Raw genomic sequence first — 211,456 nt, 5'->3', positions numbered from 1 at the left:
TCTTCTGATGTTGCTGGTGTTACATCTTTGTCTGATGCGGATGGAAATACATACTATGTTAATGGTGAGTCAGGGATAGCTGAGCTTGCTTACTCGGCAGACAATGGTGTGGCAACTTCAGTATGTCCGGAATGTTACGTTGGAGTTGCTAGATTTGTACAATTGCTATTTAGGGGCTCAACCACAACAGTGACTTCTTGGGCAGGAGCTGGGCAAACCCCTGACTTAATGAGTGGGCGCTGGGTTATGGTTGGAGGCCCAACACTGTGGAACTACTTTAGAACAATGCTGTGGGGGCCACAAATTAGGAACGGAAGATTGATAATTCGAGGCTACAAACAAAACCCGATGAATAACTACATTTCTCGGCCAGTACATAGGTCAAGAGTTACATGGCCACGAGGGGTTGAAAAGTGGCGAGGGGCCTTTGGGCAAAGACAAATAAAGTAGGGCGTAATGATTATCTTATTATACATTTTAATTTTTTTGTATGCAGGGAAAGTGTTATGGAATTTCTATATCCCTGTTTATATATCTTTCTTTTGGTCAGATAAAGACAAAGAAGAACGAGGGGTTTCCCTTGCACCGATAGAATTTTTAATCTTAGCCATTTTAGTTGCGATAACCTACTTTGATAAGAGTTTATCTGTACTTGACTTAGGGGGGCTGAGTTTGGGGATTGTTGGTGGAGGATTAATTATTTTATCTTATTTATGGATTTATATAGTGCTCAAGGCTTGCGAGAAGTCGGGCAGTTAAGGTTAATAATTTAGGGTGACACCCATTCAAAATCGGCGCTTGCTTTTACAGCTTTTTTGAGATGATTTCCTCAAGCATTGAGTGTTTTAAACTGAGAGTTGCAAACATACCTTTTAGCTTGCGGTTTTCATCTTCAAGCTCTTTTAAACGTTTTACATCAGAGGCCTCCATCCCACCATATTTAGAACGCCACTTATAAAACGTACTTTGACCAACGCCGTGTTTACGGCATATTTCTGGTACAGGCACACCAGATTCAGCTTCTTTGATCATGCCCACGATCTGTGTTTCAGTGAACTTACTTTTTCGCATCGTAAAATTTCCTTCTTATATTGATAGAAATTCTACTTAAGAACTGTTTCAGTTTATGGGGGAGTTACACACTCAATCTAAAGCCTCAGCACTCGCTGGGGCTAATGAAATTACTTAATGCTCTCATAGCCAATCATACCAGCCAATACAAACATTACGCTGCCAGCTAACTTGTTTTGCCATTGGCTTTGATTATTGTTCTTATGAAGCCGGTTACCAACCTTACCAGAGAGTAGTGCGATCGAAATATCACAGCATAGGGTAATTAAGGTGTATATCACTCCGAGTATCAGCAATTGTGTAGACACTTGCGCGTTTTCGTTTGTGATAAACTGAGGTAAAAAAGCTAAAAAGAATAAGGCTGTTTTTGGGTTGGTTAGCTCAACCACAAAGCTTTGTTTCATGATTGCAAAGTTATTCGCTTTGCTCAGTGAGGGGTTACCAGCAGGTTGCGCCATAGGCTTAAAGTATTGCCATCCCAAATATACTAAGTACACTGCGCCCACAATTTTTAACCCTGTGTATGCGATGGGGGAGTATTTAAAAATTGCAGCTAACCCTAGCACCGTTGCAATGACATATACAAATGAACCAACAGCCATCCCGCTTGCCGCCGACACTCCAGCGCTCGGTCCTTGGCTAATACTGCGCGCCATAATGTATAAAATTGAGGGGCCAGGCGTAATACTTAATAAAAAGCAAACAACAGCAAAGGCCGTAAGTACTTCTAGTGAAGGCATAGTGCTTCCTTATTTAAAGTCTTTGGTTTCTAAGTATAGGGTTTTAGCATTTAAAAAATCAGCCAATTTAAATGATTTAACAGGCCCAATTGTTGAACAGTTTATCTCGGCTGTTTGCCCTGCGTGATAGTCACAATGTGCTTTTGCTATTTGGTCATAACTTGGGGTATGTCCAATTTTATGTACTAACAAACAAGTACTATTGCCAAGACCTAATACATAAAACTGTCCGTTGCGTTGTGATGTGCTAACAGGCTCATTTAATATGGTATTTTGAACATTAAAGGCTATGCCTGTATGTTTAACTTTGCCTGAGCGCTCAAAATGGCCGATATAAATATCTCCCTTGAATTTAGTAATTTGACCATTTCTGAGCTGGTTTAACGAGAACGTTTCTGGTCGAACGGTTACCAACTCATGCGCTTTTAAAAAAGACATTAGCTGCGTTTTGTATTGGGCTGGGATCTGCGCTTCAAAAATAAGTTGTACAGCATGTTTTCCTTGTGGCAACGGCAAGTGGGAAGCATATATGCGGTCATCAATTGTAAATAAAACCATACCATGTAAGCCAATCGAGTGATCATGCGCACGAAGTAAGCCACAAAAGCAAATAAGCAATAAACAAATAACGGTGTTTTTCATAGGAGGTCAATCAAATTAAAAGTAGTTAAGAGAGTTTAGAATATGCTATTTTAAATTCTATATCGTTTCTAATTTGTAGTTTTAGATTCCAAAATGGAAATAGCAGATTTACACAAGTTTTTAGTTATCGCGCAGCAGCAAAGCTTGCAAAAGGCGGCACAGATCCTCGATACCTCACCCAGTGCATTATCAAAATCATTAAAGCGATTAGAAAGTTCTTTACAGGTAAAACTGTTTGACCGAATAGGGAAGTCGTTACGGTTAAATGAACATGGCGTGATGTTGCAGCCCCGAGCTGTGGCTTTAACAAATTTAGCAGAAGATACAAAAACACAGTTAAAACGAGGAAGTAGCGCAATTACCTGCATGGTTGCGGCCTCTAGTATTTTACAATTTAAATGGGCAAGTGTGTTGGCGCGTCAAACCAGTGTGCACGAGCACATCACATTGGTGTTTGACACGCAATATGAGTCAAACGCACTGCATAAATTACTCGCTGGTGAAGTGGACTTAGCCATGGTAACGGGAGAGGTGATAAACGACTTGCCAACAGATATTCATTATACAAAGCTGGGTGAGTTAACGATGCAGATTGCAATGGGAAATAGCCACCCTTTGCGTAAACAAAAAAGCACCAGCTTAACCCAATTAGCAAAGTATCCCTTTGCTGCGCCCAATACCTCGCCGTTTTGTGGAGAGCAAAGAGGCATAGGGTGTGATGGGTGGCTGTCACCAAAAATAGATAGAAAGGTAAAGTGGGTGGTCAATGATTATGCTGTACTTGGCCAACTTGTGAAAAGCGGATTAGCATTGGCATATTTACCCGATTACATTGTTAGAGAATGGCAGTTATTTGAACTACCTAAGCACTCAGAAAATTTAGAGTACACTGAGCAAGTCTATTTGCTCAACCATAAATCAGCGCCAACTTGGTTAAATGAATTAGTACGAGACCTGAGTATTGGTTGAGCTCGTACAGCAAGCCACAATCTGCGTGGCACTCATTAAAAAGTTCGCAGCAAACTGACTAGCAATTGGTGCTTCGAGATCTAAATTTAACGCTTTAATAATTAAACCTTTTCTATTGCTATAAACTGATAATCAATTAGGGTTAAGCGCAAAAAAAGCCCACTAAATTATTTACCAGATGAGAGGTTTTTCCTCGCCTTTCCAAAACAACCATCTTCTTACTTCTGTGCTGTTGCCAGTACCGATCTCATAATCAGCTTTTGGTTCACCTAACTTTATAATCGAGATGAAGCCTGCACAAGTAGAGCAAACGAGCGTTTTTTCATCTTTTGATATGACCAAATCACAGATATTGGAACCTAAAAAATGTTGCCACGTAGCTTTGCCATTATGGTCAAACGCTTTTATGTGGCCAAAAGCATTACCAATTATGAACTCATTTTCTGTATGTACGGCTGCATAAACTCGACTTCCTGTTTCTAGAGTCCTTATCCTAGAGTCCTCGTTGTAAGGCTCTGTTTTTATACCCGTTAATTCATCGGTGTTGATACCTAATGTTACCCCATTGTAGAAGTGACACGAATTTAGCAAAAGGGTTTTTCCATCTCGACTAAACAATGAAAAGTGCGGATATTCGCTATGAGGCCCAATATCAGCTACTAGTTTATATTCATCGTTATAAACTAAATGACTGCCATATTGATAACCAACAGAGATAAATTTACCATCTGGGGAAATATTGCCATGTTCCATACTTAGATCTGGTTTTAGTGGTAGTTCCGGATTTTCTGCCAGCAGATATTCGAAGCTTTCTACTAGGCTTGATTGTGTTGGCAACAAACGAATCGCATGGTCAGGAGTAAGTACAACAATGCCTTCTCGGCAAATAAACAACATCCTTTGACCATCTGGAAAAGGAATTATTTGAGTAGGTTGGGCGTCGGTGCAAAATGGTTCGGCATCGTATTTTGATGGTGTTCCCTCGTTGCCGTGAGGGTAGGGGCAAAAAGCAGTGAGAGTACCTTGCCACCCTTGTGTGATTTTTACGCCTTCTTTTTCGGGGTAAGCAAAAAATATGTTGTTAGGACAAACACCAAAAAAATCAATATCATCTAATTTCGAAACAGAGTTATCTTGTATTTTAACAACATAACCCTTTTCGTAATGTGCGCCAATTCTCGCAATAATACTGCCATCTTGCAGGACAGTTAGCTTGGGAATGATTTGCCCGCGCTCTTCAAGGCTTTCAACTAATGGAGTGTAGGCCAATGGCCATTCTAGTCTTAACTTTGTAAACTCCTTGGTTTCATTGGCGCAGCGAATTGCATTCAATAGATTGGGGACAAGCTTTTCTCTGCCATTATCTTTGGGCTTTTGGCCTGCGTTTTCCCAGCCTTTAGTGAGACCAGTTTGAACGTAGGTATTGACCGCTTTAGCGTAGGCAATAGTTTTCTTTTGCCACGCTTTTTGGCGTTGCTTTTGGGAGCTAAAAATTCCAAACATTATCACATCCAATCAAAGATAGTGAGTTATGACTCTTACTGTATGTCAATTTACACTGCGTAAAAGTGAAGATTGCATATGTAGGTGTTTGTCTAAACCTTAGCATAAGTAGCAAGCAGGGACTCTTTTATCTTATTTTAAAAATATGTAGGATATCTCTGTGTTTCAAAGAGATAGAAGATTTTAGCTTTACATAGGTGTTACACTGCGTAGAGTGCAGTGTATTTTACTCTACTAATTCTAGTGTTAGGGAAGTTATGGATGTTTTAGATACCGTTGTTTACTCAGTATGTGGGGTGTGATCTTACTTGCGCTTGTGCAGGCTGTGAGTAAACCTAAGCAACCACAAACAACTTATCTAATCGTGTTGTTGCTGTTGCTGCTTATACACGTCAGTGGAGAGTTAATAATTTACTCTGGCGCTTATCAATACTTTCCTGCCTTAGTGGGCATGCAAATGCCAGTTCGTATTTTGCTTGGTCCGGCGTTATTTTTCTATGCGTGCGCAACCATGTCTCCAACTTTGTCCATTTCAAAGAAAAGCTATGCTTTTGCTATGATAGGGCCGGTGGTTGCTATCCTTGTCATGCTGCCATTTGTTACTGGGTTCACATCAGAAGAAAAACTAGCACTTGCAGATCCTGCAACACGTAACCCCGAGCATTTTAAAATCGCGTTATACACTTGTATTGCCAATATGGTGGTGTTTATGGCGTTTAACGCCATTTACTTTTTTAAAGCGCTGCAAGTTCATATTAAGCATCGTCAACAATTAATGGACCGATTTTCAGAAATACAATCTAGATCATTGGACTGGTTTAGAGTGATGTTGGCTTTATGGGGTATTGTCTGGCTCTGTTATGCCTTGTCTTACATTCCCACATTAACGGGCTGGAAATTGCCTTGGCTGGATCTACTGCCATTTTTTGAAGCATTCGTCTTAATTGCTTTCGCACAATTAGCGCTTAATCAACCTATCCTAACAAAGGCAGACAAAGGTCCTCCCGTTCCTGAACAGCCCAGAAGTGCGACGTTAAACCAAGATAGAATGGATGCAATTTCAGTAGAACTAAAAAATGTTATGCATGAAAAACAATTATTTATGGATGAAGAGTTGTCACTGAATAAGCTCTCAAAGGCAATTGGCGTAAGCGAAAACCACATATCAGAAACACTGTCACAAAAATTAAAGACAAATTTTTTCCAGTTTGTGAATGGGTATCGGATTGCGGCAGCAGAAAAGCTTCTTCAAGAAACAGATAAACGCATTTCAACCATTCAATATGAAGTAGGCTTTAATTCCAAATCGACTTTTAATACAGCGTTTAAAAAATCAACAGGTTTAACTCCTTCACTATATAGGAAGAAGTCAGCTTTAGTAACTCACTAAAAAATATACGAATAAAAAGTCCGAACGGGCCCATTAGAACGACAAAACTATTGTAACCCGTGACAATAGAGCCATCTTGTAAACGCTCTGCTGGCTTAAAAGCTTTTGGTAAGGCACACCAGCGAGCAATAACTTAAAGGTTCTTATTTATGTCGAATTTACTCGCTGCGCGCCTTGCAGGTATGCTCATCTTGATCTCAACTAGCTCTTTTATGTATGCAGACTCCATCATTTATGAGCTACTAACTAAACCAGACTTTTTAGAGCAAGCTGCGCTAAACAGGACTTCGCTTGCATTTGCTGCACTATTAGAGTTTGTAAATTGTGCAGCTGTCGTGGCCATGTCAATCCTAGTTTATCCAATTATTAAGCAATATAGTGAACGTGTCGCAATAGGTTATGTAAGTGGACGATTGATAGAAGCTGCGACTCTAATGACTGGCGCAGTGACGCTCATGACACTGATGGCAATGGGTAAACAATTGCTGGATAATCCAGGCGCGTCTAGCGAGCACCTGTATATGATAGGGACTGCATTAAAGTCTGAGCGTTGGTTTGGCTTTTTAATGGGGATGCTTTCTTTGGGGTTATGCGGTTTTTTATTAAATGTCACTTTATATCAATATCGTTTGATCCCTAGAGCAATGGCGGCACTGGGTTTGGTCGGTTACGCAACTCTGCTGGTTAAAGTTGTTTTTGATTACTTTGATGTCAGTTTTTCTGGTTCGTGGATGTATATTCCAGGTGGGCTGTATGAGTTGATTTTTCCTCTTTGGTTAATATTTAAAGGGTTTGACTTAAGTTATGAGCCAAAATCTTAATCATGTGAATACAAAACGATAAAGGAAGCGATGCACAGCTTCCTTTTTTTCTAATAATTATCTAATAATGGTTGAAGTTTTGGTGTTTTGATATGGCTCTAGTTCGTGAAGGGCAATTTACTTTTTATTGCGTCTAATCTCTATGGTTAATCCCAAAATCAGTTAAGTGTTATATACACTTACAATTAAATCGAGTCAGGCAAGCGTGCTCGCCAGCAAAGTGATGACAGTGAGTTAAACAAGTTTTATTCACTGCCATACTTACAGAGTCGACGCTAACTGTTTAATGGAAAGACAGTCCCCACATCAAAACGCGTCCGCCATTGTTAAAGTCTTGAGTACCGGTAGCCGCAATTCTAATTTTTGATGTAGTTACGGGGGCTGATAAAGTAAATTCTTGTCTGATCCATTGCTGTGAAGGGAGCGAGTTAAAATCAAAGGAGCCTTTGTTGACCCAGTCATTGTTTTCCCAAACTTCAAAAGTAAAGTTTGTGGCACGTGTCCCTTGGCCGTTGTTGTAGGTACCTAACTTAAAGGATTGTAGGGTAAATGATTTGGTAAACTCTATGTTGAACCCCATCGGAAATGGCAATCCGCCATCATCAGATTGCACATATAGCCCCTTATTAGGGTCATCAGTATCTTGTAAAAACGACTCATTGATAGCTCTAGAGTAATTTAGACCTGTGCCAGAAAATATCGGATCAGCCGTCATATTCAAAGTGCTGCAAAAGCTTGGAAACTGCGATGGACAACTAAAGTTAGCTGTAAAGTCACCTTTGTCACCATTTGCTCCATACCAAGTGCCAGATACAAGCCCTTGCATATTTTCAGCGCCAACGAACCACTTTTCTCCTAATGTGTTGTCACGATAAACAAAGTTGTAGCGAGATTGTGAGCCAGCGCCTTCAAACACGTTTTGTGTTTCTTCACGTTTACCAGTGAGTATAGAGTCAGTACCTTGTTCTAAGCCGGCAATCACGTCGCCCGATAAAGTTACATTTATAGACAACGAGTGCGTTTTATTGTCCACACCATCTAATACCTCGTCATATGTGATAACTGTTATATCACCAGCAGAAACAATTGAAGACGTTAGTATGGTGGTTGTGGCAATAGCGATTGTAGAGAGAGATTTTATCATTATTTAATTCCTGTAAATGACCGATTTAACCTATGCAAAGTGCACCGAGGTTGGTGTTTAGCAAAGTAATTTAATCCCTTGATTTACTCCCAGGGCTTTATCAACATACAGCAAAATCAAATAATAATTAATCTCGCATAAAAAGGTTCACAGAGAGTCTATTGAACTACTTGCTAGTTTACTGCCTTTCATAGGTACGAGAAGAGAAAGTTAATTTTATAATTAATTGATTTTATTAGATAAAATTTGAAGGTTTGTTTCGGTGGTTCTACTTGGCCAGAAGTAAATGATAAGCTGCCAGCACAGAGCACAGGGTGAATCGTTCAACCTGTGCTCTGGATTATGTTACCTCACGTAAATATAGTTAGTTTGCTCCACGGCGAGCGTCGCTACATTTGTATCTTTGTAGATGCTTTTTACATGGGTGTAAATATTGTGATAGTTTAACATTGAATAGTCTAAACCTTCCCCTGAACAGCCAGAACCTTCATGCCAAAAAAGTCTGAATTGATTTTCACCTGTTTGATTTGGTACACGTCCGAGCGTATCAACTAAAGGAATACAATTGGCACTTTGTAATTTAGCGATGTCGGCAATAGCATATACACCTACATCTCGCATATTCATCATTAACTCTTGACTGTTAGCCTTTAGATATTGCCAATGTGTATCTGGTAGATGGTAATTATCATCAAATGAAGTGATGTTGTTTACTTCAGTGAACAGTACATCAAAATTATTGATATGATCGTATGGCTTATTCGGTACATAGCGTATCCCAACCAGAGTCCAACCACCACCTTTTAACTCCATATCACAATATGTGGTAAAAGGAGCAATATCACCATTTCCATCAGGGTCTATTTGGTAAAAACCTGAGCCAGCCTGTGGGTTCTCAGTATGGATTGTTTGACAACTTGACCCTTGTGCCTCTATCGGTGTGACCGGATCTGGTTGGACAAAAAAGCCATAATATTCCATCTCGTCAATTTGAACATAGTCACTTGAGCCATGCGTATTTACAACATGTATTCTAAAATGTTTGCCAAATGCTGCACGATTTAAGGTTACTTGTGCAGTACCTTGTTCCATAACGATGTGTTCATGATCTACAAAGTTGATACCATCGTCAGAGACTTGAAAGATGACATCTTTAGGTGTTCTTGGAGAAAACTCAGCATGCTTCGTAGATACTTGAGTTTTAAATCCAGTCACTACCGCTTTGTTATCAAAGTTAACTTGTAACCATTCATTGCTGTTTGTCGGCGCTAACCAAATACCATTAGTCACAATATTACCAGCATCTGGGTTCACTTTTGCATTTGGATCTGTGTAGTAAAGGTGACCATCAAAAGCGCCTGCTGGACTAAACAGGTTTACTGTTCCACTGGCTGTGTAACTGTGAAGCTGCAATCCATTAGTGTATACAAGTGCGATATTGTTATTGTGACCGGTAGTATCGCCCGTTATGGTGGGTCTTGAAGCATCAATATTTTTCATATCACAAAAATACTCAACGGCAACTTCACCACCCGGACCATCAGTATCAATTTGGTACAAACCGCTTTGCGCATTTGGTTGGTTTGCCAACACATCCGCACAGCTTTGGCCATCACTGGGATAAACATCTTTGTTTAGCGTGTCCACCATAGCAAGTAGGTGGTTATACTTCTGTTGTAATTCTACGTATTGAGAATCAGAGTATGATTTTGTTACTAGGTGATTTGACTCAATGGGATCGTTTGCGATGGCATTGCCAATGACCTCGAGAGCGGCACTTGGCGTCACAGTACCCACCCCAACTTTAACACTTGTAGACACCACTGATGCGCTATCTTGCCAGTGAGAAGTGCCAGGTATACCCTGAATACCTTGTATTCCTTGAGGCCCAGTCAGTCCGATGTCTCCCTTCGGGCCCTCTAGGCCTCTTTCTCCTGGGATCCCCTGAACACCCTGAGGTCCTTGAATACCTTGCGGGCCAGTTGCACCAGTTTCACCGGGCAGACCCCTAAATTCATTCCAAATACTACCATCACAGATAAACACCAGTCGCTCAACGCTGTTATAATACATTGAGCCTTCGTGATCCGTATTACATACAAGCGGTGCTGTATTTTTGGGCACTAGCCTAATCGCACTCTCTACTTCTATATTGCCAGTAAATTGATGCTGAAATATATGAGGAAAGCTTGTTGCATCGGTTGGATCTGTACCAGCCATAAATTCATCAAAGTTTGAAACTTTGTCATTATCAAGATCTGTAGAAGAGTCTGAAGGATCCATTGGGTTTAAACCGTGACTAAGCTCCCAACTATCGAGCATACCATCTTGATCTGAGTCTACCTGTTTAGCTGATACAGTGACCGATACGTCATCAAAATCGATAAAGCTGACTTGCGTATCATTATTTTCTAATGTTAGAACAAGGTTGGAGTTCATATCAGCTAGGAACTGATGCGAGGAAGCGTCGGGCTTAAACTCTATGTCTAATTGAGTAAACGCACCTTTGAGTAGAGGGGTATTTGGCGTGATATCAATCGTCTGATTATCAACGCGAAGGCCTATTTTGTAGTTGAAAGCATCCGCATTTTCTCGCCAGCCCAGCTTTACACGTACTCTATAAGTTGAGTTTAAGTCTAATGGGGCTCCTAAATCTTGCATTATCAGGGAGCTAGGCCCAGCAAATCCAATATTATTGATCTCAGACTCATTTGAATAATGGTGAACCGAGGGGTTTAGAATACCTGCTTGACCAGAGTTAGAAAAAAGCCAATGGTCGGCGGTTACGCTTGTTTCAGATTCATTGAGGCCTTGCGCACTAAAATCGCCATTCAAGATCAGTTCTTGAGATTGAGCTACCGAGCAAGAAACACCGAGTACCACAGCGACCCATTTTGCAACGGATTTAGTTTTCATTTCTTTCATATGTTGATTTCTATTTTATTGGATATCGGGGTTATTTTAACATCTTGTTTTTTCTTCATAAATTATGTGAAAGTATAGTTTTTATTACTAGGCAAATAAAATTAATAAATACATAAAATATTGAGATGAGGAGGTTTTGATTCCAAGAATAAGTGGCAAATAAGCGCTAGTTTTCTTCGTTAAGTTCAAACCCAGTATGACATTGAATGATTCTTTAATATGGTCCAATCGTTATTCTGAAAGTTGTTTTCAAGTATCTGTTTAGCTTGGGTATCTTTGATATATCTGTGAGATAAGCGTATACAGCAAACATTTAAAGTAATACCAGTTACTTAAATGACAATAAAATTTGAAAACTACGGAAGGAGGTGCGCACAGTTGGATTGTTTGTATCCCTGTTTGTAAGGTTACCTTTCATGCCAAAGAGTAGTTGCAACTTACATGAATCTTCCCAACTATTATGTGCTCATAAATAGCCCTAAGCTACTTAAACAAGTCTTTAAATTGATCCCAAATTCCGAGCGACTCGTCTGGGAAAATATCAATGCCTAACCAGGATTTAAGTAAGTAAATGATAACTAAAACAACCCCGAGCGCGATAAATCCAACGATTAGTAAGGCTGTTATAAAAGCAAGCGCTGCGGTGAATCGTTCCGAAGAACTTAAGTTACGTCTGTTCACCCCGCCCAGAAATACAAAATAAAAACTCCAAGGTAAGAAAGGGAGTGCAAGTGTTGGCCGAAAATCTATTTTGTGGCTATTCCAATCTCGAGTACTGATGACTTTTTGCAGGGCTTTGCGTTGTTTGTAATTGAAGCTAGCGGCGACTTCTGGGTCCATTTTACTAAGTAATTGCTTAACGTGAGCATGGCGGTCCTGATTGGGATTTTCTCTTGTCATTTGACTTCCTTAGTCATCGAATCGATACGAGTTTGTTACTGCAAGTCATTTACAATCAGCAACCAAAACATGCTCTAAAGTGGCTACCTGAAAAACTAGGCGCCTTAGCGTAGTATTTTCAAGCCTTTACTGTTCTTTTAAGTGTAGCCTGATATATTCCACTATCAATTATCGTTGCCAATTTATACTGTGGCTGCGGACAAAGCGAGCTGAAGCGGAGCTTTAGGGAGCTACCAAAATGTAAGCTGGAAGCTTGTTAAGTGTGCTGTGTTTAAAATGGACCAAGGTGTTGTTTGATCATACATATACAGCGACTGTGACCGCGTAAAGTACGAACTTTAATATGTATACGGATGTTGTAAGATATGTGTTTGCTCAGCTTCATCCTATCTTTTGTTTAGCCGTTACCAAAATGAAAAAGAGCCGCCAATTTTTTTCAATGACATACGTACAGTATGTATTGTACTTTGCTATGTATTTGGCAGATAACCTTTGGTGCTGTTTCGGTGTCGTAATAGCTAAGCTGCAAGCACTTGATTGTGCGTTCGTGCTCAGTCAGGACATGCTGGGATTATTGAAAGTGCAATGTAGTTTTGTCGTAAGGGAGGCATTTAAAAAGTGGCTTTGAATATAATCAACAAAATAGGTACAATTCTGTCGGCACAACGAATTTTTTACTAAAATGGACTTTTCCAATATGAAAAACTTTAAACACTCCTCTATTGCCTTGGCTTTAACTTTGGTGCTAACGGGTTGTGGGGGCTCTTCAGGCTCGGACAATAACCCATCTGAACAACAAAACATTAAAACCAAGCATCTGAAACACTGAGTACTGCGCAAAGTAAAACCTTCTCAGAATTAGAAAGTGCGGCAAATCAACTTGTAATAAGTCGCTATTCGGGCTCAGATATCCAAGCCCAAATTGAACCGGCGTTAGTACAAAAAGCATTTGCTCATATGTTCGATGACTCTGCAAGTTCATTAACTACTTTTGAGCTTCCTGAAATAGAAAACTATGTAGACAAAGATGGTAAAATCGATGGTAAACATGTCTGCTTTGTAAACGGGACAGCCACATATTCTGGCCAAGTTAATGAGTCAGGGGAAGGGGTAGCAATTGCGAAGTTTACCAATTGTGTTTACTACAGCGGCCATGAAGTGTCAGGGACCATTACCGTTAAAGTATCTCAAGGTGATGCTGGTAAAGTGCAGATGGGGGTGTATGTTGATGATTTTGAAATATCATACAACGAAAGCTCTGAAAAACTGACTGGCAGTATAAGAATGATTGCAGAATCTGGCACAGTCTCAGTCAATCAAAACTTGTTGATTGAAGACCAAAGTGGCAGTCAGGTCCTGTCTCAACTGAAATTTGAAGAGTTGGGTTATTCCAGCTCAACCGTGGCTGGCGCCATTAAAATTGGGGATGCTGGGGCTATTTATGTAAGTACATCGGGATTGCGCGGAGACAGCCCTCAATTTTATGATGGAGAAATTAAGTTTTCAGGCCTCGAAAACAGTGCAACCATTGAATTCTCAAGTGATCAGACAGCTTATTACGTCGATTCTGACTTAGATGGTCAATATGACCTTGGTGCATATATTTCTAACATGCACAAGTTTATGGCAGGGCAGGTAGTAAATATTAACCCTGTTGCTATCGATCTTATGTCCTTACCGCCGATTGTATATAGTCCTTATTACTATGATCAAATGCCGGATACCACCACGCCTATTACGGTTGAAACAGGTGATTATTACGATATGGATACGCCAGCTGAAGAATTACAGGTCAGCTTTGCATGGTACTTAAATGATGAATTAGTTGCGGACCAAATCACCAATACATTGCCAGCGGGAATAGCAGTTTATGGTGACACATTAGAAGTGGCAATGAGAGTCTCAGATAGCGCAAACACGGTTTTGAGTAACAGGATCGCAATCGAGCTGGCAGATGCGCCGAGCTATATTGAGGTGACTGAGTTGCCAGATTCAATCTCTCCAAATCAGCGCATTGAGTTTACCGTAACCACCATTGATCCAGATAAAACTCATTCACCAAAGCTGGGGACTTTATTGTCTGGACCATCTGGTGCAGTTGTTGGTGAAGATGGCAAAGTCACATGGACTGCACCTGCAGAAACACTGTTTTCATCACAAGAGTACTTTTTTAATTTTGCAACAGGAAATGAACAAAACCCTGAAGAGTCGTCTGTTTCAGTCACGGTAAATACAACAAAGCCATTGCCAATTGCTCGTTCGGGCATAGATGTACCGAAGCGTGAGGGCAACATTGTAATCGGCGATTTCGATGGCGACCGAAAGAATGAAATCCTGACAACGGACAATCAATATCGAGTGACCTTGCTAACCAATGAAAATGGTAAACAGGAACAAAAGTGGTTATATCCATACTCGCTACCGACAGAAGGAACCATCCAACAGCTCTTTGCTGCTAATATCGACAATGATGCTGAAAAAGAAATTTATGTCCTGACAACAAAAGGCTTGAGTATCATAGATGGACTGAACGCGCCAGCACGAGAACTCATTTCTTTTGAAGACGATATCCTGTCAGGTGCCCTTAAAGACATCGATAATGATGGATTACCTGAATTGGCGGTTATTCTCAATCATAACAGTTTTTATTACTCTCATAATATGCTGAATGTATACAATTTGGATACTCCTCATTATTCGCTATTTACAGCATATGTAGGCGATGCAAATTCAATCGTGATTGCAAATGTTGATGAAGACCCAAACCTTGAACTCGTGGTGAATACAGGTTTAGTTTACGACATGGTGTCTTGGGAAAAGCAATGGCTGAGTGGTAACACTTTCGGTCAACATCTTTTAACAACGGCTGATTTAAACGGTGATGGCATTGAAGAAATTGTAGGCTACAACAATGAGATTGTTGTTTATTCGGCAGTTGATAAATCCCAATTAACAACGTTAGAGGGAAATGATCTTTGCTCAATTACCGCTGGTAACATTGATGATGACGCGAATGACGAACTCATTTTAGGTGAATGCCAATGGGGTGATATACATGCCTACAACTTTAAAAGCGATAAGTCGTTTGAAAACATATGGACGGCGAATAAGGTCGATCATAGCTTAAGTTCTTTACAGCTAGGTGACAGTGACAACGATGGAAAACCAGAATTGTTATGGGGCACAGGGATAACGCACTCAGGCGCGGATATGTTAGTTACAGCAGACATCGATGCGGGGGGGGTAACAGTGAGAAGCGACCAAATCGCCCCGCAATTAGATATGTTTGCGCCTGCTGGGTGGGCTAAAACAAATGAAACCACTGAAAGCGCTATCTTCTTTTTGCCCCGAACTAATTCAGGTTACGATGGGAGCCGTGTTGCGCATATGAGTAAAGAGGGCGACTTAACGTTGTCGGATGTGATTTCAAGTAACTGGAGTGGCCACAAAGCGTCAACCACAGCTGATTTTAATAACGATGGACTGACAGAGCTCTTAGTACCGAATAATGAAATATATACAACGGGGCTTGGTATAATGGAGCTGGCGACGCATACTATTACTTATCAATTACCCGTTGATTCAAATGAACAATTGATCACGGTTGATGCAGCGGACGTCAATGGGGACAATGTGAAAGATGCTTTGTTTGGCACGAGCAACTCTGTCAAGCTCGTCGATACATATAATCAATCTATGGTGGCAAGCTATAATGTATCAAGCTCGCTGCGTGATTTTACTACGCACTTAAACGGATCACTGTCTATGGTTGTTGCATCTAACAACCTGAGCTTGCTACAACTCGCTAATGGAGCGTTATCAGAGAAAAGTACCATAGAGCAAATATGTAATCAGGTGGAATATTTCAATTATGACAGTGATGCTGCACTTGAAATTGTGTGCTTAAGCAATACTGATAGCTATTATTCAGACGTGCAATCTGAGATCTATGTCTTTGAGGTAAACAATGAGCAGTTGGAGCAAGTACACCATAAAGCATTGGCGGAAAATGTCGTTCATTTAGCGGTGTCACCAACCGAGGACAATAATCAAGGGTTGATACTTGTTACTCAAGCTGGATATAGCTATCGGAACGAAGACCCATATGCTCATGTTGTGTTCACAGACTCAAAAGGGTATAAGATAAGCCGTAGCCCTAAGTTGCCAGGCACGTCTAATCAAGATGGGTTAAAAGTGAGGCTAGACGACAACGGAAAGCTGAATGTGTTATTGACCACATCTAACGGAATGTATCAGATACACTAACTAGTTAAATCGTGGCCCTGTTTTATCCAACAGCGGCCACGCAACCTGCTTACGAGCAAATGGATCTTGCTTTTATTCTAAATCCCCACTTTTGATGTTAATTCGATTATCCTGTGTTAAATGTGTTCCTACTTAATTGGAAGCATTGGCCATCGTTACGGTCGGGCTTTTTAAACGTTCCACAACGAGCAGGCCACAAGCAGCAGCGGCTGGAAGCCACATTGCCAACTGAGCCCTAAGCACTGCTGGATCTACCCCTTGTCTGTGAGCACTTTGTGTCAAGGCTTGTTCAAACGAGATAGCCTGACCACAATGTACTAATAGGTCTGCCTGCCATTGAGTCAATTGTTGGGTTATCAAGCGGTATTTATGTCGACTTAATGCCACATAGCGAGTGCCTTTTTTGGGTAATGAGTGGGGTTGACCATTTTCGAGTTGCTCGACCAGCGGAAGAAGGTCATATTCACTCACTAATAAGCGTAAGCAAGGAGGCGCAACTAGGCTTAAAGTCGCGCCACCACCGAGTAGTTCAAATTCATTGATTGCGATATCAGTATTGGAGGCTCCTTCTAGTCCTTCAGCCAGCAATACTTCTGCTTTGGCCCGCTCGAACCTAGCTAACTCAAGCGGAACATCAAACATCGCGTTTTGTTGCTCATCAAAATCTCCTTGTGGCCGAGTATTTGTCAAAAAGCTGACGAAGGATTTTCCCAGTGTATGTAGGGTAAAAGACCGTGATGGCAAAGTAACGATATAAGCCTTTGCAAAAACCTCAAAAACGTCTTCTCCCATGAAAGCACAAAGCAGTGAAAATTCACTCTTGAGGCACTCTACCAAGCGCATTACGTACCCAGCAGCGTATATATCGACTCTACGCTGTGCGCTTAGTTGCGATGTTGATTTAATACATTGCTGTAGTGTCAGGCCATCTCGTTGAGCAGCGGTAAATAACTTCTGTGGCAAATCCCCACGAGAAATCAAAATAAGAGACAACCAGTGTTGTAGTTGGTTTAGGTCGGGAGTTGAGTGTGTCATTTTGTTACCGGCTTTAAACTGTTTGCTAGGTCTGCGTTATGATGCATTTCCTGTACCACTGGTGTTGAACACTGGGTTTGCGCACCTTTGCGTACCATTTGTGTGGGTATTTCCCCTCTTAGCACCTTTTTTGCTTTACCTAGTTCTTGGGCTAACTCCTCAAACGGCGGAATATTGGCATCCCACTCTAGTAGCGTTGAAACACCACCTGTCAATTTTTGGGCTAGGGCATACAGTTCCCAAACACGTTGAGGCACAGGTTGGTCATGGGTATCAATAAGACAGTCTCCACAATCACTTGGTCCGGCGATATGGATTTGAACGATACTTTGATGGGGCAGGGCACGAATGTAGGCTTCAGGGTCAAAGCCATGGTTGAAAGCACTGACAAATACATTGTTGACATCCAAAAGCATTCCACAACCAGTCGCGCTTACAAGCTCGTTAAAGAATTCTGGTTCGCTAAGGCTTGAGTGGCAATACTCAAGATATGTCGATGGGTTCTCTAGAATAATTGGCCGCTCCAGCACTTCCTGAACTTCTTTAACCCGACGGATCACATGCATAATACACTCGTCTGTTAGCGGCATAGGCAGTAAGTCGTGACTATTTACCCCTGCTATGCCTGTCCAACATAAATGATCAGACACCCAAATGGGCTGTACAAAGTCGCTCAGCGCTTTGAGTTTCTTCAGGTAAGTTAAATCAAGTGGGTCAGTGCTACCAATGTTCATGGAAACACCGTGCATCACTATCGGATAGTGAGCTCGCATGGTTTCTAGAACATGTCGACCATAGCCATAGTTGTCTATGTAGTTTTCGCTGATAATCTCAAACCAGTCCACGGGCTTTTGCTTGATGTGATCACAGTTGCTCATTAAATGCGGATAGTGTTGGCTGCGCAATCCAACGCCAAAACCTAGGTTTCTCTGTTTTGAAAAAGAGGCGGCAGCATTGTGCTGCGCCTCCAAAGTGTAATTAATTGACATTGCGCACCCTTACGTTGACGGTGGGAGTGCGAGACGAATGTCATCAGCGGCTGGTGGCTCAGGGATGTTGCCGTTTTGTAGGTCAACAAGACCATTGGCATTACAGTATGCCTGCCATGCAATTTTATAAACGGCATCGCCCTCTTTGTAAGGCATTGGTGTTGTTTGTTCGGCTGTTGAACAATCTTGTGGCAAAGGCTTTTCATCTGGCGTTACATAGCTAATTGCCTCAAAGTTGTTGTCTTTGCCGTAAAAGCGAAACAACTGCATTTTGTAGCCATCGCTGTCATCTGCTGGAAGTGACGGAAACAACTGCGATGCAGATATAGGGACTGCACAGCCACCTAGGTTGTTGCATTTGTTGTCTGCGGGTGCACTTTTAATTCCTTTTGCGCCACTAGAGCCGCAGCTACCACCTGAAGTAGTGCTGTGCACAAACCCACACCCGCCTTGTGCCTTGCAGTCATTCGACCCTTTACAGCTGTGATATACCTGAGCGGGTGGTAAGCCTGTATCCTCCGAGGTGTAGCTCATGCCTTGGCAAGCATGGTAAAGTGCGTCTTCTTGTGAAGGGGCTATCCCTGAGACCAGGTTGGGCGCTAAACCAGTCGCTGCCCAACAAATTGAAACTCTATCGCCCGATCCTCCCATTGCTGGACCCGGAAATTCACTCGTTTCGCCAGACCAGTAACGATCTAATGATGTGGTTAACCCTTTAAGGGTGCCAACGGCGGATTGACTGAACAGTTGATGGGTGTCAGTGAGGCTTTTTTCTGTTCTACTTAGATTATTTAGCGCTTGGGCGATCTCCGTTACACTTGGTAGATCAGGGTGTTTGGCTTTGGCAATATCTCCTCCATTCGGATCTAACATAGCCGCTTGCCAACGGTTTCCTTCGCAATGCCAGTCTTTCCAAGTCATATATCTATCATTGATTTGATGATTTGTGCCACCATATTTGACTATCAGTTCCAATGTCTGTTGAAAGATAAGGAAATGATCCTTGCGCTTATTTGTAATACGAGCACAGGCAGAGCCCGAGATAGGGTCGCCGGGGTAGTCGGACTTGAGCGCTTCTTCACTAGGTTGGAATTTTTCTTCGACTGTGTGGTCATCCTGATTTTGTTGCTTGAGTAATTTACTTAATACTCGCTGAGCCCACGGTTCATGACCCCAATATTGGCAAATCATCATTGCCACGCCTTTACCTTCGCCCTGATCAGTGATGGCATTTACGTTGTTCATGAGCTTTTCTTTAAGTTTGTCGTAGCGGTTTTCATCGCTATCTTCAGGGTTTAAAGAGCCGTCTATTTCTGGGAATTGAGCTTTGTAATTGCTGTCACCTGGACGGACATTAAAGTAATCTCTTTGAACTGGCGTTAACAACTCGTCTAGCAGGTAGCTACCATCGTCATATTGAATTTGCAGGTAATTCCAATAGCACAGATACATGTGCCCAATTGAACCGAACAGTGGTAAATCGGACTCGGTGTTCTGTGCTTCCCACCAATCAAAAGGTGCATCTTCGAAATATTTGGGACGACCATCTTCACCTGGTGCTAAATATTTCGGTTGGATAATCTTTTTTGCATCTTCGTCAGTTTCTTCAATGAGAAGAAAAAGTAAGGCTTGCTCTTTATTGAGCTCGGTCGCGTTGACTTTAAGATCTTGCAGGCTCTTGCCTGAAAAGTGAGTTTCAAAGTAGGCCTTCACTTGTGGACTTAATTTGTTTAAATCACTATCACAATCTTGAAAGTCCAATACATGTGGGATCATGGTCTGGTTGTTGTAGCAATGCCAACCATAGTTCTTATCGATTAATGCTGCACTAGTGAAAGAGGGCGTAAAACCCAATTTGCTTGCCATATTCGATGCTAATTGCAAATGTAGCATCTCTTCTATGAATACGCTGTAAACCCCATTAAATACTTGCTCGTTCACTGATAACTCTTTAGGTAATGGAGGCTCGAAAGTAACATCGTGACCGAGTTGTCTATCAAGGGGGACAGAACCTGCTGTTGCTGCCAATCCCGGCCATTGGCGTCCCGGGTATAACCCCGAATCGTCGCCTATTGAGTGCATTCCGTAGATGGAATACAAGCCAGTCATATAGAGTGGAATTGTGAATAATTCGACGTTAATTGCGGCTTGGGCGATAGCCTTGATACAAGAAACATCTGCAGCTTTATACTTGCTGTTTCGATTCTTAATCTTTTGTTCCTGTGATTTATTGATCCTAAGCTCAGGCTTAATTCCTTCAGCTAGTCCGGACAGCGCCTCTTTATTAATTGGTTCATTCATGAACTTGCTCCTTTTTGACGGTAGGTGACTGCCAAAGTAGCTAACTCGGGCAGCAACATTCGTAAAAGTAGTTCACGATGGCAAGCTTTCCTATTACAAATTATTACGCCGCAGGTCAATTTTACTGGCGTTGAGCGAAGCTGAGCTAATCAGGGAAAGTTGTCACAAGTAATGTTGAATAATGACGGCAAAGGTATTTTATTGAGTATGCAATCTAATTGAGTGTGCAAGTTTATTGGACAAAGAAATGAAAGCCACATTTACGAAAAAACTTAAAGTGCTATCGAACGAAAACTTGAGTGTTGTACGGTTTTTAAACATTAAGTGGCAGGTGAATCTGCCGCTGGGGACTGTCATGAACCTCCAAAGAAACCGCAACAAATACTTCATTGTATATAAGAGTGAGGCCGCCTAAATTGCTCGATATTTATAAGAGTCACTAAAGCTGACTTTTATCTAATCACGTAACTAATACAGTGTGTTCTGGTAGGGAAGGTGCATTCAGACATACATTTTGGAGTCAGATTCAGTATTGAACTGATTGAGTAATGTACTTATGTGTTGAGGTGAAGTAGGTACTTAGAGTGTTGTGCTCGCTGAGCATAAAAACTCGAGAGACCGCAATAAAATAATTCTTCAAGCGGCCTCATGCTAAGTTTAGCTTAACTTCCTTTAGACTCTTTTTCCTTCAGCTTTCTGTCTTGGTCAAAATGCCATTTAACGGCGAAAAATCCAGCTATGCCTAATGCGATTACCTTTACCGCCATAAAAATATAAGGAAAAAAATCTGACCAATGCTCCATCGCATATCTCCGTGCTATTTAATATCACTTTCTAAACTAATGAGCGACGGTAGAAACTATCTCTTTCAATTTTAACTATTAATCAAGTCGCCAATTCAGTCAAAGTGTAGACTACAGTCACATAAGTTATGTGGAGGCGCTTAAAGCTCACAGTTAAACAAGTTCATGCCAATCGCATCTTTACGGCACTTCGAATTGACACAGATCAAAGAAGCTAAACCGTGGCAATAATATATTCATCTGGTGATTGCTTGTCAATTTTTAATTAGAATGTATAGAACATTTAGTAAATTCTGAAAGTTATATCGGGCTATTGTGGCTCCATACAAGAGAGTGTAGCAATGCTGATAGCTCAGGGAGAGTCTGCGTAATTTGATTAGACGGTGAGTCTCAGTTTTTATAAGTGGACAATTAACACCCTGCTTTTGGTTGAAGAATATACATTCAGATTAATTTTCGTCATTGCTTTCTACTTCATTAAATAAAAACACTTCTTTCAAACTGTGTTGGTAACTCCTTTATTGTATATATTTAACTATTATCCTCCTTTTTATAGTCCAATAATATGACGTTATATACATAGGTTATTTTAAAGGTTGAGTGCACGATTTTGCTTAAAATGCGTGCGATAATGCATTTATTCATAACTTTCAAAAAATAATAAATTAATACTATATAAAAGGTTATAAATACTCATATAATCAATTCATCTGGTGGGTTCTAATATGGTTTGATTTTTATCAGTACTTTTCATTTTTAACCTTAGCCACCAAGATGCTATTTCAGTAGATTAAATACTCTTTGGAGTATAGCTATAAAATGAAGTTCATTAATTGAGCTGATTAATAACCGTGTCATTTGAAAGGAGATAATGATGCTTAAAAATACCCTGTGGCTTTCTCTATTTGCATGTACAAGTGCAATGGCTGTTAACGAATACTCTGAAGTAACAGCAAATGATGCTTGGAATGTTATAAATAATACGAGCGGTAACCTTGTATTCACCAGCGTTCCAACCGACAAAGAAACTGATGCTGGCGTGATTGCGCTCAAACAATCAGCTGGCGGTGTAGAGATCAAATTTCAAGAATGGCCTTACCTTGATGGTGCCCATGGTGCAGAAGACTTAGCTATTCTTTCTTTACCTGCTGGCCGTCAAACGCTTGCTGACGGCACAGTAATTGAAGTTGGCACTTTTAAATTAGGTAGCGGTGAAAACACAATTAGTTTTGCTGAAAAGTTCACAAAAACGCCGCATATCTTTTTAACCGGCCAATCAAATGACAATGCAAAAGCATACGTGACTCGTATCCATGGTGTAACGCAACACGGCTTCATCGCTCTGAAGCAGGGCGAAGAAAAAGCATCAAACTTGCCGACACAAGAAACTGTGGCGTATCTAGCTATCGTTTCTCCGACCAATACAGGTAACATTGGTGGACACGACTTTGTCATTGACCAAGTTAAACTGGATCATTCTGCGGCCACTGAAGCAACATATGGCTTATATCTTCAAGAAGAGCAATCAAAAGACAATGAGCTAACGCACATTGTTGAGCATGTAAATGTCCTAAACTTTGGCAAGCATGTATTTGCACAAGACGTGACTTCTTACGGTCGCGATACAGCAGCGCCAAGGCTGGCTCAGGATTTCGCAAAGCCTCCAGTCGGCGGCTCGTGCGCAGCAATCCAAGCGCAAAGCCCGCTTGCTGCAAGTGGTTACTACACAATTACGCCAGCAAACTCTGCACCGATTGAAGTGTACTGTAATATGGACAAAGAGTCTGGTGGTTGGACGTTGTTTGCAACCCATAACACATCACTTAAGTCTGTAGATGCGGTAGACGTTGTAAAGCATGACGGCTTTGGTGTAATGAAAGATGCAAACTGGCAAGCGGTTAGAGATAGCATGCAATACGGCATTATGTTCGTAGATGGCGCTGGAAATGTGGGTATTGTTGAAAAAGATGCACTTCTTAACGCATCTTGTATCTCACTAAATCAGACTGATTCACTTGCTAACAACCCTGCGCCATATGGCCGTTTCTGGCATACAGAAACTTCTGGCTGTGGTGGTTCTGGTGGCGACTACAGTGAGGCAATCCTAAATGTAGGTTGGTCACATGTATACAACTTCACAGGCGCATTTAGCAAGTGGGAGTTCAGCGGTGGCTACACTGCGGGTATTGTTGAATATTACATCAAGTAATAACTGTTTTAGTGCACTCTTTTGAGTGCACTAACTCAAAGTTTTTAGCATTTTTTAAAATGAATATATAACTAAATATATAAAAATATTAACTCTTATTGGGGTGAATAAAATTTACTAGTTTTATCTCCTATTTTGTCCTTTCTTAAGAAGTTATCACCTATAAAATATGTTGTTTTAATAAGTCACGCGTTGCTGAAGAATGGTTTTTTACCAATGAATACCTTATGGTTCTGTTTTATATATGATGCCAACTTATTTTCGGTAAATAGCTACATCTAAAGCTCAGGTGTGGTTTCTTTATAATTTGCTATGTCTAGCGGTATAGCAGCTTTTAAGTACCCAATGGGTTAGAAGGCATACCAAACGTTTCTACAAAGTTCAAAAGTATTTCCTGCAGTGATTGATCTAGCAACCAATGCGTCAATCAGCCTTCAAGAGGGAATTTAAGGTCATGAATGTATATATCCAAATGCAGGCACGTTATCATGGTCTAACTATCGACCGTTTTCATTCGGTATCACTGATAAATACCAACCGAAATAGCCGTTGTCTGGCAGTATTTAGGGCTGTTTTGGTATTTTCAGCAAAATTTTATAGAGATGTTGGGCATGAGTATCAGCTTTAATATTGTATATGTAGTGATCTTGGTGTGTGAGGTCGCTTTTTGGGTTTTACTATTTTCTGGGTTTGCAGTTAGGTATCTGATTGGCAGAAAAAAGCTGAGCGCATATATGCTGGTAAGTGTACCTTTGGTGGATCTGTTGCTTTTGGTGTTTGTTGCAATGGACCTAACTCAAGGCGCTAGTGCAACTTTTGCCCACGGGCTCGCTTGCGCGTACATCGGATTTACAGTTGCTTTTGGTCCTACCTTAATTTCGTGGGCCGATCAATGGTTTGCTCAAAAATTTGGTGGTGTAGACTCTCAGGCAGACGAGGTGTTTGGTTGGTCTGCGGTTATTGAGGAGTTAAAACTGTGGTTTCGCTGTATCTTGGCAGTAGTCATTACCTATGCATTGCTGGTATTGATAGTAGGCTTTGTAAATGATGCGTCTAAAACAGAGGCCTTACATATTTGGTTTAAAATGCCGCTATTTACTATTTTCTTTTGGTTTTTATTTGGTCCATTTTGGCGAATTATCTTTTTTAAACGAGCGCCTAAAATATAGTTCAATAGGTTAATACGTTTTAAGGTGTTATGCGGGTTAACCTAGTCGATACATATGGAGCTAGACACTAAAAAGCGGGGAGGATCCCCGCTATAAAATGAAATTACTTGTAAGCGTATTGGAGGGTAACACCATTATAGGCATTGTAGCCATAAAGGCTAATGTGCCACTTACCTGAGTTAGGATTAGTGAATACACACTGCTCTTCATTGCCATTTTTCCAAGGGCGACAAGTGTAATTGTTTGCATCAGGTTGTGCATTGTATCTTACATAGAGGTCAGCGTCGCCAGTCCCGCCAGTGATTCTCAGGCTCATTTCTTTCACACCTTGAGGGATATCCCAAGTATAGTGAGTCCAACCATTTTGAGCCCCTTGTAAGTTAGGTAGTGAGCCGTTAACAGGGGTTACACCACCAGGATCTCCGCCACCTTGACAACCGTTTGCGGCAATGTGATCGGCAGCATCTTTCGCTTTAACGATGCCATAGCCGTAATAATTATCACGGCCAGAAGCACCTTTATCCTTTGCTGTCGCATTTAGTGCGGCCCGTATCTCTTGGTTTGTACACTGTGTATTGTGGCTCCACACTAGAGCTGCTACGCCAGCAACATGTGGCGTGGCCATAGACGTACCGCTTAAGCTTCTATATGTGTTCGTTGGATAGGTAGAGTTGACACTTGAGCCGGGAGCTGCGATTTCTACTTGATCATTGTACTGAGAGAATGAAGAGCGAGATTCACTAGAAGTGACCGACGCAACAGAAATAACAGAGTTATAGGATGCAGGATAAGATTTAGAGCTATTGCCGTCATTGCCCGCTGCGGCAACGAGCATTAGGCCACCATCTACGAAGTTTTGCATCGCGGTATTTTCGCTGTTTGAGTAGTTGCCTCCACCTAGGCTCATATTTACAACGTGCGAACCTGCATCTTTACATTGTTGAATGGCATTAATCAGGTTTGATGCATATGTCCACTGACCATTATCATCAAAAATTTTGACGATATGTAAGTCCATACCGGGATAGACTCCAACTACACCCTGATTGTTATTTTCGGCTGCAATTGTACCTGCAACATGCGTTCCGTGCCCATTGCCATCGTTATTCCATCTACCTACAGCGTTATTGTTTGCATTGCCCGTTACGTTGCCATAAGGCAGATCTGGGTGGCCTAAGTTATACCCTGTATCAATCACACAAACCTTTCGAGCCGATGTGTTGGTTTGAGAAAGCAAGTGTCCTTGTACCATGTTAATGCCATACGGGGTACTTTGTGCAAAAGGTATAATTGTTTTTGCTGATTTAACGGCCGGCGATAAGTAACGTTTTGGGTCTATTTCGATCGATTTGATAGAAGAGAAGCTGCGTAATGTCTCAAGGCTGAAGTCGTCTAGTTCAGCAACCATGGCTTTTTGACCATTCAGTGAAAATAGTGGTTCTGCACCTGCTGTAAATAAGTAATTGAGAGCCATAAAGTCATTGAAACTAGCTTTACCACCAGTTAACTCTTGATTGAAATGAATGATATAGCGATTACTTTTTGCCGATTTTGCTTCTATTTTGGCTTTATGCAATGTCGCTTTTTGTTGCAGTATCGGTGCATCTGCTAGGGTAGGTAAACTCAGTGTCATTGCAGTTGCTGCCGCAATGTTAGATAGCTTAAATCGCTTGTTAATACTCATGTTTGCTCCTTGTCGTTTTACATGTTGTATATACTGATAATTCACTTAAACATCAGCTCTGAAAGACAGGGCATACAAGTGGTTCAACTACTTGTACCTTTAACTAACTAGGTAATTTACGGCGATAAACATATCAGATTTATAGTGTGTGTTTCACAATAACTGTATGCTTGGAACGGTCTAATTACAATATTCTTTGTGTAATTCACTTATAATATTTTTGTTTAAATTTTGATCTTTTTGATATAAATATTGATATTAAATGTAAAATAAAAAGTTTTTGGTGCAGCGTGCGTGTTACTTATCAAGGCGTATGACGGGGTGTGTGGTCTTTTTGATAAAACTGATTGTAGAGTCGCTGACTCAATATTCATCGGCTTTTCTTACCGTTGTGCATGGGTAGTTTTACAGATTTGGTTAAACAAATGCTATTCAGTTCGCTTTGGGATTTTTACAACAAATTTGGCGCCACAGTCTTGATGCTCGTAGCTTATTTTACCTTTTAATACTTGTACAACAGAGTTGTAGGCAATATTTAACCCGAGGCCCAGTTTACCTTGGCCGAGCTGGCTCGTATAGAATGGTTCAAAAATTTGTTGTTGCTCTGCTTCGTTGATACCGACGCCATCATCTTGATAGGTGATCACCGCCGAGTCTCTGTCTTCCCTTACTTCTATCATTATTCTTCCCGAAGATTGAGATATAAAACCATGGCTACATGAGTTGTTAACCAGTTGAGAAATAACTTTAAGCAGGGCTTCAGGGTGAGAGTGAACTTGAATTGATTGGCCATACACGTCAATTTCGATATTTTTATCGAGACTTTGCGTAATTAATTCAGAGCGGTTTTTTAAATAGGTAAGTACGTCAAATTGAACGGCTTCGCTGCTGTCTAAGCTAGCAGCGATCATTTTAAAACGGGCGATGAGGTCTGCCGCTCTTCCTGAGTTATTCGCTGTCATTTCAAGCATTTCGGAGGACTCTTCAAGGAACTTTTTAAGTTGCTTAGCACTGAGTTTTTGATCGTTTAGAAGATCGTGGATCTCTTTTAGTTTGGCCTCAAGGCAAGATGCAGAAGTCACGACCAGTCCGAGCGGTGTATTTAGCTGATGTGCCATACCAGAAACGAGTGTCGTCATAGCAGACATTTTTTCTGACTCTAACAGTTGCTTTTGTGTCGCTTTAAGGTTTTCAAGTGTTTCGATTTGGGTTAGATTCTTGGCGTTTATTCTACGTACAAAAAATAATGTCAATAGCGCAATTATCAGTACACCAACGAGTACTAAAATAAGCTGGCTTTTAGCTGCCTGCGTATTTATTTGGTGTAGCTCATTCTCTTGTGTCAGCTGAGCAATGTCCCGCTCTTTAATTGCTAGATTCATCTGCGCTGCATAGAATGCGACACCTATTTCGGCTTGTCGTTGCAAGAAATCAAATTTGGTTTGCATGAGTTGCTGTGCAGTCATAAATGAATTTTTCCAATCTTGCTTTTTGCTAAAGTAGTCGACTAACAACTGGTAGGCATGGGTTTTCTCTTGAAATCGAGAATGTTCATTACTTAGTGAGATGACATCATAAAGCATGATTTCAAGGTCTTTGGTGTCTCCAGTTAAAGCTTTCAACTTCATTAGCTCAATTTGCGGTGCAATGCTATCTGCTATTGCGTTACTTTGTTTACGTATATTTATGGCTTCAGTTAAATGGTGTTTTGCTAGCTCGGTGTTGTCTAGTGCAAGATAGGTCCTGCCGAGGTTATAGTGAGACCATGAACTATGGTAGGTGAGATTATTCGCTTCTCTAATTTTAAGGCTTTCTAAGTGGAGCGATAATGCCTTTTTGAAGTTTCCTAAACCAAAATAAGCCTCGCCTAAATTGTTTAATCCAACCCCCATTTGTTGCGGCAAATTTCTTTCCTTTGCATCTTGATAAAATCGTTCGAAGTATGATTTGGCATCCTCAAAGCGACTTAGCTTTAAATAGACATTACCTATGTTGTTTTCGGTTTGCTTTAAGAACATATCTGTTTCCATTAGTGCTGCAAGACGATAGCTTTCAAGGTAATTTTCTAGAGCCCTTTCATATAAACTCATGCGGGTTAACGCCCCAGCTGTCAAGCTATAGTAGCTATACAAAATTATTGGATCAGAAACTTCAATGCTCATTTTTTTGCAAACCGAAAGTGTAGAAATCGCACTGTGTACATCATCTGTTTGAATTTGAAACCAAGCTTTGCCATAGAGCAGTCTAATTTTTTGCCTAGTTGATAGCTGACTGTCATTTTGGCGCAGGATGTCATCAGTGGTATCGATTGCTTGAAGTGGCGATTGTGCAGATGCTTGTCGAATTTCAGCTCTTAGCTTCTCAAACTCGGCTTCTGTAATGGGCATTGCAAAAGTATTTGCTGTAATTAAAGTGCAAACCAATATGGCACAACGTAAAAGCATCAAACGTTGACTCTCTACAAAAGGTTAAACCATAAGCATAGCAGCAAAATTGTTATCTGCATTCACAAATATAAAACAAATATTAAACTTGTTTATTTAGAGGGGTTTTATATTTAAAATATAAAAAATAATATTTTAATTGACAGTGGTTGTTGGTTATATATAATTCTCCGCAGCATAGAGGGGCTATGCTTTAATATATTAAAAAGGACGACACATGCTTAATAAAGCACTTTTCACATCTGCATTTATTTTTTCCATTTCAGCTCAAGCTTCAATTGCAACGGTTAATATAGAACCGATTGTAAAATCACCATTCCCTTTGAGCTATTCAAAAGCAGATACTGAAGGTTTAGACTTCAAAAACAAAGCGCCGGGCTACTTAGCCGATTTCTCCAAAGCATATGTTGATATATCAAAGTATTTTGATTCAGTTGAATCAGTATGCTTTGAAATTGATACGGCTTACTCTGGTTCTGGCTCTACGCCAGGCATGGCTGGAGTATATTTGTACAAATACTTTGTATACAGCGATACATTTAGAGGTGACAATAATTACAGTGGCAGTGCTGGGGGCTTAGCTCGCACAACTTTCTCAAAATGTTTCAATGAAAATGAAGGCTTTGCACAGAGTTTTGTCCGTGAGGGGAAGATCGCATTTACACCTTATACTACTGACTCAAATGTGAGTATTAGTGATGTACGCGTGCAAGTTAGTGGTGTCTCAAAAATAAGGGGCGAGCTTGTATCATTAAAAGCGAATACCAATTCACTTGGTGGCCAGACAGGCGAAGCATTTAAACATGTTGTTGAGCCAAACACTACTTACTCAATAGAGATATTTGAAAATAGTTCAGCTTATAATCAAAATGGTGATAAATATAGCTCACTTGGTGTTAGCTATATAAATACAAAAGGTCAAAAGACAATCAAAGCAATTAATGAGTTTCTACCTACCTTTGTAACCACACAAGGCGAATTATCATTGTTCTTAGTTGGTGATAATGAAAGTAGTCAGGGTGAGGTGTTAGTTAACATTAAAAAAGTTAACATCGATTAATTGTTAACCAGTGGCGTGCGGAGTTAATAATTTGCGCGCCTTTTAAATCTCAATGTATTTTTTATTTTCTCTCAAATTTTCATTCATTTATCAAGTGCATTATTATTCATTAAAATATAAAAATTATCATTGGCTTTGAGTGTTGCAGTAGGTCGATGTATATTTTCAAATTTCTTATTTCACTATCTGATGATAAAGAGGGTAATGTTAACTCTATTACTTTAAATTACAGTTATCAGCTGAAAAATAACTCTGAATTCAAGACTGGTACGCTCACTTTACCAATTAAGTAATTGGTTCACTCTAAAAATTAGAGTCGTGTAACTAAACGGCCAGAGTGATTTAAAGCCTCGGTGAAGCACCGGGGCTTTTTATATAAATCTTAAATTTCAGCCTGTTGTTTTGGTGCAGCTCGCTATTTTAGTCACCTATTGAATACGATTTGGGCGGCTCGACCCCCAGTAAATGCTGTACGAAATAATCCCACCTCTTCCTTACAAAGTATGGGTTTTTATCTAGCACATGACCCATATTTGGATAAATCATTAGATCAAAATCTTTATTCGCTTTCATCAGGGCATCCGCCAACTGTAACGTCGCAGCTGGATGAACATTAGTGTCTAACTCGCCATGAGCGAGCAAAAGTTTACCTTGTAAGTGTTTTGCCCAGTTCAAATTTGATTGAGCTTCCCAGTGTGGTGTTTCTGGATAGCCCATCCATATTTCATTCCACCCAGCTTTATCCACTCTAAAATCATGATTACCAGAAGCAGAAACGCCTACTTTAAAAAATTCAGGGTATTTGAACATTGCATGTGCGGTGTCGTAACCACCTGCACTGAAACCGAAAATACCGACACGATCAAGATCAAGATACTTGTGGCGCTGGCCAAGCTGTTTGATAGCAGCCACATGGTCATCGCTACCACCACTGAGATTTTTAAACGAATATTCATGGAATGCTCGCCCACGCTTGCTTGTGCCTCGTCCATCCATTTTGATCACGACAAAACCAAGTTCGGCTAGTGCATTTGCTTGGCTGTAGTACGTTACATACGATTTGGGCGTAAAGAAGTTGTGTGGCCCCGTATAAATGTCATCAATTACAGGGTACTTTTTACTAGGATCAAAATTTGAGGGCAAATACATTAATCCATAAAGTGACGTTTTTCCATCTCCTGCCAGAACAGAGAATGGCTTTGGAGGCTGCCACCCAGTGGCCAACAACGCGCTAGTATCGGCTCTTTGTACCGTACGAATTATGGACCCGTCCTTTGTACTTCTTAGAACAGAAATTGGTGCCGAAGTAGCCGTGGAATAGGTATCTACAAAATATTTGTAGTCTGGGGATACACGAGTGTCATGTTCAGCCGCTTCTGGTGTGAGCAAAGTTAAATCACTGCCATCTAAGTTTACCCGATAAAGGTGGCGATAGTACGGATCCCTATTTAGCTCTTTTCCTGATGCCTCGAAGTAGAGTTGACGTTTCTCAGTATCAATTCCACGAATGACTCGCACGGTCATGTCACCCGTTGTTATTGCATTTTTAAAATTGCCGTTACTCAAGTCGTAAAGGTACAAGTGCTGAAAGCCATCTCTTTGTGAGCTCCAAACAAAAGCGTTTATCTCTGGCAGTTCCCAATACTGTTGAACCCACGGGTCGATATACTTGTCATTTTTTTCTTCGACTAACACTCTTACTGTACCCGTTTTTGGGTTTACTTCTCGCATAAAGTATTGGCGGTTGCCCCGAAAGCGATTGTGGTAAACAAACTTGCCGTTGTCCTGCCACCATCCCCATACTGCTGCACCGAAATAGGTTTGCATTACAGGGGGAGCTTGTAGATGGGTTGCGGTTTTACTTAGTGTATCGACTAATACGAGTACTGCCGTAGGAAGCGTATCTTGCGCAGCTGAAGGGTAGTAAAACTGAGTCGTTTCAGGCCGTTTTCCCCTTTGATGTGATGATCGTACAAGTGAGTACTTTCCAGTATGGCGGCGGTCTAAGCGATAGGTCATGACATATCGGCCATCAGCGGACCAATTGGCATAGATCTGCATGGGTTTGTACGGTTTATTATCAGCTAGGTCATATGCTGGGTTTGGGTGCATTAAACCATATGGATGTCCTTCACTCCCATCGTGTGTGAGCTTTGTATTTGTGTTATTTTTCAAATCTTTTAACACTAAATTATAGTCTTCAACAGTGAGTTGCCATCGGCCATCACTGGAGGTGCCTGGTTCTACGGCGACATCTTTAACGGTGCTTGATTCACAAATGTAAGTATCAATATTACATTGCCAATTGCTTTTATCATGTTTGAAGCTGATTTGTGGAAAGTTGACATCTAGTGCTGTCAGCTTGAGCTTCTCTTTTTGCGCATCTTTGAGGCCCGATTGACGTAAACTGAGTGCCAATTTTTCGTGGTCAAATAGTGGTTTTTGTAAATTGTTTTGCGGATCTACAAATATATATTGATGACCATTTAAGTTTTCGTGCTTGAACCAAAATGTATTCCCATCATCTATCCAGTTGGGACTTAATTTTGTGTTCTTTACTAACGGCGCCAAGTTCTGTGGTAAAAATGATTCAGCTCTTTTGTAGTCAATTTGTGCGGTTTTTATTGATTTGGTGTTGATACTACTTTGGCAAGCGGTCAAGAGGCAGACAGCCGTAATTAAAGTAATGCCAGTTAATTTTGACATCTAACTTACTCCTTAATCGTTGCTTCACTGTATGAGCGTATGAGACTAACTGTATGTTTTATTGTTTCTGAAGATCTAATACATCATACGCAAAGCAACACTTATTGATGGATGTGGTACCGGTAAACTATATCCCACATCAATATTGTATACAATATCCAAAAAGTGATTAGGTGTGAAAGAAGCTCGCTTATTTTTATTGTAGTGAGTTTACGCCACTCTACATTTTCAATGTTTGCTGAAGTTCTCGGGTATAAGTTGTTTGACGCTGATATTTATGCTTTATATGGTTGTTTTAGTTGATGAATGTACTTTTTTGATGTTGTGAACGTGGGGGGGGATTGCAATGGATTGGAGGTGGGGCCACCTCCGATTTGATTATTTAAACACATCTGTATCACAGAAAATTAAAATGGAAGTGATGCCTCTTAACCCTGCACCCCCTGCGATATTTTTTGTCTGCTGTGGGGTCAAGTGTGCATCTGTTACTGCAAGGTTTTTTAAGTTTGCTTTCTTTAATACTGGTTTCATTGTTCTATTCCTTATTTATGGTGAAACTATTGAGATGTTACTTCGATCAGCCACATATAAATAGGTAAAATTTGACAGTGTTTACCAAAGAAAGAAGACGTTATCCTAGAACCTTTTTAGGTGAACCTTACAAGAACAACCCTTTAAATTATCTCGAATTTAAGCATATATTTTTGATTTTGGTTTAAACCATGTTATTGTTTTTAAAGTCAAATTAGAAAAAACAATTGTAGAAAGGAATAAAATGAAGAACCTTATGTTTGCTGTATTGTGTATTGCGGCTCTATTTTCGAATTGCATTGACGCAAAGCCGGTAAAAAAAATCTTAATTCTTACCTCAAACTTAATTGATATGGGGGATCCAGAGAAGCATGACGCGAGAAATAACCTTTGGGAAGTAGCACCTCCATATCATATTTTTCTAAACCATGGTTTTGAAGTGGATTTTGCTTCTCCAAAAGGTGGCAAAGTTGAGTTTCAGATGTTTGCAATGGGGATCAGTAAATATACGATAAAATATGAGGGTTTTTTAGATAAAACAAATAATACTTTAAAGCCAGCAGATATAAACCCTGACGACTATTGGGGGGTATATATAGGTGGTGGCTATGGTCCGCTTTTCGACGTTGCTAATGACAAGGCGATTCAGTCTATTATCGCGCGGATTTATGAAGCTGGTGGCATTGTAGGTTCAGCTGGTCATGGCGCTGGTGCTTTCGCCGATGTTGTGCTTTCTTCAGGGGAGTTCATGGTCAAAGGTAAAAAAGTAGCAGGGTTTCCTAATTCAACGGAGGTTACCAAGTCATGGGCAAAACAGGGGACTCTTTTACCTATCATGGTTGAAGACAAATTAAACAAAAATGGGGCATTCGCCCAGAATAAAAAGACGCTAAAGGATAAAACCGAAGTTGTGGTTGATGGTCGAATTGTATCGACTCTATTTTTGGACTCGGCAGCTATTGTGGCAAAAGAAATGATAATTGCACATCAACAATAACTATGTTTTATGGCACTTGATTTGCGTTAATGACGTCAAGCTTGCTAGAAATGGCTTTATTTTAGCAAGCTTATTTAACTTAAATAGGAGCACGTTAATTGACTCAATGCCTATTAATGCAAGGTTGGGATACTTGTCATTCAGAGGCTGTTGCTGAACTTTATGAAGTTGCCTTTGGGACAAAGTTTGCTAAGGCTATTAGTCGTAAAAGCGACAGAATAACGGTATTTAATAACAGCTTTTTACCCCAATTTTCATACGTCGCAAGTATTGATGGGGTAATAACTGGGGTGGCTGGATTTCAGACTCAAAAAGGATCATTCACTGGAGGCTTAGATTTTAATGGGTTAGTAGATTGTTTGGGGTTCATTAAAGGAGTTAAAGCCGCTCTAATATTTAGCCTATTCGAAAGAAAGGCTGGAGAAAAAGAACTGCTAATGGATGGTATCGCAGTGGGTGAACAATATCGTGGGTTAGGTATTGGGTCCCAATTACTGGATGAAATTATCGCCTATGCTGCTAAGAACAATTATGAATCAGTTCGACTAGATGTAATAGATAGCAATGTACGAGCTCGAAAATTGTACGAGGCAAAGGGTTTTGTCGCGACAAAAAGTGAATATTATCCGTATCTCAATTGGCTTGTCGGATTTTCTGGCTCCACGACCATGATCTATAAAATCAATAAAAGTGACTTTTAGTTTAAATATCACACTCTAAAGTAAGTCGGTATATTCTATATTTAAGCTCAAGTATTAAGTGGTAAGTGATGTTTAGGGGGCGGATAATTAGAAGGGAGCAAATTTGAGAAGTATAACTTTGTTGTTTGCGAGCTTTTTTACGTCTGGCTGCGCAGGCATTGTAGAGTTCAAAATTCTTTAGACTTGAAAGCTGTGATGATTATATAGATTGTGGCCTGATTTAAAAGGAGCCTCTTACCGGAACAATCAAACGTATATAGAGTAACGGAAATAGTATGACTGTTTCGATAGGTGGACAAAGTCCATTGATTTGCTCAAATAGCAAATTGATTTTACTTTCGTTGGGACACTGCACACCTGTGGGCAGGTAACAATTGAATAGGATGGTGGTGTATACTTTATTTTTACAGAGTAAATGAGCTTTGTTCACCGAGATGTAAAGGGTGCTTAGCCTCATTAAATCAAGCTAAGATCGTTGATAGTAGGGGCTTATGTTCTTAAAAAAAGTACATCATGCGGCAATTATCTGCTCGGATTATCAAGCGTCAAAAGCCTTTTACACCGAAATATTAGGGCTAGCGATTGTCGCTGAAAACTATAGAGAGCCTCGCGACTCTTATAAACTTGACCTGAGGCTGCCCGATGGTGGGCAGATAGAGCTATTTTCATTTCCAACACCTCCGAAACGACAAAACAATCCCGAAGCTTGTGGCCTGAGACATTTGGCATTTGGCGTTGAGTGTGTATCACAAATGGTTTGTTATTTAGAAGGTCGAGGAATCGACGTTGAGCCAATTCGAATAGACGAATATACGGGCAAACGATTTACGTTTTTTAAAGATCCAGATGGATTGCCTATAGAGCTTTACGAGCAGTAGCCAAAATTGTCTCAGGTAATAGTGTCTTAAGGTATAATGATAAGGTGCCATAAGGCATCTTTTTCAATGCGACAATGCTCTTGCAAACATTGCCCAAAACATTACTCGAACATGTGACTTTGCTACAATATCAAATTCTTCCTCTCTGCCTTGTCGGTACTTCTTTGCCATCTCAGTATGCGCGTAATCAATGATTTCATTGGTATAACCTGCACACCAAGAAAATAGCAATTTGGTTTTTTACAATTAAGTCACAATAATTAATTTAATTTATATATAGTCAACTTTTTATGAAATTAATAATGATTATATAGGTCCGCGTGATAATTTCTTCTGGCTTTATTCTAAACGAGTTTTGGTTGGTTTTTGGGCGCTTTTATTGGTTTTTTAACTTTTTATATTGAATAACTGTATTTAATGTCTTGATTCTTACAATTAATAACATTTGGTTTGTTGTATATTTTTAATCGGGCTTTATTATTCCGATGATATTAAGAAGTATGTAATTATCATTTTTGCCTCTTTTTTAACCTCAGGCTTTTACTTCTTTAGAAAGTTTTTAGTATACAAGTAAAGGAATCAAACATTGAAACCAATCAATCAAGCAACAATTCTAGCCCTCGCCTTAATGAGTCTGACCGGGTGTAGCGGCGGTGATGTCGCAAAAGAAATACAAACAGATAATTCAGTGATAGAAAAGCCATTAGTAGATATTATTGGTAGCATTGAAAAGGGGCCGTTTGTTGTTGGATCAAATGTGACTATCAATGTTCTATCTGACACAGGTCAAAATACCGAGTCGACTATATTAACCAAAACGATCGATAAACTAGGTAATTTTAAGTTTTCAGTTGAAAGTGAAAAGTTATTACAAATTTCAGCAACTGGTTATTATCTCAATGAAATAACGGGAGAGCTATCTGAGGGAACGGTTACTCTTCGCTCAATCTATAAATCCAACGGTACGAAGCAACAAGTAGCCAACGTAAACTTATTAACGCACCTAGCAAGCGCACGTGCACTGAAGCTAATAGAAAATAATGGATTGCAGTTTGAAGCTGCTCTTGAACAAGCTGAAGCGGAATTTCTGTCGGCGTTTGACAGTGTGATCCCCAAACCCCAACAAGCGAACTTTTCTAACTTATCTATTTTAGAAGGTTCAGGTCAAGAAGCGAGTGCATACTTGTTGACCGTTTCTGCTTTAGTGTATCAATACGCATTGGATGCAGCTGAAAGCAAATCGACCAACCCTGATGCCGAGCTCACAGCTTTGCTCAATGAGTTAGAAAGCGACTTTGCCAAATATGGTGATTTTTCTGATAAGGATGCATTGGCTGAGTTGAGAGCTTCACATACGAAGATAGACCCAAACTTGGTTAAATCGCATCTACTTGAATGGCGAGAAGACAATCAAACCATAAAAATACCAGATATCAACGTGTTTTTAGATACGGATTTAGATGGTACGCCAAATTCAAATGACGAAGATGATGACAATGACGGGATAAAAGACGATAAAGATGGGTCACCTTTTAGACCTGATTTTAATGTAACTGACAAGTCAGTCACACTTACTGAGGACACCAATGTTGCTATTGACGTGAGTGCCAATGATCCTATGGGAACTTCCATAGATGTTGTAATTGAGTCGGCACCGAAATTTGGTCACCTTTCAGGTGTGTATCCTGAGCTTTTATACATACCAAATAGCGACTATACAGGACAAGATAGCTTCACGTACAAACTGAGGCAAGAAGATGCAATAAGTGATTCTGTCACGGTGACGTTGTTTGTAACGGCAGTAAATGACGCTCCAGAAATATCTGGCGATCCAATTGGTTTGGCAACGGCACTGGATAATTACACATTTAGACCTGATTATCGAGATGTTGATGGTGACACGTTACAATTTAAGATAGAAAACCTACCAAATTGGGCTCAATTTGACGCAAGTAACGGCGCTTTGCAGGGCACACCAAATAATAGTAACGCAGGTATATATTCGGATATAAGAATCTCAGTCACCGACGGTGAATATACTGCATCGCTTCCTGCATTTTCAATTGAGGTTCAATATTCTCAATTGGCTGCGCCTACCACCGTACAAAGTCATGTTTCTAATGCTGGCTACAAGCACAAAATTGTCGCTTTAAGTTGGGACGAAGTAGACTATGCAAAGAGCTATGACATTGAATTGTATAGTGATGAATCACTAACAAAATTAGCTTACAGTGCGAATAGCACATCGAATGCTCTGCAATTCGACCAGGCTTTGGGTCAGTATTTTATGCGTACTCGAACGAACAATCCGAACAATGTCTCGGGAGCGTGGAGTGCGACAGAAACGTTAGATGTGGGAACATTCACGCGTACCATAGGTGGTAGTGGAATGGACTCTGTTAAGTCGGTATTAAATGTTGACGATGGGCAGATCATATTAGCGCACACGACGTCAGTTGAAGTGAAAGAGGGCGTTGATTCGAAAGGTGTATATTGGTTATTTAAAGTTGACTCTAACGGGGATATTCAATGGCAGTACTTTATGGAAACCCCGAACATTGAGCACACCGATGTATACAGTTTAGATCTGCTAAATGATGGTTCAATTGCAATTATCGTTACGGATAGTCATGTAGATTACTATCTAACACTCGTTTCAAGTGCAGGTCAGTTTGTAAGAACTATTGAAATTACTCCGCCTAATCGCGGTCATAACTTGGGAGGTTTTGCAGACACTAAGTTTGGCACCTTTGTTAGTTTTGATTTATGTCGAGGTTGGTTCTGTGCGATGACGTCTATGGAGATACATAAGTTAAACTTAGAAACGGGCGAGCTTGGTGAGGCGATTACATTACCTACGATAGATGGCTCGATACTGGCAAATTGGTACTCGTTGAATACGACTAAGGGTGGGGATTTAATTGTATCTGGGCAGCTAGTTAGGGAAGGCGAAAATACCAGTTCTGCGAACTCTCCTTATATTCAAATATTTGATAGTACATTTAATGCTACATTTACATGGAATGGTCTTGAATCACATCGTGACATGCCTTTCGGAAAGGACGTATTGGAGTTGGACAATGGTGATTTTGTACTTGCTGCGCAATCGTGGACAGTAGGGTTCTGGGTAGCAACGGTTGATAGAAGCACTGGCAAATTATCTAGTTACCTTTCTGAAGAGGATACGATGATTTTGATAAATGGTATTTCACCGATGATCCCTTCGTCAAATGGGATCCTGTTTGCACCACACAATCTGAATGATAACCAAAGGAAAACGCAGCTCATTGAATTTGATTACAATTTAAATAAGCGAAGCGAAGTAACAATTGATGGATTTGGTGAGCAATGGGGAGCCGGACTTTTAGAGCATAGTGATGGCGGAACAACGATTGTCATGACATCTAAAGTCAATGGGAAAGATAGTATCGTAATTATAAAACGATAACCTTACCCTCTGTTAAAGCCGCCTATTAGGCGGCTTTTTTGTTACTGATGATCCGCCCTAAATAGCGTTGACACTTTTTAAACTTATTTTTGAAAGTGGCATAAAATCAATTGTTAAGCGTACTCAACGTAATTATTCTTTTGCCTTTAAATTAGCTGTAGTGGGTCAAATTGAAAAAGATGAGATGACCATTACTGATATTAGGTTGGTCTTTTAAGTTTCTATCTGTGGTTCAATTTTAATGCTTAAGAGTTCATTCACTTGTATAAAGCAAAACCTTTTGGCCCTGGCTTTATAATTGAGAAGGGCTATGTGAAATCTACCACTAGACCCTATCAGCATGATTTTTGTTCAGTTAAATTTTGTTCAGTTAAATTGAGTATCCCAGCCTATAAAAGCCCAATTGGACTCTAGATATCAAAACAGAATAGTTATTCCTACTGTGTGATTTTGATGAAAGTCTGACGACGTGTTACAAGAAGTGTGCCCTTGCTTTGTAATAATTCACAAATTTAGCTTTGTGAGAAGGAAGAGAGTGAATTTTAGTATGCCATCAACATTTATGTCTGTTCTGAGCAAACTCTTCGAACAAAGCTAATTATTCATCTAACAAAATTCGAGTGTGGTTTTGCTTGTTTTGTTGAGTACAGGCGCAGAGACTGCAATTAAAGCTGACTTTTTAATCGATATTGGCTTTGTCATTTTATGCTATTTCATGACTTTAACTATAATGCTTGGTTGCTTTTTAAACGTTTGGCGTGGTTTCTATACAAGTTTTGCAAGTTGGATTATTTACATTTATTTAAATTTTTAGAGGTGCTTAATTTGTTGAGGTCAGGAATTTTATTCTAAAAGTTATTATAAAATTTAATAATGGTAATTGTAATGTTGATTTATTAAAGGGGTAGCATTCGAGAATACTGAACCGACAAATTGTTTAACTTAGTTGTTATAAAATACGCTCTAATACCTTATAATTTCCCGCTGTTTGGTATGCATTAAATGATTTTAGCTGTTGTTTAGTGCGAATTTATGGATTATGGCAGTATTTCTTTATGGGATTGTGCCTTAAAAATTTAACAATGGAATAAAGTTGATGAAGTATTTGATACTACTGATAGCGATATTGATGAGTGGTTGTGCCACCAATGTTGAATCGATAAAAGATGACAAGGACGTACTAGTACAAGAGGACAGCGGTTACTTATTATTAGGGATTGATAGCACAATGAGCCTAAAGTCGATTGTACTAGAGGGGCCTCAAAATATAAGAATTACACATAAAGACTTAACTGAGGGTAGCAATCATATTTTGCTTGCTTTAAAAGCGGGTGATTATCAGTTGACTCAGATTGAGTTTAGTAACTATTACAAAACCGATGTTGATGACAGAGAGTATTGGACTTTTTCTATCACCCCCGGAGAGATAAACTACGCAGGAGATATTGAGTTGAGAACTAAGTGGTTTGTAAGATCGCTTAGATTCAATATGGAACTCATCAATAACTCTTCTATTGCTTTAGACTTTTTAAAAACTAATTTCCCAACTATTTTATCCAGTAAGTCAATTGCTTATGGCGGTCCAGGTGAGGACGATTATTTACATCTATGGAGTGAGAAAAGTCTATGAAACAATTTTTTGTCGCTTGTTGTATTTTCATATACTCAAGTATCGCGCAAGCGGGATTAATCGACTCCCAAAAACTGCTAACAGCACCAGAATATGCACAGTTTGCCTTATCGCCAGATGGTGACAACGTAACTTATATCCAAAGAGCCGCCAAAAGTTACCTAATTGTTAACTACAATGTAAAGGAAGAAGCGGCTGTTGCTGTAAAAAATGTTCATCACTCGAACATGCTACTTGATAAGTATTGGATCAATAATGATGTATTGTTTTTTGAACTGGAAGGCAAACGTTTTGATCACTCTTTCATAGCTAAAAAAACGCAGTCAGGCAAATTCAAAGAAGTCAGGTTAGATAAATACTGGACTGTTATTCGAGGTTACAAAGGAGACGGCAAACACATTCTGATCTCTGAGTGGAAACGTAATACGCAGTATCAAGTATCTTTAGTACAGATTGAAAGCTTGTTTTCTCATCAACGACCCAAAAAGAAAGTGCTATTCACCTCCAATTACGGTGATGGTTATATGTTTTATGAGTCTAGTGTTGATCAGCTTATTGGTTATAAGTCAGAAGAAAAAGAGGTGACGGTTTCCTCAAGATCGTTGGAGGGGTCAAAGTGGGTACCGTTGTTGACCATGAATTTTGAAGAGCGAGATTTCTTTGCACCAATTGGCTTTCTTGATAATCGTACTATGGTTGTGCTGAGCAATAGGGATAGCGATAAAATCTCAGTTTATAAATACTCTCTCGATGATAAAAAAATCAGTGGCCTAATATATGGCAATAACACCTATGATGTCACTGACGCACGTATAGAAGAAGGTCGTGTTGTAAGTGTGACATACATGAAGCACGGCAAACCTCATCATGAATATCTAAGCAAAGAAAGAGAAGCTTTTAAAGGACGCCTATCAAAAGAACTCGAAGGTCAGGTGCTAACTACGCTAGATATCGACCAAGACCGCAATAGTTATTTGCTCCATGCCAGTTCACCAACTCATGCAGGTACTTGGTATCACTTTAATAGTGTTGATAACAAATTTACTCGATTAATATCTGCATACGAAGAGTTAGAGAGTTACAAGTTAGCCTCAACGCAGTTAATCAAAGCCACATCTAAAGATGGGATTAAATTGGAAGGGTGGTTGACTCAACCTCGGGTAAATAATCGTAATACGCTAATTGTCATGCCTCATGGTGGACCAATAGGTGTGCAAGATAGCAATGAATTTAGACATGAAATTCAGTTGTTAGCCAATAGAGGCTTTACAGTTCTGAGAGTTAACTTTAGAGGCTCGTCAGGTTACGGTAAAGAGTTTCAAAAGCTGGGTGTAGGTGCCTTAGGCGGAGAAATTGAGTCTGATATTTTAACTGTTATCGACAAAGTAAATGAGCAATATAGCTTTAAACACACCTGTGCAATGGGGGCAAGTTATGGTGGTTACTCATCGGTAATGTTGGCCATAAATGAGTCGCAACGGTTTGACTGTGTGGTTGCAGCTTATGGGATTTACGACATTCCTTACTTGTTCAGCAGTTCTAACTTTCATGGTAAAGAAGAGTTCCAATCTAAGATCGAAGGTGCGGTAGGTTCTAAAGAAGAGGCCAGCAGTAAGCCATCTCCTGTATATCTTGCCTCTAAATTGAATGTACCTATATTTTTGATTGCAGGACGACGAGATTATGTTGCGCACTTTGAACACAGCAATCGATTCAAACAAGTATTAGACATGCATAACAAAGATGTTGAAACTCTGTTTTTCAAAAAAGTAGGACATGGCCAATCTCAGTGGTACAGGCAGAGACAGGAAACCCTTGCGGTGATTGACTTCTTGGAACGTAAGTTAAACTTACCTAAGCTGGTTCCAGATTCAGATGACGAGAAAGAGATCCTTACAAGAGAACTCATCGAAACAGCAGAGATGTATTATGCAGAAGATGTGCTTTTGGAACCAAACTACAAATTGGCCATGCATTTCAATAAGCAGGCAGCTGAGCAGGGAAGTGCAGAGGGACTGTACAATCTGGGTCTCATTAATCAGTATGGCAAAGGCGTAGAAACGGACCTAGAGCAAGCCCGAGAGTATTTTCAGCAAAGCTCTGAATTGGGTTATAGAGATGCCAAGGTTGCATTAGCTAAGATGTATTTTCATGGTATAGGTGTAGAAAGAGAGACAGATAAAGTCCACGATATTTTAGATTCTATAACTGAAATAACGGAACACCAACAGGAGAGCTTATTGCGCCTAATGCTGTACTGCCAAGCTCCGAAGAGTGATAAACATCAAGCAAGGTGTTTAGATTACCCGAAAGATTTCGTTAAGAAGTTTGAACAAGGTACTATCGGCACGTTAGCAAGATTAATTGTGAGTGCAGAAACACCCCAAGGCGTTAAGGACAACCTGATTAAGTTTGTTAGTGAGCTGTACGAAATTAATGACGTTAAGTTTAAACTCAACACGCGAAAAATGGGTACTTATGTTTGGAGTCGTCACCCAGGGTATGGATGGCGAGATAAACTTGTGCCAGTTGAAGACGCCGAGGTAACAATGGACAATACCAAGCAGTGCTATTTGGAGGCGTTTGTAGACTTAGAAGGATTTGATGGCGGAAAAAGAACAGCAGCTATTATGCGCTGGGAAGCTTTCAAAGACGGCAAACTTGAAGATGATAGCTATACGTTGTACCGGGGAAAAACATCCAAGGCATGGCAATATGCAGTTTCGATGAAAGAAGGTGCAACTGACCTACTTTACAAGGTGAGTGTATTTAATTTGCACGGAGAGCTTGTAGATAGTTTTGAGTGTAACAACAATTAAAAAATGAAGCCCGCGTTAAGCGGGCTTTTTGATCTCTCGCTCATTGACGACAGTTAATTGAAAACTATATCGCTTCTGATAAGGTTTGTAGGGAATTTCCAATATGTTTACTATCCAAGATACATTGGTCAATACCGTCAGATACAACAGTCAACTTTTTACTTAAACCGGGTATGTCTTGCCAACCCTTAAAAAGTTGGTGCATAGCTTGTTTTTGTTTAGTTGAGCAAGCTAGTAAAAAGTTATAGGGAAACCACTGTAAAGACTCTTGGGATACTCTTTTGAAAATAGCCCCTTTCTTATCACTTATTAACTGAGCAGCCGCCTCTCGTAGCACCGGGTTAAAAATGGGGAATTGAAAGCGGTAATCGATGACCATGCCTTGCGTGTCGTCACTGAGCAAAAGATCATAGTAGAGATCAGCTTTTGAGGCCGAGTCAACGTACCCAAGCGCACTTAAAACAGTTTCTCTTTGCGGTTTTGGCGTTTTTTTAAAGTCATTTACTAATACTTTATAGTGTTCGATATCCGTATGTCTTGCAAGCGTCATCACGATACTCTCAAGGTGAGCGTGGTGAGATTTAGATTGGTAGGCAATTTGAGCTGCATTGATTGCTTTGGAGTCGCCTAAATATACGCCAAAAAGTTTCAGTAATTCGCCTGCATATGGTTTGTTTAGCAGGCTTTTCCAATCTAGCTGTAAATGAATACTTTGTTTTAAATAGGCATTGAATGCATAAACATCATTGTGCTGGATGTGCTCTAAATACGCATCGTTTAAAGCACTTACAATGTGATTTGAGCGAGTTGCCGATAATGGTAATTGATTAAGTTCTGTGACCATGTTTTGAATGTACTGCATGTAGTTGATGTACCCAGCAATGGCCAGTGCTTGTTCATTATCTCTGAATGAAGCCTGTTCCTCTTGAGATAAATGTTTGAAATCGATGTCGTTATATTTTGATTGATTAATATAACGAAAATATCCAGCTCCTCCTGCGTCCATAAATATAGCTTTTACCTGCCCTGCTAGTGCAATTGTTTGTGACTGTTGTGATAGAACCATTTTATGTACGGAGGTTCTTTTTCCATCCCATAGCTTTAACGAGACAGGGATGCTCCATAATTGATTAGCTCGATTCGACATGTCACGCTGGCTAATGACTAGTTGGTCCTTATTCTGTTTTAAGGTGAGCAATGGGTAACCTGCTGTTTGGGTAAAATCAGTGACTACATTTTGCAGCTTCGGACCTTTTAACAAGTCAACAAACTGCTGTGTACTGACATTTTTCCCACTAAAAAGACTGACATAACGTCTCATAAGCGCTTGAAATTTATGATCTCCCATTGCTTGTTCGAGCATCTCAAGCACCGCTCTGCCTTTGGTGTAGTGTAGTTGTCCGTAAGCCAGTGTGTCTTTTCTTGATTTCACGTCAAAAATAAGTGGCATGGCATTGCTGGTATCATCTTTAAAAGCGGAAGACTGCGGTGTGTAAGTACACATATCCTGATTTGGGTATAGGCTTTGTACGACTTTTGCAGCCATAAACTCTGTGAATGATTCATTCAGCCAATAATCGTCATACCAAGCCATTGTTATATCATTACCAAACCAACTATGGGCTACTTCATGAGCAATTAATTTTTTAAATTGGCAATGCGCCATATCAGTGGCGTCTTTACTCGGTACTTGATTCACATTGAGAGACACAAGCCCAAGGTTTTCCATAGCTGCAACACTGCCGTAATTTCCTATCACGAAGTCGAGCTTATTGAAGGGGAAAGGGGTATCTAGATATTGTTCAATACTCAAGATCGAAGCATCAACAAGGCGGTCAAAATACTCTGGTAACACTACATCTAGGCCTTGTGGGGAGTAAACTTTTGATTGATAGCGACTAGGGTACAAGTGGCGTGTTTCGAACTTACCAATGGCAAATGACAATATGTCTGTATTAGTCATAGGTGTTGCTCTAAATTGGGTTAATGTTGCACTTTTTTGTTTTGTTATGGTTTTTACAGGAGTGTTGTGCAGTACATCATACCCAATGGGTGTCGAAATGCTGAATTTATAAATGGATTTCTTATTCGGTTCATCAAAAGTAGGGAAGACGCTTCTTGCTTCCATGGATTGAAATTGGGTGAGTAGGTAAGTTGGCTCGCCCTCATGATTAGCTTGGTACAGTCCCTCCATGTGCTTGGATAAGTACCCATTAAAATGAATGCTTAACGACGCGTCTCCACTGAGCTCAAAGGGCACTGTATGTGATACAATTTCGTACTGATTAGCTTGCTCGATGCTTAGTTGGTGACGCTTGTCTTGGTATTGTAAGGATACTTCGCTAATTTCTAAGTTTTTGCTGTGATATGAAATATACCGAATTGGGCTTTGAACGTTCAACTTAAGTGTAGTGTGACCAGTAAAGGAGTTACTCTGCGGATCTATGTTTAAATGGATGATTTGTTCGACCAGTTGAGTGTGCTCAGGTAATCTAAATGCATCATTTGCTGGGCTTGAAATTGAGAACAAAAGCAAAACAGATAGGATGCATTGTGCAATACGGCGTACTAGCATAGATTTCTTTTTTTGATTATTTATTTAGCTAATCTACCTCAATAACTTGTTTGTTGATAGCGGTGTGTTCTGATTGATACATGTTGCTGTTACATGGGTACTGGGCGTTACTACAAAAATAGACTCAGATAAAAGAAACCCTTTATTAAATATCTACATTCTAGGTGGTTTTCTACACGTCAGTCTTAAGCTAGCCAAGAAACTCTGCACAATGATGGTTTAAATTACGACGTAAACCTGTCTATTCTTTTGTCGATTAACTATGCTCATGTTAATAGAGTGCTTTTCTGGGTAATACAATGGCCTTTTGGTGCAAAGCAATAATCACTGCAATACTATTCGTGACTTCTTATTGCTATGGCGCAAGCAAAACGGTCTCGGTAATTACTTTGCCTGATTATGAGCCATTCGGCTATTTAGCTCAAGGCGACACACACGTAGTGAAAGTACCACCTGGTGAGGATAGCGAGCTTTTTGAGGGGTTCGCATGGGATGTTGTGCGTGAGAGCTTTCATTCAATGGGCTACACGGTTGAATTATGGGTTGTTCCGTGGGCAAGAGCATTAACTTATCTGGACTCGGGCAGGGTTGATCTGATTTTTCCTGTGAGCATCAGTGCAGAGCGACTAAAAATTTATCGATATTCTAAAGAACATGTGAATAGCGTTTTTTATCGTCTCTATGTCTTAAAGTCTCAATCATTGGAATGGCAATCCTTAGAAGCTCTACATGACATGACCATTGCCCAAATGCGAGGGTTTAATTACGGAGAGAGGTGGGCTTTGCTCAAAAGTGTTGATAAGTATGATGTAGGCGAGATCATTCAAGGATTTGAAATGCTAATGAGCAAGCGAGTAGAGGGGTTTGTTGGCTATGAAGGCGTTTGGGATATTGTTCTTCATCAGCACAAACTTGAAAACGATATTATCAAGCTACCTATGTTTGATAGCAATAAGGAGTACCTCGCTGCGTCTTTAGGTAATCCAATGGGAAGAAAATTACTACGTCAGTTTGACATAGGAAAAAGAAGAATTACAGAAAGTGGCAAGCTAAAAGAAATTCAGGCCAAATGGTCAGATCTATTAAGCGAGAGTGATTCTAGTAGCGACAATAAAAATCAATAGTTAGGCTTGTAGTTGCTGTTTTATTCGATGTCTTTAAAATCGCAGCATCTAAGTCCAGAGCAAACAGCACTAGTCGTAACTGAGGTGAACTAAGCAAACTATTGATAATAAAAGCATCTAAAACTTTTCAAGGCTATTTAAATATCATCTAGGGTTAAGTGAAAGGTCTTTAACCTTGCTCTTAATAGTTAGCTTATTCATCGCAAAAGTTTGGTTGATGGTGGTATACAAACTGTGTTTTGGTCATGCTTGTGCTGTCTATATAGTCAAGGTTATTGCTAATGCTTTCGAATAAATGCGCAGCTCGCTGCGTTACCGTTTTACTAAAATCTCCCTGTTGTTCAGCATATTTGAAAGAAAGTTCTGCAACAAGTGGTGTGTTGGACGATTCATTTTGATACCAAAGTGTTATGGAGAATTCAGCTTCTTGTCGTCCAAGGTCAACCGTTGGCCCTTTATAAACTCGCTCATAAACATTAAGCCCAGATACAAGATTTAACGGCATAGCATCTGGCAACTGATAGGCGTGTTCAAACCCATCGAAATGCTTGTTTATATCCTTTATTTCATTGATGTTTCTTGTATTTGGCACTTTAGTAGAATGTCCATAGACTACTTTCCAGAGACCACTATGCGTGACACTGTAATCAGCTTCAAGTTTCGTGGTTGCATCGGTATGTTGACTTGACACATCTTCGAAATGTGACATGTATAGGTCCACATGACGATATTTTAAAGTAACTTCAGACTGGTTCTTTTCAGTACGCTCTCTAAATATGTATCCTAGCTTTTTTAAAGTGCATGCGTGTTGCACATCATAAAAACGAACTTGGCGTATTTTTGACAAATATGAATCACCTAAAAGGGGCTTATTTGTGGCAGCCAAAGTTATGTCTGCAAGCTCACGAAACACTTGATTGACGATGTCAGGCTCATTTGAATTTGAAAAGTACGTATTACTTAACATAACTTTGTACTCTTTAGAGTCAATGATTGGTACAGCGACCGTATTGAGAGAAAGCAGCGCAAGTATGGTGATGAGAGAGTTTTTCATGATTATCCTTAATATTGTCAAAAAGCGGCTTGTGCCGCTTTCAGAGTTATTGGTCAAGCTGCAGATTTTCAAATAGATAGAGCTTGTTTTCATCAACTTGTGTGCGCCCCAAATCTAGGTATTTTTGCTCAAGCACTCCATCGGTAGACCAGGTTGCAAAGTCATCATCATTGATAACAGCCAATCGACTTGAGTCAATTAACCACATACCCTCTAATTTATCGTGGGGGTAGGAAATTTCCTGTACAAGGTCCAATACCAGTGTTTTGCTTACAGGTTGAATACCATGTGTGGTAAGTCCGTTCCAGCCAGCTTGCTGGACTGTTTGTTCTATGGTGTTGCCCGAGATTAACAGGCCAAGTTCAGGGTGTTGTGTAAGCACTTCATTTTCGGTAACTTGTTCAAGATCGGTCGCATTGGACAAATCAATTTTGTAGATTCGCTTCATTGCTTCAGGGGTCTGTTGATAAAAGGCCCCATCTCGTTCAATCACAAGGAACTCTGTATTAGACAGTGCCACAATTCCTGAATTTGAATTTTGCTCTTTTTCTTGTGAATACAAGTATTGGCTAACTTGTTGAGTTTCTAAGTTAATTGCCACAATACGAGTAACGTTCAATGATTTAACCGTTTTATCAGGGTTGTACATGGTTGATTGCATCACACCAACTAGCGTTTTCTCATCGGGTGTGACGGCCAGACCTTCCATACCGCGGTTTGCTCTGCGGTTAGAAAACTCTTGAGGTAAATGTAGTGTCACGCGTTCATCATGAGTAAATGCATTGATGCGGGCGAGCTCATTGCCGTCCGCGTCAAAGTGAACGATATGTGGTCCATATTCATCACTTACCCAAAAGGTGCCATCAGAAAGCGCAACGAGGCCTTCACCATCTAAGCCATAGTCATCTAACTTTATGGGGTTATCTAGTTCATGGTAGGCTTTTGTTTGGTCAACAAGTACTGGTTGGCCGTCCACTGTGTAGGGAGTTTCACCTGTTCCTCCCAAGCTTGACGTATTGGGTAACCCTGAAATTGGGGTGCCGTCTGGGCGTTTTAGTAGTATGGTTTTTACTTTTCTTATACTGCCATTTTTTTGCAGTTCGAAAAGTCCGATACGCGGAGTGTAATTTGGTGTTGGGAACTTTTTACCTTTGCCATGATCGCCTGTGAAGGTTGCATTTGGGCCACGGTCTGTGAGGGCGTAAAATTGTAGTTTGTTGCTAGGGTGAGCGACCATATCTGAGCCAAATCCGCCATTTCGAATTTCAAACGTGCTGCCTTCAATCGACCCATTTTGTAAATCATTTCTGAGTGCAGTGTAAGGTAAACTGACGCCATTCGCCGTTATGGGTGTCAGTTGGCAAACTACATTTGATTGTGTGGTCTCTGAACTGCTCAAGTTACCGTCACTGTTTGTATCTAATCCTGACGTAATAGCGATGCCTCCAAAAAAGCACTTACTATCGCCCATAGGCAATGCAGATTGCTCCACTAGGCTAGACAAACCGGCGTTGCCATCTTTACCCGTCGAACCATCTGTACCGTTACTTCCTGCTATGCCTTGTGCGCCATCATCACCATTACACCCTGTTAAGCTAGCAATCAGTGCAATTGAGATTAAACTGAGCCCAATATGTTTCATTCCATACTCCTTCTTATTATCTATATTGCGCAGCTAGATAGCTGCTTAAAACTTGCGCTAGCTTAAACTCAAAGAATCATAGATTTATGACATTGAAAGGCGTTGATCTTTAGTCTAAATGTGGCTGAGACATCTATATGGGTCGTGCTGAGGCTTTATGCGGTGGTGATTGGTTTGCCAATCGCTGTTGGCTAAGTCGGCTATGACGCCAAAACTACAATCAATTACATACAAGGAATACCAGAGCTCAGAAATTGCGCTCGCTAATAAGTGACAACCTGATTCTATTTCACATTGGCCCTGCGGGGCCAGTGTGATTTACTACATGAAACTTATTTGGTATTCATGATAAGATTTGAACTGTTTTCTTTTTTGGGTGTAACAAGCAACAACTTGATTTTTTTAGTGTTCTTCATCTCGAAGTGTCAGTACTTCATATCCACTCTCAGTAACTAAAATAGTATGCTCCCATTGCGCGGAAAGCTTTTTATCCTTGGTTACAACAGTCCATCCGTCTTTTAGCGTTTTAACCTTATGGGTCCCTTGGTTTATCATCGGCTCAATAGTAAATGTCATACCCGGTTTTAAAGTGAGCCCAGTATCTTTTTTACCAAAGTGGAGTACGTCAGGGCCTTCGTGCATTTGTGCACCAATACCATGGCCACAGAACTCTCTAACAACACTGTAACCTTGACGCTCAGCGTAACTTTGAATCGCATGACCTATATCACCGAGCTTTACACCAGGTTTAACCAGTTTGATCCCTTCCCACATTGCTTTGTATGTTTCGTTAGAGATTTTTCTCGCAAGTGCTGGTGCTTCTGGCATCACGTACATTTTGCTCGAATCAGCTAAAAAGCCGTCATATTTAAGGGTGACATCTACATTCAATATATCACTGGACTTTATTTTTTGGCTGGCTTTTGGCATGCCATGGCAAACGACATCATTAACAGACACATTGACCGCATACGGATAGCCATATTGCCCTTTGGTGGAGGCAATCGCGCCGAGTTGTTGCGTAATGTATGATTCAACGAAGTCGTTGAGTTCCATGGTTGTCATGCCTACTTGGATATGTTCATCAAGCGCTTTGAAAACGTTTGCCAATAATTTACCAGATTGCCTCATCTGTGTGATTTGTTCAGTACTTTTAATTATGACTGGCTTCATGTTGTTTCTTTCTTACTTGTTCTAGTTCAATTTGGATAAGCTCAGCAAAAGACTTATCTTGATTTTGCTCTGCTAAACGACCTATTTTGAGCCAAAACTCTGCCTGTGAATTGATCGAACGTGACATTACCTGGCTGGCTAGCCTTACCTCTTCATGTAATTCTTCAGAAATTTTTACGATACCCATAAATTATATGTTTTGTAGCAAAATATATATGCATTGTATTTTTTGGATATAAAAAAGCAACTATTTTAGGTAGTGCCATGTGAATGAGAGAGAGTAAATGACAGTTTTATGAACATGGCAGGAGAGTGGGGCGAATAATTTTAGAGCAAAAAAAACGCCCAGTAATGTGTGAATCTGGGCGTAGGGGAAGGCTCATATGGAGCCGTGCGCTAACTTTAACACCTTCTATTACATATAAGGGAGAAGTAGAAAGTCTATTAAGTGTAGTTAACACAGCTAAAAAGTTACAAACAATCTGACATTTTTAAAATTCTTATAAATCATTGGGTTAAATTCATATGAATTAATAATCTTAAAGTTGTCAAAAAGTTCTATTCAGGTTATACCCAAGTTATCAACTGTCCTTGGGCTATCAAGTCTCGTGGTAGGTTGTTTTTTATTTTTCCTTTTTGCCATTTGCCAAGTCCTACAGGCGCCCCACATAGCGTTAATATCACTTCACCGCTTTCAGATGTTGGTTTGTCTAAACGAACGTCTTTGCCCTGGAAATAATCCACAGCCTGTGTGTACGTAAGTGCATGGATATTTTGCTTGGCTAAATATCCAAACGCGGTGGCCAATTCATGCTCTAGCCTAACTCCATTTTTGTGAATAGTGCCAACTTTAATACCCAGTCTTGAATACTTTATTTTGTCTTTGAGAACTTCAAGGTGTTCTGGGAATAACCAAAGCTCTTTGTCTCTTTGCATTAGGTCGCCCGGCAGCTCGGTTATTTTAAAATGCTTTTTAAGGTATGAATTAAATGTTTGCTGCGCTTTGGGTGAAAAAGCTTCAAAGGGAAAAGCACCTTTTTTAACTTGTTGGTTCTCGTGGGTAACAGAAGCATTCTTTTTGAACTTAGCAATAAAAAATCCTTCACTATCGAAGATCTGAGGCCATACATGTAAGTAGCCTTGCTCGGTAGTAGCGTGTGCGGCATTTTCAAATAGGTTCTCCAGAGAAATTGTTTCAACAGAATCACCAAACTCTTCGAGTAGATACTTGCACACATTTTGGTTTTCAAGTGGAGTCAGCGTACAAGTTGAGTACACAAGCGTACCGCCTGGTTTTAATGCTAAAAACGCGCTTTTGATTAATGATTTTTGCACTTCGGCAATTTCAACATTTGACTCGATAGACCAATTTTTGAGGGCATTCGGATCTTTTCTAACCGTACCTTCCCCTGAGCAAGGCGCGTCCAATAAAATGTGGTCAAAGCATTCGAACATATAGTCGCCGAAAATTTTTCCGTCGAAATGTGATAATGCGCAGTTAGATACACCCATTCGCTTCATATTGGCAGCAAGTACTTTTAATCTGGAAGAAGAGAACTCATTGGCCACAAGTAACCCGCGATTATCCATTAAAGCGCATAGTTGAGATGTTTTAGAGCCTGGTGCAGCTGCTACATCAAGTATTGCAAACTCACTTCCTTCTATTGTTTGGATTTCTTCACGAAGGGCTAAAGGTGGCAACATTGAGCTGGCTTCCTGCACGTAAATACAACCGCTGAGGTGCAGCGCAGTATTGCCAATAGGCAGTGCAGCTTCTTCTTCTTCACTTCGAGTAAGCCAAAAACCTTCTGGGCACCAAGGGATTGGAGATATTTGCCAACCAATTTTTTGTGCTTCGAGTTCGAATTCGGCAACTGACATTTTTAGTGTGTTAACACGTATTGATAGCCTCAGTGGTTTTTGACAACTACTGATAAAATCTTCTAGAGCTAGGTGAGGTGGGATGTAACTCTGTACGTCATCAATAAAGTTTTCTGGGATATATGTATTTTTGTCCAATCTAAATTACTCGACACAATTGGGATTGGGCCTAGTTTAACATTATTAAGTATGGATTGGGCTAGGACAGGGTCATTTTGGCAAACGTCATGCAGGGGATAGTACATGACGCTTGCGATTACTTAAGTTGGTTAAGGAGTTTCTGAATCACAATGGTAATAAGATTCGCATTCTTGCGTCGGCCCGTTACTGAGCCCCGCACCACCCACTAATGGAGTGAGCTTTTTATCTAACGGTAGTTTGTCGAAATTGAGTTTCTTTAGTGGTCTTTTGTTGACTTTAAGCTTCATAGTTAGCTCCTTTAAAGATTTCATTTACTCATTGCTTTCATTTTTATGTTAGTAAACTAAGAATAAATTTCAAATAAATTTAACTAAAATAATACAAAAGGTTCACTTTTAAAGGGTTGTATATATGTAAAAACGAATATATGATTTTCCATATATTGAGTGAGGTCAAGATGGCACGTTCAAAAGCAGAATAATGGCTGCAAAGCGAATTATATTTGTCTAAATTTGAGACTTTGCAGCATTGCTAAATATCAATTGGAGTATCCATAAGATGAAAATTAAAGTAGGTATTAACGGCTTTGGCAGAATGGGGCGCTTAACGATGCGCGCTCTATGGGATTCAAGCGAAGTGGAAATCGTCAAAATAAATGACCCAGCTGGCGATGCTGTTACGCTTGCACATTTAATGAATTTTGACTCTGTTCATGGAAAATGGGCGCACGAAGCCTTGGCTGAAGGCGAAAATATGGTGATCAATGGCCAACGTATTGAAGTAACACAGCAAGTAAGTGTGGCAGAAAACGATTGGTCAATGTGCGATTTGGTTATTGAAGCTTCTGGCAAATTGAAGAGTAAGCAAAAATTAGCTGACTTTTTTGCTCAAGGGGTTAAACAAGTGGTTGTAACTGCACCTGTAAAAGAAGAAGGGGTGTTGAATGTTGTGATGGGCGTAAATCATCATGATTATGACGTACAACAACATGAAATCGTGACCGCTGCGTCGTGCACAACTAATTGCCTTGCCCCTGTTGTAAAAGTATTGCAAGACAATATTGGCATTAAACATGGTTCTATGACCACAATCCATGACATTACCAATACTCAAACAATCATTGATGCACCCCACAAAGATTTGCGCCGTGCGCGTTCATGTGGTACCAGCTTGATCCCTACGACAACGGGGTCTGCAACTGCAATTACACATATATTCCCAGAGTTAAAAGGCAAGCTAAATGGCCATGCTGTGCGTGTGCCTCTGACAAATGCTTCTATCACAGACTGCGTATTTGAAGTCAATAGAGAAACATCTACAGAGGAAATCAATGGTTGGATGGAACAAGCTGCTAAAAATGAGTTAGCAGGTATTTTAGGTTACGAAACCCGCCCACTGGTATCTATTGATTATAAAACCGATCCTCGAAGTGCAATAGTAGATGCGCTGTCGACTATGGTGGTTAATGGAACTCAAGTAAAGTTGTATGTGTGGTACGACAATGAATGGGGTTATGCAAACCGCACTGCTGACCTAGTGCGCCTCGTTGTCGCTAAGCGTTGGGGATGATCAGATGACGCCGTCTCTCAGTTCAAGGTTGTCGCCTGAAATCAAACAGTATTTAATAATTACGGGCAATTACTGGTCGTTTACTTTGACTGACGGTGCATTGCGCATGCTGGTGGTACTGTATTTCCACCAGCTTGGCTATAGCCCTCTGGCAATAGCTTCTTTGTTTTTGTTTTATGAGTTCTTTGGCGTAGTAACAAACCTGCTGGGTGGTTGGCTAGGTGCCCGTTTAGGCCTTAATAAAACAATGAACATTGGATTGTTTTTGCAGATTGTTGCGGTGTCGATGCTTGCACTTGATGAGCAGTTGTTATCTATTGCATATGTGATGGTCGCACAGGCATTGTCGGGAATAGCAAAAGATCTCAATAAAATGAGCGCCAAAAGTGCTATAAAATTATTGGTCCCCAAAGATCAAGACAGCACGCTGTATAAGTGGGTCGCTATCCTTACAGGATCTAAAAATGCACTCAAGGGCGTTGGCTTCTTTCTTGGTGGCATGTTACTTACCTTACTTGGATTCCAAGGTGCACTATGGTTTATGGCCGCAATGCTCACGATTACTTGGTTGATGAGCTTATTATTGCTGACGCAAGATTTAGGAAAGAAAAAGAACAAACCCAAATTCAGTGAACTTTTGTCCAAAAGTAAACAGTTAAATTTGCTGGCTGCGGCGAGGATGTGCTTGTTTGCATCTCGTGACGTGTGGTTTGTTATTGCTTTACCGGTCTTTTTGGCATCAACGTTTGGATGGGACCATTGGTGGGTCGGAGGCTTTATGGCCAGCTGGGTGATCGCTTATGGTATTGTGCAAGCAAATGCGCCTAAAATTACTAAAGGCACTGAGAACCGCTTTAAACAGGCTTTATTTTGGGTCACGATATTATCTTTCATCCCTGCGTTATTAGCACTGGGGTTGTGGCTAGAGTGGCAACTAAAATTGGTTATCATCGGTGGGTTATTAATATTTGGGGCGGTATTTGCCATAAATTCTTCACTCCATAGCTTTTTGATCGTGAAAATTGCAGACAGTGACGGGGTGTCAATGGATGTTGGCTTTTACTATATGGCCAATGCGATGGGGCGGTTGATTGGTACGGTATTGTCTGGTTTGGTGTTCCAGCTTTATGGCTTAGAGTCGTGTTTATTGGTTTCTAGTGCGATGTTAGTTATGGCGAGTTTATTTACAGTAGGTTTGAGCAAGCGCAACTAAGCGCTTGCTCTGACTTACATTAAGAACCAAAACTATTTGGTAGTTTAAAGCTTGCTGTAACCTGCTTTAAGGTCTTTGATTGCTTGTCTAACTCCAGACTTGCCGAAGTCACCTGATCTGCCCCGGCTGCATTATCAATTGCGGCTTGTCTAATAGATTCTACGTTGTAAGAAATCTCTTCGGTAGTAGCTGATTGCTCTTGTGCAGCTTGTGCAATTGTTTGAGCGCTCTGAGCAATTTGATTGATTTGGCTAACACTTTGCTCAAGTAACGCTGCGCTGTCGTTGGCCGCTGCAATGGTTTCTCTGGTGGCTTCTGCGGATGCATGCATTTCTGAAACAGCAGTTTGAGACGTTGATTGTAGGTTAGCAATCATGGTTTCAATATCGGCAGTTGAAGCTTGAGTTTTTTGTGCAAGTTGCCTAACTTCATCGGCTACGACCGCAAACCCACGACCATGCTCTCCTGCACGCGCAGCTTCAATAGCGGCGTTAAGCGCAAGCAAATTGGTTTGCTCTGTTACAGCCTGAATAACTTCAATGACACGACTGATGTTCTGAGTATTGTACTCCACTTCTTTAATTGCAGATTCAGAGTTCTCAACGGCGCTATTTAGCGACTCCATCTGCTCGACAGTCTGACGTAAAGTCTGATTCGCCGATAGTGATGTTTGCTCAGCATCCAAACTTAAATCAGCAACATTACGTGCGTTGGTCGCCACTTCGTCAATTGAGTATGAGGTCTGTTGAATTGCTTCGGCTACCTGCTCAATATTAGCATGTTGTTCTTGTAAGCTTGCATTTGCTTGTTCACTTGCTGCGCTCGTTTGTGTCGCTGTTGAAGCAAGTTGCGAAGTTGTTTCTACAATCGTACCAATGACACTGGTAAGGTAAGTGTTCATTTGCTTCATTGCACCATAGACGCCAATTGCATGTTGCTCGGTGCTAAAATCTTCACGCAAGTCACCCGATGCAATGCGTTCACTGATCATGCGCATTTCAGTTGGCTCGCCTCCAAGTGGACGAAGCACGGCGCGTGAGATTAGCACTGTCGCTACCGCAACACTTAAAATGGTGAGGACAAAGATAATTGCAATTATCCAATAAAGCTTATGTACCGGAGCAAAAGCTTCTGCCTTATCGATTTCTGCGAGCAATACCCATTTTAAACCCGCAAAAGTGTAGGGAAGGTAAGCCGACAGTACAGGGTTTCCGTTGTAATCAATAATAATTTCTGTATCAGAAATACCCTGAAGACCTTTTCTCACTGCTTGTGTATCAGCGCCATTCGCACTCACATTGCCCGCGAAACTTGCGATTACTGTGTGATTAATTGGATCAAGGTAAGAGTCTGAGCGCATACGGAAGTCGTCACCGACAAGATATGATTCACCTGTTTCGCCCATGCCGTCTCGTTGCTGCATAATGGCATTGATAGCATCAATAGAAAGCTGCAAAGCAATGACCGAGTGAACTTGGCCATCAATGATTACAGGCATACCGATAAATGCAGCAGGCTCTTGGTTACTCGGTGCGTATGGACTGTAATCTGACACTACAAACTGATTGGAAGTGACCACTCTATTAAATAACTCAGCTAAACCTGAATCTCTGTAAGGTCCTGATATTAAGTTTGTTTGATAATCGGACTCTCTGGCTACGGTATAACTGATCAAGCCGTTGCGCTCAATGACGAATAGGTCGTAAAACCCCTTTTCAGTGATAAACATTTCAAAAAGAGAGTGGTAGTTATGTGCCAGTTGGCCATTAGTGTGCGATTGGTTTTGCTCCACCATTAGCTGCCACTTTTTAGCGATCACCGATAAATCGCCTTTTCGGGCGGTAAAGTAATCATCAATTTGCTTATGTTTTATATGTTTGATGGAAGTGAGTTGGTTGTATGCTTGTTCCTCAAGCGCCGACGACGCAGTCCACAGTGAAATCATCGCGAGTATGCCTGCTGGCACGAGGCCAATAAGCATAAATGAAATGAGTAATCGGGTTTTGATCAGCATACTTCTTTTTACCTTATTTGAAATTCAATATTGCTATTATGTCAATAAATAGGGTTACATATTTTAAACAAATGGGCCCGGTATGGATACACGCAAAAAGTATGGTTTAAATTAATATTACAATTAAATTAAGGTTAAATTTTAACCCCAAATTGAGATTTAATCGTATTTGTTCAAAAATACTACGCTGTATTTACTGGATTTTGTATCAATGGGAAAGGTTGCATGCTACTTTTGGCGTAAACAAACGTTACTGTTCTTATATGCCACTGTAGTATATCAATATTATTTTTTATAACTAGGATGGTAAAATAGCGTGGAAGAAAATGACTAAATTTAATTAATTGTAAATCGTCATTAAAAAGGCCCGAGTGGGCCTTTGGTTATAATAACTACAAAGTGTTTACATTTTATTCTAAGATAATGCGGCAATTCTTTGCTCTAATGGTGGGTGGGATGCAAATAAATCCATCACATTTTTACCCGATGCAATACCAAATGCCATCATTGAGCCTTCTAATTGAGAGTCCTTATTGCTGCGAAGGCGCTCTAATGCAGCTTTCATTTTATGTGCGCCCACAAGGTCAGCTGCACCTTTGTCCGCTGCATATTCACGCTTACGGCTGAAATAAGCAACAATCATTGAAGCCAAGAATCCAAACAGGATTTGGAAAATGATATCAAAAATCATGTATGTCCAACTCACGCCTTCACTTTCTTCATCGCCATTCAAAAAGCCATCCACAATATTGGCGAGGACTTTTGAGATAAAAATGACAAAAGTATTCACGACACCTTGAATTAAGGTCAGTGTTACCATGTCGCCGTTAGCAACATGAGAGACTTCATGGGCTAAAACGGCTTCGGCTTCGCTTTGGCTCATGCCTGCGAGTAGTCCTGTACTCACAGCAACGAGGCTGTTATTTTTACTTGGCCCTGTGGCGAATGCGTTCACTTCCGGGCTGTTGTATATAGCAACTTCTGGCATTTTAATACCCGCTTTTTGCGCTTGCTCTGATACCGTGCTTACTAACCAGTGCTCGGTTTCGTTGCGGGGCTGTTCAATGACATATGCACCAGTTGATTTTTTTGCCACCCACTTTGAAAGATAAAGCGAGATAAAAGCACCGCCAAAACCAAAGAATACTGCAATCGTCAATATCCCCGCATAACTGCGCGAAGAGACGCCAAGGACAGAAAGAACAATAGACAAAACAACCATAATGGCTAAGTTTGTCGCTAAGAAAAGTAACACGCGTTTCATAGTCACCTCTTTAAAATTTACTTTACTAACTAGTTTTACTCTTGCTAGATAAAAAACGTTTAACGCTTAAATACCAATATGGAGGTCGTACAGCATTTCTCAAGACTGAGTATGGCGATGAAGTGTTACAAGATGTTGTGGCGTGCAAAAGCTGGTAAACAAGCTGGACTTCAGAATAGTACTTATGTAACTTCCGTGGCTCGCTCATTGCTCGTTAGATAGACGTATTTAGTTGCAATAGATGATAGAAGATAAAAAAAATCCCTCTTGCGAGGGATTTTGGGTAACTCAGCGCCTTTGGCACTGGGAATGAGGTCGGTACATTTGTGCTAGTTGTTTACTAGGTTCTTGACCTTATTGATTAATCTATTCTGCAAACTGCATTTCAGGGATATCGCCATCGACGATTAATTTACCTGCAGTTTTGCTGATAATTTCATCAACACTAACACCTGGCGCACGCTCAAGCAAATGAAATGCGCCATCTTTTACTTCTAACACAGCTAGGTCTGTGACAATCTTTTTGACACAATTTACTCCAGTCAGTGGCAATGTACATGACTCAAGTAACTTAGAATCGCCGTGTTTACTAGCATGGGTCATGGTCACAACAATGTTTTGTGCGCCTGCGACGAGATCCATCGCACCACCCATGCCTTTAATTAATTTCTTCGGGATCATCCACGAGGCAATGTTGCCGCTCTGATCCACTTCGAATGCACCTAATACTGTTAAGTCTACATGACCACCACGTATCATGGCAAAGCTTTCAGCGCTATTAAAAATAGCCGCTCCTGTGGCTGCTGTCACGGTTTCTTTACCCGCGTTGATCATATCTGCATCAACTTGGTCTTCTTCTGGGTACGGACCCATGCCTAACAGGCCATTTTCTGACTGTAGCATTACTTCCATGTTGTTCGGCACATAGTTAGCTACGAGGGTAGGAATGCCGATACCAAGGTTTACGTAATAACCATCTTGTAGTTCTTGCGCTACGCGCATTGCAATTTGTTCACGATTTAAAGCCATGGTGATCTCCTTACTTGCGCGTGGTAACACGTTCGATACGCTTTTCAAAGTCACCTTTGATAACGCGGTTTACATAAATGCCTGGGGTATGGATTTGGCTTGGTTCAAGCTCACCAGGTTCAACAATCTCTTCAACTTCCACTACAGTGATTTTACCAGCTGTTGCAGCCATTGGGTTGAAGTTCATTGCAGTATGGCGGAAAACAAGGTTTCCATAACGGTCAGCTTTCCATGCTTTAACGATGGCAAACTCACCCGTAATTGATTCTTCTAGAATATATGGGCGTCCGTTAAATTCTTTAACTTCTTTCCCCTCGGCAACCGGAGTACCGTAACCTGTTGCTGTATAGAAGCCAGGGATGCCAGCACCACCGGCACGCATTTTTTCAGCAAGCGTTCCTTGTGGTGTGAGCTCAACATCGATAATGCCGTCAAGAAGCTGTTGTTCGAAAAGGGCATTTTCACCAACATATGAGGCAATAATTTTTTTGATTTGACGATCGTGAAGTAAAATACCCAAACCAAAATCATCTACCCCACAGTTGTTAGAAACAACTGTAAGCTCTTTTGTTTGCTTACGTTTAATTTCAGCAATTAAACCCTCTGGAATACCACATAGTCCAAAACCACCTGCGATGATGGTGTCTCCGTCTTTAAGACCCTCCATCGCTTCTGCGTAGCTAGAAACTACTTTGTCGAAACCGGCCATTAGCCCACTCCTCGTTGTCAATATTGTCTTATTGTTAAGATTGGCAGGTATTTTTAAGCGCTAAAGATACCTTGCTAACAGGTGCCTTATTGAGTGCATCGCAAATTTGCCAACCTGCTTTTGCAAGCCTTTCTAAATCAATTTCGGTACTAATGCCAAGTCCTTGCAGCAAGTAAATGACATCCTCCGTGGCAACATTTCCTGACGCACCTTTTGCGTAAGGGCATCCACCCAGACCTGCAACTGCACTATCTATAGTTGAGATCCCCATTTCTAGTGCTTTATGGATGTTTGCCAATGCTTGTCCATAGGTATCGTGGAAATGTACGGCAAGCCTTTGAGCTGGTATATGTTCAAGCAGTAAAGTAAGTAAGTTTTCAATCTGATTTGCAGTACCAACACCAATGGTATCGCCTAGACTTATTTCATAGCATCCAAGTGCCAATAATTGTTTACAGACAGACAAAACTTGCTCTGGCTCAACTTTTCCTTGATAAGGGCATCCAGCGATGCAGCTTACATAACCTCTTACTTTGATGTTGTTTTTTTGAGCAAGCTCAACCACTGGGCGAAAGCGTTCAATGCTTTGTTCAATGCTACAATTGATGTTTTTCTGAGTAAATGCTTCACTGGCTGCTGTGAAGATTGCAAATTCATCTACTTGGTTTTCTAGAGCAAGTTCTGCGCCTTTTAGATTAGGCGTTAGTGCGCTAATTTCGATTCCGGGGTGGCGAGTAATCCCCTGAATGACCTCAGCTGAGTCAGCCATTTGTGGCACCCATTTGGGTGACACAAAAGCACCTGCCTCTATGTGTTTAAGGCCAGCATTGGCTAGCGCATCAATCAAAGTAACTTTGTCGGCAGTTGATACTGCCGATTCATTTTGTAAACCATCACGGGCGCCCACTTCAACAATTTTTACTTGCTTTGGGTAGTTGGCCATATCAAGCTTCCTCTACGATGGCGAGCATTGCACCATGGTTTACTAGCTCGCCTTCATCAAAGCAATAGCTTGTTAAAGTACCGTCAAATGGAGCATTGAGCGTGTACTCCATCTTCATTGCTTCTATCACGACAATAGGATCTCCCTTGGCAACTTGAGTGCCTATTTCTTGCAGGTGCTTAACCACAGTACCATTTAAAGGGGCTGCAAGAGGGGCTTCTTGATGTTCGTGTTCACTTACGTAATGCTTAGTCTGCAACTCAAAAGTATGCTGGTATGGACCATACATAACCGTGATGTCGGTTTCACTAATGAGGACGTCAGCAATAAGGCGCTTGCCATCAATATTCGCTGTAAGCTTGTGATCATCTAACTTTGCTTCAACACGGTGTTCAGAGTCGTGGTAATCCACTCGCCAGTGCTGACCTTGTGCTTGTGCGACCACAAAGTGCTCGGTAAACGGTACGGTGAGTTTACGCGGTTGATTTAATCTAAAGCCCACTTGATGCCAAGGTGAATTCAATTTTGGTGCTTGTTTGTGTGCAAGATACGCAATACTCGCTAAGCAAACTAACGTGTCGCTCGGTGCTTTTGAAGCCGTTAGCTCTTCAGTTTGAGTATCGATAAAATGGGTATCAGGTGCACCCGCCATAAATGTAGGATGCTCTGCAAGGTGATGTAAAAAGGCAATGTTACTTTTTACACCTGCTAGATGAACCTCATTTAAGGCCGATCTCAACTTGAGTAATGCGGTGCGTCTGTCATGACCATGAACGATTAGCTTGGCAATCATCGGATCATAAAAAGGGCTTATCTCATCGCCTTGCTGAACACCAGTATCTATACGTACACCACGCTGAGCACTAGGGAAGCTTAAATGTGCTAAGTTTCCAGAGTAGGGCATAAAGTTTTCTTCAGGATCTTCGGCATAAATACGTGCCTCAAAACTGTGGCCTTGCAGTGTGATCTGTGATTGTTCGAGCGGGAGGCGCTCATTATTGGCGACGCGAATTTGCCACTCAACTAAATCTTGGCCTGTGACCATTTCGGTAACTGGATGCTCAACTTGCAAGCGAGTATTCATTTCCATAAAGAAAAATTCATCACCACACAACAGGAACTCAACAGTACCTGCACCGCGATAATTAATGGCTTGAGCACAGCGTACAGCCGCTTCACCCATTTCTTTGCGCAGTGCATCACTCAAATCTGGAGCTGGTGCTTCCTCAATAACTTTTTGGTGTCGACGCTGTAAAGAGCAGTCGCGATCGCCTAAGTAGACGCAGTTTCCGTGATTATCAGCAAAAACTTGTACTTCAACATGGCGAGGTTTATCGACAAACCGCTCTAATAAAACTAAGTCATTGCCAAAACTTGCTAAGGCTTCGCGCTTTGCTCCTTCTAAAGCACTTAAGAACTCATCAGCGCTTCTGACCACTCGCATGCCTTTACCACCGCCACCAAATGCCGCTTTAATCAGCACTGGGTAACCAACCTTTTCGGCTTCGGCAGTTAAGAATTCAGTGTCTTGCTGTTGACCGTAGTAACCCGGTACAAGTGGCACATTTGCATCCGCCATGATTTCTTTTGCACGGGTTTTTGAGCCCATGGCTTCTATAGAGCTCGCTGGCGGGCCAACAAAAACAATGTTATTTTCTTCACAGGCGTTGGCAAAAGCGTCATTTTCAGATAAAAAGCCATAACCTGGGTGTATACAGTCTGCACCACTTTGCAGGGCGACTTCTAAAATTCGTTCGCTTACTAGATAGGAGTCTTTACTGGGGGCCGCACCAATGTAATAGGCTTCATCCGCATTTTTTACGTGCAGTGCATTGGCATCGGCATCGGAGTAAACCGCGACGGTGGTCATTCCCAAGCGTTTAGCTGTGCGCATTACGCGGCAGGCTATTTCACCACGGTTAGCAATTAAGATCTTTTTTAGCATGGTCTACTCCTTACTCGCTTGCCGCAGGTTGCCAATTAGGCGCTCGCTTCTCAAAAAAGGCACTTAGACCTTCTTGACCTTCTTCACTGACACGGATTTCGGCGATTCGTTTGGCTGTATGTGCAATTAGTGGCTCTTCAATTGGTTTGCCAGCTACCTCATCAATTAAAGATTTAGCGCTTTTTACGGCTTTAGGCCCGTTATTTAAAAACAACTCAATGAAATGTGTTTCGCTCGCATCAAGGTTGTCTGTGACTTCATGGATAAGTCCCAGCTCTAACGCTTTATCAGCTTTGAATACTTCGGCCGTTAAAAAATAGCGACGAGCTTGTCTTTCTCCAATGGCCTTAATGACATAAGGGCTTATCACCGCTGGGATTAGTCCAAGTTTTACTTCACTTAAGCAGAACTTGGCGTCATTGCTAGCAATAGCGATGTCACAGCATGCAATAAGGCCCAGCGCGCCCCCGAATGCCGCACCTTGAACAAGGCAAAGAGTTGGGTGAGGCGATGTGGCCAACACGTTCATCAACTTTGCCAGCTCCATTGAGTCAGCGACATTTTCTTCGTAGTTGTTGTTAGCCATTGACTTCATCCAAGCCAAGTCAGCACCTGCTGAAAAGTGCTTGCCATGGGTTTTTAAAACTAAGGCTTTTACATCTAGTTCATTGGCGTATTCAATGGTTTTGATAAGTTCAGCGATAATTTCAGCGTTGAATGCGTTGTGTTTTTCAGGGCGACTTAATTCTAAAATCGCGACCTTGCTTTTTGTAATATTTAAAGTGACAGACATGTACGCCCCCTACATTCTGAAAATGCCAAACTTAGACTCTTGGCGCGGTGCATTTGCAGCAGCCTCTAGCGCCAAACCCAGTACGTTTCGTGTCTCAGCAGGATCGATAATGCCATCATCCCATAAGCGCGCACTGGCATAATAAGGGTGCCCTTGCTTTTCATACTGCTCAACGATTGGCTTTTTGAATTCGGCAACTTCTTCATCGCTCATACTTAAGCCTTTACGAGCTAGGCCGTCTTGGCGAACTTGGGTTAATACACCGGCCGCCTGTTCGCCGCCCATAACTGAAATGCGGGCATTTGGCCACATCCACATCATGGTTGGTTCGTATGCTCTTCCGCACATGCCGTAGTTACCAGCACCATATGAACCACCGATTAGTACGGTGAATTTAGGCACATCAGCACAAGACACTGCGGTGACCATCTTGGCACCGTGTTTCGCAATTCCCTCAGCTTCGTATTTTTGACCTACCATAAAGCCCGTAATATTTTGCAAAAATAACAGTGGAATATCACGTTGTGCACAAAGCTGAATAAAGTGTGCGCCTTTTTGCGCAGACTCAGAGAATAAAATACCGTTGTTAGCCACAATACCGACTGGGCGACCAAAGATCTCTGCAAATCCAGTAACGAGTGTTTCACCAAAATAGCGCTTAAACTCGTCAAACTGAGAATCGTCGACGATACGGGCGATGATTTCACGAACATCAAATGGCTTCTTCAAATCGGTACCGACAATGCCGTAGACTTCGCGGATATCATATCTAGGGGCTTTGATGTCTTTTAAGATTGGTTGGGTAGGGCGTTGATGATTGAGTCTTTCAACACATTGACGAGCAATAGATAATGCGTGTTCATCATTTTCAGCATAGTGGTCGGCAACACCAGAAACCTTACAGTGGACGTCTGCACCACCAAGATCTTCTGCGCTCACCTCTTCACCAGTAGCCGCTTTTACTAAAGGCGGACCCGCTAAGAAAATAGTTCCTTGCTCTTTTACAATAATACTTTCATCTGCCATAGCCGGTACGTATGCGCCACCAGCAGTACACAAACCCATTACAACCGCAATCTGCGGTATGCCTTTTGCTGACATGCGAGCTTGGTTGTAAAAAATACGTCCAAAGTGAAGTTTGTCAGGGAACACTTCATCTTGCTCAGGTAGATTTGCACCACCTGAATCTACTAGGTAGATACAAGGTAAGTGGCAGCGCTCTGCAATTTCTTGAGCTCTTAAATGCTTTTTGACAGTTAAAGGGAAGTAAGTTCCGCCTTTTACTGTGGCATCATTGCCCACAATCATGCATTCTACGCCTTTTACTCGGCCTATACCTGCAACAACTCCTGCACAGGGAATATCTTGTTCATATACGCCAAATGCAGCAAATTGAGATATTTCTAAAAAAGGAGAACCTTCGTCGAGGAGGGTGTCGATACGATCACGGACAAATAGCTTGCCACGGCTTTGGTGACGAGCAATTAAGGCTTCACCGCCACCTTGACTTAGAGTTGCGACCTTGTCGTTTAAATCGGCAACCAATGACGCCATCGCGTCATGGTTGTCTTTAAACTGTTGGTCATGCGTATTAACAGTTGAATTTAATACTGTCATGCCAATTCTCCTTAGCGGCTTTCGTTGAACAGCTCACGGCCGATAAGCATACGGCGAATCTCAGACGTGCCTGCGCCAATTTCATAAAGCTTGGCATCTCGAAGTAAGCGACCAGTAGAGTATTCGTTGATATAACCGTTTCCGCCAAGAAGCTGAATCGCATCTAAAGCCAATTTAGTCGCTAGTTCCGCAGCATAAAGTATTGCACCAGCGGCATCTTTACGGGTTGTTTCTCCACGGTCACAAGCTTTCGCGACGGTATATACGTATGAACGTGCTGCATTCATCTGTGTATACATATCGGCGATTTTACCTTGAACAAGCTGGAACTCCCCGATAGATTGGTTAAATTGTTGGCGTTCATGGATATAAGGTACAACTACATCCATACAAGCTTGCATAATGCCAAGAGGGCCGCCAGCTAGCACCACACGTTCGTAATCAAGACCGCTCATTAGAACTTTGACGCCTTCGTTTAGCGTGCCAAGAATGTTCTCTTCTGGTACTTCACAGTCTTCAAATACGAGCTCACAGGTGTTTGAACCACGCATACCGAGTTTGTCCAGCTTTTGGGCTGTTGAAAACCCAGGATAGTTACGCTCAACAATAAATGCAGTGATACCGCGAGGGCCTGCATCTAGTTCAGTTTTCGCATAGATAACAAACACGTCTGCATCAGGACCGTTGGTGATCCACATTTTGTTACCGTTCAGTACGTATTTATCGCCTTTTTTCTCGGCTTTGAGTTTCATCGAAACAACGTCAGAGCCAGAGTTCGGTTCACTCATTGCCAGTGCGCCGATGTGCTCACCGCTTATCAGTTTAGGTAAATATTTTTCTTTTTGTGCCTGATTACCATTGCGGTTAATTTGGTTTACACATAGATTGGAATGCGCACCATAACTTAGACCAATAGATGCACTTGCACGACTAATTTCTTCCATTGCAATCACGTGCTCAAGGTAGCCCATGTTTGCGCCACCAAACTCTTCTGGCACCGTGATCCCGAGTAGGCCCATTTCGCCAAACTTTGGCCAAAGTTCATTTGGGAAAGTATTTTCCTGATCCGTTTTCTCGGCAAGTGGCGCAATTTCGCTGGTCGCAAAGTTGTTTACATGATCTCGGATCATGTCTGCTGTTTCGCCAAGTCCAAAATTCAGTTCTTTATATAGTGATACAGTGCTCATTTGTTGTCATCCTGTGTGAGATTGTGTATTTCGTTCCCTAGCGGGAACCGGAATGGATGTAAGTCAGTTACCACTCCGGGCTGACACATACTGTGTATTGATTAGTCTTGTAATTCTTTTAAAGTATCTAAGCAGCGTCGTTCTGCCGTGACGAGTTCCATCAAAACGACTTTGATGTCATCCATTTGCTGGCTTAGATCTGCTTTTTTCTCTTCTATTAATTGCAGCATGGTATGTAGCTGCTTTTCGCTGGACTTATCCGCGTCGTAAAGTTCAAACAGTCTGCCAGTTTCGGCAAGCGTAAAACCAAGTCGCTTCCCGCGCAAAATGAGTTTGAGACGGACTTTGTCTCTTTTTGAATAAATTCGGGTTTGTCCATTACGCTCAGGTGAAAGTAATCCTTGATCTTCATAAAAACGAATACTTCGTGTGGTAATGTCAAATTCCTTAGCGAGCTCGCTTATTGAGTAGGTTGGTTCTTTATTGGTGTCTTGCATTATTTACACACTTACTTCGAAACTGATTAGACCAATATAAGTGAAGTTTACGTAAAGGTAAAGTGTCGTTTTTGCATCATGCTTTAGTCGCATATGCAAAATCTGGATCTTGAACTACTTTTAGCTCGCATGAGGCACTATATGCTTTGTTAATTTGCTCTTCAACATAGGATATAGCAAGGGAATGCGCGGTTATTTTCCAGTTTGGCAAGATAACTGTGCAAGTAAACTTTACATTTTTAAAAAACGCAAAGCGCTTGATTTTAGATTTACGTTGGCGTAAACGTAAATTTTAGGTATGCTCGACGTAAGAGATTACTAAAAGCAAGCTATTTGCTTGTTAACAGGAGTTTTAAATGAGTAACGAAGCCGTAGTCATTGTAGCAGCAAAACGTACACCTATGGGTGGTTTTATGGGTAGCCTTTCAGGTGCAGCAGCAACTGATTTAGGTGCAACTGCAATTAAAGCTGTAATGAATGATACTGGTTTATCGGATGCCAGCATCGATGAAGTTATTATGGGTTGTGTTTTACCGGCAGGTCTAGGTCAGGCTCCAGCTCGTCAGGCAATGCTACACGCAGGCCTTGCACGCTCTACTGGTGCAACGACTATCAACAAAGTATGTGGTTCAGGTCTTAAAGCTGCGATGTTTGCACATGACCTCATTAAATCTGGCAGCATTAAAACAGCAGTAGCAGGCGGTATGGAGAGCATGACAAATGCACCTTACTTTATGCCAAATGCTCGAGGCGGAATGCGCATGGGTCATAATCAGGTAATTGACCACATGATGGCAGACGGTCTAGAAGATGCGTATGACAAAAAAGCGATGGGCTGTTTTGCACAAGATACAGCCGATCAGTACGGCATTACTCGTGAAAATATGGATGAGTTCGCACTTAACTCTTTGAGTAAAGCGAACGCGGCAATTGAAAACGGCAGCTTTGACAACGAGGTTATCCCTCACATCATCTCTACTCGTAAAGGTGATGTTGAAGTAACCACTGATGAGCAGCCAGGTAACGCTCGTCCAGATAAGATTCCTTCATTACGCCCTGCATTCAAAAAAGACGGCACCATCACAGCAGCTAACTCATCATCTATCTCTGATGGTGCAGCAGCGCTTATTTTGATGAGTGAGTCAGAAGCAAAAGCGCATGGCCTTACTCCGCTTTGTAAAATTGTAGCACATGCGACACACTCGCAAGCTCCAGCAGAATTTACAGTTGCACCTGTTGGCGCAATGAACACGCTGCTTGACAAAGCTGGCTGGTCAAAAGAAGACGTTGACCTATGGGAAATCAACGAAGCGTTTGCAATGGTGACTATGCTTGCAATCAATGAAATGCAATTGGATAGCACCAAAGTAAACGTTAACGGTGGTGCGTGTGCACTTGGTCATCCAATTGGTGCTAGTGGCGCTCGTATTTTAGTAACGCTTATTCACGCACTTCGCAACCGTGGCCTTTCTAAAGGTGTCGCATCACTATGCATTGGTGGTGGTGAAGCAGTTGCATTAGCAGTAGAAGTTTAAATCGTCAAAGCGCCGCAATTATACTAACTTTTAACGCGGCGCTACTTTCAGTTTTTTTGGGGAGGAGTGCAAAATGCACCAGGTACCATTATACATCAACGGTGAATTCACACAGTCGCAGTCTGACAAATGGTTAGACGTCGTTAATCCAGCAAATCAAGAAGTACTTGCACAGGTACCTTGCGCAACGTCACAAGAAGTACAAGCCGCAATCAACTCGGCTCAAGAAGCATTCCAAACATGGAAAAATGTACCGGTTCCAGAGCGTGCGCGTATCATGATGCATTATGCGGCGCTTTTAAAAGAGCACCAAGAAGAAATCGCAACCATCATTTGTCACGAACTTGGCAAAACGTTTGAAGATGCGAAAGGTGATGTATGGCGTGGTATTGAAGTTGTAGAGCAAGCAGCTAATGCGCCTGCAATGATGATGGGTGAGACAGTTGAAAACGTCGCGCGTAATATCGACACGTATTCATACATTCAGCCTTTAGGTGTGTGTGCGGGTGTCACGCCGTTTAACTTCCCAGCAATGATCCCATTGTGGATGTTCCCAATGGCGATTGTTTGCGGTAATACATTTGTATTAAAACCGTCAGAACAGGATCCTCTTACGCCAATGCGCCTTGTTGAATTATTTGAAGAAGCAGGTGCACCAAAGGGCGTACTTCAAGTAGTTCATGGTGGTAAAGACCAAGTAGACCAAATTTTAGAAGCGCCTGAAATTCGCGCTGTGTCGTTCGTGGGCTCTTGTGGTGTAGGTCAGTACATTTACAGTAAAGGCACTGAAAACCTTAAGCGTGTTCAGGCATGTGTGGGCGCAAAGAACCACATGGTTATTATGCCAGATGCGAGCAAAGAGCAAACAATTAACAACCTAGTTGGTGCGTCAGTCGGTGCAGCAGGTCAGCGTTGTATGGGTATTTCAGTTGCCGTATTTGTTGGCAAATCTCAAGAGTGGGTTGATGATTTAAAAGCTGGCCTAGAAAAAGTGCGACCTGGTGTTTGGAATGACCCTGAAGCGGCATATGGCCCACAGACATCAGCAGCCGCTAAGGCACGTATCCTGTCTTTAATTGAGTCAGGAAAACAACAAGGTGCGACCTGTTTGCTAGATGGCTCTGACTTTACTGTTGAAGGTTATGAGAATGGTAACTGGGTTGGTCCAACACTGTTCACAAACGTGACAACCGACATGGACATTTACAAAGAAGAGATCTTTGGTCCGGTACTAAACTGTGTGTTTGTTGATACATTAGAAGAAGCAATTTCACTTGTTAACAACAGCCCATATGGTAATGGCGTTTCACTATTCACTGCGAGTGGTGCAGCAGCGCGTAAGTTCCAACAAGAAATTCAAGTTGGTCAAGTTGGTATTAATATTCCAATTCCTGTGCCATTGCCTTTCTTCTCATTCACTGGTTGGAAGAATTCATTCTACGGCGATGTCCACACGTATGGTAAGCAAGGTGTTCGTTTCTATACAGAGACTAAGACAATTACATCTCGCTGGTTTGCCGATGAAGCTGTGACTGGCCCTAACATGAGTATTAACCTACGTTAATCCTGCAATTAATTTCCGAGCCCAGTACCTATGCTGGGCTTTTAGTAGTAACGCCTGACGCAGAACAGGTGCAACAAGAATAAAAACAAACGAACTTATATTCGTTTGAGATGACAACAAGAGAGGTCTTTTATGGACTTTAATCTGAATGAAGATCAACAGGCATTCGCCGAAACCGCTTACCAATTTGCTATGACTGAGCTTGCGCCAAACGCAGCGCGTTGGGATCAAGAGCATATTTTTCCTAAAGACGTTATAAAACAAGCGGGTGAGCTGGGTTTTTGCGGTTTATACACTCCAGAAGAGGCCGGTGGCTTAGGCTTGTCTCGCTTAGACTCAAGCATTATTTTTGAACAATTGTCTATGGGCTGTACTGCAACTACAGCGATGCTGACTATTCACAATATGGCAACTTGGATGATCGCAAGTTTTGGTACTGATGCTGTAAAAAGCCAATATATGGACCAGCTTGTCATGGGTGAGTTACTCGCGTCTTATTGCTTAACTGAGCCGGGTTCGGGCTCCGATGCAGCGTCGCTCAAAACCAAAGCCGTGCTGGAAGGTGATGAGTATGTATTGAACGGCTCAAAAATGTTCATCTCTGGAGCAGGTGAAACGGATGTGTTAGTCGTTATGGCACGTACTGGTGAAGAAGGCCCTAAAGGGATCTCTGCATTTGTTGTCCCTGCGGATGCTGCTGGCGTCATTTATGGTAAAGCCGAAGAGAAAATGGGTTGGAACGCCCAGCCAACGCGTTTGATCACCTTTGAAGATGTAAGAATTCCCGCTGCTAACCTGATGGGTAAAGAAGGCGAAGGTTTCAAGTTTGCCATGCAAGGCTTAGATGGCGGTCGTATCAATATTGCGACTTGCTCTATTGGTACTGCACAACAAGCGCTTAATACAGCCAAAGAATACATGCAAGAGCGCCAACAATTTGGTAAACCTCTGGCTGCTTTTCAAGCATTACAGTTTAAAATTGCTGATATGAATACGGAGCTTGTAGCTGCACGTCAAATGGTGCGTCTGGCTGCATTTAAGCTAGATAGCAATGACCCTGAAAAAACCACATATTGTGCAATGGCAAAGCGTTTTGCAACGGATGTTGGTACTAAGGTGTGTGATGACGCACTGCAAATTCATGGTGGCTACGGTTACATCAAAGAATACCCACTTGAACGCCATTTACGAGATGTACGCGTTCACCAAATCTTAGAGGGCACCAACGAGATCATGCGAGTGATCATTGCCCGTCGAATTTTAGCCGAAGGCGCTGCAAGCGTTTTATAAGGAGCGAATAAATGTCTGCACAATTAAAACTTGAAAAACGTGGTCACATTGCAATTGTTACTATGTCTAACCCGCCTGCAAACACGTGGACACGTGACACGCTAGTTGGCTTAAAAGAGCTGGTTAATGAGCTAAATGCCGATAAAGAGATTTACTCGCTGGTTATTACTGGCGAAGGTGAAAAGTTCTTCTCTGCTGGCGCTGACCTAAATGTGTTTGCCGACGGTGATAAAGGTGTTGCCGCTGATATGTCGCGTGTTTTTGGCGAAGCTTTCGAAACATTGAGCAATTTCCGCGGTGTGTCTATCGCTGCAATCAATGGCTTTGCAATGGGCGGAGGCTTAGAGGTTGCGCTGGCTTGTGATATCCGAATTGCAGAAACACAAGCTCAAATGGCACTACCAGAAGCCAAAGTTGGCTTATTACCTTGTGCTGGCGGCACACAAAACTTGGCGTGGCTTGTTGGTGAAGGTTGGGCTAAGCGTATGATTTTGTGTGGTGAACGTTTAAAAGCGGATAAAGCAGAAAAAATAGGCTTGGTGGAAGAAGTTGTAGAGCAAGGTCAAGCACTTGAGGCTGCACTAGCATTGGCTGAAAAAGTTGAAGATCAAAGCCCTGTAGCTGTTACTGCATGTAAATCACTGATCCAAAAAGGCCGTACAGGAACGATTGACAGTGCATTGCCATTGGAGCGTGAGTTATTCGTTACTTTATTTGATACTCAAGATCAAAAAGAAGGCGTAAATGCGTTTCTTGAGAAGCGTAAAGCAAATTGGGTGAATGGCTAATGGTTGAATTACAGTTACTAAACCAAGAAGACGCGCCAGTCGTGTTCCAATTGGCGCACTGTAATAATGACATGAAGGTGGCGATTGCCACCTTGAATGCGCCAAAAGCGTTAAATGCGCTGAACATAGACATGATCCGCCTACTTGCACCACAACTAACTGAGTGGGCAAATGACGATAGCATTGCCATGGTGGTCTTGAAAGGGGAAGGTGAAAAAGCTTTCTGTGCTGGTGGGGATGTTGTTAGCCTCTACAATTCAATGGTTGCAAACGATGGTAACAATTACCTCGAAACCTTTTTCAGCGAAGAGTATCGTTTAGACTTCCAGATCCATAATTATGACAAGCCAATTTTACTTTGGGGTAATGGCATTATTATGGGTGGTGGACTTGGCTTGATGGCAGGAGCTAGTCATCGAATTGTGACCGAAACATCACGTATCGCGATGCCAGAAATTACAATTGGTCTTTATCCTGATGTGGGTGGATCTTATTTCTTGAATCAAATGCCAGCAGGAATGGGACTGTTTCTAGGGCTAACTGGTGCTTCTGTCAATGCAAACGATGCAAAGTTAGTCGGACTTGCGGACCATTTTATCAACGCGGATCACTTTGACATTTTGCTCCACAATTTACGTGAAGTGAATTGGGGTAAAACCAACGTGTTGAATCATGACAAACTAACACAGTTACTGCTTTCGATTGAGGATGGTGCACACTCATTGCCTAATAGCGCGCTTAAGCCACTTGCGAATGATATTGCTCATTTAGTAGAACTCCCCGATTTATCTGCGCAAATTGATCATATTCTTTCTATTGATAGCAATGAAAATAAATGGTTGAGCAGGGCACAAGCAGGCTTAAAACATGGTTCGCCAATAAGTGCAGTACTGGTAAGTGAACAACTTAAGCGCTTAGCTGGTAAGTCTCTAAAAGCATGTTTCCAACATGAATTAGCTATGTCAGTACACTGTGGTGAGGTAGGAGAGTTTCAAGAAGGGGTGCGAGCTTTATTAATTGATAAAGATGGCAAACCAAACTGGCGCTTTAAATCAATCAATGACGTTGAATCTGAAGTTATTGAAGGGTTCTTCAAACCAAAATGGGATGAAGTAAATCACCCACTGGCAGACATGTAAGGAAATAAAAAATGGCAAAAGTAGGATTTATTGGCCTTGGCAACATGGGTGGCCCAATGGCTGCAAATTTGGTTAAAGCAGGCCACCAAGTAACAGTATTTGACCTTAACGAAGAAGTTGTAAATCAACTAGTTGAACAAGGTGCTCATTCAGCATCCAAAGTTTCAGATACATGTACAGACGCTGACTTTGTGATCAGCATGCTGCCTGCAGGTAAACATGTTCGTTCAATTTATACTGGCGAAGATGGATTAATCAACTACCTTAGTAAGTCGGCACTGGTTATTGACTGTTCGACAATAGATGCAGAGTCAGCTCAGTTTGTAGGCAAAGAGCTTGCAAACGCGGGTGTATCTTTTGTTGACGCTCCAGTGTCTGGGGGTGTGGCCGGAGCTGCTGCTGGGACATTGACTTTCATTGTTGGTGGACGCGACGAAGATTTTGCCAAAGCGCACACAGTGTTGAAAGATATGGGTAAAAACATCTATCACGCTGGGGACATAGGTGCCGGGCAGGTCGCAAAAATTTGTAATAATATGCTGCTGTCAATTTTAATGGCAGGGACCAGCGAAGCACTCCAAATGGGTGTAGATCACGGCTTAGACCCCAAAGTATTAAGCGAAATTATGCTTAATAGCTCTGGGCGCAATTGGACACTTGAAGTGTATAACCCATGCCCGAATGTACTGGACAATGTTCCTTCTTCTAATGAGTACAAACCGGGTTTTATGGTGGATTTGATGGCAAAAGACTTAGGACTTGCAATGCAAGCAGCTCAGCAGACAAATTCAGCCACCCCAATGGGCGCACTAGCTAAAAATCTCTATAACCTGATGCAAAACCAAGGCAAAGGGGCGGAAGATTTCAGTGCGATATTTAAACTTTTCTCTGAAAAGTCTTAAAACGTAAAGGTTTAAAATTTAATTATGAATGTAGAAAATAAAACGGTTGTTATTACTGGGGGCGCACAAGGTTTAGGTCTTGCAATGGCGCACAAAATGGCGAGTTTAGGCGCAAACCTTGCCCTAGTAGATATGCAAGAAGAAGTTTTGCAGGCGGCAGTTGAAGAGCTAAGCCAATTTGATGTAACCGTTAGAACGTATGTTGCAAATGTAAGTATTGAAAGCAATGTTGAAGAAGTCTTCGACAAAATTGTTGAGGATTTTGGCTCACTGTCAGTACTTATCAATAATGCGGGTATTCTACGCGATGGCTTGTTTGTTAAAGTCAAAGAAGGTGAAGTAGTCAATAAGATGTCACTTGACCAGTTCCAATCATTGATGGATGTAAACTTAACAGGTGTATTCCTTTGTGGTCGTGAGGCGGCTGTGAAAATGATTGAGGCAGATCAAGGTGGTGTGATTATTAACATGTCGAGTGTGGCGCGCGCTGGTAATATCGGCCAAACTAATTACTCTGCAGCTAAGGCTGGTGTTGTAGCAATGACTACAACATGGGCTAAAGAGCTTGGTCGCTACGGTATTCGTGTGGGCGCGATTGCACCAGGTGTTATTCGTACAAAGATGACAGATGCCATGAAACCTGAAGCAAAAGACCGTTTGGTTAAAATGAAACCGGTTGGTCGTTTAGGCGAAGCGCAAGAGATTGCACATACTGCTCAATTCATTATCGAGAATGAGTTTTTCACTGGTCGAGTCGTAGAAATCGATGGCGGTATAAGACTTTAAAAAGTATCCAATATTTTCGTTATTTTGTAATAAAATATCGTTAATATTCAAAGTATTCGCATACTTATGTTCCTTTATCTTCGAAAGAAGAGAGTGTGTAGAATAAAGCGGTGGGGGTGTGTCCCGCCGCTTTTTTATTTCAGCAGTTTTATTTTAGTTATTGATAGTTTTATGTTTTAATTTTAGCCATGACAGGTAACATAAGTTCAATATTCAAAATACAATGAAATTAAAAGCAGCGTACATGTATAAATTATTGATAACCATACTAATTGCAGTTGTATTGCCAGCGTGTCAATCAAATAGAGCTATCGTCAAAGATATTGATGCGATCCATAAACAGGAGCGCAATGGCATAAAGCTTTATCAGCAAGGGCACTATGCCAGAGCGTATGAAGAGCTCGGGGAACTTGCTACTTGGGGCTATAAAGATGCACAGTATTATTTAGCGTTTATGTTTTTAAAAGGCCAACATCTAGAGCAGTCGACTTTAATCGGAATGGGTTGGTTGGGTGTTGCAAGTGAGTCGGGGATTAAAGAGTGGGTCGAACTGTATAATGCGCTCTACGCTAAAGCTACTCCAACAATGCGAACCAAGATTGATGCAGTCGTTGCTGATTACAAACATAAATTTGGCATGAAGGCGCAGTTTGTATCTTGCCGAAAAACTCAGACACCACCATCAATGAAAATAGCTATCAAATGTACCAAAGAAGATAAAATTTCCAAAGTCTACCCACTTGACTTGAATGAATCACAACTCAATTTATAAAGCTTTTCATTGATATTAAAAGCCACTACTGACTTTGTGGTGGCTTTTTAGGTGGCACGATACAAGCTCTCATCGGCTCGGCAGCCGTAAAATTAACGCTAAATAAGTAACTGAGTTTTTACCTGCACCGTATTGTGAAGTGTCTTATGCACAGGACATTTATCTGCGATAGCAAGTAATTTTTGCCTTTGTGCATCGTCTATTGGGCCTTTTATTTCAATGTGGCGGGTAATTTCCTCTGTGTAGTTGTTTTTACTGTCACAGTTTTCACAATCGTCATGGTAGTTTTTCTGATGCGTTAGAGTGATTTTGATGTCTTCCACAGGTAAGCCTTTGCGATTAGCATACATTCTCATGGTCATGACAGTACAAGTGCCTAAGGCTGCCAATAAATGTTCATAAGGATCCGGTCCAAGGTTTTTTCCGCCGACTTTTATTGGCTCATCGGCAAGCCAAGAGTGGCTATCGCTGTAAACACTTAACGTAAACTTATGGTCTTTTTCTCTAACGACGAGCTCACCGTGGAGCACTTTTTGTGCGTTTGGAGCTGGGTGGGGCACAATATACTTGTCCACCCAGCCAGTAATTGCCGTAGCAGCATATTCAGCATCAGTGGAGCGTGTTAACAGGTGATCTGCATCGTCCAACGAGATAAAACTTTTTGGGTGTTTGGCATTGACGTAAATGGACTCTGCTTGTTCAATGCTAACAACATCATCAATTGGGCTATGCATAATCAGTAATGCTTTGTTTTTAATTACTGATTGCTTTTGACTTTGTTCGTTCAAGTCTTCAAGAAACTGCTTTTTAATATTGAAAGTTCGCTTTCCTAGTTGAACCTGTGCTTCACCGCATTGGCTAATTTGTTCAATATGTGCAGCAAAATTGTGCGTGACATGCTCAGCATTTGCTGGGGCGCCTATCGTAACAACCGCTTTTACTTCGGGAATTTGATTGGCCACAGCTATCACAGCTGCACCGCCAAGACTGTGGCCTATTAAAATTTGCGGTGCAAATAACGATTCTCTTAAGTAATCTGACGCGGCTCGAAGATCGTCGAGGTTTGAAGAAAAATTAGTATTTGCAAAATCTCCGTCGCTATTGCCAAGCCCTGTGAAATCAAATCGCAATACGGCATAATTTTGTTTCACGAGCGCCCTTGATATTCTCGATGCCGCGGCAATATCTTTACCACAGGTAAAGCAATGAGCAAATAAGACTACCGCTTTAATATGTTCTTTTGGGCGCTCTAATAGTCCTGCGAGCGTATTTCCACTGCTGGTAAACTCTATCTTTTGTCTCATGGTTTATTTCCTTGTAGGTAAAGGGACAAATTCTCGGTTGTCATCGGGGATTTCGGGAAAATGGCCGTTTTGCCAATCTAGTTTAGCTTGTTCAATGCGTTCTTTACTAAAGGATACGAAGTTCCAATGTATGTGGGGAACAGAAGTCCACTTGTCACCACCGAGCAGGATGACCCTAGTGTCTTCTATAGCTACGACTTCGCTTTCTAAATTTTCTAGTAGCACTAAATCACCGGCTGTATATTGGGTTTCTTCGACTCGAATCTCGCCATAAATAACGTAAATGGCTGTCTCTTGGGTTGCGCTCGGTAGTTCTAGTAAGCTCTGTTTAGTGGCAATGATGTCGATATAAAATAAGGGAGAATAGGTTCTGATAGGTGATGTTAATCCATAAGCTTGTCCTGCTATGACCCTTGCCATGACTCCGCCTTTTATTGTCTGAGGAAGTTCATGTCGATTGATATGCTCAAAACTAGGTGCTATGTCTTGGTATTTTTCAGGCAAAGCAACCCATGATTGCAGGCCATTAATACTGTGAGACACACCTCTTGTTTCAAAGCTTTCTCTTTCCGAGTGCACTATACCATTGCCAGCAGTCATCCAATTGACATCACCGGGTGCTATTTCAAGGTGGTTTCCAAGTGAGTCTCTGTGTAGAACATTGCCCTCGAGTAAATATGTCAAAGTTGACAGCCCAATGTGAGGATGAGGTTGCACTTCAATACCCCGTCCCCTAGGAAAATGAGTGGGCCCCATGTGGTCGAAAAAGATAAACGGACCTACCATGCGTTTTTTCATATGCGGAAGCAGGCGTTTGACCTCAATACCGCCGATGTCATGTGTTGTTGCTTCAAGTAACTGTGCCACTGCCTTTTACCTCGCGAAGAACTCATCATTTTGAACAAGCATGAGGTTATTCTAGTATCAGTTTAAGAAAGGGTAAAAACGCAAAACTAGGATAGTGCGTTCTATTTTATAGAATCAATCTAGATTGTAATATGATAGGTTGAAGGTGACTTTGACATGTTAAACTAATTTGTTACAGCGGTGCGTATGAGCAACAAAGAAATGCTAGAGGTATAATTAAAAATATGAAGTATGTTGCTATGTGCGTATTTGGTTTAATTATCACAGCACTACTTTTTTTAGGCATGGCTAAACTGATAGAGACGAATAGTACTGAGAAACAAACTCGGATTGAGTGTTTCCCCATTCCATCTGATGTATTTGAGTCAGAAGGGGCAAAGAACAGTTGCAAATGTTGGTTTGTAAGTCAGCATGTAAAAACATTAGAGCACCCTGATGGTATAGCTTGCAACGCATTGTTTTTGTCTCAGTCAGAGATCCATAAATTACCAGTTTGTTTGTCGGCTTCTGCCAATTTATCACTTTTTTAAAAATCCCGACCTGTAATCCATTTGACGTTTTCTTCACACATTCTCTAGTAACTTAATGGCACATAATAGTTAAAAGGATATGTGTTATGAAGTTACTCTCCATTTTGGTTTGTACTGTTGCATTGAGTGGGTGTAGTGTCGCTAACTACGTCCGGCTAAAATATGAAAATGATGATATCAAACCGCAATGGTCGGCAAAGAAAAGTAAAACTCAATTGAAAGCTGATACTGGGGTTAAACCATATGTATACATGTCAATCAATGGTATTTCTGGCTTTAAAATGATGTTGGATACCGGTGCGTCTGTGTCGATCTTAAAAGATTCGGAAAAAGTAAAGGCGCTGGCATTGAAAGAGGGTTACCCCTTGGAATTAGGAGGCTGGGGTGATGGTGAAAATTCCTATGGATTTCAAACAGAGGTACAGAGTATTAAGCTGGGGGACGTGAAGTTTGATGGAGTCAGTTTTGCGTATATGCCTGTCACACAAAGTGAATACTTTTTGAGGCCCGATGAGGCGGTATATGATGGTGTTCTTGGTCATGATATTTTGAAGCATTTTGCTTGGCATATTGATCCGAGAGCGGGAAAGATTGAGATCTCAAGCCAGTCTTATAACGGACATGATCAGGGTGTTACCTTACCTATGCGAGTTTTTCTCAGCAAGTTATACCTTGATAGTAAAATTGATTTAGGTGGCAACCAAACGATGGAGCAGGAAGTGGTATTGGACACAGGTAGTCGACACTACTTCAAACTGAACAATTACTATGTACGTGATGAGGGGTATACTTTTAAAGGCAAAACCGTTATCGGTTCAGATTTCGGTTTAAGTGGCCAAACAATTCACCATCGCGGGACAATTCCCCAATTACAAATTTCAGACCTGAAATTAAAGCATGTCAAAACTAACTTTATTGAGGGCGGAGATGATGGAAAGTCAGTTATAGGCAGCTCTATTCTAAACCACTTTAGCTATGTGATTGACTACCACAATTTAAAGTTACATTTAAAACCATATGCCGACACGAACTTTAAAGCGAGATATAACTTGCTCGGAATGGAGCTTCGCAAACTCACTAATGGGGCGTTTGTAGTACGTTATGTTATGCCTGATATGGCGGCGTTTGGTTCTGGCATTAAGGTGGGTGACGAAGTGCTCAGCTTTAATGGGGTTAGTGCAAATAAATTGGCACAAAAGGAATGGCTAGAACTATCAGCAACAGAAGGAAAGCACCGGTTGTGCATTGCCAGAGACAATCAATGTTTTGAGTTATTAGCCAAAAATATTGAGGGATATAGTCAGTGGTAACAGCCTCACTCTCCCGTTATTACTTCAGTTAACTTTAGTGTTCAGGCATTTACGAGCGGCAGTTGGCTATCTGCCGTATGTTTACGTACTGCGTCCGATATTTTAATGCACTATCAAAAGTGCTTTGATATGTTATATTGTATCATTTTTGTGGGGCGCGAAAAAACATGGGTCGAGAAAAATCAGCAAGTGTCCTTGCTGAACACGTGATAAAAGCATATTCAGATTCAATTATAAAGCAGGGGTTTGAGGGCGAGGTTGATACCAGCTACTCAACTCAAGTGGTGCATTCTACAGACAATAGTATTTATCAACAGACACCGAAGGCAGTCCTGTTTCCTAAGTCGAATTCAGACATACAGATTGCGCTGTCTACTTCTGAGAGCGCAGAATTTAGCGATTTGTATTTTGGCCCGCGCGGAGGTGGTACAGGCACAAACGGCCAGTCACTGACTGGTGGTATAGTTTTAGATCTGTCCCGTCATATGCGCGGTATTTTAGAATTAAACACTGAACAAGGCTGGGTAAGAGTGCAAGCTGGCGTTATTAAAGACCAGCTAAACGAGTTCTTACGGCCACATGGATTTTTTTTCGCACCTGACTTGTCAACCAGTAATCGAGCGACCATTGGCGGTATGATTAACACCGATGCGTCTGGGCAAGGATCTTTAGTGTATGGGAAAACCAGTGATCATCTCCTTGCTTTAAAATGTTTTTTGTCCGATGGATTTGAGCTTAATACCCACAAAGTCGCTTCGAAACAAGCAAAAGAAGATGCCAAACAAAGCGATAGAACGGGTAGGCTTTTAAATACCGTTCTGACAAGCTGTGAGCAAAACAGAGAAAAAATACTTTCAGTTTTTCCTGATTTGAATAGATTCCTTACTGGATATGACCTTAAAAATGTCTTCAGTGATGATCTTGAATCTTTCGACCTGACCCGCATTATTGCCGGCAGTGAGGGGTCATTGGCGGTCGTTGCAGAGGCAAAACTCAATATTTTGCCGATAGAGCCATATAAAACTTTGGTCAACATTAACTATGATAACTTTGACTCGGCGCTTAGACATTCTCCGTTTTTGGTGAGCGCCAACTCAACATCTGTCGAAACCGTTGATAGCAAAGTACTGAATCTAGCTAGAGAAGATATGATATGGCGCAGTGTATCGGACTTTTTAGAAACTCCTAACCATATTGCATCGGACGGCCTAAATATGGTGGAGTTTAATGGCTCCGAAAAAGGTGATATCGAAGAAAAAGTAGGGACTTTGACGGCGAAGTTGGATTTGCTCATTGCGAACAAACAGTCTGGTGTATTGTCATACTCGATCACCGTTAATAAGGCTGATATTATAAAAATATATGCAATGCGTAAAAAGGCAGTAGGCTTGCTAGGCAATAGTAAAGGTGCTCGAAAACCGATTGCATTCGTCGAAGACACAGCTGTCCCTCCAGAAAATCTTGCTGATTTTATCACAGAGTTTAGATCGCTATTGGACTCCTACAACCTAGCCTATGGCATGTTTGGCCATGTCGATGCTGGCGTGTTGCATGTTCGCCCAGCATTAGATTTGTGTGACGATTCGCAACAGGCCATGCTGAAACCAATTTCTGATCAGGTTGCGCAATTAACCAAAAAATATGGCGGATTATTTTGGGGAGAGCATGGTAAAGGGTACAGAAGTGAATATGGGCCACAATTTTTTGGACCAGAGCTTTTTCTTGAGTTACGCAAAATAAAAACGGCTTTTGATAAGCGTAATAAGCTTAACCCCGGTAAAATTTGCACGCCTTTGGATAGTGAAGTTGAGCTAGCCAAAGTAAATGGGCCATTAAGGGCGCGCTATGATTCATTAGTGCCAATCAACATAAAAACGAGCTTTCAGGACACCTTAAATTGTAATGGCAATGGGCTGTGCTTTAACTATTCTCAAGCAGCTCAGATGTGTCCATCTTATAAGGTAACTAAGGATAGAAGAGATTCACCTAAAGGCCGTGCGATGCTGTTTAAAGAATGGGTGCGTTTGCAAGCGGAGCAAGGGGTTGAGCTACCACAACAGCTTTCTGAATATTTTGACGACCAACCACGCAGCCCGAAAGTGATAATTTCTGATAAAGGAAAGCTTAAGCAGTTTAATCATGAAGTGAAAAGGGCGATGGATGCTTGCTTGGCGTGTAAAGCTTGCTCAAATGCCTGTCCTGTGAAAGTGGATATTCCCAATGTCAGAGCCTATTTTCTTGATTTTTATCACCAAAAATATGGCAGGCCCCTTAAAGATTACTTAGTGGCTAACATTGAACGTCTGCTACCTATCATGTCACGCTTTGCAAAAGTCATTAATCCTATGATTAGTGGACGATTAACAAACTATTTGGCGCAAAAAACGATTGGCTATCAGGATTTACCGCAACTGAGTCAACATAAACTAAACGCAATTGAATATGACTTTGCCAAGCTGAGTAAGCTTAATCAACAGCAAAGAGATGAATATGTCCTAATCGTGCTTGATCCGTTTACACGTTTCTATGAAGCAGAGCTGCTCGCAGCGACAGTTAAGCTTATTGAGCGGCTTGGTAAGCAAGCGGTTTTACTGCCATATTATGAAAACGGCAAAACCAAGCATGTTAAAGGCTTCTTAAAAGACTTCAAAGCAACTGCGCTCAAAACAAGCGAGTTTTTAAAGCTCGTTTCTACCTTAAACATTCCAATGGTAGGTCTGGATTCGGCTCTCGTTTTTGTCTACGAGGATGAGTACCGTAAAGTACTAACAGAGTTGCAGCGAGGAGATTACATCGTTCAAACAATTCATGAATGGCTGAAGCTGCAAGATCTTTCTGTGCTCAAACTGACTAGTTATCAAGGGCCTTTGAAATTACTTTCCCACTGTACCGAAGAGACAAATCCGAGAGCTTCGAGCGCTACCTGGTTGTCTATTTTTGAAAGCTTAGGTATTGAGCTAGAAGCGCCAAATATCGGCTGCTGTGGCATGGCAGGTACATTTGGGCATGAGTCTAAGAACCAATCTGCATCTCGCCAATTGTATGAAATGTCGTGGGAAAAACATGTTAAGTCAGAAGAGGTAATTGCAACTGGTTTTTCTTGCCGAAGCCAAGTAAAGCGATATGAAGGTGTTAAACCTAAACATCCGATTGAGTTTATTGCAGATCTTTTGTAGCTTAGTGGGTTGGCGATGTAATCGTCAACCCACTCCTGCGTAAAGAGTAATGTGGTTGCAAACTTTCTGAACGTGGCTGAAATACAAGTCGCTATCAAATAAAATTGTTGGTGTACTTTTCAATGCCTGATTACGTACCAGCTGCCATACAAATGCTCAATACAATCTACATTAGGTAAGCAAACATCCTCTTTTACGGGGTTTCCATAGACCTATAGACCTTCTTGGCTACCATTTTGGGGTTTTGTAGCTAAATGCTTTTCGGACTAGCCAAGCAGTATTGCTTTTTTGCACCCAGAGAAACTCAAAGTTACTTTCTTTTGCTAACGCTATGATATTGTCGATTTTCGGATTCTGGACTTTTATAAATTTTGGCTCTCCAGCCTACCAAGCTAGCTTTGACTTTTCTCGAATAGAATTGCCTGAGCCCCATTGGACTGCGACAAAGCCTTTATTATCAGCTTCTAAACATAGTTTTAAAAACTGAGGCGTGCTGCATTATTACTAAGCTTTGCTTGAAGTTAGTATCTGGTAAATAGGGGAGAAATGTGGGCCACATAAGTGCGAAAGTTACCACTATAAAAACAAACGAATACTCCTTTTACCCCTTTTTCATAACGATGCTTCCTTATTTTTAGTCAGAGGGTTAATTAAGTCGGATGATATGTGAGTAGCTGCCTATTATTCACCTCCACCACAACCGCCATCAGAGCAGCTGTCGCTTGGACCGAAAATACCGCCGTCCTGGCGTGGATTGAAACGACTTGAATAGTCGAGCAATGTATCAAAGTTAAATCTAGGCCAACTTTCAAAACACACTTTGGCAATTTCAGCTCGCAATTCGCCATAAATTGAAGTTAGTTGCAGGGTGTCAAAGTCAGATTCAGAACAAAACATGGCATAAGCATATTCAATATTATGCCGACTTTTAAACTGCAGCATAAAAGTCGAGAGTACTTCTTCAACAGGAAAGAATGCTTTTTTGCCATGGGCTTCTAGCAAGCGCTTAGGGAGCATGATTGCAATACTGGTTATAGAGTTCTTATTGAGTGCATCAAGCATATGAGCCTCCAAGCAATGCGTCTTGAGTTTAAATTACTTTAATGGCGTTAACCGAAAAAGTTCGAAAAGTATTCTCGGCATATAACCCCTGACGGCCACATATGAAAACCCCAACGCGCCTGAAAGTGCGCCGATAAATGAGAGCCAAGTATAACTGCCATTGTATTGTTCGATCATAATTGCAAACAATATCACAGTGGTTATCACCCATAACGGGAGTGCTAGAAAAATGGCTAAAAGTCTAAATATCTTTCGTGCTTTCAACATTTCCATAAAGTGTTACCCCTTCTATTTTGCCTGCATCAGCAGCTTGCTCTGCAGTGTTTTTTGGTTACTTCTCTGTCAATTGGCCAATTATTTTGTATATGAAGCTAGCGTTGTTGCCACAACTGCGGCCTTGGTATTTCACCAGCTTTGGCTGTAATTTCTATTCGCTTCAAATGCTTCCACTTCTAATGGCGCGTCGTTGTAGCCGTATTGTGCTAAATCGGAGAAGTGCAGAGATACAACTTTGTCCAAACAGGCTCTTTCTATTTGCAATACGTGAACTAACTCATGGGCTAATTTAGGCTTGCTTAAATGGTATCCTTTTCTAACGTATATGCTATGACCAAACACTTTCTCTCATTAAGTTGCTTACCAATTTTAAGTCCTTGATCCTCAATGTTATGCGCCCACTCTATGTATTGAGGTAGTAACACAACTGAAATGACTTTTTGATGGTAAAAGGCCAATACAAAAAGGGCTGCGACTACAGGTATAGATAAGAGCTTTACGACTTTCGTAATTTTACTTGAGTACCAACATTAATAATATTATTACCTATGTTAACATTGTATTTTATAAATTCTCTCATAAGCGTAACGAATCGTGTTAGTTGATGATCAAGAAGTGACTTTTGTACAAAGTATGATTTAGTGCTCTGCCATATCACGGCAATCGAATTTAGATACTTGAGCACATGTCTATCAGTTTATCTAAGCTCATAACATCAAAGGTCTGTAGGATAAATACCACCGGACGACACTGATAGACAGAGCTAAAAATGGTGTGATATTGAAGAAAAGGTGAATGAAAAAATTGTTCAAAAACTATTCATTTAGATGTTGTGACAATTAACCTAGATGTTGCCTCAAATTATGTGTACATATAAATATATAGTCAATTTTAAGTGAGTAGTGGTTATATAATATATTTCCAATCTTAATTTGATTGCTTTTTGAGCAGTAAAATATTTTCTAAAAAAACTTATACTGTATCGAGTTTAAAAAGCAAACATTACTCACTTAAAATTTTTCTATGGTTTTAATTTAACCTTTAATTTCAATCCAGTTTACATCAACAATGTTGGGTGCGATTGTGCATTGTCCAGTGCTGAAAACATCAACGTTTTTCTTAGAAGCTTGGGCTGCAAGAGCCAATGCTAGAAGCGCTTTACCTAAATCTGTATTTACTTTAAAGTGCATTCTTTCTGCGCTCGTGTGGCAGGCATCTTTTTGCAAGATTGGCTTATCAAATTTAATCGAGCAATTTTCAGTCGTCCCGATGTAACCACAATACAAAGAGGTTATTTTTGCATTGTAGACGTGACTTGCTGAGAAGGCATCGGTACTAAAAAGTATCATTACTAATGATAAGATAGAACTTAATTTTCTCACGAAGTTTCCCTTTTAATCATGTGTTTATAGTGAATTTTTAACGTATATTAATGAGCTTTTGACTCCATATTCGACCATTATATTATACTTTTTCGGTATATTTAAACGCTTTGTTGTAAAATCGGCCAGCTAGGAAATTAAAGTATTCATTTTGTGTGTATGATCTACGCTCAAATATATCACTTTATTAACCTTTTTTTGATTCTAAATTAATTTATTAATTTTTAAGGGGACGCTTATACCTGACGAGCTTTCAACCTCTTGTATGTGGGTTTCTCACTATTTGGATAAAACAAAGAAGTGATATCCAAAGCTATTTTTATTCTGTTTACTAATCTCAATTTCAAATTCTAAGTTTTGAAGTGCCTTCGATTTCTTGCCATTACTTTTGAGGACTTTTACTCGACGTTCCAGTGGTCCATAGTAGTTTTTCCAAGCCAGTTCGCTTTGTGGGAAGTGGTCAACTAATCGGTATCCAGACTCTTTGATTTGAATTGCTCGTTCGGAAACTGTTTTCATATCTGGGTATTCCTGCAACCAAAATGCTTTTACCCTCTTACTTGGAGAATTTGTGTACCAAACTAAGTCGCTAAATACCAGCATACCTTGTTTGGAAAGCAGAGGTTTCCAGCTGCGCAGCGCATTTATAACGCCCATAATGTACGCACTGCCTTCAGCCCAGATTAGGTCAAAACTTTCAATTGGATATTCAAGTGTAGTCATACTGATACAATCGATAGTCAGTCGTTCTGACAGACCCAATCGCTCAAAGTTTTCTTGCAGAACATTGAGCGCTGATTGTTCGCTGTCGACTGCGGTAATGTGAGCAGCGCTGTGTGTTGCCAGTGTTTGCGTTGCATGGCCTTTACCACATCCGATTTCCAGAATGCTAGCAATAGATTTAGGTACGTTTTTAAGCGCTTCAAGCGTATCTTCCCGACTTCCTGGTGCCCAGAGTTCAAGTGGTTGAATAGCCTCCATAAAGTCCGATATATAAGTATCATGCACGTTAATGTCTTTTGAAAGCCATTTAAGTTTTAGTGCCTCCTTTTCATCAAACCCCTGTTTTATTAACCAATCTAGGTGAGCATCGGGTGCAATTTTATTTAGCTCTTCGTGCCAAGTTTTTAATTCTCCTTCACCAAGCATCGCTGAAAGTAAATTTCGAGACTGCTGCTTTATTTTAATCTCTGTATCGAGCGCGGATAATCGGCTTTTCAATAGTTGCCTGTCTATTTTAGTATCAATGCACGCTTTGCATTCACTGAGTGTCAATCCACCAGCAAGCAGTTGTTGAATTAAACGTACTCGTTGAAGTTCTTTTTGTGTATAAATTCTATATCCATTTTCGAGCCGTTTACTTGAAATGAGACCTTGTTTCTTATAGTAGAGTAGAGCGGTGCGAGACATTCCCACTAGTTTTGCGAGTTCAGAAATTTTAAACATTTTGCGCTTATACGGTATAACACTACCTACACTGTAGACTATGAAGTAATAGACAGGTCAAGAGGGGGGGGGTTGAATTTCATCAGATTTAAGTGAATGACTTTAAGTAAAATACCCGCAGCAAATATTATGGCTGCGGGTGGGTTTAATTATGAAGCGATATGTGCCAGCCCCTTTGCATTGCTGACACTGCTTTTGTCTAAAGTGAAAAAGTCCATTGTGCGATTCATATTATTGGCTTGATCAGCCATTGACTGTCCAGCAGCAGACGCTTCTTCCACTAGTGCAGCGTTTTGCTGTGTCATTTCGTCCATTTGGGTAACTGCACTGTTGACTTGGACAATCCCCTCAGACTGTTGGCGAGCAGAAACAGCCAGTTCTTGCATCATTGCGCGAACTTTTGAAGTCGACTCTACGATCTCTAAGAGGGTTTCCCCAGATTTATTGACCAAAGAAGTGCCTTCTTCTACTTTTGTTTGACTGTCTCGGATGAGCTCTTTGATTTCTTTTGCCGCCTCTGAGGAGCGTTGGGCAAGATTTCTTACTTCGCCAGCAACGACAGCAAAGCCCCTTCCTTGCTCTCCAGCTCTTGCAGCTTCGACAGCAGCATTGAGCGCCAATAAGTTGGTTTGAAAAGCAATCTCGTCAATGACGCCGATGATTTCAGAAATTTCTTTGCTTGAATCACTGATTTCCTTCATGGCTGTGACAGCTAAATTGACAACTTGTCCACCTTGTTCAGCGCGTTGTTCGGCTTCCATAGATAGCTCATTGGCATTTTCAGCACGTTTGCTGCTTTGTTTCACACTATCTGTCATGGCGTCCATACTGGCCGATGTTTCTTCGAGGCTAGATGCTTGCTCTTCAGTACGTTGACTGAGGTCCATATTCCCCTGTGCAATTTCGTTGGCACTTTGAGAAATACTCCCTGCTGAAGAGCGAATACTGGAAATAATTTCTGTCAGCTTATCAGCTGTCGCGTTGGTGTCTTCTTTGAGTCGGCCAAATTTGCCTTGGTACTCATTTGTGATACGTTTTGATAAGTCGCCATGGGCAAGGGAACCTAACATTTGCATCACATCATCAAGGGCTACCTCTACAGTGTCCAATAGGCCATTCAAACCCTGACTTAGGTTGCCAAAGAATCCGGACTTGCCTGTGGGGTCAATTTTTTTACTGAGATCGCCTTGAGATGCCGCTTGAACAATTTGGTCAATTTCTTTTTCGATATTGACTTCTGCGGTACGATCAACCCATTCAAGTACTGTCCCTATGCGTTCACCTTCAACCTCAATTGGATTCGCTGTCAATCCAAACACTTTGTCACCGATATTTTCAACCCTTCTCAGGGTGTCGTCTAAGTTATCAAAGACTAGTTTTTGTTGCTCGGGCTCCAAGTAAAAGTCTTGAATTGCAAAGCCAATAAGTTCTGTTGAGCTAAAGGAGCCAACGTGTCGACGAATGTCATGCTCAGACTCTGCCATCATTTTTTGTAATGCATTATTGGCATAGATGATATTCAAATCAGGATCGGCAATCATTACATTGCCAGAGACACTGTCTAATGCATATTTCACGCGTGCATTTTCTGAGGCAATCCGTGACTTTTCTAGTTCTAGCGCGAGCCACTCTGTTTTGTCCTGCCACTCGATTACAGTACCAACTCGTTTACCCTCAACATTAACTGGACTCGCGACAATAGAGAATGTTCTTCCAGCCACAACAAACTCACTTTCGTGGCTTGTAACTAGTGTGTCGTATTCTACCAACAGTTCAGAAAAGTGCTCAAAGTTGCGCGCGAGTGGCTGATTTTTTAATCCAGTTGGGTCAAATTCAGGAAGGGCTTTGGTGATGTCCCGTTCTGCATTTGCGAACATCTGCTCAAGCGCTGCATTTAAGTAGATAATTTGGTAATTATCATCAGTGATCATTACTTGACCTGATGAGCCATCCAATGCGTACTTCACACGGGCATTTTCAGATGCTACTCGAGCCTTTTCTTTTTCATTTGCTAACCACTGAGTTTTATCTTCCCATTCATATACCAGGCCAACTGTTTGACCATCAACAACAACAGGGCTTGCGACCAATGCAAATGTTCTTCCTGCTATTTCCAGTTCGCTTTCAAAGGTGCTGGATAATTTCTGAACTTGATTTTCAACCTCCGAAAAAGTTGGTAGCTGCATGCTTAAAGGCGCGTTTAGAATGCTGCTGTAGTCAAAGCTTGGGTGTACTTGACAAATATCTTGGCTTGCTTCTTTAAACATCGAGTTGATAGCATCATTTAGATAGATAACTTGGCCTTTTTTGTTGGCAATCATGACACAGGCACTGGCATTATCTAGAGCGCTTTTAATTCGCGCATTGGCACTCGCTATGCGCTTCTCTTCTTGCTCTTTTTCCTTGCCAAGTCTCAAACTATCACGCATTGAAAGCATTGATTTAAACACCCCTTTTGGTGCGCTTTCATCATACTTTTCATCTAAGTCACCGCGGGCAATCGCTATGGCAATCTGCTCAAGTTCGTTGGGGTCTTTACCTAACTGCGCCATAACAGAGCGGGTTAGGATAAAGACTACGCATCCGCTCAATAACAGGGCAATGGCAAAGGTAACTAAAATTTTATTTATTGCGAATTCATTGTCAGCTTTTAACCTAGGTCCTAGTGTGTCTTGATCAGATTTAACCGAGAGCTTTAAGTTATCCACTAACTTTGCGAACTGAGGCCCAATGACATCAAGTGTGTTGGCGACTTTATCATTTCTGTCGACGATAATATCGTGAACGCTCTGATAAGCTATTTTGTACTCAGATTCCATATTTCTGATTTGGTTAATCATTTGTCTGCTGGAGTTAGAATTTGTCAACAGCTCAATGCGATCCATCTGTTCTTCAAATTGTGAGAATTCCTGCCTAACTCGCTGATCAGCACTTTCATCGTTACTCTCCAAGTACTTAATAACGTACAAACGACCCAGAAGTAGATTTCGCATAGCAACGCCAGTCAAATAAGCGAGCTGAGTGTTACTGTCTTCAGATGCTTGATACATAAGCTTAGTGAGCTCTCGCTCCATTTGAGGGCCCAATACATTGAGCTGTCCATTGACGAGCTCATCTCTTTGCACTCGATAGCCTTTAATAATTTCAAAGGTCTGATTGTACTGAGTAATTTCTTTTATGAGTTCCTCTACCATTGCAGCACGTTCGGGTTTGTTGATTTCTCGAGTTGCATCATTAAGTAACTTCTCTACCTCAACAAAATATTGGTTGTACTGGTTTATATCCTTGTCGCTACCGGTTAATAAGAAATCTTTCACATTCATACGAACCATCAGCATATTTGATTGCAATATGCCTGCTAGGTTGCTGTCACGCGCTAGTTCGCGATAGTCTTTGAAGCCGTCCGAGGCTGTTTTTAAAGCAAAGAATGAAATTAAGCCAATAATGGCCAATGTAACCATTACCGCAGAAAAAGCCGCAATAAGCTTGGATTGTAGCGTAGATAAAAAATTGAATCGGGCAGAGTTAACCATGTTCAAAGTTCCCTTAAGACGCTGGTGTAGCGAGAAATATCAAAAGTCCTGACAACAAGTATAGAAGCTAAATAACAATGCGTTTCATTATTGATGAAATATGTATTGGACAAAGCTCAGTTGGGCTCTGAATTGGTAGTTTTTGTATTGTTTTAACAGGTGTTAAAAACTTTAAATAACAATATTTTAATTCCTTTTTATGGATGTTTTTCAACATGAACAGTGTGTATCGAAGTTTGAGTAAAAAGCTGAAATTTGTCATGAGCTACACGGAATTTGATACTCAGAGTAGTTATTGTTCAGGGCGGCAAATCAACACCGGTCTTGTATGGCTAGTAATTGCTATAAGTGTATGATATTTAAATTGTAGGGAGTACTCTTTGGAGCTGTCTAGAATGAATGGTGAAGTAACAATAAGAAAAGCGAAGAAAGAAGAAATACACTGGGTAAATGAGCAATACCAGAGAATCGGTTTTAAATTGTCTAGTTTAGAATCTGATTTGATAGCGATTGCAATGATTGATGGCCAGAAAATTGGCGTGGGCCGTGTTCAAACTATTTCTGAGTTTCATGCTGAGTTGGGGGGGATGTATGTCAACCCAGATTTTAGAGGCGCTGGCGTGGCTGCCAAGTTGTTCGCATTTTTAGTTGAAAATGCCTCCCAGTTCAAACATGTATATTGTTTGCCATTTGCACACTTAGCAAAGTTTTATCAGAAATTTGGTTTTAAACAAGTGATAGAGCGTGACGATGTGCCCGACCTGATATTGAGCAAGCATCATTGGTGTAACGATATATACGACCATGAAACTTTGTTGTTTGTAAAATACAACTCGAAAACAGAGTATTAATTACTCTTGTGATTGACATTGTGGAACTGATTGAGCACAACGGTCGTTAAGTCAGCTATCTAGTTTATTAAACATGAAACTAGTCCGTTTAATTTACAAACGCTGCTTGAACGCATGAGGAATAATGATAAATAGAACCTGTTTGGTTTGTCCTGTGCATTTAAGCGTTGTTTTATGTCGGTTAGTACGGCCTTTTTGGCGCTAATGTAGCACGTCGGGTTTTTATACGGATGAATGACTGCTGGAACATACATTTTGATAAGTGCAATACGAGCAAAATTCGCAGGTAGTGACAACACATATTAAAGCGACCTCATAGGTTTATAAGGTCGCTTGAGCGAGTCATTAAAATTAAGACAAGCAAGCCTGTGGGTGTGTACAAGCCCATTCAGAGTGACAAGCTGCACGTGTTTCAATGAGAGGCTTACCACCTGCGATGTTTGGGGTAACATCTAGGTTTAATGAACGTTTGTTAGATAGATGTTTTATTGTGTTTTTCTTCATTTTAAGTTTCATTAGTATCTCCTTGATTTGTACAAAAGTGCACCTTTACAAAGCTAGCGAATCAAAAATTTAGAATCAATAGATATACATAAGCTGTTACATTCAATAGAAATTTTTAGTTTGTAACAGGCGATAGTTAAGACATATCTTATTACTTATTTTTCAATTAATTTTCTTAGAAAGTTGTTTTATATACTTTCTTTTTAATCAATAATTTGAAGGACGATAAATATCGGTGACGATGGAGGTGAAATTTCCATTTGTTACACTATGTGTCGAGGTCGACTTTCTGGCCTAACTGGCACTATATTCCGCGCGTGATACAATCGCCCGTCGAAAATTTTTGGTGGTATTTGCTGCCAGCACATTGAGAGTTAAAAATATGAGTGAGTCTTACTCGGCAATTGGTCTGGTTAATCCGAAGTCACCAACCAATGTAGGTGGAGTTTTACGTGCTGCGGGGTGTTATGGTGCGCAAGCTGTGTATTTCAGTGGAAATAGATATGCAAAAGCGGCAAAGTATCACACAGACACAAAAAATATTGCCGATAATATCCCTATTGAACAAGTGGATGACTTTAAGGTATTAAAAACTTCCAATAGAGCCCTTGTGTGTGTTGAGTTAGTAGAAGGTGCAATCCCCCTGCCTGAGTTTAAACATCCGGAGGATGCTCTTTATGTATTCGGTCCTGAAGATGGCAGCTTGCCGCAAAGTATTGTTGATGTAGCTGATGCGGTTGTTTACGTGCCAACAACTGGGTGTATGAATCTTGCCGCAACTGTAAATGTACTTTTATATGACCGAATGGCAAAACGTACAGCATCTTTTGATTCCCAACAGGTACTTACAAGTAGGGATACAAACAATCGCCTGACTGTCGGCTAAAGTGCTTTTTCATTATTGCAGATTTAAAAAGCCGCGGTTAGCGGCTTTTTAGTGTCGTTTTATCGTAAATCAAACCTATCCAAACGCATGACCTTTACCCATACTTTGATAAAGTCATCAACAAACTTCTGCTGTGCATCTTCAGATGCGTAAACTTCAGAGATCGCTCGTAATTCAGAGTTGGATCCAAAAATCAAATCGACAGAGCTCGCTTGCCACTGCTGCTTGCCCGACTTTCTGTCCAGCCCAATATAAATGCCTGCTTGGGTGTTAGACTTTTTCCACTTTGTTTTCATATCCAGTAAGTTGATGAAAAACGCATTGTTTAGCTGCCCAGGAGTATGAGTCAGTACTCCTGTTTGTGAGTTGTCAGTGTTGGTACCAAGTACGCGCATGCCACCCATTAAAACTGTCATTTCTGGTACAGATAGTCCAAGCATATTGGCTTTATCTACCAACATCTTTGTTGGAGACATGAAGGCATCTTCATTGTAATAGTTTCTGAATGCGTCTGCTTTTGGTTCTAAGTAGCTGAAAGATTTCACATCAGTCTGCACTTGACTGGCGTCGGTTCTTCCCGGAGCAAAAGGCACAGATATTTTGAAACCGGCTTTTGCTGCAGCATTTTCAAGTCCGCTAGCGCCGCCTAAAACGATGAGATCTGCAAGTGATACTTTGCGTTTAGCGTGTTTATTGAACTTATTCTTAACCCGCGTAAGCTGCCTCAATACTGAGCTCAATTGTGCAGGGTTATTGACTGCCCATGTATTTTGCGGGGCCAACTGAATTCTTGCTCCATTCGCACCACCACGCATATCTGTTACTCGGTGGCTTGATGCAGAAGCCCACGCGGTTTCGATTAAGTCGGCATCACTGAGCCCTGTCTTATTAATTGCTTGCTTTAGCTTTTTAATATCCGTTAAAGAGATGGGCTCGCCCGTTGATTCTGGCAATGGATCTTGCCATAAGAGAACCTCTTTTGGGATATCATTGCCAAGGTAGCGAGCTCGGGGGCCCATATCCCGGTGCGTTAACTTAAACCATGCTTTTGCAAACGCCAATTCATACTCTTGTGGATCAGCTCTAAAGCGCTCCACAATTTTACGAAACGCCGCATCTTCTTTTAGTGCTAAGTCAGTTGTAAACATAATTGGCGCGCTGCGTTTGTTTTTAATGTGGGCATCAGGTACTAGATTTGCAGCTGCAGGGTTATCTGGGATCCACTGAATCGCACCAGCAGGACTTTTGGTTTGCACCCAGTTGAAGTTCATTAGATTGTCGAGATAGTTTGTTGACCAGCGCGTGGGGGTAACGGTCCAAGCACCTTCGAAACCACTGGTACTCGTATCGGCTCCTTTGCCACTGCCACAGGTATTTTTCCACCCGAACCCTTGTTGCTCAGTTGGTGCTGCCGCGGGCTCTTTTCCGATACAGTTATTTGGCTTTTTGGCACCGTGTGCCTTGCCAAAAGTATGGCCACCAGCAATGAGTGCGACTATTTCCTCGTCATTCATTGCCATACGGCCAAATGATAAACGAATGTCTTTTGCAGCAAGCAACGGGTCAGGTTTGCCATGTGGGCCTTGTGGGTTTACATAAATCAAGCCCATTTCAACCGCTGCTAATGGGCCTTTTAACTTTCCTTTTTTGTCTCTTCTCTTATCTGCCAAAAAAGTCGTTTCTGGACCCCAGTATACAAGATCAGGCTCCCAGTCATCACTTCGTCCACCAGCAAACCCAAAGGTTTTGAAGCCCATAGACTCGAGCGAAACATTGCCTGCAAGCACCATAAGGTCTGCCCAAGATAACTGTTTACCATATTTTTGCTTGACGGGCCAAAGTAGGCGCCTCGCTTTATCTAAATTGGCATTGTCTGGCCAGCTGTTTAAAGGGTTGAATCTTTGTTGACCACCTGCTGCACCACCTCGACCGTCATGAACTCGGTACACGCCTGCACTGTGCCATGCCATACGGATCATTAATGGTCCGTAGTGCCCCCAGTCGGCGGGCCACCAGTCTTGAGAATTAGTTAAAGTGGATTTGATATCCGCTTTGACTTTTTCTAAATCAAGTTTGATAAATTCATTGCGATAGTCAAAATCTTCACCGTAGGGGTTTGACTTAATCCCGTGCTGTCTTAGTGGGCTTAAGTCGAGCTGTTCAGGCCACCAAAATTGATTAGTTTTAATGTGAGTTGCAGACGGTGATGCCATTGCGGTGCCACAAAACGCCATACTGACGATTGCTGCCAAGGTTAATGTTTTCGTACGCATATTAAAGCTCCAAATAAGATTACTCAGTGCGTGTGTAAAAGCTGCCTGAGTGAGTGTCCTTTAGAGCCTAAAATCACCGACCAAAGAATTAAAATTGAATAACTTAAAGATAATCATCAGTTTTTTAGAATATCTACCTCGAAAGTGAACACGATATTTTATCTGTATGAAAATATTGAATTTTTAAGGTTTTCAATACCAACCCTTTCGATGTTTGTATGAATTTCGCTCATTGGCTTGGGTGCATTATTTAATTAAGCGATTAAGATAGAGAAAACAATCTAAAATAAAGAACATTAGCGATGGTTTCACTTAAACAAATTGTCTATGCGTTGGCTGTAGAAAAGGCACTGCATTTTAAAAAAGCAGCTGATGCTTGTCATGTATCACAGTCTACACTGAGCACCGCGATTCACGAACTCGAAAAGCATTTAGGCACAGTCATTTTTGAACGCAATAACAAACATGTGTTTGTTACTGAAGAAGGCAGGTTATTGCTAGATAAGGCGAGGAAGATCAAGTTAGAGGTTGATGAGTTAATGACCCTTGCACAGACCAATAAAGCCCCATTAGCACGACCAATGAAAATTGGTGTGATCCCAACAATCGGGCCATTTTTGCTACCTAAAGTACTGCCTGAAGTACGCAAACAATATCCAGATTTTAGATTAAAAATTATTGAGGATCAGTCTCATGTATTGGCTGATATGCTTCGCCAAGGAGACTTAGATGCTGCGATTTTGGCACTCCCTTATCAAATAGAAGGTCTCATGGCATTTGATTTTTGGCAGGAAGACTTTTACTGGGTGAGTCACAAAGAAGAATGTTGCACGGACTTTGAAGAGATAAGCAGTGAACAATTTGAAATGAACAAATTAATGCTGCTAAAAGATGGACATTGTTTGAAAGAGCATGCGTTGAGTGCCTGTAAATTGTCGAACGAACAAAAAGATACCTCTTTCGATAGCACAAGCTTACATACCTTGATTCAAATGGTTGTAGTTAAAATGGGTACAACATTGGTGCCACAAATGGCTTTAGACCAATTGGTAAAAGGCGAGTCTGATCTAGTTGCAATCCACCTAAATGAACCTGGGCCCCACCGCACAATCTCATTAGTAGTGAGGCCTAACTATGTACGTACGAGTGACATAACTATTTTGCAAAAACTGTTTAATCAAGAACTGAGAAAAAGCTGTGCAATGAGTTTTTGCAACATTTAATGGACATGTCAGCGGCGCTTGAATAGTTGGCTAATCGCATCGCTGGCTAGATTAGAAAGCACCGAGTATACAATGTTGCAAATTAATCTACCGCCTTGTAACGCTTGACTACATCAAAGTAGGTAATAGTTACACTCGATAACAACTTCAGGAAGATAGCTTGATTATACTTTCTCCAGTGACAATTGGAGGAGAGTAAAGTGAATTTAATCAAAGGTTTAGTGTTCTCGGTTTTCGTCGGTGTATTAGCTGGGTGTAGTGATGATAGTTACACCGCGGATGTCAGTGCAATCAACTTGGTGAACAGCGAAGTAGACGTATACTGGCAATTTGAAAAAGGCAAAGAGGAAATGTCTTTATCGGATAAAAATGGACTACTTTTTGGTGAAAAATCAGCTGAAAAACTGTTGATACAAGATGATTCTGATGGGAATGTTTTCACGTTTTATGGGGTGAAAGGCAACTCATTGGAAACGGCCATTGAGTCAACTCGTTTTCGCTTTTCAGAACACGCCGACTACGTAGTATATGCATTTGGTCGCCTTGACAATGACTCTGCTCAAGCGGCACAGCTGGGAGCAGTGAAAATTAACGATGATGAGGTTGCGAGTAGTAAATATCGAGTCATTGTGTTTCACACCTATGTTGCAGACATGGGTAAGATAGACGTTTATGTGGGCGATGAAAGAGTAGCGGAGGATCTCGAGTATGGAGATGCGACTGATTACCTTGACCTACCGATTGAGCAAAACGAACTCATTGTGGTAAAAGCAGGGCAGGGGGCAAACACAGATAACCCTATAGCTAAAGCAACCTTGTCACCTCAAGCTGGTGATATTCAACTAGCTTACATTACGTCAACTTCAGAAAATGAAGGAAACATTAAGTCATACAAAGTAAATAAAGCTCAATAGCTAGAAGTAAAATCACATAGTAAGCCACCTTTACCTTGGGTGGCTTTTTTATTTCTTATCACCCTAAATATTTCTAAATACAGCCCCTTTTAACCTAATACACACTTAACCTAATACACACTTACAGATAGCCTCTAATTTTGATTACCTTTTAAATTCTTAAAAATAGAATGTTAAGCTCATTTTTTACTAATTTTAATTGTTTTAAACGATAGTAAACTTGTTAGCAAGTCAGGCAAAGGTGCCAAGAAAAAGTTTAGAGCTTAGGAGTAAAACAATGAAATTAGTCAATTTTATCTCGAACAATGAAAGCTTATCTAGCATTGCGAATTTAATTGGTCGTGTTGGTTTATCAGTTATTTTCATTCTAGCAGGGATGAATAAAGTTCAATATTACGACGGTAATGCACAGTACTTAGTATCAGGTGGCTTGCCCGAATTCTTATTGCCAGTGGTAATTGCATTTGAATTGATAGGTGGCCTGTTTATTCTTGCTGGCGCACTAACGCAACTAACAGCGTTGGCATTTGCAGGGTTTTGTGTCGTGAGCGCCCTTGTATTTCACAATAACTTAGCAGATCAAATGCAGTTTTTTATGTTCTTTAAAAATATAGCAATGGCTGGTGGCTTTCTAGCGTTGGCTTCTGCAGGGGCAGGGCGTTTTAGTGTAGACCACAAGCTTGTAAAACAGTAACGCATAATGTGGCTGGTATACATCGTTATACCAGCAATTTACACAGAGTTAAGAGGGTGGCTTTTATACAAAGCGCAAATAAACACTGTGCGCATCTAGTCAAAGCTACTGCAAAGGTTTCATGTTTTTAGATTTGGAGAAAAATAATGGGCTTATTAGTAAACGGTCAATGGCATGACAAGTGGTACGATACGGCTTCTAGCAATGGTGAGTTTCAAAGAGAAGCTGCACAGCTGCGCAATTGGGTTACAGCAAGCGGCGATGCTGGGCAAAGTGGTGAGGCGGGCTTTAAAGCCGAGAAAGGTCGCTATCATCTGTATGTTTCACTAGCATGTCCATGGGCGCATCGAACTTTGATTTTTCGTAATTTAAAAGGGTTAGCAGACTACATAGATGTGTCTATTGTTAGCCCAGATATGCTTCAAAATGGCTGGACATTTGACAAAGAGACTGGCAGTACGGGCGATGGATTATTCGATAGTGCATACATGCATCAAATCTATACAAAAAACAAAACTGATTATAGTGGTCGCGTAACGGTACCTGTGCTGTGGGACAAACAGCAGCAACGAATCGTGAGTAATGAGTCATCAGAAATCATTCGTATGTTTAACAGCGCATTTAACCATTTAACAGGGAATGAGCTTGATTTTTATCCTTTAGAACTCCAGCCACAAATTGATGAAATAAATGGCTTTGTTTACGAAAGTATCAATAATGGAGTGTACCGAACTGGTTTTGCGACCAGTCAAGAAGCGTATTCTGCTGCGTACGAAAAGTTATTTGATGCACTTGATAAAGTGGAAGAGATACTGAGCAGCAATCAATATCTTGTGGGAGACACTTTGACTGAAGCAGACTGGCGTCTATTTACAACTTTGATCCGTTTTGATTCAGTCTACGTTGGACACTTTAAATGTAATAAGCGCACCATTGAAAGCTATCCTAATATTTCTAATTATGTGCGTGCTTTATACCAGTACCCTGATGTCGCGCAAACGGTAGACTTTTACCATATTAAGCGCCATTACTACTTTAGTCATACGATGATCAATCCAACTCAAGTAGTGCCAAACGGACCTGATATAGATTACGGTCGAGCTCATAATCGGTTATGAGCGTGGCTCGAGTCGCAATAAAGGGCCTACGGGCTCTTTTTTGATTATTCATATAGTAAGGTTGGTTGAAGGCCCAATCACCACATAAAGTTTATAGCGAAAACGCGATGAGGCATGTTGCTTTGGCGACTTTGAATCACCGCAGTAATGCTCACAATACTATGAATGTATGAGAAAGCGTCTAGACTAAAAGGTTATTCGTAAAAGCTGTGTAGCTTTGGTGAACGATATTGTCCATAACCCTAGCTTTTTCTGTGGCTTATCGGTACAGTTGCCAATAAAAGAGTTGTCGATGTTTAGAATAATCACTCAAGTTACCTTGTGTTTTTTCGCCCTTTCAGGGTGTAACTTTCTTGATGAACAGAGTGATACGCAGAAGTTGAAGGGGTTACTCGCCCAACACGCTCAGAAGCACCAAATCCCAGCTCAAGGACTTTTAGTATTGCACCAAGACAAAGAGGTGTTCAAAGATGTCTATAGTAGCGAACTGTTTAAAAAAGAACATGCGCTCAACAAAGACAGCTTATTCCCTATTTATTCCATTAGTAAACTATTTGCCAGTATTTTAATTTTGCAATTTGTCGAAGAGCAAAAGATTGCGCTCGACAGCCCTGCCTCTATGTACGTAAAAGGTTTGCCAATAGGCTGGCAAAATATTCCCGTTAGTGCGTTTTTAAATCATGCATCTGGTGTCCCTGAATATTTTGAAAGAGACGTAAAGCAATTTACTTTTGCACCAAATAAACAAGAGACCTTTGAGCGTTTAAAGGCAAAACCCGTACACTTTGCCCCAGCAACAAAAATAAGATATACACAAACCAACTATTTGGTATTGGCTGCTATTTTAGAGTCTGTTTCAGGGGTTAACTATGAAAAGCTTGTTGAACAACGCATACTTACTCCGCTTGGTATGAATAGCACCTTAAGGCTACAGCTATCTGAGCGCTATCCGAATGTTGTTAAAACTTATCATGTAAAGGCTGGTAAATTGATTGAGTTTAAGCCAATTCAATGGCCGGACTACAGTGCTGCGCATGGCGGGTATTATAGCAATCTAGATGATATTGGGCGATTTTTATCTGCTGTGGCTGCTGGAAAACTAATTAGTCAAACACAATTGCAGAAATACTTTCAACCATATCGCTTACGTGATGGCAATATCGGCTATTTTGCGTCTGGGTGGGACTATGGCAGAAATTGGCAATTTCAGGAGTTGGGTCATGATGGGGGCACATTAAGTCGGGTTAGAATTCTATTCAAAGATAAGCTAGATGACGCATATATCATTGTTTATTTTACCAATGGTAACAGTGATGGCGTTTGGTCTAGAGTGCTTGTTGACGCGGTGCAATCAAGCTTGTCATTGTGAGTGTAGAGCTGCTTATTACTTCGTTTTCTTCATAAATATACAAAGGCATACCTTGTAAAAAGGTGAAGTTCTTCCTTTTCTTTAAACCAACCTTTAACCAAACCGTCACGCCAGTGTAAAAAACCGCCATTACTCTATTTGCAACAAATTGGTCTAGACCAGAAAGAAACCCAACATTTGAGATAAAAGCAATGAGTAAACTAACACAAATCGCAGCAGCGATAGTTTTGGCTAGTAGTGCAAGTGTATATGCCTCCAGTGGCAAATTGGTAGGGGTAGTTGAAGATCCGCAATCAAGCTTACCCGGTGCGATTGTACGTGTTAAAGGCAGTGATGTGTCCACAGTGACGAATTATCGCGGCGAGTTTGCCTTGTCTAAGCTGGCAAGTGGTCGTTATACCTTGTTCGTTTCTTATATTGGTTATGGGGATGTAGAAATTGAGGTTGAAGTGACCGATGGCAAAGTTGTAACACTTAAGCCTATTGTTTTAAACAACAGCCAAACTATTGAAGAGGTTGTTAGTGTTGGGCAAATCTTTAGAGGTGAAATGGCCGCAGCAAACACACAAAAGAATGCGTTGAGTATCAAGAGTGTCATTGCCGCGGATGGTATAGGGAAACTACCAGACAGAAATGCGGCGGAAGCTGTTCAGAGGATCCCTGGTGTGTCAATTGAACGGGATCAAGGTGAAGGTCGCTTTGTTGCAGTAAGAGGACTGCCAGCACAATGGAGTTCGACCAGTTTAAATGGTAATCGCTTGCCAACGGCGGAAGAAGAGACCACAAGCCGCGCAACTGCCTTTGACTTTTTTCCAAGTGAATTAATTGAATTTGTAGAAGTATCCAAAGCCATTACGCCAGACATGGAAGGCGATGCAATTGGTGGAAATGTAAATTTCATTACTAAAAAAGGCGCAGATGAGTTCATTTTAAAAACCAATCTAGGGGTGGGTCAAAATGAGCTAGCTGATGGTAACAATTACTCAGCCAATGTGATCTATGGCGATAGAGTTTTAAACGACAAGCTTGGATTTATCATCAATGCTACGGCATGGAAGCGAGACTGGGCAACAGACAATTTCGAAACCCGTAGACGTGGTAAAGAAGAAGATTATGGGATCTACCGTTTAGAACTGCGAGATTATACAGGGACACGAGAAACATATGGTTTAAACGGATCCGTAGAGTATGATTTAGACAATGGTTCAATTAGCGCAAGCGCCTTGTATGGCACCTTGGTTGATGACGAAACGCATTACAAACACCGCTTACGTTTTGATAAAAGTCGAATAGAACTACAACATATACGCGATGAGCTAATCACCGAAATGACTGGGTATGAGTTTAGAGGTGAACATGACTTTGGGATTGATAAAACACTCAATTGGCAAATCGCCAGTTACGAGAACGAATTTCGTTACGGGAACAAACCAAATACGCAAGATCATAGCTATTTCGTCATGCGTTTTGACCAGCAAGTGAATTATTCAGGGTTGAAAGAGGCGTCAAATGGTAAGTCATATGCCTATAATGTTGTCGATGGCGGGCAAGATCCTTGGAATGGTATTGGCACTTACTTACCTGAAAACTTCAGTATGGACCCCTCACAGAGCCAGCTGTCTTGGGTCAATTTGTATAAAGTGTTTGTTAATGAGAAGGACCGTGCAGTAGTCAATGTCGACCTTGATTGGCAAATAGATAATGCGCTAGCCGTGAAATTTGGCGCCAAATATCGTGATAAGCAAAGACAAGCTAGCTTCTCCGATGAGTTCTACAGTTGGGGCGAAACTAGCGGAGATACCCCAACATTGGATAGCTTTACACTTTCAGACCAACCTGGCCGTAATGACTATCTTTCTGAGTTACCTGTAAATTACCAAGGTATTTTTGCGCCAGTAGCCTCTACTGAAGACGCCATGCAGTTTTGGAATAACAACAGGGCTAAATTTGAGCTTGATGAAGGTGAGTCTGCACTGGTGCAAAATGGCGGAGCGCTCGGGCGTAACTTCACCGTAAACGAAACACATGCCTCATTTTATGGAATGGGCATATACCAATTAAATGAAGACGTCGAAATAGTTGCTGGTATTCGTGCCACACACACTGACACTGAAGTTTTAGGGTTTACTTATTTAGAAGATTCAAATTCATTGGTAGCGAATAATCACACGAAAGATTATTGGGCTATTTTGCCATCTTTTCACCTGACCTATCGAGCAAGTGAAGATACTAATTATCGTTTTGCTTTGACCCGCACATTTGCACGTCCTGACTTTGGCGATTTAACGGCGGGTGGTACGTTTTTAGAGCAAGAGCAGAAATTGGAAACCGGTAACCCTGACTTAAACCCAACGTTCTCAATAAATCTAGATTTAATGGTCGAGCATTATTTTGAACGTGTTGGCTTGCTATCAGCTGGAGTATTTTATAAGGACATCAAGGATCCCATCTATTGGTCTACACAAAAAGATACATACCGAGGTGTCGATGGCATTAGCATTACTCGTCCAGAAAATGGTGACGGTGCAAAAGTCGCAGGCGTCGAAATTGCGTTCAATCGAGATCTAGCATTTATATCGCCCCAATTGGAGAACTTTGGGGTGATGAGTAATGCAACATTTATGGACTCTGAAATGACTGGGCTCAATCGGGGCGATAACCCTGCAATACCAGGTCAAGCAGATGAGCTCTACAATTTCACGCTGTATTATGACGATACACAATTTGCTGCACGATTCTCTGTTAATCACAAAGGCGCATACATAGACGAACATGGGTCAGAGGAGAATGCGTCGCAAGAAGATATCTTTTACGGCGCCAATACCACCGTTGATTTCACCACGTCATATCAACTTAATGAGCATGCTCTAGTGTACCTAGAATTGAACAATCTGACTGATGAGCCTTTGGAGTACTACCAAGGGAATAAGGGACGTCCTGTTCAAGTGGAGTACTACGGTATTCGTGGCATGGTCGGACTGAACTATCAGTTTTAATCATTAAGGTATCGAGGCAGGTGTAACAGCCTGCTCATATGAGTGGAAGTATCATGATCAATTTTCGCCTTTGGCAGCAACCTCCTGCTTGGATTGACAAAGCAAGTGGGGTGGGTTTCGTCTTGTTTGCAGCGTCAAGTGCGTTTTTAACTTACTTTAGTATGTACGCGTTTCGTAAGCCATTTTCTGTAAATTCTTATGACGCATATAACAACTCAGACTGGCTAGTAAGTTTTAAAGTAGCACTGATTCTAGCCCAAGTTTTTGGCTACCTGTGTGCCAAGCTTGTTGGTGTAAAAGTCATAGCTGAAATGCAACCAAGTAGGCGTGTATACGCGATTTTAGGCATGATCTTAAGTGCCGAACTTGCATTGGTGCTGTTTGCATTAACACCCAATGGCATCAATGTGGTCTGGCTGTTTGTCAATGGGTTATCCCTTGGCATGATTTGGGGGTTAGTATTTAGCTATTTAGAAGGGCGCAAAACCACCGAAATTCTTGGGGCCGTATTAAGTGTGACGTTTATCTTAGCGTCTGGTCTTGTTAGAACTGTGGGGCAATGGCTGGTGGTTGAGCTTGACGTCCATGAGCTTTGGATGCCAGCGGTAACTGGGGCTGTGTTTCTACCATTATTATTTTTAAGTGTCTTATGTTTAAACAGCATTCCCAAGCCTACTCAAGAGGATGAACTGGCTAGACAAAAGCGCGCTCCCATGAGTGGCAAAGCTCGTTGGCAGTTCTTTAAGCGATATTGGTTTGGCATTCTCGCGCTGGTATTGAGCTTTTTATTATTTACTGGCTTTAGAGATTTTCGTGACAACTTCTCAGCAGAAATTTGGCATGCATTGGGGTATGGCCATGAGCCCACAATATTTGCCTACGCAGGGATTAGAATCGCTTTTTTTGTCCTTTTGGCAATGGCGGCACTGGTGCTGATAAAAAAAAATCGAACAGCATTCTTTGCTAATCACTATTTTATTTTGCTTGGTATTCTCCTCTTAGCGGGAAGCACCTACGGATATGAGTCTCAATGGCTGTCTTCCAAGGCTTGGATGGTACTGCTCGGGGCTGGTTTGTATATCAGTTATATACCCTACAATTGCTTTTTATTTGACCGGCTAATCTCTGCAGTGGGCTCGACCGCAAACGCTGGTTTTTTGATTTATCTTGCAGATTCGGCTGGGTACATCGGCTCCGTGGGCATTTTGTTGTACAAAACATTTGCAACACCAGAGCTCTCTTGGTTGCAATTTTTTGTGTCTGCTTGTTATTGGATCTCAGCAATTGCTGGTGTCTTGGTGATCAGCGCCTTTATTTACTTCAAAACTCAATTACTCAGCACACAAAAAATCTCCACTCGTAACATTGAAATCGCATCTAGCTAACGCATTTACACATACTAGGAATAATCATGAAACACATAAAAGCACTTATTTTGGATTGGGCAGGAACGGTTGTGGACTATGGCTCAATTGCACCGACAAGTATCTTTGTTGAAGCATTCAAACGTGGCTTTGACTTTGATATTTCATTGCAAGAAGCTCGCGGCCCAATGGGAATGGGAAAGTGGGACCATATCAGCACGTTGTTGAACACACCTGAGATTAGTAGTCGTTGGCAGGCGCAGTTTGGTAGATTACCCTCGAACCAAGATGTTGATCACATATACGAAACGTTTATGCCATTACAGATAGCTAAGGTGACACAGCGAGCAAAGCCAATTGAAGGCACCCTCGATGTCATCCATCGACTTCAGGCGTCCGGCATTAAAATTGGCAGTTGCTCGGGTTACCCAAAACCTGTTATGGACGTGCTGGTGCCTGCTTCAGCAGAGTATGGGTACATTCCAGATTGCGTTGTTGCGAGTGACGAATGTGTGGCGGGATCTCGTCCGGGGCCGTGGATGGCTTTGGAGAATGTACAGCGCCTCGGGATTTCTCGGGTTGCATCATGTGTTAAAGTGGACGATTCGGTACACGGCATTACTGAAGGGCTAAACGCGGGAATGTGGACTATTGGTTTGGCTATTACCGGTAATGCAGTTGGGCTTAGTGAAGAAGAGTGGCGCGCGTTAGATGAATCGCAGCAGCAGGCACTAGCGTATAGAGCTTATGCGCAGCTATCAACTGCGGGTGCACACTATGTGATTGACTCACTTGCAGATATTGAGCCTGTACTACTTGAGATTGAGTCTAAATTGGCGCGTGGGGAGCGCCCATGAAACGCTTTCAACCTTTTTGGTTTGACGAAGCAATAGAAGAGGCCGATTTGGCCTCTGCCAAGCCACTAACACATGATATCGATACAGGTGCTTGTATTATTGGCGGTGGCTATACTGGGCTTTGGACAGCAATTATGCTCAAGCAGAAAAAGCCAGAACTTGATGTCACGGTAATAGAAAAGGACTTGTGTGGGCAAGGAGCTTCGGGCCGAAATGGAGGGGCTATGTTAACTTGGTCCACCAAGTTTGCTAGCCTTATCAAGTTATTTGGATTAGAGCAAGCGTGCTTTTTAGTGAAAAGCTCTGAGCAAGCTGTCCATGAAATTCAAAACTTTGCTCAGAGGCATTGTATTGACTGTGATTGTCGCGTAGACGGTACCTATTACACGGCATCTAACTGTGCGCAAATGTCTAGCTTAGCACCGATAATGACATTGCTTGAAAAGCACAATATTAATCATTGGCAGGTGGTGGATAAATCGCGACTTCGAAATACTGGTTCGGATGCAAATCGCAGAGCCATATTCAGTCCTCATGCTGGCAGTATTCAACCAGCAAAATTGGTCAGGGGGCTGCGCCGTGTAGCCAACAAATTGGGCGTACGCATATTTGAAAAAACGGCCTACAAATCTCATATTGGCGGAGAGACTTTAGCCATTACCACCCAGCAAGGTGCGGTTATACGGGCAACGAGCTTAACTTTCGCAGTCAATGCTTGGTTGCCTTCGTTGCGACCTGAATTTTCTAGAAATGTTGTGTTGGTGTCTAGTGATATGGCAATAACTAAGCCAATGCCTGCGCTGCTATCACAGCTCAATTTGCACCATGGTGCGCCAATTATCGATGCGCGAATTTTTGTTAACTACTATCGTACTACATCGGATGGGAGATTGATGCTGGGCAAGGGCGGCAATTACTTTAGCTTTGCTAATCAAGTAACTAGTCGGTTTGACAAAGCGAGTCGCTATTCAGAGATCCTTAGCCAGTCCTTGAAGTACTTTTTTAACACCCCAATGCAGCTTGATCGAACTTGGACCGGCCCATCTGATCGCAGTGTATCTGGTTTGCCATTTTTTGGTCAGTTGAAAGGACAAAACAATGTTTACTTTGGTAGCGGTTACTCTGGAAATGGAGTTGTACAGTCTTTTATTGGTGGGAAAATCTTGAGTGCGTTGATCACTAAGCAGAATAATGAATGGGCTGGGTGTGCTTTGGTTAATGGAGCGTTGGCGAAATTTCCTTATGAACCATTTAGAAGTATCGGTGCATATACAATAAGAAATGCAATTAGACGCAAGGAGTATGCACAAGATATGGGTGAAACACCGTCTAAATTTGACGAGTGGCTTAGCCGATTAAGCGCCAGCGCAGCAAAACTAGACCCTGATATCGAACGGTTGGCGAAAATGTAGTCAGGCGTTTTGATTAATTCGATGGAGATATTTCACCTTTCTATACAAGATATTAAGCTTACAGAGATTCAGATTGTCATAAAACTCACGTAAGCTTGTCATATCTAGCAGGTTTCAGTTTTAAATAATGCCATGTTGCTATATCAAAAAATTCGTAACTATATTCAAGATTTGTTGGCCCAAGGTTCTATGCAACCTGGTTCTAAATTGCCTTCTGAGCGCAGTTTACAGGACACATTTAATTCAACCAGAATTACAGTGAGAGAGGCGCTAGCTAGGTTAGAAGCTGAGGGGCTTATTTATAGTCAAAAGCGTCGAGGTTGGTTTGTTACTTCAAAAAAGCTGAGCTGGCACCCTGCACGCAAAGTAAACTTTAATCGACTAACTAAAGAGCAAGGCTTTGAACCAAAGACAGAAGTGATTAGTATCGAAGCTCCAAGCTCTGGGTATCATGTTGCAAAAGAACACTTTTCGGGCGAGGCACTTTTTAAATTGACGCGAGTAAGAAAAGTCGATGAGCGGGCGATTTTGATGGAGGAGATCTACTGCCTCGAATCGCGTTTTGAAGGGCTCGATAAACAAGCTTTAAATGGTTCAATAACTGATGTGATGTCTATGCATTACAATGTAGAGATAAGCCATGAAAAATGTGTGATAAGCGTGACTGTATTGCCTGATGAAGTCGCACAAAAGTTAGAAAAGAACAGCGGTGCGCCGTGCTTAAAAGTAAAGCGAGCACGCTATGATGGGCAAAAACAGCTGGTGGATTACAATGTAGAATATTGGCTACATGATGCAATTGAAATGGTGGTAGAAGGGATTTAATTTTAAAAACTTAAAGCGATTGTGTGAATTACTTTATTTATAAGTACTATACTGAGTAACTAAAGAGGTACAAGGGCGAAGCCTAGCACCTCTTTAACTGCACATCTCTACATTGCTTGGAGCAGCATTGCGACGCCAATACCGCCACCAGTTCCAATAATCACGCCCATAAGCGCCATCAAGATTGCTACAGGGACCAGAGTTTGACTATATGCCGCTGCAAGCACAGGAGACGAAGCGACACCGCCGATATTCGCCAGTGATGCGATTCCACATGTGAACAGGTCTAGTTTAAATATTTTTGCGATAGTGGTAAGTATAACGCCATGGATGAGTAAAATCACAAAACCGGCAAGTATATAAGCTGGGGCCTGAGTAAGCTCTGCAAAGTTCGCGTTGGCAGCAATAAGTGCAACAAGTGTATATAACAATACATTGGATAGTTGAGGCGATCCTGGAATTTTTCCAAGGGGAGTCATAGCACAAATCACACCAGCAATGGTGACTATCATGATGCTCCAAGTGGTGCTATTCAAAACGGCGTTTTGTGGCAGCAAACCAGATACAAAAGTAGCCAGTGCCGATAAACCAAATGCACAACCGAGCAGTAGCATCATATCAGGGAAGGTGGTTTCTTTGCGTATTTGGTCATTGGAGAGCGTGAGCTTTTGCTGTAAATCATCGAGTGTACTTGTATCGGCTTTTGTCCAGTCGTTAAACTTGTGTGCAAAAGGTACCAATGCCAATAAAAACATAATCCACATGGCGTAATCTATTGAATCTATTAATAGGGTATAGCCCATGCCCGCATCATTGAGCCCAAGTGCCTGCTGCACTGCAACCATGTTTTGCGTGCCTCCAATCCAACTACCAGCCAATGCGCCAAATGTAAGTGCGGCGTTGTCACTTAAAAAGCTTTGGAATAGGGCAAAGGAAACAATAAAACCGAGCACAATACTGAGCGTTGCTGCGAAAAAAGTACCTAGCAGTTTGGGTCCAAGTTTCACAATATCCCTTAGATCAGCGCGCAATAGCATCAAAAAAATCATTGCGGGTAAAATCGCGGTTCTGACTTCTCCACGCGCTTGTTTAACTGAATCTGTCATCTCCCACACACCCAGTGTGGACATTACCATCGCTGAAAAATAGATTATAATGACCGCTGGTACATATTTAAAAAATCGACCGTCCTTATATTTATTTTCATACCAAATCACTAGGCCTGAAAAAAACATCAAAAATGCAATAAATGAAAACCCATCTTGGATCATGCTTTCCTCTATTTTAATTATTATTTAACCAGCGTTATGCTAGCTGATCTTGATAGGAAAAACGATGCTGATTTAGACAATATGCTCATTTGGTGAGTTTTTGTGTTGGGTAATAACGTTATGAATAATGGCTCATGGCAATTACATAGAATCTGGTCGATTTTATAAGTCGATTAAATCGTCAACTTTAGACTAATGGGTAATTGCATTTATAATGTATTTGAAGTTTTGTATCTGTATGTTTTAAATGGATTTTATTTTTATTTTCACTGGCGAACGATTTCTCCGTGTCTATATTTAAGGTTCAATATGTATGCAAGAAGGAACAACTTATGCGAACGTTAAGGCAATGTAGTATTTATCAACGCCTCACGATTTTAATTGGGACAGTGATAGCCGCTTTGGTAATCCAAAATGTGCTAAATTTGCAGCGTCAATATGCTGCTTTAGAATCTCAACAATATGAAAAAACACAAAGCTTAGTAGAAAGTGCGCACAGTATTTTAAGTCACTTTTATGCACTGCAACGAAGTGGTGTATTAACGGAATTACAAGCTCGCGAGCAGGCTTTAAATACCTTGGCTAGCTTGAGGTATGAAGATAATAATTATTTTTGGGTAAATGACTTTCAGCCTGCAATGGTGATGCACCCCTTTAAACCGAACTTAAATGGTAAATCCCTTAGTGCAGTTAAGGATCCGGATGGCAAAGCTCTTTTTGTGGATATGGTGAACGTGGTTGAGCGTCAATCCAGTGGTTTTGTTCCTTACAAGTGGCCAAAGCCAGGCGCGCAAGAAGCCGTTGAAAAAATCTCATTTGTTAAAGGGTTTGAACCTTGGCAGTGGATCATAGGCTCTGGAGTATATCTCGATACTATTTATGCAGAATATCAATCTCAAAGAAACGACCTGCTTATTGATTTTGCTGTGATTATCATCCTATCAATCAGCCTTAGTATACTTATTTCTAAGAGCATACTGCACCCAATCCGCGAAACGGCTAATACTATGAAGCGTATTGCCAATGGTGATGGAGACTTGACGTTACGCCTCGATGAGTATGGTAAAGATGAAGTAGCTAAATTGACCAAGCATTTTAATGCATACACGGAGAGAATGCGCAGTTCCATACTCAAAGTGGCAGGCAACAGTGACAGTGTAAAAAACCTTGCCCATGAAGTTGATCAAGCTGGACGTGGAAACTTGAATTTTATTGAAATGCAAAATGACAACAGTCGCCAAGTTGCCACTGCAGTTGAGCAGATGAGCATGCAAATACAAGAAATTAATAACAACGCAGAAGCGGCGGAGCAAGCAGCCAGTGATGCTATAAAAAACAGCGGATTAGGTAAACATACTCTTGCCAAAACAATCGACACGATTGAAAGCCTTTCTGGGAATATTCAACAAGTGAGTGAAGTGACAAGCTCCTTGGCTGAAGAGAGTAACAATATTGGCTCTGTATTAGATGTGATCCGGGGCATTTCGGAGCAAACAAACCTCTTGGCTCTAAATGCAGCAATTGAAGCTGCGCGGGCGGGAGAGCAGGGCAGAGGGTTTGCAGTTGTTGCCGACGAAGTAAGAACTTTGGCAAGCCGTACCAGTGAGAGTACCGATGAAATTCAGTCTATGATTGAGCGATTGCAACAAGGTGCCAAAGCAGCTGTTATTGCAGTACAGCAGAGCCAGACAACGTCAATAGAGTCTGTAGAACAAGCCAAAGAAACGGATACTGCGTTGACGGAGATCGAGCGCTTGATCGAAGTGATTTCTCAAATGAATAGTCAAATTGCGCGTGCTACACAAGAACAATCTCATGCAGCTCAAGAAGTTAATCGACGTATAACTGACTTGTCTGATTCTACAAATCTGTCTTTAGATGCTACTCAATCATTGACTGATACGAGTAAGGCGCTGCGCAGCGCCAGTCAAGAACTGGGGCTCGTGGTTGAAGGTTTTAGAGTCTAATGCAGCAGTACGGAGCATGCTATAAGCATGGCTCCGTATACTCAGCGACTTAATAATGACCCTTAAATGACTGTATGGGCCTATTCAAAGTATGTAGACTGCGTCTTTTAGCCTGAGAAGCTAGCTCTTTCCATATCTCAAAGAGCAGCTGCCGAGTAGTTAGTTCACTATTTTTTATGTTGTATTTTGCGGTAGACGTAGAGTCAGGTATTTATTACTCTTTTTGGGTTTAATTACCAATACTTCGCCTGAGCAATCGCTTCCAACAATTGTGTGATATCTTGAGGCGTTACTTCACCGATATTACCAATTCTAAAGCAGTCGGCATTGGAGACCTTGCCTGGATAAATCACGTACCCAAGCGACTTCAATTGATTGTAAAAGCGTTTGAAGTCATAGTCAGGTGAGCTTGGAGAATAAAAAGAGGTAATAATAGGTGACTGGAGTGTCGTTGGCAGTAAAGTCTTAAAGCCAAGCTCTTGCATCCCTATAACCAATAGTGATTGGTTTTTTTGATAGCGTTGGAAACGCGCTGAAATTCCACCTTCTTGTTTAAGTTCAGTCAAAGCTTGAGCAAAGGCCCTAACGACGTGGGTTGGTGAGGTAAATCGCCATTTACCATGGTGCTGTTCCATGGTTTGCCACTGTGCGTATAAATCAAGAGATAAAGAACGAGCGTTGCCTTTGGCTGTGTGCATGAGTGATTTTTTGGCTATGACAAAGCCAAAACCGGGCACACCTTGAATGCACTTATTGGCAGAGCTTATTAGTACATCAATATGCCACTCGTTTATGTCAAACGGGATCCCGCCAAAACTACTCATAGCATCGAGTATCATCACTTTATTATGTTTGTGCACAAGCTCAGCGATTTCTTTTGCTGGGTTCAATATACCGGTTGTGGTCTCGCAGTGTACCATTGCAACGTGAGTAATTGTTGGATCTGAAAGCAGCGCAGCTTCAACCTTATGGCCCTCGGGCAATTCAGTTTCTGCAAAGCCCAGCTCCGAGTATGTAATTCCGAGATATTGCGCAATTTCAACTATACGTGCGCCATATGCCCCGTTATTGATGACTAAAAGCTTGCCACCATTTGGTATAAAAGTGCCAATTGCTGACTCGACACTACTCGTGCCGCTTCCTTGCATTAATGTTGCGGTATATTCAGTGCTCTTCGTAGCTAGTGAGCATAGTTCGCTACGAATGGCTTGCACGATGTCTACGTTATAATCATCATCCCAAGTACACCAATCTTTTAGCATTGCTTCTTTTACTGAGTCGGAAGTCGACAAGGGGCCTGGAGTTAAAAGTAAATATTCGTTGTTCATGATGTTTCTCTATCTGGTCTATACCAGTTATTAGAGCACAGAGTTGATGACGATTTGATGACGACAATAAGTCAAACAGAATTATGATGCAGTGACAAAGAAATGGGTAAGTTGAACAAAAAAGTGATATCGACACTATATTAAGCCGATATCACAATAGGTTGGTTGTGTCTGACCAAGCCAAATTAAATTGCAAACCTTAATTTAGGTCAGAAAGTGTAATTTAATCCAACATAAGCTGTTCTTGGCGCACCGGGTTGAATTCGCTCTCTACCATAACGTTTTTCAGCTTGAAGCGCGTATTTTTTGTCTGTCACATTAGCAAGGCGCATATGGAGCTTGAGGGCTTGTGACAATTGATAGTTAACTTTCAAGTTTGCAATCGTGTAGCCATTGTACTTTTCGGAATTTTCGGCATCCATCCAGTAATCGCCGATGCTTTTGAGCTCAGCTGTGATTTGTAGTCCCTCAAGTAGTGAGCTATTGTGATTCACTCTTAAGTTTGCGACATACTCTGGCGCCATCTGTAAGCTATTACCCGTTAGGTTTTTTTCGTCTCTGTCTTGTCGGTTTTGATCTTGAATATAGTGCCCAAACTCGTGGTTTGATTGACTGTAAGCTAACGCTAACGACCAGTTAGGGCTAAAGGTATAGTTTGCACCAAACTCGAACCCTTGATGCTTCACTTCGCCAGCGTTAGTTCTGTAGCTAGCACCAAGATCATCATAAGCAGTTACAATGGCATCTTTAACGTCCATTACATAATAGGCGACCTCAACCGAGAGTTTGTCTAAGTTGGTTTTGTAACCTATCTCATAGGTGTCGGATGTCTCTTCACTGAGAGAGTCCAGTTGAGAGCTGGTTTCCTTAGTTTTAAGGTGATACATTTCTGAGGCGGTAGGAAGGCGAATAGCACTTGCATAACGCACATATACACTTGCATGGTCCTGAAGCTTGTAATTCAAACTGGCTTTAGGACTAAAGTGTTCAAAGGTGTCACTGCGGCTCGGTATTGAACGATTATTAAATCCGTCGTCGTCATATGTCGGCAAGTGGTTGTCAAAATCATATTCGTTATGATCATAGCGCAGTCCAACGGCGTAACTTAATTGGTCACTAAGCTGGCCAATGTGCTGAACATACGGAGAAATACCCGTGTAGCGGGTGGTATCATTATAGAAAATATGCCCTTTGGGAAAAGTTCTTCTTGAGCGACCAGATGTGGTGATAGTGGTTGGCTGATACGAGTACGCTTCACCCTCAGACCGCTCGATATCGATACCCACCGTGGTTTCAAAGTCACTGCTATGTTCAAAGTTACTTAAAGCTAATAAGCCAATTGATCTCACACTCGACTCAACATTGGGCATATTTGGCTGCCATGTGGCGATATAATCATTACTTCTGTAGCGCAGATAGGGTATGACAGAGGCATAAAAACCTTGGCCTTCATACTGGTATTCAGAGCTCAAGCGTACGTAATTGGTGTCTCGACGGGGATCAATATCTAAGACGTTCTGTGACAGGCCGGATTGAGTCGGGTCGGCTGTAAATTCATCACTGGTCAATGCATCAAGCATCTGTTGGTCGAGAGTCGATGCAATTAAGCTTGTTTTGAGGCTTTGCTTGTCATCAATGGTCAACTCATGAAGCACATTGAATTCAGACTTTTTGACGCTACTGTGAGTCCGCCAGCCATCATTGTCTAGGTGTGCCGCTGAGATTCTAACTCCATTTTTATCTGACATTTTATGGACTAGCGCACCATTAAATTTCTGGTAGCCATTTTCTCCAAATGTAGTGGCGAGTTCATTACTACTCGTATTGACGGGTGTTGAAAGTACGTTTACCGTTGCCGCGACAGCTCCTGAGCCATATAGACTGGTACCCGCACCTTTGATGACTTCTAATCTTGAGGTCGACGAGTTTGTGCTAGCCCACCAAAGTGCATTGTGGTTGTAGAAAGCTGCAGATTGCAGTGGCACGTTGTCCTGAAGGTAAAGGGTATAGCCACCATAGTTAATGGGCATACGGATCGCGGCGTTATGGCCTTGACCACCCGAGAGCTGGTTTAGCAATACGCCCGAGATTGTTTCCAAAGACTCGGAAACATGTTGTGCATTGTCATTTCTTATCACTTCTTCTGATACGCTACCAACGCTTAGTGCGAGGTCAGTATTGGCTTTGGCCGTACGACTAGCTGTAACCGTGATCTGTTCTATATCATCTGTTGCAGCTTGTTGTGCGTTGGCCATGTCTGCTTGTAAAAGTGCAATGGTAATCAGTGAATAAGAAAAGCCTGATTTCATTATGCTTGTTCCTTAGTTATTTTTAGTAATTCATTGTTATTTAAATCACGTTGCTGCTTTGCTCGTCGCTGACGAAATGTTCTAGCTAAGTATAAACTAGTGCCTAGTATGGCAACGGATACTAATCCAAGACAAATAATTGCGATAATAATGTCACGTGGACCTTTGCCGATTGGATTTAGAAAGTGGTATTTATGCAAGTAGCCAAAGTGCCAGCTTCGGGCGTTTTGCCATGTATTGTCTACTGCCGCTATATAACCGGTGTGTGGTTCGACACTGTAAAGTGTGCTCGGATTATGCTCAAACCTGAGTTGGATAACGGGTAGGCGCTTGTTGATAAAGCCGTAAGTTGGACCGAATTTATCAATTTTATCGGCGTGATTGACCTGACCTTGAACGTTCAGCTGCGCATGTAATATATGCTCAGCGAGTAATTGATTATTTATGTTGGTAGGCCTCTGTTGCCAATATGAAAATTGCATATTTCGCTTTTCATAGGAGACGACTTGGCTATAAATTTCGTCATCGATAGCAACCAGCTGAAAGTTATCTCCACCGGATTGAATCAGTGCCTTTACAGGGTCATGATTTAACGCGTGGGTGTAAAGGGTGTTGTCAGGTACGGTTTGCCTAAACGTTTGTGGATAAAACTTATCTATTAATATATGCATGCTACTGGTTGCGAAGCCCAACAAGCACAAACTGAGAGCCAACCCTGCACCTCGGTGTATTGCATGATTATTTAAGCGTGTTGATTTAATGCGGGGCCAAAGTAGGCTGTATGCGAAAAGCCCGAGAATTGCCATGACTAATAATGCGCCGCTGAGTAACAGCATCGGAAGAATGCGCCAAGGGCTATGACGGTCGCCAATAAACTGCCAAGTGTGAAGATGTTTAAACCAGAAAGACAGTGATTCACGTAATGGTGTGTTGTGTGCGGTAATTCTTTTACCAAGGGTGTCAATATATAAGAAGTTGCCATCTTCTAGCGAAAATCGATATACCGGTAGCACGCGATTTATTTCTGGATAAGCGGGGCTAAACTGTGTAACTAACTTTGAATCAATTATATTTTTCTCAGACCATTGGCTAGCGAGAGCACGTGCATATTGTTGGTCAGTTAGATTTGATACTTGCCCATCAACGGGCAAATAGTGGACTTGTAGCTCATTAAGCTTAACTTCCCTAATCTGGTAGTAATAGCGCCCATCATATTGTATTAGGCTTGCATGACTAAAATGTTCTATGCGCGCCTTATGCAGCAGATCTTTTAACTGTGCATAAATTTGTAAATATTGCGTATTAACCTGAACAGGCGCTGCATTGATCCTTGGCGCCTTCGCGAAGTGCGACATGATAGGGTGCAGTAAGCCAGAAAGCGCCCATATTACGAAGGGTAACAAACAGAACAGGGCGATGCGTCTATGCCATGTAAGTAACCGTTTTAGCATATGATTATTATTATATTAAGGATAATGGATGCATTATATGTAACGTTCAAATGGATTGGCATGTGACAAATTGTCGCAGGTTGGCTGCATTTGATTAACAACTGCGATGTTAATCAAGTTGTAAGTAAATGTGAGTATCTATATACATGTACCTTTTTGGCTGATACATTATTAAAAGAATCGAAATAGGTATATTCATTATATTAATGAAGTTAATGAGTATTTTGATTAAGCATTGAACGCATATCAAATATTATAAAAAGGAACTGGCATGTTTATCGTCACGCTAAGTTATTTAGTTGGTTTATCAGAAGTTGATAAGTATTTACCCTTGCACGTTGAATATTTGGACAAGTGTTACGACGATGGTGTTTTTTTAATGTCTGGCCGTACAGAACCTAGAACGGGTGGGGTAATCTTAGCGACTTCTACCTCTAAAGAGCAATTGGAAGTTGTGTTAAGTGAAGACCCATTCTTCAAGACGGGTATTGCCGAATACCAAATTACAGAATTTGTGCCCTCAAAAACAGCAAAGGAATTAGATTACTTATTGTGACTTCTGTAGTAGTGTAAAACAGGACAAGCAATTAATAGTTAGTCAGCTCAATGAAAGAAAGCCTTTTACATAAACTACAAGTATTTAAGTCCTTACCAAATAAACTTTCATCCAATGTAAGTGATAAGTTGACCATTTTTCGCGGCGCCCTAGAAGGGCTGCCGCTATTTGCCTCTCAAAGTGAATCAAAGCAAGCTGTCTTCGACGAAAAGCATTATTTTGTAATTCCTTTTGCATCATCTCAATACAAAGTTGCGTTACACACTATACGGAGTTTGCCCTGTGGCGCACCTGAAATAAACAGCTTGCCTAAACGGCGTGTTTTTCACTTTTTCAATGAGCACACTGAGTCTTTATTGGAGCACATCTTGTTGGAGCAAGCGGAAATATTAGTAACACAAGATAATGCTGGAAAGGTGAGCCGCTTAGAGCAACTAGCCAATGATATTGATGCTTTAGACACTAAATTGACGTATGGAATGATGTTGGTAGGCAGCTTGTCTGCTTTAGTTAACCCGGTTGTAGGTGCAGCTATTACCGCAAAGGCGATTTTGCCTAGTGTCACAGGTTTACTGAACAAACATGGCTTGCGGCCGCTGGCTGAAAAGCGCACTCAAAAAGAGCTTGAAGACCAGGTAAAAGAAGCACAGGATAAAATACAGCAAGAGTTTAGCGAAGCGCAAACAGTGAAGTTTATGAACCCTGTTTTGCAACGTTTAGATCTCGCATTGAGAACCGATGAAAGTCAGTATGATCCGCTACTAGATAGCGATGTTTCTCAGCTAGCTGACTGGGAGAAAGAAGCCTGGCAGTGCTTAACTATCGAGGCGTTGGAACATGTATATCAAGAGGTTATTGCGGATCCAAAACAATATCCAGATGCCTGCTTGGGAGAGGAGGACATTCGTTGGCTCAATTACTTATTTGAAGGCAATAAAGCGCTTTAAGGCTTTGCTGCACTCGTCACCTTCATGTACCAAACTAATCCTAAAATTATAGATTAAGCGCGATTTCACTTTTTACCAAAATTGTACACATGGTCGGCGGAACGCCTAAAAATGTAATTCTTTTCATCAAGAGTGGTGACTTTAAATATCTATATTTTTTAGAAGGTTATTGTTTAAAGTTGAGCCTTTTAAAGTCGATGCATTACTATAAATATCGAACAGAAGGCGTATATTATAGCGTTCAGCGTTTCATGCAGAGCCACGATGTTTGAGTCGTCATACACTCATTACCATGATCATGTATAGAAATGTTTTTCTGGGTTTGTACTCGTGCCGCCTCGAAAGATCGCCCTAAAGTATATGAATGTAAACGGCATTGTATTGAAGCCCCTAGAATTTGAGGTGAGTCCTCCACTGCCGCGATGGTGTCTGGTATATCTGCTGGCGTGAGCGATTGGCAAAAAAACTTTGCAGTTTAAGCAATGAATTATGCTTTGTCCCAAAGTAGTAAATCGAAATTCTCAACTGGCAAATGTCAGTGTTTTGCATAAGCCTTGAGCCACTCCGTACTGCTTGAACATCAGTAGATAAAAGTTGGCTACGAAGAGGTATTGAAGACTCAAAGAAGTGATAGCAAGCTATTTGGAATAGCGGCACTTGCAGAATCGTTATGTAAATCAGGATCTGTTAGACAATAGGTCTATATTTAACCGAGCGCACTACAACATACACGAATAACAGAAAAGTAGTGGGTTAGTGCATAAGCTAGCTCAAGAGAAAAACACATTGGTGTCAATCATATGATAAGAGAAGCAAATACAAAAGATGTCGCAAGTTTAGCTGCACTCGCGTTACATGTGTGGCTAAATACTTATACCGTTGACGGTATGCGTAAAGAGTATGCTGACTTTGCCATCACTCAATTTACTAAAGAGTACTTTGAAACATTGCTCGCTTGTGAGCACTATCATGTGCTGGTATATGAGAAAACAGGCGCTATTCTCGGCTTTGCAATCGCTAATTTAGACTCTTTTTATGATGAGCCAAGTAACGGGTATGAACTAGAAAAGCTCTATGTTCATAGCCATTTTCAAGGCAAAGGAATTGGCAAGGCATTGATAAAAGCAATTGAGCAACACTGTGGCAATCCGTTTTGGTTATATACTTGGGCAGAAAATAAATCCAACGTATTTTATCAGCGCTTAGGTTTTAAACAAGTTGGCGAATTTAAGTTTGATTTCGCAGGAGCCACTATTTTAAATTATGTTTATGTAAACAGTTAGTGTAATAATAGTTATAAAGTGTTTTTTGGTTGCGTGGCTAGCGGTTTTTTAATGTAAAATTAAATTATTTATATTGTTTTATTTATGGTTTTAAATCTTTGAACTTTTGTAAATTTTGGAGTGGTTAAACTTTAAATTTAGAAACACTTAGTTAGTTGTTTTTTATTACTTTCAGTTGGTGTGTTAGAAGCGTAAGCAGTTAAGGCGCGTTCAATTTAGACTATTGCGTTTATAGTAATTGTACTTGAGAAGTGAGCTTTCCAATTTTTTGTTGGAATAGCAAGCTGTTTATCTCACCATTTGTGAAGTGATGAGAACAATAGTGAGCATATTTGTTTTGGCGGTTTTGAGCTTTATTTGGCGCCCAATTGGTTACCATGTCTTGTCAAAAGTAATTAATTTTAGCCAGAGACACTTTTCTGACTGACTGCATTGTATGTGTTAATAGTTACTGTATTCACTGTGGTTAACCTTTAAGCTGATTGATTGAGCAATTGTGAGATAACATCTCGAGCTTGATCAAATTCAAAGTCCTCTATGAGCTCAATAAGCTGATTACAGGTTTCTTCGCTGATCTTATGTTTCGCTTTTAGTTCATGCACTTTGTCTACTGATTGCGTATCGCAAGCCAGCAGCAGCTCTTCTAATTCAATAAAGTCACTTCGAGAAATGTTTAAAGGTACAACGTTAGAGGATACTTGCTCTGGAGGAGGTGTATCTTGTTGTACTTCAGAGAGTGCCTGATGGAGTTCACGTAAATACTGCGTCATGATTTCAACGTCTTGTGATGCTACTTTCTCTCCTTTTGATATGGCTGACTCAATGTCAGAGGCTTGTTTTGAAAGTTCATCAATACACAAATTGGCACTGGCCCCTTTGAGAGAGTGAGCAATCCTCTCCGCATGCTCTAAATCGCCAATGACCAATGCCTGACTTAGGTTTATTGTTTCTTCAATTTGGTTTCTAGCGAACTTTTTAATAATATTCCAAAATGCTTTTTCATTACCGCCTAGCCTTTTGATCGCACACTCTACATTGACGCCTTTAAGTTCTTGAGTTTTACTCTGCTCTGGCGCATCGTTAGGAGACTCCTCTGTCACAGTCTTTGAAATTCCATTTGAGCTTGTTTCGTTTTGATGTTTGCCTCGCTCAGTGGCAAGGTGTGCCCTGATAGTCTGTGCCATTTGAGTGAAGTTGATTGGCTTGCCGATATGGCCATCCATACCTGCTTGTTCACATTTTTCTAGGTCTTCTTTCATCACATTGGCTGTCATAGCGACGATCGGAAGTTTATCAAACTGACTATTGCTTCTAATGGCTTTTGCCGCAGAGTAGCCGTCCATAACTGGCATTTGTATGTCCATTAGTACGATATCGAAAGGCTCGCTATTAACCATATCCACAGCGATTTGGCCGTTGTCCGCGATTTTTACAGACAAGTTTAACGAGCAAAGCATTTCATTGGCGATCTCTTGGTTGGTACTGTTGTCTTCTACCAGCAATACTCTCTCTTGATTAAACTCGGTTGTTTCTGACTCAGAGGCTGTTTTGACAATGTCTTTTGAATCTTGTGGTGTTAACTCAAAAGATTCCATAATCGCATCGAGTAACACAGAGGCATTAACTGGTTTTAGTATGATGGCATCAATTAGGTCATGTATTTCTGCATTCATGCCTATGTCGGTGCCATAGGCAGTGACCAAAATATACTTAGGCTCTATCTCCAGCTCGAGCGATTTTATATGTTTGATGGCATCAATGCCGCTCATATGGGGCATTTTCCAGTCCATGAAAATAATGTCATATTCACTGGCTTGCACCAGCTCAATGGCGCCAGCACCACTGGCGCTGCAAGTGACATTGAACTTCATCGCTTTTAGTAAATTAGTCAGTATTGAGCGTGCACTTTCGTTGTCATCAACCACTAAGACCCGTTTACCAGCGAGCTGGCTATCTGGGCATATTACATTTGTTAGTTTTGCTGATTGCAGCCCACAACGTGTTGTGAAATAAAATTCAGAACCATTACCTTCTTCACTATTTACGCCGATAGTGCCATCCATGAGTTCCACAAGTTTTTTCGAGATACTCAGCCCAAGTCCAGTACCACCATACTTTCTGGTTATAGAGCCATCAGCCTGCGAGAAAGCTTGGAATAGCTTGTCTTGTTGCGCTTGTGTCATCCCAATTCCTGTGTCTTTGACAGAGAATTTGAGAGTGGCTGTATTTTCTTGTTGCTCGATGGTCGTAACAGAGATTGTGATTTCGCCTTGCTCGGTAAACTTAATCGCGTTACCACAAAGGTTGATAAGTACTTGGCCCAGCCTAAGCGGATCACCAACCAAGCTAATTGGCACGTCAGGGGCAATATCAAGCAGCATTTCAAGCCCTTTCTCTTGCATCCTGATAACGTTTATATTGACGACATTATCAAGTACTTCTTGCAGAGAAAAATCTATTTGCTCAACTTCTAGCTTGCCAGACTCAATTTTAGAGAAATCTAGGATATCATTGATAATCCCAAGTAAACTTTTTGCAGCTTGGTCAATCTTGTTTACATAACCAGATTGCTGCGGGCTGAGCTCTGTGCGAAGTGCCAAGTGGCTCATTCCAATAATGGCATTCATAGGTGTTCGAATTTCATGGCTCATATTAGCCAAAAATTCACCTTTTGCGGTACTCATCTCGTCCGCTCTGTCTTTGGCTAGGCGCAGCTCTAGTTCCATTTGTTTGCGCTCTGTCACATCTAGCAACAGACCCACAACGCCCGCTAATTCATTTTCGGCATTGGTGAAAACGGCTTCATAGACAATGAAATTACGCGGTATATTTTCTGAGTTTTGAATGGTAATCTCATAATGCTGATTGGACTTTCCTGTTAGTAGATCTTGGTGGGATTGCTCAAAGACTTGTGCAATTTCATAGTTGAAAATGTCCTCTGCTGTAGCGTCCAGTACATCCGCATCGAACGTACCAAAGTATTGATGAAAAACGCTATTGACGCCAAGGTACTTGCCCGCACTGTTTTTGTAATACATGGGACTTGGTATGGCATCCAAGATTTTTTTGTTTAACTCTAGTTGTTCAACAATACGTTTCTCAGCTTTTGATTGTAAGTCTATGTTTTGAGTAAGTTGTAGGCTTACTGCTAAGTCGTTAATTACGGATTTAATCCACTTGTAATCTTGGTCTGTTAAGGCAACTAAACTACCGAGTTCAAGTAAGCCGATACTGTCATTGCTGACCACTAACGGGAAGTAATAAAGCTCGCAAATCGATAGCTTTTCACCATTTAGCTCAATGGCATATTGATCTTTTTCGAACTTCATCGAGTAGGGCTTTTGTGTGCTTAGCACATGAAAGTGGATGGAGTCATAATTACTATAGGTTCTTGCGGCGCTAGAGCTGTAGCCGGTTCCGGCAACTCGATTTAGTACTTTTTGTTCTTCAAACACATAAAGGCCTAAAAGTGGCACAGATAGACGCTGTTCTAAAAATTGTAGTAGCTCTTCTCCGAGTTCATGCGGGTTCTTCTTTCCTCGAAGTGCAAGACCAAAGTCTTTCATGATGGTGTTGAATTCCAGTTGTTCAGAGAGATCACCTAACAGCTTATTCATAGATTTAGACAAGTCAGACAAGTCTCCTTTTACAGACTCGTCCAAGGTAAAATTATAATTGCCTTGTTCGACATTTGTGACAACCTGCTTTTGAATTGATGCAACTGGGTTTATATATAGCCGCCATAATAAGTAGAATGATAGAGCAATATTGACCAGCAGAACCAAATTGAAGATGTTTCTCAGTAGGTAGGCGTTACTTAAACTATTCTGATGGTTTTCAAGCTCTGTATTGATCCGGGTGGTAATGGCCCTGTGCGCTTCACCTATCGCCGACATTATTTTTGATTTTTCGATTAAGTAGTTGTCGCTAAAAAGAATTTTTTGAGCACTGATTAAATCTGGTGCAGCGTCTTTGACCCAGTTACCATATTCATCTTTGTGAATACCCTCAATAGAATTAAAAGCACGCCTTTCTAAAGAAACCAGCCCATTAGACGTTGAAAGTGCGTTTTGCATTTGTAAAAGCTCAAAATCTTGGGCACCTAGCTGCTGAAAGCGTTCAATAATGTTGTGCCCATCATTGACTCGTACAATCGGCGGTAAGTTGGAGTGAGGAGCTGCCAAGCTATCCCAATAATCATAGGTGTTTGCATTGTCTGCGCGAACTTTTCCATCACGTACTAACAAGGTATAACTAAATAGCTGTTGCCATTTGTCATTGCCCGTAACTGCGTAGGCCCTTGCAAAGTTTGTTAGATTATCGGAGCTAAGCTTTAACTCATGAGCTAACTCAGTGAGTTTGAAAAGCTGAGTTTGTTTTTCTGATAGCTCACTCACTTCGGTTTTTACATAGTAAGACATCAGCCCAATACCGATACTAACTAAGAGCATGATTGAGAATGTGATAAAAAAGCTGATTCTTAAACTTTTCATCGGATCCTATCCAAGCTTGGCGTTTCAGTAATAATAGACCTATATTTTTGTGTGTGGTGAACAATTGTCCAACAAATCAATAGAAGGGACTATGGAACAGCAAAAAACAGTGCTAGTGGTTGATGACGTTAAAGAGAATTTGGCTTTCATGACGGAAATCATTAAGGATAAGTATCGAGTACTGGCAGTTAAAAGTGGCGAGGCTGCGATTTCGGTTGTGGCAAAAAACAATGTTGATATTATTTTATTAGACGTTGTGATGCCTAAAATGAATGGCTATGAAGTAATTAAGTATCTAAAGTCACATGAAATTTACTGTGACATACCGGTCATTTTTCTAACCGCAAAGACCAGCGTAGAGGACGAAGAGAAAGGTTTTTTACTCGGCGCATGTGATTATATTAACAAACCAATAAGTCCACCAATTTTGCTTGCGAGGTTGAATACACATTTACTTAATAAAGAATCCAAAGATATTCTGAAAAACAAAAATGATTATTTAGAAGAAGAAGTACAAAAGCGGACTGAACAAATGTCTCGGTTGCAGGATGTCACGATACAAGCAATGGCCAGTTTAGCAGAAACCCGTGACCAAGAGACGGGTAATCATATACGCCGTACACAACTATACGTAAAACTATTGGCAACTATTATTAGTGAAAAAGACAAGTACAAAGAAGTACTTAACTCAGAAACCATCAATAATTTCTACAAGTCGGCACCACTGCATGATATCGGCAAAGTAGGGATCCCCGACAATGTACTACTCAAACCAGGCAAGCTAACAGCCGAAGAGTTTGAAATAATGAAAAACCATACCGTGTTTGGCCGCAATGCGATTGAAACCGCTGAATCAGCGCTAGGCCAAACGGATAGCTTTCTACAAACCGCAAAAGAAATCTCCCATTACCATCATGAAAAATGGGATGGCTCTGGTTACCCATTGGGATTAAAAGGGGAGGAGATCCCCTTAAGTGCTCGTTTGATGGCAATAGCAGACGTGTACGATGCGCTGATTAGCAGGCGTGTATACAAGGACGCAATGGAGCATGACAAAGCAATTGCAATTATGAAAGAAGGGAGGGGGACACATTTTGACCCTGACTTACTGGATGAATTTTTGCAAAAAGAAGAACTGTTTTTTGATATTTCCCAACAGTATCGAGACTAGCACTTAATCGGGGGTGATATGAGTTACACTGTTTTGCTAGTGGATGACGACGACGTCAATCACGATATCGCAAAAACAATGTTAGGAGAGGAGCACGAATATTTCTCGGCGTTCAATGGTGATGACGCACTTACATTGTTTGATGAGCGTAAATATGATGCTGTGTTACTAGATGTTGTGATGCCAGGTATGAATGGTTATGAGGTTTGCAAAGCGATACGTAGTAGACCGAATCATTCAGACACCCCGATTTTGTTTATTTCTTCAAAAGACTGTATAGAAGATAAACTTGAAGGTTTTAAAGCAGGAGGGGATGACTATATCACTAAGCCTTTTGACGCCGATGAGCTGAGCTTCAGAATTGAGCGCTTGGTAAAATACAGCAGTGAAATTGATACGCTCAAAGTGAGCTGCGAAACAGCCGAAGAAGTAACGATGACGGCCATCACCAGTTGCAGTGAGCTAGGGCAATGTCTTGAGTTTATCGAAAAGTCTTACCAATGTAATACCCTTTCAGATTTATCGAAAGCCATATTAGAAACATGCAGTAATTTAGACTTAAATGCATCTGTGCAAATTGGGTTACTGGGTGAGTTTAGAGATTTTTGTAATTTTGGCGTGATAAACCCACTTGAAAGTGAGTTGCTCAAAAAAGGGCGTGAAAGTAAAACGGTGATTAATATTGAAAAGCGCAGCTTCTTCAACAGCTGTTATTGTTCTTTGCTAGTTAAAAATATGCCCATAGAAGATGAAGAAAAGTATGGTCGATTTAATGACATTTTGGCCTTGATTGTGAGAGGTGCTGACGCCAGACTGCGGAGTCTGCAAACTAATATTCAAGCTATACAAGCCAAAAATAAAGGTCTACGAGAACTTAGTCAGGTGGCAAGTAAGGACCTAGAAGACATTGAACAAGTCTTTAAAAACTACAGTCATTCGTGTCAGGAGTTAGTTGAACGGCTAATTTTTGATGTTGAAGACTCGATACTAGAGTTTGGTTTGACGAGTGCACAAGAGCAACAACTGAGAGACACGTTAGACGGAGCGAAAGATGACCTGAAGCAGGTTCAGGAACATTCAGAGGACATGTCTGCAACGTTCAATGACTTTTTTATTAAGCTAGACAAGCTTATTGACTAAATAACTGGTCAATTCAAAGTAAACGTGGGTTTTCCAGCCGCGCTTTAACCCACGTTACTGCATCAGGGGTATAGTTATTGGTTATAGCTCTCAATTCACGTAAGCAATGAAATGGCATTTGTCTTTGCTTTTTTGACTCAACAGTTAGATGATTAATCTATTCTTATCCAGACTTTACTTAAATACCTTCGCGTATTGCTCATTTATGCCTCTCCATTTATTTCACTTGAGTTTCTAAGTTTTATACAACAAAATTGCAATTGATAATCGTTATCATTTTAAACCCTTAAAAGGAGATAAATGGGTATGTCTATAAAATTTAGCTTTTTTGGTAAAACCACTTTTTCGATAACACTGCTGGGGTTGTTGCATTTTTCACCTAGCATATTTGCCTCAGAGTCTGCAGTTGAGCTGAGCGATCAGCAGAGGGCGTGTATGTCTTTGCGATTTGATAATTTTGCAAAACTAGAACGAGGTGATGCCGCGACCAATGTGATTGAGTCTCGTTTTGTTAAGGGTTATGAAATGAATGCGACGGAATCTTTGTGGGCCTACAAACATAGCCGGTTAATGGGAGCGCCTATTCCCAGGTCACAAAAGTATCTCCCAGACCATTGCCTTGTGCGAGGCTATGTGACGCCAACTATACGCTTCGAATTACGCTTACCCGCACGTGAACTATGGAACCAAAAGTATTTGCTTAATGCATGCATGGGCTTTTGTGGAGATGTGAGTCCGTATCCACCAATGGCAGGTATTGTAAGGCATTATGCAACGATGAGCCATGATGGTGGCCATACCGCTTATGGGTTTGATGGCAAGTGGGCGCGGAATAATGAACAAGGAAAGATAGACTTTGCCTATCGTGCAAACCATGTTGTTGCCGTAGCAGCAAAAGCAATAATCGAAAAGTTTTATCACACCCAGCCGCAATATTCATTTATAACGGGGTGTTCAAAAGGTGGACATGCAGGTGTCATGGCTGCAAAGCGATATCCTAACGACTTTGATGGGGTAATAGCCAGAGGACCTACTATCAACTATACCGATGTAAATTTGGTTAATTGTATGGATAACGCGCGTGCAATTTTAGATGAGCGAGATGAACCAATCTTATTGCCAAAAGATATCAGCAAAATTGCCAATGCGGTTGTGAATGCATGCGACTCGATTGATGGAGTGAGCGATGGCGTAATAAGTGACCCAACTCAATGTGACTTTGATCCACAAACCCTAGTTTGTGAAGCCGGAAAAGTACAAGACTGTTTATCACAGCAACAAGTTAACGCGGTTAAAGCGCTATACGCACCTTCCAAAAATGCGCAAGGGGAAGTGATTTATGCGGGTCTACCATATGGATCTGAAACTGAGTGGATGGGGTGGGTTGCCCCTCAACTTACTCAGTTAAAACCGTTTCATTACTATGCAGCAACAGAGTATCTAAAGTACATAGCATATCCTCAAGCGCTTGATGTCGACTACAAATGGCGTGATTTTTCATATGAAGATGAACAAGAAAATTTGGCACATGTCAGCAATATGATTGATGCTGATGATCCTGATTTAAGAGACTTTAAAAATAGTGGCGGAAAAATGCTGGTTATACATGGTTGGGCGGATGCAGCGGTTCCTGCTGGGGCAACCATCAAATGGTATGACGAAGTTGAAGCGTTTATGGAAAGCCACAACCAGGAAGTTCGCGATTTTGCCAGATTATTTTTGTTACCGGGCGCTGCGCACTGTGGTGTTGATGGCCCAGGAAACTCAACTTTCGATGCCATTAGTGCTTTAGAGGCTTGGGTAGTTGGCGGAGTTGCTCCAAGCAGTTTACTGACACAAAAAGAAAACGCTCAGGGAGAAGTTGTAAGGGAGCGACCTGCATACCCTTACCCGCAACAAGCTATTTATGATGGTAGAGGCGACCCAAGCAAAGCGAGCAGTTTTAAAATTGGTCATTTAGAGGATTAAGTCAAGCGCAAAAGCGGCGCTATTGCGCCGCGTTTTGAGTTATTTGATAAAGTATTTTAGCTGGTCTTGCTCAGTATGAGCATAGATTGTACTGTATGGCCAGACTAAAAAAGGTCTTTCTGGGTTACCATTAAATATTGCGGCGCCTGCAATATCATATTGATAATAACCAGTGTTATCTGCCAGTTGTGCCATTGTGAAAGTTCCGCTATCGACATAATTACATGCTACGCCAGTAGGCTCTGAGCGGAAAATATTTAACCCTTCCATATGTGGTGTATTGTTGAACGTTGCAGTTAGGTCAGCAGCTGTGTTGTCCATCAAACTTTGGCATCCCACACCCGTCGGATTAGTGACATTGTAAGCAGAGATCATAGATACTTTTTGATTCTCATCGATAAACATGAGCCCCTCTGTCATGGTATCTCTCAATGCTTGCCATTGGGCGGCTGCCAACACACCATATTGATCAATCTTAACAGGATCTCTCTCCAGTTTTCTTTCGATTCCATCGGCATGGTTGGCAAACAGAGTCCAACCACCACCTAATGTATCCATGTCACAGTATGCCGTAAAGGGGGCCAATCCACCGGCTCCATCTGGGTCAATTTTATAATACCCTGAAGTAGCGCCAGCATTTTTCTGTTGAATATCTCTGCAGTTTACGCCCTGCGCGGTATCAGGATCTAACCCAAATTCATCAATGAAAAATCCGTGGTATTCCATTTCATCAATTTGAGTACGGCTTGAAGAGCCATGAGTCGAAAGTACTAGCAGCCTAAAGTACGTGCCAACGGCAGGACGTTGAAGCGTTACTGTCGCCTTTCCTTTGTCCATAGTAAGGTGTTCATGGTCAACAAAATTGACGCCATCATCTGAAACCTGCAATATTGCTTCATTTGGTGTTCTTGGCGCAAAATTAGCATCATGCATCGCAACTTGGGTACTAAATGCGGTAATAACCGCTTTTTTGGCAAACGCAACTTGCAACCACTCATTGCTGTTTGCAGGCCCAAGCCAAATTCCATGGGAAATATAGTCTCCAGCATCAAGGTTTATTTTTCTTTCCGGAGCGGTGTAGTATAAGTGTCCATCAAATGCGCCGGCAGGGGTAAAGCCTGAGACAGTGGCACTTGCTGTATAGCTTGCTGGTTGTAATGAATTTGTATAAACCAAAGCAATGTTTTTATTTGGTCCAGTTTCTTGCGCGAAAATAGCTTTGCGAGATGCACTTGGGTCTTGCATATCACAATAATAATAAATGCCTTGTTCGCCACCAGGGCCATCTGCATCAATGAGGTATATGCCACTTTGTGCTGAAGGGGTCGCCGCGAGTACATTCGCACAGCTTGAGCCATCACTTGGGAATACTTCGTTATTCAATACTGTCAGCATAGCCAAAAGTTCATCGTACTTGGCCATAAGCATTCTATCTGCAGAGTCCGTATACCCTTTAGTTACAAGGTGGTTAGGCTGAATAGGGGTATTTGCGATGGCATTACCAATCACTTCTAGTGCCGCTGAAGGTGTCACTGTGCCTATACCCACATTTACATTGGTGGTTACTTTGCCTGAGCCATCTTGCCAATGAGTTGTGCCTGGTACACCCTGAATACCTTGAGGCCCTTGCGGACCAATTGGGCCTCTGTCCCCTTGTGGGCCAATTGCACCAGTTGCACCAGCCGCTCCAGTTTCGCCCTGAAGGCCTTGTATGCCTGGAATGCCCTGCGGCCCCTGAACACCTTGCTCACCTTGTATACCTTTGAATTCACTCCAAACAGCTCCGTCACAGATGAATACCTGCTTTTCGACACTGTTGTAGTACATAGAACCTTCATGAGCTGAGTCACAAAGAACGGGAGAGCTTGTTTGCGGCTTTAACCTCAGTGCGCCGGCAATTTCGGTATTGCCATCTAATGTTTGGCTAAACGCACTTGGTAGACTGGTACTATCAGATGGATCTGTATTGTTTAAAAACTCAGTTAAGTTAGTAGCTAAATCACCATCCAAATCTGATTGAGCATCGCTCGGATCAGCTGGGTTAAGGCCATATAAAACTTCCCAGGTGTCGGTCATACCGTCCCCATCACTGTCAGCATTTTTAGGCGCGATGGTTACTGATACAGCGTCGAAGTCCACAACACTTACCTGCGTATCAGAGTTTACAAGCTCCAATACGATTGGTTGTGCGGAGTCAACTAAAGCTTGATGTACACTACTTGGTGTGAATGAGACTGAAATTGGTTTCAATTGGCCTTGCTGAAGTTGTATATTTGGCGTGAGATCAATAAATTCGCCATTGATTCTAAAACCAATTTTAAAATTATACGCGTTACTGTCATTTCTCCAACCCACATTCGCAGAGACCGTATATGTACTTTGCATATCAAGAGGGGTTAACAAGTCTTGACTAAGTTTTGCCCCAGCATTTGCAAATCCAATGTTATTAATGGTTTCGTGTGAAGAATACTGAGAGAGAGTTGGGTTGAATATGCCAGCGCTATCAGCAGAAGATACCTGCCAATTGGTTGACTCAGAACTTGCCTGTGCTTCTTGCAAACTGAGTGCATTGAACTGGCCGTCGTTAACCAACTCTTGGCCAAAAGCATGTGTACTAGAAAGACACAGAGCCAAGGTTATGTATTGAGATAATTTAGACTTTATCATTGATTTCCTTTGTGTTTATTTATTGGGTAGAGAGCTTGTAGAGCGACTTTTTAAGACGGTATGGAGGTATAAAAGTAACTATCGAGAAATCGGGGATTTTATTTTGACCGGGCCTCCTTTCTATATTCACAACGGGCTAAAATAGTGAGTTTCTCTTGGTTACTTTTGCTACCCCAACCAACAATTTCATCGATACTACGCAGGCACCCAACACAAACGTCTTTGTCGTCAAGACAGCAGTTTCTAACGCAAGGGGAAGGGACTTCAGACTGTTTCTCTATTGGTTTTTGGACCATTTTTACTACTTACTCATATGCTCATCACGTTAATTATGACCACTTTGGTGAGGACTTGAAAGTCGCTATTTAGGCTGAATTTCAAATAATGAATATGTGCATACAAAATGTTCTAGTGCATTCACAATTTCTTACTAAATTTTAGTAATTTGTGGCTCATCTCATCACAAAGGCAGTTGGTCGAGTATACGCAGAGTTTGGAGGAACTCTTCTTATCTGTGCCGGTCTGTATTGATTACGGACTGCAAGAAACTTAATTGCCAACATAAATAGCAGGGAGTAAGCCGTACACTATGACATGTAAAGCCCCAGAATATAATAACCCTACGTCAGTTGAAGTTTGCCAGAAACAGCGTAAAAGGGCGGTCCGTAAGCGCTGGATCTTAACCGGCACAACTAGTGCAGTCCTCAGCCAGCTTACAATACCAATGCTATTTGCTATCTTGGCTTTGTTTGGCGCTGATTTAATCGAGTTATATTTTGCATCACGTCTTGGAGTTGAAGAGTTAACAGCAATGAGCTTTACCTTACCAATTCAGGCTACGCTTTTTGCGTTTGCGATAGGGCTTGGAATTGTAGTCGCTACAAGGTTAACGCAAGCTCGAAAAGTCGAAGAATTGGCCGCGGTTAGTTTGGTGTTTACGGCGATAGTTGGTTCTTTGTTGGCGCTCGTTATATGGTTCAATTTATTACCTATTTTGAATTTGCTCGGGTTTGATGAATATTCAGCGCAACAATTACAGGTTTGGCCATCTCTAAAGGCTTATATGCAATATAGATTGACTGCTGTCGTATTTTTCTTCGTTGTTATGGTAGTTTTTGGGGTATTACGGGCATTTGGTAATATGCGAGCAGCTGCGTGGCTGTTGGTTACCTTTTCGGTAACACAAGTTTTACTCAGCGCGTTATTGTTCTCCCCTTTTACGCAAGGTTTACTTTTAAGTGGATTAGAAAGACTTGGGATTGCACATTTGCTAGCGGCGATTATAGGCTTTCTATTTTCTATCTACTTACTTGTAGTCAAAGAAAATATTTCAATTAAAGTGAACTTACTTTCGCAGCAAAGCCGTCAGGCATTTAAGTGTTTGATGCGGTTATTAATTCCAGTGGTTGCCATACAGCTGCTTACTCCTATCGCACAATCGCTATTAATGGGAATCGTAGCGACACAAGGCAGTGACGCTGTAGCTGCATATGGAGTGGTAATACGTTTGGAGCCCATTGCACTATTGCTACCAATGGTATTAACAACCTCATTGCCAATTTTCGTGGGCCAAAACTGGGAGGCAAAAAAGGCTCTTAGGGTAAGAAGGAGTATAAAGCTGGCAATGCTTGCCTGCATTGTTTGGCAGTTAGTGGTTGCGTCTGTGTTGTTTCTCGGGGCAGACTTTCTCAGTGGTGGGTTTTGTAAACAACCAGATGTGAAAGATGCTATAAACCTTGCTGTATCTGTCTTACCGATATCCTACATTGCGTTAGCTGGAGTGATGCTATACGTAAGTTGTTGTAATGCAATCGGGCGTAGTGGCTTAGCTTTGAATTTTAGCATCGTGAGGCTTTTCGTATTTTCGGTACCTAGTGCATTTATTGGGTCTTATGTCGCGGGTTTTAGTGGTGTTGTGTGGGGGTTGTCCTTGGCAAATTTTGCACTAGGAGCGTGTTTAATCCTGTATACAATAATGCGTAAACAGCCGGACTCACTCGCAAAAAGGCCTGTACTTAACTAGGTAACCAGACAGCCGTTTTGTGTATTTATTGTTTAGTTATTCGTCATAAACTTCGACAATAACTAAAGGAATAAATATGAAAAATACAGTGTTTGCTTTTGGGTGTGTTGCATCTGCGTTTGTCTTAACTGGTTGTAATTCAGATCCCAATGTACTGTTAGGGTACAGTGCCAACCAAATTTGCTCTCGACATTTTGTCTCAGGTGAGTCTATTGAGTTTATTCAACAACGAGTTATTCCTGAGGCACTTGCAGCATTACCCAAAAACCATGCTATCAATGTTGACACTAACTTAAAGCAGGTGTCAGTTACTGCACAGTTTGAAGAACAAAGTATTACCCGTACATCTCTCTTTCGAAGAGGGTTGGGTTGCACTTTGTTACACGACTTAACGCCTGCCGAACTCCTTGCACAAGCTGAGAATTTAGACCTACCAGAAGAACTTCCCAGTGTGCCTTTGCAACAAGCTATTCGCCAAGATATCTCGTTGAATAAGTTTTTTGCCAACAATCATCTAGATTACACATGGAGTGATAATACATTTGCTGTAGCAGTATTACATGAAGGCAAATTGGTCGCTGAAAAGTATGATGCATATCATGCTGGTGATACAAGAATGCTGAGCTGGTCAATGGCTAAAACTCTCACGGGGTTGCTGACTGGGGTATTAGAGCAACATGGAAGACTTGCTTTGGATCAGGAAGTTGATTATGGCGCACACACGATGTCGGTTAAAAATTTATTGAATATGAGTTCAGGAGTAAAATGGGCAGAAACACCAGATATACATGGATATGAAGATTTGGCACCAATGTGGTACCACACCGGAAACTCTGTTGAATATGTTTCTAAGCTGCCAGTGCAATACACTCCTGGCAGTAAGTTTGAGTATGCCACCGGTACAACTCAACTACTCAGCGATGTGGTAAAACAAGCCGCTGGTGGGGATATTCAATCACTGAACAACCTATACCAATCGCAGCTGTTTGCACCACTTGGAATTAACAATGCCATTGCAGAGTTTGACGAGGCAGGCAACCTACGTGGTGGAGCAAGAATGTTTTTGAGCATTCATGACTGGCTAAAAATAGGGCAGCTATTTATTCAGCAAGGGAATTGGCAGGGTAAGCAAATCGTTTCTCAAGCTTGGATAAAAGAAGTAATGATGGGCAAGGGGGTTGTTGACCATTATGGTGGGCAGTTATGGTTAAATGATCTGGGCTTTTGGCTACCTGCTTTGCCAAAAGACACAGTGTCGTTGCGTGGGCACCGAGGTCAGTATGTTGTGATTATCCCTTCAAAGCAACTCGTTGTTGCAAGGTTTGGCGCCTATGGCTCTGTTGTGAATCAGAACTTAGGGCTAGCGAACAAACGCTTATTTAAAGCCGTGATAGATGTAATAGAGCAAATCGAAAACTAATAAATGGAAGCAAGTATGCTGTGCAGTATGTACTGCACAGTCATCAGAATTAAAGTGTATTACTTTAAATCAAGGCTGAGTGCACAGTGATCACTAAGCATTTGTTTTGGTTCCATATTGTCGAAGTAATGAAACTGTGCACTGTTTTGCACATAATTGGACGCTAACGTGTTAGAAACTAATATATGGTCAATGGGTGCAGGATAATATGGGTGGCAACCAGTTAACATTAGATTCGCATTGAAAAACGAGGCTTTGGTGACATCGTTTGGTGCATTGTTAGCCAAACCGTTTGGATGGTAAAGATCGCGGCTAAAACGGTTGTATGGTGCAGAAAGTCTGTGATTAAAATCACCAAGCACAATAAAAGGAGCATTAGCCTGGCTCTTGTCTTCAACCCACTTGTCTAATAGTGGTATTTGCTTAGCCAAAAGCTTACATGAGTCTTTGTCTGAGCGACGATAGTCGTCTACAAAACAGCCACTCTTTAAGTGAACGTTTAACAGGCTAAGGGTTTCACCACGGTAGTTTAATTGTACTTCTAGTGCATTTCTCAGGCCCATTTTCAGATCGGAGAATTGTCTATGTTGCACAACTTGCTCTACAACAAGACTTTTTCTTACTGCAAAAGCAACTTTTTGTTGTGTAGATGTTAATCCGTTGCCTCTGCAAGTATAGCTTGGGCTATCTTTACGGTTTGAAATGATAAATTGCCATTGGTCTTTATCTAAAACAGTTTCAAGTGCTTTAATTGAGCCCACTTCTTGAAATGCTATGACATCTGCTTTTAGAGACTTAGCATAGGCTTGTAATTCAGTTAGCTCTTCGTTGCTTCTCGGTTTACAGCCTTCGGTATTTTTTGCCGCTAAATGCTCAATATTCCATGTTACAACACGCAAATTGTTTTCTTCTGGTGTTTTTTCTTTGCTTGGAGTTGTCGTGTTACAGGCAGCAGTCAACAAAGCACACAGTGCGATTGCACTTGTTTTGAAAGGGTGGTTCATAAGTTTTACAACACTTGAATTTTTCTAATAGCGTTATAGTGTATCAAAAATGTTTCAAATAGATTATATAAAAAATTTTATTTGTCGCGAATATTTGGGAATTGAACTCAGAAATTGGCGTTGTCATTCGTTGCAGCCTTACCGCAGTAATAATTTGCTGTGGTAAGGCTGAAATCGCATATTACTCAGAAGGTTCGTGCCAGTGTTTGCACTTACTTGTTTTGCCAATTCCAGGGTTAAATGAATTAGTTGGGTCTAGTTTTTTGTAGAATGATTTGAGTGCATCTTTTGCAAAATATTCATGGCCAACGTTATGCTCAGCAGGGTATTCCGCACCACGTTTATCAAATGTTTCGAGAATTTTGTTCTTCACTGCTTTGGCATCAACGCCTGGCTTCATGATGTAGTTTTGATGCATCACATGACAAAACAAGTGACCATAGTAAAGCTTTACCGCGATTTGGTCGTTAATTTCGGGAGGAAGTTGCTCAAACCAGTCTTGTTCGTTTCGAGGGAATGCAACGTCAATAGTCATGATTGCTCCCATTTCTTTACTGTTCATGGTTTGCATGCGGCCAATTGCGCCACCAGCTACAAAACGGTGTAAGATAGCTTTTTCACCTTCATCTTCAGTACATTCAAAATAGCTACCATCATTGGTTTTGAAAAACTCGTCAAAGTAGGCTTTTGCTTCCGCAACACCTGCATTACTCATTTCCACGATCCAGTGATGCTCGTAGCGGTCTCGGTAGGCTTCCATGCGTTTTGGAAGGTGGTTTGGCCATAAACAACTTAAATACTGCATAATACGATCAGAAAATTTGTTGGGTAAAAATTTAAAATTCTCTGCAATACGATCGACAGTTCGCTTCATGGCAAACATTTTAGGAATGTATTTTGAACCAAGTTTATCAATCACTAAAAACGTATCTTTACCATACTTCTTAGAGGCGTCATAACAGTCTCTATGCAAATATTCACCAGACACAGGCAGGTTATCAAACTTAGACAAGATATCTCGTCTAATCTGGGCGAGTACTGCTGGGTCGTTTGTGCCAACATAAAAAACTTGATGTTTTTCTGGTACAGGATAGGTATCTAGGCGTACAGCAAAGACAGCTAGTTTACCTGCACAACCTGAAGACTCGTACAATCTGCGGCCATCGTTATTAAATCGAGAGGGGGTATCAGCGTCTACGTCTCTAACTCGCTCATGATATTCATCGTCAGAAGCTCTAAGCTCTGGGAAGTGAACATCGGCGTCTGAATAGCTTTTGTTTTGAAGGTTAGTCAGGATTTCTTCAGGTGTTTGCCCTAAATTAATGCCTAAATTGTTGACCAATGATAATTTGCCCTGCTCGTCTATTTGAGCAAACAAAGACATTTCAGTATAGGCTGGGCCACGCTGAACGAGTGCGCCGCCAGAATTATTACAAATGCCGCCAACGATTGACGCGCCTATGCACGAAGAGCCAATCACGGAATGCGGTTCGCGACCATGAGGCGCAAGTGTATCTTCTAATCCAAACAGGGTGCTGCCTGCTAAGCCAACGATTTGCTTTGCATTGTCAATAAGCTGAATGTCATCGATGCGCATTGTACTGATAATGACTATAGGACGGTCATAGTCTTTGCCATCAGGCGTTGAGCCGCCCGTCAAACCTGTGTTGGCTGCTTGCATTATTACAATGACATCCGCCGCAACACACACTTCAAGTGCTTGCCAAATTTCTAACAAAGTTGCAGGTCTAATTACTGCTAACGCTTCACCAGAGCCAAACCTAAACCCTTTAGTATAGGGCTGTTTTTTGGTGTCGTCAGTCAGCACAAAGCTATTTCCAACGATAGATTTTAACTCTTGGATAAGGGTGTTATTTGAAGCGTTACTAGTCATGCTACTCTCTGAATGAATGTTAGTATGGGCATTGCTGATGAGGGTTTGGGTACTAGTATACCGTAAGCGGAGTGCCGAGTGAATCGAATGATTTGCATCTTAATTAGTATTTTATTCGGAACAAAATGAGCTAAATGAATAGTTTTGAAGGCAATCTCGCAGATTTGCTCTAAGCTTGATGCAACTACAAGGAGAGGACATCAACATGAGCATTGCATCTACAAAAATCACTTTTAATGTGCTAATTGCACTTAGCCTCACGCCGCTCACAGCGTGTGAGGGGAGTGCAAATGAGCAAGGTAACTCGCAGCAATCCGCGCAACTAGCCAGTCGGGGTGGATATACAAACTTGATGCTTGATACGCCGAAATATGTTGTAGGCGCTTGCGTTGAGGCTGGTTATCCAACTTTGAGAGATTCTAAAGTGTATTCGGAAAAAGAGTCCAGTGCCTGTTTAAGAAACCTCAGCCACCGTTATAATGCGGACACGCTAGCTTCAGCCACCAAGCTTCATTGGCGTGTTAAAGTCAAAAATCACGAATTTCAATGTACCTGCGCGGGTTATGTAAAAGATTTAACTCCAGCAAAGTAGTATGAGTGGTTTTATGTTTGCTTGTTTGAGCATTTTATATGCTTTAATTGCGTGGTCATGATAGTTTGCCTCAAACTCCATCGCAAACTCAAATCCATACTTCTTGTAGAGTTTTATTGCTGGCGTGTTCGATTTGCCACATTTAAACTGGCGGGGCCGTTTGCTAAGGACAATAAAGTTTCAAGCAATGCCTAACCGATACCATTGCCACGAAAATTGGGGTGAACGAATAGTGCGCGGATCTCATTGTGGCATATTGCACCAAATCCCATGATTTCTTTGTCCTCAATGATATAAATATTTGATTCTTTAAGCTCCGTTAGGCGTTTATGGTCGTTTTCCAATGGAATGAGTTTCAACTGCTGTTGCTCATTTCGTAATTCGTCCAATTTAGATTGGGCGTATATTTCAAAAGTAGCGACCCAATCACTGCTTGTCAGCGTTCTTACTTGCTTAATATAAAGGGTGAACCAAACTAGCAACTGAAGCTTAACGAACGCTTATTACCTGATAAAGGGTCTAAAACAACTCATCAAGTTTGAAAAAACATTTATTTTGTGGCGGCATTAAACTAATTTCCACCATTTTGGTGGCAACTTGGCTGCCTTTTATAGGTTTAAACTTGCGTAAACTAGGTAATTTACATAGAACAGGCAAAAAGTAGCTGCCTAGCGTTTCAGCGATACGTGTGTGATCACGTTGACCCAGTAGCAAAGAAGGCTGAATAATACTTGTTCTCTCAAAGTGGAGCTGTCTTATTTCGTCTTCCAATTGGCCTTTCATTTTTAAATATGGGCTGCGGCTTTTTCCATTTGCACCACTTGAGGAAACTAAAAGATAGTGTGCGACTTTGTTGCGCTTTGCCAATTGTGCAGCTTGTAGTTGATAATCAAAGTCGACGATGCGTTGTTTAGCAATTGATCCCGCTTGTTTTTTAGTAGTTCCCAAGCAAGAGAAAAGAATGTCCCCTTGGAAAACATCAGCATGGTTTTCTAATTGTTCGAAATTAACCACTGCGTTGGTCACCTTAGCAGAGCCAAAATCAACGGGTCTGCGCGTTACAGCAACCACTTTGCTAAAGAGAGAATGATGCTGCAGCTGCTCAACTAAATGCTTACCAATAAGACCTGTGGCACCCAGCACGATGGCTGTTTTCATACTATGTAACCTTTGAAGTTATTATTTAAAAATGGGAAACGTCACAACAAAGATAATACCTACAGCTTTCTACTAAATAAAGATACTTTAAGTGAAACCAAATACGGAACTAGCGTGCAGTATATTTGAGTTGTGCTGTGAAAAAATAGGACTGATAGTGGTAATTAATGGGGGATAGTTCACACTAAGTTGATGAATCGGCTTGGAATAATACATATTCACAGGTAAAGGGCAAGATTTGTTGCCCCTAACCAGTTAGCTAAGTCGGCTTGCACGCGCTCCCAATGCTAAAGCGCGCACAAGTCTGAGCTAATCTACAAATAATTGATTTTCCAAAGTTCGCCCATTGACAATTTGCTTATACGTCCATTGATTTTTATGTATTAAGGTCAGTAGAGACAAATCTAGAGGCTCTGAATACTCTGTATATTCGATAACGAGTTCGTCCGATTGTGTTTGTTTCACATTCGTTACGCCTTTAAGCTGTGCTATTTTTTGACTCATTTCGTCATTGAGGTTGAGCATTTGCAAGGTGATGTAGCTGCCTTGTTGAGTTTGGTGTAGATCACTCTGGTGGCTGCTCAGTTTGCCTTGTTCCAAATAGAGCACGGTGTCACATAATCGCTCCAGTTCGCTTAAGTCATGAGAGCTCAAAATGAAGGTGATCTGGCCTTTGAGAGAAGCAATAAGGTTGCGAATTGCTTTGGCATTTTTGGGGTCCAATCCAGCCGTGGCTTCATCGAGTAATACAATTTCAGGACTACCTAATAAAGCCTGTGCAATACAAACTCGTTTGCGCATACCATGTGATAATTCGGATGTTTTTGATTGAGCCACTTGGGATAAGTCTACAAGCTCTAGAACGCGCTGAGTATCTGCTAATGCAGTTTTTTTATCCATCCCTTGAAGCTGGGCAAAAAAACGCAATTGCTTCTCAACAGAAAACTTTGGATCCAGCTGGGCGTCTTGTGGTAGTGCGCTTAGTTTATTAAATAAAGGGGCGCTTCTAGGGTCATGGCCAAGAATATTAACTGTGCCGCTGTTTGGCTTTAAGTACCCGCAGATGATACTAAATAATGTCGTTTTACCCGCGCCATTTGGACCGACCAAAGCAACTGTATTGCCTTGCTCAATTTTAAAATTGACATCAGATAGCGCACGTTTCGAGCCAAAGTTTTTTGCCAGCGCGTTTACTTCAATCACTGTATTCATAGGTCACGCTCCCGCAAAATAAATTGGCTAACACCAAGCAATGCTATCGCTTGTATAATTGGAATTAATAAAGAGAGGTTAGAGTTATTTTGCCAGCCAGTTACATCAGCAATATGATGTCCAGGAATAACATAGTTTAGGAATGCAAACATTGGGTAAACATCCCCAATATATGTAATCACCGATGCGATAATGGTGAAGAACAAAATCGCGAAAACAATGCTCATACGTGCTGAATTAGTCACCAAATTAAGTAAGCTCATGAGGGCGATAAATGGTAAACAGGTAATCAATAACTTAGCCCAAATTGCTAATGTTTTTGGTAGACCTGAACTGACTAAGTCAAGTTCTCGCATTCCCATCATAGCTAACGTAGCGACACATACTAAGCCAATTAAGGCAGCCAAAATTAAGACCTGTCCGAAAAAACGTCCAAGTAACAACTCAAACCTCGTACTTCTTAATGTTAAAAACCTAACAGTGCCACGATTACGGTCCTCAACAGTTTGGTCTGCGGTCACAAAGACAGAAAACATTGGAAAGGTGAAAAGTGCTATAACCCAGAAAATGGCGAGTTCGGCTTCTGGCCATGAAACGAGGTTGTACAGTCCAACAGTGCCAGCCAACTGACTAACAAAACCTTCAAACTCTGAGCTATTCAGAAAAGGAACCGCGTTGTAAATCGGGTAACGCAGCACCATAAACCACACTAACGAGAATGCGGTAACGGCTAGCCAGCCACGTTTTGTGGCAAACAAGCGAGTAAGTTCAAACTGGCTATACAGCCAAGTACGATTTAGATTCATGTGTTCTCCTCTTGATATCAATACATTAGCGGTATTTTTACAGAGCAGGAAGAAAAAAAGTGTTGCAAGATATGGCGAATGAGAAATAGTGCAGCGTTAAGCTGCACTATTTAAAAGTACGAGATTACCAACCACACTGACGGTTTTTGTTTTGCTCGTCTAGGTAAGCTTGAAGTGGCGCGAAGTAGTCAAGAATCGCTGTCGCATCCATCTGTTTGCTACCAGTTACCGTTTCAAGTGCCTCTTGCCATGGACGACTGCTACCCATTTCTAGCATTGTGTTTAAGCGCTCGCCAGCTTCTTTTGAGTTGTAAACCGAGCAGCGGTGAATTGCTTCTTTACTACCTGCGATTTCACATAGAGATTTGTGGAACTCAAACTGTAGAATATGCGCTAGGAAATAACGTGTATATGGAACGTTGCCTGGTACATGGTATTTCGCACCTGGGTCAAAGTTATCCTCTGTACGCGCAACAGGAGCTGTTACACCTTGATATTTCTCACGAAGTTCCCACCAAGCTTGGTTGTATTGCTCTGGGCTGATTTCGCCGGAGTAAACTTTCCAACGCCATTGATCCACTAACAAACCAAATGGAATGAAAGCAACCTTATCCATCGCCATTTTCATTAGTAAGCCGATATCTTTTGACTCATCAGGTACTTGCTCTAATAAGCCAATCTCTTTTAAATATCCTGGTGTAACCGATAGTGCAATAGTGTCACCAATCGCTTCGTGGAAGCCATCATTTGCGCTTTCTTGATAGTAAAGAGGCAGTTTATTATATGCACGCTGATAGAAGTTGTGACCTAGCTCGTGGTGAATGACTGAAAATTCTTCACCTGTTTGCTGGATACACATCTTGATACGTAAGTCGTCTTTGGAATCAAGGTTCCAAGCTGATGCATGACATTGAACGTCACGATCTTTCGGTTTTAGGAATAGAGAGCGCGTCCAGAATGTTTCAGGTAGAGGTTCAAAGCCCATAGAAGTAAAGAACTTTTCTGCACCTTTGGTCATCTTAATTGCATCGTAGTCATGCTTTTTGAGCAGCTCGGTAAGGTCGTAACCTGGATCTGCATTCTCCGGTGCAACTAGGTCGTAGATATTGCCCCAAGATTGTGCCCACATGTTGCCTAGTAAGTGTGCCGGAATAGGCTGATCTTGAGGAACCTTGTCTTCACCATATTTTTCGCCTAGTTTTGCGCGAACATGGCAATGTAATGAATTATATAGTGGTTTTACCTGGCCCCAGATACGATCAAGTTCTTTTGCGAAATCGTCTGCTGGCATGTCGTATTTACTGCGCCACATTGCTCCAGTATCAGCATAACCAAGCTCGTTAGCACCTTCGTTCGCTAAAGAGACCAAATCCTTATACAGTGGGCGCATTGGCTTAGATACTTCACGCCAACCTTGCCAAATATCTAGAAGTTCCTCGTAATCACGACTGGTTGCCATTTTGGCTGTCATATCACCTAGGCTAAGGCAGGTGCCTTCTTTACAGTATTTTCCTTTGCCATATAAACCATCTAAATCGGCTGAAAGTTTTGCAAGATCAGCTGTTTTAGCCGGATCTTTTGGTGCTGGAAGTGTTAAGTTTAACTTTAACTTATCTAGCTTACGACGATTGTCATAGCTTAATTCTAGGTCATCAAATTTTGCTGCTTCGTTAGCAAGCGCTACAAGTGCCGCTGTATATTCTTGACCTACTTCAGCAGAAAGCGCTGCTGTATCTTCAGTAATGAAGTTAGCGTAGATCCAAGCTGCACGGGAGCTTCTTGTAGTTAAATCTAGAAGTTGTTCTTCAGCCTTAACTAAAAAAGCTTCTGCGTCTTTTTCAGTTAGCTTTTCGCTTGTTGTCGAGTTACAGCCACTCAGAGAGAGTGCCCCAGCTACGAATATCGCGCTTAGGCTGAGTTTAAATTTTGCTGACATAATTATTCACTTATTGTTATAGAGAGCAGCGATAATAACAGTCTCTTGGCATCCCCTCAATCATCTAAATGTTACGTTACGTTTATTCAAACCGCAGTCAAATCAAAGATTATGCATTTAATTACAGTGATACCGTGTTATTTGTTGTTAGGTAAGCTTAGTGGTAGTTGAGTTAGCATGTTTTTCATCCATACTTACCTTAACGATAGGAAGGAGACAAACTCTCATGTGGTTAGTTTTATTAATAATTGTAGCTGTTTGGGTAATTTTTGGAGTTAAGGAGATACGCGTAAAGTGGGTATCTTTACCATTGTTTAACTATTTTAAGCGCGCATTACCAGAACTCTCAGATACAGAAAAAGAAGCAATGAAAGCGGGGGATACTTGGTGGGATGCAAGCCTTTTCAGTGGTAAACCAGATTGGAAAATGTGGCTACATAGCGGAAAACCAAGGCTCTCAGACGAAGAACAGGCCTTTGTAAACAACGAGCTAAAGTCGCTTATTGCGATGTTAGATGAGTCAAAAATTACTGCGCAGGGAGATTTACCTGAAGAAGTGTGGAAATATTTAAAAGAGCACGGGTTCTTTTCGATGATAATCCCAAAAAGCTTCGGAGGCAGGGAGTTCAGCGCACAAGCGAATTCGGTCATTGTATCGACAATTGCAACTCGCAGTCTCTCCACAGCCGTTACCGTCATGGTGCCAAATAGTCTAGGCCCAGCTGAATTACTCCTACACTTTGGCACGCAAGAGCAACAAAATTATTGGTTGCCTAAACTCGCAAGTGCTCAGGCATTGCCATGTTTTGCATTGACCTCCTTGCATGCAGGTTCCGATGCCGGTGGTATCACGGATTTTGCCACGGTGTGCAAACAAGAATTTGAGGGTCAAGAAACACTAGGTCTAAGTGTAACTTGGTCGAAAAGATACATTACACTAGCGCCCGTGGCCGATGTGTTAGGTCTTGCATTTAAGGTATACGACCCAGACCAGTTGCTGAGCGATAAGACAGAGCTTGGGATTACGTGTGCGCTGATCCCCACTCAACATAAAGGAGTTATTCATGGTGACCGCCATGACCCTATGGGGCTTGCCTTTATGAATGGTACCACGCAAGGTAAAGACGTTTTTATTCCATTGGATTGGGTCATTGGTGGCCAAGACGGCATTGGCATTGGATGGCGAATGTTAGTGTCGTGTTTGAGTGCAGGGCGTGGAATTTCTTTGCCAGCGTTGAGCGCAGGAACCGCTCAGCTATGTAGTCGCGCTACGTCTGCTTATAGCCAACTTCGCTATCAATTTAAGCAGCCAATTGGACAATTTGAAGGAGTGCAAAGCGCGTTAGCAAGAATATGTGGGTTGACCTATAGCATTGAAGCTGGTCGGGAGAATACCGCATTGGCCGTTGATTTAAATAAAAAGCCTTCGGTTATCACTGCAATTGCAAAGTATCACCTTACCGAGCAGTCTCGAGTTGTCATCAATGATGCTATGGACATTCATGGCGGCAAAGCAATTCAAAAAGGTCCACTCAATTATTTAGCCAATCACTACGCGGGTATGCCAATAAGCGTTACGGTAGAAGGGGCAAATATCCTAACTAGAAACTTAATGATATTTGGCCAAGGTGCTAGCCGCTGCCACCCATTTATTTTAAAAGAGATGGATGCAGTTCAAATCGAAGATACTGAACAGGGCTTAAAAGAATTTGATAAGTTGCTTGTATCCCATCTGATTCACTCTGGCACGAATTGCTTAAAAGCGCTGTTTAATGGATTAACGGCCGCGCGGTTTGTGAGCTCACCAGTTAGCGGTGATGTAGCGCGCTATTACCAATTACTCACTTGGTACAGTCAAGTCTTAGCTGTTATGAGTGATATTGCAATGCTGCGATTGGGTGGGGCACTTAAATACCGAGAAATGCAATCGGCGCGCTTAGGGGATATGCTCAGCCATTTATATTTGGCCTCCTGTGTATTGAAAAAATTCGAGGATGATGGTCATCAATGCGGAGACTTGCCACTTGTTCGAGCTGCTATGGCATATCATCTGTCAAGCTATAGTGAAGCGGCCAAAACATTTATCGAGAACTTTTTACCTAGGGGCTTGAGAAGTATCGTGAAACGGTTGGTATTTCCTTTGGGAACGCGAGCGTTCAGTGTCTCTGATGAAGAAGTGAAGTCATTGTGTGCCAGCGTATTTGAAAATAGCAATACGCGAAATCGTGTTAGTGCACTGTGTGATTGTGAGGGAATGGCTGGATTAGAAAAGCTAGAAAAAGCGCTATCTTTATCTCGAAATGTTAAAGTGGCTTATCATGATTTTTTACGTTGGCAAAGAAAGCAAACGGCGACTCTATACGACAAGGCCGTTTCTCAACAGTTGAATGAGGCATGCGAAGCAGGCGTGATTTCAGAAGGAGATAAACAGGCACTGGATGAATGGCTAAAAGTAAGAGATGAAGCGCTCAGCGTTGATGCAAAAAGCGCTTAGAATTTAGGCTTAGCGCGCATATGGGTCAGGGTTAATTTTGTCTACGTACCAATCGCCCTTACGATTTACCATTTGCACGCTACGCATATCGTCGACCTGATCACCATGCAGTTGGCCTGTAAATATTAAATTTACTTTCGCTTTTTTGCCGTACTGTTCACGGAGGCTTTTATTGGTCATGTCTAACTCGATAGTCACTTGATCATATTGCATATTTACAAGATTTCTAGTGAATTGCGAAGGCGTTCCATAAGAGCGCATAATGCGTGCAAGCCTAGGGGTTGCAAGCTTTAGGGCTGCATTCATATCTTTGCGGTTATACAGGGCGTCAAAGTACATTGTTGCGGCGTAGCCTGGGGTGTCTTTATCACCTCGACCCGCTTCTTCATTATTACCACACCCAGCTAAGAGCAACGTCGCCAGAGCGAAAATCAAAGAGAGATATTTCATTTTAAAAAAGAGTTGCCAATCACTTTCTCTAGTGTGTCTTCATTCGAATCATTTGTAAAGTTAACTAGTTAAAATAACCTAACTACATATTTTATCTTAATATAAATAGCTTATTCTTGAAAAGAATTAGAAGGAGTGGGCTTAAAATCACTAGATAAGAGTATTGCAACTCCCTTTTTAGGCACCAGTTGGGTGTTTTCCAAAAAGGGAGTTCGATTTGGCTTAATTAATCTTTCATAGGGCAGTTTAGAATGTTAGAGCCTTGCGTGCGGTAGCACAGCTCTCCGTCGTCTAAAACGATATTTTCAATATAATCGCCTGTACTTTGGAACACGACTTCATTGCCAGCATAGCATACCAAGCTGCCATCGCTAACAAGACAAGTATGAGTGTGATTCCCTAAGATTTGGTGCACCAGACCAGATTGTGCAATGAGTTGTTCTATTGAGGCTGCCGCGCTTCCCCAGCATTGCCAACTCGCATTAGCAAACTGTGCACATGCAGTATCGTAATTGACTGCATTTAGCTTAACAACATCTTCTAGCGTTGGAACTTGAGCAACTGGAGAATCGTTGAAGCCTGCGCAGTGTACGTCTCCAGCATTACCCAGCTGACAAGCATAGTAGCCTCGAGTGACTACTTGTTTAAGCTGATCTGGCTGGGTCTCAAAGTTTAAGAGACTGTTGCTACTGGTGCATTTTGAAAGTGCGGTATCTTCCACTGTACAGCGATAATGCTCACCTTCAACTTCCAAATTTTTTGCCAATGTGATTTGCGCACTATTTGTGACGAAAGTATCCGCCTCATCTCGAGTATATAGAGATAATCTCGCTTCATCATTCTGAGGTAAAATTTGTCTGTATTCTGTGAAGAGTGCAACATCATTTGAAACTTTTGATACACCACCACTATTGTCCCAAGCTGGGACGTAGTCAGTATTTCCCTCTAGGTGATTCAATTGCCCAAACAGGTAAAAATTTGAACCACTAACGTATGTTTCATTGACGCCTGCATAAGTTCTTAGTAACGAGTTGTATGATTCTGCATAAACTTTAATTTCTTTCTCTGCAAATCCTGCTTTGATAATCAAGTCAAATGCTCGAAAAGAGCTCGCTAAGTATTCGTTGTCTAGAACTTTGACAGTCGCAGTATTATTATCATGAGACACTTCTAATATGTCGTATGTATGCAAATTGGTGATAGCCACAATTCTGATATCATCAATGGGTACTGCGCTGGTTAGGTTGTAGTTGTGTGTAACCTCTCGTTTGGGGTAAATATCGAACCTTTGGTCTTTATTAATAATGTCGATAGTACCTCTAGTCGCCACAGTATTATGGAAAGTAAATGGCTGGGTTTCAGTGACGGACCCGCCTGATTTGTATTTTACGGTGTAACTGATATTGTGGAAGTTATTGTAGCTTTCAACTTCTGGTACTTGTATTGTTAATTTGCTGTTTTCTTTAGTGAGATATTGGTCATCAAATTGATTGTTTACAGACCACGTTACACTCTCTACATCAGAGAAGTCGGTTACATTACTTGTCACTACAACCGTTTGGCCAGAAGCTGCAACGTCATGAGAGCTAGTCAATGTGATAGGGTTTTGAGTCACTAGTTTCTTTACATTGACTTTAGTTGTTGCCGTTTCAGTTACACCTCCTTTCATAGTGACCTTTAGCGATAAATCAAAAGTAGTATCTTGCGCAACAACTGGTGCGACAAACTTGTAAACTTTATTACTACTTGTTTGCTCTGAAGGTTGTGGGCTTTGTTGCCACTGCCAAGAATAAGATTCTATTTCATCACTGTGCGCAATAATAGGGACTATGCTGGCCTCTTTGGCGCTTGAAACAGTTATTTGTTCAGGTAAAGAAACATTTAAAGTAGGGCCATCAGCAGGAGATACTTTCATTGTAGCAGAGCGAGTATGTGCGCCGTTGTCAGTTACAACTTTTAGCGTTACCTTAAACTCGGTTACCTCAGATACGTCTGGAAGCTCAATTTTTAGAGTCGACTCACCTTTATTATGAGTTGTTGAGCCAGAAGCTTCGTAACTAAGGTCGATACCCTCAAACTCCCACATGACATCTTGGATTTCAGTGTCCGTTTCAAATGTCGCATTGATTGTAGCTGTACTACCGCTACTAAACGCATAGCTATCTTCCATAACAATATTGGCACCTGCAATCACGGGGTACAGGGTAATGGAGTAAGTTTTTGTGACTGCAGGGTTTACGCCATCTGACACTTCACAGGTCAACGTAATATTTTGCTTCTCGGTAACGGTAGGGAATTTGACTATAGTTGTCGCCAAGGATGCTTGGTCGAATTGAACGCCTGTTAGAGAGCTTGACCAATTGACTGTCAGTTGATCATTGTCAGGGTCGTTAAAAGCGGTATTAAGAGTGATAGACTCAGCGGATATCGCCAGTGTGTTGCCGCTCAGAGTGACGGTAGGAGCTCTATTTTGAGTGGTAGGACGCTGATCATCGTTAGAAGATGAACCACTACCACCGCCGCATGCAGTTAAAAGTCCAACGAGTGAGGCCAAAAGTATTTTGCGCATTTTTATTCCTTAATCAATGCATTGTTTCACATTATCTATTTTATTAAATAGGAAGTGTTATCCTATTCCAAGCAATTTAGACTGGTTTATTTTAATGGTAACTTAATGAATAGGTTAATTTTCGTTCATTAATTGTAAGAAGTTGTATAATGAAAAAGCCCAGCGCATTTGGCCGGGCTTGGTCAGGAAGGGAGTTTACTTAATTTAAATTAGACTGGACTTGGCTTATGTCCTCAGTCTTTTTGCCAAATAGTTTTCTAGTTATACGTTTAGCGTCTTCTAACGCAACGTACTGGCAAGGAATTAATATCAATGTTATGACCGTTGCGAACAAAACACCAAAAGCAAGAGATACGGCCATCGGAATAACAATTTGTGCTTGCAAACTGGTTTCCATGATAATGGGCACCAAGCCAATGAAGGTGGTCAAAGAGGTCAATAAAATCGCACGGAATCTGCGACAACCCGCCTCTACAACCGCTTCTTTAATACTCAGCCCTGTTTCTCTGGCTTTATTGACAAAATCTACCATCACTAAAGAGTCATTTACCACAACCCCCGCAACAGCAATTATGCCAAAGAAAGACAATCCGCTCATTGTCATTCCAAGCACCATGTGGCCCAAAACGGCTCCTACTACACCAAAAGGTATTACAGACATAATCAGTAAAGGTTGAGTATACGAGCGCAGTGGAATCGCAAGCAGTGCAAAAATAATCATGAGTGATAAAGCGAAGTCGCGAAGTTGTTCGGCTACGCTGTCCATTTCTTCTTGAACTCGACCTGTGATACTACTTGTCACATCTGGGTAGTTTTCCAAGAGGCTAGGTAAGTATTCTTCGCCAATTTGCTCTGCAATTTTGAACGGTTCAGCTTTATCAGTATCTACAGATGCCCAAACATTAATCGTGCGCTTAGCATTCTCGCGACGGATACGGTTTACACCCTCCACGAGTTTGATATCAGCGACTTCAATTAGGGGGATTTCAGCGCCAGCTGGCGAGATAATACGCACGTCTTGGATATCGCTAATGGCGTTTCTATGCTCTTTTGGATAGCGAACCATCACTTTGATTTCTTCGCCATTACGCAAAATACGCTGAGCTTCAAGGCCGTAGTAACTAAAGTTTACTTGCGAAGCAACATCCGACAGTGTCAGACCCATACTGTAAGCCAATGGTTTCAGTTCTAGTCGAATTTCATCTGTTGCGGATTGCATAGAGTCATTCACATCACCAACACCTTCAACAGTTCTGAGTTTTGCTTTAAGTTTGGCCGCTACTTCTCTGAGGGTTTCTTTGTTTTTGCCCTCAAGTCTGAAGCTAATATCACCATCATCTCTGCCACCACCAAATACATTGTCTTCGATGTTAAAACTCTTAACTCCTGGTAGAGGAGGCATATTTTCGCGCCACATTTCACTGAGTTCAAATGTGTCAATAGGGCGCAAATGTGGCTCCACCAAAATTGCACGAATAGATGCGTTGGTGCGACCATTCATGTTTACTGAAAGGTTTTTGACCATCACTTGACCGTACTGGGCTTCCACTTGCTTCTCAACTTCCCAAACCATCTTTTCGATTTTATTGGTGGTTTCTAGGGTTGCTGATTCAGATGCTGATAGATTCATTTCAATGCGAATACTTGGGAAATCATGGGGGATTTTAGGATTCGCAACAAACTTGATGAAGCCACCAGCGAATAGTCCAGCACTGACAATCAGTATGCAAATAAAACCAACGATAACTGTATATCTGTAGTGTATACATTTGTCGATAAATGGTCTGTAGATGTTTTCAATAAAGTGCTTTAAGCCATTGTCCATTCCCGCTCTCAAGCGGTGGAGTGGGTTTTTAGGGTTGCTTGGCTTGTCTTTCATTGCGGCTAAGTGTGCAGGCAAAATGAGCTTTGATTCAATCAAAGAAAAGATCAAACAAAGTATGATGACTCCACCAATCGCTTTTGAAAATGCGGCTTCTGGGCCTGTCGAAAGGGTTTGAGGTAAAAATGCAGCAATGGTTGTCAATACACCAAATGTTGCCGGTACCGCGACGCGTTTAACACCACGAACAACGTTATCAAGACTATGGCCATGTTTTTCTATTTCTGCGTGAGCAGATTCTCCAACCACGATGGCATCGTCAACTACAATCCCCAGTACTAAAATGAAAGCAAACAGTGAAGCTAAGTTGATGGTAATGTCCATAAAGCCCATCGGCATCATTAAAAATGCACCTAGGAACGAGACAGGTAGGCCCATCATAACCCAAAAAGCGAGTCTCACTCTTAAAAACAGAGCAAGCATCAGCATTACCAAGATCCCACCGATAACCATGTTTTCGATCATCATGTTTAATCGGCCTTCAAGGTAGTACGTGAAATCTAAAAATGGTTCTAATTTCACGTTTTGAGGTAGCTGAGACTCTTTTTGTTTTAGGTAATCTTTGATGACACTGGCTACTTTAGTGATGTCTTGATCTTTTGATGCCATCACTTCATACAATAGTGAGTTTCTGCCATTGTATAAGGAGTACATCAAACCTTCTTCAAAGCCGTCTGAAATCTTAGCGACGTCACCTAAGCGAATTTGTGCTCCATCTTCCAGTGTAATAAGAGGTAATTGTTCAAACTCATGGCCTTTATATGCTTGGTTTTCTACCCGCATTGATATGTAGCCGTTATCGGAGCGAATTTGACCGGCTGACATATTGGCTGAAAAGCTTTGAACTGCGGCTGAAATATCACGAAATGTAAGGCCGTACTCGCGCAGTTTATCTGGGCTAACCTCAATGCCGATTTCATAGTCAAGACCACTATTAAAAGTCACTAAGTTAACACCCGGTAGGGCAAGCATTTCATCGTGGAGTGTGTTACCAAGCTTTTTCAGCTCTTTGAAATCCATGTCGCCATTGAGTGTCAGAAGCATCACATCTTGTTCATTTTTTTCATTGCGAACAATTGGGCGTTCCATGCCTGAAGGGAAGTTAGAAATAGCGTCTACCTGCATTTTAACTTCGTCAAGGACGTCTTTTGGCTCATACTGCTGATCCACTTCAATCCAAGTTTGTGAAAAGCCGCGGTTTGAATAGGTAATGAGTCGCTTGATCCCTTCAAGTCCTTCCATTGCCTCTTCAACTTTTATCGTGATCCCTTCTTCGACTTCTTGCGGCGCAGCGCCTGGGTAAACAGCTTGGATGCTCAGCCAGTAGTTTTTGTTTTGCGGAAATATTTGTTTCTGAATGGTGAAAGCTGTCAATAGGCCACCAACGAGTACAAAAATCATTAATAAGTTTGCTGCGACTGGGTTGCGTGCAAACCAAGCAATAATGCCTTTCTCTTGCGTCTCCATACGTCACTACTCCTCTTTCAATGCGAGCTGCGTTGAAGCTTGAGAGAGAGTATCGTCGTCAATTCGGAGTTGCATACCTTCCGTTGGATACTCAAGTGCAGAGGTAATTAAGCTCTGCCCTGATTCAAGGCCTTGATCTACAACAACTAAGCCATCATATTCTCTAACAATATTGAGTGGCTTGAAAGAGAGAGTTTTGTCATCATTCATGATTGCCACTTGTCCATCTCGAACTAAGTGATGTGGGATTTCTACTGCGTTTGAGATCAACTTACCCTTAATCTGAGCATTAAGGTAGGCACCAAATCGCAATGGCTTTTGTTCGTTATCATAGGGGCGTTCGACCTGAGCAACAAGGTATGTCATACGGCTTCGGCTATCAATCACACCCTCGCTACGGACTATTTTGCCTTGCCAATTAACCTCTTTACCAGCCACTTTCGCTGTGAGTGTAACAGCGGCGTCAATACCATTGTTGTTCAAATGCTGAAGTTCTGCATCCGCTACGGGTAATCTCACTTCTGCCACCGAGATTGCATTTAGCACGCCCACTGAACTCCCTTGATTAACTACGCTACCAAGGCTCAATGAACGAGTGTCAATAATTGCGTCATATGGCGCTTTTATATAAGTGCGTTCAAGATTACGTTTGGCACGTTTGACACTGGCTTGCGCGGCTTTAAAGCGAGCTAATTTTTCAGCAAGTTGAGGCTTGCGAAGGTAAAGCTCAGAAGGAATTGTTGAATTTGCGTTGTTCTTGATACGTTCCCATTCAGTTTTAGCAACATGTGCTTGAGCTTGTTCTATTTCAAGTGCAGAGCTTGCTTGTGCGAGGTTTGCCTCTGCATCTATTAACGCAGCTTCATAATCGTTGGGGTCTATACGTGCTAAAATAGCGCCCTGTTTAACAAATCCACCTTTGACGAATTCATCAGACAACTCGATAATTTGTCCACTAACCTGAGCGACTAATTGAGTACTGTACTTCGGTTTGACAATACCGTAAGAGCCGACAGACATTTGTAGTGAAGAAGTATTAATTGGAGCCACTTCAACAAGTGGGTGAATGATCTTTTCTGGTTTTTCTTGTGGAGGCGTTTGCATTGACGAAAATGCAATAGCACTGGCAATTCCTCCAAGTAATACTACACAGGGTAATATGATTTGTTTTTTACTAGCCACGATGTTAATTCCTTCCTGAATTGACAAATTTGATACGAGTATTAATACGACGTTCGCATCGGTTACACAGAATAATACGCCAATAGATATTTCTATGTGTTTTGATCTCATATCAATATGTAACAAACCATTGCGACCTTTGTCACAAATTTACAATTTGTGGTTAAAGTTGCTTAAAACTTAATAAAAAGAGGCTTTTTTACATACAGAGAGCGTGATAGTCCGTATAATTTGTAGTTTTATCCAATGAGGGGTGGTGATGGATTGTAGATTGGGTTGTGGCGCATGCTGCATTGCGCCAAGTATTAGTTCTTTGAACAAAGCTGCCAATGTGCGTTGTAAATATTTAAATCAAGACAATTTATGCTCTATATTTGACAAACCGGAGCGTCCGAAAGTATGTAGTGATTTTAAAGCGGACAAAGACACATGTGGTACCAGTAACGAGCAAGCTATGGCAAATTTGATTTACCTTGAAGCGGTTACTTGAACGCTAGAAAAAAGCTATTTTCAGCATCAAATTTTATTACAGAACGTTGCTAAGATGTAGATATTTATTTGTACATTAAGCGCTCTTGACTAGACTAAGTATAGCAGAGTTAACTATCGAAAATACCTAACCTTATGTTTATTATTTAAATTTTCGTTAGTATGTTGGCGAGTAGCCGAATAAGGAAAGTGCAGATGAACGAATACACAATAATGCTAATAGATGATGATGAAGTTGACAGGTATTTGCTCAAAAGGGCGCTTAAGAGTGCAGGGTATGTCAGTTATATCTTTGAAGCTGACAATGGACAAGCAGCCATCGATTTTTTGTCAAACTACGAAGACAATGCAAAACTATACCCCGAAAAATTTCCTCCAATCATTATTTTCCTCGATATTAATATGCCTCTGATGAACGGTTTTGAATTCTTAGAGGCGTTTGTCAAGTTGCGCACCTGTACCCGAGTGTTTGATAATTCGATGTTGGCCTTATACACATCTTCAAAATGTGAAGAAGACAAACAAAAAGTGCAAGGTTACGATTTCGTTAAAGGGTACTTAATAAAAGAAAATTTAACCGCTCAAAACTTAAAGAGAACCATAGAGAGCTGCACGATATAAGGTAAGGAAGAAAGCAATTTACTGTGGTTGCCATACAACTTGAAGTAACGCCTACCTGTGCTTGTATTGTGTTTTACAATAACCTCGAACTACATCTTTTGAGCGCATATGTAAGTGTTTGGTCTTTCGAGCAGAGACACGAGCTCTCCAATTTTTAAAGCTGCGAGGTTTGAGGCTTTTACGCATGAGCTTAATTACTTCTTGCTCATCTAAACCAAATAAGGTGTAAATAGCTTCAAACGGCGTTCTATCTTCCCATGCCATCTCTATTATTCGTGATGTTTCGTCTTCTCTAAATTGCATCTTTATATTAGCTCATTCATGTAACTTGGGTTTGTTGTACGCAGACAGAAGTCGTTTGGATTAGTGTATCCAGTGAGAAAAATCAACCGAAGAAGTGGCTAAATTTAATAATAGGTGCATCAGCTATCTGTATTATAAACAGTGTACACCTATAAATTGCTACTTTTCAGAAAGAGGCGGCTGAGAGAACGATACGCCTTGCCAGCCATACTTGATAAAGTTGCGGATGTTGGCGTGATCTATACCGTCTGGGTTTTGCAGTACATCTTTTCTGTAATAGCGGCCAAAGCAATTGAGGGTTTCATTGGGCGACAAGCCGTGAATCTTTGCAAATGCTAAAATCTTGCATGAGCTGAGGTTGGTTCCTGCCTCATTTTTTTGTTCACCATTTTCAAAAGCGCATGGGGCAAATGAGTAGTGCGAATCTATCACCGCGATGGTGTGATCAAACTCTACGCTCTCACTGTCACAGCTTAATCGCTCTAAAAATTCTGTAATACTTTCACAATGTTGGGGGTTATTTGTCATTGAAACTACTTCTGAGTTAAAAAATGTCATTATGGCGAATTGAAACGAAGTTTCATAGTACAAATTTGGTACAAACAGCGCGGTATTTGCTGACATAACCCGATGTTAGCAAAGGATTTGTGTTATAATTACAGGGTGTTAAACATTGGAGGTACATTATTCGAGTGAGTAAAGCGAAACTAAGCCAAGACGAAAGCCTATCTTTTAAAATCAATTACCAGCTCCTGCCTAAAGAGACAAATCAACTTGACCTGTATTTCTCGATACCAACTTGACCTGTATTTCTCGATACCAACTGACATGGGGATCAATGCAAATACATTGAATGAAGTCGATTATTTCAATGCAAATATCAAAAGCCATAGCGCTTACTATTCTGAGCAGTTGCACTTACCATTAGTACGTAGTCGTTTTATTAGCCAAAGTAAGGGGCAAAAAAGCGACTACCGTGTCAATTTGAATTTATTTTGCTATCAAATTCGAATTGCTTTGGAAGCAGATGTCAAAGACACTCTCAAACTTAAGCAGGCCGAAGAGTTTTACCCCAAAGCCATAGAATTAGTAGAGCAGTCTGCCAAATTGTTAGTAAAGTTGAGGCGCTATACGCCACCGGATAATAAACTAAAATCCTATTTTCAAAATGCGGACAACTATCTTAGCTGGCACACTGAACAGGCATTTTTGAAATTGCTAGCAAGAGGGCCTAAATCCAGTGATTTTAGCCGAGAGAGAGGTGCCGTAATTGATTTTTGCAAACAAGAAAGTGAATACAGAGAAAAGCTTAGTTACAACTCACAGGTTACATTAGAAGACCCAAATCGTATTACCAATAAAATGCGTCTACTCGAAAGGCTAATCGAGTACGGCGTGGTTTTTAATAAAGAAACAACAAATTTAGGGGCGAACCTCAAAAGAATGGCCAGAGGTGCAGTCACAGCAGTAATTATGGCGTTTGTTATGTATTTAGTACTCAATGCTCGCTCTAATTTTGAAGAAATCACCATTGCACTTATTGCGTTATTAGGGGTTATTTATGGGTTGAGGGAGACTTTCAAAGACGATTTAACCCAGTGGGCGTGGCGCCAAGTACAAAAAGGCAGACCAAAGTGGCGTAATAAGTTTAAAAACTCAGTGAATGACGCGACAGTATGCACGCAAATGATTTGGTTAGAGCACATCAAGAAAAAAGAGATACCAGAAGACGTCGACAAACTACTAAAAAAGCGTGGGAGACAAAATCGCCAAGAGGCTAATTTTCTGCATTTTTGTGCCAAAAACCAAGTTCATGTGGATGAGTTTTTACCAGGTTATGAAGAAGTACAGCAACGCATCACCTTTAATATGAGTTCGTTCGCACGATATTTGAAAAAGGGGGCGGGTAAGCTTTATAGCCTTGAAGGGCATAAAGTTTCTAAAAACTCGGTAGAGCGACGGTATCAAATTAACTTGGTTATGCGCTTTAAGACAAAAGATGAAGTACAACTTGAACGCTATAAGTTGACAATGAACCGCTCTGAAATCGTGGCCATTGAACAGATGAAAGATTAGTTGGGGGACTTTTAGATTAGCGCCAGTAACACAGCGTTAAGCATCTCTGAACACTGTGTTCAAAACTTATGAATTCCTTAATTAGCAACCACTTAGTATATTACCGAGCAGATTAAATAAGGAGTAAATTCATGTCCAATGTCAGTCACTTTTTAGAGCACAACGCGCAAAAGTCGGTGCAGTATTTTACGCATAAACTTGCATGTGAAACCGATTGTTCAGATGTTTATGCAGATATTAAATCTGGTGATAACAATTTTGTACTGCTTGATGTTCGTTCAAACGAAGCATTCAATAAAAGCCATGCAATCACTGCAATCAATATTCCCCATATTGAAATAACGCAAACGCGTATGGCGCAGTTTCATAAAGATACTTTATTTGTCGTTTATTGCTGGGGGCCTGGGTGTAATGGCGCAAGTAAAGCCGCACAAAAACTGTCAGCTTTAGGTTATCTGGTTAAAGAAATGATAGGCGGTATTCATTACTGGGAAGACTTTGAGCGTTACCCAGTGAACAGATGTATTGATGAAGCGCAAAAATGACAATGTACTCGTTAACTCGTTTGAGTGAAGATTAGTTTATTGCCAAAGGGGTCTGAGATTGGCATTTCTAACCCCCAGGGCATTTCGTTGATGCCTGGCCTTGCATGTTTAAATTGTTTAGCAGACAACAGGTTTTGATATTGTGTCAGGTTTTCAATTTCAACTCTTAGGGTTGTTCCGGGGCTAGCATCACCATAGTGCTCTGACAGGTGGATAATGCAATTTCCCTTCGATATTTGTGCATACAAAGGCGCGTTTTGCCCCAATCTATGTTCCCAATCCAGATCAAACTCTAGAAAATCAATATAAAAAGATTTTGCTTGTTGTTCACTGAAAGAGCGCAGGATTGGTACTGGAGCTAGAAAGTGCATAGTTTACTCGACTATTGGTATTGCTTCGTACGTTAAAAGTTGCATGCAACTTTGGCGTGTACAACTAATACAGCCACCTGTTAGACGATGGCTGCATTGGTAAATTTAATTTTGCGCCGAGCTGTCTTGGTTGTGGATTAATTCAACGATGGCTTGAAAGTTCCTTTTAGAAGTTTCAGATCGCAGTGCTGATTTAAGCATTTTCTTGATGCCTGCTTGGTCGTTTTGAGTGGCCAAAGTTTTGATAGCTGCATAGCGGTGCTCTTCATCTAGATTGTTAACCGCGATAGCAAGGACAGCATCACTCGCAGCTGGTTTAAGCTGGTAATTTGCGAGTGCACCGAGTAGCGCCACCTGATTGTTATGTGTGGGCTTTGCCAGTTGTTTTTCTAAGCTTTCATATGCTTGAGTAGTTTTCAGCATACCTAAAGCACGAAAAGAGGCTTTTTGTACACTCCTATTGCTATCGTTAACGAAGCTGTCGATTTGTTCAAAGTGCTGTTCATTACGACTGTTGCCAAGCCCTGTGATTAATGCAGATTGAGTCCTGTTATCCGTTTCAATGGATAGTTGCTCTGACAGTGCGTCGTGCAATTTTTGGGCTTGCTGATTGGGCTGACGGCCATTTAACATTGCACCTATGGTCATATAAAAACTACTCGTTACTTCAGAATCAAGGCTGCTAAAGCCCGTTTCAATTTGTTCTTTGAGTAATGATGATAACTCTGGGCTAAATGGGTTACGACCCTGAGATAATGCTCTCAAGGCACGAAACTGCATGAGTGGATCTTTCTCTGCCTCTATTAATAAGCGTCCCAGTAGCAACTGGCTATTCGCACTGTCTAACTGGCCTAGGCCGTTAAATAGGCGCATTTGCGCACTATCTGAGAGTTGCTGCTTTAAAAATACATCACTTAAAGTGCCTATAACAGCATCAAATTGCGCAAGTTGCTTCGCCAAGTTATAGGCGGGGGTTTGGGTCAGATCATTTTCAAGTACAAATTGTTGAAGTGATCGCGCCAACTGCGCTAACACCTCTTCGCTGAGAGATTTATTGTTTGTTGGCCAGCTCGATAAGTCATTAGGAAGAGAAAATAAACTAGAAGGGTATGCCTGTTTAGCAGGAGCAAATTGATATCGCTGTTTGGTTTTCAAGTTTAAGCTTTGCGATTTGCCGCTAAATAACAATGTTTCTTGGCCTTGGCGCAAGCTAAAGAAACACGTATTAGGTGTAACTTCATGGCCTGAAGAGGCGATTTTAATAGTTTGCAAAGCTTCTTGTTTAGCGTTATGCAATTGGTACGCTTGTTTATTGAGTTGAATTTTATCGTTTTCAAAAATATATGTCGCTGTATATTGGCCAAGCGTATCTTGTTCCAACTTCAATTGAGTTTCAGGGTTGCGTTGAAATTGAAAATAGTACGCAAGCCCTTTTAGTTGATCCTGTGCCTGTTTACTGAGTTGTGTCGGAAACCAAAAATCGCTAATTAACCCTTGTGGGGTTAATTTAAAAGCGAATGGCAAGGTATAACTTTCTAACTCAGAGGCAAATTGGCCACTTCCTGCGCGCACATTATCCGCTTTGAGAGCCCACCAACCATTTTCATCGTTGTGCTCAGCCTCTTTAATTGTGATTAGTCCAAAGAGCCTAATGTGTGTTTGCTGCCCCTGACTTTTAATTTGGTCGTAATTGAAAGTAGTGCGAGTATCAATGTAAAAGTCATACTGTGTAGCGCAAGATGCTTGGGTATACTGAGAATTAGCCAGTGCACTTAGTGCACCGACTAAAATCACTTTGTTAAGCGTTATCATAGATTGATATCGCCTTCTTTGGAGTAAATTGTCCAAGATTTGTCGAACACGCTGTTGGTTTGATATAACCACAGATCATAGCGAGTTGTTTTCTTTCCGCAAGGATATGGAATCCCCCATTTTTTACACCACTTAACACCGTAAGTTTCTGCGTACAAACCGAATTTACCGGAGATAACATCCAGGTCGTTCTTCAATTCAATACCATAGTATATGTGAGGGTTAGTATTGTCATTGGTAAGCAGTGCAAACCCTGCATTTGACTCCATCGCAAAGGTATTGTCGATCAGTGTCAAGATGGCTTGAACGCCAGCAGAGGCAACAAGTAAATTTACGCCGCCACGTCCAAATGCGCCAAAGTCAACATGGAATAGGTCGCCTTCAGCGTATAACTCTGCGTTATAGCCTACTGTCAATTCGAAGCCTAAGTTACCGGTTACACCCGCTTCAACTTTAATCGGAATAGGGCCTACAGTAAAAGTTGCTTGTGCAATTACTTTGTCCTCTTCCCATTTCTTTTCCCAAGACTTCTCATATTTTGCCGTGAACTTCTCATCTTCAAAAACAACATTGTTGAAGATAATCATTTCAGATTCATAACCCGTATTTAGGCCACTAATATAGGCACTTCCGTTATATGAGATGCTAAATAGCGTATTTTTAGCATTGAAGAAATATGCCTCTACGGTGCCTTCACCAGTGATGCGGCCACCCGGGTCGCCAGTAGGCACAATAAATAGCTGACCTTGTAAGTCTACACCCACGCTAAATTTAGATTTATTGCCGTATGATTTATTGAACTCACTAGAAAAGTTTATGTTGGCAAGACCTACAGCTGCGGGCGCAATAGCGGATTCGTTAATACGAGCTTGTCTGGCTGGGCGCTCTTGCGGTGCGTCAGCTTGTTCGAAAAAGTAAAGAGGGATGGACGTTAGGATCTCATTATTATCTGTTCTAGTTTCAGCGTCTTTTGCTGCGTCGATCAATGTAAAGCGCAGCTCCAGTTGATTGTCACTTTGTGCATTGTAATGAGTGTAAAGCTGTTGCAGTAACTCAGGTTCTAGTGCTATGTCAAAGCCGATGTGCTCATCGTGCAGCTCTGCGGTGAATTCATGTGCAAGCGTGTCTGTATACTGATTACTTTGTGCATCCCAAAAGTGTGTTTCGACCCAGTTGCCAGCAACCATTACTTCAGCTTTAATGTGCGAAAGCCCTAAGTTACCACCTTCGTAATCAGCTTCTAAATAACCAATAAGATCCGAGTGATGTTCACTTGCGCCATTGTCAACACTAGGCGCATCTAAGATAAGTGCAGATTGGCCAAAAGCAGCACTTAATAGTTTGTAGTCATGATCTTCCTGTTCTCTAACCACGATATCTGCGTGTGGGAACTCACCATCTAGGTGCGGCTCATGGTCAACAGAAGGGTGGTTATCTTCTTCGATATCCTCTACATGCAAGTCATTTGGATCAATTTGCGCAATGATATGGTAGTTACCGCCTTCAAGCACGTTTGGTAGTTGCAAGTCAATTTCATGTTCAGAAGTGCCTTCTGTAAGTGCCGCAAGTTCGACAACCGCAATTTGCTGAATATCTTCAATCGCAGCTTCCTGTTCACTGCTGACGTCAAGTTCATCCGAGTGCATTAGATAGAAATGAACTTCTACATCAACATTGTTAAAACCCGTAACATCAACGGTATAGTAGGTTTTTACTGTGTCTGATGGTTCCAGAGTATCCAAAGGTCCTGTAGAAATTGCTGTAATTTCTAAGTTGCTTTTTACTTCAGGAACTGGTGAAACGGTGAGCGTATCATTGTCGCCAAATTGACACCCTGTCAAAGCAGCTAAGCTCAGGAGGGCCGTAGTGATTATGCGCATGTTGATTCTCTATCTTATTTAACTATTTAGTATTATAAGCGAGGAATATGGAGCGAGTGTGGAGTGGTTTTTAGAGACCTTAGTACTAATTATTGAGTTAAAAGTACAAAGTGGTGGACCTTAACTTCATTAGCTAGCAACTAGCGTACCCCTCACAACAGAATAAATCATGTTAATGGCGAGCAACGTGAGTAGCCATTTAATTATAAATATAACTGTGTCATTGTGAGTTTTGAGTCTTAGTTTTGTGCCAATAAAGGACCCTGCAATGGAGCTAAACACCATTACGGCGACTAACCCAGCGGATTGCCATATTAAATGCGTAATCAACATAAAAATGGGCACTTTTGCCAGATGGCTAATGGTCATAAATACGGCACTGGTTGCAATGACCTCGTCTTTGGATTTCAAATTTTTAGTCAAAATAGATAAAGACAAAGGGCCAGTTGCACCGACAATTAACCCCAATCCAGTTTGTAATATGCCGATAAGGTAATAGTTTTCGAATTGGCTAATAAATCTGGTGAATGGTTGATACCACAAGTTGAGAAGTAAGTAGGTACCAATGGCGAACGGAATAAATGTTGTGGGCACACTATATAGCAGGAGTCCAAATAGTAGGGCGCCGATAATAGAGCCAGCTAAAAAGGGGGTGAGCAATTGCCACTTCACATATTTATAAGAAAAGGCTGCACGAGATACGTTACTGGCAAGTTGGGTGACTCCATGGATTGGGATCACCAGTGCAGGAGGGAGAAATATAGGCAAAATTGCGATTAGTAACATTCCGCCACCAAAACCAATAATGGCAGCAATCATAGATGTACTAAATGCGGCTATTCCGAGGATCAGCTCTATGGGCAACTTTCTCTCCTTCGTATATATTACGTCCTTAGTGCAACCGCAATTCCTGACGCTGAAAGTAAACTGCCTGCGAGCTTGTTAAAAATACCCAGCCGGTTAGGGTTAGAAACGAATACGCGAGCTTTGGCTGACAAGTATGCATAACCTAAATTAACAGAACTAAATGCCAGTGTTGCACATGTAAAAATCCCTAAAATGTCTGATGGCGTAATGTTTTGAAAGTCGACAAAAGCGGGAAATAGCGCAACGTAAAAGATGATTGCTTTTGGGTTACTCATAGTTAATAAAAAACCCGCCAAAATGTCATAACGATGTGTTTTTGGCTGTTCTGTATGGTTTGGTAGCTCTGGCTTTGATAAGAATAGGTTTATCCCCATCCATACTAAGTAGGCTGCACATAGATATTTGATAATCGCAAATGCACTACCCATAGTTTCGGCAATAAATGAGAGTCCCGAAACCGCCAATAAAATAAATACGTAGTCAGCAACGACTAATCCTAAAGTCATACTCGCCCCGCGACGGAATCCACCCGAAAGAGAGGTTGTGGTGATGGCAAATACTGCTGGACCGGGAATAATGCCCACTACAAACATAGCGCTAAATAATGCAATATAACTCTCAAGACTCACGGTAACCTCCATTTATAGTTGCGATTTCGTATGGTATCACAGCTTAGTTACCAAGATGATGAGTAAATATACCAAGCAGGTAAACAATTTTGCCTAATTGGGCTGCATCACGCAGTGGGTTCTTATTGCCTTTAATAGAGCAACGGTCACAAATTTCGCAAGTAATTGGAGAATGTCTAAAAAGTTAAATAATAGGCTATCGCTTTTAAGAAGTAGGTAGTTGAGCGTTACAATTAATTAAGGAGATATGTCATGGTTATGACAGCGGCGATAGAAAAACAATTATCCACCAACGCAGCTCGAATGCTATATACATTGAGAGATGCTAATTGGGAAGTCTTAGTAGTCGAACAGGATTTTTCCGACTGGGACTTGTACCAAAAGTGGGAAATTGCTTCCGCTCGGGAGAATAAAGGGTTTGTTCTTGTATTATGGTTTTTCAAACATGAAGGAAAATTTGATGGAATGGACAGGGTAATTGTATCTGGAATTGGTGATAAAAAGCCCTCTGCTTATGATACTAGTACTGTTTTAGATCTTGATGGAAACCAGTTTGATAAGCTATTAGATACATTTATGGATGCTTTACATTCCTTGAGAATCGCCAGTTAACAGTGCGCCCATAATTGTAGGTCGCAACTTAACAGGCAGACCTACGAACGAGTATTTAAATAATTGAAAATAGTCACCAAACGACAGGCTAATAACACCTTCCTCTCATAATATAATTTGGTCCTGCTGGGCTACCTAAATATTTTTCATTGGTATCTTCAAAACCTGCTTTTCTATAACACTCATATGCGGCTTTGTTTCGGCAATTGACGGTTAAAACTATCTCTTTATAGTTGGGGTAGCTCGATGCTACATAAGGAAATAATGCTTTAACAGCCTGTTTGCCATACCCTTTCCCTTGCTGTTTTTTGTCTATCACGAATGCCCGTATCCCGACTGCACTTTCAGGGCAAAAATCGTATTTTCTTGCGTATGCCAAATCGAGTTTGAAATACCCAATAATCTCTTCTCCACTTTTGATCACATGCAGATGAGTTGTGTCTGATGCATCATTCAAAAACTCGTCTACGGTTCCTGCGAATTCAATTTGATCTTCATTGAGGTGGATGTGCTGTATTTGTTTAATATCAGTCTCAAAGAGCTTTGTTATTGTTATCATACATTGCTCAGGTTTTGTTATAAAGTAACAAAACTATAATTTAATTCGCAAATAAATACCATTATAATTAGTAATACTAGTAACGCTTACAATAACATAAGCTCGTTTCGCACATGCTTGTCCAATTTTTCTAAGGCATATCTAAATGCGATTCTTGGCATTGTTTGGTGTCGATTTTTTAAATATGAGATCACCTCTTCGGGGGCATGCTTTGATAATACCTTTAGTGCCCACCCATAACCTTTTTGGACCAAATCATGTCGGTCAAACATCAAGAGTTCGGATGCCTGTATTACAGCATCAATAGGGCAACTATTTTTATTAAGTGGGTAAATTAGAACGACGGCAATGGCGCGTCTTACCGCAAAGTTTGGGTGATTAGTCCACGAGTGTGTTTTGATAATTAAGTCGTTGTATTGCGCAATTAGCTCCCCAAATGCGTGGGTACAAAAATCATCGCAGTCATACCAATCCGTGACGTATTCAAATAGCCAATGTTCGAAAATGTCAAAGGTATCGCGGGTATACTGTTTCTTAACTCTAAACGCCCAATCAAAGGCAATGAGACTAAAGGGCCAATCACGCTGTGACAACAAAGCTTCACATTGCTTAAATACAAAGCCAATATCGTATCCATTTAGCTGTTTGTATTGCTCAGAAGATATTTGTCTAATTTGAGCTGTTTTTAACTTCTCAGCAGGATAGCCAATGTCAGTCAAAGCACTAGCTACGGTTTCTATAATATTCATAAGATAAAGTTGAATAAGGCTTTTAGAAACGCTAGCGCACCTATATCAATAACGCAAAGCCCCAATTGTGTTGGGACTTTGCGTGAGGTGCCGTTTACGGTGTTGTGACCTTTGAGTTTTGCCAAATGATTTGGTAGTGCTTATCATTTTGCCACTGCTTAAAATAAGTCTCGAACAGCGTTTCCCAGTTTGTTGAATCTATATCATACCTTTCCAGTAATGCTAGGTAATTGTCTTTATCATAGGGTGCCATTGGCATTAAATAGGTCTCAAAGAGATACTCATCGTAGCCTGGCCGTTGGGTTAATAAGCCGTCCATAATTACCCGTGTGTTACCTAGTTCTAAACCATCTACATAGGCTTTGCACGCATCAATGAAATGTGATTTTTTCGATTGCTTAAAACTCAGCTGTCTAGACTGCGCAAACTCATAGAAATGCGCGATGGGTAAAGGTGCTGGATTTGCCACGTGAAACACAGTATTACGCTTTTGTTTATCTTCCATGCCCTTAACAATGGCAGTTGCTGCTTTATCAACTGGAATAATATCAAGTAAATAAGGTACATCGCTCGGTATGATTGGGACTTGCAGCATCATTTTTAAAATTCGATGGAAGATATCATCCGTATTACCTATCCCGGTTTCTGATGAGCCTGATATTTGTGCAAAACGATAAATGGTGTATGGGACGCCTACTTGTGAGGCCTGTCGTATATTCTCTTCTTGCACCCATTTAGATTGGCCATAGCCGCTGCATATTAATTCCGCATCTTCAACATTTATAAAGTCTTCCACTGGGTTAACTGAAAAATGAGAGTTCTTAACTTGCGTGCTAGCCGTCGTGCTCGAAACAAAATGAATCATTTTGAGTTTATCAGTTGTCGCTATTTCTAGCAGTTGGTTAGTACCCGCAACTGACTTTTTAAACGCAAAATAGGGCTGGATATGATTTACGTATGATGCGGTATGCACTATGTGTTGAATTTGTTCACATAACAATTGCCAATTTGAATCAATTAAACCCAAGCGTGATTGCTCCATGTCACCGATCATGGGGTGAACCCTAGCCATATCAATATCCAATTTATATTGTTGAGCTGATTGTTTAATCCGTTGCTTTGCTTGCTCCAATGATTCTGCGCGTATCAAACAGAAGATAGTGGCCTGGGTCTCATCTAGCAACTGTTGCAGTATGTGGCTGCCTAAGAAACCGGTCGCACCAGTCAATAAAACAGACTCTACCTTGCCATCAAACGCCTTTTCCAAGTCATCTGTTCTTGTTACGGGCGTAAAGCCCGCATCTAATATAAAGTCGGGTTTTTGCTGCTTGTCATTGTTTGCATTGCCTTGATATTGCACTTGATAGAGGCGCTCAATATCCTCAACAAATGCGCCTATTGTATTCATATTTTTAAAGGCATCTGCCTGTAAGTCTATTGCTAATTTTTCTTTTAGCTGCTGAAAGGTTTTCAGTAGCGAAATTGAATCAAACCCGTATTCGTAAAGGTCGCAGTCGAGATCCAATTCTTGTGATGAAATACCAATTACTTTGCTCACTATCTGGATAACAGTACCACGCACATCTGACTGAGTTTGAACATGCTCTGATACACTCTCAGCAGGCTTGTGAGCAGCCGTTTTATTAACATCACGTGTCATCAACTTTGCGGTGCTTTGATAGATTTTATCCGGTGCTGAGCTAAGCAAGGCACCCATGCTTGAATGCTCAGAGCTTAGTAGTGACTCGATCAAATCTAAGGCATCAGTCATCTCAATGAGCTGGTAGCCTTTTTTCTCGGCAAAGCCATTTTCAATGCGCTTAACAGGGTCTTTGGATTGCCAATATCCCCAATTAATTGCCAGTGTTTTGCCTCGCCGGCTTCCTTGTTCTACCCACTGCTGACGTTGGTTGGCGAATGAGTTTTGAAAACCGTTGCTATATGAATATGATAAGTGGTTTAGGCTGCCAAAAATAGCCATGGACGAGAACATAATAAACATGTCTAAGTTTGAATCTCCAAAGGTGCTATCAAGGTTTATCGAGCCTTGTACTTTGACGCGTATCGCTTTTTCAAAGTCTTCCCAAGTAGCTTCATCATCAGAAAATACAGTGCCTAAATGTAATATGCCGTTTAAAGCAAGGCGATTATCATCCAAGTACTGCTTCACTTTGTTTAGGTGTTGCAGCGATGTGACATCGGCAGTTAGGTAATGAATATGCCCCTTACCAATTGAATTGAGCTTCTCTAATGGTTCTGCACAATCTTGTATTTGACGTCTACCGAGCATGACAACCGTGGCGTTAAAGGTTTGCAATAAGTGTGTGCATAGAGCGACTCCAAGCTCACCTAGCGCGCCTGCGATAAGGTATACACCATTTTGTGTAAATCCAGCTCCTTTGGTTTGCACCTGTTCAGCCTTGTGTAAAAATTGACCCTGACGAGTTTGCCCAAGATATCTCACGTGGTTTGGCTGTAAGGTCTGTCCATTTAAGCTGGGTGATATTAACTCTTTGACGAGTAATTCAGGCCAATCTGAGGTTTTGTGGTCAAATTCTATCAATGCCCAGGTATGCACCTCGTTGCGCATCGTGTAGCTTCTGAGCAGAGCAGCTATATCATCAAAGCTGGAGCGCTCGGAACTAGTTGGCTGCGAATAAAGCAGTTGCATCGGGTGTTTATCAAATGGTGCGATTGCCTTTAGAAGGCTATAAAGTGGTTTGATATATGAATTAACCGACAGTAAATCGCTCACTTCAGCGATAAAAAATACCACCTCAGGTAAAGACTCTGCGCTGAAAGTAAGCGTTTCTAGTTGCTCAAACGACACAATTTCAATCGCCGCATTGCCTAGACTATTGATAAGCGGGGTCGAAGTCACAGCATCTTGTGCTATCACCATGACCTTCTTGTTTCCGGTGGTTGTTTCGATATGTGCTTGCCAATCAGCCGGTACGCTCAAAGGTTGGGCTTGAAACTGATTGTTTAGAAGCAGCCATGGTACAAGTTCTTCCTTTGTGGTCGAAGTTTGCTCAATAAATGATGTGGTAGGAAGAGACAGCTTTTTCGGTTTAGTCGTATACAATAGCGGCCAATTCACACCTTTGCCTTCAAGCCAAAAACGCAGCAGTGGTTGAAAATCATGATGTAATTGCTGAATATCAGAATCATCAAGTGCAGGTTGTTTTGTGCTTGGCGCTTTTGAACATTCCAGTAAGTCATCACTCAGCGCATGTGTAAGTTCACCCTTTAGTTCAGCGATAGAAGATACTACCCAACCAATACGATATTTTTGGGCGGCTCTGCCTACTTGCAGGGTGTACGCCAACGATTTAAGTGCAACCTGTTCGTTTGTTTCAAGGTAAGTATTTAGTTCACGTACTTTGTTCGCTAGGGCAGATTTGCTGATAGCAGATAACAATACAATGTGCTCACTGGCTTTATCATCTAAAGGCTCAATTTGTTGCGCTTGAGGAGAGTACTCTTCCAAAACAAGGTGTGCGTTAACACCACTGATACCAAATGAACTTACTCCAGCACGGCGCTTGAGCGAGCTTTCCCAATGGCGAGTATCCGTTTGCACCTTAAAAGGTGAGTTTTCCAGAGATAAATAGGGGTTTAGCTCATTTACATGCAAAGAAGGTACAAGCGTTTTGTGCTTAAGCTGTAACAGAACCTTTATCACTCCCGCGATACCTGCTGCGATTTCGAGGTGGCCAATATTACTTTTTACTGAGCCTAAGGCACATTGATGAGGTTGTTTGTGTTCTGACGGTGTTTGTTTATACGCTGCTTTGAGTGCATCTATTTCTACTGGGTCGCCTAAAGATGTACCAGTACCATGACACTCAATGTAGCTGAGTGTGCTTGGATCAATTCCCGCATCTGCCCATGCTTTGTTTAGCAAGCGAGTTTGTGCTTTTGCATTGGGTACGGTGAAGCCCTGAGATTTACCTCCATGGTTGATGGCTGAGCCTAAAATGGTACCGTAGATATGGTCGTTATCTTGCTCAGACTTTGATAGTTTTTTGATAAATAACATACCGACACCTTCACCACGGACAATGCCATCGGCATCCGATGAGAATGTACGACAGCGTCCAGTTGCAGATAGCGCACCTATATCATGCATGGCAAGAGAAGCACTGGGCGAATCTATGACATTTACGCCACCAACGATAGCTTGTTCGCATTCTCCGTTTTGGATAGATTGCACAGCTTTGTGGATGGCGACCAAAGACGATGAACAGGTTGTGTCCACGCCTTCACTGGGGCCATGTAAATCTAAGAAGTAGCTCATTCTATTTGGTGCATAAGCAGGTGAGGTGACTAAACCATCGTGGTAACTTGCCTGACAGCCAATAAATAAACCGGTATTGGTACCTGCAAGTGATTTGGGGTCATAGCCAGCATCTTCAATACATTTCCAAACATGCGTCATCAGCAAGCTTTCTTGTAATTTGATACGCTCGCTTTCAGCTGGGGCAATGTTAAAAAATAATGGGTCAAAGATCTGATTTCGTTCAAGGCGACCTAGCCAATTGACTTCAGGAGGAAATGCTTTTTGTGAACGAGTATCGTCACTTGATAAACCCGTCCATGTATATTCACTGATGCAATCTTGCTCATCAATTAAGTTTTGCCAAAATGCTTCTAGATCATGTGCTTTTGGGAATTGTGCGCTCATGCCGATAATCGCGATGCGATCTTCTATCGTGGTACTTTGAGTGCTTTTTTGATCGTTAAACGATGCTGCGTTGTCCGTCGATTGACTAATCAATTTATCACTGTGTTCATCCAAAATGTGACGCAAAATGCCATTTAAGGTTGAATGCATAAACAGTACACTTGGTGAAAGCGTTAACTCATATTTAGCATTGACTTGATTAATAAAGGTAATAAATGCAATTGAATCAGCGCCAAAATCACCCAAATCAGTATCGACATCAAGATCACTCACCTGCACCCCTAATACATCGGCAGCAATTTTAGCAAGTCCCCCAGTCAGTTCTGCAGTTAGGGCATCGATACTTTCAAATTGCGTCGAAGCCTTTGAAGTCTGGCCATTTTCTTCGAGCCTTTCTACTGTAAATTCCACCAATGCTTGTGGGTAATTCAAAGCCGAAGAGAACGCGTCAACGCCATACTGTGTTGGCATCGGGGCAAACCCGTTAGAACTCAATGCTTTGATAACATCGGGGTTGATAGTCATCCCACCTTCTTGCCAGTATGGCCAGTCAATACTGGCACTTAAGCCTTGGCGTTTACCTTGCTTTTGCAATGTGTCGCGGTGATGCATATAGCTATCCAAAAAGGCATTTGCAGTGGCATAGTCAACTTGCGTTAATGCACCATGGACGCCACTTTGTCCTGCAAAACAAGCGAAAAAGTCTAGTGCAATATCTTGAGTGGCTTCGTCTAGGGCAACCACACCTGTTACTTTAGGAGCCAATACTTGTTTGAATGTCTTGCAATCTTTATTGGTCAAAAGTGTATCTTGAACTATGCCTGCGCTGTGTATCACACCAGACAAAGTGCCATATTCAGCGACAATCTTTCTAACTAATAGCAGCACATCCATTTTGTGCGATACATCGAGCTTTTGATACTGTAATTTAGTTTTTGTGCTTTGTAGTTTGGCTAAATGAGCCTTTACTTCTGGGTGATCAGCGGGCTTCCTACCAGTGACAATAACCGTTTTATGAAATGGTTGCGCATTCAGCATTTTAATGAAGTGCCTGCCAATTCCTCCAAAACCACCTGTAATCAGATAGATACCATTTGATTTGAATGGGGTTGCTGCGGAGTGCTTAGAAACGGGCGCATACTCTAAAACCGATCGTATATTGTTTTGATAGCGAACAATCGCTTCTTCAAAGTGATGTAGGTTTTCATTTAAGGTATTCGCAATCTCACGAGGTGATAATTGTTTATCTAAAATAACCAATTGGGTTTTCAGGTTATTACACTCCATGCTTGCGGTTTTAAGCAGTGCATGAAAACACATATATAGGTTTGCTAATGTGATGTTTTTGCCTGAATCTCCTATCAACAATTGCAGTTTGATAGGCTGTTTGGTCGCGTACAAGCGCTTTACCAGCTCGACCAACTGAAAGCCGTAATCTTCAATCTTTTGCTCAATAGAAAAATGGCTCGAATGCAATGTGTGTAAAGTTTCGCTACTGTGCTCAACTTTAGGCGCTTCACATAAAACAACATGGTGTTGATAGTCATTATCCGTTGCTTGAGAGCCGTGATCATATAGCGGCTTTGCAGTCCATACAGGTGCTTTAATGTTTACTTGGCCTGCTTTGAGAGTATCCAAAGTGGGCGCTTTGGCGACACTGTGCTCACCCACAGGGATAGATTTGAGTGCAAATGAGTAGGTGGGTAAACTGAGTTTCGGTACCTGACCGCCTCGGTATATAAAATCCCAATCATCAAAGCCAGTCTCTAGCCAAGTACTTAAAATCGCAGTGTGATCACCTTGCTCCAGTATCGCTGCCAGCGTTTCTTGTCGCACGGATTTCTGTGGTGCATTGTTATAATTGGGAGATACCAAATAGTGTTCGAGTTTGGCTTTTAGCTCATCAATGCTATTAATGACAAAACCAGTACGGACATTCATCACAGCGCGGCCGTTCTGAAGCGTGTATGCAAGTCTTATTCGTGCACAATCAATCAGAGGGTTGTCTGCAATAAAAGTGCGTAGTTGTTCAACCTGAGTCGCTAATACTTGTGGATTGTGTGCAGACAGAACCACGATGGAAGGAGAAGCCATAAGTTTCTCTTCGAGGAAGTTATCAGCAATACTAGGAGATGCTTCTTCCAAAATAGCATGTGCATTGGTACCGCCAATACCAAACGAGCTGACCGCGGCACGCCTTGGCAGCAGCGGTGTATGCCAATCTTGTGTATTCTCTACAACATAAAATGGAGAGTTGATTAAGTCGATATGTGGATTAGCATTGTTGTAATGTAACGATGCCGGAAGCGTTTTGTGATAAAGTGCCAAAGATGTTTTTATCAGTCCTGTTAATCCAGCTAACGTGTCTGTATGGCCTAGATTGGATTTTACTGCACCTAAGCCGCAAAACTGTTTATCGCTAGTATGTCTTTGGTAAACTTGCTGTAATGATGTAAATTCAATTGGGTCGCCAAGTGCTGTACCTGTGCCATGCGCTTCTACATAACTGATCGAAGCAGGAGATACATTCGCAGCCTTAAGAGTCTGCTCAATAACGCGCATTTGTCCCTGAGTACCAGGTGCAAAGAAGCCCGCCTTGTCTTTACCATCGTTATTTACTTTGATACCACGAATTAGGCTGTAAATGTTGTCCGCATCTTCAATGGCATCATCTGCGCGTTTTAACACAATGACAGACACGCCACTTCCGCCAATCATACCATCTGCTTTTTCATCAAATACTTTACAGCGTGCATCACCAGCAAAATTGAGGCCTTCTTCGTATTGATAACCTGTATAACGCTGCGGGTATAAACATGCTGCACCAACAATGGCATAGTCAATTTCTTTGGCTTTCAGTGCGCTACAAGCCAGTGCGATTGCAGACAGAGAAGAAGAGCAGTTAGAGTGCACAAACAGACTCGGTCCATTAAAGCCAAGGTGATAAGATATCGTTGTAGGCAAAGTACCAGGCTGATTAATCGTGGATGCAACATAGTCCTGCGCATTTAAAATAAATTGGCCATCTTTAAATTTATCTTGCAAGTTAAGGTCTAGGCTGTCTGCGCCCGATGATGATACATAAACTCCTGTATTTGGCATTTGTTCAGCGCGATAGCCTGCATCTTCTATGGCTTTCCATGCATGTATAAGCAACTGACGCTGAGAATAGCTCATGGTTTTGGCATTTTTTTCAGAGATATTAAAAAACTCTGGATCGAATTGTTCTTGTCCATCTATCCACGAGTCCAGCCATGTGATATCACCTTGGGATTCAGATTCGCTCAGGCGCTTTAAAAAGTCTCTTCCTTGCACAAGGTTTTGCCAAAATGCTTGGTGAGTAGGCGAGTCAGGGTACTGGCAAGACAAGCCTATCATGGCGATGTCCTGTGTATAGTTATCGGGTTTTGTAACCTCGACTTTGTGCATAGAATTGTTTTGTTGTTCAGCAACATTGCATTGTTGCTGAACAACAAATTCGGTCATTGCGTCAATGGTACTATGCTGGAAAATCTGCGTAATTGGGAACTCCACTCCTAATTGCGATTTAAACTTGGCGCTCAATATATTGGCAAGCAGTGAGTCTCCGCCAGCTTCAAAAAATGGCACGTTGGCTGCAATTTGCTCGACTTCTAACACTTGCTGCCAAATTTGGGTTATTGCTGCATGTATGCCAGTTTGTTCAACCGCGGGCTGCGTATGCGTCAAGGTTGCAGAATGTGCAGTATCGAATGATGCGTATTTTGTGGTTGAATCTGTCGTACCTTGATTAAATGGCAGTTTTTTGAGGAGTGTTTGTTTATCAATTTTACCGTTTGAAGTTAACGGGTAGTTTGGCACTAAAACGAAATAAGCAGGTACCATATATTCTGGTAACTCGGCTAGTAAATCCGTTCGTATTTGGGCTGTAGAGGGGGCCTCTGATGCAATTAAATAAGCTACAAGGACCTGGCCAAGCTGCTTTTTAGCTGCGACCACGTAAGCATCTTGGATGTAGTTCAAGGATTGTAAGGCATGCTGTACTTCGCCTAACTCAATACGGTGGCCTCGGATCTGAACTTGGTCATCGGCTCTGCCGATATACTCCATCAGGCCTGCTTGATTTAAGCGAGCTAAATCACCTGAGCGATACAAGCGTTGACCTAAGTGCTGAATAAAACGCTCATTGGTGAGTGCATCTTGATTGTGGTAGCCTCTAGATACGCCGCAGCCACCTACAAATATTTCGCCAATTTGGCCCTGTTGCACAGGATTCAAGTACTCGTCGAGTAAGTGTATTTCATAACCCGGTAAAGGACGACCGATAGTACTTTGCGCTTTGTTTGAGAACACTAAATCCGCGTTAATTGTGATTTCGGTAACATGTACCGTTGTTTCTGTTATTCCATACATGTTGATTAATTCAGCATGCGCTGCTGATTGATTAAACCAGGGTATCAATTTTTTATGGTCAAGTGCTTCGCCCCCAAAAATAATTTTGCGAAGGGCGTTGCCGTGACCTGAGTTTGCAACCAACTCATCAATTAACGGATAAAACGCTGATGGGGTTTGGTTTAAAATGGTTACTTGGTTGTCAACAATGAATTGTGCAAAGCTGTTAGTGTCCTTTCGTGTCAATTCATCTGGAATTGTCAGCTTGCCACCATGCAGTAAAGCTCCCCAGATTTCCCAAACTGAGAAATCAAACGCATAAGAATGAAAAAGACACCAGACATCCTGCTCGTTGAAGTCAAATAGCGGCTGTGAATTGATAAATAGATTACAGATGTTGTGGTGTTCAACTAGAACGCCTTTTGGCTTGCCTGTTGAGCCCGATGTATAAATGACATAGGCCAAGCTGCTGGCTGTAGCACAATTGATGTTGGCCACTTGTGTATTGCTAGAAAGCGCACGCTGCAAGTTGATCACCTGATGATGTTCAATCGCTTGAGCATCAGGTAAGTCAGCACCAAGTACCAAAATACTCGCTTGTGCATCTTGTAAAATATGGCTGATGCGAGCCTTGGGTGAATTAGGGTCTAATGGTACATAAGCCGCACCAGATTTTAATATACCTAGGATAGCAACAATCAGTTCAATTGAAGGCTTGGCACATAACGCGACAAGATTCTCTGAGTTCGGCTTAAACTCTGGATGATTGAGGAGGACCTGTGCAAATTGGTTTGCTCTATCGTTTAAGTCACGATAGTTGATTGATTGCATACCAAAGCTCACCGCTGTGCGCTCTGAGTGGGTGCGTGCTTGCATTTCAAATTGCGATACGAGAGAACACGCCTGCATCTTATTTTTAACCACAGATGACTGAGTTGCGAATACAGGAAGTGCACCAAGAGTGGGTTTGTCGGCAAACATGATGTCTTCAAGCAATGCTAAGAAATCCCTAGCCAAGGTATCGATCACGTGAGCTGGGTATATTGCTGCGTCAAACTTAAATGCTATTTTGAATGCATGTGGCAAAGGAGTCACTTCTAGACTTAGATCTAGTTCAGGCTCTTGTAAGCACTCTTGCCATATTGAATCGACTAGGTCTTGGTTAGACTCAATCCAATCTGCTTTTAAGAAGTTATGATATGCAAAACCGATTTGAAATATTGGATGACTTTGCTCAGTTCTTGGGGCTCCCACTGCACGAACAATTTCAGAGAAAGGTAAGGCGCTGTGTTTTATTAACTCACTCAATCCACGCTGGTTACTACCTGCTAACTCGTCAAAGGTTTTAGCTAGGTCCAAGTGTGCTCTAAAAGGCAATTGATTCACAAATAAGCCAATGGAGTTTGCCATCTCTTTTGTTGGGCGATGTAATACGGGAACGCCGACCAGGATATCCGTGTTGTTTGTTTTGGCACCAAGTAAAGTCTGGAAAGCCGCTAAGAAAAATGCTGCGGGATTTACTTTGTGTTCACCACAGTACGCTTTTATTCGCTCTAAACTGTTGCCAATCAGCGGTAATTCTAGGCGACTCGCCAGTTTTACCGTAGAGCTTGCTTGTTGCTTTTCAGGTAGAGCAAGTAGGGGCAATGGGCCTTGCAAATTAGACTGCCAATACTGTTTAAGGATGTTGCTTTGTGCACTTTGGAGCAGATTTTTTTCCCATTCTAGATAAGTGAAAAAGCCGAGATCTTGGGATGGTGGTTGCAAAACTTCACCGGATATTCGGGTTTGATAAGCGCGCCATAGGTCCTCAAGCAACTTGGTTGCAGAAACACCGTCAATGATCAGGTGATGGAATATCAGTACGATGACATCTACAGGTTGCGTGTTGTGGTTTATTTGCCAGCATGTTGCACGCCATAATAACTGGTGTTGTTTATGTGGTTCATCATTTTGATTGATTGTGAACGGCTGCTTTATCTGTTCTTTGATCAATTCTAAAAGTGCTGATTTGGAAGCAATATCCGCACTTTGCTGGGTCAAATGTGGCGCTAAACCTGTAACTTGTTGTTGTGGTAAGCCTTCAACTTCAGAAAAGACAACCGACAAAATTGGGTGTTTTTGGCTTATCCAGTTAATTGCATCTTGCATACAAGGCACATCAAGGTTTGCAACCTCAAACACCATAGGGACATGATAGCTACTTTGCGATGGGACTTGCTTTTGCAGTAGCCATAAGCCTTGTTGTGCTTTTGACAGCGGCATAGCTGTGGTTGCACAAATCGGGGTATTTGGCACCTGACGAGGTTGCTGTTGTTGTGGTGCTTGATGCTTTACCAAATAATCACAAAGTTGCGTGATTGTACTAATGTCAAATAATAGGGTAGGTGGAAGCGTATCAATGGCTAAAAAGCTGTCTGACTCAATCTTTTGCACAACAGACATCAGCATTATCGAGTCAAAACCCATGTCTTGAAATTCAGTGTCACTGTCTAAATCGGCACTGTCAATTTTCGTGATACCTGAAATAACTGACTTGATATAGTGGCTTATCTGGTGTTGAGATTTACCTGATTCAGCGAGAGAGTGACTGCGTTTAGCCGTATCAGTTTTTTGCCAGTTCCACAGCTTAGTCATCTTTTCGGCATCGCCAAATAAAAAGCAATGCTGAGTATCGATAGTCTGTGTTGTAAAAATGCGGTAGAAAGCTTCAACGCCGGCTGCACTAGGTAATACTTCTATACCTTGTGAATGCAATATTGAAGTTGTGAGTGAGTCAACTTGCATCCCGCCTTCTGACCACAGCGGCCAGTTAATAGAAAGGCTCAGACCAAAGCGCTCACCACGCGTTACTCTATTTTGTCGGCTGGCCATGAAGCGGTCCATGAAGGCGTTGGCACAGGCGTAATCCGCCTGTCCCATATTGCCAAATACAGCTGCAATAGATGAAAAGCATACAAAAAAGTCCAAATCCATTGACTTGGTTGCGTCATCGAGATTAATTAACCCGCCAACTTTAGGCGCAAAAACGGCTGCAATCTCTTGCGACGTTTTGTTGCTAATTAGCTGATCTTTAATTACGCCTGCACTATGAATAATCCCTGTAATGCTACCGTGTTGAGCGCGAATTTTATCAAAAAGCTGAGTAACAGATGCGGCGTTTGCGATATCAACAGACTCATAGCTGAGTTTAGTACTTTCATTTTGCAGTCTGTTTAATTGTGATTGAATCACACTGTTCAGTGCGCTTCTGCCAACAAAAATAATGTGGGATTGTGATGTATTTTCGATAATTTCTTTTGCAAACACTTGTCCAAGTTGGCCAAGCCCACCTGTAATTACGTAAACGCCTTGCTCTTTCCAAGGAAGCGTAGTGGTGTCTACTGATGAAAAGGGTTGCAGGTCAAAGTTTAAGACTTCTCTACGCCCTTGGGTATAGCGAATACACTCATCTTGTTGATTCAACTCTTGATTTAAAAGTAGTTCGAGATTGTCATGCCGCTCGGTGCAAATTAACTGTGCTGAAATACGGTTGTATTCAATAGTTGCACTTTTTAGCACACCACTTAAAGCACAAAGTAGGTTACTCTGATCTTCCACGACCACTTGAATCAACAATTTCTGCCCATCAGCTACACTGTTCGCATCAAGTGCTTTATAGTAGGCAACTAGCTTATTTGTATAAGTTTCAAGCTGATCTTTTACCTCGGTCTCACGACAAGCAAAGTGCGTTGTCGGTGCTGATATTGAGGGTGTTAAATCATCCCCAATAAGAACAACGCGACGCTCTTTTGGTGCATTGATGTTTGAGTTTATCGCTTCTTCAGCCCAGTTTGCTGTGTAGTGTAAAAGCGCAGGATTTACCGCCGTTTGATTTGAGGTTGAATGTAGGCTGGCTGGTTTAAAGGCCTCATTTCTTTGCACATCAAAGTCTAAATCTATATCAGCATCTACGCTAATTTGAGACGAAGTACTTGCATTGGGTTTTTCAACAGGTGTTTTTGGCAACCAAAATGAAGTATCTGCAAAAGGATAAGTTGGTAAACGCAGCAAGCTTGGTAAGGTTTGGCCATAAAGTAGTGGCCAGTCGATGCTGGCGCCCACGACCCATAATGCCAGCAATTTGTTTAACTCTCCTTGCTCAATCCAGCGTGTAAAATCGCTGCTATCAAGCGCACTTAAAATTTCTTTGCCTTGTTTAACTTCACCTTGTTTGTAGGTGCCGCGGGCATCTTGCAAAAAGGAGTCGAGTTGAGTGCTCACATCGCCTAAGGTTTTAGCACTAAATGCAAGCCTATGGTCCATTTCTTCGCGCGCGCTTTGTAATGTATACGCTAATTGGCCGAGCTGTGAGTCAGTGAGGCTCTCTTGGCTCAACCAATTACGTAATTGCTTTGATTTATCGATAAGAGATGCTTTGCTTTTGGCACTTAGCGCAATAACAACAGGTTGAACCGCTGAGTCATTTTGACGTGAATTTAGGGGCTGATATTCTTCTAGAACCACATGAGCGTTGGTGCCACTGAAGCCGAATGAGCTAACAGCTGCTCTGCGTTTTTGATTATTATCAGGTTGCCAATATTGAGCGTTTTGGTTGACAAAAAATGGTGTGTTTTGCCAATTTATATGTTTATTGCCCTGCTCAAAATGTAAAGAAACAGGAATGGTGCGGTGTTTCATAGCTAACAAAGTTTTAATGACGCCAGCAACGCCCGCAGCAGTTAAGCAGTGGCCGACGTTGGTTTTGACTGAACCTAACGCGCAAAACTCATTTTTATTGGTATGTTCTCGAAACGCGCGAGTAAGGGCTTGAAACTCTATTGGATCGCCTAATTTTGTGCCCGTGCCATGCGCTTCTAGCATTTGAATTGAGTCAGGCGTGATGTCAAAGCGGTTATAGATTTCACGGTGCAATTGCTCTTGTGAAAGTGAGCTGGGGGCTGTAATACCGCTGGTGGTGCCATCCTGATTGGTCGCAGAACCTAAAATAACACCGTAGATTTGATCCTTATCTCGCTCTGCATCCTCTAACTTTTTCAATACCAAAACACCGACGCCTTCACCTGGAACAAAGCCATTGGCGCGATCATCAAAGGTATAGCATGTACCGTCTGCACTGAGCATACCGGCTTTACCAGCATGGATAGAGAACTTTGGAGAACACAAAGTGGCCACACCACCGACTAATGCACTGGTGATTTCATTATTGTTAAGTGCCTGGCAAGCGCTGTGCAGTGCGACTAATGAAGAAGAACAGGCAGTATCAATCGCAAGGGCTGGGCCCTTGAGGTTTAAAAAATAAGATACACGTGCAGGAATGACCGAACCTGCATTGCCCCAAAATGCTTGTGCTGGTGTGTCATCTTCAGCCAGTCCTACGTAGTCACTTTGCGCACAACCTAAGTATACGCCGACGTTTTGGCCCGATACTTTGGTTATCATGTTAGCGTCTTCAAGCGCTTTGTAGGCCTCTTGTAAGAACAACCGTTGCTGCGGATCCATGTACATGGCTTCTTGTGGTGTGATTGAGAAAAATGCCGCATCAAAAGTGCTGATGTCATCAAGCAAGCTCGCGTATTTGCTCCAAACTTGCTCTTTTTCACTCAATGAGTCAGTGTTCCAGCGAGTTTGCGCTTTTACAGAAGTTCTCTTTTCTGTAAGCATGGACCAAAATTCTTCCAAGTTGCGTGCATCGCCAAATTGACCGCTCATGCCAACAATGGCAATTTTGTCACTTGGCTTAGCTATATTTTGCTTTGTTGCCATAGTTTTTGGGCTATGTGCATCGTATTTTTTAAGGCTAGACATGTTGGGAGTGGGTTGCTCTGGCAATGGCTGACTCGAAACCAAAGCGGCTGCTTGTGTCGGCATCAATGTAACAGCACTATCTTTATGCTCCTTGACTATATACTCGCTTAAAGTTTCTATGGAAGGGTAGTCAAAGAGCAAAGTTGCCGGCAAATTCAAATCAAACTTTGCGTTGATTTCATCTAGCATTTGAATAGCTAAAATGGAGTCCACGCCATAATCTGCAAATGACTCTTCAGCTTCTAATTCGTTCGGTGCCATATCTAGCGCTTTGCTGGCGATGTTAAATAGAGCGTCTTGTACGAAGTCTGCGACAGCCTGTTCATCACATGTTTGTGTATGCTTTTGGAATGTTTGCTTTGCGGCCATATTTTGTTTGTGTGGTCTTTTCTGAACGTTACTCGAAGTTTTTTGGTTGCTCTGTTGTTGTATCTGCCCATCACTGAATGCACAAAAAATTTGCTGGGGGCTGTGTTTATCTGCTGGATGTGTTACAGATATAAAGCCTGATTCTTCAAGTCCTTTTTGCCACCCTGAGATGGATAACATCGGCGACCCAGTTAGCCGCAAGTGGGTGTCTTGGCTAAGCCACCAACCTTCAAGTAAGCCAAAAGTGAGGTGCGTAAATAGTGACTTTTGTACGACTTCATTGATAAGCAACAGCCCACCTAATTTCAGACAGGCTTTGGCATTTTGCAGGGTATTTTTAATATCTGCAGTTGCATGCAATACGTTCGTTGCAAGTACTACATCATAACCGCCGATATCGATATTTTGCGGCTCAAGCGGTTTGCTGATGTCCAAATATTTGGTTTCTAAAAATGGATATTCTTTTTGATAGTGCTCTTTGGCGTGATTGAAAAATGCTTGAGATAAATCAGTGTAAGCATATTCGTCTATCTGCAAATGTTTTAGTGCAGGTAATACTGAGCGAGTTGTGCCCCCTGTACCTGCACCAATCTCTAGCACTTTAATTGATGGCAGGTTGTGCTGAGTCAGGTATGCTTGCAGTTGTTCGATCAAAACGTTATTAGCGTAATCAGCAATAGGGTTATTTTGGTAAACTGCTTCTACTAATGCCATGGATGCATTTGGAAATACGGCATCGGTGGCTTTCATTTCGCCAGCTAAAATTGCTGGTAAATTTTCTAAGCAGTTACTTAGTAAGGTGCTTTGTGCATTTTTAGGCGAGCTAGCTTCACCCTCAGGGTTTTTTATTACCCCATCTTCAATTAAATTCTCGCCAGTTAAATAGTGCTGGGTTTCAGCCCACCATTTATTAAAATAGTTTGGTAGGTTGTCAAGGGCCTGTTGGCGCGCAAGCGGTTCTTGCCAACCGGCTTTAATTAAGGCTACGCACAACTGTGTTAAGTTTGTCTCGGCCTTAGCGTTATTTTTCGGTGCGCGAAGCTTTGAGTGAGCCAGAGTGATTCCCGACTGCTCGCCTGAAGCGCTGTAGCTTAGTTTGTTTAGTGAGTTTTTGAATTGATCTTGTGTCACTTTTAGCACGCCCGTTTGTGAGAGCCCTGAGCCAATGAATTTATCCAGAGCAGCCATACCGGCATTAGCCTCAATGGAGCCAATACCGATTGCTTGCATTTTCTTCTGGTAGAATTCATCCTGCACTACGCCAACCGATCCCCAATATCCCCAATTAATAACTTTGACAGGGCAGACTTTTTGGTAGGAGAGGGCAAGGCTATCCAAGTATGTGCAGCCGGCAGCATAGTTACTTTGCCCTGCAGCCGGTGAAAATGATTGCATTGAAGAAAAGAACAAGAAGAAATCTAGGTCGAGTTGGCTAAATACCTCTAAAGCCGTTTCACCAGTTTTTTGTTTAGCTTCATAGCTCCTCAAAAACTGCGCTTCATCCATTTTGGCAATAGTTTGGTCTTCCAAGTGCAAAATTGAGTGAACCACGCCATTGGGCGCTCCATACTGGCGTTGGATTTGATCGAGTACACAGAGCATGGCCGTTTTATCGCTCGCATCACAAGGGATATAAACAGGAGCTTTGCCAAGCTTTGCAAGACGAGCGATGTGTGCTTCGATATCGCTATTTTGCGCTCGTCTCCCCAACCAAATAATTTGTGCGTCAAAGTGCTCAATCATCCACTGACTCCAAACTTGACCTAGGCCGCCAGCGCCACCCAGCACAAGGTAAACCCCCTGTGGTTTGTAGTTACCCTTAGGGGCGTTTAAGTATTGGTGTGATGCAAGTTCAAAGTTGTACCACTGGTTGTTTCTCAGAGCATAAAAGCCGGGTGTTAATTGAGCTATTTGCTCAGTCAGTTGAGTGTTTTGCAGCGAGTCTGTGATATCGACAATTCGCAGTGTCCAACGCGAGTATTCTTGGACAGCACTTTGAACTAAGCCAATGATTCCAGAGCCATCCGCCTGTACATCCTCACCAAACACAGACTGGGTTTGTGCTGTAATTAATGTGATTGAAAGGGGCTTAGCATCATAGCCTTGTGCTATGAGCCTTTTAAGGTGTACAAAGAGTTTAACTGGCTCAGCGTAATCTCCTTGTGCAATCCAAAGGAGGTGATCTAGCTCACCATCATCGATATGCTCACAAAGCCAATCTGGTTGAGACTCACTTGGGCCGATATATTGCCAGCGGTTATGTGCTACAGATTCAGTAAATGTGGTTGGCGTAACCTCCGTCCAGCTAGGCTTGAGGGTGAGCAATGTCTCTTGTTCATCAGCTGTTTTGCACTGTGAGTCAATTGGCATTACTCTGGTCGAAAACCCTTGAATGGACACCAACAATTGGCCTTCTAAGTCATATATATCGACATCAAATTTTTGCGTGTTTTGACTTTTTTCACTGATTTTAATTGCTTTAACTAAAACTTCTTGGTGTTCACTTTCTACCAGTGTACTTGCGTTAAAGTAGGTCACTTTATCAGTGGCAAATGGCAGAGCGAGTTGGTCTGGAGAGAATATTATCAGTGATTGCAAAGCGCTATCTAATAATGCGGGAGACAACGCAAAGTCATGGCAAACCGCTGAAGAGACCTTAACCTTAGCTAAAGCAGTAACGTCATTTAACTCAACCTTCTGTAGCCCTTGAAAACTAGGGCCATATTCGATACCTGCGCTGGAAAAAAGAGCATAGATTTGCGAAGGCTTTAATACGCTTTGCGGTGTTGCGACTGAATCGAAAGTGTCAGAAGGACGATGCTCGCCAATTGAAACATTGCCACTTACGCAAGTTTGTTTTTCACTATCAAGCTTTTGCCAGATTTCAAATTGAATACCGTTATCAGTTCCCCATAATGACAGATACACTTTTCTTTGCTCTTCGCAAGAGTCAGGATTAATGCAAATTGGGCGTAGCCAATTGATGTTGCCAATTTCAATGTTGTGCGTATTGCCCAATTCATGCGACAAAGCGATTGCTGAGCGAACCATTTCTAAGCTACAAACCCCTGGTAATATGCGTTCCCTTTGAACTTGGTGATCTACAAAGAAAAACTCATCTCCTGAAAATAGTGAACTGAATAGCAACTCATCGAAAGCTGGTAACGACTGGTGTAAAAGGGGATGTAATGCATGTGTAGCTAGCTGCAGATTAGGTTTGGTCATCCAGTATGGCTTTGGGTCAAATGGGTATACTGGCAAGGCGATGCGTTGTGGCGTGCCATTGTGATAGAGCATTGACCAGTTTACTAAAGCCCCTTCCAACCAGTGGGTTAGCATCTGTTCAAAGTTGTTTGCTTCGCTTGATTTTATGTTGGTTTTATTTACTTTTACCTGTTGCCAATTACCCTGTTCGTTATCGACAAATAATTGAAGTTGTTTAACTACGTCCTCGATAGAGTTTGCGATAAAGCCCATACGGTATTGCATGTTATCGCGACCAACCTGCAATGTGTAAGCTAGGTTGATAAGGCTTGCATCATCGATATTTTCCCCTTGAATAAACGCAAGTAATTGTTTTGCGCGCGTGACTAAACCATGCGCTTTTTTAGCCGATAAAACAATCGCAAAGGGGCCGTCCATTTCTACATGAGGTACATCTAGTATTGGTGGCGATTGCAAAATTACGTGTGCATTTACGCCAGCAAAGCCAAATGAAGAGATACCAGCAAGTACAGGTTTTTTGTTGTTTTGAGACCAAGGTATACAGTCTGTTGCAAGTGTAAAAGGTGACTTTTCTAATGCGATTTTGGGGTTGAGTGTTTCAAAGTTTTGTAGCGGTAGTACTTGCTGGTATTTAAAGCTTAAAAGCACTTTGATGATCCCTGCGATACCTGCAGCTGATTCAAGGTGGCCAATATTGGTTTTTACCGTGCTGAGGTAACATGTTTCGCTACTTTCTGAATTTTTAGCCTTGGTGGCTCGAAATGCTCGTTTTAGGCCTTGGATTTCTATTGGATCACCAAGTACAGTGCCAGTACCGTGCAGTTCGATGAAAGACAAGTCGTTTGAGTGAATGCCCGCGTTGTTAATGGCTCCTTGAATTACCCGAGATTGTGAAAATGGGCTTGGTGACGTTAGGGTGTTGGTATGGCCCGAATGCCCAACACAACTACCTTTGATGACACCATAAATTGTCAGGTTTTCGGCAATGGCACGTTCTAGAGGTAATAATAGAATCATACCAACCCCTTCGCCGCGTACATAGCCATCGGCGTCGGCATCCAGCGTTTTACAGCGCCCTTGAGGAGAAAGTACTCCTAGTTTACTAAAAGACACATAGCGGCTTTTTGTGATTAGTAAGTTAACTCCACCAACCAGCGCAGCATTAATTTCGCCAGCTTTGAAATCATTGACTGCTTTGTGAAGCGCAACTAAAGAAGAAGAACAGGCTGTATCTACTGTCTCGCTTGGCCCTTGAAAGTTAAAATAATGAGAGATACGGTTAGCAAAAACCCCGGTGGACATACCGGTTAAAAAGTGTGGATCAATATTACCTGTTGCAAGCTCTTGGTAATCCGTATTACTACACCCTAAATACACGCCCGTTTTAGTGTTTTTAAAGGTATTTGGAGATAAACCTGCGTCCTCAAAGCAATGCCATGCAAGCTCCATGCTAAGGCGCTGTTGTGGGTCCATGCTTTGGGCTTCTTTGGGAGAAATGGCAAAAAAGCTGGCATCAAAGCCATCTATGTTGTCAATGAACCCACCCCATTTGCTCACTATTTTTTGTTCGTCTTTTTTAGGGGCTGGATCAAAGTCGTCTTGCCATTGCCAACGGGATGAGGGGATCTCAGTGATACTACTTACTTTATTGGATAAGTTGTGCCAAAACTGCTCTTTTGTGTTTGCACCGGGAAAACGCAATGATATGCCAACTATGGCGATATCTTGTTGAGCGTTCGCGTGTTCTGGCACTATAGTATCTTGTGTATCTTTCATGTTTTGTCTCAATAAAACGGGTATATGGAACAAAGGGTTTGACCGCCAACCTTGGTGGTCGCCCAAGACCAGTTGTCGCCTTGGGCTCTGGTACTACTAGTTTTTCTCGTAAATAGTGTTGTTAATCACCAATACGTCGATACCAGACATTAAAAATACCGCCAGCATATCTTCGACTGAGTGCACGATAGGCTTACCCATGATGTTAAAGCTGGTGTTCAACAGCACAGGAACTCCAGTTATCTCTTTAAAATTTTGAATGAGGTTGTAATACGGTTCGTTCCATTCTTTTTTAACGGATTGCAGGCGACCAGTATTGTCTACGTGTACTACAGCGGGGACTTTGTTGCGCACGGCTTCTTTGAATACCAAAGTACGTTCCATATAAGGAGACTCTTGGTAGTTTTCAAAGTACTCATCACCATGCTCATGTAAAATGGACGGGGCAAAAGGGCGAAACTCTTCGCGAAATTTTACGCGAGCGTTAATTGTATCTTTCATATCTGACAAACATGGGTTAGCCAGAATTGAACGGTTACCCAAAGAGCGAGGGCCAAATTCTGCTTTGCCTTGCGCCCAGCCAATGATTTTGCCTTCAGCCAAAAATTCTGCGGTTTTCTTATAGACTTCATCTCCATAGTCTGTGGCTTTCAAATGCCCATACTGAGCAAGTTTTTGCAGAGACTTTTCTTTGACTTCTGAACCCGTGTAAGGAGATTGAACGGTGTTACTTGGTTTCCAGCTAGGGTTGTCTTGCTGGTAGCTTAAAAATGCAGCACCGATGGCATTGCCATTGTCAGCGGGTGCCGATGGTACAAAAATATTTTCAAATTTTGAACGCTCTAGAGCAGTACCCATAAACGAAGAGTTGAGTGCACAGCCACCAGAAATAGCAAGGTTCTTTGATGGGGCGTAGTCATATGCGGCGTTAATTAAGTCCATGAAGATTTCACCAAATACAAGTTGCCCCGTATACGCAAAGTCTTTATATCGCTCTACAGACTCGCCGGGCTCACGCGCCATGTTTTTGATTTCTTTCATGATGGCATTTAAATTTTTAGGCACTGCAAAATTGCCATTTTTAACTTGAAGCGATGAGCGAAGGAGGTCGTAGACCTTTTGGTCTTTTTGCCCATAAGGCGCAAGCCCCATAACCTTCCATTCTTCACCTTTAAGTGGATCAAAACCTAGGTTTTCGCAAATGATGGTATAAAACAGGCCAAGGCTTTTAAATGAGCGTTTTACTTTTATCGGAGCTGGCTTAATTTGTCCGTTCTTGTAGGTGTAATAAGCAATACTGCTCTTTTCACCCATGCCGTCGACAACAATACATGCAGCGTCATCGTAAGGGCTGTTAAAACATGCATTAGCCGCATGCGTTAAGTGGTGATCGTGGTAGCGTACATCAGTTGGCTTTTTGGTACGATAATTACCAACAATGAAATTTCGACAACCAGCTTCAAAAAATCTTGATAGAGTTCGCCCTGCGGCAGCTTGTGAAGCGCGAGCGAAATAAAATTGGTCTTTGATATCTCGGGTATTTACATCAATATTAAATGAGAAGGTTTCAAGAATACTCAGAACTACATTTTCTAAAATGTTGGTGCTTTTCTCACGTCCCTTACTCCAAGTTTTTGCGATAATTAACTCGGAGCAGTCTGCACAGTGTGTTTTTAGGACTTCTTCAATGTAATATGGGTTGTCTGGTAAACAGTATAGCCCGCGTTTGTAGCCTAAAAAACGTTCTGCGTCTTCAGCGAAAATTAGTTCGCCTTTTTCGTTTACGATTGCAATTGCAGGGTCGTGGAATGAGGTTGCTAAGCCAATGTAATATTTCATCGCTGTGGTCCAAAAGTATTGTTAGAGTTTATTCTGTTGATGACTTGGATGTGCCCAAGTCATTGTATATATTAATAAAGCTTTAGGCTGATGCAGCAGTTTGTTTGATGTGCTGCATTGGCGTTATCTCGTTTAAATGAAAGTATCCGCGAAAACCGTGCAAAAAAATTGTAGGGCGGTGCCCAAAAAGCAAGGTTGCATTAGTGCGGGTGGTATGCCGGTTCGAATTGCCGTTTATCTTTACTTCAGTGCCAATCGGGTAAGTTTTGTTCCAATGTGCTACTTGCTGATGTGGCGCAAGTGGTTTTGTAGCGACATTGATGGTAGTGACAGGGTTGATACTCGTCACCAAAGAGGCGTTTTTTTGGATACTTTGTACAAGCTTGGTGAGTACTTTCTTCGGTCCAAGTTCGATAAACTTCATCTCTCCTTGGCGGATTAAAAATTCGATACTTTGCGTCCACCTTACCGGCTGTGTTATTTGTGCAATCAACAACTTGGCGATATCTAGAGGTTCAATTGGCTTAGCTGTAACATTATCAATAACCGGCGTGTGGGGCACAGAAAAATCAAATTCTTGGATGTAGCGAGCAAACGCTTGTTGAGCGGGTGCCATGTACCGAGAGTGAAAAGCACCACCAGTGTTAAGCTTGATAAATCGACCACCTAGCTGTTCAATAAATTGCTGACTTTGTTCAATATCGTCCACAAGTCCCGAAATAACAATTTGATCTGGGGCATTCAGATTGGCAACATCGACATTCATTAATTGGTTGTCACACAAACCCGAGCGTAGCTTTTCCTCATCTAAATTTAGCACTGCTGCCATGGCTCCAGGGGCCGCTTGGCTCATTAATTCGCCGCGCTTTTTAACAAGCTTTAGGCCTGTTTCAAAATTAAAAGCGCCAGCTGCAAACAATGCGTTGTACTCACCTAAGCTATGACCAGCGAAAAAATCGGCTGGAGATTCATTTTCTGTCTGATGCGCCAAGTAGGCTAGGGCACTCACGGTGTAAAGTGCTGGTTGGGTAAATTGTGTTTTATTAAGTTGCTTGTTTGGATCATATAGACATAAATCACTGACAGAGTAGCCGAGCACATCATTTGCTTGTTCAGCTAACTGTGGGAATTGAGCAAAGAGCTTTTTACCCATACCAACGTACTGTGATCCTTGCCCAGGAAATATGTAAGTTTTCATATTGCCTCCGTTTTTTATGCTGTGGCTTGGTTTAAAGCCAGAAGCTGCTGTGTTTTGATACTTAGCAGGGTTGCTGTGTCTTGCATTAACTTTTCGGCAATTTGAGCGACATAACGATTTTGCCATTGCTCCAGTTCTGTGCCTTTGACCCACTGGTTAAATGCGCCCAATGCAGGCCCTGTGTGTACTTGAAAATTGACACGTGATTGCTGTGTACCAGCAAAAGCTTGTTTCATGCTGGTGGCAAAATACCAGCGAAATACTCGGGCCATTTTGAATTTACTGTCTTGCTCAGCACGCTCGACATCTTGGAGGCGGTTTGATTCCAAAAGGTACTGTTTTGTTTGTTCCCACACTTCATCAAAAGATAAATTGAAATACTTGTCTTGCAGTTGCGTCTGAATTTTATCCGGCAGAGAATCAAGAGAGTCATACTGCTGATAAAGCTGGAATAGTTTGTTTGCTCTCGCCGCGAAAAATACGCCTTTTTTTAGAACTTGTACTTTGGCACCTGATTCAAACATATCGCCTGCTGGGGCGTAATCGGTATCCTGCACATTTATGTCTTGAAGCATGGATTTGACCAAGTCGGAAGTACCAGCCTCAACCGTGCATTGATTTATGGAGCCTGTTAAAATGAAGTCTGCGCCCATCATGAATGCAGCCGCTGCTGAAGTCGGCGTGCCAATTCCACCTCCAAGGCCCACTCTTGGTTTATGAGCAAAGTCATATTTTTTGATTTTTTGGTCTCGTAAACTTTGTATCGCTGGCAGTAATACAGAAGGAAGGCCTCTATCTGTGTGGCCACCTGAATCGGCTTCTACACATATGTCGTCGCACATGAAAATCAATTGGCTCAGCTCAACTTGCTCTGGCGATATTTTACCGAGTGCAAAAAGCTGTTGCACAATATGCAGAGGAGCAGGGCTGAGAAAATGGTCAGCTACTTCCGGACGAGAAAGTTTGGCAATGATCTTATTTTTTGTTTTTACTTTGCCCTGTGGATCCTTGAATATGCCTTGCAATCGATAAAGGACGAGAGCAGGAGTTAGGCGAATGAATGCAGCAGCTTCAATACAGCGAATACCATATTTTAGATAGAGTTCAATAGTAGCAAGTTCTAACTCCGGTGAGTCTAAATTAGCGACCAAGTTCATACCATATGCTTGACCTTCACAGAGGGTATTTTGAATATGGATAATATCTTGCTCGATATCTTTTAGACTTCTTCCACCTGTACCTAAAAAACCTAAAAACCCAGCATTAGCTAATGCAATTACTAATTCCTTTGACGCAATACCGCGGTACATACCACCAGCCAAATATGCGTATTTTATGCAATAGTCATTTCGAAAATCTGCGCTTCCCAAGCTCAGTGGTGAAATTACTGGCATATTTGTATCGCTGGCACTCTCACTATTTTTAACTGGATTTTTGTTATTTTCTTGTTCACAAACAGATTCTAAGGACTTTTCTTGTTCCTTATTTGTAGTTTGCTGCATATTTTTTCCAATTTAGATCACCGATTCTTATCACATGGTGATACATAATTATGAAAGCAAAATGGAGGAATAAACCAAATTTTTGTAGTGCTAGATTATTAGTTTGTATTTTAAACAAAGAAGTATTCAGCACTTTTTAAGGAGTTTTGGTGTTTAATCTACTTTTAAAGGCTGATTTGAAGCTAAATTATTATTCTTCGTGCAATTTAAGCAATAAAACTATTTCGGTTTTCACCTTTTTGGGTGGCAATTTTTTTAAGGAGAGATCGTAAATGTACGCAAAAAGCACGCTACTAACTCTTGTATCTATCATCATTTTAGGTCTTTTGATACCGCAGCGTAGCGAAATACCGGTTCGAGGAGCGACTTTACATGATTGGCATGAAAACACATTTTGGCATGAGCCTTGGGGGAGTTCTGGTGTTCATAAAGGCATAGATATTTTTGGTAAAATTGGCACAGGAGTTATCGCTGCTACGGACGGTATTGTTATCTATGAAGGGGTGGTGAAAAAGGGAGGGAAGGTTGTAGTAATACTCGGCCCTAAATGGCGTGTCCATTATTACGCTCATTTACAAAGTTACTCTGTGAAACAGGGGCAATGGGTTCGCAGGGGCGAACTGTTAGGGCGCTTAGGTGATTCTGGAAATGCTCAAGGAAAACCCGCCCATGTTCATTACTCAATCTTATCATTACTGCCGCTACCTTGGTTGGCCACTACCGAAACACAAGGCTGGAAAAAGATGTTTTATCTAAACCCTGGTCTTATTCTTACGTCTGAATAGAAAGAGAGTTACTATATTGTTAGCGACTTTACGAAAAAGGCGGTGTTAATGCTTATTATGGTAGGGTGCGCGTAACTCATTGTAGAAATTAAAGTACCATTATAAGTGACAGCTATTCTAAGCACTGTTATTTTTTAGGTGAATACTGATTTTTTTTAAGAATGGTGCAACCTTTAAAGCAAGCAACAGTTGCGCGGGCGTTTTCAGGTTCATAGATGTTCATAAGGCGTATTCTGATGATTAACAAGGGTGATTATATAGAAAGCTGCGGTTCTCATATTTATTTTGAACTTACAGGGAATCCAAATGCAAAACCTCTACTTATGCTCCATGGAGGGTTAGGTTCAACAAGGGATCTTGTGACTTTACATCCATATTTGGTCGAGGACTATTGCTTAATTAGCGTTGACTTTAGGGGTCATGGAAAGTCAATTTTGGAAGGCCCTGCATTGAGCTATGCTCAGTATCAACAGGATGTATTAGATGTATTGTCTCATCTAGGTGTAACAAGGTACTCAATATTTGGTTTCAGTGATGGCGGTATTGTGGGCTACCGATTGGCTGCGCAGCAAACAGAGCATGTCGTAAGCCTGATTACTCTTGGTTCGCAATGGCGATTGGAGACAGATGATCCTTCGATTGACATTTTAAGTGGCTTAACTGCTGAATATTGGAATGAAAACTGTCCTGAGGACTTGCGAACTTACAATGCTTCAAACCCATCTCCAGACTTTTCGCGTCTTCTAAAAGCAGTGAAAAGCGTGTGGCTTGATACAACCGACTTAGGCTACCCCAAAAACTTGGTTAAACAGATAAGCTGCCCAACTTTAATTATGCGCGGAGACAATGATTTTTTGTTTTCTTTGGACGAAGCCGCTGCTTTAAAGGCAAGTATTCAAAATGTCGATTTTGCCAATATCCCATTCACGTCACATGCTGCTCATCAAGAGTCGCCTCAGTTGGTTGGTACGATTGTTAGTGAGTTTTTGTCTCAATCTAACCTTGAATAGCCTGATAAGCGTAACCGTGGCGTAATTTTCTAGAAGCGCCATTTTAATGTTAGCTAAGTCACCTCCTTGCCTGTAGTAGAAGCTTTTAGCTCGCTTCTATTGCTCCGAACGTAAAAGGGCCTGCCGACGAGGGTTATTGTGTATCTTCATAGTTTAAGTATCACTTTTAGTGACAAGTAAAGGCGTTATTGATATCGTTCGCGCTAATTCTAAATTCAATTCTCTGACAGTTACTCGTTAGCATAGTTAAAGTACTCACTATCCAATGTTGGTTCAGAGAAAATTTATATTTTTAAAGGAGATTGCGTATGGCGAGAATAATCGCTTTATTGGCTTTACTTATGTGTTCTAATTTGGTCTTAGCAGGAGCGCAAACTGGAAAGATAAAAGACATTCGGGTGCGTGATGATGGCCTACACTGGTTTTTTTTAGAGGGAGAGAGCACAAATAAGCCAACTTGCGCAAAAATTGGATATTGGATGATCAAAGATGAAAAAAGTGATTATGGAAAATCTCAATTCAGCATGCTTCTTTCTGCATATATGGCAGATAAAACAATCACGGTTGTTGGAGCAAACACTTGCACACGTTGGGCAGATGGAGAAGATGTTAGCTACCTAATGCTGACTAAATAGTAAATAAAGTCGTTTGCATTTGAGGCAATATTCATTGTGAGCGCTTTCCCTTTGTGGCATTTTGTCATGATATTTAGTCACTCATTTGACTTACTTTTAATTTTTCTATGGTGATGACTAGTAGAGCGGTTCATTTAAAATTTTTGAATTAAAATAAATGAAGACTTAAAGGATTTTACGGTATTATTATAGCAGTGCTAAAAGTGCACTCTATATTGAGTGCAACATTCAATTTTTAGCTTGTTGAGTACGTTAAAACTCACTGATTTGCCATGTAACAAACACTTTATCAAAATGAGATGTAATGATGAAAACTAAGTTATTTTTAATGTTGTTAGGGCTTACTGTGTCGCAATTCTCTTATGCGTCATCTGTTGAGCGGTCTAGTAAAGGGGTTATAAAAAACTTAATAAGTTATGCCGATTATGGCAACGGAGATGTATTCATCTCGCTACCGACAAATGGTGCAACTTGCAGTTACGGATACTATGTCAATAAAAACAGTGCGGGCTTTCAAGCAAACTTAAGTATGCTATTAGCTGCTTATCACTCTCAAACCCCTGTTTATATTCATGGCTTTACTGCTGAGAGTAAACGATGGACAGGTTCTAATAGTCCTGTTTGTGAGATTTATTCGGTACAATTCGAAAGGTAGTGTAATTAGCTTGATTAACTCCTGTAGAGCGTTTTAGATGTTGCCTTTAGATTTTTAGATCTGTCCTTTTGAGTACTCGATGTGGATGTAGACTTCGTGTGTTCAAAAAGTTTAAAGCCTGTAAGCTGGAATAGAGTGTGTTTACAGGCGACCATAAATACTTTTGCTCAGATGAAATACCCCCTGAAACTTTCTATGCGGCATATGTTCTAAATGGAAGTGCAGTAGGCGTAAGTAGTATAGATGTTAGCCCTATTAAAGTTGAATTAGTAGATAGTTTGTGACCTAGCTGTATAGACTTTGATTGGCTAAATACCCTGCTCAATGCTGTGATTGTCGCAGCATTGATGTTTTTAATTTCGACTTGTTAGCTTTTTATAATGGTCTGCTCAATTATAATTTACGGTGTTGGCAATAAAGTAGAGGTACTCTCTCCTGAGTCTTTATTGGACCTTTAAAAGCAACTTAGGCGTCTATGGTGGTTTTATAGAACCTGTCTCAATACACATGCAAAATTTACTCGTGTTTTGAAGGCTTATGATAGAAATGGAAAGCCTCAATTCTCCAAAATTACTAATTTACTTACATCATTTGTTGTGCCTTTGAAGTATGCGTTTTATTTCAATGTTAACAACTTTTACTGCAAAAAATCACGAACTCTTGCCTAATTCTTATTCTTAATCAGGGCTTGTCAGTCACAAGTGCTTTAAAGTATCCAAATGCTATTCGTGCGTTTATCTGGCATTTAACCAATATGAGCCAATTTTACTTTTCTACTTTTATCTGCTGAGCCATCATGCTGGTGTGATCTCATCAAAATTAAAGTTCAGTATTCACAATTTACGTCACCATGATTGCAAAATTATCAACTAAATAGGCTGTATTTTAAAACTCTCGAAAGCCGCAGCTTGGGGGGCAGATGAGGGTATCAGCTTTGCAAAAAATAGCTTAAAGCGTATACTAGCGCACTTTGCGTACCTAAAAAGGCTGACAGTGCCAAGGGCTGTGCGCAGGTTTGAAACTCAAAATTGGTTTGAAATCTATTTAATAACAGTGACTTATTGTATGTCGAGTAGAGCCTTATTAAAGAGATCTAACTGTGTGTGGTAGTTTTTGTTCCTGTGAATCAGGCGCAAAATATCCATTTGGGGAAACTTGAAATCAATCTTATTAGGGCCGTTGGCGATTATAGTGGAAGCGCATATGACGGGACAATTGAATTGTGGTTTACATCAGCTCTTGAGTGCTCATAACAGGCCTGTACAGATACTCGCCACTCAACACCAGTACATTATTCGTGCTACTTATATGGCTTTCGCAGCGAATAAAAAGGTGTCGACTCGACTTTAATAAACGTGGCGGTGCTTGCGAAGTCTCGTATTTAGATATTTTGAAATAATTAAAGGGCAGTTTATTAATCTTAGCTAGCAATCGCTAGTAGTTTAATATACTCCCAACATTGATGAGATGACTCTCAATTATTAAGTATAGAGGTAAAAAGGCAATGTTAAAAAAACTCGCTCTAGCGATACTATTTCTACTGCTATCAGAGCAAGCATTTGCATACGACGGGTGGAGCAGGGGGGTTATTAAAGAGATCCGCCTGCAGGCCGGGCGAATATTGATTATACAAGAAAATGCGGCAAATCCGGGAAACTGTAGTAATACAGATTACATAAATTTGCATCAAGGTGATGCTGTACATCTTAAAAATATGTATTCAGCTTTACTTACAGCTTATGCAACCAAGTCTAACGTACAATTGGCTTTAACGGGGTGCACAGGGGGCGGAACCACTGGATACCCAATTATCAGCGAAGTTTGGATTTTGTGACCCACAAATTAATGGAAAAACTTAACTAGGAGTAAGCATGAAAGTTTTTAAGTTTTTAAGTTTTTGATTGTATTAGCTTTTTCTTTTGTTTCTCAAGCTTATGCTATTGGAGTTGAGAGCGCAAAAGTATTGACAATTCAAACATATACAAATGGAACTGTTGCTGTGACGACTGATAAACAACACTTTGGTCCGAGCTCTTGTAATAGTAAAGCGAAGTATATAGTACCGGCAACTGACAAGGGCTTAGCCAATACTCTCAGTGTATTATTGACGGCTAAAGTTGCTTCAATGCCTGTAACAATATATTTGCATGATAGCGTATGTAGCTCGGGTTATCCGATGATTACCAGTATCATTATTGAATAGTTAGGTCAAAACTGCGCCACACTATGCTCTGATAAACAATGTGGCGTAACCCTTCCATAGTAAATTTTTTATTAGAGTGTGTATTGTTTTCGCTGCCTTTGGTGCAGCAATAACATGCTCCCATATTGAGTTTTAGTCTCGGCTCAACATAGGCAATAAGGTAAAGTTTTTTACTTTTAATCGTTCGATAAATGCTCAGTGAGCTATTTGCTTGGTTGAATCAACTAGCTTTACTTGTGTCACCTTATCTATGAATCGTGTAATCAATATGTTTTATAGGGTTTTCGAATCGAATGGAACATTGCTAAAGTTTCTTGCACTATTTCAAAGCTAACGCGTGTTACCGGAGCATTAATGATTAGAAAGACCGTTAGTTACCTTTGTAGGGTAGTGTTTAACGTGTACACCTTTCACTCAATAATTTAAGCCAAAAAAATCAATGTAAATGAACGAAAACTCGGAGCAAGTGACGTAACGAAGTTGAAAATTAAGTTTGCATTATACTTCAAAAGGATACATGCGTATTGCTACTCGGCTTTACCCATCTGATTAAGTTAGGGTCCAGTGTCGCGAGAACCCATTAAAGCTGGTAGAATATGCGCGCGAAAAATAGGCAGTGTAGCTACTGAATATTGGAAATTTTATTGTAACTCTGGAAAATTAAATGAAAAAAATAGTTTTTCTGTTGGCTTTGTTCTTAGTACCTAATGCATGGGCTGCTGTACTGACGGTCAATAATGCCAGCGTAACGTCTGTAAAAGTATATGAAACGCCTGATGATTCATTGAATGTATGGCTATTTATAAATGGACAAGGGCGCATTGGACCTAACCCAGACAACACCAGCGTAACATGCGAGTTATGGACGCATGACAAAACAGTTCATTCAACCGCGCTGGCTGCATTAATGAGTGGAAAAAAGGTGAGTGTGAGTTACGTTGATAGAGGCGATAAATCGCACTGGTGTAAAGTAAGAGAGCTTGCGATTTCTGCTAACTAATTTGAGACAACCGTAACACCTGTAAGTGTTGCGATATTACACTTCTATATGGTCTTGCTCTATATCATAGGAATGAGGCCCTTCTCTAAAGTACCATTTAAACTAGATGAAAAAGTCAGATAAAAAGCTAGAAAAAGCCATTGTAAACGCGCTAACAGAAGCATGTGAAGAGGTGCTTAAGCAGTATATTGGATTCGAATGGTTAACTCATTTTGTCAATTTTCAAACGTATCCAGAAAGTCTCTCTGTTGTCTGTGTTTTTGATAATCAGGAAAGCTTGCAGCGAGTAATCGATTCGGGCAAATGTGATCACATTAAGGCCCTAATTGAGAACAAGCTCATATCAGCTGGTGTCAAAGCAAAAGGAGTTAAAAAGCGTATTGTGTTTGATACAGAAGAGGCGTGTCACAGTCAACATCAGGGTAATTGGAACAGGCGATTTGAAGGGTTACACAATGCTCGCCATGTATAACTTTGCTCATGAGTTTATTGCGTAAGAATGTATAAACTTAACTTTTTTGCTTGATTAAGGCCATATGAAAAACCTATTTAAATGCTTACTATTTAATAGTTTAAGTGTTCTAGTGTACTTTGTATTCTTCTCGATACTTTGGGACAAAGTGTTTCCTTATTACTATGAAGAGGTTCTTTCTGAAATTTTCATAATTGGTTTGGCTTTGATCATATCTATGCCCTTAATTTGGGCGTTGTACAACCCTGCGGGTATTGGTGGGCATTTTAATGAGCGCTATTTAAAATTTTGTAAGAAGGCAAGTTTGGCAGTTATTGCGATTTGTTTGATGGCTTTTGTTTATCAACATAGTGGTATCTCGTCTGGCATTTCAAGTGAAAGTAAGTATTACAAAGTAGTGCCAATGAATAACTAAATATTAATCTAGAGTTTGAATATAAAACTCAGTGTTTTTGCATTTTTTTAGAGACGCCAGTCTGGCGAATCAAATTTTAGAGGCAGATTCGCCGAAATAAAAAATAGCGCTCATAAAAGAGCGTGTTGGAATTTTTTTTAGCGCTTCATTTAAGCAGCGGCGCATTGCAAACTAATTAGAGTAAAATCGAGTAAATAAAATGGATCAAAAAAGCAGCCAATTGGAATCTTTGGAACCTGAAACAAGTAACCTCTTTCCACGATTGAATCCATGGCTATCTATATGGACACAACCAAGAGCCACAATACAACAAATTATTGACTCTGGATGTGCCAAATATATTTTACTTTTAGTGATGATATCCGGCGTAAATAGCACATTGGATAGAGCTGTTTCAAAAAGTATGGGTGATGATAAAGAGGTGCTTGTCATTGTCGCTATGTCTATCGCAACAGGCGCTTTAAGTGGCGTTTTTTTCTGGGCTTTAGGAAGCGCTGCAACAAGGTTGATAGGTAAATGGCTTGGGGGAGTAGGGACATATGAAGAGCTGCGAACAGCCATTGCATGGTCAAATGTTCCTTTAGTATTGTCCCTAATGTTATGGGTGCCACTGATTGCAATAGCGCCTAATGAAATCTTTGCAACTAACACACCGACTATAAACGCAAATACAATAAAGTCAGTGTTATATTGGGGCATTATGACAATTCAATTGGTGCTTGGCATTTGGTCCTTAATCTTGATGATTAAATGTGTAGCGCAAGTGCAAGAGTTTTCATTTTGGCGAGCTTTCTCAAATCTTCTTTTAGCGGGTGTTGCTCTTGTTGTTCCGGTAGGTATTGCTATCGCGATAGCTATTGGGCTTGGTAAATAAATGCCATAGCGCAGTTTGCTTTATATAGTGAACAACGTATATAAAGCCATAGTTTCTTAAACTAAAAATTGGGCAGGGCGCTACCTAGCACAGTTGAACCGTCATTGCCCAGTATCCCTGTCTCGAACTACATTGTTTATGGGTATTTCACCATTCTTTAGTGCCTGAGCGAATTTGCCTTGCTTATTTTAAGAGTACTTCACTGTTTAATTCTCGACGCAGTGAATGCTTAGCCCTTTATCTAGTTCCTACTCTAAGAGTTTCTGTACTTGCCTCTGGCTAATTAAACTTTGTCGAACCAAAAGGTTTTAAAATGGATAATACAACTGGGTTTATCTTGGTGATCGTAAGTGTGAGGTTACGTGTCAATAATGCAAATAGACAGGCTCAAGTGTGATTGCCCACGTTGATGGTTCAAAGTATAGATTTTTGCGGCTATTGAAATGCAGGGCAATAATGGCGTAGCAACTATGAGCAAGTGATAGCTTAACAGGTTTGTTTATTCAGAAGTGGCTTATCTATATAGGGTTGAAATTTAAAGAGTTATGAAATGACAATTTTATTAAAGCAGTATCTTTTATGTTATAACATATTTATGTAGTCTAGACTGGTTTTTATTTTTGGAGGCATTTCGCGATGTTGCGAATTCTATTGTATGCTAGCTTGGGGCTAGCTGTTGGGGCTGAGGCATCAGCAAATGAAGTGATGACGCCGGAAAAGCTTTGGCAGATAAAGCGTGTTAGTGCGCTAGGTTTAAATAAAGAAAACACCCATGTCATCTATCGCGTTACTACACCAAGTGTAGAGATGAACAACTTTGATAGTAAAGTTTATCAAGTACCAATTAAAGGTGGTTCAGCTCAACTTTTAGAAGCTTACCAAGGGCTTTTATCGGATGACAATATTTCTCCAGATGGCAGCAAAAAACTATTCCATGACTCAGTTAAAGTAGAAGCCATTTTATCTTCTGACAAACACAAAGATTTAGGAAGTTCAAACGCATATGTTTTTGACGATCTGAACTATCGTCATTGGGATACATGGAAAGACGGCAGTGTTAAACATGTATTTTACCAAAACCTGAAGACTGAAGAAAAAGTCGATATCATGAAAGGCAAGCCTTTCGATAGCCCAACTTCACCATTTGGTGGTTCTCAAGACTATATTTGGGGCCCTAAAGGTGAAAATATTTACTATGTTAGTAAAAAGCTGACGGGCGTAGAGTATGTTACTAGCACTAATACGGATATCTATCGTTACAACCTTGCGAGTAAAAAGACCACCAACCTAACTAAAAGCAACCTGGGTTATGATAAAAGCCCTGCTTTTTCGCCCTCTGGCAAGCTTGCATGGCTTCAAATGGATGAGCCGGGGTATGAAGCGGATAAAAACGACATCATAGTGATGGCGAACAAAAAGAAAGTCAACCTGACAGAAGATTGGGATGGTACCGTTTATAGCTTTAAATGGAGCCACGACGGCAAGCATATTTACTTTGTTGCACCAACGGACGGTACTATTCAATTGTTCCAAGTGCCAGTTAATACTCGTTCAAAAGCTAAACCTAAAATCAAGCAATTGACGAAAGGCCAATTTGACGTTAATGGTATTGTTGCTGCTCTGGACGGCCAGTTAGTTGTAACACGCAACAGCATGAATAAAGCTAAGGAAATCTATAAGTTTAACTTGCGTAACAAAAAGATGACTGCGTTGACGCAAGTGAATGAAACGTTCTATGCAAACTTAGATCTGCCAAAAGTTGAAAAACGCATGGTAGAAACCAAAGATGGCAAAGACATGTTAACTTGGGTGATTTATCCACCTAATTTTGATAAAAGTAAAAAATACCCGACGCTACTTTATCTACAAGGTGGTCCGCAATCTTCGTTGTCGCAGTTTTATTCGTTTCGTTGGAACTTCCAAGTGATGGCGTCGCAGGGCTACATCGTGGTTGCACCAAACCGCAGAGGTATGCCTGGTCACGGTGTTAAATGGAATGAAGATATCAGTCAAGATTGGGGTGGCAAAGCTATGCAAGACTACTTGGATGCGATTGATGACATTGCCAAAGAGTCTTATGTGGACAAAGAACGTATTGGTGCGATTGGCGCAAGTTTTGGTGGGTATTCTGCATTTTACTTGGCGGGTAACCATGATGGCCGATTCAAAACCTTTATCGCACATTGTGGCATCTTTGATACACGCAGTATGTATGGTACTACTGAAGAGGTTTTCTTTGTAAACCATGAGCTTGGTGGTGCTTATTGGGAAAAAGACAATGGTGCTGAGCGTAAGGCTTATGCACAATTTAACCCAATAAACTTTGTCGATAAGTGGGATTCACCGATGTTTGTTATCCATGGTGGTAAAGACTATCGTGTACCACTAGGTCAGGGGATCCAAGCTTTCCAAGCGGCTAAATTACGAGGCTTACAAAGTCGATTCTTATATTTTCCTGAAGAAAATCACTGGGTACTTACGCCACAAAACGGCATTGTATGGCAGCGAGAATTCTTTAAATGGTTAGAAGAGACGCTTTAAATAGCACCTAAATTAACCTTTGGCAGTTATTACCAAGAGGCCCCATTTATTGGGGCCTCTTTGATTATATCGTATCAAACCTTTTGGTATTTAAACTCGTTCAGCTGGCTCTTGTTTAAGCGCGTGGTGAAGTATTGATACCAATTGTTGAGATTGTTGAAACGGTGTCGACATAATTTCACTCACTTCAATTCCCGGTGTCCAAGAGTTCATCAAAGCTGCGCCTTGGAAGTTTTTTAATCTATCTAGAGTAATTGCTTCACTGCGTTGAGAAATGTTCAACTTGTTAAGTTGACGCTGTAGGATTGCCATCATAGTGCCTTTTAGCATGTGTGCTTTTGGCCAGATAACTGAATCACCATCCCAAAATGCGAGGTTCCAAATTGTGCCTTCACTCAGGTGGCCATTATTGTCTATGAAAATTGCATCATCAAACCCTTGTTTAATTGCTTGATGCAAATAGTAAGTTTTGCCAATTTCCCCCACATGTTTTATATCGGCTAAAGGTCTCTCATGTTGAATTGCTGACAGTCTTAAAGGACCTAATGGACCGTTTTCTGGTTTAGCGGTTCTCACCATAACATGGGGCTCAGCATTCATACTGTCTGATGTAAACTCCCCATGGGGAGAGTAAATAGTCACAGTGAGCGATTGGTCGGCTGGCCCGTTGTCAATTGCCGCGCGAATAAAACTGCAGATCATGTCATTGGTATGAGCATGATTATAAAGCTCCAATGATGCTTTACTTAGCCTCTCTAAATGTAAGTCCAACCCCTTGACCATCTTGTTTCGTACTTGAAGTGCCGTAAAGTGAGCAAATCCACTGAATGCCAAGCTCGATATATTTGATTTGACAATGGGATGTCCGTTTATAAAGTTTTGGGGAAAAAATGATTGGGTGTTCATATTGTTATTTCCTGATTGAAACAGCTCTTGCGTGGGGGTAGCATAAACCCTGACAGTACTGTGAGGGTCAATAGTGAAGTATGAAAATAGGTGAGCTTTCAAAAATATCTGGTGTAAGCGTAAGGATGCTGCGTTACTACGAAGAGCAAGGATTGTTGCAGCCTAGTCGCACTGCTGCAGGGTATCGAGATTTCAATCAACAAGAGATCCGCACATTAGAGCGCATCAAGCTACTGAGCGCTGCTGGCATGAACTTGAATACAATCTTAGAATTCTTACCTTGTGTTAGAGGGAATGCTCTGGTTTTTGAACCCTGTGATGAATTAATTGAACTTTTACACGCCCAAATTAAGCAGGTTGATAAAAAGGCGGCAGAGCTGGCTGCCAGTCGGCGAGTGCTTATGGGTTTTCTAGACGAGATTGATGGAAGTTAGCGTTATGTTGAGTGGTTCTTATTTGTAAACTGATCACTTATATTCAATTGCAGGTGAATGTGTTTGACGGTATAAATCACTTATTAAGTATTTTTGGGATTTTTAAACTAATATGGAAATGCTCATCCATTCATTAATTAGCTCAACGCTAGACACTATTGTGCAACTTATTTTGGCAGCTGTACTTTGGGTTTTCTATTTGAAGCTGAATGAAAAGTACGCTGAGACATCAAAAAAGGGAGTGCTAAGTATTGCCAAAGGTAGCAAATATTTATCATTATCTATCATTGCTCCTGTTTTACTTTCCATGATTTCATTGTTAGTTTTAGAAGATAATTATGAGCATTATATTTGGTATCTAGTAAACCTGCCTCATACCTTTTTGACTCTTTTTTCCGTGGTATATTTTATAAGAGGAGTTCGTAATTTTGACCTTTAGGAATTTTTTGAAGTAGCATTTAAAGGTAAATATTATATTGAATTTAAATAACTTTGGTTTTGTCGATCTTGCTCTTGTGCTCATAATTGCTCTATTTGTCATTTATCCAAATAATAGTGAGGTTGGTATAGAGTATACTCAAGGGGTCATAGCCGATCATACTTACTGGGGGCGGCGCCATAGTTCTGCTATCAAAGTTAAGTTAACAGAGAATGGCATGGTCCGATTTACCAGTGTCAGAAAACGTTTTGCTATTGTTGATACTCCAAATATTAATAGGCAAATCAATGAAATGATTTCTGAGTATCCAACGAATACGGTATGGATGTACGTGGAAGATGGCGTTCCTATCAAGTCAACTATCGAAATTAGCAATCTGTTTAAGCAACATGGTGTCGAAAAGTTTGTTTTTGGAAAGCTATGATAAGTGCGCCTTGTTTGAACTCTTGTTTTTAGTCAACATACTTTGATGCTCTTTTAATTAACAGTTTAAATAAATTGTAGAAAAGTAATATTTGTACAGAAAGGCGGTTTTTGACACTCCGCTGACCTATTCGGAGGACTTTAAAGTCCTATACTGGCAACTGATTAAACGTTACTAAGATAGATGAAATACATTATTTTATTACTATTGCTGCTAACTTCCTCATTTGCGTCTGCCTGTAAGTGTGGTGATTTTGGCATAGAGCTAAGCTTAGAAAACAGCCAAAAGGCGTATATCGGAAAAGTGATACATATCCAATCTCTTGGAGAAAGTGGACGAGTGTCTGCTTCAATTAGGGTGTCTGAAAAATTTGCAGGCGATGTATATAACGTCGAAGAGGTTATTTCTAGAGCTACTAGCTGTGCACAAAAGTTCTCGATAGGTGAAGAGTACTTAGTTTTCGAAGGACTAAATGGAGAAGTCACTCAATGTAGTATGCGCAAAACAAATCGCATTAAAAATCTAGCGCATTATATTGAAACATTAAGAGTTATCCGGGATTTAGGACTCTAGGTACTATTTGCCTTCTTTTAATAAGTCTAAAAGGTCAACTCTACTACATCCTGATTTACTTCAATCACTTGCTCGATTAATACTGTATTGTCGCGTATATCCGTCAACTTCCAAGCAAAGGGCTTAAGTGGTATCAGCTGCTTTTTAAATTCACCGCTAAGCGAATACGCAGATAAGTAACCAGTACTAGAGTCGTAGCCATAAAACAGTGATTGTTGCATAACTAGGCTATTGCCATTTAAGGATGGTAGGTGTTGAGCTTTTTGAGCTTTTTGAGTTTTTGGAGATAAATCACGTTTAAATACTTTGCCTGAGAAGTCACTGTAAAAGAGAAATTTGCTGGTTGGCCAGATATTTTTGGCATTTTCAACAGGGTATTGTGAGAAAGCATATGTATTGAAATCAAACTGCCAGAGTGATTTCGCACTTTCCGTTGTTCTGGAAGTGAAGAATAGACTTGTCTCATTTGGCCAAGCAACAGCTTGATGCATAGAAACATCGTGAACAAAGCTTTCTACATTGCCTTTTAAATCGATGATTTTGAGAGAGCCATCAACAACGATCGCAATATGTTGCCCATTTGGAGACCAAACAAATCGCTCAAACTTAGCTTGGCTTTCAAAGTGACTCAACTGCTGTGATTGCTCACCGTCCCAAAGCCAAATTTCACTGTGACCACTGCGTGTGGATATAAATGCAATAAGCTCACCAGCAGGTTGGTATTTGGGTGATATTTCAAGGGCTTTGGTACGGGCAATGCTAATGTATGGCGTTACACGTTGATTAATTCCTGGCTTGTTATCTATTTGAGTGCTTTTAACAATGGACAATTCGGCAATATCAATATCTTTGTAGCCCTTTACAGCTAAGAGTTGCGGCTTTGTCGGGTGTTGGTAAGCGCTCAGAATACCCTTGGTAGTTGATTCATACTTACTAAGTTGGCCATTCAAGCTGAGGCGATATAGCTGGCCTTGGTTTACTGCAATAAGGCTATTATTGGACATTGAAGCGTGAATATTAAACCGCTCCGTAAATACCGAGTTGCCATTGAAATGTATGGTATTTTGCTGAACTATCGAGCCCTGATTATCAATAATCGTTATTAGGTGCTGGAATTGGTCGTTGTATCCAAGCACTATAAACTGAGACTGATTGTGATCGTAGTCATAGGTATAAATTGTCATATCAGATGGCTTGAATAGTTCAGTAGCAGCTTGTGCTGTCGCACTGTATCTGAACAAACCCGTTTGGCTTTGAGTGATGTTCAAATACGCATACTGATGATTGGGTAGCGCGATAGGACGTTCAATTTGTTCATTTTGACACTGAAGCCTCACAATTGCAGGTTGCGGGTTATGTAATGACGCGGCTAAATCCAGCATATTAATCTGCCAACAATTGGCTGTGTGGGGTTCATGCTGGGACGTTGATGCTTGGTTGCAATGCCGTTGTTGAGTGTAAATCAAACTACGACCATCTGGTGTGAATCGTGTATTTCTATAAAAACCAGCTTGTTCAGTTAAGCGACTTTCGATACCTGTTTCCATGTGCTTGGCCCAAATATGACTTTGGCAAGAATTTTCATGGCGATTAAACACAACGTATTTCCCATCTGGGCTGTAAGTTGCGTTACTTTCGAAAGCGTCTGTATGCGTTAATTGCTTGATAGACTTTATTTTAAGCTCATTCGATATGTTTACTGAGAACATAATGCCAAAGAATAAAGTAAAACTGATAATAGCAATCCATATCCTCTTGTTAATGGAGTTAGGTATTGCGACCGCTAGTTTGGTTTGTTTATCACTATTTTGCTGCCATCTTACGTCCACCATAAGTCGATAGCCTATTTTAGGATGTGTGGCAATTATGTGGGGCGACTTTGCGTCATCTCCGAGGACTTTTCGTAGGCGAGCGATACAGCGCTGCAGTGCGTTGGGTACGACTTCCGTACCGTGCCATACTTGATCCATGATTTGCTGGTGGCTTACAACTTGATTTGGGTGTTGGGCAAGTAAGTACAGCACTTGCAATACTTTCGGCTCGACCTTAGTACTGGTCTTGTCGTAAATGACCTCAGAACGAGTCAAGTCAATGAGAAAATCGTTGATGTAAAAGCATGAAGGTGAGGTCATAAAAATAGAATTACAGCTCAAAGTAAGTCCGAGTATATGAATATCAGCGTAGGATGTCGAGTGCCTTTGTGCACCGTAACTCTTTGTAAAATATGCATATCAGTTATTCATCATAATTTCATCAGTGCGCCTTTGTTGTACTGGTTAGCCGTTCAAGCACAGTACTGACTCTAAATTCGCATAAGTTAAGGAGTCATACTATGTGTATACATTCAAAAGCTTTTATTTCAAAAGTATCAAGAACCATTCCATACTTAGTTGGTGGGGTTTTAGCTATGCATTGCCAGTACTTAAAAGCATCTGAGGGAGTGGAAAAGATAATTGAACGAGCGGTTGCTGCATACGGTGCTGAGGCTTTATTGTCTGTAGAACAGATGATAATCGAAGAGCAGCTTTTTCGTTATTCACAAGGACAAAGTGGTTTCGCAGCAGAAGGTTTGCATGCTATTCAACTACACGAATATGACCAACAGTTAAAAATCAACTTTGAAGCGAAATCTAAAACCTTTAAACGTGGCGATAAAAGCTTGATTGGTAACTATGGCCACTACAATATGACAGTTATAGATAGACGTGTTGATAAAAACTTAGGAGTAAAAATCGATCACTGCTTGCAATCATTCCAACAGTCATCAAGTGTGAACTGGGATTCTATTGCGTTGGGAATGGAAAAAGGAGTTGATACCTTAGTAGTAAAAGCTTTGGCTACGAATAAAGCAAACTCGACTAATCAAACAGAAATGTATATCAATGGCAGAGTCCATGATGTATTCACTCAAGTAACTAAGGGCGTCGCGCAAACGTTCTTTTTTGACAGGAACACAGGGCTTCTGTCTCGTGTGATTAACAAAAAAGGCGGCAGATCTACACGTTATGACTTTATGCAGCACACCCGTAATCAAGATGGGGTCGCTTGGGCAAAACAGACCTTAGTAACTAAAGATGCCCGTCCGAGTTTGCATGTTCTGTCTCGCGATATTTCGACAACGAAGGACAAATCCAGCTTTGTATTGAAACCAAAAGATTATAAACCAAACACACCTGACGCATTTCTTGAATTCGCAGAGCCAAGTGTGAATCAAATCGCAGCAGGCGTATATCTAGTTGGACAAGGTTGGGGATTCACGCTGTTTTTTGATATTGGAGATTCGTATGTATCTATGGGCGCTTGGCAAATGCCCAACGATACATTTACATGGAAAAATAGAGTGGCACAACTACAGCAATTTACAGGCAATAAAAAGCGAGTTTCCCATTTTATTGTTACTCACCATCATGATGATCACTTAATGGGCTTAAAAGAAGTAGTGGACCACGGTGCCCAATTGCTTCTTTTGCCTGAACACCTAGATGCCGTTCAAGAGAGCTTCGAGCAGCAGTTGTCACCTAATGAATATACTTTGGTACAGGAAGGCACTCGAATAGAGCTAGGACATCTTCAACTAATTGACATACCGAGCAGCCATGCTGATCATAACTTAGTTGTGTATTTGCCAACACAGAAGGTGCTGTTCGCTGAGGACATGTTCGGAAGCAGCTTTGAGCATGGCTTTCATTCTCCGAATAGTTGGCCGAGCCGCGACGTTTATTATCGTAGCCATACGTTGAATAAAAAGATGCTACATCTTGGCTTAGACATAGAGCAATATGTATCTTCTCACCATGGTCGCGTGTTGTCCAAAGCTGAATTCAACCAATCACTACAGCTATTTTGCCCAGATAACAAAGAGTTGAAGCGTCGATTGTTTGCACAGTAGATAGGGTTATTTTTTATAACAAAATAAAGGGCCTGAGCAGGCCCATTGTACTCCTTTTGAAAAAAGTCGTTAGTCTGTGCGTTTTATTAAATTCAAATCATGAAAGTTATAAGAAAAGTCGGTGCTTCGACTTACTGCTTTCATCTTAATACCTTTAACCTTGCCTTTAAAATTTACTTCGAAGTTTACATATGCATCAGCATTAAGTGTGCGATCTTTCCATTTGGCTACAAAGCGATTGCCTTGGATATGTTCTAGCGTGCCATTTAGTGCCTTACTTCTGGAAAATTTAATAGTCAGAGTGTTGTTTTGTATGTCCACGAAAACATCACCATACCAGTCGTCATGATAGCGGCCTGTATAGTTTTCTAGTGGTAATGTGGGAGCGTCATTTTTACTTTTCTGTAGTTCAGCAGTTGCTTGTTTGGGAATTTGTTTTGACTTATATCGATTTCTTCCATCGATATAGAGGTCAATATAGTCTGTCGGGTTGTCAGTAACATAGCTTTCGAGAATTGTTGCAGTTAACCCTTGTGCGGCTCTTGACCACTGGTTGGTTAAAGCCACAACGGCAATATTTTTTTCAGGCAAAAATGCAATGTGGGATGTCATACCTTGCACTGCGCCGCCGTGAGAAACATGTAAATGGCCATGGAAATCCATGAGTCTCCAACCCAGACCATAGGCTTGAAAGTGCGTTTGGGAGTAGGTTTTCGCCATGTAAGATACTTTTTGTAGAGTTACAGGTTGCCACATTTCTTGATGTTGTTTTTGGCTAATAAGCGTTCTACCGTTAGGAAGCTGTCCTTTGAGTAAGTGCAATTTTGCCCATTGAGCCATTCCTTCAATGCTGCAATGAATGAGATCTCCTTCTTTGAAAAACGCGGTCTTTAGCTCTCCATCAACTTCCATATGAGGTATAGCGCGCTCTGAAGACGCCACAATTCGGTCTGAGTGAGCAACACACCCACGCATATTGAGTGGTTTTAGGATTACTTTTTCAGCGTACTGATCCCAAGGAATACCGGTAATTACACGAATAACTTCTTCAGCGACAACGTACATTAAATTGTTATATGCATAACTTGAGCGAAATGAACTTTCAGGTTTTAAGTGACGAAGTGCTGCAATGATTTCATCTGGTGACGACTTTGCATCTGGCCATTGTAGCAGGTCACCTGCACCTAGGGGCAACCCTGAACGGTGTGTAACTAAATCCCTAATTGTAAATTCACGTGTTACCCACGGGTCGTACATTTGAAACTGAGGTAGGTAGTCAATGACTTTATCATCCCATTTAATCTTATTTTCATCTACTAACATTGCCAGCGCTGCTGTTAGAAAAGACTTCGTAATTGAACCAATTTGAAACAATGAGTTTTGGTCTATTGGCTTTTTATTAATTATGGATTGTACGCCATACCCTTTGGCGTGAATAACTTTGTCTCCTTTTATTACGGCCAATGCAATACCTGGAACATTGAGACCGCTTTGCGCTTTGGCAACCAGTGCATCAATCTGTTGTTCTTCAAATTCTGCACTTTGGCAAGGTGATGCTATGATTGCATGTAAAAAAATAACCCCTGTGAAAACCGATTTTTTGATATAGTTCATTAAAATTGACCTTTTAAACGCTAGCTACAATATTTCAAGGACACTAACGATTTCTCATTATTTTTCTAGTACTTATATGCAAGCGGTAGAATATCTTCTGCAAGTGGCACGACAATCTCAAGAAGTGCTATGCAAAGCTAAATTATTCGAACACCATATCGTTAAGGCGCACATTGGTTATCTATTTTGCGCTTTGGGGCTGCTTTTAACTTCACTAAGCCTTAGCGCAGAAGGAATTAATAAGTTTCAAATTCATAAAGTTAAGGTGTGTGGAGCTGATATGGAATCGGTAGGAGTGCCTCATTCTTCTCGTCAAGACTGCCAAATTAAGACAATAGATGACGTTGACTCGAAGGCCAGATTAGTTTGGGTAATCGCATCGTTTGATTTAGGCGTAAAATTTGAGCAAGAAAGGGGCCCTAGAAAACCGCTTGGCTTATTCATGTCGGCCAAGGCCTCTGCTGAATTTTACTTGAATGGGGAGTTAATTGGGCGTAACGGACTGCCAGCTGACAGCATTGAGTCTGAAGAATCGGGTATAATGGATACGGTTGTATATTTACCCGAAAATATACTCAAGGCATCTCAAAATGAGTTGGCTATCAAGCTGTCTTCACATCACAACGTTTTAGGCTTTGAGCAAATGATTCAACGTTTGATAATAACCGATTATGCGTCACCTCAAAATATGGTACTTCGTCATTACCTTCCTACGTTTATCCCATTTGGTATTTTACTTATTGGGCTCTTGTATTCTGCGTATTTACTGGTATTGAGAGAGGGGGCAGGGCAACCGGCATTGTTAACAATCTTTTCTTTTTTTGTTTTGGCACAACTCGCGATAGAAGTTTCGCGAGGTTTATTTGCATATCACTACCCGTTTCATGAAATAAGAGTCCTTGCTATTTTGCTTTTGGGAGCTTGTAGCGGTGGGTGTTTGTTACTCTATATAGCAAATAAATTTTTGAATAAATGGAATTTTGCGATTGTATGGTTAGCCATGTGTGTAACGGCTGTGGCTACCTATACTGCAACCACGATGGAAGAAAAAACCACTGTCGCTATTCAGGTACCAGCGGCTTTTAGTGTGCTTTTGATAGCAAATGCGATATTGCGTAAATACAAAACGGCGAAAACTTATGGTGTGGCCTTAATAATGTTTTCGCTTGCCCTGACATTAAGGCCTAATCAGTTTCTAGATGTGTATTTCTATTATTTTATTGCTGCGTTGTTTATTTTCTTTTTAGCGGTGCAGGCAAGTGACTATAGGAAGGAAAAGGCACAGCGTATTATTGAGCAATCTCGAGCTCAGCATTTACAATTAGCTTTGGATGAGATTCAGGAAATTAAAAAGCCGACGAAACTGAAACTCAATCAAGCAGGTAAAATCGAATGGGTAAATTCAGATCAAATATGCTTCTGTAAAGGCGCTAGGGATTACGTTGAATTGGTTTTGTCAGATCACCGAAGTGTATTGCATAACGAAAGCTTAAGTTCATTGGAAGAAATGTTGCCTTCTGTATTTTTGCGGGTACACCGTTCATATTTAGTCAATACGCGTTTTATCCAATCTTTAGAAGGTGCATCATCAGGTGGAGGAATACTTAAACTTTCTACGGGGGATGAAGTACCCGTAAGTAGAAGAATTATGCCATCCGTACGTAAAGTGCTTTGCTAAAGGAATCAGGTGTCGAAAAATAGTAAAGGTGAGATTGAAGTTTTATACTTTTAAGGAAGACTCAAATGCTTGAAAATAAAACCCCAGTGAATAAATACACTGACTATCATGCACATGTATATTTTGATGCATCTTCTCGTGCTTTAGCAAAAAATATATACCAAGAAATCTTGGACAATTTTGATTTGAAAATTGGTACATTTCATGAGAAGTGTGTTGGACCTCACCCGCACTGGAGTTTTCAAATTGCATTTCAGTCAAAAGATTTTGAACACGTTATTCCCTGGCTTGATAACAAACGGAAAAACTTAACTGTACTTGTACATGCGCTAACGGGGAATGATTACCAAGACCATACGGAGTTTGCATATTGGTTGGGGGAACCAGTAAAGCTTGAGCTGAGTATTTTTTCATAGACTTCAAGAAAAGCCTCACCAATCTAAGTGGGTACAATAGGTTTAGTTTGTATTCAGAGTTGGATATGTATAATTCCAATGCAAAGAATGGCTTATGATTATCTGCCATGATATTTTAACCTAAATCGGAATTAACTATGTCGCCTGGCGCACTTGTATTATTTAGTTGGTTAGCTTCGGCTGAACTTATTAAACATAGAAGAGAAAGGATTCTGGTGACTTTATCCGGGGCCTTACCAGATTTAGATGGCATTGGATTGATTGTGGATGTCATTACAAATAAAACGAACTTTTACCTTACTTATCATCACTATCTTGGGCACTCAATTTTTGCATGTCTGACTTTTGCAACCTTTTTGACCGCATTGGCCAAGCGGCAAAAGCAGCGGGTCTTTCTCCTTTGCTTAATTGTATTTCACTTTCATATTCTCTTGGATGTGATTGGCTCAAAATGTTCTGCGCAACTAAATCA

At 41.3% G+C, this 211,456-nt stretch carries 150 protein-coding genes and 1 pseudogene; 77 read left to right on the top strand and 74 right to left on the bottom strand.

The features are described 5' to 3' along the window. Together N475_RS25735 and N475_RS11770 are read left to right on the top strand one after the other, a co-directional pair. On the top strand, positions 1-450 hold a 450-nt coding region (locus N475_RS25735), incomplete at its 5' end, for a hypothetical protein (protein WP_162269595.1). A 6-nt stretch (positions 451-456) separates the two neighbouring features. Next, positions 457-759, top strand: a complete 303-nt coding sequence (locus N475_RS11770) for a hypothetical protein (protein WP_063365338.1) — start codon at positions 457-459, stop codon at positions 757-759. A gap of 48 nt (positions 760-807) precedes the next feature. On the opposite strand, the pseudogene N475_RS11765 reads toward N475_RS11770, so the two are convergent. From N475_RS11765 to N475_RS11755, 3 genes and pseudogenes are all read right to left on the bottom strand, one after another. Then, a pseudogene (locus N475_RS11765) lies at positions 808-1,071 on the bottom strand (transposase); the annotation flags it as partial. Between the two features lie 110 nt (positions 1,072-1,181). Further along, positions 1,182-1,811: a LysE family translocator gene (locus N475_RS11760; RefSeq protein WP_063357694.1), complete on the bottom strand. Its 630-nt coding sequence runs from the start codon at positions 1,809-1,811 to the stop codon at positions 1,182-1,184. Between the two features lie 9 nt (positions 1,812-1,820). Continuing rightward, entirely contained in the window at positions 1,821-2,453 is a 633-nt protein-coding gene (locus N475_RS11755) for a hypothetical protein (RefSeq protein ID WP_063357695.1), read from the bottom strand. 93 nt (positions 2,454-2,546) lie between these two features. On the opposite strand from N475_RS11755, the gene N475_RS11750 reads away from it, so the two are divergent. Further along, a complete protein-coding gene (locus N475_RS11750; RefSeq protein WP_063365336.1) occupies positions 2,547-3,422 on the top strand; it encodes a LysR family transcriptional regulator in 876 nt (291 codons plus the stop codon). Between the two features lie 171 nt (positions 3,423-3,593). On the opposite strand, the gene N475_RS11745 is transcribed toward N475_RS11750, so the two are convergent. Beyond that, positions 3,594-4,925: a hypothetical protein gene (locus N475_RS11745; RefSeq protein WP_063365335.1), complete on the bottom strand. Its 1,332-nt coding sequence runs from the start codon at positions 4,923-4,925 to the stop codon at positions 3,594-3,596. Between the two features lie 298 nt (positions 4,926-5,223). Here N475_RS11745 and N475_RS11740 point away from each other — a divergent pair, with 298 nt between their 5' ends. Together N475_RS11740 and N475_RS11735 are read left to right on the top strand one after the other, a co-directional pair. After that, positions 5,224-6,315 (top strand): helix-turn-helix domain-containing protein, encoded by a 1,092-nt coding sequence (locus N475_RS11740; RefSeq protein WP_081232421.1) that lies wholly within the window; start codon positions 5,224-5,226, stop codon positions 6,313-6,315. A 149-nt stretch (positions 6,316-6,464) separates the two neighbouring features. Next, positions 6,465-7,136: a DUF4386 domain-containing protein gene (locus N475_RS11735; protein WP_063357699.1), complete on the top strand. Its 672-nt coding sequence runs from the start codon at positions 6,465-6,467 to the stop codon at positions 7,134-7,136. Between the two features lie 283 nt (positions 7,137-7,419). Here N475_RS11735 and N475_RS11730 read toward each other — a convergent pair whose 3' ends face one another. The 3 genes from N475_RS11730 to N475_RS11720 all read right to left on the bottom strand — a co-directional run bounded on the left by N475_RS11730 (position 7,420) and on the right by N475_RS11720 (position 12,105). Continuing rightward, positions 7,420-8,280, bottom strand: a complete 861-nt coding sequence (locus N475_RS11730; protein ID WP_063365334.1) for a hypothetical protein — start codon at positions 8,278-8,280, stop codon at positions 7,420-7,422. A 345-nt stretch (positions 8,281-8,625) separates the two neighbouring features. Continuing rightward, positions 8,626-11,205, bottom strand: a complete 2,580-nt coding sequence (locus tag N475_RS26180) for a fibrinogen-like YCDxxxxGGGW domain-containing protein (protein WP_063357701.1) — start codon at positions 11,203-11,205, stop codon at positions 8,626-8,628. 483 nt (positions 11,206-11,688) lie between these two features. Then, entirely contained in the window at positions 11,689-12,105 is a 417-nt protein-coding gene (locus N475_RS11720; RefSeq protein ID WP_063357702.1) for a hypothetical protein, read from the bottom strand. Between the two features lie 957 nt (positions 12,106-13,062). Between N475_RS11720 and N475_RS11710 the strand changes: the two genes are divergently transcribed. Further along, positions 13,063-16,371, top strand: coding sequence for a hypothetical protein (locus tag N475_RS11710; RefSeq protein WP_063365332.1), 3,309 nt, complete (start codon positions 13,063-13,065; stop codon positions 16,369-16,371). 132 nt (positions 16,372-16,503) lie between these two features. Here N475_RS11710 and N475_RS11705 read toward each other — a convergent pair whose 3' ends face one another. From N475_RS11705 to N475_RS25840, 4 genes are all read right to left on the bottom strand, one after another. Then, the gene (locus N475_RS11705; RefSeq protein ID WP_063357705.1) at positions 16,504-17,406 is read right to left on the bottom strand and encodes an HvfC/BufC N-terminal domain-containing protein; all 903 of its coding nucleotides are present in this window, start codon (positions 17,404-17,406) and stop codon (positions 16,504-16,506) included. Next, positions 17,403-18,395 (bottom strand): MNIO family bufferin maturase, encoded by a 993-nt coding sequence (gene bufB / locus N475_RS11700; RefSeq protein WP_063365331.1) that lies wholly within the window; start codon positions 18,393-18,395, stop codon positions 17,403-17,405. Before bufB ends, N475_RS11705 begins: the two co-directional genes overlap by 4 nt. Positions 18,396-18,404: 9 nt before the next feature. Next, positions 18,405-20,696 carry a ferritin-like domain-containing protein gene (locus tag N475_RS11695; protein WP_155730925.1) on the bottom strand — a complete coding sequence of 764 codons (2,292 nt, stop codon included), beginning with the start codon at positions 20,694-20,696 and terminating at the stop codon, positions 18,405-18,407. Positions 20,697-21,358: 662 nt separating this feature from the next. Further along, positions 21,359-21,499: a hypothetical protein gene (locus tag N475_RS25840; protein ID WP_169809460.1), complete on the bottom strand. Its 141-nt coding sequence runs from the start codon at positions 21,497-21,499 to the stop codon at positions 21,359-21,361. Positions 21,500-22,370: 871 nt separating this feature from the next. Between N475_RS25840 and N475_RS11690 the strand changes: the two genes are divergently transcribed. The 3 genes from N475_RS11690 (at position 22,371) to N475_RS11685 (ending at position 24,877) form a co-directional block, all read left to right on the top strand. After that, positions 22,371-23,708 carry a fibrinogen-like YCDxxxxGGGW domain-containing protein gene (locus N475_RS11690; RefSeq protein ID WP_142047632.1) on the top strand — a complete coding sequence of 446 codons (1,338 nt, stop codon included), beginning with the start codon at positions 22,371-22,373 and terminating at the stop codon, positions 23,706-23,708. A gap of 454 nt (positions 23,709-24,162) precedes the next feature. Further along, the gene (locus N475_RS25480; protein WP_155730926.1) at positions 24,163-24,336 is read left to right on the top strand and encodes a hypothetical protein; all 174 of its coding nucleotides are present in this window, start codon (positions 24,163-24,165) and stop codon (positions 24,334-24,336) included. Next, entirely contained in the window at positions 24,320-24,877 is a 558-nt protein-coding gene (locus N475_RS11685) for a hypothetical protein (protein ID WP_063357708.1), read from the top strand. The genes N475_RS25480 and N475_RS11685 overlap by 17 nt, the downstream gene beginning before the upstream one ends. 103 nt (positions 24,878-24,980) lie before the next feature. Here N475_RS11685 and N475_RS11680 read toward each other — a convergent pair whose 3' ends face one another. Then, entirely contained in the window at positions 24,981-26,561 is a 1,581-nt protein-coding gene (locus tag N475_RS11680) for a S8 family serine peptidase (RefSeq protein ID WP_063357709.1), read from the bottom strand. A gap of 428 nt (positions 26,562-26,989) precedes the next feature. Then, positions 26,990-29,005 carry a tetratricopeptide repeat-containing sensor histidine kinase gene (locus N475_RS11675; protein ID WP_063365330.1) on the bottom strand — a complete coding sequence of 672 codons (2,016 nt, stop codon included), beginning with the start codon at positions 29,003-29,005 and terminating at the stop codon, positions 26,990-26,992. Positions 29,006-29,222: 217 nt separating this feature from the next. Here N475_RS11675 and N475_RS11670 point away from each other — a divergent pair, with 217 nt between their 5' ends. Further along, a complete protein-coding gene (locus N475_RS11670) occupies positions 29,223-30,065 on the top strand; it encodes a hypothetical protein (protein ID WP_063357711.1) in 843 nt (280 codons plus the stop codon). A gap of 420 nt (positions 30,066-30,485) precedes the next feature. On the opposite strand, the gene N475_RS11665 is transcribed toward N475_RS11670, so the two are convergent. Next, on the bottom strand, positions 30,486-32,771 hold the full coding sequence (locus tag N475_RS11665; RefSeq protein ID WP_063365329.1) for a S9 family peptidase: 2,286 nt from the start codon (positions 32,769-32,771) through the stop codon (positions 30,486-30,488). Positions 32,772-33,149: 378 nt separating this feature from the next. Next, a complete protein-coding gene (locus N475_RS25475) occupies positions 33,150-33,302 on the bottom strand; it encodes a hypothetical protein (RefSeq protein WP_155730927.1) in 153 nt (50 codons plus the stop codon). Positions 33,303-33,546: 244 nt separating this feature from the next. On the opposite strand from N475_RS25475, the gene N475_RS11660 reads away from it, so the two are divergent. The 6 genes from N475_RS11660 (at position 33,547) to N475_RS11630 (ending at position 43,775) form a co-directional block, all read left to right on the top strand. Next, complete coding sequence (locus N475_RS11660; protein ID WP_063365328.1) at positions 33,547-34,299, top strand: type 1 glutamine amidotransferase domain-containing protein; 753 nt, start codon at positions 33,547-33,549, stop codon at positions 34,297-34,299. A gap of 98 nt (positions 34,300-34,397) precedes the next feature. Further along, positions 34,398-35,000 (top strand): GNAT family N-acetyltransferase, encoded by a 603-nt coding sequence (locus N475_RS11655; protein ID WP_227008494.1) that lies wholly within the window; start codon positions 34,398-34,400, stop codon positions 34,998-35,000. 491 nt (positions 35,001-35,491) lie between these two features. After that, the gene (gene gloA2 / locus N475_RS11650; protein ID WP_063357715.1) at positions 35,492-35,878 is read left to right on the top strand and encodes an SMU1112c/YaeR family gloxylase I-like metalloprotein; all 387 of its coding nucleotides are present in this window, start codon (positions 35,492-35,494) and stop codon (positions 35,876-35,878) included. A gap of 586 nt (positions 35,879-36,464) precedes the next feature. After that, a complete protein-coding gene (locus tag N475_RS11645) occupies positions 36,465-39,326 on the top strand; it encodes an Ig-like domain-containing protein (protein ID WP_063365327.1) in 2,862 nt (953 codons plus the stop codon). Positions 39,327-40,422: 1,096 nt separating this feature from the next. Beyond that, a complete protein-coding gene (locus N475_RS11635) occupies positions 40,423-40,956 on the top strand; it encodes a hypothetical protein (protein WP_063357718.1) in 534 nt (177 codons plus the stop codon). Further along, a complete protein-coding gene (locus N475_RS11630; protein WP_063357719.1) occupies positions 40,953-43,775 on the top strand; it encodes a prolyl oligopeptidase family serine peptidase in 2,823 nt (940 codons plus the stop codon). The genes N475_RS11635 and N475_RS11630 overlap by 4 nt, the downstream gene beginning before the upstream one ends. Positions 43,776-43,839: 64 nt before the next feature. On the opposite strand, the gene N475_RS11625 is transcribed toward N475_RS11630, so the two are convergent. Further along, a complete protein-coding gene (locus N475_RS11625; protein ID WP_063365325.1) occupies positions 43,840-46,350 on the bottom strand; it encodes a M1 family aminopeptidase in 2,511 nt (836 codons plus the stop codon). A 299-nt stretch (positions 46,351-46,649) separates the two neighbouring features. Between N475_RS11625 and N475_RS11620 the strand changes: the two genes are divergently transcribed. Next, positions 46,650-47,474, top strand: coding sequence for a substrate-binding periplasmic protein (locus N475_RS11620; RefSeq protein ID WP_063357721.1), 825 nt, complete (start codon positions 46,650-46,652; stop codon positions 47,472-47,474). A gap of 193 nt (positions 47,475-47,667) precedes the next feature. Here N475_RS11620 and N475_RS11615 read toward each other — a convergent pair whose 3' ends face one another. From N475_RS11615 to N475_RS25465, 6 genes are all read right to left on the bottom strand, one after another. After that, positions 47,668-48,528: a hypothetical protein gene (locus N475_RS11615; protein ID WP_081232418.1), complete on the bottom strand. Its 861-nt coding sequence runs from the start codon at positions 48,526-48,528 to the stop codon at positions 47,668-47,670. Positions 48,529-48,574: 46 nt separating this feature from the next. After that, positions 48,575-50,170, bottom strand: a complete 1,596-nt coding sequence (locus N475_RS11610; RefSeq protein WP_081232417.1) for an esterase-like activity of phytase family protein — start codon at positions 50,168-50,170, stop codon at positions 48,575-48,577. A 402-nt stretch (positions 50,171-50,572) separates the two neighbouring features. Continuing rightward, positions 50,573-51,343 carry a type I methionyl aminopeptidase gene (gene map / locus N475_RS11605; protein ID WP_063357722.1) on the bottom strand — a complete coding sequence of 257 codons (771 nt, stop codon included), beginning with the start codon at positions 51,341-51,343 and terminating at the stop codon, positions 50,573-50,575. After that, entirely contained in the window at positions 51,324-51,530 is a 207-nt protein-coding gene (locus N475_RS11600; RefSeq protein ID WP_063357723.1) for a TA system antitoxin ParD family protein, read from the bottom strand. Before N475_RS11600 ends, map begins: the two co-directional genes overlap by 20 nt. Before the next feature lie 380 nt (positions 51,531-51,910). Beyond that, positions 51,911-53,362, bottom strand: coding sequence for a 16S rRNA (cytosine(1407)-C(5))-methyltransferase RsmF (gene rsmF, locus N475_RS11595; RefSeq protein WP_063365324.1), 1,452 nt, complete (start codon positions 53,360-53,362; stop codon positions 51,911-51,913). A gap of 131 nt (positions 53,363-53,493) precedes the next feature. Beyond that, the gene (locus tag N475_RS25465) at positions 53,494-53,652 is read right to left on the bottom strand and encodes a hypothetical protein (protein WP_155730929.1); all 159 of its coding nucleotides are present in this window, start codon (positions 53,650-53,652) and stop codon (positions 53,494-53,496) included. 271 nt (positions 53,653-53,923) lie between these two features. On the opposite strand from N475_RS25465, the gene N475_RS11590 reads away from it, so the two are divergent. Together N475_RS11590 and arsJ are read left to right on the top strand one after the other, a co-directional pair. After that, complete coding sequence (locus tag N475_RS11590; protein ID WP_063357725.1) at positions 53,924-54,934, top strand: ArsJ-associated glyceraldehyde-3-phosphate dehydrogenase; 1,011 nt, start codon at positions 53,924-53,926, stop codon at positions 54,932-54,934. 4 nt (positions 54,935-54,938) lie between these two features. Next, a complete protein-coding gene (gene arsJ / locus N475_RS11585) occupies positions 54,939-56,147 on the top strand; it encodes an organoarsenical effux MFS transporter ArsJ (protein ID WP_063365323.1) in 1,209 nt (402 codons plus the stop codon). A 19-nt stretch (positions 56,148-56,166) separates the two neighbouring features. Here the strand turns inward: arsJ and N475_RS11580 are convergent, their stop codons facing one another. From N475_RS11580 to N475_RS11535, 10 genes are all read right to left on the bottom strand, one after another. Next, positions 56,167-58,161 (bottom strand): methyl-accepting chemotaxis protein, encoded by a 1,995-nt coding sequence (locus N475_RS11580; protein WP_063357727.1) that lies wholly within the window; start codon positions 58,159-58,161, stop codon positions 56,167-56,169. Positions 58,162-58,576: 415 nt separating this feature from the next. Further along, positions 58,577-59,425, bottom strand: coding sequence for a protease HtpX (gene htpX / locus N475_RS11575; RefSeq protein WP_063357728.1), 849 nt, complete (start codon positions 59,423-59,425; stop codon positions 58,577-58,579). Positions 59,426-59,791: 366 nt separating this feature from the next. Continuing rightward, complete coding sequence (locus N475_RS11570; protein ID WP_063357729.1) at positions 59,792-60,454, bottom strand: 3-oxoacid CoA-transferase subunit B; 663 nt, start codon at positions 60,452-60,454, stop codon at positions 59,792-59,794. 10 nt (positions 60,455-60,464) lie between these two features. Continuing rightward, positions 60,465-61,163 carry a CoA transferase subunit A gene (locus N475_RS11565; protein WP_063357730.1) on the bottom strand — a complete coding sequence of 233 codons (699 nt, stop codon included), beginning with the start codon at positions 61,161-61,163 and terminating at the stop codon, positions 60,465-60,467. Between the two features lie 34 nt (positions 61,164-61,197). Further along, positions 61,198-62,106, bottom strand: coding sequence for a hydroxymethylglutaryl-CoA lyase (locus N475_RS11560; protein ID WP_063357731.1), 909 nt, complete (start codon positions 62,104-62,106; stop codon positions 61,198-61,200). 1 nt (position 62,107) lies between these two features. Then, the gene (locus tag N475_RS11555; protein ID WP_063357732.1) at positions 62,108-64,051 is read right to left on the bottom strand and encodes an acetyl/propionyl/methylcrotonyl-CoA carboxylase subunit alpha; all 1,944 of its coding nucleotides are present in this window, start codon (positions 64,049-64,051) and stop codon (positions 62,108-62,110) included. A 10-nt stretch (positions 64,052-64,061) separates the two neighbouring features. After that, entirely contained in the window at positions 64,062-64,844 is a 783-nt protein-coding gene (locus N475_RS11550) for an enoyl-CoA hydratase/isomerase family protein (RefSeq protein ID WP_063365322.1), read from the bottom strand. A 9-nt stretch (positions 64,845-64,853) separates the two neighbouring features. Beyond that, entirely contained in the window at positions 64,854-66,461 is a 1,608-nt protein-coding gene (locus tag N475_RS11545) for a carboxyl transferase domain-containing protein (protein WP_063357734.1), read from the bottom strand. An 11-nt stretch (positions 66,462-66,472) separates the two neighbouring features. Next, positions 66,473-67,648: an isovaleryl-CoA dehydrogenase gene (locus N475_RS11540; protein ID WP_063357735.1), complete on the bottom strand. Its 1,176-nt coding sequence runs from the start codon at positions 67,646-67,648 to the stop codon at positions 66,473-66,475. 101 nt (positions 67,649-67,749) lie between these two features. Beyond that, positions 67,750-68,145, bottom strand: coding sequence for a MerR family transcriptional regulator (locus N475_RS11535; RefSeq protein WP_023400459.1), 396 nt, complete (start codon positions 68,143-68,145; stop codon positions 67,750-67,752). 356 nt (positions 68,146-68,501) lie between these two features. Here N475_RS11535 and N475_RS11530 point away from each other — a divergent pair, with 356 nt between their 5' ends. From N475_RS11530 to N475_RS11495, 8 genes are all read left to right on the top strand, one after another. Further along, positions 68,502-69,680 carry a thiolase family protein gene (locus N475_RS11530; protein WP_063357736.1) on the top strand — a complete coding sequence of 393 codons (1,179 nt, stop codon included), beginning with the start codon at positions 68,502-68,504 and terminating at the stop codon, positions 69,678-69,680. Positions 69,681-69,753: 73 nt separating this feature from the next. Further along, complete coding sequence (locus N475_RS11525) at positions 69,754-71,244, top strand: CoA-acylating methylmalonate-semialdehyde dehydrogenase (protein ID WP_063365321.1); 1,491 nt, start codon at positions 69,754-69,756, stop codon at positions 71,242-71,244. A 132-nt stretch (positions 71,245-71,376) separates the two neighbouring features. Then, on the top strand, positions 71,377-72,534 hold the full coding sequence (locus N475_RS11520; protein WP_046357796.1) for an acyl-CoA dehydrogenase family protein: 1,158 nt from the start codon (positions 71,377-71,379) through the stop codon (positions 72,532-72,534). 11 nt (positions 72,535-72,545) lie between these two features. Next, a complete protein-coding gene (locus tag N475_RS11515) occupies positions 72,546-73,322 on the top strand; it encodes an enoyl-CoA hydratase (protein WP_063357738.1) in 777 nt (258 codons plus the stop codon). Next, the gene (locus N475_RS11510) at positions 73,322-74,461 is read left to right on the top strand and encodes an enoyl-CoA hydratase/isomerase family protein (protein ID WP_063357739.1); all 1,140 of its coding nucleotides are present in this window, start codon (positions 73,322-73,324) and stop codon (positions 74,459-74,461) included. Before N475_RS11515 ends, N475_RS11510 begins: the two co-directional genes overlap by 1 nt. A gap of 11 nt (positions 74,462-74,472) precedes the next feature. Then, positions 74,473-75,363, top strand: coding sequence for a 3-hydroxyisobutyrate dehydrogenase (mmsB, locus tag N475_RS11505; RefSeq protein ID WP_063357740.1), 891 nt, complete (start codon positions 74,473-74,475; stop codon positions 75,361-75,363). Between the two features lie 24 nt (positions 75,364-75,387). Next, complete coding sequence (locus N475_RS11500) at positions 75,388-76,149, top strand: SDR family oxidoreductase (RefSeq protein WP_063357741.1); 762 nt, start codon at positions 75,388-75,390, stop codon at positions 76,147-76,149. A gap of 244 nt (positions 76,150-76,393) precedes the next feature. Continuing rightward, entirely contained in the window at positions 76,394-76,921 is a 528-nt protein-coding gene (locus N475_RS11495) for an outer membrane protein assembly factor BamD (protein ID WP_063357742.1), read from the top strand. A gap of 98 nt (positions 76,922-77,019) precedes the next feature. Here the strand turns inward: N475_RS11495 and N475_RS11490 are convergent, their stop codons facing one another. After that, entirely contained in the window at positions 77,020-78,225 is a 1,206-nt protein-coding gene (locus N475_RS11490; RefSeq protein WP_063357743.1) for a bifunctional alpha/beta hydrolase/OsmC family protein, read from the bottom strand. 3 nt (positions 78,226-78,228) lie between these two features. Beyond that, positions 78,229-79,092 carry a pirin family protein gene (locus N475_RS11485; protein ID WP_063357744.1) on the bottom strand — a complete coding sequence of 288 codons (864 nt, stop codon included), beginning with the start codon at positions 79,090-79,092 and terminating at the stop codon, positions 78,229-78,231. 224 nt (positions 79,093-79,316) lie between these two features. Here N475_RS11485 and N475_RS11480 point away from each other — a divergent pair, with 224 nt between their 5' ends. From N475_RS11480 to ydiJ, 3 genes are all read left to right on the top strand, one after another. After that, entirely contained in the window at positions 79,317-79,622 is a 306-nt protein-coding gene (locus N475_RS11480) for a hypothetical protein (protein WP_063357745.1), read from the top strand. Positions 79,623-79,708: 86 nt separating this feature from the next. Then, on the top strand, positions 79,709-80,932 hold the full coding sequence (locus N475_RS11475; RefSeq protein WP_063357746.1) for an aspartyl protease family protein: 1,224 nt from the start codon (positions 79,709-79,711) through the stop codon (positions 80,930-80,932). Positions 80,933-81,099: 167 nt separating this feature from the next. Then, positions 81,100-84,108, top strand: coding sequence for a D-2-hydroxyglutarate dehydrogenase YdiJ (gene ydiJ, locus N475_RS11470; protein ID WP_063365320.1), 3,009 nt, complete (start codon positions 81,100-81,102; stop codon positions 84,106-84,108). A 681-nt stretch (positions 84,109-84,789) separates the two neighbouring features. On the opposite strand, the gene N475_RS11465 is transcribed toward ydiJ, so the two are convergent. The 4 genes from N475_RS11465 to N475_RS11440 form a co-directional block, all read right to left on the bottom strand. Then, positions 84,790-85,170, bottom strand: coding sequence for a DUF6559 family protein (locus N475_RS11465; RefSeq protein WP_063365319.1), 381 nt, complete (start codon positions 85,168-85,170; stop codon positions 84,790-84,792). Positions 85,171-86,480: 1,310 nt separating this feature from the next. Next, positions 86,481-86,828 (bottom strand): hypothetical protein, encoded by a 348-nt coding sequence (locus tag N475_RS11450; protein ID WP_063357750.1) that lies wholly within the window; start codon positions 86,826-86,828, stop codon positions 86,481-86,483. Between the two features lie 279 nt (positions 86,829-87,107). Further along, complete coding sequence (locus tag N475_RS11445) at positions 87,108-88,274, bottom strand: MerR family transcriptional regulator (RefSeq protein ID WP_063365318.1); 1,167 nt, start codon at positions 88,272-88,274, stop codon at positions 87,108-87,110. Positions 88,275-88,423: 149 nt separating this feature from the next. Beyond that, positions 88,424-91,807 (bottom strand): methyl-accepting chemotaxis protein, encoded by a 3,384-nt coding sequence (locus N475_RS11440; protein WP_063365317.1) that lies wholly within the window; start codon positions 91,805-91,807, stop codon positions 88,424-88,426. A 380-nt stretch (positions 91,808-92,187) separates the two neighbouring features. On the opposite strand from N475_RS11440, the gene N475_RS11435 reads away from it, so the two are divergent. Then, complete coding sequence (locus N475_RS11435; RefSeq protein WP_155732576.1) at positions 92,188-92,658, top strand: GNAT family N-acetyltransferase; 471 nt, start codon at positions 92,188-92,190, stop codon at positions 92,656-92,658. A gap of 351 nt (positions 92,659-93,009) precedes the next feature. On the opposite strand, the gene N475_RS25460 is transcribed toward N475_RS11435, so the two are convergent. Beyond that, positions 93,010-93,174 (bottom strand): hypothetical protein, encoded by a 165-nt coding sequence (locus tag N475_RS25460; RefSeq protein WP_155732575.1) that lies wholly within the window; start codon positions 93,172-93,174, stop codon positions 93,010-93,012. A gap of 370 nt (positions 93,175-93,544) precedes the next feature. Between N475_RS25460 and N475_RS11430 the strand changes: the two genes are divergently transcribed. Continuing rightward, on the top strand, positions 93,545-94,048 hold the full coding sequence (locus N475_RS11430; protein ID WP_063357754.1) for an RNA methyltransferase: 504 nt from the start codon (positions 93,545-93,547) through the stop codon (positions 94,046-94,048). A 59-nt stretch (positions 94,049-94,107) separates the two neighbouring features. Here N475_RS11430 and katG read toward each other — a convergent pair whose 3' ends face one another. Next, positions 94,108-96,321, bottom strand: a complete 2,214-nt coding sequence (gene katG, locus N475_RS11425; protein ID WP_063357755.1) for a catalase/peroxidase HPI — start codon at positions 96,319-96,321, stop codon at positions 94,108-94,110. Between the two features lie 302 nt (positions 96,322-96,623). Between katG and N475_RS11420 the strand changes: the two genes are divergently transcribed. The 10 genes from N475_RS11420 (at position 96,624) to N475_RS11375 (ending at position 109,093) form a co-directional block, all read left to right on the top strand. Next, complete coding sequence (locus N475_RS11420) at positions 96,624-97,544, top strand: hydrogen peroxide-inducible genes activator (protein ID WP_063365315.1); 921 nt, start codon at positions 96,624-96,626, stop codon at positions 97,542-97,544. A gap of 200 nt (positions 97,545-97,744) precedes the next feature. After that, complete coding sequence (locus N475_RS11415) at positions 97,745-98,458, top strand: DUF4397 domain-containing protein (protein WP_063365314.1); 714 nt, start codon at positions 97,745-97,747, stop codon at positions 98,456-98,458. Between the two features lie 277 nt (positions 98,459-98,735). Then, positions 98,736-99,152, top strand: coding sequence for a DoxX family protein (locus N475_RS11410; protein WP_063357758.1), 417 nt, complete (start codon positions 98,736-98,738; stop codon positions 99,150-99,152). Positions 99,153-99,298: 146 nt separating this feature from the next. After that, positions 99,299-100,270, top strand: a complete 972-nt coding sequence (locus N475_RS11405; protein WP_063365313.1) for a glutathione S-transferase family protein — start codon at positions 99,299-99,301, stop codon at positions 100,268-100,270. 292 nt (positions 100,271-100,562) lie between these two features. Further along, positions 100,563-101,639, top strand: a complete 1,077-nt coding sequence (locus tag N475_RS11400) for a serine hydrolase domain-containing protein (RefSeq protein WP_063365312.1) — start codon at positions 100,563-100,565, stop codon at positions 101,637-101,639. A 191-nt stretch (positions 101,640-101,830) separates the two neighbouring features. Next, the gene (locus N475_RS11395) at positions 101,831-104,635 is read left to right on the top strand and encodes a TonB-dependent receptor (RefSeq protein ID WP_063365311.1); all 2,805 of its coding nucleotides are present in this window, start codon (positions 101,831-101,833) and stop codon (positions 104,633-104,635) included. 53 nt (positions 104,636-104,688) lie between these two features. After that, positions 104,689-106,020, top strand: coding sequence for a DUF5690 family protein (locus N475_RS11390; protein ID WP_063365310.1), 1,332 nt, complete (start codon positions 104,689-104,691; stop codon positions 106,018-106,020). Positions 106,021-106,046: 26 nt separating this feature from the next. Continuing rightward, on the top strand, positions 106,047-106,856 hold the full coding sequence (phnX, locus tag N475_RS11385) for a phosphonoacetaldehyde hydrolase (RefSeq protein WP_063365309.1): 810 nt from the start codon (positions 106,047-106,049) through the stop codon (positions 106,854-106,856). Further along, the gene (locus N475_RS11380; RefSeq protein WP_063365308.1) at positions 106,853-108,268 is read left to right on the top strand and encodes an FAD-dependent oxidoreductase; all 1,416 of its coding nucleotides are present in this window, start codon (positions 106,853-106,855) and stop codon (positions 108,266-108,268) included. The genes phnX and N475_RS11380 overlap by 4 nt, the downstream gene beginning before the upstream one ends. 132 nt (positions 108,269-108,400) lie before the next feature. Beyond that, positions 108,401-109,093: a UTRA domain-containing protein gene (locus tag N475_RS11375; RefSeq protein WP_063357765.1), complete on the top strand. Its 693-nt coding sequence runs from the start codon at positions 108,401-108,403 to the stop codon at positions 109,091-109,093. A gap of 107 nt (positions 109,094-109,200) precedes the next feature. On the opposite strand, the gene N475_RS11370 is transcribed toward N475_RS11375, so the two are convergent. Beyond that, positions 109,201-110,364: a DUF819 family protein gene (locus N475_RS11370; protein ID WP_063365307.1), complete on the bottom strand. Its 1,164-nt coding sequence runs from the start codon at positions 110,362-110,364 to the stop codon at positions 109,201-109,203. 332 nt (positions 110,365-110,696) lie between these two features. Here N475_RS11370 and N475_RS11365 point away from each other — a divergent pair, with 332 nt between their 5' ends. Further along, positions 110,697-112,331, top strand: coding sequence for a methyl-accepting chemotaxis protein (locus tag N475_RS11365; protein ID WP_063365306.1), 1,635 nt, complete (start codon positions 110,697-110,699; stop codon positions 112,329-112,331). A 233-nt stretch (positions 112,332-112,564) separates the two neighbouring features. Here the strand turns inward: N475_RS11365 and phnW are convergent, their stop codons facing one another. From phnW to N475_RS11350, 3 genes are all read right to left on the bottom strand, one after another. Continuing rightward, positions 112,565-113,659, bottom strand: a complete 1,095-nt coding sequence (gene phnW, locus N475_RS11360; protein WP_063365305.1) for a 2-aminoethylphosphonate--pyruvate transaminase — start codon at positions 113,657-113,659, stop codon at positions 112,565-112,567. A 209-nt stretch (positions 113,660-113,868) separates the two neighbouring features. Further along, positions 113,869-115,968, bottom strand: coding sequence for a TonB-dependent receptor (locus N475_RS11355; protein ID WP_063357769.1), 2,100 nt, complete (start codon positions 115,966-115,968; stop codon positions 113,869-113,871). Further along, complete coding sequence (locus N475_RS11350) at positions 115,968-117,419, bottom strand: PepSY domain-containing protein (RefSeq protein ID WP_063357770.1); 1,452 nt, start codon at positions 117,417-117,419, stop codon at positions 115,968-115,970. The genes N475_RS11355 and N475_RS11350 overlap by 1 nt, the downstream gene beginning before the upstream one ends. Before the next feature lie 271 nt (positions 117,420-117,690). Here N475_RS11350 and N475_RS11345 point away from each other — a divergent pair, with 271 nt between their 5' ends. The 3 genes from N475_RS11345 to N475_RS11335 all read left to right on the top strand — a co-directional run bounded on the left by N475_RS11345 (position 117,691) and on the right by N475_RS11335 (position 120,205). Further along, positions 117,691-117,975: a YciI family protein gene (locus N475_RS11345; protein WP_063357771.1), complete on the top strand. Its 285-nt coding sequence runs from the start codon at positions 117,691-117,693 to the stop codon at positions 117,973-117,975. Positions 117,976-118,025: 50 nt separating this feature from the next. Next, positions 118,026-118,922: a hypothetical protein gene (locus tag N475_RS26075; protein ID WP_227008495.1), complete on the top strand. Its 897-nt coding sequence runs from the start codon at positions 118,026-118,028 to the stop codon at positions 118,920-118,922. Between the two features lie 800 nt (positions 118,923-119,722). Beyond that, the gene (locus N475_RS11335) at positions 119,723-120,205 is read left to right on the top strand and encodes a GNAT family N-acetyltransferase (protein ID WP_063357772.1); all 483 of its coding nucleotides are present in this window, start codon (positions 119,723-119,725) and stop codon (positions 120,203-120,205) included. A 473-nt stretch (positions 120,206-120,678) separates the two neighbouring features. Here N475_RS11335 and N475_RS11330 read toward each other — a convergent pair whose 3' ends face one another. Beyond that, positions 120,679-124,698, bottom strand: a complete 4,020-nt coding sequence (locus tag N475_RS11330; protein WP_063357773.1) for a response regulator — start codon at positions 124,696-124,698, stop codon at positions 120,679-120,681. A gap of 91 nt (positions 124,699-124,789) precedes the next feature. Between N475_RS11330 and N475_RS11325 the strand changes: the two genes are divergently transcribed. The 3 genes from N475_RS11325 to N475_RS11315 all read left to right on the top strand — a co-directional run bounded on the left by N475_RS11325 (position 124,790) and on the right by N475_RS11315 (position 128,977). Beyond that, positions 124,790-125,869, top strand: a complete 1,080-nt coding sequence (locus tag N475_RS11325; RefSeq protein ID WP_063357774.1) for an HD-GYP domain-containing protein — start codon at positions 124,790-124,792, stop codon at positions 125,867-125,869. A gap of 18 nt (positions 125,870-125,887) precedes the next feature. Next, a complete protein-coding gene (locus tag N475_RS11320) occupies positions 125,888-127,009 on the top strand; it encodes a response regulator (RefSeq protein ID WP_063357775.1) in 1,122 nt (373 codons plus the stop codon). 306 nt (positions 127,010-127,315) lie between these two features. Then, positions 127,316-128,977, top strand: coding sequence for a tannase/feruloyl esterase family alpha/beta hydrolase (locus N475_RS11315; protein ID WP_063365341.1), 1,662 nt, complete (start codon positions 127,316-127,318; stop codon positions 128,975-128,977). Between the two features lie 39 nt (positions 128,978-129,016). Here N475_RS11315 and N475_RS26175 read toward each other — a convergent pair whose 3' ends face one another. Together N475_RS26175 and N475_RS25175 are read right to left on the bottom strand one after the other, a co-directional pair. After that, complete coding sequence (locus N475_RS26175; RefSeq protein ID WP_063365304.1) at positions 129,017-131,644, bottom strand: fibrinogen-like YCDxxxxGGGW domain-containing protein; 2,628 nt, start codon at positions 131,642-131,644, stop codon at positions 129,017-129,019. Between the two features lie 98 nt (positions 131,645-131,742). After that, positions 131,743-131,940 carry a DUF1289 domain-containing protein gene (locus tag N475_RS25175; protein WP_081215973.1) on the bottom strand — a complete coding sequence of 66 codons (198 nt, stop codon included), beginning with the start codon at positions 131,938-131,940 and terminating at the stop codon, positions 131,743-131,745. A 293-nt stretch (positions 131,941-132,233) separates the two neighbouring features. Here N475_RS25175 and N475_RS11305 point away from each other — a divergent pair, with 293 nt between their 5' ends. Both N475_RS11305 and N475_RS11300 read left to right on the top strand, forming a co-directional pair. Beyond that, entirely contained in the window at positions 132,234-133,667 is a 1,434-nt protein-coding gene (locus N475_RS11305) for an MATE family efflux transporter (RefSeq protein WP_063357777.1), read from the top strand. A gap of 76 nt (positions 133,668-133,743) precedes the next feature. Further along, positions 133,744-135,087, top strand: a complete 1,344-nt coding sequence (locus N475_RS11300; RefSeq protein WP_063365303.1) for a serine hydrolase domain-containing protein — start codon at positions 133,744-133,746, stop codon at positions 135,085-135,087. A 59-nt stretch (positions 135,088-135,146) separates the two neighbouring features. Here the strand turns inward: N475_RS11300 and N475_RS11295 are convergent, their stop codons facing one another. After that, entirely contained in the window at positions 135,147-136,091 is a 945-nt protein-coding gene (locus N475_RS11295) for an endonuclease/exonuclease/phosphatase family protein (protein WP_063357779.1), read from the bottom strand. 181 nt (positions 136,092-136,272) lie between these two features. Continuing rightward, a complete protein-coding gene (gene dld / locus N475_RS11290; RefSeq protein ID WP_063365302.1) occupies positions 136,273-137,985 on the bottom strand; it encodes a D-lactate dehydrogenase in 1,713 nt (570 codons plus the stop codon). A gap of 205 nt (positions 137,986-138,190) precedes the next feature. Here dld and N475_RS11285 point away from each other — a divergent pair, with 205 nt between their 5' ends. Continuing rightward, complete coding sequence (locus N475_RS11285) at positions 138,191-138,577, top strand: hypothetical protein (protein ID WP_063357781.1); 387 nt, start codon at positions 138,191-138,193, stop codon at positions 138,575-138,577. A 191-nt stretch (positions 138,578-138,768) separates the two neighbouring features. Here the strand turns inward: N475_RS11285 and N475_RS25455 are convergent, their stop codons facing one another. The 5 genes from N475_RS25455 to N475_RS11260 form a co-directional block, all read right to left on the bottom strand. Further along, entirely contained in the window at positions 138,769-139,059 is a 291-nt protein-coding gene (locus N475_RS25455; protein ID WP_155730932.1) for a GNAT family N-acetyltransferase, read from the bottom strand. Between the two features lie 37 nt (positions 139,060-139,096). Continuing rightward, complete coding sequence (locus N475_RS11275; RefSeq protein WP_063357782.1) at positions 139,097-139,735, bottom strand: NAD(P)H-binding protein; 639 nt, start codon at positions 139,733-139,735, stop codon at positions 139,097-139,099. Between the two features lie 309 nt (positions 139,736-140,044). Further along, positions 140,045-140,947, bottom strand: a complete 903-nt coding sequence (locus N475_RS11270; protein WP_063357783.1) for an ABC transporter ATP-binding protein — start codon at positions 140,945-140,947, stop codon at positions 140,045-140,047. Next, positions 140,944-141,753, bottom strand: a complete 810-nt coding sequence (locus tag N475_RS11265; protein WP_063357784.1) for an ABC transporter permease — start codon at positions 141,751-141,753, stop codon at positions 140,944-140,946. Before N475_RS11265 ends, N475_RS11270 begins: the two co-directional genes overlap by 4 nt. A 124-nt stretch (positions 141,754-141,877) precedes the next feature. Next, on the bottom strand, positions 141,878-143,689 hold the full coding sequence (locus N475_RS11260; RefSeq protein ID WP_063357785.1) for a M2 family metallopeptidase: 1,812 nt from the start codon (positions 143,687-143,689) through the stop codon (positions 141,878-141,880). A gap of 226 nt (positions 143,690-143,915) precedes the next feature. Here N475_RS11260 and N475_RS11255 point away from each other — a divergent pair, with 226 nt between their 5' ends. Further along, a complete protein-coding gene (locus N475_RS11255; RefSeq protein WP_063357786.1) occupies positions 143,916-146,183 on the top strand; it encodes an acyl-CoA dehydrogenase in 2,268 nt (755 codons plus the stop codon). A 9-nt stretch (positions 146,184-146,192) separates the two neighbouring features. On the opposite strand, the gene N475_RS11250 is transcribed toward N475_RS11255, so the two are convergent. The 4 genes from N475_RS11250 to N475_RS11235 form a co-directional block, all read right to left on the bottom strand. After that, complete coding sequence (locus tag N475_RS11250) at positions 146,193-146,633, bottom strand: hypothetical protein (RefSeq protein ID WP_063357787.1); 441 nt, start codon at positions 146,631-146,633, stop codon at positions 146,193-146,195. A 226-nt stretch (positions 146,634-146,859) separates the two neighbouring features. Continuing rightward, positions 146,860-149,202: an RCC1 domain-containing protein gene (locus N475_RS11245; protein WP_063357788.1), complete on the bottom strand. Its 2,343-nt coding sequence runs from the start codon at positions 149,200-149,202 to the stop codon at positions 146,860-146,862. A 199-nt stretch (positions 149,203-149,401) separates the two neighbouring features. Beyond that, a complete protein-coding gene (locus tag N475_RS11240) occupies positions 149,402-152,551 on the bottom strand; it encodes an efflux RND transporter permease subunit (RefSeq protein WP_063365301.1) in 3,150 nt (1,049 codons plus the stop codon). A 6-nt stretch (positions 152,552-152,557) separates the two neighbouring features. Beyond that, entirely contained in the window at positions 152,558-153,733 is a 1,176-nt protein-coding gene (locus tag N475_RS11235; protein ID WP_063365300.1) for an efflux RND transporter periplasmic adaptor subunit, read from the bottom strand. Positions 153,734-153,992: 259 nt separating this feature from the next. Here N475_RS11235 and N475_RS11230 point away from each other — a divergent pair, with 259 nt between their 5' ends. Then, positions 153,993-154,223, top strand: coding sequence for a hypothetical protein (locus tag N475_RS11230; protein ID WP_063357791.1), 231 nt, complete (start codon positions 153,993-153,995; stop codon positions 154,221-154,223). A 194-nt stretch (positions 154,224-154,417) separates the two neighbouring features. After that, the gene (locus N475_RS11225; RefSeq protein WP_063357792.1) at positions 154,418-154,843 is read left to right on the top strand and encodes a response regulator; all 426 of its coding nucleotides are present in this window, start codon (positions 154,418-154,420) and stop codon (positions 154,841-154,843) included. 51 nt (positions 154,844-154,894) lie between these two features. Here the strand turns inward: N475_RS11225 and N475_RS11220 are convergent, their stop codons facing one another. After that, positions 154,895-155,146 carry a TIGR03643 family protein gene (locus N475_RS11220; protein ID WP_063357793.1) on the bottom strand — a complete coding sequence of 84 codons (252 nt, stop codon included), beginning with the start codon at positions 155,144-155,146 and terminating at the stop codon, positions 154,895-154,897. 159 nt (positions 155,147-155,305) lie between these two features. After that, a complete protein-coding gene (locus N475_RS11215; protein WP_063365340.1) occupies positions 155,306-155,674 on the bottom strand; it encodes a HopJ type III effector protein in 369 nt (122 codons plus the stop codon). 246 nt (positions 155,675-155,920) lie between these two features. Here N475_RS11215 and N475_RS11210 point away from each other — a divergent pair, with 246 nt between their 5' ends. Both N475_RS11210 and N475_RS11205 read left to right on the top strand, forming a co-directional pair. Then, on the top strand, positions 155,921-157,222 hold the full coding sequence (locus tag N475_RS11210; RefSeq protein WP_405127470.1) for a hypothetical protein: 1,302 nt from the start codon (positions 155,921-155,923) through the stop codon (positions 157,220-157,222). 131 nt (positions 157,223-157,353) lie between these two features. Continuing rightward, the gene (locus N475_RS11205; protein ID WP_063365299.1) at positions 157,354-157,767 is read left to right on the top strand and encodes a rhodanese-like domain-containing protein; all 414 of its coding nucleotides are present in this window, start codon (positions 157,354-157,356) and stop codon (positions 157,765-157,767) included. An 11-nt stretch (positions 157,768-157,778) separates the two neighbouring features. Here the strand turns inward: N475_RS11205 and N475_RS11200 are convergent, their stop codons facing one another. The 5 genes from N475_RS11200 to N475_RS11180 all read right to left on the bottom strand — a co-directional run bounded on the left by N475_RS11200 (position 157,779) and on the right by N475_RS11180 (position 163,326). Further along, positions 157,779-158,138: a glyoxalase superfamily protein gene (locus N475_RS11200; RefSeq protein ID WP_063357797.1), complete on the bottom strand. Its 360-nt coding sequence runs from the start codon at positions 158,136-158,138 to the stop codon at positions 157,779-157,781. Between the two features lie 105 nt (positions 158,139-158,243). Then, positions 158,244-159,950: a HEAT repeat domain-containing protein gene (locus tag N475_RS11195; protein ID WP_063365298.1), complete on the bottom strand. Its 1,707-nt coding sequence runs from the start codon at positions 159,948-159,950 to the stop codon at positions 158,244-158,246. Next, positions 159,947-161,830: a hypothetical protein gene (locus N475_RS11190; RefSeq protein WP_063365297.1), complete on the bottom strand. Its 1,884-nt coding sequence runs from the start codon at positions 161,828-161,830 to the stop codon at positions 159,947-159,949. Before N475_RS11190 ends, N475_RS11195 begins: the two co-directional genes overlap by 4 nt. A gap of 129 nt (positions 161,831-161,959) precedes the next feature. After that, positions 161,960-162,694 (bottom strand): sulfite exporter TauE/SafE family protein, encoded by a 735-nt coding sequence (locus tag N475_RS11185; RefSeq protein WP_081215976.1) that lies wholly within the window; start codon positions 162,692-162,694, stop codon positions 161,960-161,962. Positions 162,695-162,714: 20 nt separating this feature from the next. Then, positions 162,715-163,326, bottom strand: a complete 612-nt coding sequence (locus tag N475_RS11180; RefSeq protein WP_063365296.1) for a LysE family translocator — start codon at positions 163,324-163,326, stop codon at positions 162,715-162,717. 252 nt (positions 163,327-163,578) lie between these two features. Between N475_RS11180 and N475_RS11175 the strand changes: the two genes are divergently transcribed. Beyond that, positions 163,579-163,938 (top strand): hypothetical protein, encoded by a 360-nt coding sequence (locus N475_RS11175; protein ID WP_063365295.1) that lies wholly within the window; start codon positions 163,579-163,581, stop codon positions 163,936-163,938. A gap of 88 nt (positions 163,939-164,026) precedes the next feature. On the opposite strand, the gene N475_RS11170 is transcribed toward N475_RS11175, so the two are convergent. The 6 genes from N475_RS11170 to N475_RS11145 form a co-directional block, all read right to left on the bottom strand. After that, on the bottom strand, positions 164,027-164,497 hold the full coding sequence (locus N475_RS11170; protein WP_063365294.1) for a GNAT family N-acetyltransferase: 471 nt from the start codon (positions 164,495-164,497) through the stop codon (positions 164,027-164,029). 86 nt (positions 164,498-164,583) lie between these two features. Continuing rightward, positions 164,584-165,246 (bottom strand): DNA alkylation repair protein, encoded by a 663-nt coding sequence (locus N475_RS11165; protein ID WP_063365293.1) that lies wholly within the window; start codon positions 165,244-165,246, stop codon positions 164,584-164,586. Positions 165,247-165,340: 94 nt separating this feature from the next. Further along, positions 165,341-185,482 carry a non-ribosomal peptide synthetase gene (locus tag N475_RS25450; RefSeq protein ID WP_063365292.1) on the bottom strand — a complete coding sequence of 6,714 codons (20,142 nt, stop codon included), beginning with the start codon at positions 185,480-185,482 and terminating at the stop codon, positions 165,341-165,343. Positions 185,483-185,578: 96 nt separating this feature from the next. Continuing rightward, a complete protein-coding gene (locus N475_RS11155) occupies positions 185,579-187,321 on the bottom strand; it encodes a carbamoyltransferase family protein (protein ID WP_063357805.1) in 1,743 nt (580 codons plus the stop codon). 82 nt (positions 187,322-187,403) lie between these two features. Continuing rightward, positions 187,404-188,519: an ACP S-malonyltransferase gene (fabD, locus tag N475_RS11150; protein WP_063357806.1), complete on the bottom strand. Its 1,116-nt coding sequence runs from the start codon at positions 188,517-188,519 to the stop codon at positions 187,404-187,406. Between the two features lie 14 nt (positions 188,520-188,533). After that, complete coding sequence (locus N475_RS11145) at positions 188,534-190,021, bottom strand: PfaD family polyunsaturated fatty acid/polyketide biosynthesis protein (protein WP_063357807.1); 1,488 nt, start codon at positions 190,019-190,021, stop codon at positions 188,534-188,536. A 272-nt stretch (positions 190,022-190,293) separates the two neighbouring features. Here N475_RS11145 and N475_RS11140 point away from each other — a divergent pair, with 272 nt between their 5' ends. The 11 genes from N475_RS11140 to N475_RS11090 all read left to right on the top strand — a co-directional run bounded on the left by N475_RS11140 (position 190,294) and on the right by N475_RS11090 (position 200,611). Further along, entirely contained in the window at positions 190,294-190,806 is a 513-nt protein-coding gene (locus N475_RS11140; RefSeq protein ID WP_063357808.1) for a M23 family metallopeptidase, read from the top strand. 236 nt (positions 190,807-191,042) lie between these two features. Further along, a complete protein-coding gene (locus N475_RS11135) occupies positions 191,043-191,816 on the top strand; it encodes an alpha/beta fold hydrolase (RefSeq protein WP_063365291.1) in 774 nt (257 codons plus the stop codon). 308 nt (positions 191,817-192,124) lie between these two features. Next, positions 192,125-192,451 carry a hypothetical protein gene (locus N475_RS11130; RefSeq protein ID WP_063365290.1) on the top strand — a complete coding sequence of 109 codons (327 nt, stop codon included), beginning with the start codon at positions 192,125-192,127 and terminating at the stop codon, positions 192,449-192,451. Positions 192,452-192,755: 304 nt separating this feature from the next. Further along, positions 192,756-193,106: a hypothetical protein gene (locus N475_RS11125; protein WP_081232416.1), complete on the top strand. Its 351-nt coding sequence runs from the start codon at positions 192,756-192,758 to the stop codon at positions 193,104-193,106. 1,504 nt (positions 193,107-194,610) lie between these two features. Next, the gene (locus N475_RS11120; protein WP_063365289.1) at positions 194,611-194,940 is read left to right on the top strand and encodes a hypothetical protein; all 330 of its coding nucleotides are present in this window, start codon (positions 194,611-194,613) and stop codon (positions 194,938-194,940) included. A gap of 165 nt (positions 194,941-195,105) precedes the next feature. Next, positions 195,106-195,309: a hypothetical protein gene (locus N475_RS11115; protein ID WP_162269594.1), complete on the top strand. Its 204-nt coding sequence runs from the start codon at positions 195,106-195,108 to the stop codon at positions 195,307-195,309. Positions 195,310-195,973: 664 nt separating this feature from the next. Next, on the top strand, positions 195,974-196,309 hold the full coding sequence (locus tag N475_RS11110; RefSeq protein WP_063357814.1) for a hypothetical protein: 336 nt from the start codon (positions 195,974-195,976) through the stop codon (positions 196,307-196,309). 106 nt (positions 196,310-196,415) lie between these two features. Beyond that, on the top strand, positions 196,416-196,781 hold the full coding sequence (locus tag N475_RS11105; RefSeq protein ID WP_063357815.1) for a hypothetical protein: 366 nt from the start codon (positions 196,416-196,418) through the stop codon (positions 196,779-196,781). Positions 196,782-196,893: 112 nt separating this feature from the next. Further along, positions 196,894-197,196, top strand: coding sequence for a hypothetical protein (locus tag N475_RS11100; RefSeq protein ID WP_063365287.1), 303 nt, complete (start codon positions 196,894-196,896; stop codon positions 197,194-197,196). 199 nt (positions 197,197-197,395) lie between these two features. After that, on the top strand, positions 197,396-198,070 hold the full coding sequence (locus tag N475_RS11095; RefSeq protein ID WP_063365286.1) for a Yip1 family protein: 675 nt from the start codon (positions 197,396-197,398) through the stop codon (positions 198,068-198,070). A 636-nt stretch (positions 198,071-198,706) separates the two neighbouring features. Further along, positions 198,707-200,611 (top strand): S9 family peptidase, encoded by a 1,905-nt coding sequence (locus tag N475_RS11090; protein WP_063365285.1) that lies wholly within the window; start codon positions 198,707-198,709, stop codon positions 200,609-200,611. Between the two features lie 90 nt (positions 200,612-200,701). Here N475_RS11090 and N475_RS11085 read toward each other — a convergent pair whose 3' ends face one another. Then, positions 200,702-201,517 (bottom strand): aminotransferase class IV family protein, encoded by an 816-nt coding sequence (locus tag N475_RS11085; RefSeq protein ID WP_063365284.1) that lies wholly within the window; start codon positions 201,515-201,517, stop codon positions 200,702-200,704. 80 nt (positions 201,518-201,597) lie between these two features. Here N475_RS11085 and N475_RS11080 point away from each other — a divergent pair, with 80 nt between their 5' ends. From N475_RS11080 to N475_RS11065, 4 genes are all read left to right on the top strand, one after another. Next, positions 201,598-201,951: a MerR family transcriptional regulator gene (locus N475_RS11080; RefSeq protein ID WP_063365283.1), complete on the top strand. Its 354-nt coding sequence runs from the start codon at positions 201,598-201,600 to the stop codon at positions 201,949-201,951. Positions 201,952-202,063: 112 nt separating this feature from the next. Next, entirely contained in the window at positions 202,064-202,390 is a 327-nt protein-coding gene (locus N475_RS11075) for a hypothetical protein (protein ID WP_063357821.1), read from the top strand. A gap of 37 nt (positions 202,391-202,427) precedes the next feature. After that, entirely contained in the window at positions 202,428-202,814 is a 387-nt protein-coding gene (locus N475_RS11070; protein ID WP_063357822.1) for a hypothetical protein, read from the top strand. 183 nt (positions 202,815-202,997) lie between these two features. Further along, positions 202,998-203,387: a hypothetical protein gene (locus N475_RS11065; RefSeq protein ID WP_063357823.1), complete on the top strand. Its 390-nt coding sequence runs from the start codon at positions 202,998-203,000 to the stop codon at positions 203,385-203,387. A gap of 26 nt (positions 203,388-203,413) precedes the next feature. Here the strand turns inward: N475_RS11065 and N475_RS11060 are convergent, their stop codons facing one another. After that, on the bottom strand, positions 203,414-205,540 hold the full coding sequence (locus N475_RS11060; protein ID WP_155732573.1) for a winged helix-turn-helix domain-containing protein: 2,127 nt from the start codon (positions 205,538-205,540) through the stop codon (positions 203,414-203,416). Positions 205,541-205,719: 179 nt separating this feature from the next. Here N475_RS11060 and N475_RS11055 point away from each other — a divergent pair, with 179 nt between their 5' ends. Continuing rightward, positions 205,720-207,276 carry an MBL fold metallo-hydrolase gene (locus N475_RS11055; RefSeq protein ID WP_063365281.1) on the top strand — a complete coding sequence of 519 codons (1,557 nt, stop codon included), beginning with the start codon at positions 205,720-205,722 and terminating at the stop codon, positions 207,274-207,276. 69 nt (positions 207,277-207,345) lie between these two features. Here the strand turns inward: N475_RS11055 and N475_RS11050 are convergent, their stop codons facing one another. Continuing rightward, on the bottom strand, positions 207,346-208,890 hold the full coding sequence (locus N475_RS11050; RefSeq protein WP_081232415.1) for a serine hydrolase: 1,545 nt from the start codon (positions 208,888-208,890) through the stop codon (positions 207,346-207,348). Positions 208,891-209,170: 280 nt separating this feature from the next. Here N475_RS11050 and N475_RS11045 point away from each other — a divergent pair, with 280 nt between their 5' ends. The 3 genes from N475_RS11045 to N475_RS26285 all read left to right on the top strand — a co-directional run. Beyond that, complete coding sequence (locus tag N475_RS11045) at positions 209,171-210,568, top strand: LytR/AlgR family response regulator transcription factor (RefSeq protein WP_162269593.1); 1,398 nt, start codon at positions 209,171-209,173, stop codon at positions 210,566-210,568. A 65-nt stretch (positions 210,569-210,633) separates the two neighbouring features. Beyond that, entirely contained in the window at positions 210,634-210,984 is a 351-nt protein-coding gene (locus N475_RS11040) for a DOPA 4,5-dioxygenase family protein (RefSeq protein WP_063357827.1), read from the top strand. A gap of 137 nt (positions 210,985-211,121) precedes the next feature. Next, on the top strand, positions 211,122-211,456 hold a 335-nt coding region (locus tag N475_RS26285; protein ID WP_211270612.1), incomplete at its 3' end, for a metal-dependent hydrolase.

It is taken from the genome of Pseudoalteromonas luteoviolacea DSM 6061, assembly GCF_001625655.1.
Taxonomy (GTDB): Bacteria; Pseudomonadota; Gammaproteobacteria; order Enterobacterales; family Alteromonadaceae; genus Pseudoalteromonas; species Pseudoalteromonas luteoviolacea.
Note: the sequence above shows the minus strand (reverse complement) of the source record. Positions and strands in the feature narration are given on the sequence as shown.

Coding starts and splice junctions, on each gene's coding strand:
- N475_RS11760 (WP_063357694.1), bottom strand. CDS start 1,811: ATGCCTTCACTAGAAGTACTTACGGCCTTTGCTGTTGTTTGCTTTTTA.
- N475_RS11440 (WP_063365317.1), bottom strand. CDS start 91,807: ATGGTTAACTCTGCCCGATTCAATTTTTTATCTACGCTACAATCCAAG.
- N475_RS11170 (WP_063365294.1), bottom strand. CDS start 164,497: ATGATAACAATAACAAAGCTCTTTGAGACTGATATTAAACAAATACAG.
- N475_RS11365 (WP_063365306.1), top strand. CDS start 110,697: ATGCGAACGTTAAGGCAATGTAGTATTTATCAACGCCTCACGATTTTA.
- N475_RS11295 (WP_063357779.1), bottom strand. CDS start 136,091: ATGAACCACCCTTTCAAAACAAGTGCAATCGCACTGTGTGCTTTGTTG.
- N475_RS11635 (WP_063357718.1), top strand. CDS start 40,423: ATGAAGTATTTGATACTACTGATAGCGATATTGATGAGTGGTTGTGCC.
- N475_RS11175 (WP_063365295.1), top strand. CDS start 163,579: ATGGTTATGACAGCGGCGATAGAAAAACAATTATCCACCAACGCAGCT.
- N475_RS11690 (WP_142047632.1), top strand. CDS start 22,371: ATGATGCTTAAAAATACCCTGTGGCTTTCTCTATTTGCATGTACAAGT.
- N475_RS11140 (WP_063357808.1), top strand. CDS start 190,294: ATGTACGCAAAAAGCACGCTACTAACTCTTGTATCTATCATCATTTTA.
- N475_RS11120 (WP_063365289.1), top strand. CDS start 194,611: ATGTTAAAAAAACTCGCTCTAGCGATACTATTTCTACTGCTATCAGAG.
- N475_RS11610 (WP_081232417.1), bottom strand. CDS start 50,170: ATGAAACATATTGGGCTCAGTTTAATCTCAATTGCACTGATTGCTAGC.
- N475_RS11355 (WP_063357769.1), bottom strand. CDS start 115,968: ATGAAATCAGGCTTTTCTTATTCACTGATTACCATTGCACTTTTACAA.
- katG (WP_063357755.1), bottom strand. CDS start 96,321: ATGCGTACGAAAACATTAACCTTGGCAGCAATCGTCAGTATGGCGTTT.
- N475_RS11495 (WP_063357742.1), top strand. CDS start 76,394: ATGTATAAATTATTGATAACCATACTAATTGCAGTTGTATTGCCAGCG.
- N475_RS11600 (WP_063357723.1), bottom strand. CDS start 51,530: ATGGGTATCGTAAAAATTTCTGAAGAATTACATGAAGAGGTAAGGCTA.
- N475_RS11090 (WP_063365285.1), top strand. CDS start 198,707: ATGTTGCGAATTCTATTGTATGCTAGCTTGGGGCTAGCTGTTGGGGCT.
- N475_RS11245 (WP_063357788.1), bottom strand. CDS start 149,202: ATGCGCAAAATACTTTTGGCCTCACTCGTTGGACTTTTAACTGCATGC.
- N475_RS11275 (WP_063357782.1), bottom strand. CDS start 139,735: ATGAAAACAGCCATCGTGCTGGGTGCCACAGGTCTTATTGGTAAGCAT.
- N475_RS11230 (WP_063357791.1), top strand. CDS start 153,993: ATGGATTGTAGATTGGGTTGTGGCGCATGCTGCATTGCGCCAAGTATT.
- N475_RS11215 (WP_063365340.1), bottom strand. CDS start 155,674: ATGACAAATAACCCCCAACATTGTGAAAGTATTACAGAATTTTTAGAG.
- N475_RS11400 (WP_063365312.1), top strand. CDS start 100,563: ATGTTTAGAATAATCACTCAAGTTACCTTGTGTTTTTTCGCCCTTTCA.
- N475_RS25450 (WP_063365292.1), bottom strand. CDS start 185,482: ATGAAAGATACACAAGATACTATAGTGCCAGAACACGCGAACGCTCAA.
- N475_RS11445 (WP_063365318.1), bottom strand. CDS start 88,274: ATGTTTAAAATTTCTGAACTCGCAAAACTAGTGGGAATGTCTCGCACC.
- N475_RS11380 (WP_063365308.1), top strand. CDS start 106,853: ATGAAACGCTTTCAACCTTTTTGGTTTGACGAAGCAATAGAAGAGGCC.
- N475_RS11465 (WP_063365319.1), bottom strand. CDS start 85,170: ATGCTTGATGCACTCAATAAGAACTCTATAACCAGTATTGCAATCATG.
- N475_RS11145 (WP_063357807.1), bottom strand. CDS start 190,021: ATGCAGCAAACTACAAATAAGGAACAAGAAAAGTCCTTAGAATCTGTT.
- N475_RS11430 (WP_063357754.1), top strand. CDS start 93,545: ATGAGTGAGTCTTACTCGGCAATTGGTCTGGTTAATCCGAAGTCACCA.
- N475_RS11085 (WP_063365284.1), bottom strand. CDS start 201,517: ATGAACACCCAATCATTTTTTCCCCAAAACTTTATAAACGGACATCCC.
- N475_RS11050 (WP_081232415.1), bottom strand. CDS start 208,890: ATGAACTATATCAAAAAATCGGTTTTCACAGGGGTTATTTTTTTACAT.
- N475_RS11390 (WP_063365310.1), top strand. CDS start 104,689: ATGATCAATTTTCGCCTTTGGCAGCAACCTCCTGCTTGGATTGACAAA.
- N475_RS11105 (WP_063357815.1), top strand. CDS start 196,416: ATGAAAAAGTCAGATAAAAAGCTAGAAAAAGCCATTGTAAACGCGCTA.
- N475_RS11755 (WP_063357695.1), bottom strand. CDS start 2,453: ATGAAAAACACCGTTATTTGTTTATTGCTTATTTGCTTTTGTGGCTTA.
- map (WP_063357722.1), bottom strand. CDS start 51,343: ATGAAGCCAGTCATAATTAAAAGTACTGAACAAATCACACAGATGAGG.
- N475_RS11300 (WP_063365303.1), top strand. CDS start 133,744: ATGAAAAATACAGTGTTTGCTTTTGGGTGTGTTGCATCTGCGTTTGTC.
- N475_RS25840 (WP_169809460.1), bottom strand. CDS start 21,499: ATGGAGCATTGGTCAGATTTTTTTCCTTATATTTTTATGGCGGTAAAG.
- N475_RS11545 (WP_063357734.1), bottom strand. CDS start 66,461: ATGACAGTATTAAATTCAACTGTTAATACGCATGACCAACAGTTTAAA.
- N475_RS11730 (WP_063365334.1), bottom strand. CDS start 8,280: ATGATAAAATCTCTCTCTACAATCGCTATTGCCACAACCACCATACTA.
- N475_RS11395 (WP_063365311.1), top strand. CDS start 101,831: ATGAGTAAACTAACACAAATCGCAGCAGCGATAGTTTTGGCTAGTAGT.
- N475_RS11750 (WP_063365336.1), top strand. CDS start 2,547: ATGGAAATAGCAGATTTACACAAGTTTTTAGTTATCGCGCAGCAGCAA.
- N475_RS11665 (WP_063365329.1), bottom strand. CDS start 32,771: ATGTCAAAATTAACTGGCATTACTTTAATTACGGCTGTCTGCCTCTTG.
- N475_RS11420 (WP_063365315.1), top strand. CDS start 96,624: ATGGTTTCACTTAAACAAATTGTCTATGCGTTGGCTGTAGAAAAGGCA.
- N475_RS11130 (WP_063365290.1), top strand. CDS start 192,125: ATGGCGAGAATAATCGCTTTATTGGCTTTACTTATGTGTTCTAATTTG.
- N475_RS11110 (WP_063357814.1), top strand. CDS start 195,974: ATGAAAAAAATAGTTTTTCTGTTGGCTTTGTTCTTAGTACCTAATGCA.
- N475_RS11045 (WP_162269593.1), top strand. CDS start 209,171: ATGGAATCGGTAGGAGTGCCTCATTCTTCTCGTCAAGACTGCCAAATT.
- N475_RS11350 (WP_063357770.1), bottom strand. CDS start 117,419: ATGCTAAAACGGTTACTTACATGGCATAGACGCATCGCCCTGTTCTGT.
- N475_RS11525 (WP_063365321.1), top strand. CDS start 69,754: ATGCACCAGGTACCATTATACATCAACGGTGAATTCACACAGTCGCAG.
- N475_RS11255 (WP_063357786.1), top strand. CDS start 143,916: ATGTGGTTAGTTTTATTAATAATTGTAGCTGTTTGGGTAATTTTTGGA.
- N475_RS11315 (WP_063365341.1), top strand. CDS start 127,316: ATGTCTATAAAATTTAGCTTTTTTGGTAAAACCACTTTTTCGATAACA.
- N475_RS11675 (WP_063365330.1), bottom strand. CDS start 29,005: ATGCTTTTACGTTGTGCCATATTGGTTTGCACTTTAATTACAGCAAAT.
- N475_RS11770 (WP_063365338.1), top strand. CDS start 457: ATGATTATCTTATTATACATTTTAATTTTTTTGTATGCAGGGAAAGTG.
- N475_RS11095 (WP_063365286.1), top strand. CDS start 197,396: ATGGATCAAAAAAGCAGCCAATTGGAATCTTTGGAACCTGAAACAAGT.
- N475_RS11560 (WP_063357731.1), bottom strand. CDS start 62,106: ATGGCCAACTACCCAAAGCAAGTAAAAATTGTTGAAGTGGGCGCCCGT.
- N475_RS11580 (WP_063357727.1), bottom strand. CDS start 58,161: ATGCTGATCAAAACCCGATTACTCATTTCATTTATGCTTATTGGCCTC.
- N475_RS26075 (WP_227008495.1), top strand. CDS start 118,026: ATGAAAGAAAGCCTTTTACATAAACTACAAGTATTTAAGTCCTTACCA.
- N475_RS11490 (WP_063357743.1), bottom strand. CDS start 78,225: ATGAGACAAAAGATAGAGTTTACCAGCAGTGGAAATACGCTCGCAGGA.
- N475_RS26175 (WP_063365304.1), bottom strand. CDS start 131,644: ATGATAAAGTCTAAATTATCTCAATACATAACCTTGGCTCTGTGTCTT.
- N475_RS11260 (WP_063357785.1), bottom strand. CDS start 143,689: ATGTCAGCAAAATTTAAACTCAGCCTAAGCGCGATATTCGTAGCTGGG.
- N475_RS11065 (WP_063357823.1), top strand. CDS start 202,998: ATGAAATACATTATTTTATTACTATTGCTGCTAACTTCCTCATTTGCG.
- N475_RS25175 (WP_081215973.1), bottom strand. CDS start 131,940: ATGGTCCAAAAACCAATAGAGAAACAGTCTGAAGTCCCTTCCCCTTGC.
- phnW (WP_063365305.1), bottom strand. CDS start 113,659: ATGAACAACGAATATTTACTTTTAACTCCAGGCCCCTTGTCGACTTCC.
- N475_RS11680 (WP_063357709.1), bottom strand. CDS start 26,561: ATGAGTATTAACAAGCGATTTAAGCTATCTAACATTGCGGCAGCAACT.
- N475_RS11240 (WP_063365301.1), bottom strand. CDS start 152,551: ATGGAGACGCAAGAGAAAGGCATTATTGCTTGGTTTGCACGCAACCCA.
- N475_RS11510 (WP_063357739.1), top strand. CDS start 73,322: ATGGTTGAATTACAGTTACTAAACCAAGAAGACGCGCCAGTCGTGTTC.
- N475_RS11265 (WP_063357784.1), bottom strand. CDS start 141,753: ATGAATCTAAATCGTACTTGGCTGTATAGCCAGTTTGAACTTACTCGC.
- N475_RS11660 (WP_063365328.1), top strand. CDS start 33,547: ATGAAGAACCTTATGTTTGCTGTATTGTGTATTGCGGCTCTATTTTCG.
- N475_RS11500 (WP_063357741.1), top strand. CDS start 75,388: ATGAATGTAGAAAATAAAACGGTTGTTATTACTGGGGGCGCACAAGGT.
- N475_RS25475 (WP_155730927.1), bottom strand. CDS start 33,302: ATGAAACCAGTATTAAAGAAAGCAAACTTAAAAAACCTTGCAGTAACA.
- N475_RS11625 (WP_063365325.1), bottom strand. CDS start 46,350: ATGCTAGTACGCCGTATTGCACAATGCATCCTATCTGTTTTGCTTTTG.
- N475_RS11670 (WP_063357711.1), top strand. CDS start 29,223: ATGCTTAATAAAGCACTTTTCACATCTGCATTTATTTTTTCCATTTCA.
- N475_RS11515 (WP_063357738.1), top strand. CDS start 72,546: ATGTCTGCACAATTAAAACTTGAAAAACGTGGTCACATTGCAATTGTT.
- N475_RS11040 (WP_063357827.1), top strand. CDS start 210,634: ATGCTTGAAAATAAAACCCCAGTGAATAAATACACTGACTATCATGCA.
- N475_RS11710 (WP_063365332.1), top strand. CDS start 13,063: ATGTTCGATGACTCTGCAAGTTCATTAACTACTTTTGAGCTTCCTGAA.
- fabD (WP_063357806.1), bottom strand. CDS start 188,519: ATGAAAACTTACATATTTCCTGGGCAAGGATCACAGTACGTTGGTATG.
- N475_RS11565 (WP_063357730.1), bottom strand. CDS start 61,163: ATGGCCGGTTTCGACAAAGTAGTTTCTAGCTACGCAGAAGCGATGGAG.
- N475_RS11125 (WP_081232416.1), top strand. CDS start 192,756: ATGATGAAAACTAAGTTATTTTTAATGTTGTTAGGGCTTACTGTGTCG.
- N475_RS11320 (WP_063357775.1), top strand. CDS start 125,888: ATGAGTTACACTGTTTTGCTAGTGGATGACGACGACGTCAATCACGAT.
- N475_RS11555 (WP_063357732.1), bottom strand. CDS start 64,051: ATGCTAAAAAAGATCTTAATTGCTAACCGTGGTGAAATAGCCTGCCGC.
- N475_RS11375 (WP_063357765.1), top strand. CDS start 108,401: ATGTTGCTATATCAAAAAATTCGTAACTATATTCAAGATTTGTTGGCC.
- N475_RS11720 (WP_063357702.1), bottom strand. CDS start 12,105: ATGACAAGAGAAAATCCCAATCAGGACCGCCATGCTCACGTTAAGCAA.
- N475_RS11165 (WP_063365293.1), bottom strand. CDS start 165,246: ATGAATATTATAGAAACCGTAGCTAGTGCTTTGACTGACATTGGCTAT.
- N475_RS11285 (WP_063357781.1), top strand. CDS start 138,191: ATGAGCATTGCATCTACAAAAATCACTTTTAATGTGCTAATTGCACTT.
- N475_RS11615 (WP_081232418.1), bottom strand. CDS start 48,528: ATGAAAAACTCTCTCATCACCATACTTGCGCTGCTTTCTCTCAATACG.
- N475_RS11745 (WP_063365335.1), bottom strand. CDS start 4,925: ATGTTTGGAATTTTTAGCTCCCAAAAGCAACGCCAAAAAGCGTGGCAA.
- N475_RS11550 (WP_063365322.1), bottom strand. CDS start 64,844: ATGTCTGTCACTTTAAATATTACAAAAAGCAAGGTCGCGATTTTAGAA.
- N475_RS11620 (WP_063357721.1), top strand. CDS start 46,650: ATGGCCTTTTGGTGCAAAGCAATAATCACTGCAATACTATTCGTGACT.
- N475_RS11200 (WP_063357797.1), bottom strand. CDS start 158,138: ATGCACTTTCTAGCTCCAGTACCAATCCTGCGCTCTTTCAGTGAACAA.
- N475_RS11055 (WP_063365281.1), top strand. CDS start 205,720: ATGTGTATACATTCAAAAGCTTTTATTTCAAAAGTATCAAGAACCATT.
- N475_RS11345 (WP_063357771.1), top strand. CDS start 117,691: ATGTTTATCGTCACGCTAAGTTATTTAGTTGGTTTATCAGAAGTTGAT.
- N475_RS11630 (WP_063357719.1), top strand. CDS start 40,953: ATGAAACAATTTTTTGTCGCTTGTTGTATTTTCATATACTCAAGTATC.
- N475_RS11590 (WP_063357725.1), top strand. CDS start 53,924: ATGAAAATTAAAGTAGGTATTAACGGCTTTGGCAGAATGGGGCGCTTA.
- N475_RS11695 (WP_155730925.1), bottom strand. CDS start 20,696: ATGAATGAACCAATTAATAAAGAGGCGCTGTCCGGACTAGCTGAAGGA.
- N475_RS11075 (WP_063357821.1), top strand. CDS start 202,064: ATGGAAATGCTCATCCATTCATTAATTAGCTCAACGCTAGACACTATT.
- N475_RS11570 (WP_063357729.1), bottom strand. CDS start 60,454: ATGGCTTTAAATCGTGAACAAATTGCAATGCGCGTAGCGCAAGAACTA.
- N475_RS11305 (WP_063357777.1), top strand. CDS start 132,234: ATGACATGTAAAGCCCCAGAATATAATAACCCTACGTCAGTTGAAGTT.
- N475_RS11520 (WP_046357796.1), top strand. CDS start 71,377: ATGGACTTTAATCTGAATGAAGATCAACAGGCATTCGCCGAAACCGCT.
- N475_RS11155 (WP_063357805.1), bottom strand. CDS start 187,321: ATGAAATATTACATTGGCTTAGCAACCTCATTCCACGACCCTGCAATT.
- N475_RS11250 (WP_063357787.1), bottom strand. CDS start 146,633: ATGAAATATCTCTCTTTGATTTTCGCTCTGGCGACGTTGCTCTTAGCT.
- phnX (WP_063365309.1), top strand. CDS start 106,047: ATGAAACACATAAAAGCACTTATTTTGGATTGGGCAGGAACGGTTGTG.
- N475_RS11705 (WP_063357705.1), bottom strand. CDS start 17,406: ATGACACACTCAACTCCCGACCTAAACCAACTACAACACTGGTTGTCT.
- N475_RS11535 (WP_023400459.1), bottom strand. CDS start 68,145: ATGCAAGACACCAATAAAGAACCAACCTACTCAATAAGCGAGCTCGCT.
- N475_RS25480 (WP_155730926.1), top strand. CDS start 24,163: ATGAATGTATATATCCAAATGCAGGCACGTTATCATGGTCTAACTATC.
- N475_RS11080 (WP_063365283.1), top strand. CDS start 201,598: ATGAAAATAGGTGAGCTTTCAAAAATATCTGGTGTAAGCGTAAGGATG.
- N475_RS26180 (WP_063357701.1), bottom strand. CDS start 11,205: ATGAAAGAAATGAAAACTAAATCCGTTGCAAAATGGGTCGCTGTGGTA.
- N475_RS11480 (WP_063357745.1), top strand. CDS start 79,317: ATGAAGTATGTTGCTATGTGCGTATTTGGTTTAATTATCACAGCACTA.
- N475_RS11325 (WP_063357774.1), top strand. CDS start 124,790: ATGGAACAGCAAAAAACAGTGCTAGTGGTTGATGACGTTAAAGAGAAT.
- N475_RS11195 (WP_063365298.1), bottom strand. CDS start 159,950: ATGATAACGCTTAACAAAGTGATTTTAGTCGGTGCACTAAGTGCACTG.
- mmsB (WP_063357740.1), top strand. CDS start 74,473: ATGGCAAAAGTAGGATTTATTGGCCTTGGCAACATGGGTGGCCCAATG.
- N475_RS11205 (WP_063365299.1), top strand. CDS start 157,354: ATGTCCAATGTCAGTCACTTTTTAGAGCACAACGCGCAAAAGTCGGTG.
- N475_RS11685 (WP_063357708.1), top strand. CDS start 24,320: ATGAGTATCAGCTTTAATATTGTATATGTAGTGATCTTGGTGTGTGAG.
- N475_RS25465 (WP_155730929.1), bottom strand. CDS start 53,652: ATGAAGCTTAAAGTCAACAAAAGACCACTAAAGAAACTCAATTTCGAC.
- dld (WP_063365302.1), bottom strand. CDS start 137,985: ATGACTAGTAACGCTTCAAATAACACCCTTATCCAAGAGTTAAAATCT.
- N475_RS11530 (WP_063357736.1), top strand. CDS start 68,502: ATGAGTAACGAAGCCGTAGTCATTGTAGCAGCAAAACGTACACCTATG.
- bufB (WP_063365331.1), bottom strand. CDS start 18,395: ATGTCAATTAATTACACTTTGGAGGCGCAGCACAATGCTGCCGCCTCT.
- N475_RS11190 (WP_063365297.1), bottom strand. CDS start 161,830: ATGCGCATAATCACTACGGCCCTCCTGAGCTTAGCTGCTTTGACAGGG.
- N475_RS11735 (WP_063357699.1), top strand. CDS start 6,465: ATGTCGAATTTACTCGCTGCGCGCCTTGCAGGTATGCTCATCTTGATC.
- N475_RS11370 (WP_063365307.1), bottom strand. CDS start 110,364: ATGATCCAAGATGGGTTTTCATTTATTGCATTTTTGATGTTTTTTTCA.
- N475_RS11410 (WP_063357758.1), top strand. CDS start 98,736: ATGAAATTAGTCAATTTTATCTCGAACAATGAAAGCTTATCTAGCATT.
- N475_RS11220 (WP_063357793.1), bottom strand. CDS start 155,146: ATGCAATTTAGAGAAGACGAAACATCACGAATAATAGAGATGGCATGG.
- N475_RS11270 (WP_063357783.1), bottom strand. CDS start 140,947: ATGAATACAGTGATTGAAGTAAACGCGCTGGCAAAAAACTTTGGCTCG.
- N475_RS11335 (WP_063357772.1), top strand. CDS start 119,723: ATGATAAGAGAAGCAAATACAAAAGATGTCGCAAGTTTAGCTGCACTC.
- N475_RS11135 (WP_063365291.1), top strand. CDS start 191,043: ATGATTAACAAGGGTGATTATATAGAAAGCTGCGGTTCTCATATTTAT.
- N475_RS11225 (WP_063357792.1), top strand. CDS start 154,418: ATGAACGAATACACAATAATGCTAATAGATGATGATGAAGTTGACAGG.
- N475_RS11475 (WP_063357746.1), top strand. CDS start 79,709: ATGAAGTTACTCTCCATTTTGGTTTGTACTGTTGCATTGAGTGGGTGT.
- N475_RS25460 (WP_155732575.1), bottom strand. CDS start 93,174: ATGAAACTTAAAATGAAGAAAAACACAATAAAACATCTATCTAACAAA.
- arsJ (WP_063365323.1), top strand. CDS start 54,939: ATGACGCCGTCTCTCAGTTCAAGGTTGTCGCCTGAAATCAAACAGTAT.
- htpX (WP_063357728.1), bottom strand. CDS start 59,425: ATGAAACGCGTGTTACTTTTCTTAGCGACAAACTTAGCCATTATGGTT.
- gloA2 (WP_063357715.1), top strand. CDS start 35,492: ATGTTCTTAAAAAAAGTACATCATGCGGCAATTATCTGCTCGGATTAT.
- N475_RS11540 (WP_063357735.1), bottom strand. CDS start 67,648: ATGAGCACTGTATCACTATATAAAGAACTGAATTTTGGACTTGGCGAA.
- N475_RS11405 (WP_063365313.1), top strand. CDS start 99,299: ATGGGCTTATTAGTAAACGGTCAATGGCATGACAAGTGGTACGATACG.
- N475_RS11330 (WP_063357773.1), bottom strand. CDS start 124,698: ATGAAAAGTTTAAGAATCAGCTTTTTTATCACATTCTCAATCATGCTC.
- ydiJ (WP_063365320.1), top strand. CDS start 81,100: ATGGGTCGAGAAAAATCAGCAAGTGTCCTTGCTGAACACGTGATAAAA.